Source organism: Rhodococcus mengyinensis, from assembly GCF_048381435.1.
Lineage (GTDB): Bacteria > Actinomycetota > Actinomycetes > Mycobacteriales > Mycobacteriaceae > Rhodococcus_F > Rhodococcus_F opacus_D.
Genome location: NZ_JBLWIT010000038.1, coordinates 307933 through 509011 on the forward strand (window position 1 = coordinate 307933; position 201079 = coordinate 509011).

At 67.5% G+C, this 201079-nt stretch carries 185 protein-coding genes, 1 tRNA gene and 1 riboswitch; of the genes, 87 read left to right on the top strand and 99 right to left on the bottom strand.

Translation table 11 applies throughout. The features are described 5' to 3' along the window. Window positions 1-30 precede the first annotated feature (30 nt). Window positions 31-1284 carry a phosphoribosylamine--glycine ligase gene (purD, locus tag ACNJ7E_RS06215; protein ID WP_418339391.1) on the bottom strand — a complete coding sequence of 418 codons (1254 nt, stop codon included), beginning with the start codon at window positions 1282-1284 and terminating at the stop codon, window positions 31-33. 138 nt (window positions 1285-1422) lie between these two features. Between purD and ACNJ7E_RS06220 the strand changes: the two genes are divergently transcribed. Together ACNJ7E_RS06220 and ACNJ7E_RS06225 are read left to right on the top strand one after the other, a co-directional pair. Next, window positions 1423-2508, top strand: a complete 1086-nt coding sequence (locus ACNJ7E_RS06220; RefSeq protein WP_418339392.1) for a serine hydrolase — start codon at window positions 1423-1425, stop codon at window positions 2506-2508. After that, the gene (locus ACNJ7E_RS06225) at window positions 2505-2978 is read left to right on the top strand and encodes an ArsR/SmtB family transcription factor (protein WP_280778792.1); all 474 of its coding nucleotides are present in this window, start codon (window positions 2505-2507) and stop codon (window positions 2976-2978) included. Before ACNJ7E_RS06220 ends, ACNJ7E_RS06225 begins: the two co-directional genes overlap by 4 nt. Before the next feature lie 7 nt (window positions 2979-2985). Here the strand turns inward: ACNJ7E_RS06225 and ACNJ7E_RS06230 are convergent, their stop codons facing one another. Next, a complete protein-coding gene (locus tag ACNJ7E_RS06230) occupies window positions 2986-4920 on the bottom strand; it encodes an oxidoreductase (RefSeq protein ID WP_418339393.1) in 1935 nt (644 codons plus the stop codon). A gap of 109 nt (window positions 4921-5029) precedes the next feature. Between ACNJ7E_RS06230 and ACNJ7E_RS06235 the strand changes: the two genes are divergently transcribed. From ACNJ7E_RS06235 to ACNJ7E_RS06260, 6 genes are all read left to right on the top strand, one after another. Continuing rightward, window positions 5030-5725 (top strand): alpha/beta fold hydrolase, encoded by a 696-nt coding sequence (locus ACNJ7E_RS06235; protein ID WP_283330586.1) that lies wholly within the window; start codon window positions 5030-5032, stop codon window positions 5723-5725. 79 nt (window positions 5726-5804) lie between these two features. Next, window positions 5805-6842, top strand: a complete 1038-nt coding sequence (locus ACNJ7E_RS06240) for an ABC transporter substrate-binding protein (protein ID WP_280778796.1) — start codon at window positions 5805-5807, stop codon at window positions 6840-6842. Continuing rightward, entirely contained in the window at window positions 6839-7618 is a 780-nt protein-coding gene (locus ACNJ7E_RS06245) for an SDR family NAD(P)-dependent oxidoreductase (RefSeq protein ID WP_418339394.1), read from the top strand. The genes ACNJ7E_RS06240 and ACNJ7E_RS06245 overlap by 4 nt, the downstream gene beginning before the upstream one ends. Before the next feature lie 62 nt (window positions 7619-7680). Next, on the top strand, window positions 7681-8844 hold the full coding sequence (locus tag ACNJ7E_RS06250) for an ABC transporter ATP-binding protein (protein WP_418339395.1): 1164 nt from the start codon (window positions 7681-7683) through the stop codon (window positions 8842-8844). After that, on the top strand, window positions 8844-10544 hold the full coding sequence (locus tag ACNJ7E_RS06255; protein ID WP_418339396.1) for an ABC transporter permease: 1701 nt from the start codon (window positions 8844-8846) through the stop codon (window positions 10542-10544). Before ACNJ7E_RS06250 ends, ACNJ7E_RS06255 begins: the two co-directional genes overlap by 1 nt. Before the next feature lie 45 nt (window positions 10545-10589). Continuing rightward, window positions 10590-11354: an SDR family NAD(P)-dependent oxidoreductase gene (locus tag ACNJ7E_RS06260; protein ID WP_280778801.1), complete on the top strand. Its 765-nt coding sequence runs from the start codon at window positions 10590-10592 to the stop codon at window positions 11352-11354. 67 nt (window positions 11355-11421) lie between these two features. Here ACNJ7E_RS06260 and ACNJ7E_RS06265 read toward each other — a convergent pair whose 3' ends face one another. The 15 genes from ACNJ7E_RS06265 to ACNJ7E_RS06335 all read right to left on the bottom strand — a co-directional run bounded on the left by ACNJ7E_RS06265 (window position 11422) and on the right by ACNJ7E_RS06335 (window position 25845). Next, the gene (locus ACNJ7E_RS06265) at window positions 11422-12453 is read right to left on the bottom strand and encodes an NADP-dependent oxidoreductase (protein ID WP_418339397.1); all 1032 of its coding nucleotides are present in this window, start codon (window positions 12451-12453) and stop codon (window positions 11422-11424) included. Window positions 12454-12469: 16 nt separating this feature from the next. Further along, the gene (locus ACNJ7E_RS06270) at window positions 12470-13471 is read right to left on the bottom strand and encodes an MBL fold metallo-hydrolase (RefSeq protein WP_283353373.1); all 1002 of its coding nucleotides are present in this window, start codon (window positions 13469-13471) and stop codon (window positions 12470-12472) included. Between the two features lie 11 nt (window positions 13472-13482). Continuing rightward, complete coding sequence (locus tag ACNJ7E_RS06275; RefSeq protein ID WP_280778804.1) at window positions 13483-13818, bottom strand: EthD family reductase; 336 nt, start codon at window positions 13816-13818, stop codon at window positions 13483-13485. A gap of 75 nt (window positions 13819-13893) precedes the next feature. Continuing rightward, a complete protein-coding gene (locus tag ACNJ7E_RS06280; RefSeq protein ID WP_280779172.1) occupies window positions 13894-14502 on the bottom strand; it encodes a TetR/AcrR family transcriptional regulator in 609 nt (202 codons plus the stop codon). A gap of 83 nt (window positions 14503-14585) precedes the next feature. Next, window positions 14586-16094 (bottom strand): class I adenylate-forming enzyme family protein, encoded by a 1509-nt coding sequence (locus ACNJ7E_RS06285; RefSeq protein WP_280778805.1) that lies wholly within the window; start codon window positions 16092-16094, stop codon window positions 14586-14588. Window positions 16095-16168: 74 nt separating this feature from the next. After that, a complete protein-coding gene (locus ACNJ7E_RS06290; protein ID WP_418339398.1) occupies window positions 16169-17236 on the bottom strand; it encodes an NAD(P)-dependent alcohol dehydrogenase in 1068 nt (355 codons plus the stop codon). Between the two features lie 15 nt (window positions 17237-17251). Next, a complete protein-coding gene (locus tag ACNJ7E_RS06295; RefSeq protein ID WP_418339399.1) occupies window positions 17252-18013 on the bottom strand; it encodes an SDR family NAD(P)-dependent oxidoreductase in 762 nt (253 codons plus the stop codon). A 37-nt stretch (window positions 18014-18050) separates the two neighbouring features. Next, window positions 18051-18812 carry an SDR family NAD(P)-dependent oxidoreductase gene (locus ACNJ7E_RS06300; protein WP_280778808.1) on the bottom strand — a complete coding sequence of 254 codons (762 nt, stop codon included), beginning with the start codon at window positions 18810-18812 and terminating at the stop codon, window positions 18051-18053. Then, on the bottom strand, window positions 18809-20011 hold the full coding sequence (locus ACNJ7E_RS06305; protein ID WP_280778810.1) for an acyl-CoA dehydrogenase family protein: 1203 nt from the start codon (window positions 20009-20011) through the stop codon (window positions 18809-18811). Before ACNJ7E_RS06305 ends, ACNJ7E_RS06300 begins: the two co-directional genes overlap by 4 nt. 50 nt (window positions 20012-20061) lie before the next feature. After that, window positions 20062-21024 carry a phosphotransferase family protein gene (locus tag ACNJ7E_RS06310; RefSeq protein ID WP_418339400.1) on the bottom strand — a complete coding sequence of 321 codons (963 nt, stop codon included), beginning with the start codon at window positions 21022-21024 and terminating at the stop codon, window positions 20062-20064. Further along, a complete protein-coding gene (locus ACNJ7E_RS06315) occupies window positions 21021-22226 on the bottom strand; it encodes an acyl-CoA dehydrogenase family protein (protein ID WP_283330579.1) in 1206 nt (401 codons plus the stop codon). The genes ACNJ7E_RS06310 and ACNJ7E_RS06315 overlap by 4 nt, the downstream gene beginning before the upstream one ends. Window positions 22227-22235: 9 nt before the next feature. Then, complete coding sequence (locus ACNJ7E_RS06320; protein WP_418339401.1) at window positions 22236-23384, bottom strand: thiolase family protein; 1149 nt, start codon at window positions 23382-23384, stop codon at window positions 22236-22238. Next, the gene (locus ACNJ7E_RS06325) at window positions 23384-23761 is read right to left on the bottom strand and encodes a Zn-ribbon domain-containing OB-fold protein (RefSeq protein ID WP_280778814.1); all 378 of its coding nucleotides are present in this window, start codon (window positions 23759-23761) and stop codon (window positions 23384-23386) included. The genes ACNJ7E_RS06320 and ACNJ7E_RS06325 overlap by 1 nt, the downstream gene beginning before the upstream one ends. A gap of 37 nt (window positions 23762-23798) precedes the next feature. Further along, window positions 23799-24587 carry an enoyl-CoA hydratase/isomerase family protein gene (locus ACNJ7E_RS06330; RefSeq protein ID WP_105412871.1) on the bottom strand — a complete coding sequence of 263 codons (789 nt, stop codon included), beginning with the start codon at window positions 24585-24587 and terminating at the stop codon, window positions 23799-23801. Window positions 24588-24705: 118 nt separating this feature from the next. After that, the gene (locus ACNJ7E_RS06335) at window positions 24706-25845 is read right to left on the bottom strand and encodes an acyl-CoA dehydrogenase family protein (RefSeq protein ID WP_418339402.1); all 1140 of its coding nucleotides are present in this window, start codon (window positions 25843-25845) and stop codon (window positions 24706-24708) included. A 100-nt stretch (window positions 25846-25945) separates the two neighbouring features. On the opposite strand from ACNJ7E_RS06335, the gene ACNJ7E_RS06340 reads away from it, so the two are divergent. After that, on the top strand, window positions 25946-26332 hold the full coding sequence (locus ACNJ7E_RS06340) for a hypothetical protein (protein ID WP_280778816.1): 387 nt from the start codon (window positions 25946-25948) through the stop codon (window positions 26330-26332). Beyond that, window positions 26316-26714: a hypothetical protein gene (locus ACNJ7E_RS06345; protein WP_280778817.1), complete on the top strand. Its 399-nt coding sequence runs from the start codon at window positions 26316-26318 to the stop codon at window positions 26712-26714. Before ACNJ7E_RS06340 ends, ACNJ7E_RS06345 begins: the two co-directional genes overlap by 17 nt. Before the next feature lie 59 nt (window positions 26715-26773). On the opposite strand, the gene ACNJ7E_RS06350 is transcribed toward ACNJ7E_RS06345, so the two are convergent. After that, the gene (locus tag ACNJ7E_RS06350) at window positions 26774-28864 is read right to left on the bottom strand and encodes an ArnT family glycosyltransferase (protein ID WP_418339403.1); all 2091 of its coding nucleotides are present in this window, start codon (window positions 28862-28864) and stop codon (window positions 26774-26776) included. Further along, a complete protein-coding gene (locus tag ACNJ7E_RS06355; protein WP_280778819.1) occupies window positions 28861-30114 on the bottom strand; it encodes a bifunctional glycosyltransferase family 2/GtrA family protein in 1254 nt (417 codons plus the stop codon). Before ACNJ7E_RS06355 ends, ACNJ7E_RS06350 begins: the two co-directional genes overlap by 4 nt. A 140-nt stretch (window positions 30115-30254) precedes the next feature. Here ACNJ7E_RS06355 and ACNJ7E_RS06360 point away from each other — a divergent pair, with 140 nt between their 5' ends. Then, complete coding sequence (locus ACNJ7E_RS06360; protein WP_280778820.1) at window positions 30255-30680, top strand: HIT family protein; 426 nt, start codon at window positions 30255-30257, stop codon at window positions 30678-30680. Between the two features lie 3 nt (window positions 30681-30683). Here the strand turns inward: ACNJ7E_RS06360 and ACNJ7E_RS06365 are convergent, their stop codons facing one another. Together ACNJ7E_RS06365 and ACNJ7E_RS06370 are read right to left on the bottom strand one after the other, a co-directional pair. Next, window positions 30684-32066: a sensor histidine kinase gene (locus ACNJ7E_RS06365; RefSeq protein ID WP_280779173.1), complete on the bottom strand. Its 1383-nt coding sequence runs from the start codon at window positions 32064-32066 to the stop codon at window positions 30684-30686. An 80-nt stretch (window positions 32067-32146) separates the two neighbouring features. Beyond that, the gene (locus ACNJ7E_RS06370) at window positions 32147-32863 is read right to left on the bottom strand and encodes a response regulator transcription factor (protein WP_005561510.1); all 717 of its coding nucleotides are present in this window, start codon (window positions 32861-32863) and stop codon (window positions 32147-32149) included. Between the two features lie 771 nt (window positions 32864-33634). Then, window positions 33635-33696: riboswitch (guanidine-III (ykkC-III) riboswitch) on the top strand. 10 nt (window positions 33697-33706) lie between these two features. Here ACNJ7E_RS06370 and ACNJ7E_RS06375 point away from each other — a divergent pair. From ACNJ7E_RS06375 to ACNJ7E_RS06395, 5 genes are read left to right on the top strand one after another with little or no spacing between them, the layout of a single operon-like run. Continuing rightward, on the top strand, window positions 33707-34021 hold the full coding sequence (locus tag ACNJ7E_RS06375) for a DMT family transporter (RefSeq protein WP_280778821.1): 315 nt from the start codon (window positions 33707-33709) through the stop codon (window positions 34019-34021). Between the two features lie 48 nt (window positions 34022-34069). Then, the gene (locus ACNJ7E_RS06380; RefSeq protein WP_280778822.1) at window positions 34070-34873 is read left to right on the top strand and encodes an ABC transporter; all 804 of its coding nucleotides are present in this window, start codon (window positions 34070-34072) and stop codon (window positions 34871-34873) included. A gap of 40 nt (window positions 34874-34913) precedes the next feature. Then, entirely contained in the window at window positions 34914-35744 is an 831-nt protein-coding gene (locus ACNJ7E_RS06385; protein ID WP_418339404.1) for an LLM class F420-dependent oxidoreductase, read from the top strand. Window positions 35745-35792: 48 nt separating this feature from the next. Continuing rightward, complete coding sequence (locus ACNJ7E_RS06390) at window positions 35793-36143, top strand: hypothetical protein (RefSeq protein WP_283330573.1); 351 nt, start codon at window positions 35793-35795, stop codon at window positions 36141-36143. 56 nt (window positions 36144-36199) lie between these two features. Beyond that, entirely contained in the window at window positions 36200-37363 is a 1164-nt protein-coding gene (locus ACNJ7E_RS06395; protein WP_418339405.1) for an epoxide hydrolase family protein, read from the top strand. 61 nt (window positions 37364-37424) lie between these two features. Here the strand turns inward: ACNJ7E_RS06395 and ACNJ7E_RS06400 are convergent, their stop codons facing one another. From ACNJ7E_RS06400 to ACNJ7E_RS06410, 3 genes are all read right to left on the bottom strand, one after another. Next, a complete protein-coding gene (locus tag ACNJ7E_RS06400; RefSeq protein ID WP_280778826.1) occupies window positions 37425-38381 on the bottom strand; it encodes a DUF8129 domain-containing protein in 957 nt (318 codons plus the stop codon). A gap of 80 nt (window positions 38382-38461) precedes the next feature. Next, on the bottom strand, window positions 38462-38689 hold the full coding sequence (locus ACNJ7E_RS06405) for a hypothetical protein (RefSeq protein WP_418339406.1): 228 nt from the start codon (window positions 38687-38689) through the stop codon (window positions 38462-38464). Window positions 38690-39133: 444 nt separating this feature from the next. Beyond that, window positions 39134-39442, bottom strand: a complete 309-nt coding sequence (locus ACNJ7E_RS06410) for a MerR family transcriptional regulator (RefSeq protein WP_105412857.1) — start codon at window positions 39440-39442, stop codon at window positions 39134-39136. Window positions 39443-39682: 240 nt separating this feature from the next. On the opposite strand from ACNJ7E_RS06410, the gene ACNJ7E_RS06415 reads away from it, so the two are divergent. Further along, window positions 39683-40066: a hypothetical protein gene (locus ACNJ7E_RS06415; RefSeq protein ID WP_280778829.1), complete on the top strand. Its 384-nt coding sequence runs from the start codon at window positions 39683-39685 to the stop codon at window positions 40064-40066. Window positions 40067-40081: 15 nt separating this feature from the next. Here the strand turns inward: ACNJ7E_RS06415 and ACNJ7E_RS06420 are convergent, their stop codons facing one another. After that, window positions 40082-40408, bottom strand: a complete 327-nt coding sequence (locus ACNJ7E_RS06420) for a MerR family transcriptional regulator (RefSeq protein ID WP_009477797.1) — start codon at window positions 40406-40408, stop codon at window positions 40082-40084. Between the two features lie 312 nt (window positions 40409-40720). Between ACNJ7E_RS06420 and ACNJ7E_RS06425 the strand changes: the two genes are divergently transcribed. From ACNJ7E_RS06425 to ACNJ7E_RS06435, 3 genes are read left to right on the top strand one after another with little or no spacing between them, the layout of a single operon-like run. After that, window positions 40721-40864, top strand: coding sequence for a hypothetical protein (locus tag ACNJ7E_RS06425; RefSeq protein ID WP_280778831.1), 144 nt, complete (start codon window positions 40721-40723; stop codon window positions 40862-40864). 60 nt (window positions 40865-40924) lie between these two features. Continuing rightward, window positions 40925-41071: a hypothetical protein gene (locus ACNJ7E_RS06430; protein ID WP_167344068.1), complete on the top strand. Its 147-nt coding sequence runs from the start codon at window positions 40925-40927 to the stop codon at window positions 41069-41071. Window positions 41072-41114: 43 nt separating this feature from the next. Then, a complete protein-coding gene (locus ACNJ7E_RS06435) occupies window positions 41115-42029 on the top strand; it encodes a SigB/SigF/SigG family RNA polymerase sigma factor (protein ID WP_280778833.1) in 915 nt (304 codons plus the stop codon). Here the strand turns inward: ACNJ7E_RS06435 and ACNJ7E_RS06440 are convergent. After that, complete coding sequence (locus ACNJ7E_RS06440; RefSeq protein WP_418339407.1) at window positions 42014-42778, bottom strand: SDR family oxidoreductase; 765 nt, start codon at window positions 42776-42778, stop codon at window positions 42014-42016. The genes ACNJ7E_RS06435 and ACNJ7E_RS06440 overlap by 16 nt on opposite strands. 105 nt (window positions 42779-42883) lie before the next feature. On the opposite strand from ACNJ7E_RS06440, the gene ACNJ7E_RS06445 reads away from it, so the two are divergent. The 4 genes from ACNJ7E_RS06445 (at window position 42884) to ACNJ7E_RS06460 (ending at window position 47947) form a co-directional block, all read left to right on the top strand. After that, window positions 42884-43771 carry a sigma-70 family RNA polymerase sigma factor gene (locus ACNJ7E_RS06445; RefSeq protein WP_418339408.1) on the top strand — a complete coding sequence of 296 codons (888 nt, stop codon included), beginning with the start codon at window positions 42884-42886 and terminating at the stop codon, window positions 43769-43771. Between the two features lie 92 nt (window positions 43772-43863). Further along, window positions 43864-45756, top strand: a complete 1893-nt coding sequence (locus ACNJ7E_RS06450; RefSeq protein WP_418339409.1) for a glycoside hydrolase family 15 protein — start codon at window positions 43864-43866, stop codon at window positions 45754-45756. Between the two features lie 42 nt (window positions 45757-45798). After that, window positions 45799-46434 carry a TetR/AcrR family transcriptional regulator gene (locus ACNJ7E_RS06455; RefSeq protein WP_105412851.1) on the top strand — a complete coding sequence of 212 codons (636 nt, stop codon included), beginning with the start codon at window positions 45799-45801 and terminating at the stop codon, window positions 46432-46434. 100 nt (window positions 46435-46534) lie between these two features. Then, entirely contained in the window at window positions 46535-47947 is a 1413-nt protein-coding gene (locus tag ACNJ7E_RS06460) for a lipase family protein (protein WP_418339410.1), read from the top strand. A gap of 114 nt (window positions 47948-48061) precedes the next feature. Here the strand turns inward: ACNJ7E_RS06460 and ACNJ7E_RS06465 are convergent. Further along, window positions 48062-48136 (bottom strand) — tRNA-Thr (locus tag ACNJ7E_RS06465). Window positions 48137-48208: 72 nt separating this feature from the next. Between ACNJ7E_RS06465 and ACNJ7E_RS06470 the strand changes: the two genes are divergently transcribed. Both ACNJ7E_RS06470 and ACNJ7E_RS06475 read left to right on the top strand, forming a co-directional pair. Further along, on the top strand, window positions 48209-48586 hold the full coding sequence (locus ACNJ7E_RS06470; protein ID WP_009477786.1) for a nuclear transport factor 2 family protein: 378 nt from the start codon (window positions 48209-48211) through the stop codon (window positions 48584-48586). Window position 48587: 1 nt separating this feature from the next. Further along, window positions 48588-50027, top strand: a complete 1440-nt coding sequence (locus ACNJ7E_RS06475) for a threonine/serine exporter family protein (protein WP_280778839.1) — start codon at window positions 48588-48590, stop codon at window positions 50025-50027. Between the two features lie 106 nt (window positions 50028-50133). On the opposite strand, the gene ACNJ7E_RS06480 is transcribed toward ACNJ7E_RS06475, so the two are convergent. The 5 genes from ACNJ7E_RS06480 to ACNJ7E_RS06500 form a co-directional block, all read right to left on the bottom strand. After that, on the bottom strand, window positions 50134-50385 hold the full coding sequence (locus tag ACNJ7E_RS06480; RefSeq protein WP_005244517.1) for an MbtH family protein: 252 nt from the start codon (window positions 50383-50385) through the stop codon (window positions 50134-50136). Next, window positions 50382-51728, bottom strand: coding sequence for a lysine N(6)-hydroxylase/L-ornithine N(5)-oxygenase family protein (locus ACNJ7E_RS06485; RefSeq protein ID WP_280778843.1), 1347 nt, complete (start codon window positions 51726-51728; stop codon window positions 50382-50384). Before ACNJ7E_RS06485 ends, ACNJ7E_RS06480 begins: the two co-directional genes overlap by 4 nt. A 162-nt stretch (window positions 51729-51890) precedes the next feature. Next, entirely contained in the window at window positions 51891-68660 is a 16770-nt protein-coding gene (locus ACNJ7E_RS06490; protein WP_418339472.1) for an amino acid adenylation domain-containing protein, read from the bottom strand. Between the two features lie 289 nt (window positions 68661-68949). Continuing rightward, on the bottom strand, window positions 68950-70149 hold the full coding sequence (locus ACNJ7E_RS06495; protein WP_280778845.1) for a sensor domain-containing diguanylate cyclase: 1200 nt from the start codon (window positions 70147-70149) through the stop codon (window positions 68950-68952). Window positions 70150-70193: 44 nt separating this feature from the next. Further along, complete coding sequence (locus ACNJ7E_RS06500; RefSeq protein WP_105412845.1) at window positions 70194-70997, bottom strand: alpha/beta fold hydrolase; 804 nt, start codon at window positions 70995-70997, stop codon at window positions 70194-70196. Window positions 70998-71107: 110 nt separating this feature from the next. Here ACNJ7E_RS06500 and ACNJ7E_RS06505 point away from each other — a divergent pair, with 110 nt between their 5' ends. After that, entirely contained in the window at window positions 71108-72043 is a 936-nt protein-coding gene (locus ACNJ7E_RS06505) for a methionyl-tRNA formyltransferase (protein ID WP_105412844.1), read from the top strand. A 58-nt stretch (window positions 72044-72101) separates the two neighbouring features. Here ACNJ7E_RS06505 and ACNJ7E_RS06510 read toward each other — a convergent pair whose 3' ends face one another. Next, the gene (locus tag ACNJ7E_RS06510) at window positions 72102-73850 is read right to left on the bottom strand and encodes an ABC transporter ATP-binding protein (protein WP_418339411.1); all 1749 of its coding nucleotides are present in this window, start codon (window positions 73848-73850) and stop codon (window positions 72102-72104) included. Further along, window positions 73847-75550 carry an ABC transporter ATP-binding protein gene (locus ACNJ7E_RS06515; RefSeq protein ID WP_283353323.1) on the bottom strand — a complete coding sequence of 568 codons (1704 nt, stop codon included), beginning with the start codon at window positions 75548-75550 and terminating at the stop codon, window positions 73847-73849. Before ACNJ7E_RS06515 ends, ACNJ7E_RS06510 begins: the two co-directional genes overlap by 4 nt. Window positions 75551-75717: 167 nt before the next feature. Between ACNJ7E_RS06515 and ACNJ7E_RS06520 the strand changes: the two genes are divergently transcribed. Together ACNJ7E_RS06520 and ACNJ7E_RS06525 are read left to right on the top strand one after the other, a co-directional pair. Continuing rightward, complete coding sequence (locus tag ACNJ7E_RS06520) at window positions 75718-75891, top strand: hypothetical protein (protein WP_005262874.1); 174 nt, start codon at window positions 75718-75720, stop codon at window positions 75889-75891. 33 nt (window positions 75892-75924) lie between these two features. Further along, window positions 75925-77472 (top strand): alpha,alpha-trehalose-phosphate synthase (UDP-forming), encoded by a 1548-nt coding sequence (locus ACNJ7E_RS06525; protein ID WP_105412841.1) that lies wholly within the window; start codon window positions 75925-75927, stop codon window positions 77470-77472. On the opposite strand, the gene ACNJ7E_RS06530 is transcribed toward ACNJ7E_RS06525, so the two are convergent. From ACNJ7E_RS06530 to ACNJ7E_RS06595, 14 genes are all read right to left on the bottom strand, one after another. Then, complete coding sequence (locus ACNJ7E_RS06530; protein WP_283330558.1) at window positions 77442-78452, bottom strand: NAD-dependent epimerase/dehydratase family protein; 1011 nt, start codon at window positions 78450-78452, stop codon at window positions 77442-77444. The two genes, ACNJ7E_RS06525 and ACNJ7E_RS06530, sit on opposite strands and share 31 nt — an antisense overlap. An 88-nt stretch (window positions 78453-78540) precedes the next feature. Continuing rightward, window positions 78541-79365 (bottom strand): nuclear transport factor 2 family protein, encoded by an 825-nt coding sequence (locus ACNJ7E_RS06535; RefSeq protein WP_418339412.1) that lies wholly within the window; start codon window positions 79363-79365, stop codon window positions 78541-78543. A 2-nt stretch (window positions 79366-79367) separates the two neighbouring features. Next, window positions 79368-79886 (bottom strand): h domain protein, encoded by a 519-nt coding sequence (locus ACNJ7E_RS06540; protein ID WP_280778851.1) that lies wholly within the window; start codon window positions 79884-79886, stop codon window positions 79368-79370. Then, window positions 79883-80626: a hypothetical protein gene (locus ACNJ7E_RS06545; RefSeq protein WP_418339413.1), complete on the bottom strand. Its 744-nt coding sequence runs from the start codon at window positions 80624-80626 to the stop codon at window positions 79883-79885. The genes ACNJ7E_RS06540 and ACNJ7E_RS06545 overlap by 4 nt, the downstream gene beginning before the upstream one ends. Beyond that, window positions 80623-82038 carry an MCE family protein gene (locus tag ACNJ7E_RS06550; protein WP_418339414.1) on the bottom strand — a complete coding sequence of 472 codons (1416 nt, stop codon included), beginning with the start codon at window positions 82036-82038 and terminating at the stop codon, window positions 80623-80625. Before ACNJ7E_RS06550 ends, ACNJ7E_RS06545 begins: the two co-directional genes overlap by 4 nt. Continuing rightward, the gene (locus ACNJ7E_RS06555) at window positions 82035-83264 is read right to left on the bottom strand and encodes an MCE family protein (RefSeq protein ID WP_418339415.1); all 1230 of its coding nucleotides are present in this window, start codon (window positions 83262-83264) and stop codon (window positions 82035-82037) included. The genes ACNJ7E_RS06550 and ACNJ7E_RS06555 overlap by 4 nt, the downstream gene beginning before the upstream one ends. Further along, entirely contained in the window at window positions 83261-84553 is a 1293-nt protein-coding gene (locus ACNJ7E_RS06560; protein ID WP_418339416.1) for an MCE family protein, read from the bottom strand. The genes ACNJ7E_RS06555 and ACNJ7E_RS06560 overlap by 4 nt, the downstream gene beginning before the upstream one ends. Continuing rightward, entirely contained in the window at window positions 84550-85605 is a 1056-nt protein-coding gene (locus ACNJ7E_RS06565; RefSeq protein WP_280778856.1) for an MCE family protein, read from the bottom strand. The genes ACNJ7E_RS06560 and ACNJ7E_RS06565 overlap by 4 nt, the downstream gene beginning before the upstream one ends. Window positions 85606-85607: 2 nt before the next feature. After that, window positions 85608-86630 (bottom strand): MCE family protein, encoded by a 1023-nt coding sequence (locus ACNJ7E_RS06570; RefSeq protein ID WP_280778857.1) that lies wholly within the window; start codon window positions 86628-86630, stop codon window positions 85608-85610. Continuing rightward, window positions 86627-87802 (bottom strand): MCE family protein, encoded by a 1176-nt coding sequence (locus tag ACNJ7E_RS06575; RefSeq protein ID WP_009477765.1) that lies wholly within the window; start codon window positions 87800-87802, stop codon window positions 86627-86629. Before ACNJ7E_RS06575 ends, ACNJ7E_RS06570 begins: the two co-directional genes overlap by 4 nt. 12 nt (window positions 87803-87814) lie before the next feature. Then, window positions 87815-88666, bottom strand: a complete 852-nt coding sequence (locus tag ACNJ7E_RS06580) for an MlaE family ABC transporter permease (RefSeq protein WP_005244538.1) — start codon at window positions 88664-88666, stop codon at window positions 87815-87817. Between the two features lie 20 nt (window positions 88667-88686). Next, a complete protein-coding gene (locus tag ACNJ7E_RS06585) occupies window positions 88687-89451 on the bottom strand; it encodes an MlaE family ABC transporter permease (RefSeq protein WP_016884001.1) in 765 nt (254 codons plus the stop codon). A gap of 578 nt (window positions 89452-90029) precedes the next feature. Beyond that, a complete protein-coding gene (locus tag ACNJ7E_RS06590; protein ID WP_280778860.1) occupies window positions 90030-90947 on the bottom strand; it encodes a 3-oxoacyl-ACP reductase in 918 nt (305 codons plus the stop codon). A gap of 104 nt (window positions 90948-91051) precedes the next feature. Next, window positions 91052-91243, bottom strand: coding sequence for a ferredoxin (locus tag ACNJ7E_RS06595; RefSeq protein ID WP_005262894.1), 192 nt, complete (start codon window positions 91241-91243; stop codon window positions 91052-91054). Window positions 91244-91490: 247 nt separating this feature from the next. Between ACNJ7E_RS06595 and ACNJ7E_RS06600 the strand changes: the two genes are divergently transcribed. From ACNJ7E_RS06600 to ACNJ7E_RS06610, 3 genes are read left to right on the top strand one after another with little or no spacing between them, the layout of a single operon-like run. Next, entirely contained in the window at window positions 91491-92672 is a 1182-nt protein-coding gene (locus ACNJ7E_RS06600; protein WP_418339417.1) for an acyl-CoA dehydrogenase family protein, read from the top strand. Between the two features lie 10 nt (window positions 92673-92682). Then, complete coding sequence (locus ACNJ7E_RS06605) at window positions 92683-93804, top strand: acyl-CoA dehydrogenase family protein (RefSeq protein ID WP_283330550.1); 1122 nt, start codon at window positions 92683-92685, stop codon at window positions 93802-93804. Continuing rightward, window positions 93801-95372, top strand: a complete 1572-nt coding sequence (locus ACNJ7E_RS06610; RefSeq protein ID WP_280778863.1) for a long-chain-fatty-acid--CoA ligase — start codon at window positions 93801-93803, stop codon at window positions 95370-95372. Before ACNJ7E_RS06605 ends, ACNJ7E_RS06610 begins: the two co-directional genes overlap by 4 nt. Window positions 95373-95413: 41 nt before the next feature. Here ACNJ7E_RS06610 and ACNJ7E_RS06615 read toward each other — a convergent pair whose 3' ends face one another. Beyond that, window positions 95414-96529, bottom strand: coding sequence for an NAD(P)H-dependent flavin oxidoreductase (locus ACNJ7E_RS06615; protein ID WP_005262901.1), 1116 nt, complete (start codon window positions 96527-96529; stop codon window positions 95414-95416). Beyond that, on the bottom strand, window positions 96530-98182 hold the full coding sequence (locus ACNJ7E_RS06620) for an acyl-CoA synthetase (RefSeq protein ID WP_418339418.1): 1653 nt from the start codon (window positions 98180-98182) through the stop codon (window positions 96530-96532). It abuts the gene before it with no gap. A 79-nt stretch (window positions 98183-98261) separates the two neighbouring features. On the opposite strand from ACNJ7E_RS06620, the gene ACNJ7E_RS06625 reads away from it, so the two are divergent. Then, on the top strand, window positions 98262-99086 hold the full coding sequence (locus ACNJ7E_RS06625) for a crotonase/enoyl-CoA hydratase family protein (protein ID WP_009477755.1): 825 nt from the start codon (window positions 98262-98264) through the stop codon (window positions 99084-99086). An 84-nt stretch (window positions 99087-99170) separates the two neighbouring features. Here the strand turns inward: ACNJ7E_RS06625 and ACNJ7E_RS06630 are convergent, their stop codons facing one another. Continuing rightward, window positions 99171-100118: a hypothetical protein gene (locus tag ACNJ7E_RS06630; RefSeq protein WP_280778866.1), complete on the bottom strand. Its 948-nt coding sequence runs from the start codon at window positions 100116-100118 to the stop codon at window positions 99171-99173. A 181-nt stretch (window positions 100119-100299) separates the two neighbouring features. Beyond that, window positions 100300-101337, bottom strand: coding sequence for an LLM class F420-dependent oxidoreductase (locus tag ACNJ7E_RS06635; protein ID WP_280778867.1), 1038 nt, complete (start codon window positions 101335-101337; stop codon window positions 100300-100302). A 79-nt stretch (window positions 101338-101416) separates the two neighbouring features. On the opposite strand from ACNJ7E_RS06635, the gene ACNJ7E_RS06640 reads away from it, so the two are divergent. Genes ACNJ7E_RS06640 through ACNJ7E_RS06660 form a run of 5 tightly spaced genes read left to right on the top strand, consistent with a single transcriptional unit; the run spans window position 101417 to window position 105951 of the window. Continuing rightward, window positions 101417-102397, top strand: a complete 981-nt coding sequence (locus ACNJ7E_RS06640) for a Zn-ribbon domain-containing OB-fold protein (protein WP_418339473.1) — start codon at window positions 101417-101419, stop codon at window positions 102395-102397. Between the two features lie 12 nt (window positions 102398-102409). Next, window positions 102410-103474, top strand: coding sequence for a thiolase domain-containing protein (locus ACNJ7E_RS06645; RefSeq protein ID WP_280778869.1), 1065 nt, complete (start codon window positions 102410-102412; stop codon window positions 103472-103474). After that, window positions 103474-104649, top strand: coding sequence for a thiolase domain-containing protein (locus ACNJ7E_RS06650; RefSeq protein ID WP_120659722.1), 1176 nt, complete (start codon window positions 103474-103476; stop codon window positions 104647-104649). The genes ACNJ7E_RS06645 and ACNJ7E_RS06650 overlap by 1 nt, the downstream gene beginning before the upstream one ends. Before the next feature lie 14 nt (window positions 104650-104663). Then, window positions 104664-105527, top strand: a complete 864-nt coding sequence (locus ACNJ7E_RS06655; RefSeq protein WP_280778871.1) for a TIGR03619 family F420-dependent LLM class oxidoreductase — start codon at window positions 104664-104666, stop codon at window positions 105525-105527. A gap of 10 nt (window positions 105528-105537) precedes the next feature. Continuing rightward, window positions 105538-105951 (top strand): nuclear transport factor 2 family protein, encoded by a 414-nt coding sequence (locus ACNJ7E_RS06660; protein ID WP_418339419.1) that lies wholly within the window; start codon window positions 105538-105540, stop codon window positions 105949-105951. 9 nt (window positions 105952-105960) lie between these two features. Here ACNJ7E_RS06660 and ACNJ7E_RS06665 read toward each other — a convergent pair whose 3' ends face one another. After that, window positions 105961-107217, bottom strand: a complete 1257-nt coding sequence (locus ACNJ7E_RS06665) for an erythromycin esterase family protein (RefSeq protein WP_418339420.1) — start codon at window positions 107215-107217, stop codon at window positions 105961-105963. Between the two features lie 96 nt (window positions 107218-107313). Then, the gene (locus ACNJ7E_RS06670) at window positions 107314-108570 is read right to left on the bottom strand and encodes a cytochrome P450 (RefSeq protein ID WP_105412819.1); all 1257 of its coding nucleotides are present in this window, start codon (window positions 108568-108570) and stop codon (window positions 107314-107316) included. A 160-nt stretch (window positions 108571-108730) separates the two neighbouring features. Here ACNJ7E_RS06670 and ACNJ7E_RS06675 point away from each other — a divergent pair, with 160 nt between their 5' ends. From ACNJ7E_RS06675 to ACNJ7E_RS06685, 3 genes are all read left to right on the top strand, one after another. Next, on the top strand, window positions 108731-109894 hold the full coding sequence (locus ACNJ7E_RS06675) for a steroid 3-ketoacyl-CoA thiolase (RefSeq protein WP_280778875.1): 1164 nt from the start codon (window positions 108731-108733) through the stop codon (window positions 109892-109894). Between the two features lie 9 nt (window positions 109895-109903). Next, complete coding sequence (locus ACNJ7E_RS06680) at window positions 109904-110389, top strand: nitroreductase family deazaflavin-dependent oxidoreductase (protein WP_280778876.1); 486 nt, start codon at window positions 109904-109906, stop codon at window positions 110387-110389. 102 nt (window positions 110390-110491) lie between these two features. Further along, entirely contained in the window at window positions 110492-111157 is a 666-nt protein-coding gene (locus tag ACNJ7E_RS06685; RefSeq protein ID WP_317569827.1) for a GNAT family N-acetyltransferase, read from the top strand. 43 nt (window positions 111158-111200) lie between these two features. On the opposite strand, the gene ACNJ7E_RS06690 is transcribed toward ACNJ7E_RS06685, so the two are convergent. The 9 genes from ACNJ7E_RS06690 to ACNJ7E_RS06730 all read right to left on the bottom strand — a co-directional run bounded on the left by ACNJ7E_RS06690 (window position 111201) and on the right by ACNJ7E_RS06730 (window position 120069). Beyond that, on the bottom strand, window positions 111201-112811 hold the full coding sequence (locus tag ACNJ7E_RS06690) for an acyl-CoA synthetase (RefSeq protein ID WP_418339421.1): 1611 nt from the start codon (window positions 112809-112811) through the stop codon (window positions 111201-111203). Window positions 112812-112825: 14 nt separating this feature from the next. Next, window positions 112826-114082, bottom strand: a complete 1257-nt coding sequence (locus ACNJ7E_RS06695; RefSeq protein ID WP_418339422.1) for a hypothetical protein — start codon at window positions 114080-114082, stop codon at window positions 112826-112828. Then, entirely contained in the window at window positions 114076-114654 is a 579-nt protein-coding gene (locus tag ACNJ7E_RS06700) for a nuclear transport factor 2 family protein (RefSeq protein WP_418339423.1), read from the bottom strand. Before ACNJ7E_RS06700 ends, ACNJ7E_RS06695 begins: the two co-directional genes overlap by 7 nt. Next, window positions 114654-114869, bottom strand: coding sequence for a ferredoxin (locus tag ACNJ7E_RS06705; RefSeq protein WP_005244574.1), 216 nt, complete (start codon window positions 114867-114869; stop codon window positions 114654-114656). The genes ACNJ7E_RS06700 and ACNJ7E_RS06705 overlap by 1 nt, the downstream gene beginning before the upstream one ends. Beyond that, window positions 114869-116221, bottom strand: a complete 1353-nt coding sequence (locus ACNJ7E_RS06710; RefSeq protein WP_280778881.1) for a cytochrome P450 — start codon at window positions 116219-116221, stop codon at window positions 114869-114871. Before ACNJ7E_RS06710 ends, ACNJ7E_RS06705 begins: the two co-directional genes overlap by 1 nt. Continuing rightward, a complete protein-coding gene (locus ACNJ7E_RS06715) occupies window positions 116218-117003 on the bottom strand; it encodes an SDR family oxidoreductase (protein ID WP_418339424.1) in 786 nt (261 codons plus the stop codon). Before ACNJ7E_RS06715 ends, ACNJ7E_RS06710 begins: the two co-directional genes overlap by 4 nt. Then, window positions 116996-118222, bottom strand: a complete 1227-nt coding sequence (locus ACNJ7E_RS06720; protein ID WP_280778883.1) for a cytochrome P450 — start codon at window positions 118220-118222, stop codon at window positions 116996-116998. The genes ACNJ7E_RS06715 and ACNJ7E_RS06720 overlap by 8 nt, the downstream gene beginning before the upstream one ends. 5 nt (window positions 118223-118227) lie before the next feature. Further along, on the bottom strand, window positions 118228-118788 hold the full coding sequence (locus ACNJ7E_RS06725) for a TetR/AcrR family transcriptional regulator (protein WP_009477736.1): 561 nt from the start codon (window positions 118786-118788) through the stop codon (window positions 118228-118230). 63 nt (window positions 118789-118851) lie between these two features. Further along, on the bottom strand, window positions 118852-120069 hold the full coding sequence (locus tag ACNJ7E_RS06730; RefSeq protein WP_418339425.1) for a cytochrome P450: 1218 nt from the start codon (window positions 120067-120069) through the stop codon (window positions 118852-118854). A gap of 84 nt (window positions 120070-120153) precedes the next feature. Between ACNJ7E_RS06730 and ACNJ7E_RS06735 the strand changes: the two genes are divergently transcribed. Continuing rightward, window positions 120154-120756, top strand: coding sequence for a TetR/AcrR family transcriptional regulator (locus ACNJ7E_RS06735; protein WP_280778885.1), 603 nt, complete (start codon window positions 120154-120156; stop codon window positions 120754-120756). A 36-nt stretch (window positions 120757-120792) separates the two neighbouring features. On the opposite strand, the gene ACNJ7E_RS06740 is transcribed toward ACNJ7E_RS06735, so the two are convergent. Both ACNJ7E_RS06740 and ACNJ7E_RS06745 read right to left on the bottom strand, forming a co-directional pair. Beyond that, window positions 120793-122025 (bottom strand): hypothetical protein, encoded by a 1233-nt coding sequence (locus ACNJ7E_RS06740; protein ID WP_418339426.1) that lies wholly within the window; start codon window positions 122023-122025, stop codon window positions 120793-120795. A gap of 21 nt (window positions 122026-122046) precedes the next feature. Then, window positions 122047-122856 (bottom strand): DUF8017 domain-containing protein, encoded by an 810-nt coding sequence (locus ACNJ7E_RS06745; protein ID WP_418339427.1) that lies wholly within the window; start codon window positions 122854-122856, stop codon window positions 122047-122049. Window positions 122857-123030: 174 nt separating this feature from the next. Between ACNJ7E_RS06745 and ACNJ7E_RS06750 the strand changes: the two genes are divergently transcribed. After that, the gene (locus ACNJ7E_RS06750; protein ID WP_418339428.1) at window positions 123031-123450 is read left to right on the top strand and encodes a hypothetical protein; all 420 of its coding nucleotides are present in this window, start codon (window positions 123031-123033) and stop codon (window positions 123448-123450) included. Here the strand turns inward: ACNJ7E_RS06750 and ACNJ7E_RS06755 are convergent. After that, entirely contained in the window at window positions 123411-124343 is a 933-nt protein-coding gene (locus tag ACNJ7E_RS06755) for an SDR family NAD(P)-dependent oxidoreductase (RefSeq protein WP_418339429.1), read from the bottom strand. The genes ACNJ7E_RS06750 and ACNJ7E_RS06755 overlap by 40 nt on opposite strands. Before the next feature lie 114 nt (window positions 124344-124457). Here ACNJ7E_RS06755 and ACNJ7E_RS06760 point away from each other — a divergent pair, with 114 nt between their 5' ends. From ACNJ7E_RS06760 to ACNJ7E_RS06780, 5 genes are read left to right on the top strand one after another with little or no spacing between them, the layout of a single operon-like run. Next, complete coding sequence (locus ACNJ7E_RS06760) at window positions 124458-125927, top strand: aldehyde dehydrogenase (protein ID WP_418339430.1); 1470 nt, start codon at window positions 124458-124460, stop codon at window positions 125925-125927. Window positions 125928-125968: 41 nt separating this feature from the next. Continuing rightward, entirely contained in the window at window positions 125969-126721 is a 753-nt protein-coding gene (locus ACNJ7E_RS06765) for an SDR family oxidoreductase (RefSeq protein ID WP_280778891.1), read from the top strand. Continuing rightward, window positions 126718-127593 (top strand): NAD(P)-dependent oxidoreductase, encoded by an 876-nt coding sequence (locus tag ACNJ7E_RS06770; RefSeq protein ID WP_418339431.1) that lies wholly within the window; start codon window positions 126718-126720, stop codon window positions 127591-127593. The genes ACNJ7E_RS06765 and ACNJ7E_RS06770 overlap by 4 nt, the downstream gene beginning before the upstream one ends. Next, complete coding sequence (locus ACNJ7E_RS06775; protein WP_005244588.1) at window positions 127590-127982, top strand: carboxymuconolactone decarboxylase family protein; 393 nt, start codon at window positions 127590-127592, stop codon at window positions 127980-127982. Before ACNJ7E_RS06770 ends, ACNJ7E_RS06775 begins: the two co-directional genes overlap by 4 nt. Further along, on the top strand, window positions 127979-128641 hold the full coding sequence (locus tag ACNJ7E_RS06780) for a class I SAM-dependent methyltransferase (protein ID WP_280778893.1): 663 nt from the start codon (window positions 127979-127981) through the stop codon (window positions 128639-128641). Before ACNJ7E_RS06775 ends, ACNJ7E_RS06780 begins: the two co-directional genes overlap by 4 nt. On the opposite strand, the gene ACNJ7E_RS06785 is transcribed toward ACNJ7E_RS06780, so the two are convergent. The 6 genes from ACNJ7E_RS06785 to ACNJ7E_RS06810 form a co-directional block, all read right to left on the bottom strand. Continuing rightward, entirely contained in the window at window positions 128617-129705 is a 1089-nt protein-coding gene (locus tag ACNJ7E_RS06785) for a prenyltransferase/squalene oxidase repeat-containing protein (RefSeq protein WP_418339432.1), read from the bottom strand. The genes ACNJ7E_RS06780 and ACNJ7E_RS06785 overlap by 25 nt on opposite strands. Then, window positions 129702-130442, bottom strand: a complete 741-nt coding sequence (locus ACNJ7E_RS06790) for a class I SAM-dependent methyltransferase (RefSeq protein ID WP_418339433.1) — start codon at window positions 130440-130442, stop codon at window positions 129702-129704. Before ACNJ7E_RS06790 ends, ACNJ7E_RS06785 begins: the two co-directional genes overlap by 4 nt. Then, the gene (locus ACNJ7E_RS06795; protein ID WP_418339434.1) at window positions 130436-131683 is read right to left on the bottom strand and encodes a glycosyltransferase family 4 protein; all 1248 of its coding nucleotides are present in this window, start codon (window positions 131681-131683) and stop codon (window positions 130436-130438) included. The genes ACNJ7E_RS06790 and ACNJ7E_RS06795 overlap by 7 nt, the downstream gene beginning before the upstream one ends. A gap of 89 nt (window positions 131684-131772) precedes the next feature. Next, window positions 131773-132636: an LLM class F420-dependent oxidoreductase gene (locus tag ACNJ7E_RS06800; RefSeq protein ID WP_280778897.1), complete on the bottom strand. Its 864-nt coding sequence runs from the start codon at window positions 132634-132636 to the stop codon at window positions 131773-131775. Between the two features lie 201 nt (window positions 132637-132837). Then, entirely contained in the window at window positions 132838-133752 is a 915-nt protein-coding gene (locus ACNJ7E_RS06805; protein WP_418339435.1) for an SDR family oxidoreductase, read from the bottom strand. Further along, window positions 133749-134531 (bottom strand): SDR family oxidoreductase, encoded by a 783-nt coding sequence (locus ACNJ7E_RS06810; RefSeq protein ID WP_418339436.1) that lies wholly within the window; start codon window positions 134529-134531, stop codon window positions 133749-133751. Before ACNJ7E_RS06810 ends, ACNJ7E_RS06805 begins: the two co-directional genes overlap by 4 nt. A 114-nt stretch (window positions 134532-134645) precedes the next feature. Here ACNJ7E_RS06810 and echA20 point away from each other — a divergent pair, with 114 nt between their 5' ends. Genes echA20 through ipdC form a run of 4 tightly spaced genes read left to right on the top strand, consistent with a single transcriptional unit; the run spans window position 134646 to window position 138134 of the window. After that, a complete protein-coding gene (gene echA20 / locus ACNJ7E_RS06815; RefSeq protein ID WP_418339437.1) occupies window positions 134646-135422 on the top strand; it encodes a (7aS)-7a-methyl-1,5-dioxo-2,3,5,6,7,7a-hexahydro-1H-indene-carboxyl-CoA hydrolase in 777 nt (258 codons plus the stop codon). 5 nt (window positions 135423-135427) lie between these two features. Further along, window positions 135428-136318 carry a cholesterol ring-cleaving hydrolase subunit IpdA gene (ipdA, locus tag ACNJ7E_RS06820; RefSeq protein ID WP_418339438.1) on the top strand — a complete coding sequence of 297 codons (891 nt, stop codon included), beginning with the start codon at window positions 135428-135430 and terminating at the stop codon, window positions 136316-136318. Then, window positions 136315-137076: a cholesterol ring-cleaving hydrolase subunit IpdB gene (ipdB, locus tag ACNJ7E_RS06825; protein ID WP_418339439.1), complete on the top strand. Its 762-nt coding sequence runs from the start codon at window positions 136315-136317 to the stop codon at window positions 137074-137076. The genes ipdA and ipdB overlap by 4 nt, the downstream gene beginning before the upstream one ends. After that, window positions 137073-138134, top strand: a complete 1062-nt coding sequence (ipdC, locus tag ACNJ7E_RS06830; protein WP_418339440.1) for a (3aS,4S,5R,7aS)-5-hydroxy-7a-methyl-1-oxo-octahydro-1H-indene-4-carboxyl-CoA dehydrogenase — start codon at window positions 137073-137075, stop codon at window positions 138132-138134. The genes ipdB and ipdC overlap by 4 nt, the downstream gene beginning before the upstream one ends. A 135-nt stretch (window positions 138135-138269) precedes the next feature. Here the strand turns inward: ipdC and ACNJ7E_RS06835 are convergent, their stop codons facing one another. Continuing rightward, window positions 138270-138551 (bottom strand): DUF2277 domain-containing protein, encoded by a 282-nt coding sequence (locus tag ACNJ7E_RS06835; RefSeq protein ID WP_072938852.1) that lies wholly within the window; start codon window positions 138549-138551, stop codon window positions 138270-138272. 115 nt (window positions 138552-138666) lie between these two features. Then, on the bottom strand, window positions 138667-139893 hold the full coding sequence (locus ACNJ7E_RS06840; protein WP_418339441.1) for a glycosyltransferase family 87 protein: 1227 nt from the start codon (window positions 139891-139893) through the stop codon (window positions 138667-138669). Between the two features lie 137 nt (window positions 139894-140030). On the opposite strand from ACNJ7E_RS06840, the gene ACNJ7E_RS06845 reads away from it, so the two are divergent. Further along, a complete protein-coding gene (locus ACNJ7E_RS06845) occupies window positions 140031-140624 on the top strand; it encodes a PadR family transcriptional regulator (protein ID WP_418339442.1) in 594 nt (197 codons plus the stop codon). A gap of 25 nt (window positions 140625-140649) precedes the next feature. On the opposite strand, the gene hutC is transcribed toward ACNJ7E_RS06845, so the two are convergent. Continuing rightward, window positions 140650-141417 (bottom strand): histidine utilization transcriptional repressor HutC, encoded by a 768-nt coding sequence (hutC, locus tag ACNJ7E_RS06850; protein ID WP_280778906.1) that lies wholly within the window; start codon window positions 141415-141417, stop codon window positions 140650-140652. A gap of 99 nt (window positions 141418-141516) precedes the next feature. Then, window positions 141517-146211 carry an NAD-glutamate dehydrogenase gene (locus tag ACNJ7E_RS06855; RefSeq protein ID WP_418339443.1) on the bottom strand — a complete coding sequence of 1565 codons (4695 nt, stop codon included), beginning with the start codon at window positions 146209-146211 and terminating at the stop codon, window positions 141517-141519. A 224-nt stretch (window positions 146212-146435) separates the two neighbouring features. Between ACNJ7E_RS06855 and ACNJ7E_RS06860 the strand changes: the two genes are divergently transcribed. The 4 genes from ACNJ7E_RS06860 to hutG are packed head-to-tail and all read left to right on the top strand — an operon-like array spanning window position 146436 to window position 151838. Beyond that, entirely contained in the window at window positions 146436-147872 is a 1437-nt protein-coding gene (locus ACNJ7E_RS06860; RefSeq protein WP_418339444.1) for a purine-cytosine permease family protein, read from the top strand. A 59-nt stretch (window positions 147873-147931) separates the two neighbouring features. Continuing rightward, entirely contained in the window at window positions 147932-149608 is a 1677-nt protein-coding gene (gene hutU, locus ACNJ7E_RS06865; RefSeq protein WP_105416700.1) for a urocanate hydratase, read from the top strand. 47 nt (window positions 149609-149655) lie between these two features. Then, window positions 149656-150879 carry an imidazolonepropionase gene (gene hutI / locus ACNJ7E_RS06870; protein WP_418339445.1) on the top strand — a complete coding sequence of 408 codons (1224 nt, stop codon included), beginning with the start codon at window positions 149656-149658 and terminating at the stop codon, window positions 150877-150879. Then, complete coding sequence (gene hutG, locus ACNJ7E_RS06875; RefSeq protein ID WP_009477711.1) at window positions 150876-151838, top strand: formimidoylglutamase; 963 nt, start codon at window positions 150876-150878, stop codon at window positions 151836-151838. The genes hutI and hutG overlap by 4 nt, the downstream gene beginning before the upstream one ends. Before the next feature lie 20 nt (window positions 151839-151858). Here hutG and ACNJ7E_RS06880 read toward each other — a convergent pair whose 3' ends face one another. Beyond that, window positions 151859-152692, bottom strand: a complete 834-nt coding sequence (locus tag ACNJ7E_RS06880) for an alpha/beta fold hydrolase (RefSeq protein ID WP_418339446.1) — start codon at window positions 152690-152692, stop codon at window positions 151859-151861. Window positions 152693-152924: 232 nt separating this feature from the next. Between ACNJ7E_RS06880 and cspE the strand changes: the two genes are divergently transcribed. Beyond that, window positions 152925-153128 (top strand): transcription antiterminator/RNA stability regulator CspE, encoded by a 204-nt coding sequence (cspE, locus tag ACNJ7E_RS06885; RefSeq protein WP_005244612.1) that lies wholly within the window; start codon window positions 152925-152927, stop codon window positions 153126-153128. Window positions 153129-153277: 149 nt separating this feature from the next. Here cspE and ACNJ7E_RS06890 read toward each other — a convergent pair whose 3' ends face one another. Then, window positions 153278-153652 carry a hypothetical protein gene (locus ACNJ7E_RS06890; protein ID WP_283330509.1) on the bottom strand — a complete coding sequence of 125 codons (375 nt, stop codon included), beginning with the start codon at window positions 153650-153652 and terminating at the stop codon, window positions 153278-153280. A 184-nt stretch (window positions 153653-153836) separates the two neighbouring features. Between ACNJ7E_RS06890 and ACNJ7E_RS06895 the strand changes: the two genes are divergently transcribed. From ACNJ7E_RS06895 to ACNJ7E_RS06905, 3 genes are read left to right on the top strand one after another with little or no spacing between them, the layout of a single operon-like run. Next, window positions 153837-154988: an acyl-CoA dehydrogenase family protein gene (locus ACNJ7E_RS06895; protein ID WP_283330508.1), complete on the top strand. Its 1152-nt coding sequence runs from the start codon at window positions 153837-153839 to the stop codon at window positions 154986-154988. An 11-nt stretch (window positions 154989-154999) separates the two neighbouring features. After that, a complete protein-coding gene (locus tag ACNJ7E_RS06900; RefSeq protein WP_280778917.1) occupies window positions 155000-156148 on the top strand; it encodes a CaiB/BaiF CoA transferase family protein in 1149 nt (382 codons plus the stop codon). A 37-nt stretch (window positions 156149-156185) separates the two neighbouring features. Then, entirely contained in the window at window positions 156186-156848 is a 663-nt protein-coding gene (locus ACNJ7E_RS06905; protein ID WP_007300889.1) for an IclR family transcriptional regulator, read from the top strand. A 7-nt stretch (window positions 156849-156855) separates the two neighbouring features. Here the strand turns inward: ACNJ7E_RS06905 and ACNJ7E_RS06910 are convergent, their stop codons facing one another. Further along, the gene (locus tag ACNJ7E_RS06910) at window positions 156856-157746 is read right to left on the bottom strand and encodes a LysR family transcriptional regulator (RefSeq protein WP_005244617.1); all 891 of its coding nucleotides are present in this window, start codon (window positions 157744-157746) and stop codon (window positions 156856-156858) included. Between the two features lie 205 nt (window positions 157747-157951). On the opposite strand from ACNJ7E_RS06910, the gene ACNJ7E_RS06915 reads away from it, so the two are divergent. Genes ACNJ7E_RS06915 through ACNJ7E_RS06925 form a run of 3 tightly spaced genes read left to right on the top strand, consistent with a single transcriptional unit; the run spans window position 157952 to window position 161061 of the window. Further along, window positions 157952-159427: a sodium:solute symporter family protein gene (locus ACNJ7E_RS06915; protein ID WP_418339447.1), complete on the top strand. Its 1476-nt coding sequence runs from the start codon at window positions 157952-157954 to the stop codon at window positions 159425-159427. Window positions 159428-159469: 42 nt separating this feature from the next. Continuing rightward, window positions 159470-160105, top strand: coding sequence for a TetR/AcrR family transcriptional regulator (locus tag ACNJ7E_RS06920; protein WP_280778920.1), 636 nt, complete (start codon window positions 159470-159472; stop codon window positions 160103-160105). Continuing rightward, window positions 160102-161061 carry a C-terminal binding protein gene (locus ACNJ7E_RS06925; protein WP_280778921.1) on the top strand — a complete coding sequence of 320 codons (960 nt, stop codon included), beginning with the start codon at window positions 160102-160104 and terminating at the stop codon, window positions 161059-161061. The genes ACNJ7E_RS06920 and ACNJ7E_RS06925 overlap by 4 nt, the downstream gene beginning before the upstream one ends. Window positions 161062-161089: 28 nt before the next feature. Here the strand turns inward: ACNJ7E_RS06925 and ACNJ7E_RS06930 are convergent, their stop codons facing one another. Next, window positions 161090-161872: a class II aldolase/adducin family protein gene (locus ACNJ7E_RS06930; protein WP_280778922.1), complete on the bottom strand. Its 783-nt coding sequence runs from the start codon at window positions 161870-161872 to the stop codon at window positions 161090-161092. 75 nt (window positions 161873-161947) lie between these two features. After that, window positions 161948-162532: a TetR/AcrR family transcriptional regulator gene (locus ACNJ7E_RS06935; protein ID WP_280778923.1), complete on the bottom strand. Its 585-nt coding sequence runs from the start codon at window positions 162530-162532 to the stop codon at window positions 161948-161950. Between the two features lie 97 nt (window positions 162533-162629). Between ACNJ7E_RS06935 and ACNJ7E_RS06940 the strand changes: the two genes are divergently transcribed. Beyond that, window positions 162630-164027 (top strand): cytochrome P450, encoded by a 1398-nt coding sequence (locus tag ACNJ7E_RS06940; protein WP_283330502.1) that lies wholly within the window; start codon window positions 162630-162632, stop codon window positions 164025-164027. Here the strand turns inward: ACNJ7E_RS06940 and lhgO are convergent. Then, window positions 164024-165226 carry an L-2-hydroxyglutarate oxidase gene (lhgO, locus tag ACNJ7E_RS06945; RefSeq protein ID WP_418339448.1) on the bottom strand — a complete coding sequence of 401 codons (1203 nt, stop codon included), beginning with the start codon at window positions 165224-165226 and terminating at the stop codon, window positions 164024-164026. The genes ACNJ7E_RS06940 and lhgO overlap by 4 nt on opposite strands. Window positions 165227-165270: 44 nt before the next feature. On the opposite strand from lhgO, the gene ACNJ7E_RS06950 reads away from it, so the two are divergent. The 12 genes from ACNJ7E_RS06950 (at window position 165271) to ACNJ7E_RS07005 (ending at window position 175681) form a co-directional block, all read left to right on the top strand. Beyond that, window positions 165271-165543, top strand: a complete 273-nt coding sequence (locus tag ACNJ7E_RS06950) for a helix-turn-helix domain-containing protein (protein WP_061042299.1) — start codon at window positions 165271-165273, stop codon at window positions 165541-165543. Window positions 165544-165623: 80 nt separating this feature from the next. Then, window positions 165624-166199 (top strand): ATP-dependent Clp protease proteolytic subunit, encoded by a 576-nt coding sequence (locus ACNJ7E_RS06955; RefSeq protein WP_280779176.1) that lies wholly within the window; start codon window positions 165624-165626, stop codon window positions 166197-166199. 146 nt (window positions 166200-166345) lie between these two features. Continuing rightward, window positions 166346-168652, top strand: coding sequence for a carbamoyltransferase HypF (gene hypF / locus ACNJ7E_RS06960; protein ID WP_418339449.1), 2307 nt, complete (start codon window positions 166346-166348; stop codon window positions 168650-168652). Between the two features lie 44 nt (window positions 168653-168696). After that, the gene (locus ACNJ7E_RS06965; RefSeq protein WP_016884043.1) at window positions 168697-169446 is read left to right on the top strand and encodes a HypC/HybG/HupF family hydrogenase formation chaperone; all 750 of its coding nucleotides are present in this window, start codon (window positions 168697-168699) and stop codon (window positions 169444-169446) included. Next, on the top strand, window positions 169443-170135 hold the full coding sequence (locus ACNJ7E_RS06970) for a D-sedoheptulose-7-phosphate isomerase (RefSeq protein WP_005258645.1): 693 nt from the start codon (window positions 169443-169445) through the stop codon (window positions 170133-170135). Before ACNJ7E_RS06965 ends, ACNJ7E_RS06970 begins: the two co-directional genes overlap by 4 nt. Further along, window positions 170132-171232 carry a hydrogenase expression/formation protein HypE gene (hypE, locus tag ACNJ7E_RS06975; protein ID WP_105416728.1) on the top strand — a complete coding sequence of 367 codons (1101 nt, stop codon included), beginning with the start codon at window positions 170132-170134 and terminating at the stop codon, window positions 171230-171232. Before ACNJ7E_RS06970 ends, hypE begins: the two co-directional genes overlap by 4 nt. Before the next feature lie 26 nt (window positions 171233-171258). Beyond that, entirely contained in the window at window positions 171259-171531 is a 273-nt protein-coding gene (locus ACNJ7E_RS06980; protein WP_005244643.1) for a HypC/HybG/HupF family hydrogenase formation chaperone, read from the top strand. Between the two features lie 25 nt (window positions 171532-171556). Next, entirely contained in the window at window positions 171557-172684 is a 1128-nt protein-coding gene (hypD, locus tag ACNJ7E_RS06985; RefSeq protein WP_005258643.1) for a hydrogenase formation protein HypD, read from the top strand. Window positions 172685-172708: 24 nt separating this feature from the next. Continuing rightward, window positions 172709-173500 (top strand): DUF6390 family protein, encoded by a 792-nt coding sequence (locus tag ACNJ7E_RS06990; protein ID WP_418339474.1) that lies wholly within the window; start codon window positions 172709-172711, stop codon window positions 173498-173500. 36 nt (window positions 173501-173536) lie between these two features. Further along, window positions 173537-174037 (top strand): hypothetical protein, encoded by a 501-nt coding sequence (locus ACNJ7E_RS06995; protein WP_418339450.1) that lies wholly within the window; start codon window positions 173537-173539, stop codon window positions 174035-174037. A 27-nt stretch (window positions 174038-174064) separates the two neighbouring features. Next, window positions 174065-174637, top strand: a complete 573-nt coding sequence (locus ACNJ7E_RS07000; protein WP_280778929.1) for a hemerythrin domain-containing protein — start codon at window positions 174065-174067, stop codon at window positions 174635-174637. Between the two features lie 96 nt (window positions 174638-174733). Then, window positions 174734-175681 carry a ScbA/BarX family gamma-butyrolactone biosynthesis protein gene (locus ACNJ7E_RS07005; RefSeq protein ID WP_418339451.1) on the top strand — a complete coding sequence of 316 codons (948 nt, stop codon included), beginning with the start codon at window positions 174734-174736 and terminating at the stop codon, window positions 175679-175681. On the opposite strand, the gene ACNJ7E_RS07010 is transcribed toward ACNJ7E_RS07005, so the two are convergent. Then, a complete protein-coding gene (locus ACNJ7E_RS07010) occupies window positions 175678-176325 on the bottom strand; it encodes a ScbR family autoregulator-binding transcription factor (RefSeq protein ID WP_005244660.1) in 648 nt (215 codons plus the stop codon). The two genes, ACNJ7E_RS07005 and ACNJ7E_RS07010, sit on opposite strands and share 4 nt — an antisense overlap. Window positions 176326-176360: 35 nt before the next feature. Between ACNJ7E_RS07010 and ACNJ7E_RS07015 the strand changes: the two genes are divergently transcribed. After that, on the top strand, window positions 176361-177338 hold the full coding sequence (locus ACNJ7E_RS07015) for an NAD-dependent epimerase/dehydratase family protein (protein ID WP_418339452.1): 978 nt from the start codon (window positions 176361-176363) through the stop codon (window positions 177336-177338). 107 nt (window positions 177339-177445) lie between these two features. Further along, on the top strand, window positions 177446-178237 hold the full coding sequence (locus ACNJ7E_RS07020; RefSeq protein WP_283330483.1) for a hypothetical protein: 792 nt from the start codon (window positions 177446-177448) through the stop codon (window positions 178235-178237). 9 nt (window positions 178238-178246) lie between these two features. Here the strand turns inward: ACNJ7E_RS07020 and ACNJ7E_RS07025 are convergent, their stop codons facing one another. The 11 genes from ACNJ7E_RS07025 to hypA all read right to left on the bottom strand — a co-directional run bounded on the left by ACNJ7E_RS07025 (window position 178247) and on the right by hypA (window position 187031). Beyond that, window positions 178247-178501: a HypC/HybG/HupF family hydrogenase formation chaperone gene (locus ACNJ7E_RS07025; RefSeq protein WP_280778934.1), complete on the bottom strand. Its 255-nt coding sequence runs from the start codon at window positions 178499-178501 to the stop codon at window positions 178247-178249. A 3-nt stretch (window positions 178502-178504) separates the two neighbouring features. Next, entirely contained in the window at window positions 178505-179017 is a 513-nt protein-coding gene (locus ACNJ7E_RS07030; RefSeq protein WP_280778935.1) for a hydrogenase maturation protease, read from the bottom strand. Window positions 179018-179024: 7 nt separating this feature from the next. Beyond that, complete coding sequence (locus ACNJ7E_RS07035; RefSeq protein WP_397517833.1) at window positions 179025-179144, bottom strand: DUF6893 family small protein; 120 nt, start codon at window positions 179142-179144, stop codon at window positions 179025-179027. Further along, a complete protein-coding gene (locus tag ACNJ7E_RS07040; protein WP_418339453.1) occupies window positions 179141-180568 on the bottom strand; it encodes a hypothetical protein in 1428 nt (475 codons plus the stop codon). The genes ACNJ7E_RS07035 and ACNJ7E_RS07040 overlap by 4 nt, the downstream gene beginning before the upstream one ends. Next, entirely contained in the window at window positions 180565-181212 is a 648-nt protein-coding gene (locus tag ACNJ7E_RS07045; RefSeq protein ID WP_418339454.1) for a DUF6084 family protein, read from the bottom strand. The genes ACNJ7E_RS07040 and ACNJ7E_RS07045 overlap by 4 nt, the downstream gene beginning before the upstream one ends. Then, window positions 181209-181853 carry a DUF5947 family protein gene (locus tag ACNJ7E_RS07050; protein ID WP_280778938.1) on the bottom strand — a complete coding sequence of 215 codons (645 nt, stop codon included), beginning with the start codon at window positions 181851-181853 and terminating at the stop codon, window positions 181209-181211. Before ACNJ7E_RS07050 ends, ACNJ7E_RS07045 begins: the two co-directional genes overlap by 4 nt. After that, the gene (locus ACNJ7E_RS07055) at window positions 181853-182809 is read right to left on the bottom strand and encodes a NifU family protein (RefSeq protein ID WP_418339455.1); all 957 of its coding nucleotides are present in this window, start codon (window positions 182807-182809) and stop codon (window positions 181853-181855) included. Before ACNJ7E_RS07055 ends, ACNJ7E_RS07050 begins: the two co-directional genes overlap by 1 nt. Before the next feature lie 10 nt (window positions 182810-182819). Continuing rightward, window positions 182820-184613 (bottom strand): nickel-dependent hydrogenase large subunit, encoded by a 1794-nt coding sequence (locus tag ACNJ7E_RS07060; RefSeq protein WP_005258616.1) that lies wholly within the window; start codon window positions 184611-184613, stop codon window positions 182820-182822. A 57-nt stretch (window positions 184614-184670) separates the two neighbouring features. Beyond that, on the bottom strand, window positions 184671-185726 hold the full coding sequence (locus ACNJ7E_RS07065) for an NADH-quinone oxidoreductase subunit B family protein (protein ID WP_005244678.1): 1056 nt from the start codon (window positions 185724-185726) through the stop codon (window positions 184671-184673). A 160-nt stretch (window positions 185727-185886) separates the two neighbouring features. Then, the gene (gene hypB, locus ACNJ7E_RS07070; protein ID WP_280778940.1) at window positions 185887-186696 is read right to left on the bottom strand and encodes a hydrogenase nickel incorporation protein HypB; all 810 of its coding nucleotides are present in this window, start codon (window positions 186694-186696) and stop codon (window positions 185887-185889) included. A gap of 5 nt (window positions 186697-186701) precedes the next feature. After that, the gene (gene hypA / locus ACNJ7E_RS07075; protein WP_005244680.1) at window positions 186702-187031 is read right to left on the bottom strand and encodes a hydrogenase maturation nickel metallochaperone HypA; all 330 of its coding nucleotides are present in this window, start codon (window positions 187029-187031) and stop codon (window positions 186702-186704) included. Window positions 187032-187172: 141 nt separating this feature from the next. Between hypA and ACNJ7E_RS07080 the strand changes: the two genes are divergently transcribed. Next, the gene (locus ACNJ7E_RS07080; protein ID WP_280778941.1) at window positions 187173-188435 is read left to right on the top strand and encodes an ATP-binding protein; all 1263 of its coding nucleotides are present in this window, start codon (window positions 187173-187175) and stop codon (window positions 188433-188435) included. A gap of 39 nt (window positions 188436-188474) precedes the next feature. On the opposite strand, the gene ACNJ7E_RS07085 is transcribed toward ACNJ7E_RS07080, so the two are convergent. From ACNJ7E_RS07085 to ACNJ7E_RS07100, 4 genes are all read right to left on the bottom strand, one after another. Beyond that, window positions 188475-189623, bottom strand: coding sequence for an acetyl-CoA C-acetyltransferase (locus tag ACNJ7E_RS07085; RefSeq protein WP_280778942.1), 1149 nt, complete (start codon window positions 189621-189623; stop codon window positions 188475-188477). 13 nt (window positions 189624-189636) lie between these two features. Next, on the bottom strand, window positions 189637-190251 hold the full coding sequence (locus tag ACNJ7E_RS07090) for a TetR/AcrR family transcriptional regulator (RefSeq protein ID WP_283330476.1): 615 nt from the start codon (window positions 190249-190251) through the stop codon (window positions 189637-189639). A 91-nt stretch (window positions 190252-190342) separates the two neighbouring features. Then, window positions 190343-191143, bottom strand: a complete 801-nt coding sequence (locus ACNJ7E_RS07095) for an SDR family oxidoreductase (protein WP_418339456.1) — start codon at window positions 191141-191143, stop codon at window positions 190343-190345. After that, entirely contained in the window at window positions 191140-192360 is a 1221-nt protein-coding gene (locus ACNJ7E_RS07100; protein WP_418339457.1) for an acyl-CoA dehydrogenase family protein, read from the bottom strand. Before ACNJ7E_RS07100 ends, ACNJ7E_RS07095 begins: the two co-directional genes overlap by 4 nt. A 48-nt stretch (window positions 192361-192408) precedes the next feature. Between ACNJ7E_RS07100 and fadD3 the strand changes: the two genes are divergently transcribed. Genes fadD3 through ACNJ7E_RS07125 form a run of 5 tightly spaced genes read left to right on the top strand, consistent with a single transcriptional unit; the run spans window position 192409 to window position 197997 of the window. Beyond that, on the top strand, window positions 192409-193956 hold the full coding sequence (gene fadD3, locus ACNJ7E_RS07105; protein ID WP_418339458.1) for a 3-[(3aS,4S,7aS)-7a-methyl-1,5-dioxo-octahydro-1H-inden-4-yl]propanoyl:CoA ligase: 1548 nt from the start codon (window positions 192409-192411) through the stop codon (window positions 193954-193956). Then, window positions 193953-194825, top strand: coding sequence for an enoyl-CoA hydratase (locus tag ACNJ7E_RS07110; RefSeq protein WP_418339459.1), 873 nt, complete (start codon window positions 193953-193955; stop codon window positions 194823-194825). The genes fadD3 and ACNJ7E_RS07110 overlap by 4 nt, the downstream gene beginning before the upstream one ends. Beyond that, window positions 194826-195986 (top strand): acyl-CoA dehydrogenase family protein, encoded by a 1161-nt coding sequence (locus ACNJ7E_RS07115; protein ID WP_280778949.1) that lies wholly within the window; start codon window positions 194826-194828, stop codon window positions 195984-195986. It begins immediately after the preceding gene. Next, on the top strand, window positions 195983-196951 hold the full coding sequence (locus ACNJ7E_RS07120) for an acyl-CoA dehydrogenase family protein (RefSeq protein ID WP_418339460.1): 969 nt from the start codon (window positions 195983-195985) through the stop codon (window positions 196949-196951). Before ACNJ7E_RS07115 ends, ACNJ7E_RS07120 begins: the two co-directional genes overlap by 4 nt. Further along, complete coding sequence (locus ACNJ7E_RS07125; protein ID WP_418339461.1) at window positions 196948-197997, top strand: acyl-CoA dehydrogenase family protein; 1050 nt, start codon at window positions 196948-196950, stop codon at window positions 197995-197997. The genes ACNJ7E_RS07120 and ACNJ7E_RS07125 overlap by 4 nt, the downstream gene beginning before the upstream one ends. Window positions 197998-198048: 51 nt before the next feature. Here the strand turns inward: ACNJ7E_RS07125 and ACNJ7E_RS07130 are convergent, their stop codons facing one another. Next, the gene (locus tag ACNJ7E_RS07130; RefSeq protein WP_280778953.1) at window positions 198049-198861 is read right to left on the bottom strand and encodes an HAD family hydrolase; all 813 of its coding nucleotides are present in this window, start codon (window positions 198859-198861) and stop codon (window positions 198049-198051) included. Window positions 198862-198927: 66 nt separating this feature from the next. On the opposite strand from ACNJ7E_RS07130, the gene ACNJ7E_RS07135 reads away from it, so the two are divergent. Continuing rightward, window positions 198928-199809: an aldo/keto reductase gene (locus ACNJ7E_RS07135; protein WP_418339462.1), complete on the top strand. Its 882-nt coding sequence runs from the start codon at window positions 198928-198930 to the stop codon at window positions 199807-199809. A gap of 93 nt (window positions 199810-199902) precedes the next feature. Beyond that, window positions 199903-201072 (top strand): IS30 family transposase, encoded by a 1170-nt coding sequence (locus ACNJ7E_RS07140; protein ID WP_418339463.1) that lies wholly within the window; start codon window positions 199903-199905, stop codon window positions 201070-201072. The last annotated feature ends 7 nt before the right edge of the window (window positions 201073-201079 follow it).

The window sequence follows — 201079 nt, forward strand, 5'->3', positions numbered from 1 at the left end:
CACGCCTCTCAGCCGTGGGAGGCCTCGACCTCAGGGAATGGCGATGCGTCCCTCGACAGCGGCCAGTCCGATGTCCTTGCGGAAGTGGCTTCCCGGCAGCTTGATCGCGGAGATCTTGGAGTACGCATCCGCGCGCGCCGCGTCGAGGTCCGCTCCGACTCCGACCACGCTGAGCACGCGTCCGCCGGCGGAGACCACCTGATCGTCGACGAGCTTCGTGCCTGCGTGCAGGACGCCGTCACCGTCGGCGCCGGTGATCACGTCGCCGGTGCGCGGGGTGGCCGGGTAGTGCTCGGCCGCGACCACGACGGTCACCGCCGAGCCGTCCTGCCAGTCGAGCGGCGCGACCTGATCGAGCGTTCCGGTGGCCGCCGCGTTCAGCAGTTCGCCGAGCGGGCTCTTCAGCAGCGCGAGGACAGCCTGCGTCTCGGGGTCGCCGAAGCGGCAGTTGAACTCGACCACGGCGGGGCCGTCCTTGCCGATCGCCAGCCCGGCATACAGCAGCCCGCTGAAGGCGCTGCCCCGGGCGACGAGCTCGGCCGCGACGGGCTTGACGACGTCGTCGACGATCTGCGTCACGGTCTGTTCGGGCAGCCACGGCAGCGGCGTGTAGGCGCCCATGCCGCCGGTGTTGGGTCCGGTGTCGCCGTCTCCGACGCGCTTGTGATCCTGGGCAGGCAGCAGCGGCACGACGGTCTCGCCGTCGACGACGCAGAACAGCGACACCTCGGGACCGTCGAGGAAGGATTCGAGGAGAACGGGGTGACCGTTCTCGAGCAATTCGGCCGCGTGATCGCGGGCGGCGTCCCGATCGGTGGTGACCACGACACCCTTGCCTGCGGCGAGGCCGTCGTCCTTGACCACCCAGTTGGGACCGAAGCGGTCGAGGGCCTCGTCCAGCTTGGCGGGCGAGTCGACGATCTCGCTGTGCGCGGTCTTCACACCGGCGGCGGCCATGACGTCCTTGGCGAACGCCTTGGACCCCTCGATGCGCGCGGCGTCGGCCGACGGGCCGAAGCAGGCGATGCCCGCCGCGCGGACGGCGTCCGCGACACCCAGCACCAGCGGGACCTCGGGACCCACCACGACGAGGTCGGCGTCGAGCTTCTTCGCGAGGGCGGCCACCGCCTCTCCGGACGCGATGTCGACGGGGTGCTGCTCGGCGATCTTGCCGATCCCGGCGTTGCCGGGCGCACACATCAGGGCACTGACACCCGGATCGCGAGCGAGGGCGAGAAGGAGGGCATGTTCACGGGCTCCGGAGCCGATAACGAGTACGCGCACGGGTGTCAGCCTACGGGCCGCGCCGAGCGGGACGTTCGGAGCGTGCGGACTCGACAGTCCTACCGGATCGCGTTACCGTCCTTCTAGAATTCCGTAATTCCGAATTATCGAATTTCCACAGGTGAAGGGATCTTCTCGATGACCAGGAAGCACGGCACGCTCACAGCAGCAGTCGCGGTCGCGGTGAGCCTGGGCGCGTGCAGCACCCACGGCACCGCCGCCTCCGACGAGCAGGGCGCGCCGCCGGCCGTATGCGCACCGCTGCCACCCGCCGACATCACGACCGCCTCCGGGTGGGTCGGGTACGTCGGCTCCCACCCCGACGACGTCGCCTTCGTCGTCGACGACGGTCGCGGCCGAACGGTCGAGCACCGCGTCGGCGACACCGTTCCGCTGGCGTCCGCGATCAAGGTGGTGCACCTGGCCGCCTACGCCCGGGCCGTCGCGTCGGGCGAACTCGACCCGGCCGAGCCGGTACCGCTGTCCGAGTGGGAACGCTGGTACCTCCCGAACACCGACGGCGGCGCCCACCCGAAGGCTCTGCAGCGGCTCGGTGTCACCGAACCCGACGACACGGTCACGCTCGAGCAGATGGTGACCGCGATGATCCAGGAGAGCGACAACGCCGTCCCCGACTATCTGCGCGACCGACTCGGCGACGCCGCCCTCGCCGACGCCGCCGCGCAGGGCGGCTGGGACGACCTCGAGGTCCCGACCCTGTTGGGCTCGACCATCGCCCTCCTCGATCCGGCGATGTCGCGGGATGCCCGGTGGGACGCCGCCCGGCGCTACGCCCACGACGGCACCTACCGCGAACAGGTGATGCGGATGTCGCCCGGCGACGACTTCCCGGCGGTCACGGCCCGGGTGCAGGAGTCCGGGGTGGCGGGTACGGCCGCGGGCCTCGCCGCGCTGCACCGTGCGATCGCGAGCGGCGACTTCGGTCCCGGCTCCGACGTCGCACGCCGAACACTCGAATGGCAGCCCGCCCCGCCAGGGCTGGACGGGCTGGGTTTCAAGGGCGGCAACCTTCCCGGGGTGGTCACCGAGGCGATGACGATCCGACATCCCGACGGCACCGTCGCCACCGCCGTGCTGCTGACGTCGAACCTGTCGAGCGCGGACTACCTCGACGTCATCGGCGGGAACTTCGCGCACCAGCACCTGCTTCTCGAGGCGATGACCGATCCCGACACAATGTCGCAGCTAAGTTGTGCCGTGTGAACGACGAGTACGACGCCCGGCTCGCCGACCTCGAGGCGCGCGTCCACGCCCTCGAATCGGCCCGGCCCGCCGAATCCCCGACACCCGACGTCGGCGAGAGCATCGGGCAGATCGGGTATCAGGGCACCGTCGACCTGGGCGGCGAGATCCAGTGGACGATCCGCTACGACGCCGGCGCCACCCTCGACCTGTCCCCCACCGCCGTGTCGAACGTGCTCGCCGCGCTGGGACATCCGACCCGCCTCGAGATCGTCCGCACCCTGCTGCGCGGCCCCGCCGGCGCGGCCGAGCTGCAGACCGCGGTCGGGCTGTCCTCGCCCGGTCAGCTCTACCACCACCTGCGCACCCTCGGCGGGGCACGCATCGTCGAGCAGGAGTCGAGGAACCACTACCGCATCGCGGCGGCGAAGGTGGTGCCGTTGCTGGTCATCACCCTCGCCGCCGCGGATGTCGGGGAACACCCCCTGTGAGTACTTGTTAACCGCGGGCGGTTAATAAGTACTCACGGGCGGCAGCACGGCCTTCGGAGATGGCGTGCGCGACTTTGCGCGGTACGAGCGCGTCGCCGATGATGTGTACGCGTGCGCTTTCCGGTGCGAGTTGCGACCAGTCGCGCGGGCGCCGCTCACCGGCCACGACCACCCGGTCGACGTCGAGGCGCGTCCTCTCCCCCGACAGCGTGTTCTCGAACTCGACCGAGCCGTCGGAGACCGCGACGAGCGACGACAGCACGCGCACGTCGACCGGTTCCCCCGACAGCCGACGCAGGTACTGCACCCGGCCCTCCGCGGGAAGACCCGACGCGAAGGCCGCGGCGGGCGTCAGGACCGTGACGTGGTCGGCACCCGCGGCGAGCGCCGCTTCGACTGTGCTCGCTGCGGGCCAGAGCCCGAATCCGTCGTCGACCACCACGACGTGGCCGGCGCCGCGAAGAGCTCCTCCCCCATCGAGCAACGCCTGAGAGGTGAGCATGGACGACGTTCCCGCCAATTCCTGGGGAAGTTCTTCCACGGCACCGACGGCCAGGACTACGTCATCGAAGTCCGCCAGGTCGTCGGCATTGACGTTGTGCGCCAGACGGATTGCCACCTTCGGCATGTTGTCGGAGTAGTAGTCGAGGAGGCGACGCCAGCCGCTGCGATGCGGCGCGTCTGCCGCTGTCGCAAGCTGGCCTCCGATTCGCTCTCGTTGTTCGAAGAGTGTGACGTCGTGGTCGGGTCCGAGCCGCATCGCGCACTCGAGCCCGGCGGGGCCTGCACCGACGACGGCGATCCGTCTCCGCACTCTCGACCCGCGCGTGGGCCCCAGCGTCAGCGGGTACGCGGGACGTGCGGAATGACCCGGCGGCGCGAGGTCGGGATTGACCGAGCACAGTAGGACGGGGTCGAACGCTCGGCAGTCCTCGTTGCAGGACACGCACGGGCGGATCGACGCCTCGCGGCCGGTCAGTATCTTCCGCGGGAAGTTCGGGTCGGCGATCAGCGGTCGTGCCACACCGACGAGGTCGGCTCCCGATTGCAATGCAGTGTCGATGGACGCACCGGTCCGGAACGACTGCGACACGAGCAGCGGGGTCACTGCGGCGGCGCGTAATTGTCCGACCGAATCGAGCAGCGGAGGGTCGGTTACGGCCATGTCCCGGACGTAGGTGGTGCGTACGCCGACCGTGACGTTGACGTAGTCGAAATCGGAGAGGTGCGGTAGTACGTCGCAGAGACCGTCCATGGTCAGGCCTGCCTCGTCGCCGCCGTCGGAAGAGACGCGGACTCCGAGTACGACACCGGGGCAGGCGTCGCGGACCGCGGAGGCGATGCGGTCGAGGATCCGCACACGCTGAGCACCCGTCGCAGCGTCTCGCCCGAGGTTCGTGTTCGGCGAGAGGAATTGCGCAAGTAGATATCCGTGGGCTGCATGCAATTCGACGACCGGGAAGCCGGCCGACCACGCGTGGACCGCGGATGTGCGGAATGCGTCGACGACCGCGTCGACGTCGGCGCCCGAGAGGGCGCGCGGTCGCGTCGGTTCGCGGGGCGAGCGGACAGCGGACGGCGCGACGGGGTGACTCCACATCTCGGCGCCCAGAGTTTCGCGTCCGAGGTGCACCAGCTGGCAGGCCGCGATGGCTCCTTCCTCGGTGATCGCCCGCGCCCGGGCCTCCAGGCCCGCGAGGACTTCGGGACGCCAGGCCTCGGTGATGTTGCCGTTGCGGTTGGTCGAACCGGGCGACACCACCGTGCCGCCGACGATGAGCATTGCGGCACCGCCGGCCGCGCAGCGCCGCCAGTAGTCGTCGTCGCCGCGTGAAGGGAGGCCGCCGGCGACGGCACCCGACGCGTGCGGCGTACCGACGAGCCGGTTTGCCAACCGAAGCGAACCGAGCTGCAGCGGCCGCGCTGCACGTGGAGTCGTCACACGGACCTCCTAAGTGAACTGGATTCACTTCACATTATCAGGTGATTGACATCACAAGGCGACTTCCTTAGATTCAAACTGATATCAGTTCAATTTAGCGAGGAGCAACATGTCGTTCGTTCTCGTCCACGGCGCAGGAATGGGCGCCTCGTGCTGGGCGCCTCTCCTCCCCTTGCTCGAAGGTGACACTCTCGCAGTCGATCTCCCGGGACGGGGACGGCGGCACTCCGTCGACCCGCGGTCCGTCACCCTCGACGACTGCGCCGCCGCAGTCATCGGCGACGTGGAGGCGGCGAACCTCGAGGACGTCGTCCTCGTCGCACACTCTTTCGCGGGAGTGACGGCCCCTCGGGTCATGCAGGCACTCGCACACCGACTACGGCACGTGGTCTTCCTGTCCGCCGTCGTCCCGCCCGACGGGACGCGAGTGATCGACCAGATCGACCCGGACGTCCGCGCCGCGGTGGAAGCCTCGATAGAAGATGGTGTGTATCGCCAGGATCCGATGGGCGCCGCCGCGATGCTCTGCAACGACATGGACGCGGAACAGACCGACTGGATGATCGCCCAGTTGGTCGACGATTGCGGCGCGCTACTCACGGAGTCCGTCGACCTGTCCGGTCTCCGCGCCGATATACCCCGTACATACGTACGTTTGACCAAGGACACCTGCTATCCACCCGAACTCCAGGAAAGATCTGCTGCCCTCGTCGGCGGCGACACCGCATTCCTCGAATCCGGCCACATGGCCATGGTCACGATTCCCGATCGCGTTGCCGCGCTGCTCAACGGTCTCGCGCCGTAGGCCTCATCCGACTCCTCCATCCGTCACCGAATACACGGGTTCGCATTCGGCGAACCGATACCGGAAGGGCTTTCATGCCATGAGAAGTATGCCGATAAAGCTGATGGCCGTCGCAGTGGTCGCCGCTTTCGCCTCCGCCGCTTGTGGATCCGGCGGTTCCGGTTCCACCGGTCCCGTGTCCGGCACGTGGGACGACGTCGTCGCCGCAGCCAAGGGCGAAGGCAGTGTCCTGCTGTACTCGAGCCAGAACCCCGCCAATCTCGAAGCTCTCAAAGTGGCGTTCGAGCAGGAGTATCCCGAGATCTCCCTCGAATACGTCCGGGGCACCGACGCCGACATCAACCCGAAGGTCGAGGTCGAGAATCAGACGAAACGGGGAACGGCTGATGTGCACATGATGACCGACGCCGCCTGGATCGAGACTGCCGCCGAGTCGGGCACCTACTCGACCGATCTCGTCGGCCCGGCATTCGATGCGCCGGAGTACGAACCGCAGAAGAGCATCATTTCCGACAAGTTCTTCCTGACCAGCGCGGCGGTGTTCGCTCTCGGCTGGAACACGACAGCACTTCCGGGAGGTCTGCAGAAGCCGGCAGACCTCCTCGACCCGGCGTTGAAGGGCAAGATCGGAATCGTCAACCCGTCCGGTATCGCCTCGTACGTCGACTTCTACCGATTCTTCGAGAAGAACTTCGGCGCCGACTATCTCCAGAAGCTCGCGGAGCTGAAGCCGCGGATCTACCCGAGTTCACTGGGGGTCGCGCAGGCCTTGACCTCGGGCGAGATCGTCGCAACCCCTGTGGTGCAACCACTTGTGCGAGAGAAGGAATCGGGAGCACCGGTGGACTGGGCACTGCCCTCGCCCCCGTGGGGAACCCCGTGGTTCACGCACGCACTGTCCGCGGCGCCGCACCCGAATGCCGCACAGGTGCTGGCGAACTTCATGGTCACCCCCGCCGGCCAGAAGGCGTTGTCACTCGGTTACGCGAGCGCACTCCCCGGCATCGAAGGAAGCGTCGCACAGGCCCAGGACATCGCGCTGCCCAACCCGTCCGACCTGACACCCGAATCGCTCACCGAGTACCAGTCCGATTGGGAAAAGAGATTCATCCAGTGACGACCGACGACGCGCGACTGCGCGACACCTGCGCTGTCGTCACCGGCGCTGCACGAGGGATAGGTGCCGCGACCGCAGAACTCTTCCACGCCCACGGGGCCACGGTCTACCTCGCCGACGTCGACGACGAGGTGGGTGAACGTGTCGCGGCGAAAATCGGTGCGCGAGCGCACTACCGGCACCTCGACGTCACCGACGAATCTCAGTGGACGCGCGTCACCACCGAGATGGCGGATCGCGGGCATCCGATGCGTGTTCTCGTCAACTCCGCGGGCGCCGCATCCAAAGCGTCCATCATGCAGACGTCGCTCGCCGACCTACGACGCATGATCGACCTCAACCTCGTGGGGACTTTCCTCGGCCTGCAGGCCGCAGGCGCCGCCATGACCACGGGCGGATCCGTCGTCAACCTGTCCTCGCTGCGTGGCGTCCTCGCGACGGCCGAGCTCGGTGCATACGGCGCGTCGAAGTTCGGCGTTCGCGCCCTGACCCGAGTCGCGGCGTTGGAATTCGCGGAATCGAATATCCGGGTCAACGCTGTGTGCCCGGGCAGCATCGAGACGGCAATCACCGCCGGCGCCGACTTCGCCGACGACGACATGGACGCGTATGTGAAAAGCATTCCGCTGCAACGCCGAGGTCTACCGCTCGAGGTGGCGAAGGCCATCCTGTTCCTCGCGTGCGAGGACAGCAGTTACATCACGGGCTCCGATCTCATGATCGACGGTGGAACCTCCGCGGGCGCCAGGACTCCGAAGCGCCCGACGCAATCATGAGATGAACTGACTTCACTTTATTTTTTCCTCGACAAACCACTCGCAACCAAGCAGGTGCCAAGGTGACATCGCAATTCAGGGTTTCCAACCTGACCAAGACCTTCGGGTCCAACACCATCGTCGATCAACTCGACCTCGACATTCAGGACGGTGAATTTCTCGTCCTACTCGGCCCCAGCGGTTGCGGGAAGACGACGACCCTACGATGCATCGCCGGTCTCGAGACACCCGAGGGCGGGTCGATCACGTTCAAGGACCACACCGTCTTCGATGCGTCGACCCGCATCAACGTTCCGGCATACAAGCGCAACATCGGCATGGTCTTCCAGTCCTACGCGCTGTGGCCCAACATGACAGTGCGAGAAAACATCCGGTACCCCTTGAAGGTTCGACGGATGAAGAGCGCCATCGCCGCCGGACAGGTCGAGAACGCCGCAGACATGGTCGATTGCGGAGCCCTGCTCGACCGGTATCCGTCCCAGCTCAGCGGTGGACAGCAACAGCGAGTCGCCGTGGCCCGCGGCCTGGTCGCCCAGCCCGACCTGGTGCTGTTCGACGAGCCCCTGAGCAATCTCGACGCACGGCTGCGCGATCAGGTGCGGTCCCAGATTCATCAACTACACCAACGACTGGGCTTCACTGCCGTATTCGTCACCCACGATCAGGCCGAGGCATTTGCGCTCGGTGACCGACTCGCCATCATGAAGGCGGGCAAGATCGAACAGTACGACACCCCGGAGCGGGTCTACCAGACCCCTTCCTCCGACTATGTCGCCGCGTTCATCGGGATGGCGAACCGGCTCGAACTCGTCCGCCGGCACGAGGGATGGACCACGCGAGCGGGGGCTCCCGTCGATCTCGACACGGCGGGCGTCCAGGGCGACTACCTCAGCGGCGATACGGCTGTGGGACGACTCCGGCCCGAAGACCTCGCACTTCATCATTCACTCGACGAGGTCCGTGCGGGTGACGTCGGCTTCGTCGGCGAACTCGTCACCTCCGAGTACGGAGGCCGCTATTTCGACGTGACGGTCGATGCCGGAGGCGAGCAGTTGTTCGTCCGCGCAGACGCGGAACGACACGGACGCTGGTTGCGTGCTGCAACCATCGGATCTCCTCTGGTGGTGAGCTTCTCGCCCACCAAGTTGCGAGTGTTTCCGCACCCGGACGGTCACGTGGATCTCCAGGTTCCCGTGCTCGCCCAGGCCGCCCGATCGGAGGCGTGATGGCTACCGTTGCGGTGAGTCGCGGCGCACGTCCGCTCGTCGTCAGTACGGTGTGGCGTACCCGACTCGGGTACGGCGCACTGCTGGCGGTGCTGGCGTATCTCGTCGTGCTCCCGCTCTTCCGATTGCAGTCGCTGGCGTTCGAGGACGGCGGTCGCGGATATCAAGCCCAGTACGGCCGATACGACATCGGCCAGACCATCCGGACCACCATCGCCCTCGCTGTCTCGTCGCTCGCCATCGCCATGATTCTCGGAACGATCCTTGCGTTCGCGGCGACCAGGCTGCCACGCCGGCTGAGTTTTCTCAGGATCGTCCCCATCCTGCCCATCGTGATGCCCGCGGTGGCCAACGTGGTCGGGTGGGCGTTCCTCCTCTCCCCCGGCCCCGGGTACCTGAACGCACTCCTGCGGAAACTCCCCTGGTGGAACCACGTCGACTCCGGACCGATCGATGTCTACAGCACACCGTGGATCATCATTCTCACGGGCTTCGGACTCACGTCCTTCGTCTACCTCTTCGTCAGCGCGGGAATGCAGAACATCAGTTCCGAGCACCTCGAGGCAGCACAGATCAGCGGTTCGTCGACGCTCGGCGTGTTCTTTCGTGTAGTGCTCCCGCTGCTTCGCCCCTCCCTGGTGTACGGCGGTGGCATCGCGCTGCTTCTCGGATTGGGCCAGTTCACCGGACCACTCCTGTTGGGACAGAACACCGGCGTGAAGGTTCTCACCACCGAAATGTATCGGCGGGTGTCCGAGTCACCGGCGGACTTCGCCGCTGCAGCCGCGGCGGGCTCGCCGCTCGTCATCTTCGGCGTCGTCGTCGTGCTGGCGCAGAAGATGCTTCTCGGCAATCAGTCACGCTTCGTCACGCACGGCGGAAAGGCATTCGCACCGAACACCGGACGCTCGGCGTGGGCCGCCGTGTGCATCTCCGCGTATGCGATGCTCGCGCTCGTCGTTCCGCTGATCGGACTCGCCATCGTGGCCGTGTCTCCCTATTGGTCGGAGACACTGTCCTGGAATCTCTTCACACTCGACAACTTCCGGGCGCTGTTCCGGACGGCGAGCATCGTCGACTCGGTGTACACGAGTCTCCTCACCTCCGTGGTGGCGGTCGCCGTCTGCGTGCCGATCGGTTACCTCACCGCCACGCTGCTCGTGCGAGGCCGCAAACACAGAGTCCTGGGAACCATCGGTGACATCATCACCGCTCTCCCCCTGGGTATTCCAGCGGTGATCTTCGGCGTCGGGTTCCTGCTCACGTACACCCAGCCTCCGCTGATCCTCTACGGGACCAAAGCGGTCATCATCCTCGTCTACATCGTGCTGATGGTGCCCTTCTCCACCCGGATGCAAATGACGGCGATGCTGTCGCTCGGAGAGACCTACGCCGAGGCGTCGGCAACGAGCGGCGCGAGCCCGTTCGTCACCAATGTGCGGGTGATTCTGCCGCTGATGAGACCGACCGTGCTCAGTTCCGTCGCCTTGATGTTCATCCTGCTGACCCACGAGTTCGCCGCCTCACTGCTCGTCCGTGCCGCCACGACACAGGTGATGGGGACGCTGCTGTTCGACCTGTGGGAGAACGGCTCCTACCCGCTGGTGGCCGCGATGGCTCTTCTCATGACCGCGGTAACCAGCATCGGTGTCGTGGTCGCGATGCTCGTCGGTGGCCGAAACGTGTTGAGCAACCTCTGATATCGACCTTCCCTGCCCGAGCCGAACAAGTGACAAGGAGTCCAGATGACTGTCGGCCCTGACCGACTTCGCGACAAGGTCGTCCTACTGACGGGTGCGACCGGTGGTATCGGCGCGGAGATCGTCCGAAGGCTCGCCGAAGAGGGCGCTCACGTCGTCCTGACCGATCTCGGGAAATCGGTCTGCCAGGACTTGCTCGATACCCTCACCCAGCCCGAGCGACATGCGGCGCTCGCCCTCGACGTCTCCTCCGAGGAACAGTGGGAAGACGTCGTGGCAGCAACCGAGAGCACGTTCGGCGCGCTGCACGCCTTGGTCAACAACGCTGCCATCGGCAGCGTCGCCACAGTAGACGAGGAAACCCGATCACAATGGGACCGGGTGATCGGGGTCGGCCAGACCGGCACGTGGCTGGGTATGAAACACGCCGGGCCGCTGATCGAGCGGAGCGGCGGCGGTTCCATCGTGAACATGTGCTCGATACTGGGAACGGTGGGCGGCCTGGGCAACAGCGTTGCCTACGCAGCCGCCAAAGGCGCGGTCCGCACGATGACCAAGAACGCTGCCCTGCACTGGGCGAAAGCGGGGGTGCGCGTCAACTCTCTGCACCCGGGATTCATCGGTACGCCCCCACTACTCGAGCGCTGGGAGGGCAGCGAGCGTCACCGCGAGATGCTGGCCGGCACCCCGATGGGTCGTCTCGGGCGGGGTGAGGAGATTGCGGCCGTCGTCGCCTTCCTGGCCGGTGACGACTCCACCTTCGTCACCGGCTCGGAGATCTACGCCGACGGTGGGTGGACGGCGGCCTGAGCTGCACAGAAGAACATGGCCTCCGCGTGATGCGGAGGCCATGTTCGTCGGTGTAGCCGCCGGAGCATCAGCGTAGGCGGCACAGCGTCTTTCCCACGGTGCGGCCGTGCAGCATCGCGACGATGGCGTCCGGCGCCGACCCGAGGCCGTCGAACACGGTCTCCTCGACTACGAGGCGACCGTCGCGGAGGTAGCTCCCGACCTCGGCCCGCATGTCGCCGAGCAGATGGTCGTACGCTCCAGCCCGGAAACCCTGCACCGTCAGGTTCTTTGCGACGATCTGAAAGAGATTGCCCGGACTCGGTGCGGCCGTGTCCGCGTCATAGGAGGCGACGGCGCCCGCCATGGCCACCCGGCCGCCTGGCCGGAGGTGATACAGGGCGGCCTCGAGGTGCGCTCCTCCCACGTTGTCGAAATACAGGTCGATGCCGTCGGGTGCCGCGCTTGCGAGCGCTCCGGCCAGGTCCGGGCTGTGGTAGTCGAATGCGGCATCGAGTTTCAGTTCGTCCAGCAGGAACCTGACCTTCTCGCCGGAACCGGTACTGCCGACCACGTAGTGACCTCTGAGTTTTGCAATCTGCGCGGCGAGGCTGCCGACCGCACCCGCGGCCGACGAAATCCACACGGCGTCTCCGCTCGTGAGTCCACCGATGCACTGCAATCCCACGTACGCCGTGAGCCCGGAACTGCCCAGCGCTCCGAGATAGGATTGCGGCGGGTGCACGCTCGTGTCGAGGCGTGTCACGCCGCCTGCCCCGGCCAAGGTTTCGCTGCCCTGCCGGACCACCGCGAACTCGCGAAAACCCTTGATGTGCAGAACCGTGTCGCCCTTCTCGAAGCCGGGGTCACGGGACTCGAGTACCTCGCCGACAGCCAACCCGGTCAGTGTCTCCCCGATGCGGAACGGTGGGAGGTAGCCCGCGGGGCCGGTGGGGCCGAGACGCATCCTGACAGACGGGTCGATCGACGACCACGAGTTGCGCACGAGAATGTCACCGGGCGCCAGTTCTTCCGGAACCGTCACCACGTCGAGGTGGAAATCCGACGGCCGGACCTTCCCCCGGGGATGGTGCGCCAGTTTCAGCTCATGACTCTCCATGGGAATCCTTCCGCACTCAGACGACGGAGAAGACGTCGCGGTCGTCTCGTCTTCGGACTGTGAGCCGGCCGCGATCGACCAACGTGTCGAGGTGGGCGAGGGTCTCACAGGTCGCGATCATTTGATTGAACGGGTCGAGGGTGGAGAACGGCCTCTCGCGACGGGTCCACGTGACCGCGTCTGCGACGGCAATCGCGGTCGCGGGCCCGAGCGAGACCAGCGCATCGCGCATGGCTATGAAGCGCCGGTCGTGATGCGCGAGAAGTTCCTCGACGCGCAGGTGCACGCTCGGTGTCGGATCTCCGTGCGCCGGGAGCAGTCGCGAGTCGGGGCGTTCGAGCAGACAGGTCAGCGACTCGAGGTAGCGCCCCAACGGCAGATCCCAGTCGCCGAGTTCGAAGCCGATCGACGGTGTGATCGTGGGCAGGACGTGGTCGCCACTGAAGAGCACCCCTTGCTCTTCGTCGTGAAAGACCATGTGCCCCTTTGTGTGGCCGGGCGTGTGCACCACGTCGAGTGTGCGCCGTCCGATCCGGACCGGACCTGCGGTGAGCCAGTGGTCGGGCTGTTCCCAGTCCGAGGGGTGGAACGGCTCCGCGGCGGTCAGAACCTCGACCGTGTCCGCAAGGAGGGTGGCACCGGCGCGGCGGAGTTCGTGCAGCGAATCCGTCGGCACGTTACTGCCGAGTGCACTGACGGCTGCCAATCCGTCAGCCTCGGCGATCCCGAGGTGGACGCGGGAGCCGTGACGGCGGCGGAGTTCGATCGCGAACGTGTAGTGATCGCGGTGCACGTGGGTGACATAGATGTCGTGAATCTGCTCGGTGCTGTGCCCGATCCGAAGCAGTGCGCGCTCCATCTCGTCGAAGGTCGTGTCGACTCGCCAGCCACCGTCGATGAGGGCCAGTCCCTCCTCGGTCTCGAGGGCGTAGACGTTCACTGCTCCGAGGCCGTCGCCAGGCATCTGGAGGGGCACTCGGTGCACACCGGGCGCCACCTCGAAGCAGCCCGGTTCCATCCAGTGCGCCCTCATGATTCACCGCTGCCCACTTCGACCATCGTTTTCTCCTCCCCCATGACGAGGATGCGCTTTCCACGCATCTGGCCGACGTTGTCCACTGCGGCTTGCCATTCCGGGCTGGCGAGTGCGGCATCGAGGTCCTCGCGAGAGTCGAAGCTCAGAATCGAGACGCCGTCCCATTCCCGGGACCGGTCGTCCATGGCGTCGAGCACCTCGGTGTGCTGCCAGCGCCGCAGGCCCGGCAGCGGGTAGGTCACGTCGGCATGTTCACCGCGCCACCACTCGATGAACTGCTCATGGCTCCAGTCGTGCGGACGAGCGGCCAAGACGATCAAGTTGTACATCATCACTCCATAACTGACCTGAATTTAGTTCAAATATCGAGAGTAAGAAAAACCACCCCTCCGCACACGCCCGCGTCACGCGCGGACGATGCGCAGGGTGGCGTCGCGAACGTGCTGGTTGAGCTGGTCGAGGGTCATGTCCCCGCCCGGTCGATACCACCGCCACACACTGACGACGAGACCGAGAATCAGCCGGGCCATCAATCGTGGATCACTGTCGGCGAATACGCCCGCACCCATCCCCCGCGCAATGAGAAGAGACCACTCTTCTTCGATCGAGTTCACCAGCGCGCGCGAGGTCTGACGCTCGGCCTCTTCCTTCTCCGATTGGCGGGGAGTGGCGAGCAGATCCATGTGGCTTTGGAGGATGCGCCGCTGAAGGGCGTCCCGCGGGGTCGCTTCCAGAGCGCTGGTGACGGCGGCACTCAACGCCTCGACCGGGTCGTCGATGCCCTCGATCGCGGCGGTGAATCGCTCGAGCGACTGCGCCAGTTCGAGACGCATGATGGTCAGCAGGCAGTGACCCTTCGACTCGAAATAGTGATAGAGCGCCGTCTGGCCGATGCCCACCTCGTCGGCAATCGACGCCCACTTCGTGTGCTCGAAGCCGACCTCCCCGAAGCGTTCGATCGCGGCCGTCAGGATGAGCCCGCGCTTCGAACGCGGACCATCGCGGAGCGTCATGGCTTCTACGGACACGGGTCCCCCATCCATCTGTTTGTTCGGGTCGGTACCTCAGAGACTACCTGAACTGAGGTGAAGTCGGGTCAATATGAGTGGCTGTCGGTACCCGCGAGCAGGCGTGTTGCAAGATCTACCGCATCCGGTCGAGACAGCTTCCCCACCCGATTCTGCGGCAGATCGTCGATCGTGAAGACGAACTCCGGCCACTTGAACTTCGGGAACTCGATGTCTCCGAGATATGCGACGACCTCGTCGAGGGTGATCGGATCGCCGGTACTCACGACCAGGGCCGCGGCACGTTCACCGAGTAGCTCGTCCGGAACGGGGACCACACACACCTGGGACACGGTCGGGATGCGTGCGATCGCGGCCTCGACCTCGTTGATGTCGATGTTGCGGCCCCCGCGAATGATGATCTGCTTCTGGCGCCCCATGACCCGGATGCTGCCGTCTTCGGCGACTTCGACGAGGTCGCCGGTGGGCAGGAATCCGTCCGCGGTGAGTTCCGGGGGTGCGGGAACCCCTGCCCGTGCATAGCCGACGAAGAGGGAAGGCCCCTTGACCTGGGCATCGCCCACGCGGCCCGGTGGCAGAGTAGCGCCGTGTGCGTCGACCGCCCGGACGACGGTCCCGGGGAAGGGACGACCGTCCCGCCCCAGGCGAACGTCCGGTTCGTCCGCGGGCAGCGGGGTCGTGTGCCCGAGACACTCGGACATACCGAACACACGCAGGAATGTGGTGCCGAGGGTCTGCTCGGCGCGGCCGAGCGCGCCGGCATCCATGGGACCGCCGCCGACGGTCATTGCGCGCAGCGACGTCAGCGCTCCCGCAGCGTCCGGCGCGACGGCCAGCTGAAGCGCCATGGTCGGGACGAGCATCGTCCACGCGACCCGGTGTTCCCGGACGATCTGGAGGGCGGTCGCAGGCTTCCAGCCGTCCATGCAGACCATCGGCGCGGCCAGCACGGCGGGGAGATAGAGCCCGAAGCAGAATGCCGCTACCGACGACAGTGGCACGAACGCCGCGACAGGATCTCCGGGTTCGAGGCCGACCGCCTCGATCGTGCACCGGCAGGCGTACCGGATTGCAGATTCGGACTGCACCACGCACTTGGGATGTCCGGTCGACCCGGACGTCATCGCGATCGCGATCCCGCCGTTCCACCGCTCGATGTCGCTGACCGGTGATCGCGACCAGCGCATCACCCAGCCTGCCGTCGCGACCGCCTCCTCGCAGAACCGGTCCTCCGGTACACCCCAGTGCGAGAGCGACTGCCGGTCGGCGATCACCACGTCGGGTGCGATGTCGTTCAGGGCCACGGCGAACTCCGACGGAGTGGCATGTCGGCTGAACACCGCGATCAGGCCGCCGCGCAGTCCGACGGCGATGGCCGCGGCGAGTGTGCGCCACGTGTTGTCAGCCTGCACCAGCACCGTCGGTGAGCCACCCGTCGCGGCGTCCAGCTGGGCGGCGAGCCCGGTTGCCGCCGCGACAACCTCCGCCACCGTGTGCTCCCCCGTTGCATCGACGACTGCGATGTCATCCGGAGAATTCGCTGCGCGAGCAACGAATTCGCGTGCCAGCTCCCACATTCCGCCGACCTTTCATTGAAGTGAACTAGTTTCATTATTGACTACAACGCGCACCGCACCCAGCTTTTCGTCCGTTACGGGATCACGACGGCCCTCCCGGTGATCTCGCCGCGTCGCAACTTCGAATACACGTCGAGAACGTCGTCCAACGGGTACGCGGTCGCTTCGACGGCCAGCAGGCCTCGGTTCGCGAGGTCGACCACGGCCTCGAGGTCTGCTCGCGTTCCCCAGAACGGCGCAGTCACCTGCCACCCCGTCGCGAGTCCCACGTCTTTGCCCACCGTGAGCCGACCGCCGGCGCTGCCGACGGTGACCAGTCGGCCGCCGGGGGCGAGCAACTGCGCCGCCGATCCCATCGTGTCCGGCGCTCCCACGAAATCGAAGACCACATCAGCGCAGTGACGCCGGGCGACACCGGACCGAGAGGCCGCAACCTCCGCGATGTCCGACACCGCCACGTCCGCCCCCAGTCGACGCGCGAGGTCGCGCGAACTCTCACGCGGATCGACCGCGATGATCGTTCCCGCGCCCAGTGCGCGAAGAACCTGGATCGCGATGTGGCCCAGTCCCCCGACACCGACCACCACGGAAACGGAGTCGGCGTCGACGAGATCACGGTTGGTACGGATTGCGTGATAGGCCGTCAGGGCGGCATCGGCGAGTGGGGCGGCGCTCTCGGGGGCGAGCCCGTGGGTACGGACCAGGCACCGCTCCGATGGAACGATCATGGTGTCGGCCAGACCGCCGTCATGGCCGATGCCGTTGCCGATCGCGGTAAGACGGCCGTCCTCGCGTGCGCTCAGTTCGAAGCAATAGTTCTCACGGTTTCGGCGGCAGTTGCGGCATTGCCCGCACGACCAGACACCATGGACGACGACGGACTCGCCGATCCAGGACGTGTCCGCCGACGGGCCCGCACCGACGACGGTTCCCGCTACCTCGTGCCCGAGCGTGAACGGAAGGGGATAGTCGAATACTCCCGCGGGTGCGTCCATCACGTGCAGATCGGATCTGCACAGCCCGGCGGCCTCGACTCGGAGGAGCAGCTGATGCCCCTGTGGTTCGGGAACCGGGATGCGCACAACCCGTGCACCGTCGCCCCAGCCGGTCAGGCGTACTGCGCGCATTGTCGGAACTGCCATGAGTGTCACCTTTGCCTACCGGGCGGTCCAGCCGCCATCGACCACCAGAGTCTGGCCTGTGACGTAGGACGACGCGGCCGACGCCAGAAAGAGCACGGCGCCGTCCACTTCGCCGGGACGTCCACCGCGGGCGAGCATCGTGTTGCGGCGCACCCAGTCCGCCGAACGCTGGTTGCTGAACAATCCATCGGTCATTTCCGTGTCGAACCAGCCCGGCACGATGGCGTTCACGCGGATCCCACGTCTGCCCCACTGCCCGGCCAGCTCACGGGTCAGCCCGAGCACGCCGGCTTTCGATGCCGCGTAGCTCGCCCCGCCGATAGGTGCCGTCGACACGAGCCCGACGACCGAGGAGATATTGATGATCGACGCGGCCTCGCCTGCCGGTGTGGTCGAGGCTACGGACGTGGCGAGATGAAATCCCGCGGCCAGATTGACGTCGAGAATCGAGGAGAATTCCTCCGGGCTCTCGTCCTCGGCGTTCGGCCTGCCGGGTCTGCCCGCGTTGTTGACGAGGACGTCGATCCGCCCGGCCTGCGCTAGTGCCCGATCCACGAGCGAGCGCCGGTCCGCGTCCACGGTGATGTCGCACTCGACGGGGACGACGCCGTCGACCTCGCCTGCCAGCGCCGCGAGCCGCTCGACACGGCGGGCGGCCGCGAAGACCGTCGCGCCCGCCGACGCCAGTGTCCGCGCGAATCCCATTCCCAGTCCGGACGACGCACCCGTGACGACGGCGACGCGACCGCTCAACTGGAACAGCTCGGGTACCTGCATGTGGTTGGCTCCTACTCGTGTTCGTGGCACGCGCGCGTCAGTAGACGGCGGTGCGTCCGCCGTCGACCGGGATGACGGCACCCGTGGTGTAACCGGCACGGTCCCCCGCCAGATGCACGACGAGACCGGCGATTTCGTCCGGATTCCCCAGGCGCCCGGCAGGGAGTCGGTCGATGATCTTGCCGACGAACTCGTCGTCCCAGTCCGCCGCCATGTCTGTCGCGAATCCGCCCGGCATGATGCAGTTCACCCGAACCCGGGGCGCGTATTCCTGAGCGAAGGCCATCGTCAGCGCGTTGAGGCCGTTCTTCGATGCCGCGTACATCGCCTCCGGCGGGCTGGGCCGCAGTGCGCCGATGCTCGAGATGTTGATGATCGAACCGCCTCCGGCCGCGCTCATCCTGGCGCCGGCCACCGCCATGAGCCGGAACGGGCCCTTGAGGTTGACCTCGATCGTCTTGTCGAAGAGCGACTCGGAGACCGACTCGAGGCTCGGCGACAGCGGCGCGATGCCGGCGTTGTTGACTACGATGTCGAGGCTCCCGAACTGCGCGAGAATGTGGTCGACGGCGAGTTCGATCGCGTCCCACTTCCCGACGTGCAGTGCGAGCGGTTCGGCGATGCCACCGGTGTCCCTCGTGATCGCGAGGGCCGCGGAGATGCATGCGTCCTCCTTGCGACTCGACACGATCACGGTGGCTCCCGCGGCGGCCAGCCCGCTGGCGATGGCGTATCCGAGCCCTCGGGTGGCCCCCGTGACGAGTGCGACCTTGCCTGTCAGTTCTCGCGGTGCGTTCATGCGTACTTCTTCAGTTCGAGGCGCGCGATGGTGCGCAGATGGACTTCGTTCGGACCGTCGGCGATCTGCAGTGCCCGGGTGATCGCATACAGCCGGGCCAGGATCGTGTCGTCACTCACCCCTGCCGCGCCGTAGGTCTGGACGGCATGGTCGACCACCCGATGAGCGACCTCCATGGCCGCGACCTTGATCGCGGCGACTTCCGAGCGGGCCGCGGCGTTGCCCCGGGTGTCCATCAGCCACGACGACTGGAGAACCAGCAGCCGGATCTGGTCGATCTCCATCCGGCTGCGCGCGATCCACTCCCGTACCACACCGCGGTCGGCGAGCGGCGCACCGAAGGCATTGCGCTGCAGAGCTCGTCGGCACATCAGCTCGAGGGCGCGCTCGGCCATGCCGATCGCGCGCATCGCGTAGTGCATGCGCCCCGGCCCCAGCCTGCCCTGCGCTATCGCGAAACCGTCGCCCTCGGCGCCGAGCATGTGATCGGCAGGCACCCGGACGTCCGTGAACTGGACCTCGCCGTGACCGAGCCGGTCGCGGTACCCGAACATGGGCAGATCGCGTAGGACCTCGATACCGGGAGAATCCGCGGGCACCAGGATCATGCTCTGCTGCCGGTAGGTCGGAGCGTCGGGATCGGACTTTCCCATGAAGATGATGAGCTTGCAGTCGGGGTCGAGAATGCCTGAGGTGTACCACTTCCGGCCGTTCAGGACGTATTCGTCGCCGTCCCGGCGGATGGTCGACGTGATATTGGTGGCGTCCGAGCTCGCCACATCCGGTTCCGTCATGGCGAACGCCGACCGGATCGTGCAGTCGAGGAGCGGCGCGAGCCACCGGGACTGCTGTTGCTCGGTGCCGTACATGGCGAGGATCTCCATGTTGCCGGTGTCGGGTGCCGAACAGTTGATGGCTTCGTTGCCGATCACCGAGCGTCCGACCAGCTCGGCGAGCGGGGCGTACTCGAGGTTGGTGAGACCGGCGCCCCACTCGCCGTGCGTCATGAAGAGATTCCACAGTCCGAGCTCGCGCGCCTTCGCCTGCAGGTCCAGCATGACCTTGGGCTGCTCGTGTGGGTTGTCGTTCGACTTGATCTGCTCGTCGTACACGGCCTCGGCCGGATAGACGTGCTCTTCCATGAAGTTCCGCAGCTGCTCGAGCAGTCGCTCGGTGCGCGCGGAGTATTCGAAGTCCACGTGAGGTCCTCTCTGTTCCGTCATCGCGTCACGCGGTGATCGGAGGTTGATCAGGCAAGTAGCGCGGTTCCGCTGCGGATGAGCTGCGAGATGGTGTCGGGCAGCCGTTCCTGGTCGGGGTCGTGGTGGCGGCCCTCACGGTGCCGGCGCAGGTTGTGGCCCATGATCGCCGCCATCTTCAGACGGCCGAGCGCGTTGAACCAGTTCATGTCCGGCAGCGCCGGGTGGTCCCCGATGTAGAGGTCGATCAGTTCGTCCGCGGACGGCAGGTCCGGCACGGCGCGTCCCACCCCGGGAAAGTTCGCACCGTCGGCGAATACGAGGAACCAGCCCAATTCGACCCGCGGATCGCCCAGGCTCCAGATCTCCCAGTCGATCAACGCCGCCGGCTCGGTGTCACGCGCGATGATGTTGCCGAGCCGGTAGTCCCCGTGCACCAACGTCGGTGGCAGCGCGTCGGGGAGATCGGCGGCGAGGAGGCGCAGGAGTTCGTCACCGCCGCTGACGAGGTCGGGGGGAACGGCGTCCAGGGTTCGTTTCCACCGCGCCAGCTCCGCAGCGGGTGACAACGGCTCCCCGGCAGCCGGGATCGTGTCGACCGGCACCGCGTGCAGCCGCGGCAGCACCGCGGCCGCACGGCGCATCCGCGCCGCCGCGACGGCCGGTTCGACCGGAGGGGAATCGAGCACCGGCTCGAGTGATTCCCCGGCCACGCACTCCATCGCGAACCACGCCGGCCCGTCCTCGTCGACGGCGACGATCCGAGGAACGGGAACCTCTGTCGCACCGAGTGTTTCCATGATCCGCGCCTGACGCACCATGTCGTGCCGCCCGATGGGGCGTTGCCCCTCGGGAACCGCCTTGACCACGAGGTCGCCGTCGCTGGTCGGCACTTTGTACGTCAGCCCGGAATGCCCACCGAGGAGCGGCTCGAGTGCGCCGACATCGAGGCCGGGGCTCTGCTCGCGCAGGCGCTGGGCCACCCGGACGCCGAGCGCGCTGTTCGTGGTCATCGGCGCGGCTCCCTCGGCAGACCGAGAACACGCTCGGCGAGGATGTTGCGCTGGATCTCGTCGGTGCCGCCCGCGATCCGGTACCCGGGTGCGCCGAGCACATGCTCCGTCCACGCGAACGTTCCCCACTCGCCCGAGTCGGCAATCAGATCGCGTCCCAGCAACAGCCGGACCACCTCCGACGTGCGCGCCATGGTGTCCGTGGCAAGCAACTTGCCCACCGAAGCCTCGGGGCCGGGGTCCTTGTCGGCGACCACTGCCGCGGCCACCCGCATTCCGGTCACGCGCTGGACATAGCTGCGGGTCACCAGGTCCGCGACCTTGTCACGCTCGATCTCGGTGAGCGGCCGGTCGAGGTGACGGGCGAGTTCGACGGCGTGATCGGCGTTGGCCAGACCCAGGTTCCCGGCGTCGAGTCGTTCAGCCGCCAGCACCGTCAAGGCGACCGGCCACCCCTGCCCCACGGGCCCCAACCGGTGGTCGTCCGACAGTTCGACACCGTCCAGATAGACCTCATTGAAGGAACTGCCCCCGGTCATCTGGCGGATCGGGCGGACGGTGACCCCGGGAGCATCCATCGGGACCAGGAACACCGTGAGGCCTGCGTGTTTGGGCGCGTCGGGGTCGGTGCGGCACACCGCCACCCCCACGTCGGCGACGCGGGCGCCGGACGTCCAGACCTTGTGCCCGGTGATCGTCCAGCGGCCATTCCGTTCGACTGCCCTCGTCCGGACGGCGGCAAGGTCGGATCCGGCTTCGGTCTCCGAAAAAAGCTGACAGGCAATGATATCGGTCCGGAGCATCGCGCGCACATACCGCTCGCACTGTTCCGGTGTTCCCCACTGGGCGATCGCCGGGGCTACCAGCTGCTGAGTCACCGAGAACATTTCGGTCCGGCGCGGCACGTCGAATGCGTTCTCCTCCCGCCGGAACGCGAGGACGTAGGACATCGGCAGGCCGCGGCCACCGTACTCGGCCGGCCAGTTCATCGAGCCCCAGCCGGCGTCGAACTTCGTCTGCTCGTACGCGCGGATATGGTCGGTCTCGTCGCGCTCCTGCTCCGCTGTCCAATTCTCGAAGACGGCGACCGAGTCGGATCCCACTCCCCATTTGATCTGGGTGCGCGGTTCGGCGACAGTTCTCAACCATGCCCGCGCTTCATCCACGAACTGGTCCAGGTCGGGCATCGTTGCTTGATTCATGGCTCTTCCTCAGACGGACAGGACGGTGCAGGCGCTGATTCCGGGCGCACCGTAGACATGGGTGAATCCGATGCGCGGGTGTCCGGGAACCTGTCGGGCACCGGCCTCCCCGCGTAACTGCGTGACGATCTCGTGTATCTGCCGGAGGCCGGAGGCGCCGATCGGTTCCCCGTTGGCGATGCATCCGCCGTCGGTGTTGATCGGGATCCGGCCGCCGATCTCCGTCTCGCCGGTCGCGATCAGTTTCTCCTGTTCGCCGTGCTCACAGAATCCGCACTCGGCCATGTGCATGATCTCGGCACCGCTCTCCGTGTCCTGGAGTTGCGCGACGTCCACATCCGAGGGACCGAGTCCGGCCTGCTCGAATGCGGCGGCGGCGGTGGACGTGCTCACGCTGGGTGGGGTTCCCCGGCCCTGTATCGACGGACCGAACACCTCGAAGGAACCGAACCGGCGGGTGCCCGCCGAGATTCCGCGCAAGTGCACCGGCCTTCCGCCGAGGCGCCGGGCGGCGGCTTCACTCGCCACGACGACGGCGGCACCGCCCTCACCGGGAGAGCAGAACATGTATCGCGTCAGCGGGTCGTTGACCATGTCCGCTGCGGCGATTGCCTCGGCGGACATCGGTTCGCGGCGCCAGGCATTCGGGTTCAGCGAGCCGTTGCGGTACGCCTTCTCCGCCACGGCGGCCAGAGTCGGTGCACTGATTGCGTGCTCGCGCATGTACCGCGCGATCTTGATGCCGAAGAACTGGGTGGTGACCATCAGGCCCGCCTCGCCGTAGCCGACGGGCAGACCCCAATCCTCCGGTGCCGGGTCGAAGGCGCCGCGCGGATGTTTGTCGAATCCGACCGCGAGTGCGATGTCGGCGGCACCCGCACGAATCGCGTTGACGGCCGACACCAGCGCGCTACCGCCGGTCGCGCAACCGTTCTTGACGTTGGTGAAGGGTATTCCCGTGAGCCCGAGTTCGGCGACGAGGGTGTCGGCGAGCCCGGAACCGTCACTGCCACCGAATGCGACCTGAACATCGGTCCACCCGATGCCGGCGTCCGTCAACGCGGACGCGATCGCATCCAGCGCCAGCCGGCGACCACTCCTGCCCGGCTGACGTCCGAACTTCGACAGTCCGGCCCCGATGATCGACACGGTGGACATCAGCGGATCTCCTTCAGATAGGCATCGGTGGCGAACCGGGGCACCGGCGCCGTGGCGATCAAGGTCACCGGCGCCCCGTCGTCCAACTCGTCGAAGTCGTGGCATTCGAGCACGGCTTCGATCTTGATTCCCTCGGGGAGTTCGACGTATCCGACGGCGAACGGCGCGAAACCGTTCGGCGGCGGCACGTACGGCGGGGATTTCGGGGCGAACCGCTGGACCGTGTACGCCCAGACCGTTCCGCGTGCGCTCAGGGTGAACGGCGACATCGCCGGTCGTGAGCACTGCGAGCACAGGCCGGTGGCCGGGAACGCGACAGTCGAGCAGTGGGAGCACCGGCTCGCGCCGAGCGCAGGCGCGGTATGTGTCTCGCCCATCCTCATTCTCTCCTCGGGATTCGTCGTCGGCGTCGGATCAGCGACCGACCCAGACCGGCTCACGCTTTTCGAGGAAGGCGTTCACGCCTTCTCGTGCGTCCTCGGACTGCAGCGCGTTGCCGACGGCGAGGTGCTCCATCACCATCAGCGACTGGATGTCCGCGTCGAGACCGCGGTCGATGCACATCTTGGTGAGCTTCATCATGAACGGGCTCTTGTCGACGATCGGGGCGATGAACTCGGCGAGAAGCTTGTCGAGGTCTTCGGCCGGCGCCGACGCGTTGATCAGGTCGAAGGCCTCCGCCTCCTTGCCGGTCAGGAGTTTGCCGGTCAGCATGAGCTCCTTGGTCTTTCGAATTCCGATCATCCGCGGGAGCCGGTAGATCGGGCCTGCCCCACCGAACAGCGCGCGACGGATGTGGAAGTCGCCGATCCGGGCGTCCTCGGCGGCGATGGCGAAGTCGCAGGAGATCATGAGCTCGAAACCGCCTGCGGTGACGAAGCCTTCGAGAACCGCGACGGACGGTGTGTTCATCGAGTACAGGCGGTCGCAGACCTTGGCGGACAGCACGGCGACGTCCATCGCGGTGGTGGAGCCGACGTACTTCTCCCGCAGTTCGTCGAGATCGAAGCCCGAGCAGAAGGTGCCGTCACGTCCACGCAGGACGAGCACCTTGAGGCTGGGGTCGTTGTCGACCTCCACGATGATCTCGTCGAGGCGATGCAGCAGCTCGACGGTGACCGCGTTCTTCTTGTGCGGGCGGTTGAGCCACACACGGGCGACGTCGCCGTCCTTCTCGAGCACGATGTGGTCGGTGTCCACCATGTCGGTGTCCTTTCGAGGGAGAAACTGAACTGGATTCACTTCAGTTCTACTGGGTGGGAGATGGTCCGTCAATAGGCCGGGGCAAGAGGTTTCGATTCAGCGGCGCAGGCGCCAGGATTCAGAGCCCGACGAGATCCGCGACGCGACTGCGGTGTGCCCGTGAATCACCGAGAAGCGGTTCGTCGCCGAGCGCGCGGCGAACGTAGGAATGCGCCGCATGTTCCCAGGTGAAACCGACACCGCCATGCAATTGCACGGCCTCGAGGGCGGTGCCGATCACCGCCTCGGTGCAGATCGCCCCCGCGACCGCGGCCGGGAGCGCCGCGGATTCCGGGTCTTCCGAGAACACGGCGGCGGCATACCGCGCCGCCGATCGAGCCTTCTCCAACTCGACCAAAGTGTTCGCCAATCGATGCTTGACGGCCTGGAAGGAGCCGATCGCTCGCCCGAACTGGTGGCGCTGCATCGTGTATTCCGTTGTGCTTTCGAGTAAACGATCGACGATTCCCACATGTTCGCAGGCCAGCCCGATCACTCCCAGGCTGTGCAGTGATGCGGCCGTCCGCAGTGCGTCGCCGGGTCCGACGAGACGCACCGCGGCCGCGTCGTCGAAGAGCAGATTCGCCTGCCGCCGACTGGGATCTATGACCGGAAGCTCCGTGCGCCGCACCGGGGCGGTACGCAGATCGACCGCATAGAGGCCGGGCCCCTCGTCACCGCGTCCGAGTAGCACGACGATATCGGCCGCGCCGCCCTGCACGACATTGGTCGAGCGGCCGGACACCGACCAGAGGTCTCCGGTTCGGGTGGCGTCGACGAAATCGGTCTCCGCGCTCAGAGCTGTCACGGTTGCGACGAGTTCGCCCTGGACGACTCGCCCCAGCAGTTCGTCGGCCTGCGGGCACCTGTCGGCGGCGAGCAGGGCGTGCACTCCCAGCATCGCCGACGTGAGTACGGGTTCGCTGACCAGCGCGCGCCCGCATTCTTCGAGAACGATCCCGAGTTCGACCACGCCGTAACCCAGGCCGCCACGATCCTCCGGCACCGTCAGGGCGGCGACGTTCATCTCCTTGACGAGAAGCGACCACAACTCGGGGGAATATCCGATTTCCGACTCGGCGGCGAGTCGGCCGGCCTCGAGCGTCGAGTGCCGATCCAGCAATTGGCGGACCACCGCCCGGATGTCGTCGTGCTCGGCGACGGGCGTCATCGCCGGGGGTTCGGTCTCGGGCCAGGGACGGGAATGGGGGGTCGGCATGGAACTCTCCTCAAATTGACGTGAGTTCAGTTTAGTTTCGCCGAAGCCGTCGCGGCAAGCACTCTCGACAAGCGGCATTGGGTTGAACTAAGTTCATTTCATGACCGATGCACTCGTGATCGAGCGGTACTACGCGATCCTCGACAGCGGCCGGATCGACGATGCAGTTGCCCTGCTCGACGAATCGATCGAGTTCGCCATAGTCCTCCCGGGTACCGTCCGCAGGGGGTACAGCCGCTCCGACATGCTCGACTACCTGAGGGGACGGCCCTCGGTCGATCGACGACACGTGCTTCTCCGAACGAGCAGCGCCGGCGACGTCCAGTTCGCCTACGGCTCCGTCGTCGAGAACGACGTGAAGACAACCGGCTACTTCCTCGCCGCGATGCACCTCGACAGCGATGGCGCCATCGACGCGTACGAGGTGTCCTTCGACACGGAATTCAGCATTCTCACAAAGGAGTTGGCCCATGGGAAGCGTGACTGACCTGACCGAGACGGCCTCTCCGACTCCCGTGCTGATCGCGTGGTTCGCGATCATGGATTCGGACGATCCCGATCGCGTCCTGAACATGATCACCGACGATTTCCGGATGTCGGTTCAATTCTCCACCGGCGGTGGGAATGCCGCCGAATTCGTCGGGGATCGCGCCGGACTCGTCGAGTACCTGCAGCAACGCGAGAAGAGTGTGCTCGTACACGAAATCCTCGCGGGATCTCGTGTGGGAGAGGTCGAGCTGGCGCTGGGACGCACCACACGGAACGGCGATTTCGAGGCCTCGTTCAACACGTCGGCACAGCTCGACGGTTCGGGCCGCGTACGGAGGTTGCTGATCTGCCGCACACCCGAGATCTCGTTCCCCCTCTGAAACAGCTGTGAGTACTTGTTAACCGCGGGCGGTTAACAAGTACTCACAGCCGGTGTCGGTCAGGACGTGAGGTCGTACAGGGTCACGCCGTCGACGGTGGCGGCGGTGAAGTTCTCCTGCACCCAGGTGGAGATCTCCGATGCCGTTCCGTCTCCACCCATTCCGCCTCGACCGCCGGCGATGAAGTAGTGGATCTTGCCGTCCGCCACGTACTGCTGGAACTGCTCCAGCGTGGGTGACGGATCGCTGCCGTTGAATCCGCCGATCGGCATGACCGGGTCCTCGGTGGCCAGCTGGTAGCCGGATGCACTGTTGGATCCGATGGCCGCCGCGACCCAGGTGTAGTTGCCGGAATCCTGTTCGAGCAATGCCACCAGTTCCGCGCCCGGATCGCTACCGGAGAGCAGTCCCCCGGCGGCGCCGCCGCCCATGGCACCCATACCGCCCATGCCGTCGGTGGCTCCTGCCGCCGCGCCGTCCGTTGCGCCGGCAACGGCACCGCCCGGCAAGGTGGGCGCCGCGGCACCGTCGGTGCGGCCGCCCATGCGTCCCGCACCGTCCACGCCGGCGGGGCCACCCATTGCGCCGGGGCCTCCGCGGGCGCCTTCGACGTTGGGTCCGGCCGAGACGATCGAACCGGTGTGCGGCGTCGCGATGGTATCGACGGCGTAGGCCGTCGGACCGGCGAGCCCGGTGAACAGCGCGGCCAGCGTGACCACGGCAGCGATCCGGCCGCGGGTCAGCGCCGGGATCAGCACGGCAACCGCGGCGACGACGCCGAAAACGACCACGGCCCACTTCAGCCACGGCACGAACGACGCGCTGCGTCCGAGCAGAACCCAGGACATGGCAGCGGTGGCCAGCAGTGTCACCGCGAGAACCGCCCGCACCCACAGCGTGTCCCGTCGACGCCACAGCGTCACCGAGCCGATCGCCACCAGCGCGGCCACGGCCGGTGCGAGTGCCACGGTGTAGTACGCGTGGAAGATGCCCGCCATGAAGCTGAACGTCAGTCCGGTCACGAGCAGCCACAGACCCCACACGAGGAACGACGCACGCTGGGTGTCGACGCGAGGTGCGCTGCCGCGCAGTGCGAGACCGGCGGCCAGCAGGATCAGTGCGGCCGGGATGAGCCAGGCGATCTGACCGCCCTGTGCCGCCTCGAACATCCGCGTGATGCCGGTGCTACCCCACATACCGCCACCGCCGGGGGCGCCTCCTCCGGGGAAGCCGCCGCCCGCCATGGCCTCGCCGGCACCGCCCATGGCCGCTGCGGCGTCCCCACGACCACCGCCGCCGGGCGTGACACTGCCGGTCTCCTCACCGTTCAACCGGCCGAGACCGTTGTAGCCCAGCGTGAGTTCGAGGATCGAGTTGTTCTGCGAACCGCCGATCCAGGGCCGCGACGACGCCGGCCACAGTTCGACGATCAGCAACCACCAGCCCGCGGAGACGATCATCGCGCCGAGCGCCGCGAAGCACTGGGCGAGGCGTTTGCCGAACTTCGGCGGTCCCGCGACGAGATAGGTCAGAGCAAGCGGCGGGACGACGAGCATCACCTGAAGCTGCTTGGTCAGGAACCCCAGACCGACGAACACGCCGGTCAGCACCATCCACCGGGTGCGTCCGTCCTCCACGGCCCGCAGCATCGCCCACACGGAGGCGATCATCAGCAGCACCAGCAGGGCGTCGGGGTTGTTGAACCGGAACATCAGCACCGCGATCGGCGTCAGCGACAGCACGAGACCCGCGAGCAGACCCGCCGGGGCGCCGAACCACCGCTTCACCGTGGCGTACAGCAGCGCGACGGAACCGACCCCGAGCAGAGCCTGCGGTACCAGCATCGCCCACGAGCTGAGCCCGAAGACCCGGACCGACAACGCCATCAGCCACAGCGACATCGGAGGCTTGTCGACGGTGATGGAGTTGGCGGCATCGGAGGATCCGAAGAAGAACGCCTTCCACGACTCCGACCCCGCCTGGACCGCGGCTGCGTAGAACGAGTTGGCCCAGCCGGAGGCGCCGAGCCCCCAGATGTACGCGACCGCGGTCCCGACCAGGAGTGCGGCGAGCGCCCACGGCTCCCACCGCCTGCGGGCGTGAGGTGGTTCGGCCGCGTCGACCTTCGGTTGTTCGAGGGTCGTCGTCATGCGTGAGCTCCTTCGGGGCGTGCGTTCCTGAACACCCAGCGAAGGGCTATGAAACGACTGATGGTGGCAACGAGATTGGCGAGGACGAGGACGGCGAGTTCGACGTGCTTGGACACGTCCGGGGCCGCCGAGTGGAGGACGTACAGCGAACCGCTGGTGAGCAGGAGCCCGAAGGCGAACACGAGCAGGCCCTGCATCTGATGCCGGGCGGCACCCTCGGATCCGCGGACACCGAAGGTGAACGCGCGGTTCGCGGCCGTGTTGAGCACGGCGGTGACGAGCAGTGAGACGGCGTTGGCCCACTGCGCACCCATGATCGGATGCAGGATCAGGTAGAGCAGCGCGTACGCGACGGTCGACGCGACGCCGATCACGGCGAACCGGGCCAGCTGCCCGACCATGCCGCGGGGCACTCCGGGCACCAGCGGCTCGCGCCCGAAACTGTCACGCAGGCTGCCGATGGGCAGCGATCCGGTGGACAGGGCCCGGCCCACCCGCCACACGCCCTTGAGGTCGGCGACGGCGGTCGCGACGATGTCGACGCGACTGTCCGGGTCGTCGACCCAGTCGACGGGGACCTCGTGGATGCGGAGGCCTGCGCGTTCCGCGAGCACCAGCAACTCGGTGTCGAAGAACCACCCGGTGTCCTCGACCAGCGGCAGCAGGCGCTGCGCGACGTCCGCCCGCATCGCCTTGAACCCGCACTGCGCGTCGGAGAACCGCGCGTGCAGTGCGCTGCGGAGGATGAGGTTGTAGCTGCGGGAGATGAACTCGCGCTTCGGTCCCCGGACCACCCGCGACGAGCGGGCGAGGCGGGAGCCGATCGCGAGGTCCGAGTGTCCCGACAGCAAGGGCGCGATGAGCGGCATCAGGGCGTTGAGGTCCGTCGACAGGTCGACGTCCATGTACGCCACCACCTCGGCGTCGGAGGCACTCCACACCGCACGCAGAGCGCGACCTCGCCCCTTCTCGTCGAGGTGCGCGACGTGGACGCCGTCGATCTCGGCGGCCAGCCGGTGCGCCACGGCGAGGGTGGCGTCGGCGCTGGCATTGTCGGCGATGGTGATCCGGGCGGAGTAGGGAACGTTCTCGTCGAGGTGCCGCCGCAGCCGGCGCACGCAACGTTCGAGTCCGGCTTCCTCGTTGTAGACCGGCACGACAACGTCGAGCACGGGCGCGGTCTCGGCGGTTTCGGGGGTCTCGAGTCGTCCCATGGCGCCCGGTGCGCGGGAGAGGGAATTCGTCGTCATGCGTCTTAGATTCGGCCCGTACGCTCCGATGACTCTGGACGGAGGCTGGGAGTTTCCTGTGCGCTTCGCGCCCGTGAGTACTTATTAACCGCGGGAGGTTAATAAGTACTCACGGGGGGCGAAGCCGCATAATGGCGGCCATGGGATCTGTATTCAGCGCCATCATCAACGGAGATCTGCCCGGACGTTTCGTGTGGGAGGACGAGGACGTCGTCGCGTTCCTCACCATCGCCCCCGTCACGCAGGGCCATGCGCTCGTCGTACCCCGCAAGGAGGTGGACCAGTGGCAGGACGTCGACGGTGAGATCTGGGCGAAGGTCATGGACGTCGCCCGCACGATCGGGCAGGCCGTCCGCCCCGCTTTCGACGCACCGCGGGCAGGACTGCTGATCGCGGGCCTCGAGGTGCCGCACCTGCACGTGCACGTCTTCCCGGCCTACGACCTCGGCGATTTCAACATCAGCAACGCCGAGCAGAACCCGTCCCAGGAATCGCTCGACGAGGCGCAGGCGAAGCTCAAGGCTGCGCTGCGCGAACTCGGTCACGGGGAGAACGTCCCCGACTGACGGTCAGTTCGACCGCGGCAGTTCCACCCGGAACGTGGCGCCCTCGCCGGGCCGGCTGTCGACGGTCACCGACCCGCGGTGGGCGGCGACCAAGGCCGCCACGATCGACAGGCCGAGGCCGCTGCCACCGCTCTCCCGGGTGCGGGACGCGTCGGTGCGGTAGAACCTCTCGAACACCCGGGCCGCGTCCTCCTCGCTGAGTCCCGGTCCGGTATCGGCCACCTCGAGCACGACGCTGTGTTCGGTGGTGCTCAGCCGCACCGTCACGTCCGAGGTGGCGGGGGTGTGTTTGACGGCGTTGGCGAGCAGGTTGCCGAGGACCTGTCGCAGCCGGGCCTCGTCACCGATCACCTCGGGCGTCCCGGGTCCGGGGCGGACGTCGAGTGCGATGGACCGATCGGGGGCGACGGCGCGTGCCCCGTGCACGGCGTCCGACGCCACCGACAGCAGGTCGACGGGCCGGGTCTCGAGGGGACGCTGGGCATCGAGCCGGGCGAGCATGAGGAGATCCTCGACGAGGAGCCCCATCCGCGACGCCTCGCCTTCGATGCGACTCATGAGGGTTTCCGTGTCGGTCATCGCGCCTTGTCGATACAGCTCGGCGAAGCCGCGGATCGTGGTGAGCGGGGTGCGCAACTCGTGGCTCGCGTCCGCGACGAATCGCCGCATCTTCTCCTCGGAGCGGCGCGCCGATTCCTCCGACGCCTCGGTGGCGGCGAACGCGTGCTGGATCTGGGCGAGCATTCCGTTGAGCGCCACGGACAGTCGACCGATCTCGGTACGGTCGTCCCGTTCCGGGACACGCCGGTGCAAGTCACCCGAGGCGATCGCCGCGGCGGTCTCCTCCACTTCGACGAGGGGACGCAGACTGCGCCGGACCACGAAGTACGCGACCACTCCGAGCGCTATCAGCACGACCACACCGATGATGAGTTGCAGCACGATCAGCCGGTTCACCGTTTCGTCGTTCTCGGTGAGTGTCATCGCGACGGTGGTCTCGGTTCCGTCCGGCGCGGTCGTCGTCAGCACCCGCCACCGCACGTCGGAGTTGTCGGTCGAGCCGACCGTCTCGGGCCCCGACGCGGGGTCCTCGGGCAGTGCGGGGGAGGCGGATTCGTCGTTGATCTCACGCAGGACCGTTCCGTTCGGCAGCGTCGTGCGGACGTAGAACGGGCTCGGTGGGCGGCCTAGGTTCGGTTCGACCGGCGGCGGCAGCGGGCGCAATTTGCCGGGCTTCGCCCACCCCTGAGCCGCGTCGTGCAGCTGGTGATCGACACGGTTGGTCAGCGAATTCTCCAGCGCCGACGTCACCGCGACACCGGACGCGAGGAGTCCGAGCGCAGAGAGCAGAAGCACGGCGCCGACGAGGGTGATGCGCAGCGGCATCGCGCGAATCCACCGTCGCGCAGGCCCGTTCGGGACAGCGGCGACCGCCTCGGCCGGCTCCCGCGGAGCCGCAGGCGCGGTCATCGCCGCGGTTCTCGCATCACGTAGCCGACTCCGCGGAGGGTGTGGATCAGCGGCGTCTCGCCCGTGTCGACCTTCCGGCGGAGGTAGGACACGTACGACTCGACCACCCCGACCTCACCGCCGAAGTCGTAGTTCCAGACGTGGTCGAGGATCCGCGGCTTGCTCAGCACGGTGCCGGCGTTGACCATGAAGTACCGCAGCAGGGTGAACTCCGTCGGCGACAGCGACACCAGGTCGCCCGCCTTCCAGACCTCCCGCGTGTCGTCGTCGAGTTCGATGTCGGCGAACTTGATGCGGGCGGACTGCTCCTCCACCGACACCTTGCCTGCCCGCCGCAGGATGACGCGCAGCCGGGTCACCACTTCTTCGAGGCTGAACGGCTTGGTGACGTAGTCGTCCGCACCGAGGGTGAGGCCGCTGATCTTGTCCTCCACCGCATCCTTCGCGGTGAGGAACAGCACCGGAGCGTCCACACCGTCGGCGCGCAGCCGCTTGAGCAGGCCGAACCCGTCCATTCCCGGCATCATGACGTCGAGGATCACGGCGTCGGGGCGGAACGTGCGCGCCGTGTCGAGTCCCTCGGCCCCGGTCGACGCCGTCGCCACCTCGAATCCCTGAAAACGCAGGCTCACGGAGAGCAACTCGAGGATGTTCGGTTCGTCGTCGACGACGAGGACGCGGGCTTCGACAGGCTTCTCATTCACGCAACCCATCATCACTCGTGACGCTGGATCGTCGCTGCACGTTTCCTGGGAGATTGCTGTGAGCCGTACCGCCTGCTTGTGCGGGTGGGATTCCGGTCGTCAGTTCACCACGATGTTGAGGTTGAGTACTACTCCGCCGAACGTCAGGATCGTGTTGGCCAATCCGAGGGTGACACCGCTGTTGAGTGCCCCGAGCAGTCCGAGCATCATGACCTCCATCGTCGCCCCTGGGAAGGGGTGGTTGCGCGCTGTCCGTGCGCGTTGCGGATGACACTAGGTCAACTCGGAAGAATTCGCGGCGACACACGCAAGCAAATTCGCTGAATAAAATCACCCATTCTTCTTTACCGAAAAAGGGGGAAATTCTCGGTACATGAGCAAGGATGGGAAAGTTGCGCTCCGCGTGCCGGCGCCTCCGGCCGTCGCATACGAGACAACCCCGCCGTCGATCCGACAGCGGGGTTGCGGGAGCGGAGTTGTCTTGACAGGCAGGAAGTTCAGGCTACGACGTTCAGGTTGAACACCACTCCACCGAACGTCCCGATCGTGTTGGCGAGTCCGAGGGTGAAAGCGCTGTTGATTGCGGCGAGCAGTCCGAGCATCATGATGTGCCTCGTTATCTTCCGTGGTATATGCACAGAATTCACTGTTTCGCTCGACAATAAATGAGGCGACCTCGATCTGCGAGATAATCGGCGCATTCGCGACCCGTGCGCGTTCGAGGAGTGTGTGTACTCGCTCACCACTCACAGGCGCGGAGCGCCCCGTTGGGTACCGTGGAAATCGTCGACACGACATCCGGACGAGCGCACCGTACCCGGCCAGCGACAAGACGGTGCCCGGAGGTTTGTCATGGCGTGGATCGTGCTTGTGCTGTCGGGAATCCTGGAGGCCGTCTGGGCCACCGCCCTCGGCCGATCGGAAGGGTTCACCAAACTCGGACCCAGTGTCGTATTCGGCGTCGCGTTGATTCTCAGCATGGCGGGTCTGGCGTTCGCGATGCGCAGTCTCCCCATCGGAACGTCGTACGCGGTCTGGGTCGGCATCGGCGCAGCCCTCACGGTCGGGTTCGCGATGGTGACCGGCTCCGAGAGTTCCTCACTGGTGAAGATCCTGCTGATCCTGGGCATCGTGGGATGCGTCGTCGGGCTGAAGGTCCTGCACTGACCGGATCGTGACACTCGATGCTTGTGTGTCGCGGGTTACAGTAATTCCATGAACCTGGTGTCGTTGATGACCCTCCCGGTGCGCGTCGGTCTTGCGGCGGCCGATGTCGGTCTCGGAATCGCCGAAGCCAGCCTGATGACCGTCCGGACGGCGGTCGCCGGGACGGGTGTCGTCACGGGGATGGGTACCCAGGGCAGCCCGTTGCAGGTGATCAGCCAGCTGTCGTCGCTCGCGGCCAACGACCGCCCGCTCGGGCAGGCCCTCCAGCCGGGTGGTCCGCTCGACCGCCTCCTCGCTCCGGGCGGTCCCGTCGACCGTCTCACGTCGGAGGGCGGCACCCTCGAACGCCTGCTCGAGCCGGGCGGCCCGCTCGAGCGGGTGCTCGCCAAGGACGGCCCGCTCGACCGGGTGCTCGCCGAGGACGGCACCCTGGAACGGCTTCTCGCGAAGGACGGTCTGCTCGACCGTCTCACCGCGGAGCAGGGGCCGCTCGAACGACTGACCGCGCGGGACGGTGCGGTCGAGCGGCTCACGGCGCCGGGCGGAATCGTGGACCGGGCGCTCGCCGAGAACGGCATCCTCGAGACCCTGCTGTCGGAGGGCGGCGCGTTCGAACGGCTCATCGCCGAGGGTGGCCCGCTCGACCAGATCGTGGCGCTGTCCGAGACGTTGACGGCCCTGGCGCCCAACCTCGAGCGGATGAGCGCCAGCATCGACCTGTTGCAGGAAACCGTGGGCATTCTCAGCGCCGCGGTCGGGCCGCTCGGCGACCTCGCCGGCAAGTTGCCGGGACGCTGGCTCAAGGGCAAGGGCGACCGCCCGGGCGTCGACTACACACTCGGGCCCGCCTGACACTTGACCTGAACGCAACTCGAGGTTTTACGGTCGGGTCATGACTCGCATCGAAGGCCTCGGACCTGTCGGCATCACCCTGAACATCTCACCGGACGAGACGTACCTCGACGACGCGGCCCGGCTGGAATCCCTCGGCTATTCGGCGATCTGGCTGCGGGGCGGTCAGATCGACAGCCTGGACCGGATCTCGGCCGTCGTCCGGGCGACCGACTCGATCCCCGTCGCGACCGGCATCATCCCGGTCGGCGTGTACGACTCGGACGCCGTCGCTCAGCTCTTTGCGGATCTGCAGACCACGGCGCCGGACCGGTTCGTCGTCGGGCTGGGCGGCCCGCAGCAGGTCCCCCGGCCGCTCCGGGCGTTGAACGAGTATCTCGACAGGCTCGACCGGTCCGATCCGCCGGTGCCTGCGGAGCGACGGATTCTGGCGGCGCTGGGCCCACGCAAGCTGGAACTCGCGCGGGACAGGGCCGCGGGGGCCGTCGTGCTCCTCGTCACCCCCGACTACACCGCCGAGGCGCGGCGCATCCTCGGCCCGGACGCCACGCTGGTCGTCTCACTGATGACGGTGCTCGGCACCGACGCCGCGCGGGCCCGCGACACCGCCCGCGTTCCGCTCCGATTCCTGTCCGGGGTGGGCGGCTATGCCACGAATTTCGAGCGGATGGGTTTCGGCGCCGACGACATCTCGGGGCTGAGCGACCGGCTCGTCGACGACCTGGTCGCCTGGGGTGACGCGGACGCGATCGTCGCGCGGGTACACAGCCACCTCGCGGCCGGCGCCGATCATGTCGTCGTGAGCGAACTGGGTGAGCGGCCGGGCGAGGTGGCCCGGCAGCTCGCGACACGGTTGCCACTTCGCGCATAGGACGACCGGCCGACAGCCCCCGACCCGTGCCTCTGGTATGTATTTCGCATGACACGAACCATCGTTGCGCTGTTGATCCCTGCCGCCCTGCTGCTCGGGGCGTGCAGTTCCGAATCGACCACCACCGAGGCCGAGTCCCCGGCGAGCGCAACGACCGAGGCCACCGAGGCATCCTCCGCAGACCTGCCCGCTGTCGCGGACCTGTGCAAGGGCCTGCTCCAGTACACGAACGGAGCGGAGGCTCGCGCGCAGCAGAGCGGCGAGACGTTCGACCGTACGAAGGCCCTCGACGACCTCTTCACCCAGTCGGCCGAGACGCCGGAGTGGAAGGATGCTCCGCAGGAGCGCAAGGATCAGATGATCCAGGCCTACGACGCCGCCAAGACCGGGGCCTGCTGACCCGGATTCGCAATCGAGGACCGAAACTGTCCTCAATTCTTCGTAGCGTGCCCGGTATGACCGACACGACGAAGTCCATCCGTCCGTTTCGCATCGACATCGCGCAGGAGCAACTCGACGATCTTGCCGATCGTCTCGCACGCACCCGGTTCGGCACACCCCTTCCGGGTGACGACTGGGCGAGCGGTGTGCCCACGTCCTACCTGGTCGAACTCGTCACGTACTGGCGCGACGAGTTCGACTGGCGGGCGCAGGAGAAATCGCTCAACACCATCCCGCAGTTCGTCACCGAGATCGACGGGCAGAACATCCACTTCCTCCACGTGCGCTCCCCCGAACCGAACGCACTGCCCCTCGTCCTCACCCATGGCTGGCCGGGTTCGTTCGTCGAGTTCCTCGACGTGATCGGCCCGCTCACCGACCCCGCAGCGCACGGGGGCGACCCCGCCGACGCGTTCGATGTGGTCGTGCCGTCGCTGCCCGGATTCGGATTCTCCGGACCGGTCCGCGAATCGGGCTGGGACACTACCCGTATCGCCGCGGCGTGGGCAGAGCTGATGACCCGGCTCGGCTACCACCGCTACGGGGTCCAGGGCGGGGACATCGGTGCGGACGTCTCACCCGAGGTCGCCCGCATTGCCCCGGACGCGGTGGTCGGGGTGCATCTCAACGGCAACGTCGGGGTTCCGTTCCACGAGCTGGACGAGGCGGAGCAGGCGAGCCTGTCACCGCTGGAACAGGACCGACGCGACCGGGTGTCACGGTTCATGTCCGAGGAGTTCGGCTACATCGCCATCCAGTCCACCAGGCCCGCGACTCTCGGAGCCGCCCTTGCCGATTCGCCGGTGGGCCAGCTCGCGTGGATCGTCGACAAGTTCCGCGAGTGGACACATCCCCGCGAGGCGCTCCCCCACGACGTCGTCGGCATCGACCGACTTCTCACCAACGTCATGCTGTACTGGCTCACCGGGACCGCGTCTTCGTCCGCGTATGTCGGCTACACGCAGGAATCATCCTGGGGCGCCGCCAAATCCGCGTCCGGAGTTCCGACCGCGGTCATCGTCTTCGCCCATGACGTCGGCATCCGCCGCTACGCCGAACAGGAACACGCGATCACGCGGTGGACCGACATCGAAGACAGTGGCGGTCACTTCGCCGCACTCGAAGAGCCCGAGACCCTGACCGCGGACATCCGGGAGTTCTTCGCCGGACTCCGCTGAGCGCGATACGACGAACCACCGGCCCGGGCGGGGGGTCCGGCGGTTCGTCGACGGTGTTGCGTCAGTTGCCGATACCGGCAACCTCCTGGGCGATACCGGCCAGTCGCGTCTGGGCCGCGGAGACCACGCCCTGGCGATCCTTGTGGGCTTCCTCGTAGGCGACGACGGTGCGCACGTCGGAGGGATCGGTCAGTTCCTTGACCGCGGCGACCGCCTGGGACACGTTGAGGTCGTCGTAGTCGGCGATCGGGAGTTCGTCCGCCTCCAGGACGCCACCGGCGGCGCGTGCGGAATGGATCGCGTCGGCGATTCCGTCGGCGCCTTCGTTGCGAGTGACCTGCTCCGCCGTTTCGAGGGCGGCATCACGCGAGGCGGCAAGCGTCTTCACGGCGACATCGCCCGCGTGGGCGCCTCGACCGAGCAACGCGCTCAGCATCGGCGGGGTGGTGCGGGCCGTGTCGAGAGCACGGTCGATGCCACGCGCGGACCACGAGACCGGGACGTTGATCAGCCGGATCGTGGCACCGGTCGCCACCTGGAACGGGGTGCGTCGCAGGGCCGCCGGCCCACCGAGCGCCTCCTCCGCGAGCACCGTGGTCAACCAGTCGACGGTCGCGGCGTGCGCGGTGACCAGTCGATCGGCCAACCGGACGACGTCCTGCTTCCCGGCCGCGGTCGCGAGGGCCTTCACGTACCGCGCCCGGTCGAGCAACTGGTGTTCGAGGGCGAGGTCGCCGAGCAGGGCCTCGTCGAACGGCTGCGCCTGCTCCGCCATCGCCTTCAGCGCCGCTGCCAGCCTGCCGAACAGCGGGCCGACGATCTCGGGCACTCCCCCGAGATCGCGGATGGCGCGTTCGACCGCCTCTGCGCGGAGGCGTCCGTTCTCGGCGTTCTCGGTGAGCTCTCGGCGCACGGCCTCGGTGCGCGCTTGCGCGACGCGGGTTTCGGCGACCTGGATCTCGGTGTTGGTCAGATCGAGTACGGCGTGCAGCTGGGTGATCAGTGTGGGGACGGTCATGTTGTGTCCTTTCCCGTTCTTGGGTGCGGTCAGATCAGGCGTGCGGTCAGATCAGGCGTGCGGTCAGATCAGGCGTGCGGTCAGATCAGGCTGGAGATGAGATACGCCGCGAGTAGGACACCGGCGAGAACGGCCGCGGCGGTGACGGCCGCGAGGACCGCCGATCCGGTCACGGACATCGCGGGCACGGCGGCGACGAGCGCAGCGACGAGAGCGGTCCCGAGCGAGAAACGACGGTCGGGCTCGTCCTGCTGGTTCTTCGCGTGCCGGGGTGTGCTTGTGCGGAGTGCATGGTGGGCAAGGGTCATGGTTCGATTTCCCGTCTGGAGTCGAATACGGACCAGAGTCGGGACCACACGAGAGGGCGTTCGCCGGACGACGCTGTCGGCGCCTTCGTGCAGATCCCGGGTTTCGCGATTTACAGCGTCAGTTCGCTGACGACATCGACTGCACGGGCAGTGTCGGGTTCGGCCATTGCGTGTTCTCTCCCTACCGCAACGTCACATGCTCGAATGCGTGCGGCTCGTTCGGATCGTCAACTTATCTGCTCTGGCTGATACAGATTTCATCTTATCTACTTGGCAGTAAAGTTCAACCCATCCGAGCAAGAGAATCGGCCGATGCCGGGATGACGGCACCAAAAACCGCCGGGACCAGCACAGATGACACACACACAGAATCTTCAGTGCGCGAGAAGACCGGGGGCGGACACCGCCCTCAACCCGACGATCGGTCGAATCCTGGCAACCCGATCACCCTCCGGCTGCGCCACTTTCCGACCCTTCCAACCGTGACGCCAGATCCGCGTTCTCGGATTCGAGCGCGAGGATCCTCTGAATGCCCGGGACGTTCACTCCGTCGTCCATGAGCTGCGCTATGCGCGCCAACCTGACCAGATCGTCGTCGCTGTATCTACGGGTGCCGCCGCTGGTCCGTGCAGGGGTCAGCAATCCGCGACGCTCGTACAACCGCAGGGTCTGCGGGCCGATGCCCGTCAACTCCGACGTCACCGCAATTCCGTAGACCCCGCGACAGGAGCGGGGTAAGGCGTCGATGGTCACAACAGGCTCCCTTCTGCTTAAGGAACACCCGATGTTAACAAACCGATGAAATCAATCTGCAACACCGGATATAGATTTTGCATATTCCACTCAGCATGCACCCTCGGCTGCGGCGAGAGCCAGGGCAGGGTGACGTAATCTCGGAGCCGAACCGAACGCGAACCGAGGCCGCCCGGGCAGGGTTCGCGGAGGTGTCGTGGCCGCGAGTGCCACGGCCGCTGCGCCAGAGACGAGAAGACGGTGCCCCGCACTCAGGAACACGCAGATCGTTACCGCGACGCCCTCACTGCGCTCGCGGCGGCTACCCAGCGACCGGCAAATGTGGTCAACACCGGGGCGGGCTATGCGATCCGGGTCGATTTCGAGTACAACCGCTACCTTCTCGCGTCCAACGCTGCCGACGGACTGACCGACGCCGCCGAGGACACGTCCGAATGGCGGGTGAGCCTCTATCAGGGAGTCACCGACGGAACTCCGGACGAACTGCTGGCCGCCGCCGAGCACGCATGGCTCGTCGACGCGTTCGACCTCGCGTTCGCCGATATCCGGGCCGAGGGCAAATGGCAGTCGGCCGACGCCTCGTTCGACGCGTTCAACTCCACTAACGGCCAGTCCACCAGCTGAGCCGGTAGGCGCGCCTCAGGCCCGACCCGGGACCTCGGACTTCACGAGCTGCTCCAGCTCGGCGTTGCGGGCCGCCAGGATCGCGTTCTCGGCTTCGAGCTGAAGAATCTGACCGATTCCGATCAGATTGACACCGGCCGCGACGAGTTCGGTGATCTTCTGGAGGCGCGCGACATCGTCCTCGCTGTACCGGCGTGTTCCACCGCCCGTGCGAGTCGGTGTGATCAACCCTCGCCGCTCGTACAAGCGCAGCGTCTGCGGGCCGATACCCGTCAGCTCCGACGTTACCGAGATCCCGTACACACCCCGCTGCGATCGAAGCGGCACATGAGAGGACGTCACCGGATCTCCCTTCTTCTTAGGGCGCATCAATCCTAACAAGGTCCGGAAGACACAATGTGCCGCAGGGGGTGCAGGTTCGCTCTGGCCTTCGCGGACCGCGCTTCCGCGCTCCTGCATCGCAGTTCCCGGTAGCCCTGCGGTCCACCCTGCCTCATCTGATTCCTTCCCGGTTCGGTTCTCCGTCCGCGCTTGCCCTCTCGAGCAGCAATCTTGCTCATTCCGCTTGAACTTCCTGCCCCATGACTGTAGAACAAATCTATATTCTTGAACGCAGATAAGTTCTCACCACGAGGTGGGCACCAAGGAGAACCGATGACCACACACAACCCGCAGAACGCTCCCCACGACGGAGATGTCCTCGTTCTCGGCGCAGGCAGCGGCGGAGCGATCGCCGGCGGCCTGATCGCCACGCTGGCCCTCAGCGCGCTCACTCTCCTCTCCTCCCTGCCGACCTGACGGCCTGCCCGCCCCACCCTTTCCACACCGCCCCTTCACACCCGACAGGACACAGCGCTCATGCCCGCCAGCTCCACATCCCACGCTTCCGCCACCACTACTGCCTCGCGAGGCGGAGCAACGATGAGCACCGAGGAAATCAAGGCCCGGATCGAGGCGATGTTCGCCGACGAGGCCACCGACACCTCCCCCGCACTCGTCGAATAGTGACGCCATCGCCGATGCCGGCAGGTCAGAGAAGGGCAGAGCCATGAACGTGTCCACCCAGCTCGTCGCACCATCCTGCGAAATCCGTCGCATCCCCTCCAGGACGACGCCGACGCATCGCACGAAGCCTGCGGCAGAGGTCGCAACAGACGACCGACGGCGGGAACGCCCGGAGCCCGCGCGACGCGAGCGCGACCAGTACCGCGACGTGCCCGCGCAGTGCGAGGCCATCGGCCGGCTCGCCGCCTCCGACCCCCGCCGCGAAGTGTTGCGCCAACGGCTGATCGAACGTTGCCTGCCGCTCGCCGAACACATCGCCCGGCGTTTCCACGGTCGCGGAGAACCACTCGACGACCTGATCCAGGTCGCCCGCCTCGGACTGGTCAAGGCCGTCGACCGCTTCGACGCCCGCTGCGGAGCGAACTTCGTGTCCTACGCCGTCCCGACCATCACCGGCGAAGTCCGCAGGCACTTCCGTGACACGGGGTGGGCCATGCGCGTCCCGCGCAGCATGCAGGAACTGCACCTCTCCCTCACCAACGCGACGACCGAACTGACCATCACACTCGGACGCGCCCCGACGGCGAGCGAACTGGCCGAGGCCGTCGGGATCGACAAGGACGAAGTAGTGCAGGGCCTCCGGGTCGCCGACGCATACAGCACCCTCTCCACCGATTTCCCGCTCGGCGAGAACGAACGCCCGCTGTCGGAGACGATCGGCGACGTCGACCCGGCCCTCGCCCACGTCGAGGACCACGTGGTCCTCGCACCACTGCTGGAATCACTTCCCGACCTCGAACGCACCGTGCTGGTCCTGCGCTTCTTCGGCAACATGACCCAGTCGCAGATCGCCGCGCGGGTGGGTGTCTCGCAGATGCAGGTGTCCCGGCTCCTGACCAAGACGCTGGCGGACCTGCGCGGGAAACTCGCCGACGTGGGCGGTCAGATGCTCTCGTAGGCGGCGAGGAAGTCCTCCCACGTCCGCTTGCCCGTCGCTGCGACGTCGAGTGACAGGTTCGCGCCCTCCCGGTACGCGCGGCCGGCCTTTCCCGGCATCCGCACCGGCATCATCAGCCGATGCCTTCCGGTCGCCTTCAGGTATCCGCGCATCAGCTCGGCCATCCCGTACACGGTCGGTCCGGGCAGGTCGGGCACCAGGCCGGCCGGCGCCCCGAGGGTCAGTTCCACCAGACGCGCCGCGACCTCCGCCGAGTCGACCGGCTGGAACCGCAGTCCGCCCGGAACCGGAATCACGGGCAGTTTCACCATCTTCTGCAGCATGGTCAGCACCAGGTCGTGGAACTGGGCCGCGCGCAGCGTCGTCCACGGCACACCCGAGTCGGCCACCGCTCGTTCCGCGGCCAGCTTGGATCCGAACCAGCCGAGCGGAACTCCGTCGGCGCCGATCACCGAGATGTACACCAGGTGCTGCACCCCGGCGCGCGAGGCGGCCTCCACCAGGTTCCGCGTCGCGACCTCGTCACCCTTGGGTCCGCCCGCCAGGTGCAGAACGGTCTCGACCCCCTCCAGCGCGGGCTCTATTCCCTTGCCCTCGAACAGGTCACCGGCCAGATACTCGACGCCGTCGACCGGCTCGCGGCCGTGCCGGCTGAGAACGCGCACGTCCCGTCCCGCCGCCCGCAGCAGTGGGACGACCTGACGTCCGAGCGTGCCCGTGCCGCCGGTGATCAGAATGGGTGATGTCATGATCTCTCCAGATTCGTTGGGTGCGGGACTCGGTTTCCCGGTCTCGACAGCTGGTTTTCGGTGGATCTACTGCTAAGACACGCGGCGAGGAAGGAATGTGACACGGTGGACGACCGCGATCGGCTGACGGAGCGTTTCGAGGAACACCGGCCCCGGCTGCGGGCTGTCGCGTACCGGATGCTGGGCTCGGTGAGCGAGGCCGACGACGCCGTCCAGGAGGCGTGGCTGCGCATGAGCCGCGCCGACACCGACGACGTGGACAATCTCGAGGCGTGGCTGATCACGGTGGTGTCGCGGGTGTGCCTGAACGTGCTGCGCTCACGCGAGCAGCGGCGCGAGGAACCTCTCGACGTCCAGGCACACGACCCGGTCGTCGCTCACGAGGACGGTGGAGACCCCGAACACGAAGCGATGCTGGCGGACTCGGTCGGCCTGGCACTGCTCGTGGTGCTCGACACGCTGACCCCGGCCGAGCGGCTCGCGTTCGTCCTGCACGACATGTTCGACGTGCCCTTCGACGACGTCGCCCCCATCGTGGGCCGCTCCTCCCCAGCGGTGCGGCAACTCGCCAGCCGCGCCCGCCGACGGGTGAAAGGAGCCTCCCCGGCGCCGGACACTGCGGATCTGGACCGCCAGCGCCGTGTCGTCGACGCCTATCTGGCCGCGACCCGCGGCGGCGACTTCGACGCTCTGGTCGCCCTGCTCGATCCGGACGTGGTGCTCCGGGCGGATCCGGCGGTCGGACCCACCCCGGCACCTCTCCTGATCCGGGGTGCCCGGGTCGTGGCCAGGGGCGCGCTCGCCTCCTCGGAACGGGCCCGGTCCACGCAGGTCGCCCTGGTGAACGGGGCAGCCGGGCTCGTGATGGCTCTCCACGGTCGGCTGCACCTGGTGTTGGCGTTCACGATCGCGGACGGCAGGATCACCGAGATCGACGTCATCGCAGAATCCGATCGGGTCCGCCGACTCGATCTCGCGGTTCTCGATGACTGACGGGACGCCGGTCACCCGTACAGGGTGATGACCCTGCGCGCCCCGACCCCCAGCATGGAGGTGGTCGACACTGCCGGGAGAGGGGCGCGAACGTGACTACTGCCTCGGACGACGACGCCCCGCCCCAGAGCGCGGCCGCGCCGTCGCCGTTCCCGCCGATCGCCGACTACGCCTTCCTCTCGAACTGCCACACGGGGGCGCTGATCGCGCCGGACGGTTCCGTCGACTGGCTGTGTGTGCCCCGGTTCGACTCACCCAGCGTGTTCGGGTCACTCCTCGACCGCGAGGCGGGGATGTTCCGGATCGGCCCGTTCGGGCTCAACGTTCCGGCGTCCCGGCAGTACGAGCCGGGAAGCAACACCATCTCGGCGGTGTGGAACACGCCGACCGGCTGGGTGACCGTGCGCAGCGCGCTGACGATGGGTCCGAGCCGCGGCGAGGACACCGTCACGCCCCACACACGGCCGCCGGCAGACGAGGACGCCGATCACATGCTGGTCCGCACGGTCACCTGCCTCGACGGCAGTGTGGAGGTGGAGTTGGTGTGCGAGCCCGTGTTCGACTACGGGCGTACACCGGCGGAGTGGGTTCTGGTGGACGGCGATCGGCACACCGCCGACGCGAGCGGCGCGGGTCGGACCCTCCGACTGCGGACGGACATGGCGCTCGGCATCGAGGGTGGGCGGGTTCGCGCCCGCCACGTGCTGGAGAAGGGTGAAACCCTCTACTGCGCACTGTCCTGGGCGGCGGAGCTCGCCGCACCGGAAACGGCGGAAGAGGCCGTCGCGCAACTCGATGCAACCTCGACGTTCTGGCGGCGCTGGTTCAGCCACGCACGGTTTCCCGACCACCGGTGGCGGGAGGCGATCCAGCGGTCCGCCCTGACCATCAAGGGACTCACGTACATGCCGACCGGCGCCACCGTCGCAGCCCTCACCACATCGCTGCCGGAAACTCCCGGCGGCGAACGTAATTGGGACTACCGGTACACCTGGATGCGGGACTCCACGTTCACCCTGCAGGCTCTGCACTATCTGAACCTGGACTGGGAGGCCGACGAGTTCATGCAGTTCATCGCCGATCTCGAGTCGAACGGCGATGGCGCACTGCAGATCATGTACGGAATCGACGGCACCCGCGACCTGACGGAGTCGACCCGCGACGACCTGTCCGGCTACGCGGGCGCGCGACCGGTGCGCATCGGCAACGGCGCGTTCGACCAGCGGCAGAACGACGTGTTCGGCGCCGTCCTCGACTCGATCCTGTTGCACACCGTGCGCAGCAAGCGCCTCCCCCGCCGGCTGTGGCCGCTCGTGCAGCAGCAGGCGACGTGCGCGTCCGCGGTGTGGCGCAACCCCGATCAGGGGATCTGGGAGGCCCGCGGCGCACCGCAGCACTACGTGTCGTCGAAGCTGATGTGCTGGGTGGCACTCGACCGGGCGTCGAAGATCGCGGGCATCCGCGGCGATCGCTCGGCCGAGGAAACCTGGCGTGCCACAGCCGAAGAGATCCGCGCCGACATCCTCGAGCACGGGGTGAAGAACGGGGTGCTGCGCCAGCACTACGACACCGAGGCGCTGGACGCGTCGACCCTGCTCGCCGCGGTCTTCGGATTCCTTCCCCGCGGGGACCAGCTCCTGCGTGCCACGGTCGACGCCATCGCAACCGATCTCACCGAAGACGGATTCGTCCTGCGCTACCGCACCGGCGAAACCGACGACGGACTGTCGGGGAAGGAGGGCAGTTTCCTGATCTGCTCCTTCTGGCTGGTGTCGGCACTGACCGTGGTCGAAGAGGTACAGGAGGCAACCGATTTGATGGAGCGGTTGCTCAGCGTGTCCTCGCCCCTGGGGCTGTACGCCGAGGAGTTCGACACGAGCACCGGCCGTCATCTCGGCAATTTCCCGCAGGCGTTCTCCCACCTCGCACTGATCGAGGCCGCGGGGCGCATCATCCTGCACGAGCGGATGCGGGAACTGATGTGAGCCCCGGCGGGCCCCGACCTCCCGTCACCGTAGGCTGAGATCGTGTCCCGAGCAGAGTCGAATCGGACGTACAGCGGCCAACCGGTTGCGGAACGTCGCGTAGCCCGCCGGGCGCGGTTCCTCGACTCCGCCCTGTCGGTCTTCGCGGAGAAGACGTACGCCCACAGTTCGATCAGCGACATCTGTGCCCACGCCGGACTGTCACGTCGCCAGTTCTACGAGGAGTTCGGCAGCCGCGAGGACATCCTCCTCGCGCTCTACGACACGATTCAGGACGAGGCCCGGGACGCGGTGCTCGCCGCGAACGACCGGGCGCCCTCGCGGGATCCCCGGACCGTCGCCGGCACCGTCATGACGGCGTACATCGAATCGGTCGGCACGGACGAGCGGCGGGCCAGGATCATCTTCGTGGAGGTGGTCGGGGCGGGCCCCCGGGTCGAGCAGTATCGCCTCGAGCGCCGCACGCAGTGGGCGCAACTCTTCGAAACCGTCACCCGCACGATCGACGGCGGCATCGTCGACCCGCCCGAGCGGTTCGCGATGGTGTCGATCGCCTTCATCGGGGCGGTCAACGATCTCGCCCACCACTGGAGCACCGCCTCCCCCAGGCCGTCCGCGTCGGTGCTGGTGGACGTCCTGAGCACGATGCTCATCGCGCTGGTCACCGATCAGACCTGAACCGAACTTACTCGCGAGTATTGCGATACCCGTCACACCTGATCTAAGGTCTGCTCACAAAGTGAGACATAGACGTCTCACTTCGGCCGGGGAGGACCACATGATCGGACCGAGAGCACGACGACGTCGAATGCTGCTGGTGGGAGCGATGGTGGTGGGCACACAGCTCGCCGTCGCCGCGCCGTCCGTCGGGGCTCCCGCCGACGACGGAACGCCGGTGGACGTGCAGCCGGCCCCTACCGTCCCCGCCTGGCCCGAGGCCGACCGGGGCTTCTACGAACCACCGGCCTCCGTGGTCGCGGCGGCCGAGCCGGGCGAGATCATCGCCGCCCGCGAAGTACACCTGGCGAACCTGTCGGTGCTTCCGGTGAACGTCGACGCGTGGCAGCTGTCGTATCGCTCCACCAACTCGCGGGACGAGCCGATCCCGGCGGTCGCGACGGTCGTCAAGCCCCGGGGCACGATCGACGGCGTCCGCAATCTGCTCTCGCTCCAGCCGGCGGAAGACTCCCTCGGCAAGTACTGCGCCGCCTCGTACGCACTGCAGCAGTGGTCCGTGCCCGCGCCGCTGACCGGTCAGGTCGTCGCGCCGCTGCAGTTCCTCGAGGCGCAGGCCGCCCTCGCCCAGGGATGGGCCGTCGTGATGCAGGATCACCAGGGCCCGAACGCCGCGTATGCGGCCGGGCCCCTCGCGGGCCGCATCACCCTGGACGGAATCCGGGCGGCGGAGAACTTCGACCCCCTGGGCCTGACAGGCAGGCAGACCCCGGTCGGGTTGATGGGCTATTCCGGAGGCGCGATCGCGACGGGTCACGCCGCCGAACTCCATGCGAGCTACGCACCGGACCTGAACATCGTCGGTGCGGCCGAAGGCGGCATCCCGGCCGATCTCGGCGCCCTCGTCGATCTGGCCGACAACAACCTGGGCGCGGGAATCGTGCTGGGCGGCGTGTTCGGCGTGAGCCGTGACTATCCCGAACTCGCGGAGTATCTCGACACGCACCTGAATCCACTCGGCAAACAGCTCCTGGCCGCCAAGAGCAACCTCTGCGTCAGCTACCAGTCGGCGCTGCTGCCGTTCGCGAACCTGAGGGGCCTGTTCGACAGCCCGAGCGGCGACCCACTCCGCGATCCGGTGGTCGAGTCGGTACTCGACCGGACGAAGATGGGTCACCGGGTCCCGGACGTCCCGATGTTCATGTACCAGGCGAACCCGGACTGGCTGGTGCCGGTCGGGCCCGTCGACGCACTGGTGGACACCTACTGTCAGGACCCGAACGCCCGGGTGACGTACACCCGCGACCACGCCAGCGAACACCTGTCCCTCGAACCGGTCGCGGCGGCGAGCGCCCTGATGTGGCTGCGGGACCGGTTCGCCGGGGTCCCGGCCGAGACCGGATGCAGCACCCACGACGTGGGATCGATGGCCCTCGACCAGGCGACGTGGCCGGTGTGGTCGTCGATCGTCGGCGACACGATCGCGAGCCTGCTCGGTCAGCCGATCGGCACGTGAGGGCGCGGTCCGATCAGAGGCCGCCGACCTGCACGAATTCACGTGCATGAAAGACCGAGGGCCACCTTCCCGGGGGGGGAAGGTGGCCCTCTGTGTGCGGAGGTAATTCCGCGGTGGAGCCTCCTGTCAGGATTGAACTGACGACCGCTCGCTTACAAGGCGAGTGCTCTACCACTGAGCTAAGGAGGCGGACACGCGCGCCCATCATATCCATTGCAGGAACGTCGGCCACTTCCGCCCACATTGGATAGCGTTGGAGCCATGAGTACCTCGGAGATCGCCACTGTCCTCGCTTGGCACGACGCCCTCAACTCCGGCGACATCGACACTCTGCTGTCGCTGTCGAGCGACGACATCGAGATGGGTGGGCCGAAAGGCGCCACCCAGGGCCTGGCGGCGCTGCGGGAATGGGCGTCTACCGCGGGCATCACGCTGATTCCGCAGCGAATGTATTACTACGACGGGGTGCTGGTGGTCGAACAGCAGGCCACGTGGGCGGACCCCGAGGAGACGCGTATCCTGGCCTCTGCATTCCGTGTCGTCCACGATCAGGTCATCTCCACGTTCCGCCACGAGACACTCGAGTCTGCACTCTCCGCTACCGATTTGACCGAGAAAGACCTTGTCTCCGACACGTAGTATGGCCAAGCTCACAGAAACCCTCCAACGTCTCACAGGCGACCGTCGCGCAACGGTCGATGCGGTCACCGCTGCACCCACACCGCTGCAGCCGATCGACCTCACCGACGATGCGGTGGTCGCCGAAGTACTCGACCTCGCCGTGCGTGTCGGTGAAGTGCTCCTCGCGTCGGGCACCGGTGCGATGGACACCGCCGAGCAGGTGCAGTTCATCGCCGCCACGTACGGCCTCGCCCAGTGCGATGTGGATGTCACGTACAACTCCATCGTGCTGTCCGCGTACCGCGGGCCGACCCTCCCGCCGGCGAGCACGATGCGGATAGTGCACTACCGCTCGATGGACTTCACCCGTCTCGCGGCGGTCGACCGGCTCACGCGGCGAATCCGCCGTGAGGCCGTCACCCCCAGCGAGGCGCACGAGGCCCTGACCGCGGTCACCACGGCGCCGCACCCGTACAACCGCTGGATCGCGACGCTCGCCTGGGCGTCCATGGCCGCGTCGGTCTCCGTGTTGATGGGCGGTGGGGTGCTGGTCGCATCGGTCGCCTTCCTGACGACGATGGTGATCTACCGGGTCAACCGCGTCCTCAACCGCATCGGCCTGCCGTTCTTCTTCCAGCAGGTGGCCGGTGGTCTGGTGGCCGCGACCCCGGCGGCGACGCTCTACACGTTCCAGGATCAGCTGGGTGTCGAGATCAGACCCTCGCAGATCATTTCGGCCGGTGTGGTGGTGCTGTTGTCCGGACTGTCGCTGGTCGGTTCGGTGCAGGACGCCATCACGGGGGCACCGATCACGGCGGCGGCGCGATTCTTCGAAGTGGTCATGATGACCGGCGGCATCATCGCCGGTGTGGCCATCTCGTTGCGGCTGACCGGCGTGCTGGGTTCGACGCTGCCACCCGTCAACGTCGAGATCACCGAACTCGTGCAACTACCCGTGCTGGTGATGTCGGGCGCGTTCGCGTCGATGTTCTATGCGCTGGCCTGTTACGCCGAGCAGCGCGCGCTCACGGCCGCGTGGTTCGGTGGTGCGGCCGGCGCCCTGGTCTACATGGTGGCGCACCAGTTCGGCATCGGCCCCATCATCGGTTCGGCACTCGCGGCCACCGTGGTCGGGTTCGCCGGTGGTCTGATGGCCCGCCGCGCGCTCACGCCGCCGCTGGTCGTCGTGGTGGCGGGTATCACGCCACTGCTGCCGGGTCTGTCTCTGTACCGGGGTCTGTACGCCCTGCTCAACAACGAAGTGGTGATCGGACTGAGCTCGCTGCTGGCGGCGTTCGGTATCGGTTGCGCGCTCGCGGCGGGCGTCACGCTCGGCGAATGGATCGCCCGGACCATGCGGAGGCCGCGCATCCTGCGTCGCACAGACGACATCCGCCGCCCCGTCTTCAAGACGAGGCGGCGGAAGCCGGTCGAAACACACACACAGAAGGCGGCCTGAGGCAGTTTCAGGTGACGGCCTCTCGGCCGTCTGCCGGGTACGACCGCCGGTGTCTCACCGGACGGTCGTCCCGGCACATCGTCGCCGAAACGCGGCGCCGGGGAGGTCAGCTCTTGTCGACGCTGTGCCGTCCGCCCGACTTCTCGTCGGCCTCCATGGCCTCACGCAGGCTCTTCGGCCGCATATCGGTCCAGTTCTTCTCCACGTACTCGAGGCACGCGGCCCGGCTTTCCTCGCCGAAAACTACGCGCCAGCCTGCCGGCACCTCAGAGAACGTGGGCCACAGTGAGTGCTGGTCCTCATCGTTCACCAGCACGTAGAAGCGGCCTTCTTCGTCATCGAATGGATTGGTGCTCATCTCGCCTCGCTTGTCGCATACGTGTCCTGTGCGTTCACACTAGCAAGCGTGCCGTTGCGGCCACGCCTTGTTACGACAGATGTAACGATCTCTCCCGCCCGCACGGCAACATTCGACAGGAGCGACGACGTGATTCCGTGCGTTTTCTCCGTGCCGCCCTGCAGATAGATTCCCGCTGTGACGTCCGGTGAAACCGCCAATCTGTAATCTCGGCCCACTTCGCGCGGCGGGTGGGTTTTCGGCGCGAGATCGCCGAGCAGAGGCTCGAGGGGTGCGGGGGTGAAACCGGTGGCCAGAATCAGTGCGTCGCAAGCGAGAGTGTCGGTGAGGCCGTCCACCCCGCTGCGGACAGCCACCTCGATTCCGTCCGAAGTCTCGTCGACGGCAATGATCTCCGACGCGCGGCGCATGAACAGGCGGCGACGCCCACGCACGCGTTCCTGGTATTCGGTCGCGTAGAGCTCGTTGATGAGCTCGATGTCGACCACCGAATAGTTAGTACTCCTATGGACATCCAGCAATCGCAGACGCTCCGCCTCCGGGGCACCGTGCAGATCGTCCACGGCCTCCGGATCGAAGATGCGGTTGGCGTACGGACTGTCGTCGGCCGGGCTGTACCCGTACCGCGAGAAGACGCTGTGGACTTCGGCTTCGGGGTAGTTTCCGTGCAGGTACTGCACGATCTCGGCGGCGCTCTGGCCTGCCCCGAGGACGACGAACCGATGGTGGACCGGGGCCGGCATCTCGCCGAGCCGGAACAGGAACTGGTGGTTGTGGAAGCACCGCGCAGAGGGGTTGGCCCACTCCGGGATTCGCTCCCGCAGACCGGCGCCCATCACGACGTTGCGCGCGATGACCGTGCTGCCGTCGGCGGTGCGGACCTCGAAACGGTCGATCACCCCGTCGTCGCCACGGATTCCGCGTACGGTCTCCACTGCGGTGCCGTATCGCACGTCGGCGTCCACTCGGCGTGCCGCCCACTGCAGGTAGTCGTGAAACTCGTGACGAGTCGGAAAGAAGGTCTGGTGATTGACGAAGTCGACGAGGCGACCCTGATCGAAGAGGTAATTGAAGAAGGTGAATGCGCTACGCGGATTCCGGAACGTCACCAGGTCCTTCGGAAACGCGATCTGCATCGTCGCGCCGTCGAGAAGCATCCCGGGATGCCACCCGAATCGATCCTGCTTCTCGAAGAACTGCGCGCTGATCCGCTCACGCGGGGGGCACTCCGCATTGTGTTCCTCGATGGCAATGGCCAGGGCGAGGTTAGCGGGACCGAATCCGACACCCACGACATCTCGCACTGGGAGATCTGTACCGACCGTTTCCGGCGATTCACTCATAGCTCGTTGTCCGTCCTCGACGCCGCGCCGCACCCGACCCAGCCGCCGTCTGCCTTCCGAAAAGATAGTGAAGCCTATCCTTATTTCCAGCACAGTACCAAGTACTTCCGGCCCCCGCGGAGGCGAACTCCGCCCCGGAACTGCGATCTAGATCACTCTTGATCACCGGGCTCCTTCCGCCCATGCGGTGACCAGCGACGACAACTCCGACGCCCAGCCACGGACCTCCTCGGCGTCCAGCACATCCGAGGAGAACGAGAAATACGCGTGGACAGGTCCGCCACCGATCGGCTCGTAGAAGCTCAGCGTCAGGTCCGAATCCGGAACCCCCACCGGCACCGGCATCAACCCACCCAGCGCGTCGAGATGACCGAGCCTGGCCTGCTCGTGATGAACGAGCATGACCTGCGGACGGAGCACCGGCGTCTCGCCGACCGCCTCCACGACGTCGGCGAACGCCACGTCCTGGTTGTCCAGCGCGTCGAGATTCGCGGTGCGGATACGCCGCAGCAACTCCACGGGATCGGGATCACCGCTCGTATCCGTTCGCAACAGAACGATATTGAAGAAGCAGCCGACCAGCGCGTCCAGCGCCTCCTCCGTGCGTCCCGCGACGAGCGACCCCAGCGGAATGTCCGTGCCGGCGCCGTGCCGTGTCAACACGGTGGCGAGTGCGGCCTGCAACACCATGAACAGGCTGGTGCCCGTCTCGCTCGCGAACTTCCGGGCCGCGCTGTGGAGTTCCGCGTCGATCTCGACCGGCACGATCTCCGCCGTCCGCGGTCCGCGCACGGCCGGGGCGGGCAGTTCGAGCCGGGACGGCATGCCGTCCAGCGTCTCCCGCCAGTAGTCGAGCTGACGCGACCGACGGCTGTCCGGGTCCTCGGGATCGCCGACGAGCACCTGCGACCACACGACGTAGTCGGCGTATCCGACGGGCAGCGGTTCCCATGCGGGTTCCTCGCCGTGCGAGCGCGCGGCGTATGCCCCCATCAGATCACCGAGCAACGGCACCACGGACCACTCGTCGACGGCGATGTAGTGCATCGCGAGAAGCAGTGCCTGGGTGCCGTCGCCGCCGGTCACGAGATGCACCCGGAGCGGTGCGTGCTCGGTGAGATCGAGGGGCTCCTGCGCCAATTCGAAGACCGTGCGGTGGACGTCTCCGTCCCCGACGTCGACGAGTTCGAGGGCGGGCCGCACCGCTTCCTGCGCGACGACGCTGTCCCCGGCCTCCACGTACACGGTCCGCAGCGGTTCGTGCCGGGACGTGACGTCGTCGAGGGCCTGCGCCAGGATCTCGGGGTCGACGGTGTCGCGAAGCTGCAGCGACAGTGCGTGACTGGCCCGCGCCTCGGCGCCTGCCGCCCGGAACTGCTTCCAGAACCGGCGTTGCGGCCCGGACAGCGGCAGCACACCCGGTCTCGGGTCCGCCGCCGTCAGCACCGGCCTGCCGATGGACGAGGCCCCCGCGACCATCGCGGCGAGTTCGGCCACCGTGGAACTGTCGAACACGTCCCGGATACCGATGTCGACGGCGAACCGCCCGCGGATCCGCCCCACCAACCGCATCGATGCCATGGAGTTGCCGCCGAGGTCGAAGAAGTTGTCGTGGATGCCCACCGACGGCAGATGCAGGATGTCGGCGAACGCTGCGGCGATCTCCTTCTGCTCCGGTGTCTGCGGCGTGCCGTCCCCGGTCAGGGCCGACCAATCCGGCAGCGGCAGCGCCTTGCGGTCGAGTTTGCCGTTGGGTGTCAACGGGAGATCCCCGTCCAGCACGACCACGCGAGTCGGCACCATGTAGTCGGGCAGCCGCGCGGCGGCGTGTTCCCGCACGGCCTGCGGATCGATCCGCCCGGCTGCGTGACCGTCGGCCGGTGTCACATAGCCCACGAGCCGGACGATGTCACCGGACCGGTCCGCGACGACCGCCGACTGCTTCACCGCAGGATGACTTCCGAGGGCCGCGATGATCTCGCCGAGTTCGATGCGGAATCCACGGATCTTCACCTGGTCGTCGACGCGTCCGAGGAAGTCGATGTTGCCGTCGGTCCGCCAGCGCGCCCGGTCACCGGTCCGGTACATCCGGGAGCCCGCGTCGCCGAAGGGGCTGGGCACGAACCGGGCCGACGTGAGGTCGGGCCGGCCGAGGTATCCGCGGGCCAGTCCGCGTCCGGCGATGTACAACTCGCCCGCCACCCCCGGCGGCACCGGCTGCAGGCGGTCGTCGAGGACGTACGCCTGCTCGTTGGGATCGGGGATGCCGATCGGCACAGCCGAGTTCCATCCGGGCCGTGCCTGCCACAGCGTGTTGTTGACGGTGGCCTCGGTGAGACCGTACGCGGCCAGCAGGTTGAGCCGTTCCGCCCAGCGTCCGATCAGTTCCGGCGGCACGGTCTCGGTGCCCACCAGCACGGTGCAGCCCTCGGGGACGTCGCAACCCGACGGCAGCGCCGCCAGCAGGGACGGCGGAATGATCGCGTGCGTCACGGCGTGTGCGGCCATGAAATCGGTGAGTTCCGGTCCGGCGACGCGGGACTCGTCGGGCACGATGACCAGGCGGGACCCCGTGCACAGTGCCATCGACAACTCGAAGACCGCGACGTCGAATCCGATCGACGCGAACTGCATCACCACCGAACCCGGGACGAGCTTCATCCGCTGTTCGGCGGTCGCGACGAGACTGGGAATCCCGTCGTGAGTGAGGATCGCGCCCTTGGGTTTACCGGTGGAGCCCGACGTGTAGATGACGTACGCGGCGTGGTCCAGGCCCTGCGGGGGCCGCGGCACCTGCAGGGCGGGCCCGGTCTCGAGTTCCGTGACGACGGACTCGTCGTCGAGGAGAACGCGAGTGAGGCCGTCGACGTCCGCGATGCGCGGGCTCTCCCCCACCGTGGTCACCAGCACCCGCGCGGCGGAGTCGGCGAGCATGTAGGAGATGCGGTCGGACGGGTGGTTCAGGTCGAGCGGAAGGTATGCCGCCCCGAGCCTCAACACCCCGAGCACGACCGCGACCATCTGCGCCGATCTCGGTACCGCCAGTCCCACAACGTCTTCGACGGAGACGCCGCGACGATGCAGCAGTGCGGCGACTCGGTCGGCGCGCACACTCAGGTCCGCGTACGTCACCTCACCGCCGGCGTCGACGACGGCCACGGCGTCGGGGGTCGCCGCCACGTGGCGCGCGAACGCCTCGTAGAACGTCTCCTCCGCCACCGGCTGTGACGTGTCGTTGAACCCGTGTACCACGAGTTCGCGTTCGTCGCCGAGGAACACGTCGAGGTCGCCGACCGCGCGACCCGAGTCGGATGCGAGGGCGTCCAGCACCACGACCTGCCTGCGCGCGATCTTCTCCGCGGTGGCCCGGTCGAACAGGTCGGAGCCGTACTCGAGGCGCAGGTCGACCCGGTCGTTGTCGAGGTACTCCGTGAAGTTGAACACCAGGTCGAACTTGGCGGTGCGTTCCTCGAACGCCACCGGGGTGAGGGCCGAGCCGAGTGCGAGCGCCGAATCGGACGTCCGGCTGTGATAGCCGACCATCACCTGGAACAGCGGGTTCCGGGCCAGGGTTCGCGCCGGATTCACCTTCTCCACAACGGTTTCGAACGGAACGTCCGCATGCGAGAAGGCCGCCAGGTCGGTGTCACGGACCCGTGCCAGCAGTTGGTCGAACGTGGGGTTGCCCGACACGTCCGTCCGCAGCACCACGGTGTTGACGAAGAACCCGATCAGGTCGTCGAGACCCTGTTCGCTGCGGCCGGCGACCGGCGCGCCGATCGGCAGGTCGTCGCCCGCACCGAGACGGTGCAGCAACGCCGCCGACGCCGCGTGCAGCACCATGAACATGCTGGTTCCCGACGTCCGGGCGAGCGTACGCAGGGCCCGCGTCGACGCGGCGTCGAGCGTCGTCTCGATCGCACCGCCGGCGAAGCTGGGCCGCGCGGGACGGGTGCGGTCGGTAGGGAGCACCAGCTCCTCCGGCGCCCCGTCGAGAGTCTTCGCCCAGTAGTCGAGTTGACGGCTGACGAGGCTGGACGGGTCCTGTGGATCACCGAGGACGTCGCGCTGCCACAGCGTGTAGTCGGCGTACTGCACGTCGAGCGGTTCCCACGCCGGCGCCGAGCCCTGGACGCGAGCGGCGTACGCCGTCATCAGGTCCCGCAGGAACGGGCGGTCCGACCATTCGTCGGTGGCGATGTGGTGCAGCACGATGGCCAGCACCTGCTGGTCCGCGACCCGGATGAGGCTCGCGCGCACCGGGATCTCCGTCGCCAGGTCGAACGGGCGGCCGACGGTCTCGGTGACGAGCCGCACCAGATCGGCCTCGGTGCCGTCCACCACCGCGACGTCGGGCCGGGCGTCTTCGAGGATCACCTGCACCGGTTCGCCGTCGTGCTCCCCGAACACCGTTCGCAGCGATTCGTGCCGCGACACGACGTCGGTCAGCGCCTGCTCGAACACCCCGGGGTCCAGTGCACCCTGCAGTCGGAGGACGATCGGGAAGTTGTAGGCGACGGCGGGGCCCGCCCCATCCCGAACCGAGGTGCCTTCCATCTGCTGCAGGAGCCACAGACGTTGCTGCGCAGCGGAGAGCGGCAGATGCTCGGGCCGCGGCCGGGCAACCAGCACCGGACGGGTCGAACCGGTGTCGTCGCCGATCCGGGCGGCGAGTTCGGCGACCGTCGGTGCTTCGAACAGGTCGCGCAGGGTGAGGTCGGTGTCGAGCGCGGCCCGCGCCCGGCTGATCAGCCTGGTGGCCAGCAGCGAGTGACCGCCGAGGTCGAAGAAGTCGTCGTCGACCCCGGGGGCGGGGACGCCGAGGATCTCCCCGAACAGGGCGGACAGCACCCGTTCGGTGTCGGTGCGGGGTTCCGTGCGCGCGCCGCCGCTGCGGCCGAGCACGTCGTCCGCCGAAGGCAGCGCCTTGACGTCGAGTTTGCCGTTGACCGTCATCGGCAGGCTGTCGACCTCGATGACCGCGGCGGGCACCATGTAGTCCGGCAACGTTGCGCGCAGCGCCTGTGAGTACTTGTTAACGTCCCGCGGTTGATAAGTACTCACGGGTACGGCGTAGCCGACGAGCCGCTTGAACCCACCCGGGCCCGAATCGACGACGACGGCGGCCTGACGGACGTCGTCCAGAGCTTCGAGCGCGGACGCGATTTCGCCGAGTTCCACCCGGTGACCGCGGATCTTCACCTGATCGTCGGTCCGGCCGAGGAAGTCGAGATTCCCGTCCTCACGTCTCCGGACGAGATCGCCCGTCCGATACATACGTACGGATTCCCGGAACGGGTCGGCGACGAACCGCTCCGCCGTCAGTGCGAACCGGTCGAGGTAGCCGCGCGCCAACCCGACCCCGGAGATGTACAGCTCGCCGGGAACGCCGTCCGGGACCGGACGCAACCACGGGTCCAGCACGTAGGCGGACGTGTTCCAGATCGGGGTGCCGACGGTGGGTGTCACGCTGTCGGCGGTACCGGCGCCGAGGGTGTTGATCGTGTACTCGGTGGGACCGTACAGGTTGTACCCGACCGTTCCGTCCGTGTCGCGCAACCGGTTCCATACCGAATCCGACACTGCCTCGCCGCCGAGGAGTACGAGTGGCGGCCGGTGCCGCCCCGGGCCGTCGTCGAGCAGACCCTCTTCGACGAGGTGCTGCGCGTACGTCGGCGTCACGTTGACGACGTCGATCGCATGGGTGTCGCAGTAGGCCACGAGCGCCTCGGCGTCACGCCGCAGGTTCTCGTCGCAGATGTGGACCTCGTGGCCTTCGACGAGCCACAGCAGTTCTTCCCACGACATGTCGAACGCGAAGGACACGGTGTGCGCGATGCGCAGCCGCCGACCGCCCGCGGCAGTCACGACGGGTTCGAAGATAGCCTCACGATGGTTGAACTGCATGTTGGTCAGACCGCGGTACGGGGTGACGACGCCCTTCGGCTTGCCCGTGGACCCGGATGTGTAGATGACGTACGCCGGATGGTCCAGGCGCCCGGGGGTTCCGGGCGCGAATCCGCCGAGTTCGGCCTCCGACAGCGGTCCGGACGCGACCGCGCCGAAGTCCACGGTGTCGACGGCCAGCGTGTCGACCGTCGCAGCGGCGAGCGTTCCGGCGACCTCCGACGTGGTGACCAGGACCGTCGGACGCGCGTCGTCGAGCATCGCGACGAGTCGCTCGGCGGGGTGGTCCAGTTCGAGCGGCAGGTACGCGGATCCGGTGCGCAGCACGGCGAACAGCGCGACCACCATCTCCACCGTCCGCGGCAGTGCGAGCGCGACGATCCGCTCCGGGCCCGCGCCGTGGCCGAGCAGGACCCGGGCCATCCGGTTCACGTCGGCGTCGAGTTCGGCGTAGCTCACGGTGCGGTCGCCGAACACCAGGGCCGTGTCTTCAGGCCGGCCGCGGGCCGCGTCGGCGAACAGATCGGCGATGGTTCTGTCGGGCAGGGCCTTCCGCTCGACCGGCACGGGCATTGCGGCACCGGCGATTCCCCCGACCACACCGGACAGGTCGGTGGACCACTCCTCGAGCACGGTCAGGTACCGCGACAGCATGCGTTCGACCCGCGACTCCGAGATCTTCTCGGGGTGGAACTCGAACTTCACCTTCACGCTCGCACCCGGGGTCACGACGACCGTGACCGGGTAGTGCGTGTGATCGATGCTGTCGCCGCCGCTGATGTCGTGCGCCGCATTGAGCGCCGACACCTGCTTCTCGTCGACAAAGTTCTGCAGCACGTACAGCACGTCGAACAGCTGCCGGTGCTCGGACACCCGCTGGATGGAGGCGAGCCCGAGGTAGTCGTACGGGGTCAGCGCCAGCCGCTCCGACTGGATTCGCCGGAGCAGGTCGGTGACGGTCTCGTCGGCCCGCAGCGTCGTCCGGACGGGGACGGTGTTGAGGAACATTCCGGCCACCGCGTCGATGCCCGGGACTTCCGGTGGGCGTCCGGCCACGGTGGTGCCGAACACGAGGTCCCGGCGCCCGGTCTCGATTCCGAGTACGACGGCCAGCGCGGCGCTCAGCACCGCGTTGAACGTGACACCGGCGCCGCGGGCACCGGCACGGAGCCGTTCGCTCAGTTCCTCGGACAGCACCGCGTCCCGGCGCTGCGGCGGCTGCGGCTCCCCCGCGACCGTCGCGGCCAGCAGCGTCGGTTCGTCGAGCCCGCCGAGCGCGTCGGTCCACGCCGACTGCGCGGCATCCGCGTCCCGCGTGGCAAGCCACCGGAGGTAGTCCTCGAAAGATCCTTCCGGGGCGGCGAATCCGGAGTCGTCGCCACCCGTTTCGTAGAGGGCGAGCAGCTGGCTGACGACGAGGCCGTTGGACCATCCGTCCCACAGCAGGAACTGCCGGTTGATCACCAGTCGGTCGTGGGAGTGGCCGAGCCGCAACACCATTGCCCGCCACAGCGGCGGGGAGGTGAGGTCGAACGGTGTCAGCCGGTCCTGCGCGGTCAGCTGTTCGGCGTAGGCCGCGCGTTCGGGCTCGTCGAGTTCCCTGAGGTCGAACTCGGCGATGGGCACGTCCAGGCCGGCGCCGAAAAACTGCACCGGCGCGGGCAGGCCTGCACTGACGAATCCCGCTCGCAGCGTGGGATTGCGTCGCTGCAGCGTGCGGAGCGCGGCGGCGAGCCTGTCGGTGTCGAGGCGGTGCGCGAAGTCGAGTGAGAACTGTGCCGTGTAGATGTCGGCGCCGGAGTCGAACCCGGCCTGGAAGTAGAGACCCTCCTGCAGCGGCGACAGCGGCAGCACTGTGTCGACCCCGCTCGGGCTCGCCTCGACGATCCGGTCGATCTCCTCCTGCGTCAACGCCACGAGGGGAAGGTCGGACGGGGTGATCATCGCCGGTCCGTCGTGCTCTCCTGCGGCGTCAGCCAGTTCACGAAGAGCGGCCACCCAGCCGTCGCTCAACGCGATGACGTCGGCCTCGCCCAGGTCGGCGTCCGACCAGGCAAAGACGGCCTGCAGTTCGGTGCCCCGCTCGGACTCCTCGCACAGGGCGTTGATCACCAGCCGGTAGGGCCCACCGAGATCGGCATCGGGATCTGTTGCCAGCGAGTCGGATTCGACCGCGGGAGTCCACGGTCCGGGCACCGCGTGCGGCATGCGCCCCAGGTAGTTGAACAGCACCTGCGATTCCGCCCGTGCCGCAAGAAGGCCCGAGGTGCGCGCATTGACGTACCGCAGCATGCCGTAGCCGATGCCGCCGTCGGGGGCGCCGCGCAGCTGCTCCTTGACGTCCTTGAGCGTCTGGAGTGCGCCCGTCCGGCTGCGCAACCGGACGGGGGTGACGTTGGTGATCCAGCCGACGGTCCGGGACAGATCCACACCCTCGGCGAGTTCTTCGCGGCCGTGCCGCTCGAGGTCCACCAGCAGGTCGTTCTCGCGTCCACGGGCCGCGAGCCACCGGTCGGCCGAGAGCCGCAGCGCCGCCAGCAGCACATCGGTGACGTCGGCGCCGACCACGGCGGGAACGGCGGTCAGCAGCGCCGTCGTGAGTTGCGGGTCCAGCAGCACCGTCCGCCGGGCGCCGCTGCTCACGACCGCGTGCCCGTCGGTGCCGGGCACCAGATCGGCACCGGGTTCGGTGACGCGCAACCAGTGGTCGAGTTCGGCGAGCCGGGCAGGGGCCTGCGCCTGCTCGGTGACGATGCGGGCGAATCCGCGCAGCGACGTGGGCACCGGGTCGAGCGCCGCGTCCTGGCCACTGTCGGCCGCCACCCACGCCATGGCCAGATCTTCGATCAGCGTCCGCCACGACACCCCGTCGATCACCAGATGATGCGCGACGAGGAGGAGCCTGCCCAGCTCCTGCGGGCCGGCGTCGAACCACACCGCCGACAGCATGGTGCCGTCGTCGGGGTCGAGCCGGTCGGTCGCGGCGTCGGATTCTGCTGCCACGATTTCGCGCAGCGCGGCGGCGTCGAGTCCGGTGACGTCGACGCGACGCAGTTCCAGGTCTGCGGATTCGGTGATCTCGAGCGACCACACACCCGGCGCGTGCCGGGTGAGCTTCTGCCGCAGGCCGTCGTGGTGACCGCTCACCGAGTGCAGGGCGGCCGTCAGGACGGTGGCGCTGGTGCCCGCCGGTGTGTGGAGCAGAACGGCCTGGTTGAAGCGATTCTTTCCGCCACTCCATTCGGACAGCCGATGGACCACCGGCAGGGGCGGCAGGACACCGGTGCCCGACTCCTCCACGCGCGGGGCCGGCGCGACGACGGTGGCCGCGACCAGCCGTGCGAGCGCGGCCGGCGTCCGCTGTTCGAAGATCTGCCGCGGGGTGACGGTGATCCCCTCCCGGCGAGCGAGATTCACCAGTCGGATGGCGAGGATGCTGTCGCCACCGAGCGCGAAGAAGTCGTCGTCCACCCCGACGGTCCCGACACCGAGAACCTCGGCGTAGTGGGCGGCCAGCACCGCTGCCGGTCCGCTCTCGAGCGCTGACGTCGCCTGCCCCGAACTCGTGTGCGCGGAGAAGTCCGGCGCGGGAAGCGCTGTGCGGTCCAGCTTCCCGCTGGGGCCGACCGGGAACTCGGGCACGATCACGAACGCGACGGGCACCATGAACTCCGGCAGGGCCGCAGTCAGGCGCGCACGGACATCGTCGACGTCGGCGTCCCCGACGACGTACCCGACCAGTTGTTGCCGACCGGGCCGGTCCGTGCGCACGACGGCGGCGGCCTGCCGCACTCCGGGGCACGCCGCCATCTGCGCTTCGATCTCGCCCAGTTCGATGCGGAAGCCGCGCAACTTCACCTGATCGTCGACCCTGCCGAGGTATTCGACCGCACCGTCGGTGTTGACCCGGGCAACGTCACCGGTGCGGTACATGCGGGATCCGTTGTGGGAGAACGGGTCGGCGACGAAGCGCTCGGCACTCAACCCGGGCCTGCCCAGGTAGCCGCGGGCCAGCTGTGGCCCCGACAGGTACAGCTCACCGGCGGCGCCCGCGGGCACCGGCTGCAGGTACCGATCGAGCACGTAGAGGCCGGTGTTGGACGTCGGCAGGCCGATCGGCACGGAGGGCGCGGACACGTCGATTCCCTGAACGGACGCGGCGTAGCTGACGTCGACCGACGCCTCGGTCGGACCGTAGAGGTTGTCGAGTTCCACTCCCGGCAGGAGTTCGGCGACGCGCCGGGCGGAGGCCACGGGAAGCGCCTCACCGCTGCAGGAGATGATCCGGAGCCCGGTGCACCGGGCGGCGGCGGGCTCGGCGAGGAACACCTCGAGCATCGAGGGCACGAAATGCACACGCGTGATCGACCGCCGGACGATGACGTCGGCGAGGTACGCCGGGTCCTTGTGTCCGTCCGGCCGCGCCAGCACGAGGGTCGCCCCGGCGAGGAGCGGTCCGAAGAACTCCAGCACCGACACGTCGAAGCTGGACGGCGTCTTCTGGAACACGTTGTCTGTCGGGGTGATCGGCCGGAACCGCTGAACCCACAGCAGACGGTTGACGATGCCGGCGTGCGGCACGACGACCCCCTTGGGCCGTCCCGTCGAGCCCGACGTGTAGATCACGTAGGCGGGGTGCTGCGGCGCGAGCGCGACACCGGTCAGCGGCTCGGGCGAGTACCGCTCGGCGTCCGATACCCGGACCTGCGGAACGCCGGACCCGGCGAACGGCACGGTGCCGTCGGTGAGAACGCATACCGGTTCCGCGTCCTCCAGCATGAACGCCAGCCGGTCGGCGGGGTAACCGGTGTCGAGCGGAACGTAGGCGCCGCCCGCCTTCCCGACCGCGAGGAGCGCCACCATCAGGTCCAGCGAACGGGGCAGCGCCACCGCCACCTTCGACTCGGGTGCCACCCCGCGGTCGACGAGCAGTCGGGCGAGGCGGTTCGCGCGCGCATGCAATTCGGCGTAGGTGAGGTGTTCGTCCTCGAACACGACGGCCACCGCGTCGGGTGTCCGCTCCGCCTGCTCCTCGAGCAGCGCCGTCACCGTCGTGTCGGGGAACTCCACCTCGACGTCGCGCAGTGCCGCGTCGATCGGCTCGCGCGACGCCAGCGCGACGGAAGACACGTTCTGGTCGACGTCCCGGGTCAGCTCCGCGAGATACGCCACCATCGACTCCGCGAACCGGGTCGCGGTCGCCGCATCGATGCGGGCGTCGTCGTATTTCAGCTCGAGTGTCAGCGCGTCGCCGGGCATGACGATCAGCGTCATCGGGTACGGCGGGTGCTCGTCGAATCGGATGCCGGTCAACTGCACCGCACCGGTGGGATCCGCCACCGCGCCGTCGCCGAGCGGATAGTTCTCGAACACGACGAGCGTCTCGAACAGGTTCTGCAGTCCCGCTTCCCGGCGCAACTCGGGCAGGCCCAGGTACTGGTGGTCGAGCAGCGTCGACTGCTCGTGCTGCCACCGCGCGAGGGTCTCGGCCACCGTGTCGGTGGGCCGGTACCGCAGCCGGGTGGGCACGGTGTTGATGAACAGGCCCACCATGGTCTCGATTCCGGGCAAGTCCCCGCCGCGGCCCGACACCGTCGAACCGAACACCACGTCCTCCCGGCCGGTGAGGCGGCCGAGGACCAGACCCCACGTGCCGTGCACGAGCGTGCTGAGTGTCAACCCCCGGGCCCGGCCCACCGCGGACAGCGCGGCGGTGTCGGCCGACGGCAGTGTCACCCGGACACTGTGTGTCCCGGACTCCCCCTTCGACGACGGCGTCGGCAGGTCCACCGGCTCGGGGGCGTCGGCGAGCGCCTCCCGCCACACGGCGAGCGACGCCTGACGGTCCCGGCCCCCCAGCCATTCGAGGTAGCTCCGGTACGGCGTGGGCGTCGGCAGCGCCAGCGGCGTCCCCTCGACGCTGTACAGATTCATCAATTCCCGCAACATCACCGGCACCGACCACCCGTCGGCGACGATGTGGTGAATCGACTGCAGCAGAAGAAACCTTTGATGTTTCACCTGCGCGAGCGTGTAGCGCAGCAGGGGGCCGCGCTCGAAGTCGAAACCCCGGGCCCGGTCCGCCGCCAGCACCTGTTCCACGCGCTGCTCCGGATCCGCGACGCCGGTGAGATCGAGCACTTCCATCGGCACCTGCACGTTTTCGTTGACCACCTGCACGACCCGGCCGTCCGATACCGCCCGCACGCCGACGCGGAGGGCCGCGTGCCGGTCGACGACCGCCTGCAGCCCGCGGTGCAACGCCGCAGCGTCGACGGGACCGGTCAGTTCGATCACCTGCTGCACCACGTACGGGTCGGTGCCGGTGTCCTCGAACGCCGACTGGAAGTAGATGCCCTCCTGCAGCGGTGTCAGCGGAAGCACGTCGGCCGCCCCCGCCAGCGCGTCCACGTCCGGCTGCGTCAGCGACACCAGCGGGAAGTCCGACGGCGTGTGACCGCCGAGACGGTCGATTCCGGCCAGCACCCGCAGCACCGCGGTCCACTCGTCGGCGAGCGCCACGACGGCATCACGATCGAGCACACCGCGCGCCCACGTCAACGTCGTGCGCAGGACGGGGCCGTCGGCTCCGTCCTCGGCGATCACGTCGAACGCCAGCGCGTGCCCGAGCGGCATCCGCGGGTCGTCCGCGCCACCCATGGCGCGGGGCAGCCAGTCGACGCCCTCCGCGGACGTCACCCGTCCGAGGTAGTTGAACAGCACCTGCGGGGTCGGCGCGTGCGCGAGTTCCGGCTTCGGGACACCGAGGTAGCGCAACGCGCCGTAGCCGAACCCGGAACCCGGGATGCGGCGCAACTGGTCCTTCAACGCCTTCAGCGCGTCGGCGATTCCCGTCTCGTCCGCCGCCGCACCGGGGTCGAGCACCACCGGGTAGACGGTGGTGAACCAGCCGACGGTCCGGGCGAGGTCGAGGGCGGGTCCGTCGCTGCGGCGCACGAGGTCTTCCTCGCGTCCGTGCCCCTCGAGGTCGAGGAGCACCGGGCCCGGCCCTCCGTCTCGCCACCTCTGCAACGCCACCGCGACACCGGTGAGGAGCGCGTCGTTGACGTGGCCGTGGAACGCCGCGGGCACGGTGGAGAGCAGCGGCCGGGTGAACTCCGGAGGCAATGTCACCGTGAGGGTTTCGGCGTCGCCGGCGAGGTCGAGGGCGGGATCGAGCGCACGCGAACCGAGGAGCGGGTCTTCTGTGGTCGCCGCGTCCACCCAGAAGGACAGTTCGTGGTCGAAGGCACCCGACCGCGTCTGCTCGTCGAGCAGCTCGGACCAGCGGCGCAGCGACGTCCCGACCGGAGCGAGTTCGGGGACGCCCCCGGCCGCCACGGCTGTGCCCGCGCGGGCGAGGTCTTCGAGGATGATGCGCCAGGACACCCCGTCGACCACCAAGTGGTGTCCGATCAGCAGCAACCGGCCGGGACCCTCGGCCGCGGAGAAGAGGACGGCCTGCACCATGGTGCCCGCATCCGGGTCGAGCCTTCCGACGGCCGCCCGTGCCTCGATGTCGAGTTGCTCGGCGCTGCCGTCGAATTCGACGACCCGCAGGATTCCGTCGAGCGTCGCCGGGGACGGTTCCGGCACGGACAGCGTCCAGCGGTCGCCCCCGCGGCGGAGGCCGCTTCCGTTACCACGGACGAGCGTCGCGCGCAGGGCGTCGTGCCGCTCGAGCACCGCGGCGAGTGCCGCCTTCGCGGCATGCTCGTCGAGGGCGGCCGGAGTCTGCACGAGCACCGACTGGTGGAACGCGGCGATCTCACCACCCCGCTCCGCGATGCGGGCGACGATCGGGGTGCTGCGGACCTCACCGACGGCGACGTCGTCGGGGTCCACGGCGGCCGCGGTCCGGCCGTCCTGGACCCGGGCGAGCGCCTCGGCGGTGCGGAGCTGGAAGATCTCCCGCGGGCTGATCGAAAGACCTTCCCGCCGAGCATGGTTGACCAGCTGGATCGCGACGATACTGTCGCCACCCAACGCGAAGAAGTCGTCGGTGACGCCCACCGACTCCACCCCGAGGACACCCGCCATCAGCGCACACAGGGTTTCCTCGGCAGCGGTGCGGGGCGCGACGTTCTCGCCGGCCGCGCCGAGGTCCGGCTCGGGCAGCGCACGCCTATCCAACTTTCCGTTGGGGGTGAGCGGGAACCGATCGAGGACGACGAACGACGACGGCACCATGTACTCCGGCAGCTTCGACGACGCCCAGACCCGCAGTTCGGCGACGTCCGGAACCGAATCCTGCTTCGCCACGACGTAGGCCGCGAGATACTTTGCTCCCGAGGGCGTCTCCCGAACGACGACGGCACTGTGCCGAACGTCGGGATGCGACACGATGCCCGCCTCGACGTCCTCGAGTTCGAGTCGCATGCCCCGGATCTTCACCTGATTGTCGGCGCGGCCGAGGAAGTCGAGGGACCCGTCCGGCGCCCACCGCGCGAGGTCACCGGTTCGATACAACCGGGAGCCGTCGTTCGCGAACGGGTTGGCGACGAAACGGGACGCCGTCAGCCCCGGAGCGTCCACGTAACCGCGGCCGAGGAGGAATCCGCCGGCGTACAGCTCACCGCCGGTGCCGAGCGGCACCGGGTTCAGGTGTTCGTCCAGCACGTACAGCTGGGTGTTGGGGTTCGGGCGACCGATCGACGTCGCGATCCGCGCCGCATCCTCCCGATAGATCACGTGCGACACCCCGATCGTCGCCTCCGCCGGGCCGTAGCCGTGGTACAGCGTGATGGCGAGCTGCGACCGGAACCTCTCGAACAGGCGCGGCGTGAGAACCTCGCCACCACACCACACGTGCTTCAGCGCCGCCAGCCGATCCGTGCCCCGCGACAGGTCGAGCAGCACGTCCAGCATCGACGACACGAGGTAGACGAACGTCACCGACTCGCCGGCGATCAGGTCCAGCAGATACTGCGGGTCCCGCTCCCCGCCGGGCTCGGCCACCACCAGCCGGCCACCCGCCACCAGAGGCAGCAGAATCTCGTTCACGGAGATGTCGAACGACAGCGGCGCCTTGAACAGCGACGCGTCCGCGGGCCCGAAGCCCAGGATCTCGTCGCGCTGCCACAGCAGTCGCGCGCAGACGGCCTCGTGACGGATCATGGCGCCCTTGGGCCTGCCCGTGGAACCCGACGTGAAGATGACATACGCCAGCCGCGAACCCTGCACGGTCACCGCGGGCGGCTCGGTGGGCTCCTCGGCGTACGCCCACGCCGCGAGGTCGACCGGCACGGCCCGCTCCCCCGCGTCGGCAACTCCACCGGGCCCGGTGAGCACGAGCGCGGCCCCGGCGTCGGCGAGGACCGACGTCCGGCGGTCCTCCGGCCACGACGGGTCGAGGGGCACGAACGCCCCACCCGCACACATGACGGCGAGCAGTCCGATGACCATGTCCGCCGATCGCGGAAGACCGACCGCCACAACTGTTTCCGCCTCGACACCGCGGGCGCGCAGGTGATGGGACAGCTGCGCAACGCGTTCCCCGAGTTCGCGGTAGGTGAGCCGGGTGTCGCCGGCGATCAGGGCCTCGGCATCCGGCGTCCGCGAGACCTGAGCGTGGAAGAGGTCGGGAACCGTCACCGATTCCTGCGGGGACGCCGTGTCGTTGAACTCCACCAGCAACTGCCTGCGCTCGGCCTCGGTCATCGGATCGAGCGAGGCGATGGGCTGTGACGGGTCGGCGACGAACTGCCCGACGAAGTGCTCGAGCCTGCGACGATGCTCCTCGAGCTCGGCGCCGAGACCGGCCGGGGCCCGGAGATCGATCTGGATGGGCTCCGAATCCTGCCCACCGCGGATGGAGAAATCGAGGTCGCGGACCGGTCCGGTGGCCGAACCCCGCACCCACGCCGGGAACCCGCCGAACGTCAGCGAATGCTCGAACATCATGGAATTGATTCCGGGACCGAAGATCTGACGGTCCGGATCGATCGACCGCAGGTCGCGGGCGAGGTCCTCGCCGCGGTAACGCCCGTGCCGCAGCACCGAGATCAGCGTCGTGTCGATGCGGGTGGCGAGCTCACCCACCGTCATCTCGGGATCCACCTGCACCCGGAGCGGCAGGATCGTCGAGCACATTCCGGGGATGCGGCGCAGTTCGCGTCCGACCCGCGCCGTCATCGGCAGCGACAACGTGAGGTCGCGGCGGCCGGTGAACCGGTGGATGTACGCCACGATCGCGGCGAGCGGCAGCCGGGTGCGCCTGATCCCGGCGTCGGAGGCGAAGGTGTAGATCGCGTCGGCGTCGTCCCCGTCGATCTCGACGACGGCGGAGATCGGCGCCCCGGTGTGGTCGACGACCTGCGGGAGCAGCCGAGGCGGCTCCGGCGCATCGATCACCTGCTCGATCCAGAAGTCGCGGTCGGACGCGAAGCGCGTCGACGCACGGTAGTCGCGGTCGGACGCCACGAGCGTGTCGAGGGGCCACGGTGCCGTGGACGTCTCGAGTTCCGGGTGTTCGTATCGATCGACGACGTCGGCCACGAGCAGAGTGATGCCGTATCCGTCGATGAGGCTGTGGTGGTAGCGCTGGTACCAGATCACCGACTCGTCCCCGATGCGCAGCAGGGCGTGCCGGAACAGCGGTTCGTCGCCCTCGACGTCGACCACGGTCTCCATGTCGCGGTCCATCCACACGCGCGCACGTGCTTCGGGATCCTCGTCGCCGCGCAGGTCCACGACCGCAAGGGTCCACCCGTCGGGGGCTGTCGGCACCTGCAGCAGTTCGTTGCCGTCGCCTCGCTCGAAACGCACGTGCAGGGCTTCGGCCCGTTCGACGGTCTTCCGGATCGTCTCGGCGGCACGGTCCAGGTCGATCCGGCCGGCGACCTCGACGACGAGCGAGAGGTTGTAGACCGGGCTGCCCGGGTTCAACTGCTGCCCGACCCACACCTCGGACTGCGCGGCCGTCACCGGCAACGCGACAGGCGCCGAACCGACGCGAGCCGAGGAAGAAGTGCGCTCAGCCGAAGTGCGCTGGGGGCGAGCAGCCGCCGAGTGGTCCGGAGACATGGTGATCCGATCGTCCGTCGAGAGCGCCCGTCCAACGACGGGCACCCGAGGGAGTTTAGGTTAGGCTACCCACCAGCAACAAGCCGGTTGCCGGCAAGTTCACAGGTGCCAGTTATCACAGCGGCAATTCGAGTTCAATCACCACGAACGCGTGTCCCCCGCACCGCCGCCGGCATTCACCCCGCCGAAGCGGTCCCGACGTCGCCTTCGACAGCGTAAACATACCGCGCGTTCGCGGGTTCGGCACGCTGGTGGTGGCGGCGACCGCCGGGGGCAGCCGCCCAGCAACCTAGTGGTGCCAGACCGCCGTGTTCCCACCGCGACGCTTGGCGGCGTAGAGGGCGATGTCCGCATGATGGAGCAGTTCGTCGACCGTGCGCGCCGACGTGCTGCGCGCCATCCCCACGCTGAGGGTCACGACGAGGAGTTCGTCGCCGACGTCGATCGGTGTCGTGATCGACGCGAGCATCCGGGTGACCACGTCGTCGACGTCGTATTCGTCGACGTCGGGAAGGATGGCGACGAACTCGTCGCCGCCGAGCCTGCCGACCGCGGCCGGCGCGCGCATCGCGAGGCGCAAATGCTCGGACACCCCCTGCAGGATGCGATCTCCGACGCGATGCCCACGGGTGTCGTTGACGTCCTTGAAACCGTCGACGTCGAGGAACAACGCGACAGCAGGTCCCGCGCCACGCTCGAACAGACGCTGCAGATGCTCCGTGATAGCGGCGCGATTGAGCAGTCCGGTGAGACTGTCGTGCGTGGCAGCGTGCAGAAGAAGCGCGTGCGCCTCCTCCGCCTGCTGCTGAGCGGTGACCTCCGCGGTGACGTCCCGGAAATGCACGACCAGCGCGCCGGAATCGGCTGCGGCGGTCACCTCGATCGTCATCCCCGGCGAGTACAGCGAGTCCACCCGGGTCTGCTGCTCGCGGCCCGTGGCGAGAACCTTGCGGCACAGTGCGTCGAAGTAGCTGCCCTGCGTTTCGGGAAGAACCTCGGTGACGACACGGCCGAGCAGTTCGTCCCGCGACCGCCGCACGTGCCGCAGGCAGCCGGAATTGACGTAGATGATCCGCAGGTCCTCGTCGAGCGCCATGAACCCCAGGCCCACCCGGTCGAGCAACGACGCGAGCTGCACGTCCCGGCCGGCCACGTGTCCGAGTTCGATGACCACTCCCGTCAGCTCGACGGGAGCACCGGACGCGTCGGTGGTGACGTCGATGCTGCGGGTGAGGATGTACCGGGTCGACCGATCCGCCAGCACGATGCGGAACACGCATTCCGCGCCGACGGACCCGGCGGTGTCACCGAACATGCGACGCACCGCGCCGATGTCTTCGGAATGGACCCGCTCCCGCCACAATTCGAGCGGTGGCCGGGAACCGTCGTCCTCGAAGATGGCGGCGGCCTTTTCATCCCACCACAAGGCCCCGTTCACGACGTCGTACCGGACGATGCCCACCCCGAGGCGCGGAATACCCAACGCCATCAGAACCTCGCCGTCACCGTGATCGCCCCAGCCGCTCGGAATTGTCAGTTGGCGAGGAACTCGAGCAGCACCTTGTTCACCACTTCGGGCTGTTCGAGGTAGCCGTAGTGCCCCACGTCGGGGATCTCGTAGTACCGGGCCGACGGGATCGCCTCGGCCACCTCACGCGAGAGATACGGCGGGATCATCCTGTCGTCGGCGAACCCGATGGACAGGCACGGTGTCGTGATGGCCCGGTAGGCCTGCCTGCGATCGAAGCTGCGGTCCATCTCCATCTGCGCGCGTACGCCGTCCGACGTCCGGCCGCCGCTGAACTCGAACAGGTCGAGCCAGTCGCGGGCCGTGTGCGGGTCGACGAGCGACGCGGGCGACAGATTCATCACGGCAGTCACCGCGGCCCGGTACTTGGCCGGGAGTTCGACACCACTGTCGTGGAGGGCGCGCTCGCCCTCGGTGAGGGTTTGCTGGAAGTAGTCCATGCGGGCGTGACCGGCGAGGAACGCCGCCTTGTGCACGAGGTCGGGCCGGGTCAGGGCCAGTTCCTGCGCGACGCGCGCACCCATCGAGGTGCCGACGACACGGGCCGGTCCGCCGCCGAGGTGCTCGATCAGTCCCGCGGTGTCGGCGACGAGGTCGTCCATGGTGATCCCGTCGACGCTCTCACCGGACGGCGCGATGCCTCGGTTGTCGAACGTGCAGACGCGGTAGCCGGCGTCGATGAGCGCAGGGGTCTGATGCAGATCCCACACCCGTCCCGGGCTGCCGGTTCCCATGATGAGCACCACTAAATCGCCGGATCCCTTGACCTGGTAATTCAGGGGGATCCCGTTGATCGTGGCGATCGTCATGTTGCCTTCCTTCCATGGGCGGTCTCACCGTTTTAGATTGGATAGCCTAAGCTGGCTTGGCTGCCGCTTGCATGCGGCGCTGACCGACAAGCTCGTCCAGGAGGACCGCGTTGAGAGTCGCCACACTCGGATATCAAACCTGGGGTCACCGTACCCTGCAGGCCCTGCTCCAGTCCGACCATGAGGTCGTCCTCGCGATCACCCACCCCAAGAGCGACCACGTCTACGAACAGATGTGGGCGGACTCCGTCGCCGACCTGGCCACCGAGCACGGGGTGCCCGTGCACATCGCCACCAAGCCGGACGAAAACTTCAAGTCCGCGCTGAAGCAGGCCGACCCCGACATCGTCGTCGCCAACAACTGGCGCACCTGGCTGCCACGGGACGTCTTCGACTCTCCCCGCTACGGCACCCTCAATATTCACGACTCGCTCCTGCCCAAGTACACAGGATTCTCCCCGCTCATCTGGGCGCTCATCAACGGTGAAGAGGAAGTAGGCCTCACCGCGCACCTGATGGACGAGGAACTCGACGCCGGCGACATCGTTTTGCAGAGGTCGACGCCCGTCGGGCCGACGGACACCGTCACCGATCTGTTCCACCGCACCGTCGACATGATCGGCCCGATCACCCTCGACGCACTCGAGCTGATCGCGTCCGGTCGCACGGACTGGACGCCGCAGGACCGCTCGCAGGCCACGTTCTTCCACAAGCGTGCCCCCGAGGACAGCCTCATCGACTGGACGTGGCCCGCCGACGCGATCGAACGACTCGTCCGCGCGCAGTCCGACCCGTACCCGAACGCCTTCACCCATTACAAGGGACAGCGTGTCCGGGTTCTGAAGGCCGCCGTGTCCGAAGGAAATTACGGTGGAACGCCCGGGCGTGTCTTCATCCACGAAGGCGACGGAATGGTCATCGTCGCCGGGCCCGACGCTCGCACGGGTCAGAACAAGGGCCTCAAGATCCAGCGCGTCCGGCTCGACGACGGCACCGAACTCGCTGGCACCGAATTCTTCCCCCACGGCGGCGGCTACCTCAGCTGACGCCCGTGCGCCTTTCTGGTAGCGGGAGCTACCAGAAAGGCGCACGGGGCGGAACGCCCTACCGCCCCTCCCACGCCGACCAGAGTTCGGCGTAGCGCCCACCCGCGGCGACGAGATCGGCATGTGGACCCTGCTCGACGATCCGGCCGTGTTCGAGGACGACGACCCGATCGGCGGCGGCCGCCTGCGTCAACCGGTGGGCCACCACCAGCGTCGTGCGACCACGGGTCGCGGCCTCGGCCGACGCCTCGAGTTCCCGCGCACCCGCGCTGCCTGCTTCGGCGGTCGCCTCGTCCAGGATCGCGACCGGCGGGTTCGCGAGGACGAGTCGCGCCAGAGCCAATTGCTGTGCCTGGGCGGCGGTCAGCTCGTGGCCGCCCTCCCCGACCACGGTCTGGACGCCGTCCTCCAGTGCGTTCACCCAGCCGTCGGCGCCGACGGCCTTCAGTGCCATCGCCGCGTCCTCCTCGGAGGCGTCGGGTGCGGCGAGCCGAAGGTCGTCGATCAGCGGTCCGGCGAACACGTGGACTTCCTGGCTGACGATGGCGACCAGACGGCGGAGACCCCCCGGCTCCAGATCGGGCAGCGCGGTGCCGCCGATGCGCACCGACCCGGACGTCGGGACGATCGAACCGGCCGCGATCGCCGCGACCGTCGTCTTGCCCGCTCCGGTCGAGCCGACGAGGGCGACACGTTCACCGGACTTCACGTGCAGGCTGATGCCGTGCACCACTTCGTGGCTGCCGTCGTAGGTGTGCCGGACGTCGGCGAGTTCGAGCGTCGAATCGGCGGCCTCCCGGACGGCGGCGGTCCCGGTGCCCGACTCGTCGTCGAGGTCGACGACGCCGACGAGCCGGGCCAGGCTCGCACCCGCCGACTGCACCTCGTCGAACGTGTACATCAGCATGCCGATCGGATTGAACAACCGGTGGAAGAGCAGTGCCGCGGTTGTGGTTTGGCCGACGGTGACGATGTCCGCGTTCACCAGGGCGAATCCGGCGGCGAGGATGGTGGCGAGCCCCACGAACTCGGCCCGGTTGCCGCGCCCAGCGAACCGGGTGAACAGTGCGAAGACGCCGACGGACAGGTCGCGGGCCTTTTCCGACGCACCGTTGATCTGCGCCAGATGGCTGTCTTCCAGACCGTAGGCGCGCACCGTCCGGGCACCCTGCATGCTGCTGATCAGGGCCTGCGAACGCTCTCCCATCGCCACGCGTTCGGCGGCGTACACCGGTGCGGACCGCGGCAGGTACCAGCGCATCGCTAGCGCGTACATCGGCAGCGCGACCATGCCTGCGAGCCCGAGCCGCCAGTCGATGCCGAGCATCGTGACCATGCTCAGCACCACCAGCAGGACCGCCGTGACGAGGTTGGGGACCACGTCGGTGACGGCCTTGCCGATCACCGCGACGTCGTCGCCGACCCGCGACAGCAGGTCGCCCTTGCCGACGCGTTCGACCGTCTGGATCGGCAGCCGGAGCGCCCGGTCGACGGTGCGTTCGCGCAGATCCGCCAGGATTCCCTCGCCGAGGCTGCGGATCAGGAACGACGCGAACCCGGCGCACACACCGCCGATCACGGCGGCGGACGCGATCACCGCGACCACCCACCCGATGGTGGACGGCGGCGCACCGTCCTGCACCCGGTCGACGAGGACGCCGAAGACGTAGACGGGGACCAGCGCCATACCGGCCGCGACGGCGGCGACCAGCAGGGTGGCGGCGCTCCGGCCGCGGCGGCGTCCCAGTTCAAACTTCAGCCACGCCCACGTGTCGCGTGCGTTCGCGATGGGCAGAAGTTCACTCATCGCAGGACCGCCTGACGGTAGTTCGCGTTCTCGGTCGCCAATTGCGAGTGCGTGCCCTCGCCGACCACCGTTCCGTCGTCGAGTACGACGACGCGGTCGGTCACGGACAGCAGCGCGGGGCTGCTCGTGATGAGGATCGTCGTCTGCCGGTCCTCGGAGTCGCGATGCCGCAGGTCCGCGATGCCGCCCGCGATCGTGTGTTCGGTGACCGCGTCCACCGCGGTCGTCGGATCGTGCAGCACCATCACCGGCGACTGCGCCACCAGTGCACGCGCGAGGGCGACCCGCTGCCGCTGACCACCGGACAGCGAGGACCCACGGTCGGCGACCTCGTGGTCGAGGCCCTCGGGGTGTGCTTCGACGACGTCCACCGCCGCGGACGCGGAGAGCGCCGCCTGCACCTCGGACGCCGTGGCGCCGGGCCTGCCCGCGGTCACGTTCGACGCGACGGTTCCGGAGAACAGGTCGCCGTTGTGCGGCTCGACGAGCAGCGCCCGGCGGGCCTGCGCGAGATCCGCGTCCGACAACCGCACTCCGCCCACCGTCAGTTCGCCGTCGTACCGATCGGGCGGAACCTGCCCGGACAGCAGCGCGGCCAGCGCCTCCGCGTCCTGCGGGCGGTACGCGACGACACCGAGCAGTTCGCCGGGGGTGACCCGGAGATCCAGCGCGCTCAGGGACCGGTAGGACACGCCGCTCAGGCTGAGTTCGCTGCCGTCGAGTGTCCGGCCGGACCCGGCGGGCAGCAGGGGTTCCGCGTCCAGGACCAGGGCGAGACGGTCCGCCGACGCGCGGGCGAGGGCGAGGAACCCGGGCAGGCCGGCCAGGACGCCGAGCGGTTCGATGAAGAACTGGGACAGTCCGACGACGGTGATCAGTTCACCGATGGTGATGCGTCCCTCGAGGGCGAACCAGCCGGCGACACCCGCGACACCGACGGCGAGGAGGGCGCTGACGGTCATCGACACCCCGGCGAACACGGCGGAACTCTTCGCCGTGTGCAGGGTGGCGCCGAGCGCGTCGCGGCTGGCCGTCCGGTATCGCCGCGACGCCGACACCTCTGCGCCGATCCCGCGCAGGGGCCGGAGCCCGCTCACGAGGTCGGTGGCCATGGCGGACGCCCGCGCGACGGCGGCCTGCTGATCGGTGGCCCGGCGGGTGATCAGCGGCGCCGCGAGTTGGAGGAGACCGAGGATGACGGGGGTGCCGATCAGAACGGCGAGTCCGAGGGGAACGTCGATCAGCAGCAGGGCGACGGCGGATCCGATCGCCGCGGTGAGGGCCGCCGCGGCCCTCGGTGTGATGTCCGCGATCCAGGCCGCGCGGTCGGCGTCCGACGTCGACACGGACAGCAGCTCACCGGCCCGCAGGTCGGTGCGCACTCCCCGCGGGTCGAGGATGCGGTGCGCGACCTCCATCCGCAGCTGGTGGGCCTCGTTCTGCATCGCCACGACGATGAACCGCGCACCGAACCGCCACGCCGCGGTGAGCACCAGGAACAGCAGCGCCAGGGCGCACAGCCACACCGCGAGAGCGAACACGTCTCCGGTCGCGACGGCCCGGTCGACGATCACACCGATCGAGATCGGGACCAGTGTCTCGGCCACCTGATGCAGGCAGACGAGCACGGTGCCGATCCCCAGCCGAACACGATTCCGCACCAGCGTGCGACGCAGAATTGCGGTGCCACCAGTCTTCACGCGCGTAACTCCCAACGCCGACGCTTCCCCACCCACCAACGAAGTAAGCAGACCCTAACTAGATGAACCCTAATCGATGGGCAACTAGCGTTGACATGCCCGGTTCTCATAGAGTCGCCGATACGAACTACTGCGCGTGACGCAGCAGCAAGCCCGAGAGGACAAAGATGGCCGCGAAGACGACCGCCGAAAACGACATCGCGGACGAGGATCTCGAACCCCTAGCCGACGAGACCGCCCGCCAGGCGCAGCGCGTTGTCGCTGCATACGCCGAAGATGCCGACGAGTGCAGGATGCTGCTCTCCATGCTCGGAATCGGACCCACCAGCAAGCTCGACTGAGAATTTCATCCACTTCGACTGCGAAGGAAGCCCGTGGCTGCCAGTTCGGAATCGTCAGCATCGTCATCACGCTCGACTTCTGATCCTGTTTCCGGGCAAGCCGACTTCGTCGTCGTCGCGAACCGACTCCCCGTCGACCTCGAACGCCTTCCGGACGGCACCACGCGCTGGAAGCGCAGCCCCGGTGGCCTCGTCACCGCGCTCGAGCCGATCCTGCGCCGCAACAAGGGCGCATGGGTCGGCTGGGCGGGGGTCGCGGACGCCGAGCTCGATCCCGTCGTCGAGGACGACCTGGAGCTCTACCCGGTTCCGCTGAGCGCCGCGGAGATCGCCGACTACTACGAGGGCTTCTCCAACGCCACCCTCTGGCCGCTGTACCACGACGTCATCGTCAAGCCCGAGTACAACCGCGACTGGTGGAACGCCTACGTCGAGGTCAACCGGCGCTTCGCGGAGGCCACGTCGAAGGCGGCCGCGCACGGCGCCACGGTATGGATCCAGGACTATCAGCTGCAGCTCGTTCCGAAGATGCTGCGCATGCTTCGCCCCGACCTCACCATCGGATTCTTCCTGCACATTCCGTTCCCGCCGGTGGAACTGTTCATGCAGATGCCGTGGCGCACCGAGATCATCGAGGGCCTGCTCGGCGCCGACCTGATCGGGTTCCACCTCCCGGGCGGTGCCCAGAACTTCCTCTACCTGGCCCGCAAACTCGCCGGTCAGCAGACGTCCCGCGGCAACGTGGGCGTGCGCTCCAAGCTCGGCGTCGTGCAGGTGGGATTCCGCACGGTGCGCGTCGGCGCGTTTCCGATCTCCATCGATTCGGGGCAGCTGGACGAACAGTCCCGATCCAAGTCGATCCGGGACCGCGCCAAGAAGATCCGCAAGGAACTGGGCAATCCCAAACACATCATGCTCGGCGTCGACCGCCTCGATTACACGAAGGGCATCGACGTCCGCCTCGCCGCGCTGCACGAGTTGCTCGACGAGCAGCGCATCGACCCGGCCGACACGGTGATGGTGCAGTTGGCCACGCCGAGCCGCGAGCGGGTCGACAGCTACGTGCAGATGCGCGACGACATCGAACGCAAGGTGTCGCGGATCAACGGCGAGTACAGCGAGGTCGGCAGGCCGGTGGTGCACTACCTGCACCGGCCGATCCCCCGCGAGGAGCTGATCGCGTTCTTCGTCGCCGCCGACGTGATGCTGGTGACTCCGCTGCGTGACGGCATGAACCTCGTCGCCAAGGAGTACGTGGCGTGCCGCAGTGATCTCGGCGGCGCACTGCTGCTCAGCGAGTTCACCGGCGCGGCCGCCGAACTCCGTCAGGCGTTCCTGTGCAATCCGCACGATCTCGACAGTGTCAAGGACGCGATGGAGCAGGCCCTGGGCCAGCCGAAGGAGGACGGCCGACGACACATGCGGGCCCTGCGCAGGCAGGTCCTCGCACACGACGTCGACCGGTGGGCCAGGTCCTTCCTCGACGCCCTCGCTCACGGCGGCGCCGCCGGCCCCGCGCTGATCGCGCCCGCCGAGGCTTCCGAGTCCGACTACAACGAGGACGCGACCGGGGAGAACTGACCTCCCCGGCTCAGCTGACCGGACGTCACCAGGAAGCCGACGAAGTCGCGGATCGTCTCGTCGGCGGGACGCGGAACGTAGCCGAGTTCGGACCGCGCCTTGGAGCCGTCGATGACGGGCGCCGCGAGCAGCGCCGACATCGCCGACCGTGACAGAACGTCGGATCCGAACCGGGCCCCGATCGGTTCGGCGATCGGCAGCACGCGTTCGATGACGCTGAGTGGGAACGAGTACAGCGGCCCCCGACGACCCGCCGCACGCGCAGCCCTCCTCACGGCATCGTGCATGCCGAGCATGTGCCCCGAGATCAGGTAGTTCTCACCGGTCCGGCCCTTTTCCCCGGCGGCGATCAGTCCGGCGGCGACGTCGCGGACGTCGACGAAGTCGAAACCGCCCTGCACCGCCGCGGGAACCCGGCCGCGAGCGGCGTTGCGCAGCAATGCGTTCACCCGCGACAGTCCGTAGTCGACGGGCCCGTACACCCCGGTGGGATTGCAGATCACCGCATCGAGCCCGGCCTCGACCACTTCGCTGAGTTCGATCTCGCCCGCCCATTTGGACCTGTCGTACACCGGGATCGACGCGTCGACGGACCGGGGTGAGTTCTCGTCGAGCGTTCCGCCGCAATTGCTCTGATCGAAGGAGTGCACGGAACTGCAATGCACCATCCTCCGAACACCCACTGCGAGAGCGGCTTCGGCGACGGTACGCACGCCCTTGGTGTTGACGGTCCAGGCGAGGTCGTCCTTCTGAGCGAGGGTGATCATCGCGACCAGGTGGTAGACCACCTCGGCGCCGTCCAGCGCCCGCTTCATGGATTCGACGTCGAGTACGTCGGCATTCACCCACGTGACCCCGTATTCGGGTGCGTACCGGGAACGCACGCGGTCGATTGCGGTCACCTCGTGCCCAGCCTCGACCAGCAGATTCAGCAGATTGTTGCCCACGAATCCCGCGGCGCCGGTTACTGCAACCTTCATCGACGACTCCCCGTTCGGTTGTGGCCAGGCGACGCAGCGTCGTGCGTCGGCAATCGGCCAGGAGACCCCGACAGTACTAGAACTTGTTTCATTTTGTGAAGGGGGTGACTGCCTCGACGAACATCCGCACTCGTGCGATCTCGTGGGATCGGTGTGCGAACTCCAGCAGGGCCACACCCTCCCACCCGGCAGCGCGCACGGATGCCGTCACGGTACGCCCCGCCACGATCATCTTGCTCCACTGCAGGTCACGGAGACTGTCCGCGAAGTGAGTGGGCGAGAGCCGGGCACCCGTCGACAACTCGAGAACCGCACCGGGAGCAAGCCTCTCCGACATTGCGGCCGCGTCCTGACGGCGGACGGCGACCAGAAAACCGGTGGCGGCGTTCCTGCCCGGACGTCCGACGGTCCTCAGCCCTCGCATGAAACCTGTTACACCGAGCACGCCCTGATTCGCGAGAAGTTGCGGCGCCAGCTTCACCGACGCCGCCGCGCCCCGCCACCCGGCCCCGGCCAGCTGGGCGATCATCACGGGCAGTTCCCAGTGCGCATACAACCCGTCGACGGCCACGACACCCGACTCCGCCACGAGGTCGTAGCGCAGGTGCATCGGCACCGTCAGCACCACTCCCGTCGACATCCGGGTCTCGAGGTCGAGGTCGCGGACCACGGTCATTCCGCACACCACGTCCCGCTTCACATGGAACGTGATCGAATTGGGGGCGATGAACGTGTCGTAGAACCGTTCGATCGCCTTCGTGCCGACGTGTGGCCGCGAGCCCACCGGGTCGTTGACCCGAGCGCCGTCCGAGAACAGCCCGACCCACGCGGCGCGGTCGTGCACCGCGACCGCGGACGGTGAACGCCCCACGGCAGCAAGAAGTTCCGCCACGGTCGGCGTGGGGTCCGGCACCGCTACACCGGGGTCAGCTGATCGACGAGCCAGCGGTCGTCGACCTTCTGCAGCGACACCCGCACGCGGCTGCCCGACGTCCGGGCGTCGGGAGCGTCGGCGCTCGTCGTCGTCTGGTTGAGGTACAGCAGAACCACCGCCTCGTCGGGTGTGGTCGACACGGGCGCCGCGGCCTGCACCGACACCTGCACGGTGAGTTGCTTCTCCTTGGCGCCCGGCGCGATCGTTTCCTGCACGAGCGTGGTGTAGTCGTCGCGGAACGAACCGGTGAGTCCGTCTGCGGCAGCCGCCAACTGGTTGTCGACGTCGGCGAAGTCGTACGCCAGCATCGCGACGGCCTGCTTGCCCGCGGCGTCGACGGCCTCGGTGCGCGCCTGCTCCGCGAGTTGGTCCTGCCGGTGGTCGTACCAGAGGAAACCCACCACCACCGCGAGCGCGACCACCACGACGGCGGCCGCGATCTTCAGCGCTGTCTGCTTGGTGACGGAGAACTTTCGCTTGTCTTCGTTGTTGTCGGTCATGGGACGAACTCCACCTTCGATGCGGTCAACTTTCCGTCGACGTCGCTGACGGTCACTCGCATTCGGAAGTCGCGCGGTGAGGGTTCGGGCTGTTCCTTGCTGCTGACCATCGTCCGCGCGGCCACCAGAACGTTCGCCGAGATCGAGGTCTCGCTCCCGTTCTCGACACCGGCCTCGACAACCTGGCCCTCGGTAGTCACATTCGCATCCCGCACGACGCCGACGAACGGATCCTCACGGCCCTGGAACTCTTCGAGGAACTGACCCGACGCGCCGGCGATGATCCGGTCGACGTCTTCCTTCGCGGTCTCGGGATGGATGGTTGTCAGGTTGAGCACCGTCTGCCGGGCCGTGTCGACGAAGGCCTGACGGCGGTCGTCCCGTTCCCGTGCGGACTGTTGGTCGAGCAGCAGGACCACCGCCGCGACGACCAGTGCGACGACGACCACCGCGGTAACACCCCACGCGAGCAACGACTTCAGGGGACGACGCTGCTTCGGCGCGTCGGGCGCCGGAGCGTCCGGGGACGCGACCTTCGCCGTCGACACCTTTTCCGCCTCGGGCGCGGCGTTCGCGTCTGCCGGCTTGGCCAGGACCACCGGCTTCGGGGCCTCGGTCTCCCCCACCGGCGGGCCGGCGTGCCGGACCGCCCTGCGCCTGCTCCGGTCCTTCGCCGCGGAGCTCTGCTCGGTCGCCTGCTCCGCGGAGTCGGTTGCGCGCTCGTCTGTGCTGGAACTCAAATCTGCTGACCTGTCATCATCGTCTGCCACGTCGAGTCCTTTCCCTGCACCGCCAGATCCGGTTGGGTGTACGTCTTTCCATCCGAACCAATGAAGCTACCGGTGGCCGGGTCGTAGGGCACGGCCGCGACCGGTGCACCCGCGGCGCCTTCGTAGGAACTCGGAACGGCTGTGTACGAGGGTACATCCGGCGGCATGATCGGCCCGTACGGCGGGTTGTTGCCCGACGCCTCCCAGCCCTCGCGGCACGCCTCGACCGTCGGCGCGCGACGTCCCGGGAACTCCATGCACGGCAGGTTCCGCGCGCCGCGCACCACGGCCGGATCGTCCGGAGCGGCCTTGCAGTACAGGTCGTTCGGTGTCGCGATCGGGTCGGTCTGATCTCCCGACCGGCGTTGCTCCGGGGGCAGGAATCCCGTCGTGCAGGCCGGCGGGTCGTGCAGTTGCAGGGCGAAGTCGACAATCGCGCCGTCCTCCACCGGCCCGCCGGTCGCGGCCGTCACGAGCGCCGCGGTCAGGGGTGGGTAGATGACCAGCACCTGTTCGATGCTCTTGTTGTAGATCACCCCGACCTGGCCGACGCTCACCAGATTCCGCAGCAGAATCGGCAGTGTCGGCTGCAGGTCCTGGAACAGCCGGGTGGCTTCCTGCGCCGTTCCCGGGCCCTTCTCCAGCACCGACCGCAGGCTCGGGTCGCTCGCCCGCAACTGGTCGGTGAACGTCACCAGGTCCTGGGTCCACGACCGGATGGCGTCGCTGCTGACCACCTGAGTGTCGAGCAATGGGCCGACCTGGTCGATCAGGGCCTTCGTCGCGTCGCTGTTCGCATCGGCCTCCTCGACGAACAACCGGGCCGAGTCGATGAGCCGCTGCAGGTCGGGGCCCGATCCGTTGAACGCCGTGAACGCCTCGTCGATCACCGTCTGCAGCCTGGTGTCCGAAATGCTGGCGAGCAGTTCGTCGGCCTGGTCGAGCATTTCGCCGACGTCCTGCGGAATGGTGGCCCGGTCCAACGGGATCACGTCGCCGTTCGCGAGGTACGGGCCGTCGGCCTCGGCGGCGCCGTCCCGGGGAATCAGATCGACGTACTGCTCGCCGACCGCCGACACGCTCTTGACTGCCGCGTCGACGTCGGCCGGAATCTTGTAGTCGCTGTCGAGTGACATCTTCGCTTCCACACCGTCGCCGGTGAGCGTCACGTTCTCGACGACACCGATGTTGGTGCCGCGGTAAGCGACATTGGCGTGCGAGTAGAGCCCACCGGTGGACGGCAGTCGGACGCTGACCTCGTAGCGCCCGACGCCGAACAGCACCGGCACCTTCACGTACTGGATCGACATCACCACGAGCCCGATGACGGTGAGAATCGAGAAGATGATCAGCTGAATGCGAACGAATCTCGTCATTCTCATGGTGTCGGCGCCCCTCCCAATTGCGGCGGAAGGCCCGGGATCTGCGGCAGTCCGGGTATCTGTGGAAGACCCGGAATCATCGGCGGTGCGGGTGCCGGCTTCGGAGCCGGCTGCAGGGGTGCCTGCAGGGGATCGCCCGACTGCCCCGCCACCCCGGCGAGCGATCCCACGGCGCCCTCGACGCCGCCGAGCGATCCGCCGAGACCGGTTCCGGTCAGGAAGTTGCTGTCGACGCGTTCGTTGGTCATGTCGATCGTCATCATGAGGTTCGCGTAATCACCCTGAATCGCCTTGTCCATCGTCTTCATCGGGAACGGGTACGTGAGCATCAGGGTCAGCACCTCGGTCAGCGCGCTACCCGAGTTGGCGAGTTCACGCAGCACCGGTGTCAGGTTTGCCAGGTTCGCTTTCAGTTCCTCGCCGCTGTTCTCCACGAGACGGGAAGCGGTGTCGCTGAGCTTGCCCACCTCGACCAGCGCGGTGGTGAGGTTCTGCCGTTGGGTGACGAGCACTTCCAGCGCGGGCGGGATGCCGTCCAGCGCCGCGTCCAGGGTGGCCTTCTGCTCGTTGACGGTGCCCGCCAACCGGTCGAGTCCCTCCATCGCGCCGATGATGTCGCCGCGCTGCTGATCCAGGCTCGTGACGAGCTGGTCGAGCTGCGGGAGAAGATCCCGGATCGAGTCCTCCCGGCCACCCAGTGCGGCGTTGAGTTCCTGGGTGATGTCGTGGATCTGGGCGATGCCGCCACCGTTGAGCACCACCGACAGTGACGACAACGTCTGCTCGGTGGTCGGGTAGGCGCCCGCCCGCTCGATGGGGATCACGTCGCCGTTCTCGAGCCGGCCTTCGGGCTCGGCGTCGGTCGGCGGAGCCAGTTCGAGGTGCTGCGAGCCGAGGAGGCTGGTCTGGCCGATCTTGGCCGTCGCATTGGCAGGCAGTTGGACGTCGCCGTTGATCGAGACGGTGACCAGTGCATGCCAGTCCTGCACGTCGATGCCCGTCACCGAACCCACCGTCACGTCGTTCACGCGGACCGGCGAGTTCTGCGACAGCGTCGTGACATTGGGCATCTGGATCTCGACCGTGTACGCGTCGTCGCCCTGTCCCTCGGTGCCCGGCAGGGGAAGCGAGTTCAGCCCTTCCCACTCGCACCCGGTCAGGGTGAGGGACAACGTGATCGCCACAACCGCGATGGCGCCGCGACGCAACCGTGTGCGCTTCGTCATCGCCCACCTCCCGGCTGCAGCAGATCGTTGAGGTCCTTGGGCACGGCGACGGTCGGCATCCCGGCGAGGGCCCCGGTCATCGGCGGCGCGGACCGCGGGGGTACGGAGGCCCCGAGGCTCGGCGGCGTGAATTCGATCTGGTCGGGGAATGCGTTCACCCCCGTCGTCGGGTTGGTGAGGATGGGCAGGTAGTTCGCCGTCAGCGAGTTCAGGACCGGCGACAGGTACTGCGTGCACAGGTCCGCGCTGCGGTTCGCCTCATTGGCCTGCAGGCTCTGGATGGCACCGCACATGAAGTTCACGGGGTTCCCGAAGTTCGCCATCGCGACCGCACCGACCAGTGATCCCTGCGCCGGCTTGTAGATGTTGCTGAAGTTGGCCAGCGCCGTGGGCGCGACGTGGAGCACCTGCTCGATCTGCGGCCTCTTGTCGGCGAGCACCTGGGTGGCGTCGGCCAGGCGGCCGACCTGCTCGCTGAGGCTTGCCCGGTTCTCCACGACGAACCGGTTGACGTCGCCGAGCGCGAGGTCGAGATCGTTCAGCGCGGTTCCGAGTTCGTCGGAGTTGGTGGCGAGCATGTTCGACACCGACGCAAGCCTGCCCTCGAACTGGACGATCTGCTCGTTGCTCGACGACAGTGCGGCCACGAACGTCTGCAGGTTGCGGATGGTGGAGAACAGGTCGGTCCGGCCGTCGGACAGGGTCCGCATGGTCTCCGACAGTTCCCGCAGCGTGTTCCGCAACGACTCTCCGTTGCCGTCGAGATTGTCGGCGGCGGTGTCGATGAACGTGCCGAGCGAGCCCTGCGGGTCGGCGCCCTGCGGTCCGAGCGCCTCCGACAGCTTGTTCAGCTCGGTCTTGATCTCGTCCCACTCCACCGGGACGGCGGTGCGCTCCACGGGGATGCTCGCGCCGTCGCCCATCGTCGGCCCACCCGCGTAGACGGGTGTCAGCTGCACGAACCGTCCCGACACCAGGCTGGGTGCGACGATGACGGCCTTCGCGTCCGCCGGGAGGTCGACGCTCTTCTGCACGTTCATCGTGACCCGTGCGAAATCGGCACCGGGCTCGATCGAGTCGATCGTCCCCACCTTCACGCCGAGGACGCGGACGTCGTCGCCCGAATACAGCCCGGTGGTCGTCGGGAAGTACGCGGTGATGGTGTTCTGGAAGAGCTTGGGCACGAACATCACTGCGGCGCCCACGATCAGCACCACGACGACCGCGGCGACGCCGCCGCGGATCAGCCACTTCTTCCGCGTGTTGGTGATTTCCGGGTTCGTCGTCATCGCGGCGGTTCCCTCAGCTCGATGGACGGACCTGTCTGCAGGTAGGCCTGGAGGTCGTTGGGGAGGTGCTCCGGCCACGTCACCGCGTCGCTGAGCCCCTGGAACAGGTTGCCGATGCCGATGTTGTAGACGTACGCCATGAAGAACGGCCCGCTACCGACCGATTCCCCGAGCTGAGTGGCGTACGGCGCGAGGCCGTCGAGAGCCTGCGAGATGTTGTCCTTGTTCCGCTGCAGGACGTCGACCACCGAGTTCAGCTTGTCGAGCGTCGGTTTCATCTGCTCCTCGTTGTCCTGGACCAATCCCGTGAGCTGCCGGGACACCGCGGAGATGTTCACGATCAGCTGGCTGATCGCCGTGCGGCGACGGTCGAGCTCGCCGAACAGCTGGTTCCCGTCGACGATCAGCGAGTTGATCTGCCCGCTGCGCTCGGCGAGGATTCCGGTCACGTTCTCGGCGCGCGAGAGCAGCTGTCGCAGCGTCTCGTCCCGCGAATTGATGCTCTCCGACAACCGGGTCAGGCCGTCCAGTGCGGTGCGCAGCTCGGGCGGTGTGTTCTCGAGAGCGCCGGACATCGCGTTCAACGCGTTGTTGACCTCGTCGGTGTCGAGCTCGGACACGGTGTTCGACAGGTCGCCGAGCGCGTCGTTGAGGGAGTACGGAGAGTTGGTGCGTTCCAACGGAATCGTCGACCCCACCGGCATCGTCTCGTACCCGAGCGGGGTGACGGCCAGCGACTTGCGCCCGAGAACGGTGTTGGTCTTGATGTTCGCCTCGGTGGCGTCGCCCAGGACGATGCCGTCCTCGATCGTGAACCTGACGAGCACGTGCTGCTCATCGAGTTCGACCTCGGCGACCTTCCCGACGTCGACGCCGGCGAGCGTCACCGCGTCGCCGGTCATCAGCCCACCCGCGTCCTCGAAGTAGGCGGAGTACTGCGTTCCACCCGAAAGGAATTGCAGCTGATCGTATTGCAGGGTCGCGATCACGATCATGCTCGCGATGGCGACACCGATGATTCCCACCTGTACGGGATTACGTTCGCTCTTCATGGCTACGGTGCACACCTCCCTGCCGTCTGACCGCCCGGCATGTTGAGGAGCAGATCCGATCCGTCCGGGCCGGAGAACTTGAACTTGACCGTGCAGACGTACATCTGGAAGAAGCTGCCGTACGTGCCGATACGGATGAGCCTCCGGTAGGCGTCGGGCAGATTCTGGAGCACCCAGTCGAGGTCGTCCTCCCCCGCCTGGAGCTGAGTTGCGGTTCGATTGGCCTCGGCGATCGTGCTCTGCAACGGTGGCCGCGCACCTTCGAGCAGATTCGCGAGATCCCCCGTCGCCCCGGCGATGCGGGGAATGGCGTCACCGATCTGGTCGCGGTCCTGGGAGAGCCCGCTGACCAGCTGCTGCAACTGGTCGAGCGTCGACCGGAACTGGTCGCCGCGGTCGTTGATGGTGCCGAGCACCTGGTTGAGGTTCGTGATCACCTCACCGATCAACTGGTCCCGGTCGGCGAGGGTGTTCGTGAACGAACTCGTGCTGCCGAGGAGCGAGACGAGCGTTCCGCCCTGCCCCTGGAACACCTGGACCAGCGCCTGGGACAGGTCGTTGACCTGCTGCGGGTCCAGTGCCCGCAGCAACGGTTTGAACCCACCCAGCAGAAGGTCGAGATCGAGTGCGGGAGAAGTGTTCTCAACGGGGATGGATCCACCGTCCGGCAGGGGTTCCACCGATCCGGCGCCTTCGAGAAGTTCCATGTACCGGTCGCCGACGAGATTCTCGTACCGCACCGTGGCCTTGGTCCCGTCGAACAGCGAGTACTTGGTGTCGACGGTGAAATCGACGTCGGCGAGATTGTCGTCGTCGATGCTCACCTTCTCGACGGCTCCGACCGGAACGCCGGCGATGCGCACCTTGTCGCCGGGCTTGAGGCCGGACACGTCCGTGAACGTGGCGTGGTAGCCGTCGGAGCTGCTGAACCGATACTGGCTGAACACCAGGGCGAGTCCGGCGAAGATCACCGACATCACCGTCGCGAAGATCAACAGCTTGACCGTGGTCGCTCGCACTGTCACTGCCCACCCTGCCCGGGGTACACACCCGCGAACAGCAGCTGGAACACCTTGGGCAGGTGCACCTGGACTTCCGTCGACGGCACGAACGGCACCGTTCCGGTGTCGGCCACGACGAAGTTCGCATGCTTGCTGAGATCAGGATTGGGAAGGCCGTGGCAGTTCGGCCCACCTGTCGCATTCACTTTCGGCAGGTCCTTCGGATAGGTGTACGGCTCCTGCCCGTACATGAAGCTGGCGCTCAGCGCGATGCCCGGCTGATTGCCACCGATGAGCTGTTCGGCGAGGGGGATCACATTGTTCAGGCCGACGATGAAGCAGGAGATCTCGGGCGAGTACTCGGCCAGCAGATCCGTCGTCGGGAGCAACAGGTCGAGGGAGGAGTTCAGGTTCTGCTCGTTCTCGGTCAGTACGGTGTTGGCCGTGTCGGCCAGCCCGGTGACGTTGAGCAGCACGGCATCCAGGTTGTCCTGTTCGTCGACGACCGTGCCGCTGGTGGCCGTCGCGTTGTCGAGCACTCGCAGCAGATCCGGTGCGGTGTCGGCGTACACGTCGGTGACCTGCGCGGCCTTTGCGAAATCTTCTTGCAGCTGAGGCAGACTCGGATTCATCTTCGCCAGGTAGCTGTCGCTCTGCTCGAGCAGGGCGCCGAGTTCCTCGCCGCGTCCGCGCAGCGCCGACGAGATGGCCCCGAGGGTGGCGTTGAGCTTCTCCGGCTGTACCTGGGCCAGCACGTCGGACAGGTGCTGGAAGACCGTGTTGAACTCGACGGTGACGTTGTCGGACGCGATCACGTCCCCTGCCTGCAGAGGGGTGGACGACGGGTTGTCCGGCATCACGAAGTTGACGTACTTGGCGCCGAACACGGTGGTGGACTTGATCTCCACGGTGGCGTTGGAGGGAATCAGCGACATCATGTCGGGATACATCGCCAGTTTCAGCTCGGCGCCGTCCGTCACGTGTTCGATGGAGCCGACGCGGCCGACCTCGACACCGAGGAGCTTGACCTTGGCGTCGGGTTCCATCACCAGCCCGGAGCGATCCGACGTGACGGTGACGGGCGTGGTCTCGCTGAAGGTTCCGTTGAACATGGCCAGTGACACACCGATGATCGCGAGAAGACTCACCACGAGGACGAGTGCCGCGAGCTTCTTCTTCCCACCCGAATCAGTCATCTACCGGCACTCCTATCCCGAAAGGTTGAAGTTGCCGGACCCGCCGTAGATGGCGAGCGAGATGAGCAGGGTGACGGTGACGACGGCGATCAGCGAGGAGCGCACCGCGTTGCCGACGGCCACACCGACGCCGACCGGACCGCCCGAGGCGTTGAAACCGTAGTAGGTGTGGATGAGCATGATCGCGATCGCCATGACGATGGCCTGCGCGAACGACCACAGGATGTCCGTGGGTATCAAGAACGTCGAGAAGTAGTGGTCGTACACGCCGGACGACTGGTCGTACAGCACCACCGTCGCGAACCGGCTGGCCATGAACGACGCGATCACCGCCAGGGCGTACAGCGGGATGATGGCGATCATCCCCGCCATCACACGTGTGCTGACCAGGTACGGGATCGACGGGATCGCCATCGTCTCCAGCGCGTCGATCTCCTCCGAGACGCGCATGGCGCCGAGCTGGGCGGTGGAGCCGGCGCCGATGGTGGCCGCCAGCCCGATGCCCGCGATGACCGGCGCCGCGATACGCACGTTGATGAAGGCCGCGAAGAAGCCGGTGAGGGCCTCGACGCCGATGTTGCCGAGCGAGCTGTAGCCCTGTACCGCGATGGTGCCGCCGGTGAACAGGGTCAGGAAGCCGACGATGACGACCGTCCCGCCGATTACCGCGAGCGCACCCGTGCCCATGCTGATCTCGGCGATGAGCCGCAGCGTCTCCTTCGGGTAGTGCATCAGGGCGCGGGGAGCCCATCCGATGGCACGCGCGAAGAACAGCGCCTGCTCACCGAGCCGGTCGATCGAGCGGGACGCCGACGCGAACCGTTTGCGAGTTCGGGGAAAGCGCCCGGCCGCCGCTAGTGCCATCTACTCCACCACCATGTCGATCACCCTGCCGTCAGCTTGATGCCGACGGCGGTGACGAGAACGTTGACCACGAACAGGGCCATGAACGAGAACACGACGGTCTGGTTGACGGCGTCACCGACGCTCTTCGCGCCACCCCTGACGTTCAGGCCGAGGTAGGCGGCGACGAGACCGGCGATCATGCCGAACAGACCGGCTTTGACTTCCGAGATCACGAGCTCCCCGAATCCGGTGAGCAGGGTGATGCCGTTGACGAACGCACCCGGGTTGACGTCCTGGATGTAGACCGAGAAGACGAAGCCGCCGAGGATGCCGATGGTGCAGACCAGCCCGTTGAGCAGGAGCGCCACGGCGGTCGACGCCAGCACTCGTGGCACGACCAGGCGGTGGATCGGATTGATGCCCAGCACCCGCATCGCGTCGATCTCTTCGCGGATGGTGCGGGCGGAGAGGTCTGCGCAGATGGCGGTGGCGCCTGCACCCGCCACGATGAGCACGGTGACGATGGGGCCGACCTGGGTGACGGTGCCGAGAGCGGCGCCGGCGCCACTGAGGTCGGCGGCGCCGATCTCGCGGAGGAGGATGTTGATCGTGAAGCTCACCAGGACGGTGAACGGGATGGCCACCAGCACGGTGGGCACCATCGAGACCCGGGCGACGAACCACGCCTGGTCCACGAACTCGCGACGCTGGAAGGGCCTCGAAAAGACTGCCCTCAACGTTTCGCCCGACATCGTGAAGAACCCGCCGACCGCACGCAACGGCACCTCGAGGAGGTCTACCATCCGTCCTCCTCGTCCATGATCTCGCCCAGCACCGACTGTCAGTTCGAGCCCAGCCCCCCAGCGGTCTGTGACTCAGGTCATATTAACTAGAACGTGTTCACCTGTCAAAGGTGGTCGCTCATCAGCATGAATCGTCCCACATTCAGCACGTCCCGAGGGCCGAATTCGACCGAAACGCCGGGCGTGTCTCCGCCCGATCGGATCCGACGATTCGCGCCGAGCGAGAAGGCCGAGGCGTGGACTTAAGAGGTTATAGCACAAGAACTTTGAGCGAATTTCGTCACGTACCGACGACCGTCGAAATCGTCGCCGGCCTCGGTTCCGGGCGACCGCGTGAGGGGGCCGGCCCAGGGAGTCGCCGGACCAGCTGGGCACGCTCGATCGAACTGCTCGACGACAGCAGAACTAGAACACGATCTAGTCATATCCGGCACACCACTCGAACACCCTCCACGGTCACCCGGCCCCCCGTTCCGCCGCTCTTCAGTTGCCTTCAGTATCGCCCATCGCGGAGGCATTACCTGCGGAAACGATACGGAAACAACCTTCGTGTCGGTTCTTCGGCCCCAGGACGCAGATCAGCCCAGTTCGCGTAGCGCCGCGGAGGCCGAGAACATCGCGGCAGGATCCCGATCCCCGAAGTAGTTCCCGAGCTCCGCCGCGAGCGCGCCGGGTGTCCACCGACCGTCCGCGGCGTCGAAACGCCGCTCCACGACCGGTGCCGCCATCAACGCAACCATCGGACCGTAGACGACGAAGACCTGGCCGTTCACGGAGTCGGCGGCGGGCGATGCGAGGTACGCGACGAGCGCGGCCACATGCTCGGGCGACAACGGGTCGACCCCCTCGGCCGGCGCCTCTCCGAAGACGTTCTCCGTCATCGACGTGCGGGCGCGGGGGCAGATCGCGTTGGCTCGGACGCCGTACCGGGACAGCCCACGGGCCGCCGACAGCGTGAGCGCCGTGATGCCTGCTTTGGCGGCGCCGTAGTTCGCCTGCCCCTCGGGGCCGAGCAGTCCCGCCTCGGACGAGGTGTTGACGATGCGCCCGTATACCGGCGCACCGGCCTCCTTGGACTTGCCCCGCCAGTACGACGCGGCTGCGCGGCACAGCAGGAAGTGGCCGCGCAGATGAACCTTCAGCACCAGGTCCCAGTCCTCGTCGGACATGTTGAACAGCATGCGATCCCGCGTGATGCCCGCATTGTTCACCAGGATGTCGAGGCTGCCGAGCCGGCTCTGCGCCGCCTCCATGATCGCATCGGCGGTGGACCGTTCCCCGATGTCGCCGGCCACGAACTCGACCTTCGCGCCCAGGCCCCGGATCTCCTCGAGCGTGGCCTCCACGGCGTCGTTCGCAACCAGGTCGTTGACGACGACGGACGCACCCGCGCGGGCCAGTGCGATCGCCTCGTACTTCCCGAGGCCGGATCCGGCGCCGGTCACGACGGCGACCTTGCCGTCCACGTTCACATCGCGGTCAGCCACAGCATTCATGAACACGCTCTCCTGGTTCTGTGCACTCGCCGCAGGTCGCGAACCACGACACGGCGGTAGGTCGACGTCACTGTAGAACGTGTTCTCATTCCGGGCAACAATCCTCAGGGGTGCTCGGTGAGCGCGGCCCTCGGACACTGGGCGATCGCCGTACGCACGTCTTCCTCCCGGTCAGCGGGAGGAACGGCACTCGAAATGTGCAGCTGATCGTCGTCGTCGAGCTCGAAGATGTCGGGTGCGATCCCCACGCACACACCATTGGCCTCGCAACGGTCGAAATCGACTCTGACCTCCATGGCAACCCTCACTTCTCCTCGTCTCGTCACTCGCGGATCCGGGTGCCGCCGGGCTGCGGCGCACTCCGTTCCTGCGATAACACTAGAACCTGTTCCAGTCGTGTGCAATGATTCGTTCCACGACTGCGAGCACGCCTACCGGGCACGCTCCGGGGCCGGCCGGGGCCGACTCCGCGAATGCACCGCAGAGACTGGAACCTGTGCCAGATTTCAGCTGCTTCCGCTCTCGGACTGGAGAGGTATTTCGATGCACATCACCTACACACCGCAGCAGCAGCAGCTGCGCCAAGAGCTGCGCGCGTACTTCGCGAAGCTGATGACGCCGGAGCGTCGAGAGGCACTGGCCGCCACCACCGGCGAATACGGCGAGGGCAACGTCTACCGCGACGTCGTCGCTCAGATGGGCAAGGACGGCTGGCTGACGCTCGGGTGGCCCAAGGAGTACGGCGGCCAGGAACGGTCGGCCATGGAGCAGCTGATCTTCACGGACGAGGCCGCCATCGCCGGCGCCCCGGTCCCCTTCCTCACCATCAACTCGGTGGCGCCGACGATCATGCACTTCGGCACCCCCGAGCAGAAGGCGTTCTTCCTGCCCAAGATCTCGGCCGGCGAACTGCACTTCTCCATCGGCTACTCCGAGCCCGAAGCGGGCACCGACCTCGCCAGCCTCCGGACCACCGCCGTCAAGGACGGCGACGACTACGTCATCAACGGCCAGAAGATGTGGACGAGCCTGATCGCCTACGCCGATTACGTGTGGCTGGCGTGCCGCACCGATCCCGAAGCCAAGAAGCACAAGGGCATCAGCATGCTGATCGTCCCGACCACCGCCGACGGCTTCTCGTACACCCCGGTCCACACGATGGCGGGTCCGGACACGAGCGCCACCTACTACCAGGACGTTCGGGTTCCGTCGTCCGCGCTGGTCGGCCCCGAACACGGCGGCTGGGCACTGATCACCAATCAGCTCAACCACGAGCGCGTCGCCCTGACCTCCGCCGGGCCGGTCCTCACCGCCCAGCGTGAAGTGCGCGAATGGGCGCAGAACACCAAGTTGCCGGACGGGCGCCGCGTCATCGACCAGGAATGGGTGCAGATCAATCTGGCCCGGGTCCACGCCAAGGCCGAGTACCTCAAGTTGATGAACTGGGAGATCGCCTCGTCCACCGACCACGCGCCGGGCCCGGAGGCGGCGTCGGCCAACAAGGTCTACGGCACGGAGTTCGCCACGGAGGCGTACCGGCTGCTGATGGAGATCCTCGGGCCTTCGGCCACGCTGCGGCAGAACTCCCCCGGGGTCCTGCTCCGCGGGCGACTCGAACGGATGCACCGGTCGTCGCTGATCCTCACGTTCGGCGGCGGAACAAACGAGGTGCAGCGCGACATCATCGCCATGACCGCCCTCGGCCTGCCCCCCGCGAAGCGTTAGGACTACGACAATGGACTTCACCCCCACCGAGGCCCAGCAGGACCTGGCCGGCCTCACCCGAGGAATCGTCTCGGACCTCGTCACCAACGACCGGCTGCGCGAACTCGACAACGCGGAGGACCGCCTCGATCGCCGCCTGTGGTCCGCGCTCGCGTCGTCCGGTGTCCTGAGCGCCGCGCTGCCGGAGTCGGTGGGCGGCGACGGTTTCGGCGTCCTCGAGCAGTGCAGCATCCTCGTCGAACTGGGCCGCGCCGTCGCGCCGGTGCCCTATCTGTCGTCGATCGTGATGGCGGCAGGGGCGATCGCGAAGTTCGGAACCGAACGGCAGCGTTCCGACTGGGGTACTCCGGCAGCGCGTGGAGAGAAGATCCTCACCGTCGCCCTCGACGAGGAACTCAACGACACTCCGGGTGCGCCCGTCACGCGTGCCGAACGCGGCGCGGACGGCTGGACCCTCGACGGCACCAAGATCGTCGTCGACGCGGCGCCGTCCGCCGACCTCTTCCTGGTCCCGGCAACTACCCCGGACGGTGTAGCCGTCTTCCTCGTCCGCCCCGACGACGCCGGAGTGACCGTCACCCGCCAGCAGACCGTCGACCTGGCCAGCACCGGTGAGGTGACCCTCCACGGAGTGTCGCTGGCCGAGGACCGCGTGCTCGGCGCCGCCGACCAGGGCGGCGAGATCGTGGACTGGCTCGTCGAGCGCGGCTCGCTCGGCGCCTGCGCGTACCAGTACGGCGTCCTCGACGAAGCCCTCAAACTCACTGCGGCCTACGCCCGCGAGCGGGTGCAGTTCGGTCGGCCCATCGGCAGTTTCCAGGCCGTGGCCCAGCGACTCGCCGACGGCTACATCGACGTGAAGGGCGTCCGGCTCACGCTGTGGCAGGCGGCGTGGCGGCTCAGCGAGGGCCTGCCCAGCGAAGGCGACATCCAGACCGCCAACTTCTGGGCGTCCGACGCCGGACACCGGGTGGCCCATACCCTCGTCCACGTCCACGGTGGCGTCGGACTCGACGAGGACCACCCCGTGCATCGGTACTTCCTCGCGGCCAAGGCACTCGAATTCCGGCTCGGTTCGGCCACGCAGCAGTTGCGGATCCTCGGCGCCGAACTGGCCACCGTCCCGGCATGACCGCCACGCTTGCGCGCACGGTATCGGACCTGCTCCTGGGCGTCTCGAAGTCCGACGCCCAGGGCCTGTACTTCGAGGACCGGTTCCTGTCGTGGTCCGAACACGTACGCGCGAGCCTGCGGCGCGCGGCTGTCCTCGACGACCTGCTCGATGCACAGCGGCCCCGGCACTTCGGTGTGCTGATGGACAACGTCCCCGAGTTCTCGCTCCTCGCCGGAGCGGCGGCGCTGTCCGGCGCCGTCCTCGTGGGGCTCAACACCACTCGACGCGGGGCGGCACTGGCCCGCGACATCGCGCTGGCCGACTGCCAGGTGGTCTTCACCGAATCCGGGCGGTCCGCGCTGCTGGACGGTCTCGACCCCTGCGTTCCCGTCGTCAACGTGGATTCACCGGACTGGTATGCCCTGCTCGCCGGCGAGCGCCCCGAATTCACGCCGAGGGCCGCCGCGGCCGAAGACCTGTTCATGCTCATCTTCACGTCGGGCACGAGCGGCGATCCGAAGGCGGTGCGCTGCACCCACGCGAAGATCACCGGCCCCGGCATCATGCTCGCCGAACGCTTCGGCCTGACCCCGGACGACGTCGTCTACATGTCGATGCCCATGTTCCATTCCAACGCCATGATGGCGGCGTGGTCCGTGGCGCTCGCGGGACACAGCTCGATTGCATTGCGGCGCAAGTTCTCCGCGTCGAACTTCCTGTCCGACGTGCGGAAATTCGGCGTCACGTACGCCAACTACGTCGGAAAGCCGCTGTCGTATGTGCTGGCTACCCCGGAAATGTCCGACGACGCCGACAACACCCTTCGGGTGATGTACGGCAACGAGGGGTCCGCGCCCGCGGTCGCGGCGTTCTCGCGCCGCTTCGGCACCGCGGTGGTCGACGGATTCGGCTCCACCGAGGGCGGTGTCGCCATCTCCGGCAGCCCCGAGGCGCCGGCAGGTTCTCTGGGCAAGCTCCCCGAGGGCATCGCGATCCTCGACCCCGAGACCGGCAGCCCCTGTCCCCCGGCCGAATTCGATTCCGCCGGCCGGGTGCTCAATGCCGAGGCCGCGACCGGCGAACTCGTCAACGTCGCGGGATCGGGGGCGTTCGCGGGCTACTACAACAATCCCGAGGCCGACGCCGAGCGGATCCGCGACGGCAAGTACTGGAGCGGCGACCTCGCGTACCGGGACGCCGACGGGTTCGGGTACTTCGCGGGACGTAGTTCCGGATGGTTGCGCGTCGACGGCGAGAACATCGGTTCGGCGCCCATCGAACGCATCCTGATGCGGTACGACGGCTTCGCCCAGGTGTCGGTGTACGCGGTGCCCGATCCCGACGTCGGGGACCGGGTGATGGCGGCTGTCGTCCCGACGCGTGACTTCGATCCCGTGGCCTTCACACGCTTCCTCGACGCGCAGTCCGATCTGGGTCCGAAGCAGCGCCCGAGTCTGATCCGGGTGTGTGCCGAGTTCCCGCGGACCGCCACATTCAAGGTCCTCACCCGCGTATTGAGCGCCGAGGCCGCCGAGTGCACCGATCCGGTGTGGGTCCGCGACGGAACCGGCTACTCCCCCAGGTGAGTGGCAAAGTGTGCTGACGCATACTTTGCCACTCACATCGGCTACCGGAAGCTGTCGAGGCGGGACACCGCCGAGTCGAAGCCCTTGACGAGTTCGTCCATCACCTCGGCCACCGGACGGATCTCGTTCATCCGGCCGACGATCTGTCCCACCGGCATCGCGACGACATCCGGGTTCTCCGACGCGGCGATCCGCTGATGTGCCTCGCTGACCAGCAGATTCTGCAGCGGCATCGGCAGCGGCGCCGGTGCATCCGGCTTCGACCAGGCGTCGGTCCACTTGGTCTTGAGCAGGCGCGCGGGCTTGCCCGAGTAGATCCGGGACCGCACCGTGTCGGCGGACGTCGCACCGAGCAGGGCGCGCTGGATCGCCGACGGCCCCTCGGACGACGCGCTGCCGAGTTTGTACTCGGAGGTGGTGAGCCAGTACGACCCCATCCACACCCCCGCCGCCCCCAGCGACAGCGCAGCGGCGACCTGACGTCCGCTGCCGATACCACCGGCCGCGAGGACCGCGGCGGAATCACCGATGGCATCGACGATCTCGGGAACCAGCACCATCGACGCGATCTCACCGGTGTGCCCACCGGCCTCGTACCCCTGCGCGATGACGATGTCGACACCGTTCGCGACGTGCCTGCGCGCGTGCTCCACGGCGCCGGCCAGCGCGGCCACCGGAACGCCCTTCTCGTGGGCCTGGTCGATGACATCCTTCGGCGGCGAACCGAGAGCGTTGGCGATCAACGCAATTCGATGGTTCAGCGCGACGTCCACATGCGAGCGCGCCACCGAGTGCAGCCACCCGAGCACACCGGTCGCGTGTTCGGCGCCCGAATCCAGTGGCGGCACCCCCAGCTCGGCCAGGGTCCGGTCGACGAACGCGCGGTGTTCCGCGGGGATCAGCGACTCGAGGTCCACCGATGTGCCCTCGGTGGGAACCTTCGCAGGCATCACGATGTCGACACCGTACGGCTTGCCGTCGGTGTTCTCGTCCATCCACGAGAGGACGGCCTCGAGTTCCTCGGGGTCGTTGAACCGGACGCAACCGAGCACACCCAGACCGCCGGCCCGGGAGATCGCCGCGGCCACGTGCTCGGAGGGAGTGAACCCGAAGACCGGGTACTCGATGCCGAACTTCTCGCTCAAACTGGTGTGCATTTACGCGCCTTTGCTTTCGGGCGAGCCGTTGCCGTTGTGGTCGTCGGCCGGTCGGGTCTCGGTCTGTTCCTTGGCCCAGCGGTAGTCGGGCTTACCCGCCGGCGAGCGCTTGATCTCGTCGACGAACCAGAGGCTGCGCGGAACCTTGTATCCGGCAATCTCCTTGCGTGCCGCGTCGGCGATCTCGTGCAGGCTCGGGCGCGCCCCGCCTCGGGCCTGGATGACGGCGGCGACCCGCTGGCCGAACCGTTCGTCGGGGATGCCGACCACGATGGCGTCGAAGACGTCGGGATGCGACTTGAGCGCGCCCTCGACCTCCTCGGGGAAGATCTTCTCGCCGCCGCTGTTGATGGACACCGACCCGCGACCGAGCATCGTCACCGTGCCGTCCGCCTCCACCTGCGCGAAGTCACCGGGGATGGAGTAGCGGATGCCGTTGATCTCCTTGAACGTGGCTTTGGTCTTCTCGTCGTCCTTGTAGTAGCCGATGGGGATGTGCCCCTTGCGCGCCAGGATGCCGATCACGCCGGAGCCGGGTTCGACCGGGTTGCCGTCCTCGCCGAGGACGGAGGTGGACGCGTCGATCTTCACCGTCGGGCCGCCGCCGTGCGAGTCACCCTTCGCGACCACGCTGAGGCCGCCGAAACCGGTCTCGGACGAACCGATCGAATCGGTGATCATCCGGTTGGGCAGCAGTTCGAGGTACTTCTCCTTGATGCTGGGCGAGAACAGCGCCGCCGAACTCGCCATCAGGAACAGCGACGACAGGTCGTAGGGTTCGCCGCTCGCCTTGTCGCCCTCCACCAGCGCGTCGAGCATCGGTCGCGCCATCGCGTCACCGGTGATGAAGATGAGGTTGACCTTGTGCTGATCGACGATCCGCCACACGTCGTGGCCGTCGAATTCGGGGTGCATCACGCACTTTCCGCCGCCGAACAGACTCTGGAACACCGCCCACTGGCTGCCGCCGTGGATCATCGGCGGGATCGGGAAGCGGGTCATGCCGGGGCTCTCGGCGCCCAGCTTCGCGAGATCCCACTCGTCCTCGACGTATTCACCGGTCATGAAGTTGATGCCGCCGCCGAGCACCCGCCAGACGTCCTCGTGACGCCACATGACGCCCTTGGGTTTGCCGGTGGTGCCACCGGTGTAGAGCATGTACAGGTCGTCGCCAGTGCGCTCGCCGAAGTCGCGGTCGGGGGAACCCTGCGCCAGTGCGGCCTCGTATTCGATGCCCTCGTAGTCGAGATCGGTGCCGTCCTCGACCACGACGGTGGTCTTCAGGAGCGGCGTCTCGGGGAGCACGTTCGCCACCTTGTCGGAGTAGCGGCGCTCGTGAACGAGCGCGACCATGTCCGAATTGTCGAAGATGTATTGCAACTCGTTCTCGATGTACCGGTAGTTGACGTTCACCATCACGGCACGGATCTTGAAGACCGCCACCATGGCCTCGATCGCCTCGATCGTGTTCCGGCAGTAGATGCCCACTTTGTCGCCGGGCTGGACACCCTGTTCGCGCAGGTAGTGGCCGAGGCGATTGGCCCTCTCCTCCATCTGCGCGTACGTCACTTCCCGGTCGTCGGACACCAACGCGACGCGGTCCGGAACGAGGTCGATTGCGTGCTCTACGAGGTCTGCGATATTAAGGGCCACGTCAACAAAGTAGAACGTGTTACCGTTTCTGGCAAGACCCAATTTGAGAGCCAGCTCACACACCCTTCGGGAGACTTCAGTGTCCTCTACAACGACCGAGAAATCCGACATTTCGGCACAGTCGCCGCACTGCCTCGTGGAGAAGCGCGGGCACGTCCTGATCGTCACGATGAACCGCCCCGAGGCGAAGAACGCGCTGTCCGGCGAAATGATGGCGATCATGCGGGACGCGTGGGATCAGGTCGACTCCGACCCGGACATCCGGGTCGCCATCCTCACCGGCGCAGGCGGCGCGTTCTGCGCGGGCGCCGACCTCAAGGCCATGACGTCACAGCACCCCGGCGACTCGTTCTCGGGCGGCGGCTGGGACCTGTCGAAGATCGAGGCGCTCCTCAAGGGACGGCGCCTCACCAAGCCCCTCATCGCCGCAGTCGAGGGTCCCGCCATCGCCGGCGGCACCGAAATCCTGCAGGGCACCGACATCCGGGTCGCCGGGGAGAGCGCCAAATTCGGTGTCTCCGAAGCCAAATGGGGACTCTTCCCCCTCGGCGGCTCCGCCGTGCGCCTCGTCCGGCAGATCCCGTACACCGTCGCCGCGGACATCCTGCTGACCGGACGTCACATCAAGGCCCCCGAGGCCAAGGAGATCGGCCTCATCGGACACGTCGTCCCCGACGGTCAGGCCCTCGACAAGGCCCTCGAACTCGCCGACCTCATCTCCGCCAACGGACCCCTCGCCGTCCAGGCGATCCTGAAGACCATCCGCGACACCGAAGGCATGCACGAGGAGGAGGCATTTCAAGTCGACGCCGCCCTCGGCACCGAGGTCTTCAAGAGCGCCGACGCGAAGGAAGGCCCCCGCGCCTTCTCCGAAAAGCGCGCGCCGAAATTCGAGGGCCGCTGACCCCGGGTGGTCCCCTCCCCTTTCCGGACGAACGGGACGCTCGTTGCGTCAGATCGAACGAGCGTCCCGTTCGTCCAGGCACGGCTAGGGCAGCATCCGAACATTCGGCCTCGGACGCGACGCGGCGAGCTCGAAGTGGGCCCGGAGGTCGGCGATCACCCGCTCCGGCTGATCACGAACAGCGCTCGGCAGTGTCGGCAGCACGATGATGCCGGCGTTCTGCATCCGCGTCCGACGCTCCACCGTGTGCTTGTACTGCTGAGGCGCAAGGTGCCAATCGAGCGAGTCGATGTCCCAGGCGAACGCGACCTCGTCGATCCAACCGTCCGGCATCGCGATGAACCGTCCGCCGACATCGGCGATCTTCCTGTTGAACATCATCTCGGGAAGCCCACTGCGCAGCCACAACCGACGCGCATGCGCCTCGGAGACGGAGTGGACGTTGGCCGTCATTTCCCGCAGCACGATCCGGGGGATCGCGGATCCGCGACCACTGCCCGCCTCGAGTTCGACGACGAGTTCTTCCGCGGTGACCGCTCCGCGCTGGACGACTTCCGCGATCGTTGCCCGCGCCGCGTCGACGGTCGTGCACCTGCGCGCCGCGTCGAGCAGTGCCCTCGGCAACGGTGCGCACGCGACATCTCCGCGCACGTCGGCGTCGGGCATGCGCGACGTGCGCTCGACCTTGACGAAGCCCGTCGACTGCACGCGGCGATCGACTGCGACGAGCACGTCCACGTCACCGGAGTAGCTCCCGAAGCCGTGGCACCGCAGTGCCGAGCGTCCTGTGACGAGCGAGTCGCGACCGCAGAACAGACGAGCTGCGAGCACTCGGTGCTGGAACGACGGCTGCCCGTTCTGGAGTAGAACGATTCCCGGCAGAAGCCGCTGCCACGGCCCACCGGACCGGCATCGCGCAGAGATCGTCGATCGAGCCAGACCGAGACGTTCCAGGTCCGACGCCCGGACGACGCCGGCCACTCCCACCTGATCGAGCAACTCCGGCCGCTGTCCCCAAATCCCCCGTCGCATCAGCTCATGCTGCCAGCGGTCCGCCCGTCACGACAGGCCGAATCTGCGCGCCTGTGGATAACTCACCTTCCCTCCTCGAACGAACGGGACGCTCGTTCGATCTGACGCAACGAGCGTCCCGTTCGTCCGGAAGGGAGCGGCGGGAGGAGGAAAGGGAGCGGCGGGAGGAGGAAGGGGGAGGTCAGCCGAGGACCGCCGCGGACAGTTCGCGGACGTGGTCGGCGTCGCGGCAGGAGACGAGGAGCATGGTGACGCCGGCGTCGGCCCAGCGTTTGACGTCGGCGCGGACTTCGTCGACGTTGCCGATGATCATGGTCTCGGTGACCATCTCGTCGGGGACGACGGCGGCCGCTTCGTCTTTGCGGCCGGCGCGGAAGAGGCGCCCGATTTCCTCGACCTGCTCGCCGTAGCCCATGCGGGTGTAGACCTGGGCGTGGAAGTTGAGTTCGGGGGCACCCATGCCGCCGACGTACAGGGCGGTGATCGGTTTGAGGCCGGCGATGGCGGCGGCGCGGTCGTCGGTGACGATCACCTGACAGGTGGCCGCGACTTCGAAGTCTTCGCGGCTGCGACGGGCGCCGGGGCGGGCGAAACCCTCGTCGAGCCATTCGTTGTACATGGGTGCGAGGCGCGGCGAGTAGTAGATGGCGAGCCAGCCGTCGGCGATCTCGGCGGTGAGCGCGACGTTCTTCGGACCTTCGGCGCCGAGCCAGATGGGGATGTCGGAACGCAACGGGTGGGTGATCGGCTTGAGCGGTTTCCCGAGGCCGGTACTGCCGGGCCCGGTGTAGGGCAGCGGGAAGTGCGGGCCGTCGCTGGTGACGTGTTCCTCCCGCGACAGGACTTTCCGGATGATGGAGACGTATTCGCGGGTGCGGGCGAGCGGCTTCGTGAACGGCTGCCCGTACCACCCTTCGACGACCTGCGGCCCGGACACGCCGAGCCCGAGGATCGCCCGGCCGCCGCTGAGGTGGTCGAGGGTGAGTGCGTGCATGGCGGTGCTGGTGGGTGTGCGCGCGGAGATCTGCACGACGGACGTGCCCAGACGGACGCGTTCGGTGCTCGAACCCCACCAGGCGAGGGGGGTGAAGGCGTCGGATCCCCACGATTCGGCAGCGAAGACGGCGTCGAATCCCTCGGCTTCGGCCGCGGCGATCAACTCCGGGACATTCGCCGGCGGCTGTGCGCCCCAGTATCCCAGTTGCAACCCGAGCTTCATCGTGTGCCTCCACATCGACCGTCGTCAGAAGTGACCCTTGCCACAAACACTAGAACCTGTTCTACTCGAAGTTGTGAGCATGGGAAAGAGCGCGGTGGCCGAAAAATTCTCGAACGAACCGTTGAGCGCCCCGCTGAAACTTCAATTCGACTACACCCGATCGGTGGGTCCGACCATCGGAGCCTTCGTGACCGCGCTGCGCGACCGCAAGGTCATCGGCGCCCGCGGCTCGGACGGACGCGTCTACGTGCCACCGCCCGAATTCGACCCGAACACCGCCGAACCTCTCACCGACTTCGTCGGGGTCTCCGACGCCGGGACCGTGGTGAGCTGGACGTGGATGCCGGAACCGATTGCCGGACAGCCACTCAGCACCCCCTTCGCGTGGGCGCTGATCACGCTGGACGGCGCCGACACGTCCCTGGTGCACGCCGTGGACGTCGGCTCCCCCGCCGCAATGAGCACGGGTATGCGGGTCCGGGCACGGTGGGCGCAGGAGCGGGTCGGGCGCATCCAGGACATCGTGTGCTTCGAGCCCGGGGAGTCGACGGGCGAGCCCGGCCCGTCCGCGGAGTCGGAACCGGTCACGATGGTCACGACGCCGATCGATCTCGACTACATGCACTCCGCCTCCGCCGAGGAGAGCTACTACCTCCGAGGGTTGAAGGCGGGCAAGCTGATCGGTGGTCGCACCGGACCGGACGGCAAGGTGTACATCCCGCCGCGCAGCGCCAACCCCACCGACGGCATCCCGACGAAGGAGCAGGTGGAACTGCCGGACAGGGGCATCGTCACCACGTTCTGCATCGTGAACGTCCCGTTCCTCGGACAGCGGATCAAACCGCCGTACGTCGCCGCCTACGTGCTGCTCGACGGCGCGGACATCGCGTTCCTGCACCTGATCCTCGACTGCGACGCCGCCGACGTGCGGATGGGCATGCGCGTGGAGGCCAAGTGGAAGCCGCGCGAGGAGTGGGGTTACACCCTCGAGAACATCGAGTACTTCAGGCCGACGGGCGAGCCCGACGCCGAGTACGACACCTACAAACACCACCTGTAAGGGCGCGGCACAATGACAGATATCGCAGTCGTCGGGTTCGCGCACGCACCACACGTGCGCGAGACCACCGGCACCACCAACGGCGTCGAGATGCTGGTTCCCTGCTTCCAGCAGCTGTACGAGGACCTCGGAATCACCAAGTCCGACATCGGCTTCTGGTGTTCCGGGTCTTCGGACTACCTGGCCGGCCGTTCGTTCTCCTTCATCTCCGCCGTCGACTCGATCGGTGCGGTGCCGCCGATCAACGAGTCGCACGTCGAGATGGATGCGGCGTGGGCGTTCTACGAGGCCTGGATCAAGATCATGACCGGCGAGGTCGACACCGCCCTCGTCTACGGCTTCGGGAAGTCGTCGGCGGGCAACCTCCGCAAGATCCTGTCGATGCAACTCGACCCCTACCTGGTCACCCCGCTCGCGCTCGACTCCGTGTCGCTGGCCGGACTGCAGGCCCGCCTCGGACTCGATGCCGGAAAGTGGACGGCCGAGGAGATGGCGGCCGTGGCCGCGCGCAGCCGGGCGGCGGCGGAGAGCAATCCGAACACCCAGCTGTCGGGGCACGTCGACATCAACGCGCTGCTCGCCAGCCCGTTCGTCGCGGACCCGTTGCGTGCCCACGACTGCGCACCGATCACGGACGGCGCCGCCGCTGTCGTGCTCGCCGCGGGCGATCGTGCCCGTGAGCTGTGCGAGCGGCCTGCGTGGATCACCGGGATCGAGCATCGGATCGATTCCCCGAACTTCGGCGCCCGCGACCTGACGGTCTCGCCGTCGACGACGGCGTCCGCCCGCGCCGCCACCGGAGGGGACGTCGGCGGAATCGACGTGGCCGAACTGCACGGACCGTTCACCCATCAGGAACTGATCCTCCGCGAGGCCATCGGACTGTCCGATGCGACGGCGATCAACCCGTCGGGCGGCCCGCTGAGCGGGAACCCGATGTTCTCCGCGGGTCTGGAACGCATAGGTTACGCAGCCAAGGCCATCATGGACGGCAACGCCGGACGCACGCTGGCGCACGCTACGAGTGGTGCTGTGCTGCAACAGAATCTGGTCGCAGTCTTGGAGGGACGCAACTGATGGCGAATCAATTGGCCGCGGTGCTCGGCACCGGTCAGACGCATTACGTCGCGAAACGGCACGACGTGTCCATGGCGGGGCTGGTTCGCGAGGCGATCGACCGCGCGATGGAAGACGCCCGGGTGGGCTGGGACGACATCGACGCGGTCGTGATCGGGAAGGCCCCCGACCTCTTCGAGGGGTCGATGATGCCGGAGCTCGCGATGTCGGACGCGCTGGGCGCCAACGGCAAACCACTCCTGCGTGTGCACACCGCAGGCTCGGTCGGCGGTTCGACCGCGGTGGTGGCGTCGAGCCTCGTGAAGTCCGGCGTGCACAAGCGGGTACTGACGGTGGCGTGGGAGAAGCAGTCCGAGTCGAACGCCATGTGGGCGCTGTCCACCCCCATTCCGTTCCACATGCCGGTCGGCGCTGGCGCGGGCGGCTACTTCGCCCCGCACGTCCGCTCGTACATCCGGCGGTCGGGCGCACCCGATCACATCGGCGCGATGGTGGCGGTGAAGGACCGGCTGAACGGCAGCCTCAACCCGTACGCCCACCTCAAGCAACCCGACATCACGCTCGAATCCGTACAGGCCTCGCAGATGCTGTGGGATCCCATCCGCTACGACGAGACGTGTCCGTCCTCGGACGGCGCCTGCGCGATGGTGATCGGCAACGAGGAGGCGGCCGAGCAGGTCATTGCGGACGGTCGTGAGGTGGCCTGGATCCACGCCACCGCGATGCGCACCGAGCCCACCACGTTCGCGGGACGCGACCAGGTGAATCCGCAGGCCGGCCGGGACGCCGCGGCCGCACTGTGGAAGGCCGCGGGTATCAAGGACCCGCTCGACGAGATCGACGTGGCCGAAATCTACGTCCCCTTCTCCTGGTTCGAACCGATGTGGCTCGAGAATCTGGGCTTCGTCTCCGAGGGTGAGGGCTGGAAACTCACCGAGGCGGGCGAGACCGCGATCGGCGGCCGGCTTCCGCTCAACGCGTCCGGCGGCGTCCTGTCGTCCAACCCCATCGGCGCTTCGGGCATGATCCGGTTCGCCGAGTCGGCGATGCAGGTCATGCACCGCGCCGGCGACCATCAGGTGAAGGACGCACGCAAGGCACTCGGCCACGCCTACGGCGGCGGTTCGCAGTACTTCTCGATGTGGGTGGTCGGTTCCGACCGGCCGAACAATTAGGAGCGGGCATCACCATGAAGTTCACTGTCGGCATCGCCATGAATCCCCTCGACCAACTGCCTGCTCTGGCGAAGACAGCCGAGGAGTGCGGGTTCTCGTCCATCGCCCTCCCTGACTCACTGTTCTTCATGGAGAAGCAGAGCGCCGACTACCCGTACACACCGGACGGCTCGCGGATGTGGAACGAGGAAACCCCGTGGGTGGATCCGCTGATCGCGGCGGCCGCCATGGGCGCGGTGACGTCGAAGATCGAGTTCTACACCCAGGTCCTCAAACTGGGCTCCCGCAACCCGGTACTCCTCGCCCGCCAGGTGGGTTCGGTCGCCAACCTCATCGGCAACCGTTTCGGGTTCGGCGTCGGGATCGGCTGGGCACCCGAGGAATTCGAATGGTGCGGAGTGCCGTACAAGAAGCGCGGTGCGCGCGTCGACGAGATGATCGACGTCATCAAGCTGATCCTCGGCGGCGGCATGGTCGAGTATCACGGCGAATTCTTCGACTTCGACCGCCTGCAGATGAGCCCGGCGCCGACGAAACCGGTGCCGTTCTACGTCGGCGGACACACCGACGTGGCGCTGCGACGCGCCGCCCGGGTGGGCGACGGCTGGACGTCCGCGATGATCAAGTTCGACGATCTCGTCCAGGTCATCGCGCGATTGCGGGAACTCCGGGAGGAGTACGGGCGAGCCGATCTGCCCTACGAGATCCAGACCGTGTGCATCGACCGATTCGGCAAGGACGGCTACGCCGAATTGGCGGATGCCGGAGTGACCGACACGATCGTCGTCCCGTGGGTTTTCGACGGCATCGGCTTCGACGGACCGCTCGAGGCCAAGCAGGAATCGTTGCGCAAGTTCGCCGACCAGTACATCGGATAGGGGTGTGGACATGACGACGACGGACCATCCCGCCCGCCTCGCCGGGCAGGCTTCCCGCGAGGCGGCCAGCGGCAGGCGCAAGGACGAGTGGCTGGCCCTGTTCGCCGAGGACGCATGCGTCGAAGACCCGGTCGGCCCTTCGGGTTTCGACCCCGAAGGCAAGGGTCACCGCGGCCTCGACGCGATATCCCGGTTCTACGACATGACGATCGCGACCACCGAATCGATCGAGTTCCTCATCTCCGATTCACTGGTGTGCGGGAACGAGAACGCGACCATAGGAACCATCCGGTCAACGGTGGCGGGAGCGCAGATCGACGCCGAGTGCGTAATCATCTATCGCGTGAACGAGGACGGCAAGATCACGTCCCTGCGGGCCTTCTGGGAGGTCGAGCGGGCGATGAAGACACTGCGCAAGGTCTGAGCGCCCGGCTCACGTGCCGGCGGCGTCGATGTGCCGGACGAAGAGGATCGCGTCGAGTTCGCCGAGGCCGGCGGGGTCCAGCGGGAAGTACGTGGAGTTGCCCGACGGATCGGCGCGCTTCTCCACATCTCCGATCCTGCGGGCCACCGGCGCGGCGGGCACGAGACAGCTCTCCCCGACGGCGATGAGCCGGCCCTCGACCGTGTCGGGTGGCGGCGTCCCGATGCCGTGGCCGGGCGCCTCCCCGACGGCCCCACCGATGACCGTGTAGGCATCGCCGAGCCGCAGGCCCAGGTGGGCACCGGCGCACCACCAGTGCAGATGCAGTCCGGCGAGATCCCAGTGGGTTTGCCCTTTCGACAGATGGCCGTTGTGAGCGAAGACGAATGTCGGGCCTCGGTCGGCCTCCCGCTGCACCAGCGCGGACAGGTTGTCCGCCATGAGGGTGTCGCGGATTCCCAGGAGCCTCGTGATGCGGCGTGGAGAGTTCTCCGCCATTCCTGCGTGATAGCTGAGCAGGCAGGTGGCGACGCGACCGTGTAGCTCGGCCTCCCACAATTCGTCCCGCGTGCCTTCGGCGACGAGGTGAGGCGCCTGCGACGCGAGCAGCGTCATCAGGTCGTCGGCGATGAGACGCAACTCGGCGGCCTCGGGGGTGGCACCGACGGCCTGGGTCGGGTCCATGGCGACGGCCGGGTTGCTCCAGCGGTCGTCGTCGCCGATCAGTGCGGAGATCCGGTCCGGAGCGCAGGGCAGATCCTGCTCGTCGAGGTGGGTCCGCAGGTAGGTGTCGAGGAAGGTCAGGGCCTGCCTCGGGCTGTCCGCGGACGTCATCTCGATGGGGGCGTCGAATCCGAAGAAGCGGACTTGCGCGTCCGGTTCGTGCCGACGGTTGTATTCGGCCATCCATCCGACCAGGTCGCGGTTCGCCCTGGACTCACCGAAGCCGTGGCTGAAACCGTGCTCCATGACGTCGTCGAGCGGCAGGTGGTCCGCACCCCGCACGAACGAGTCGACGAGTATCCCTTTCAGGCAACTGCTTTCGATCGCGATGGAGCGATAGCCCTCGTGTTCGACGAGGAACCTGAACATCTGATTGCGGAGCTGCAGAAAACTCTCCTCCCCGTGCATGGGCTCGCCGAACCCGAGGAGGCGGGGTGCGGAGTCCAGGCGACGGAGGAATGCGCCGAGGGCAGCGGTGACGGTCGGGTCTCCCGGCTCCGAGAAGACGGCGCCCGCCTCTTCCACGACGGACCGCACAGTCATGGTGGCTCCCACTTTCCCTCGGACACCACGCCGGCGAAAGAGAACAGCGGCGTCGGAGAGGATGAGGGTGCCCTCCGACGCCGCTGAATCAGGGGGTCAGTGTCTGACCGGGCAACCGCCTGACGCAGTCTTGTAATCGACCTGAAACTCCTTGATACCGTTGAGCCAGCCCGAGCGCAACCGCCGCGGATCTCCCAGCTTACTGATATCGGGCAGGTGATCCGCAATCGCATTGAAGATCAGGTCGATCTCGAGGCGCGCCAGGTTGGCGCCGAGGCAGAAGTGGGCGCCCGTTCCACCGAATCCGACGTGCGGGTTGTTCTCCCGCATGATGTCGAACTTCTCCGGGTTCTCGAACGCGTCCTCGTCGAAGTTCGCGGAGCCGTACAGCATTACGACTCGCTGGCCCTTCTTGATCTGCACTCCGCCGAGTTCGGTGTCTTCCAGTGCGGTGCGCTGGAACGAGTTGACCGGGGTCGCCCACCGGACGATCTCGTCCGCCGTCGTCTTGGGGCGCTCCTTCTTGTAGAGCTCCCACTGATCGGGATGGTCCAGGAACGCCATCATGCCGTGTGTGATGGCATTGCGGGTGGTCTCGTTGCCGGCGACCGCCAGCAGGATCACGAAGAAACCGAATTCCTCGGGAGACAGCTCATTTCCATCGATGTCCGCTTCGATCAGCGTCGTGACGATGTCGTCGGCGGGGCACTTCTTGCGCTCGTCCGCCATCTGGTACGCGTAGCCGAGGATCTCCATCGACGCGGCCTGCGGGTCGATGTCCAGTTCGGGGTCGTCGTAGCCCGTCATCTGGTTGGACCAGTCGAAGACCTTCAGGCGATCCTCCTGCGGCACACCGAGCAGTTCGGCGATCGCCTGCAGCGGAAGTTCACACGCCACCTGGGTGACGAAGTCGCCGGCCCCCGATTCGGCGGCCTCCTTCACGATCTTCTCGGCGCGTTCGGTGAGTTCTTCGCGCAGGCTGTTGATCGCACGGGGCGTGAAGCCGCGGGAGACGAGTTTGCGGAGCTTGGTGTGCTCGGGAGCGTCCTTGTTGATGAGGATGAAGCGCTGCATCTCGATGTTCTCGCGCGGAATGTCGTCGGCGAAGCGCACGATCGCGGTGTTCTCGTGTGTGGAGAAGACGTCGCTGCGCCGCGACACCTCCTTGACGTCCTCGAGCTTGCTGACGACCCAGTAGCCGTCGTCGTGGAAGCCACCGATCTCCGGCGGCTGCGGGTTCCACCAGATCGGGGCAGTCTTCCGCAGTTCGGCGAATTCCTGGTAGGGGATGCGCTCTGCGTAGATGTCCGGGTCGGTGAAGTCGAAACCCTCTGGAAGATTGGGCTGCGCCACTGCTGTCTCCTGCCCTAAGCCATACACCACTCCGTGATGTGGAACACGTTCTACTAGCATTGAAGCACAAGCCGGGCGACTAGCAAAGGAAAGCTCATTCAGACCTTGCCCGGATAGCAGAACCTGTTCTATTTTCTGAGGACAAGGAAAGGAGCCCACCGTGGGCACACCAGTAATCGTCGAGGCAGTACGCACCCCGATCGGAAAGCGCGGTGGCTGGCTGTCCGGATTGCACGCCGCCGAGATCCTCGGCGCCGCTCAGCGGGGCATCCTCGACCGCTCCGGCATCGACCCCGAACTGGTGGAGCAGGTGATCGGTGGTTGCGTCACCCAGGCCGGTGCGCAGTCGAACAACATCACCCGGACCGCGTGGCTGCACGCCGGACTGCCCTGGCAGGTCGGCGCCACCACGATCGACTGCCAGTGCGGCTCCGCCCAGCAGGCCAACCACCTCATCGCCGGTCTGATCGCCACGGACGCGATCGATGTCGGAATCGCCTGCGGTATCGAAGCGATGAGCCAGGTGCCGCTCGGCGCGAACGTCGGCGAGAACGCCGGACCACGCAGGCCCGCCGACTGGGACATCGACATGCCCAACCAGTTCGAGGCCGCCGAGCGCATCGCCCGTCGCCGCGGAATCACCCGCGCCGACGTCGAGGCGCTCGGAGTCCGCTCGCAGGCACGCGCCAAGCAGGCCTGGGACGAAGGGCGTTTCGACCGGGAAGTGCTGCAGGTGACCGCACCCGTCGTCGACAAGGACGGTAACCTCACCGGTGAGACCCGGGTCGTGACGCGCGATCAGGGTCTGCGCGACACCACCGCGGAGTCGCTCGCCAAGCTGAAGCCCGTACTCGAGGGCGGCATCCACACGGCGGGCACGTCCTCGCAGATCTCCGACGGCGCCGCCGCCGTCATGCTGATGGACGAATCCAGGGCGCGCGCCCTCGGTCTGAAGCCCCGGGCCCGCATCATCTCCCAGGCGCTCGTCGGCTCCGAACCCGAATTCCACCTCGACGGACCCGTCCAGGCCACGGCGCGCGTCCTCGAGCGCAGCGGCATGAAGATCGGCGACCTCGACCTGTTCGAGGTGAACGAGGCGTTCGCGTCGGTCCTGCTGTCGTGGGCGTCGGTGCACGAGCCCGACATGGACAGGGTCAACGTCAACGGCGGCGCGCTCGCACTCGGACATCCCGTGGGCAGCACCGGCTCTCGACTCATCACCACCGCGCTGCACGAACTCGAGCGCACCGACGGGTCGACGGCACTGATCACGATGTGTGCCGGCGGCGCGCTCGCCACCGGCACCATCATCGAGCGGATCTAGGATCTGCCGATGAATGCACCCGCCCCCGCCCGACCGCCCGGCCTCGACTCGAAGTGGACGGTCACCTTCATCAAGTGGATGTCGAAGATCAACGTCGTGCTGTACCGGCGGACGGGCGGACGACTGGGCAGCAAGTGGCGGGTGGGTAGCGCCTTCCCCCGCGGGTTGCCCGTGTGCCTGCTCACCACCACTGGACGGAAGAGCGGCGAGCCGAGAATCAGCCCGCTGCTGTTCCTCGAGGACGGCGACCGCATCATCCTCGTCGCCTCGCAGGGCGGCCTCCCGAAGCACCCGATGTGGTACCTCAACCTGCGCGCGAACCCCGACGTGACCGTCCAGGTGAAGTCGCGGGTCCGCCCGATGTCCGCCCACGTGGCGGACCCCGAGGAACGCGCGCGCCTGTGGCCGCGGCTCGTCGACATGTATCCGGATTTCGACAACTACCAGGCCTGGACCGACCGCACGATCCCCGTCGTGGTCTGCACTCCCCGATAGAGCTTGTATGTACCGCCGAGTAACGGGTGCCATGTCGGGGGACTTCTTGCAGTATTGACGCGTACGGACTTGTACGACGGCCGAGGGCGAGGAATTGCAGACATGAGTACACAGGTTCAAGATCGGATACACGACCGTCGAGAGCTCACCGCGGTCCTGCTGCGTGCGCTCGAACAGCGCCACGAGGTGCTCGACGCCATCGTCGACAGCGAGGATCACGCCGAGGCCCTCACCACCGTCGCCGGGCTCCTCGACACCTCCGAGGCGTACGCGGAAGCCGTCCTCAACCTGACGTTCCGCCGCCTCACCAAGGTCGAACGGCTTCGCATCCAGACGGAACTGAAAGACCTCGACGCTACCCTCGAATGGACGTCGACGGACCGGCCGGCGAGCACCGGGCGGAACTTCCGCCTCCGTCCGTTCACCGAAACCGAGGAAGACGCCGAACTGTTCCGGCGCCGCTGCGGCGAGCAGGTCGACGACGCGGGCACACAGTGGTCCGCGGAGCGGGTCGAGAAGGAACGCACGGAAGGCCTGAGCCGTGTCGACGACGAGTCCGCCGCATGGTTCGTGTGTGAGGACACCGCGGAGAACACGGCCGTCGGCATGGTGTTCGGTGAACTGTCGGGACGCGAGGTCGACGTGGCCATCTGGATCGCCCCCGACGCCCGGAAGAAGGGCTACGGCACCGCGGCCGTGAAGCACAGCCGTCAGGAACTTGCCGCGGAGTTCCCGGGAACGGTCCTGGTCGTCCGCGCTCCTGCCTGACCCGCACGTGAGTGGCGAAGCGTGCGGGAGCACACTTCGCCACTCACGTGCGGTGGTCGGGGTCGCGCTGTTTGGTGACGCCCTGAGCCCAGCGGTAGTCGGGCTTGCCGCTCGGTGTGCGCTGGACGGTGTCTTCCACCCACACCAGACGCGGGATCTTGTAGCCGGCCAGGCTTCGCCGCACGTGTTCCTCGAGTCCGGCGAAGTCGACGCCCCGACCGTCGCGCGCCTGCACGACCGCGGAGACCCGGTGCCCCCACCGTTCGTCGGGGACGCCGACCACGATGGCGTCGTAGACGTCGCGGTACGCCTTCACCGCGCTCTCGACTTCTTCGGCGAACACCTTCTCGCCGCCGGTGTTGATCACCATGTTGCCGCGGCCGAGCAGGGTGATCGATCCGTCGGCCTCGATCCGCGCGCGGTCGCCGGTGACGACGACGGGTCGCCCGTCGACCTCCCGGAAGATCTCCCGGGTCTTCTCCGGGTCGTTGTAGTAACCCAGCGGGACGTATCCGCCCTTCGCGAACCAGCCGTCCTTCCCGGACCCCGGCTCGACGGGAACGTCGTCCTCGTCGATCACCAGGGCGTACCGTCCGGCAGGCACCCGGGGTCCACCCACCTGCTTCTCCCCCTTGGTCGCGAAACCGATTCCGCCAAACCCTGTTTCCGACGCGCCGATCGAATCGGACACCAGCAGTCCCGGGAACGCGTCGAGGAAGGCGTCCTTGATCACCGGTGAGAACAGCGCGGCCCCGGATGCCACGACACCCAGGCTCGACGTGTCGGTGCGCGACGGCTGATGCGCCTCGATCAGCGGCCGTCCCATCGCGTCGCCGGTGATGATGAGGATCTGCACCTTGTGCCGCTCGACGAGTTCCCACGTCCGGTCGGCGTCGAACTTCGATTCCAGCAGCACGGTGTTTCCGCTGAACAGCGCGGTGAACGTCGGCATCATCGCAGCCGCGTGGATCAGTGGCGGCAACGCGAACCACAGGGTCGGCTCACCCTGCGATCCCACCCGCGACTGCTGGTACTCGTCCTCGATCGCGTCACCGGTGTAGAAGTCGAGACCGCCCGCGAGGACGCGCCAGATCGCCTCGTGCGTCCACACGACACCCTTGGGACGTCCGGTGGTGCCGCCGGTGTACATGATGAACAGGTCTTCGGAGCTGCGTTCACCGAAGTCCCGGTCGCCACTGCCGGACAGCGCCTCCTCGTACGGCACCGAGTCGCTGGGCACACCGGCGCCGCCGAGATCGTCCTCGACGACAACGGTGTGCCGGATCCTCGGCAGCGAGGGCAGGACCTCCGCGATGCGCGGCGAGTAGATCCGATGATGGACCACGGCGTCGAGTTCCGCGTTGCCGTAGACGTAGGCGAGTTCGTCGCTGGTGTAGCGGTAGTTGATGTTGACCGGGACCGCACGAATCTTGTACGCCGCCAGCAACGTCTCCATGGTCTCGATGGAGTTGTGCAGGTGCACGCCGATGTGCGAGCCGGCGGTCAGCCCGACCTCCAGGAAGTGGTGGGCCAGCCTGTTGGCGCGGTCCTCCAGTTCGCGGTAGGTGACGCGACGGGCGCCGCAGATCAGCGCCACCCGTTCCGGCATCGCGTCGACGGAATGCTCGAAGAGGTCTGCAAGGTTGTAGGCCACGGGGGCGTCCTCTCTCAGACGACTGTGAGTGGTAGGGGTATTCCTCGATCGGTGAACGCGAAGTCGGCTCCCGTGCTGAACCGGGTGAGCGCCACCTCGGGTGCCTCCTTGGCGGGCGGCTCACCGATCACGATCTCCACGGTCAGCGCCGCATCCGTCTCCTCGACCACCTGCACCGCGAACCGCGGCGACACCCCGCGCACGAGCGCAGTCAACGGCCTGAGGTGCTCACCGTCGATCATGGACGGCCACGCCCCGTCCTCCCCGGCTCCGCAGTCCCGGCCGAGGGTCAGCAGCATGCGGTCGCCGAGGGTGATCGTGACGTCCACGTACTGACGGGGATTGAACGCCGGATGCACGGCGAGGACGACGGCGAGACCCTCGAGATCGGCAGGCAGCCCGAGCGCGTTCCGGATCCGTTCCGACGTGAGGCCGGCGATGCCGGTGAGTTGCTTGCGCGCGATGTCGAGTGCGGCTTCGGCATCGGTGCGGGCCCGCACCGCGAGCAGGAAGCCGAGGGTCAGCAGGTGCTGCTGCAGGCACACCTCCTCCGCGATCCGGGTCAGAGCCGAATGGGAGAAGTCCGGGAACCGCAGATCGTCGAGGAGCGCGCCCGCGTAGTCGTGCTGTCCCGGCCCGCCGGTGTCGATCGGCGACAACTCGACCGTCGCCGCACGCGACTTCCCCACCGTCACCAGCCCTTCCGGAATCGGAGGTGGCACGTTTGTGTCGTCGATGGTGACCGTCCAGAGGCAGTGCGGTGTCCGGTCCGCCGGCCGGCGGGGCGGACGGTGCACCGGACGCACCTGCGCGTGCGGGTTGGTGGCCAATGCGGTGGCGTCGAACGTCGGGTCCTCGATGTCGTGGCACATCGCCGTGACGTACTCGTCGCCCATCGGTTCGACGTCCATCAACGCCCCGCAGTGATCCAGCCAGAATTCGCCGTGATCGTGATCGGTGACGCGGTACCGGAAGTCCATGAACTGGGGCGGCGCACCGATGTCGAGTTGCAGACCCTTGAAGATCGTCACGACCCCGTCGCCCTCGAATCCCAGCGCGCGTTGCATCCGCCGCGTGTAGAGGGGGCTCGACGCCATCCACTCCTCGATCGCGACCTGCGTCATGCCCTCGCGACCGAACGCCCCGATCAGGTGCGGCATACCGGAGCGGTCGATGAGATGACCGCACAGGAGCAGTTCCGGAACGAGCATCGCGAGATCCTCGCGGGACAGATCGGCGAACGACGACGGAACCTTCACCGTACTCACCACAGCGGGACCGGGGCCGTGCCGACCGGATACCACCCCGGCAGCCGACCGGACGTCGCGCGCTGGATCCGCGCGTTCATGCCGTCGGACATCGCGTTGTTCGTGATCATTTCGAGGAACAGGCTCGAGACGTTGCCGAAGTCGAAGAAGTCACGCTGCCAGGACCATTGGAAGTTGCCGCCGTACCGGAACCAGCTGCCGCCGATTCCGGTGACCTGATAGTGCGTGCCGTCGTCGCGGGTGCGTTCGGACACCTGCTTCCAGAATCCGATGACGTCGCCGCTGCGGTCGTCGATGACGAACTGCTGGTACGGGTACTCCCAGCCTTCGAGCCCGTCCATTTCCTGGCCGAGCGCCAGGTCGCGGATCTCGTCCCGGCCGACGGCCATGAAGTCGTCCTTCGGCCCGTAGTTCCATCCGTACGTGGCGTCCTCGGTGTACATCTCGGCCAGCGGCTTCCAGTCGCCGAGCGATTCGCACCGCTTGTTCTCGTCCACCCAGCGCTGCACCATCTCGTCGAGCTCCGCACGATCGAACTGCACCGCCGGGCCGATCCTTCGATCGAACTGCACCATCAGCTATCTCCTTCAGAGTCGTCGTCCGCGAGGATCCGCAGGGCCTGGGTCGGGCAGAAACGCACGGCGCTCTCGACTTCGGCGCGCAGGTTCTCGGGTGGGTCGGTGTCGAGGATCTCGACCTTGCCGTGCTTCGGGACGACGAAGACATCGGGTGCCTCCATCTCGCACACGGCATGACCCTGACACAGGTCGAGATCGGCTTCGACTTTCATCACATGCTTCGCTTCCGGTACCTCACGGTGCACGGCTGCTGCAGCTGCACCACCATCTTGCTGTGATCGTTGCGGTACGTCTCGGAGGGTTGCGCCATCTCGAACTCCCAGTCCTGCAGGAGAATCGAGAAGATCGCCTTCAACTGCATCAGCGCGAACGCGGCCCCGACGCAGCGGTGCCTGCCGGCGCCGAACGGAATCCACGTCCAGCGGTTGACGATGTCTTCCTGGTTGGGGTCGATATAGCGTTCGGGATCGAACGTGTCCGGGTTCGGGAAGTCCTCTGCGATGCGGTTGGAGATCGCCGGTGTGGCCGCCACGAGGTCGTTCTCGGCGATCCGGTAGCCCCCGACTTCGAACTCGCCCCGCGCGACGCGCAACAGGATGATCAGCGGCGGGTGCATCCGGAGCGTCTCCTTCAGCACCGCCTCGAGTTTCGGGATCTGCCTGAGCGCCCCGAAACTGATGTCGGAGCCGTCCGAATAGAGGTCGTCGAGTTCGGCGACTACCTGCTTCGCGTAGTCCGGGTGCCGCAGCAGCTCGATCAGGGTCCAGGCCGCGGTGCCGGACGTGGTGTGGTGCCCGGCGAACATCATCGAGATGAACATGCCGGTGATCTCGTCCGCCGTGAAGCGCTCGTTGCCGTCCTCGTCCTTGATCGAGACGAGCACGTCGAGCATGTCCCGATCCTCCTTGCCCTGAGGAGGGTTCTCGATGCGCCCGTTCATGATCTCCTGGACGAGGGCCACCAACTGCACCCTCGCCTCGTCCCGCCGGCGGAAGCTCTCGATCGGGGCGTAGGCGTCGACGTACGCAATGGGGTCGGTGCCCTGCTCGAGCTCGTGGTACAGGTGCGCGAACCGGCCGTCGAGCTGCTCCCGGAACTTCTTACCGATCAGGCAGGCCGAGGACGTGTAGATGGTCAGCTCCGCGAAGAATTCGAGGAGGTCGATCTCCCCCTCGTCGCCCCACTGTGCCACCATGCGGTCGACCTCGTGGGCGATCGTCGCGGCGTGCCCCTTCATCTGCTCGCCGCGCAACGCCTGGTTGTGCAGCATCTCCTTGCGGCGCTCGGGGCTCGCGTCGAACACGACTCCCTCGCCGAAGATCGGCTTCATGAACGGGTAGGCGGCCTGCTGGTCGAGATCCTCGTCGGTGGAGCGGAAGAAGAATTCGTTGGCCTCGGCGCCGGACAGCAGCACCACCTTCTTGTCGGCGAGCTGGAACACACCGACGTTGCCGCACTCCTCCCGGACACGGCGCATCAGCGCGATCGGGTCGGTGCGCAATTCTTCGAGATGTCCGTGCTCGTGCTCACCGCCGGACACACGTTGCGGGGTAGCCGGGTTCATTCTCCATCCTTTCGCAGGGGCGCCTCGGGCTGCACCTCGATCAGCACCATGTGTGCGCCGCGGGGCGCACTGACGGCGGCGACGACGGCGTCCGCGATCGCGGAGGCGCGCAGGAAGTACGAGTGCCGGGCGAATCCCCATTTCGCCCAGTCTTCGAGGACGGGTCCGATGACCTCCTCGGTGGTGTTCATCCCCATGGACGTCTGCGTGGGTCCCGGACGCACGACCGACGCCCGGACGCCGGTGCCTTCCAGTTCCATTCGCATCTGCCGGCCCATCATCTCGACGCCGGCCTTCGCGGCGTTGTAGGCGCCCATCCGGGGCCGGGGGGTGTCGGCGCAATCGGATCCGATCAGGACGAAGTCTCCGCGCCTGCGTTCGATCATGCCGGGAAGGAGGCGGTGCGCGAGACGCTGCGCACCGACCAGGTGGACGTCGACCTGTCCCAGGAACTGGTCGGGGTCCATCTCGTGGGCGACGGAGAACTCCAGGTCGCCGGCCCCCGACAACGCGATCTCGGTGGGGCCGAGCGCCTTCTCCGCCGCCGTGACGAATTCGTCGACGGATGCGGTGTCGGTGACGTCGAGGTAGTACGCGAACGCTTCTCCGCCGTTGCTGCGGATCTTCTCCGCGATCTCCTCGCATTCGGCCACCCGGCGGGCACCGAGCGCGACGGGGTGACCGGCCTCGGCCAGCGCATAGGCCGTCGCCGTGCCGATTCCCGACGACGCCCCGGCGACGATCGACGGGCGACGCTGCGGGTTGGGCTCGAACCTAGGCATCGCGGACCTGCACTTTCATAGGGAGGGTAGCGAAACCGCGCACGTTGGTCGAGTGGACGCGCACACTGTTCGCCTCGTCGATGTCGTAGTCGTCGATGCGGGAGACGAGTTCGGTGAGCGCGATCCGCGCTTCGAGCCTGGCCATGTGGGCGCCCAGGCAGAAGTGGGTGCCGCCGCCGAAGCTCGCGAGCTTGTTGGACGTGTCCCGGCCGATCCGGTATTCGTCGGCGTTCTCGAACACCGCCGAGTCCCGGTTCGCGGAGCCGATGAGGATCAGCACCTTGTCGCCTGCGGGAATCGTCCGGTCGTGGAAGTCCAGGTCGACGGACGCCGTTCGCGCGACCATCTGACTGGACGTGTCGAAGCGCAGGGTCTCCTCCACCCACTCCGGCACCCGGCTCGCATCCTCGAACACGTGCCTGGCCTCGCCCGGATAGCGAAAACCCCAGTACAGTGCATTGCCGAGAAGTTTGGTGGTGGTCTCGTTGCCCGCCACCACCATCAGGAACATGAACGCGATGATCTCGTCGTCGGTGAGCCGGTCGCCGTCGATCTCCGCTTCGAGCAGGGCAGACGTGAGGTCCTCGGTCGGCTTCCTGCGGCGCTCGGCCAGCATGTCGGCGTAGTAGCCGACGAGGTAGAGCGACGCCTCCATCGCGGCGTGGGGCACGTCGAGGACGCCCTCCTCGCGGTGCACCACCAGGTCGGCGAGCCGCCGGAGTTCGACGCGGTCGGCCTCCGGAACCCCCATCAGCTCCGAGATCACGTCCATCGGAAGCTTGCCGGCGAACTCGCCGATCCAGTCGAACTCACCCGCCGCGAGCGCCGGGTCGAGGTATTGCCGGGTCAGATCCAGGATCCGCCCCTCGAGTTCGTTCACCCGCCTCGGGGTGAAGCCGCGGGACACCAGCTGCCGCATCCGCATGTGCCGCGGATCGTCCAGCGCGAGAAAGGACATCGTCTTGTGGGCGTGCGGACCGTACGCCGCAGGGTCCAGCGACACCCCGTTCGCGCTCGACAGGCGCTGGTTGTCGCGGAACGCCGCGACGACGTCCTCGTGCCGGGACAACGCCCAGAAGTCGAGTTCCTCGTTGTAGTAGAGGGGTGCTTCTTCCCGCAGTCTTCGATACGTGACGTACGGATCTTCGTGGAAGCCATAGTCGTACGGGTTGAACGTCACCGGATTGTGTGACACCCCGGGCATCGAGGCTGCGGTCATGGCATCTACTCCAGAATCAGCTTGGCGGAAGTTTCGAGTCGATCGGCGAATTGGGCGTAGGACCCGTATCCCATTCCGGCGCGGACCAGGCCACCGGCGTACAGCAGCTCCAGCGCCTCGAGGACGTCGGGATCGTGGCCCTCGCCCAGTGCGGTGGCGAGGCGGTCGCGGATCTCCAGCCCGATGCGGGCGCGGAGGTGTTCCACGTCGGGGTCGCGGCCGAGCAGCGCGTTGGTGACGGCTCCGGCGAGTTCGGGTTCGTCCGCCACCAGGAGAGCAATGTGGCGGAGCACGGCGACCACGCGTCCGGTGCGATCGAGTCCCTCGTCCACCGGCTGCGGTGAGGCGGCGAGGCGCCGCCAGAAGACCTCGGCGACGAGGTGCTCCTTGGACGAGAAGTACGTGTAGGCCGTCGCGGGCGCGACCCCGGCGATGCCGGCCACCGAGCGGACCGTGAGTCCCGCGAATCCCTCTTCGCGCAGTACTTCGACTGCCGCTTTGGTGAGGCGGTCGACGGTGTCGGCCTGCTTCTCGGTCAGACGGCGGCGGGTGGACTCGAAATTCATACTACTGGACACGTGTCTGGACGCTACTACAGTTACCGTCGGCTGGCAACGAAAATCGGACTCTCACACGGGACTGCGCGGGTGAATTCGCACGGGCATCGTCTTGATGCCGCTGATGAAATTCGACCGCAGCCGGACGACCGGCCCGGTGGGTTCCACGCGGTCGATCCGCGCGGCGAGGGTCTCGAACAGGATCTTCAATTCGAGCCGCGCCAGGTGGGCGCCGAGGCAGAAGTGCACCCCGCTACCGCCGAACGCGATCTGCGGGTTGGGGCTCCGGCCGATGTCGAACCGATACGGCTCGTCGAAGACGTCCTCGTCCCGGTTGGCGCTCGGGTAGTAGATCACCACCTTGTCGCCGGCCCTGACCAACTGATCGCCGATGTAGGCGTCCCGGGTGGCGGTGCGGCGGAAGTCCATCACCGGGGTCACCCACCGCAGGATCTCCTCCACCGCGCTCGCAGCCAGTTCCGGTTCGGACTGCAGTCGTCGCCACTGGTCGGGATGGTCGATGAAGGCCTGCATCCCACCGGCGGTCGCGTTGCGCGTCGTTTCGTTCCCCGCCACCACGAGCAGGACGAAGAACATGTTGAATTCCATCTCGGTGAGCGTGTCGCCGTTCTCGTCCGGCTGCACGAGCTTGGTGACGATGTCGTCACGAGGCTCGATGCGGCGTTGCGCCGCAAGCGCGTTGGCGTACAGGAAGATCTCGGCCGCGGCCATCTCGCCGTCCGCCTGGGTGGTGCCGTACTCGGGATCGTCGAAGCCGATCATCCGGTTGGACCAGTCGTAGAGCTTGTCCACGTCCCCGGCGGGCGCACCCAGCAGCGCCGCGATGACCTCGAGCGGCAACGGCGCCGCCGCCTCAGGAACGAAGTCGACGTCGCGTGCCTCGAGCAGCCGATCGACGATCCGGGCACAGATGTCACGGATGTGACCCTCGAGCACTTTGACTGTGCGCGGGGTGAATCCGCGGCTGACGAGCTGCCGCAGCCGGGTGTGATCGGGCGGGTCGAGGTTGACGAGCATGGCGGCCTGCTTCGCGCGGGTCTGCTCGTCGAAATCGTCGATCTGAGTGGTGCCCACCGCCGACGAGAACGTCGCGCTGTCGCGGGACACGGCGACGACGTCGGCATGCTTCGTCACCGCCCAGAACCCGGTACCGTTCTCCTCGGGCTGCCAATAGACGGGTTCGCTCGCCCGCAGGTGGTCGAAGAACGCGTAGGGGACCCCTTCCGCGTAGACGTCGGGGGATTTGAGATCAATCCGAGACGCGGTCATACACTGCTCCTCGATCGATAAACGAATGGGATGCGTCTTAAACTACACACTTTCATTTGTAATGGAAGCCCTTATGCTGGGCCCATGGTGAAAGGGCAGAACGGACCGATCCGACGTCGCACACTCACGCGAGACAAGGTCGTGGATGCCGCAATCGAGATCATCGACGAACTCGGCTGGGAGTCACTGTCGATGACGAGTCTCTCCGCCCGGCTGAACGTCGTCACCGCGTCGCTCTACAACCACGTCCGCAACCTCGACGACATCCGCGGTGCGGTTCAGGTGCGCACCATGGCGGAACTCGGTGCGCACCTGCGCGAGATCGCGATGGGCCGAAGCGGTCCCGACGGCCTCCGCGCGCTCGTGGACGCGCACCGCGTCTGGGCGACCGAGCATCCGCATCGGTATCAGACGCTGACCACCAGCCCGGTGGACCGGGACGCTTTCATCTCCGCCGCACTGGACGCCAACACGGCGCTGCGCACGATGCTGGCATCGTGCGGACTGCCGCCCGAGGACACCCTCGACGCGGCCGTGAGCATCTTCGCCGCCATGCACGGTTTCGTCATGCTCGTGAACACCGACTTCCTCGGCGACGAGCTGGACCTGGACTCGATCTACGAATCCGTGCTGCTGGGAGCACTGTCCAGCGTCGGGTGGCCGGAGCGAACGCGCACACCGTCCTGACGTGATCGGACGACGACGGCCCGACGTCCGGCTCCGTCAGGCGTCCTCCCACGGCTGGGTTCCCTGCCCGACCTCGTAACCGTGCTTCGGCCGGTTCAAGGTCTTGTCGGCCTGACCGACCTCGACCATGTCTTTCGCGATGGCCGTTCTCCTGGTGGCGTCGTCGACCCGACTGGTGATCGGGGAAAGTTTCTCGTCCAACTTCTCCTTCGCCTTCAATGCGGGATCGGACAAGAACTCCAGGTATTCCTTCAGCCGGTTGGTCAGCTCCTCGATCTCACGCACGAGAGTCATCACCAAATCGGCCACCTTGTAGATGGTGTGTGCGATCGATGCGACCTGCGCGGAAGTGCCGATGACCGGCACCTTCTTCACCAAGAATTTGAGTTTGTCCAAGACACCGTCCAAGCTCACCTCGGCCTCGAGTAGCTCGGCCAGCTTCTCGACCGCGGTTCTCACCGCATCCCTGATCTTGTCGGCCACCATCTCCAGGGCGAGGGCGAGGATGCGGCCGACGGGGCCCTCCCACTTCATCGCCGTACTCTGCAGGCGCGCATAGTCGTCGAATGCCACAGCCGCCTTACCGTCCCAGTACTCGCCGACACGATTGAGGCCGTCATCCATGTTCCTGGCGGATGCTTCGAAAGCGTTCCCGGCGATCTTGTACGTCTCGCCGATTCGTTTCAGTTCGCTCCAGTTACCGCTGATCGGGGCCAGAACGTACTCGAGCGGATTCCATTCCTTTCCGGCGATCCGGGTGACGTTCTTGATGGATTCGTTCACGTCCCCCAGCCAGCCCGCGGCCTCGGTGACGATCGCGCCGACATCCTCCTTGTTGGCCACCGGATCGTCCAGCTTGACTTCCTCAGGCTTGGGGTAACTGACCGGCGAACCGTAAGCCTCGGTGATACCGGGCATTTCGGCATACGATCCGAACTCTACCGTTCCGTCACCGACGTAACGGGTATGCGCGTTCAGCGCGTCATAGTTCTTCGTTTCCTGGTCGTGGTACATCCAGGCGGCCTTGTTCAGTTCGACACCCGTGTCGACATTCTGCTTCGCGATATCGGCCATGCGCGTTGTGGTGGCATCGGAAAGTACGACGAACGGAGTCAGCAAGGAACTGATGATCGCACCCGAGAAGTCCGCACTCGGCGGTCCGTTCTTGCCGACGAAATCGGCGATCCGTCGACTGTCCGCGCCGATCTCGTCGAAGGACTTGGCGAGACCCGCGATCTGGTCGGGTCTTGCTTTGAGCTGCTCACCCATGACTTTTCCATCCCCCGTCCGTCATTCGGTTTTGTTCATTGACCTGATGATTGTGTCGACATCGTTCTCGGAGAGGGAATTCGGCAGTCCGACGTGGTGCTTAACCATGAAGACCATCACCTCTGCGGTGGAATAGGCCGGAGTGGCGACGACGTCGAACCCAGCTCGGGTGGGGTCGCAGGAGTGGTCGCGAGGGATGTCGGTGACGGTGGCGGTGTAACGAACGGCAGGTCTGCCGGAGACCGCGAAGTTGAAAGGACCCCGAATTTCAACCTTCGGCTTGTTGTCGGCTTCGTCCGAGAAGATCCGATCCGCCTTGCCGACTGCATCAAGGGCAGCCGAATCGAGACCGACACCGTTTCGCCCGGTAGCACCCACGTCGGCCAAGGTCGAACCCTTGTTCTCCGGGCAGTAGTTGTATCCGTAGTCGCTGACAGCTCCATAGCCGGCGATAGTTCCATCGTCGTCGCTCCAGCTCATTACGCCGCTGTTGCTGGGACGCCAGTCGTCGCTGCCGGGGACGGTGTAGGTGAGTCCGAACTTGGTGGGAACCGGCTGGGGCTGACCGTCGGACGCCTCGATCATCGGCGGCGGGAATTCCATCGACGGAAAGCCGGGCGGTAGCGGCGCGACCGTCGTGCTCGGGCCGGACGGAGGTGAAGGCGCCCATGACGAAGCCGCCTCTTCCGTCGCCTTCGCGTCGTCGGCATACGGGTTGCCCACCCACATCACGATGGTCATGACCGCAACGAGCGCGGCGGCGGCCAGAACGATGTTCCTGAGCGGTTTCAGCACACCGTACTTCTCGAGAAGCTTGAAGAATCCCACCACCGGTGGAGGGTACCCTGTACGGGTTTGCCCGACGTTCCCAGCCTCAACCGGGATGACTGCAGGCGAAACGCTCGTTGGTACGAGTCATATACCGCAGCAAGGGAAGTAACGATAAGCTTCGGCGCCGCGGTAACGCTGCGACATCATTCACGCGATCCAGCCAGGGGGAAGAGTATGAGGGAACGGGATCTGGACCCCGCGGTGGAAGCGGCATTCCGCACGCTGTCCGACGCGGCCGATCGCCTGGAAACTGTTCGCATCCGTACCGAGCGCACAGAGGTCGCGGACCTCGTCGACGAACCAACCCCGGTCACCGACGGCGTGATGTTCGAGTTGGCCGCGATGCCGCATTCCTCACCCGAGCTGAAAACGTACGCCGCACGCGTCTACAACGGTGAATGCACTTGGTCCGAGATCGAGCGTGCTTGGCCGCTGCCGCCCGAAGTCACCGAACTGAAGAACTCGCGATACTTCACCTGGCTCTGGACGCCGTCGGCTCCGCCACCCGAGCCGAAAGGTGCCGCCACCGTCGGCCCCACCGATTGGCCCGACGACTACGACGAGTACCCGACGCCGAAGTCGTGGCTCGTGTGATTACCTGGTTGCGACGAACCCACCAACTCCGCCAGCTCGTCGAGCGACCACGGCGGCGCGGTCTCGTGGTCGCGGTAGGCCAGGACCGTCGGAGCCGGCCGGTCGAATCTGCCGACGAAGCACCCTGATCCGGCGAAGATTCCGCCGGTGATGCCGGCGGCGAGGTCGCTGGCCAGGAACGCGTACAGCTGGGCGACGTAGTCGGCGGGTGCCGGATGCAGCGAGCCGTAGCGCGTTGCGTCGTCGAGCATCCCCCGCCCGTGCAGTTCCTCGATGTGCTGCTCGTACTCCGCCCCCACGGACAGGCGGGTCCTGGCACCGGGGCACACGACGTTGGCGCGGACGCCGGACTCGGCCAGTTCGGCCGCGATCGCGAGGGTCAGGCTGTTGACCGCCCCCTTGCCGGCGGGATATCCGGTTCCGCCGTAGTCGCCGAGGAACGCGAACGAACTCGTGTTCACGATCGCTCCGCGCCCCCGTTCGGCCATCAGGGGCGCCGCGGCCCGGCACGTGCGGAACGTCGCCGTCAGGTGCGCATCGACGAGTTCGCGCCACTGCTCGTCGGTGACGGTGAGGATGGACGACCCGGCAGGCTCCGCGACGCCGGCGCAGTTGATCAGCACGTCCACCTGGCCGAATGCACATTCCGCGGCGTCGACCAGCGCCTCCGCGACGCCGTCGGCGGCGGCCGAACCAGCCACCGCGATCGCCCGGTCACCGCCGAGCACGATCTCGCCGGCCACCTTCTCCGCCGCATCGGGATCACGGCCGTTGACCACCACGCCGGCCCCCTCTGCCGCGAGCGCGTGCGCGACGGCCCGGCCGATCCCCCGGCTCGAGCCGGTAACGACGGCGCCTCGCCCGTCCAGCCGTCTCTCCTCGCGTGAATTCATCGCACCTCCGTCGAACTCGTCATTGCGGCATCCAGTTGTTCAAACTATAGTCCAGACACATGTCCAGTTTTCGGAGATCGCTGTGACACTCACCCGATTCGGAAGCGAAAATCCATGACTCTGCGCCCCACCGACAGCTCTGCTCTCCTGATCGACGGCAAACTGATTCCCGGTTCCGGCGGCACGTTCGAGGTGATCAACCCGGCCACCGAGGAGGTACTCGGGAGGGCCGCCGACGCCACCGCGTCCGACATGGACGCCGCGATCGCCGAGGCTCGGCGAGCCTTCGACGACACCACGTGGTCCCGCGACCACGCCTTCCGCGCCCGCTGCCTGCGGCAGCTGCGGGACGTACTGCAGTCCCACATCGAGGAACTGCGCGACATCACCATCGCCGAGGTCGGCGCCCCCGCCTTCCTCACCAGCGGACCGCAACTCGAAGGCCCGGTCGCCGACCTCGGGTATTTTGCAGACCTCGCCGAAAGCTATTCCTGGGAACAGGATCTGGGCATCGCCGAGCCGATGGGCATCAAGACCCGCCGACGCGTCCTCAAGGAGGCCATCGGCGTGGTCGGGGCCATCACGCCGTGGAACTTCCCGCACCAGATCAACTTCGCCAAGATCGGCCCCGCACTCGCGGCCGGCAACACGGTGGTCCTCAAACCCGCGCCCGACACTCCCTGGTGCGCCGCCCTCGTCGGGCACCTGATCGCCGAGGAGACCGACCTCCCGGCCGGCGTGGTCAACATCGTCACGTCGAGCGACCATTCCCTCGGCGCTCAGCTCTCCACCGACCCCCGCGTCGACCTCGTGTCGTTCACCGGTTCGACTGCCACGGGCAAGGCCGTCATGGCGGCGGCGTCCGAGTCGCTGAAGAAGGTCTTCCTCGAACTCGGCGGCAAATCGGCGTTCATCGTGCTCGACGACGCCGACCTCGCGGGTGCGTGCGGGGTCGCCGCGTTCACAGTGTCCACCCACGCGGGGCAGGGCTGCGCCATCACCACCCGGTTGCTCGTCCCCCGCGACAAGTACGACGAGGCGGTCGAGGCCACGGCCCGGACCCTCGGCGGATTGCAGGCGGGCGATCCCAGGAAGCCCGGCACCATCTGCGGTCCCCTCATCTCCGCGCGGCAACGCGCCCGCGTCGAGGACTACCTGCGGCTCGCGCGGGAGGAAGGCGGCACGATCGTGGTCGGTGGCGGCCGACCGGCCGATCAGGACCGTGGATTCTTCGTCGAACCCACCCTGATCACCGGCCTCGACAACACCGCCCGGGTGGCTCGGGAAGAGATCTTCGGACCCGTGCTGGTGATCATTCCCCACGACGGCGACGAGGACGCGATCAGCATCGCCAACGACTCGCCGTACGGGCTGTCCGGGTCGGTGTGGGGAACGGACCCCGCACGCGTGAAGCGGGTGGTCGACGGCGTGCGCACCGGAACGCTCAGCGTCAACGGCGGCGTCTGGTATTCCGCCGACGCCCCGTTCGGCGGTTACAAGCAGTCCGGAATCGGCCGCGAGATGGGTGTGGCCGGCTTCGAGGAATACCTGGAAACCAAGCTGGTCGCGGAACCGGCCCAATAGTACGCCGGCGAGCCGGCCCGACAACACAGGAGTCAATCGATATGGGACGTTTCGACGGGAAGACCGCCATCGTCACTGGCGCCGCGCAGGGCATCGGCGAGGGCTACGCGCGCGCCCTCGCCCGCGAGGGCGCGAACGTGGTGGTGGCCGATCTCAATGCGGAGCTCGGCCAGACGGTGGCCAAGCAGATCAGCGCGGACGGCGGGACTGCGGTGTTCAAGGATGTCGACGTCGCCGACGAGGACTCGGCGAAGCAACTCGCCGAGTTCACGGTCGAGAAGTTCGGCGGCATCGACCATCTCGTGAACAATGCCGCGATCTACGGCGGCATGAAGCTCGATCTCCTCATCACCGTGCCGTGGGACTACTACAAGAAGTTCATGGCCGTGAACTTCGACGGCGCCCTCAACGTGACCCGCGCGGTGTGGCCGCACATGAACAGCGGCGGTGGCGGGTCGATCGTCAACCAGTCGTCCACGGCCGCCTGGCTGTACTCGGGTTTCTACGGACTCGCGAAGGTCGGGATCAACGGCCTCACCCAGCAACTCGCCCACGAGGTGGGTGGCATGAACATCCGGGTCAACGCCATCGCGCCCGGACCGATCGACACCGAAGCCACTCGCACCGTCACGCCGGGAAATATGGTGGCAGACATGGTCAAGACGTTGCCGCTGAAGCGGATGGGCACCCCCGACGACCTCGTCGGCGCCTGCCTGTTCCTGCTCTCCGACGAGGCGAGCTGGATCACCGGGCAGATCTTCAACGTCGACGGCGGACAGATTTTTCGATCATGACCACGACCGAGCAGGTATCCGTCGGCTACATCGGCCTCGGCGACATGGGTGCGCCCATGGCCAAGCGGCTGCTGGACCGCCCCGGCGGGCTCATCGTGTGCGACACCCGGCCGGAGGCGCTGGAACCGTTCGGCAAGGCGGGCGCGAAGGTGACGTCGAGTCCGCGGGAGGTGGCGGAGAACGCGGACGTCATCTCCGTGACCGTGCTGAACGACGAGCAGGTGCGCGCGGTCGTCACACAGCTCCTCGACACCGCGCGGCCGGGCACCGTCGTGGCAGTGCATTCCACCATCAGCGACGTCACCGCCGTCGAACTCGCCGACCGTTGCCGTGCGCACGGCGTCGACCTGATCGACGCGCCCGTGAGTGGCGGCGCACCCGGCGCCCACAAGGGGAAGCTCGCAGTGATGGTCGGGGCGGGCGACGACGCGTTCGAGAAGGTGCGGGAGCCGTTCGGGCACTGGGCCGAACTCGTCGTCCATGCCGGAGACGTGGGCGCGGGTACCCGAATGAAGCTGGCCCGCAACCTTCTGCATTTCATCTCGTTCACGGCCGCCGCCGAGGCGCAACGGCTCGCCGAGGCCGCCGGTCTCGACATCACCGAACTCGGCAAGGTCGTCCGGCACACCGACGCGATCACCGGTGGTGCCGGAGCGATCATGCTCCGCGACACCACCGACGCTCTCGACGAGAACGACAACTGGTACCCGATCATGACCCACGTCCGCGACCTCGGGGAGAAGGATTTGTCGCTGGCGATCGCGCTCGGCGAACGACTCGACGTCGCGCTGCCGCTCGCACGACTCGCGCTCACGGGCCTGGGACCGGGACTCGGCGTCGACAGCACCGTGGACAAGAAGGAGCAACCATGACCGACGACACCCGCACCCGTGGACTGGCCATGATGGAGAAGGTCTACGGATTCGAGATGCAGGACGGACCCGGCGCGCATTTCGCCGTCACCGCCGACCACCTGTTCGCCGACATCTGGTCGCGGCCCGGGCTGAGCATCCGCGACCGCCGGCTTCTCCTCCTCGGTGCCCTCACCGCGCAGGGGCTCGTCGACGTCGCCGAGATCCAGGTGGGGGCGGCCCTGCACAACGAGGAACTGGACGAGGACCAACTCCGGGAGATCGCGCTGTTCCTGTGCCACTACGTGGGCTGGCCGTTGGGGACGAAACTCGACTCGATGATCGGCGGGGTGCTACACAAGCGGAAGAAAGCGGCCAGAGCGGCCGCCCCGGACGCAGAGGCCACATGAGCACCGAACACCTGACACCAGAGCTTCTCCGACTCGCCGACTCCACGCCCGGATTCATGCCGGAGGACGAGGGGACGGCCCTGCACGAGGCCGCGATGCAGTACCTGTCTCCCGGCGGGGTGGGCGTCGAGATCGGCACGTACTGCGGTCGTTCGACGATCTATCTCGGGGCGGCGGCAAAGGCGCGGGCCGCCCGCATCGTCACGATCGATCACCATCACGGTTCCGAGGAGCATCAGCCCGGCTGGGAATATCACGAACCGGCGTTCGTCGACCCGCATACCGGCCTGCTCGACACGGTCGGCCGGTTCCGGCACACGATGGCCGATTCCGGGCTCGAGGACTACGTCGTGGGTGTGCTGGGCCGGTCGTCGACGGTGGCGACGTTCTGGCGCACTCCCGTGAACTTCGTGTTCATCGACGGCGGCCACACGTCGGAGGCGGCGTCGGCGGATCTCGGGGGGTGGGCGCCGTGGGTGAACGTCGGCGGCGCCCTGGTGATCCACGACGTGTTCCCGGACCCGGCGGACGGCGGACGCCCGCCGTTCGAGATCTACGAACGGGCCTTGGGGACAGGGCAATTCAAGGAGACGTCCGTCACCGGGTCGCTGCGCGTTCTCGAGCGGGTGGGCGGTCAGACGGGCGAACCGCTGGCGTGACAGTAGTCGCCGCAGCGGTCGAGGCCGATCGGTAGTCCCACGGGCAGCGCCGCGTCCCGGAAGATTCCGTGTCCGGGCGTGGTGCGGGACAGCGCGTCCGCGGCGAGGATCATCGCCCCGCCCGTCCACGTGGTCTGTTCGACCGGCCACCGCTTGCCGTCGCTGTAGACGAGCCCCGTCCAGTACGAGCCGTCCGGATCCCGCAGGTGCTGCATGGCAGCGAACTGTGCGAGCGCGCGGCTGTGTTCTCCCATCGCGTCGAGCGCCAGCACCAGTTCACACGTTTCGGCGCCGGTCACCCACGGCCGGTGGTCCACGCAGCGGATGCCGAGCCCCTCGACCACGAAGTCGTCCCACCGCGACGCGATGCGATCCGACGCGACCTCACCGCGGACTGCGCCCCCGAGGATCGGGTAGTACCAGTCCATCGAGTATTCGTCCTTGATCGCGAACGACTCCGGGTGCTGCCTGATCGCGTGACCCAGGGTGTATTTCGCGAACTCCCATTCCGGCTGCGGGTCGTCGACCAGCCGCGCGAGGAGCAGCCCGCAGTGCAGGCTGTGGTGAATGCTGGAGTTCCCGGTCAGCAGCGCCTCGGGGCAGTCCTGTCCGTTCTCGCCGCGGGCCCACCAGATTTCGCCGCTCGACGACTGCATGTCGACGACGAAATCGAGACCGCCCTGCACGGACGGCCACAGGGCGTCGACGAAATTCCGGTCACCGGTGACGAGGTAGTGGTGCCACACCCCCACCGCGAGGTAGGCGCAGAAGTTGCTGTCGGAATCGTGATTCTCCACGGCCCCGTCGCGGAACGTCATCGGCCACGAACCGTCCGGTCGTTGCGTGCGCCGCGACCACTCGTACGCGCCCTCCGCCTCGTCGATCAGGCCGGCGGCGGTGAGTGCCATGGCGGATTCGACGTGATCCCACGGGTCGGTGTGCCCACCGGGAAACCACGGCAGCGCCCCCGACGACTCCTGCGCTGCCGCGATCGACCGTGCTGTCTGCCTGACCTGGCTCTCCGACAACACGTTCGGTACCGACGGGACGCCGGCGGCTCTCACCGCGGCGCCTTCACCACGCTCGGTTCCCTCGGCTTCTCGAGGTAGAACACGACGCTCTTGCCGACCACAGGGTTGAGGACCTTCTCGGCGGTGCGCGTGAGCCAGGGGGCTTTCATCATGTCCCACACCAGAACCTGGTGATACGCCTTCGCGAGGGGGTTGTCGTTGTTCTCCACCCCGACCGCGCACTTGAGCCACCAGTACGGCGAATGCAGGGCGTGGGCGTGATCCCGGCCCCGGACCTGCAGGCCGGCGGCCGTCAGCTTCTCCGCCAGCTCGTCGGCGCGGTAGATGCGGACGTGGCCACCCTCCACCTCGTGGTACGCGTCGGACAGCGCCCAGCAGATCTTCTCCGGCAGCCACCGCGGAACCGTCACCGCCGCAACACCACCCGGCTTGAGGATGCGGCTCAGCTCGGCGATGGCCCGGCCGTCGCGCGGTACGTGTTCGAGGACCTCGGAGATGAGGACCACGTCGAACGTCGCATCCTCGTACGGCAGGTTCAGCGCGTCGCCGACCTCCACCCGAGCCGACGCTCCCGCGGGGACCTCACCGACCTCGGCCATCGCCACGAACATCTTCTCGACGTCCGCGAGTTCGTCGGCGTTCTGGTCGAAGGCGATGACGTCGGCGCCGCGTCGATACAGCTCGAACGAGTGCCGACCGGCGCCCGCCCCGATGTCGATCACCTTGTCGCCGGGCTTCACACCCAGCCGGTCGAAGTCCACGGTCAGCACGGTCGGCCTCCTTGACGGGTCTGCGCTATCGCATCGGCATAGGTCTGCGCGGTTTTCGCGGCCACGGCGGCCCAGCTGTAGCGCTCGAGCACGCGTCGACGGCCACCGTCACCGAGCCGGGCCCGGCGCTGCGGATCATCGAGTAACGCGCCCAGCACGTCCGCGAGTTCCTGGGGGTCGCCGGGCGTCACGAGCACACACGCCTCCTCGTCCGTTCCCACCACCTCGGGAATGGCGCCGGCGCGGCTCGCCACCAGCGGGGTGCCGCACGCCATCGCCTCGACGGCAGGCAGCGAGAAGCCCTCGTACAGCGACGGAACGCACGCGACGTCGGCCGATGCCAGCAGCGACGCCAGTTCGGCGTCGTCGATACCCGACACCGTCCGGACGACGTCGCCGATGGCCAGCTCCTCGATGAGCTTCTCCGTCACTCCCCCGGGTGCGAGCTTGGTGACCAGCACCAGTTCGACGGCGCGCTCGGTGTGCACCTTCGCGACCGCCTCGAGGAGCGTCGACACCCCCTTGAGGGGCATGTCGGCGCTGGCGACGCACACGACGCGGCCCGGAACCCGTGCGGCGGCCGGGGGTCGGAAGACCTCGGTGTCCACACCCAGCGGGATGGTCTGCAGGTTGCCGGCGGGTACGTCGAAGGCCGCGCTGATGTCGTCGGCGGAGGACTGCGACACCGTCAGCAGCGTGGGGATGGCACCCGCCACCCGCTTCTGCATCCGCAGAAATCCGTACCAGCGCCGGACCGTCACCTTGCGCCACCACTTCGCCGACGCCAGGTCCAGCTCGCGGTCGCGGGTGATCGGGTGGTGGATGGTGGCGACGACGGGGAGTCCGGCCTTCTGGAGTTGCAGCAGCCCGTAGCCGAGGCACTGGTTGTCGTGCACCACGTCGAACTCGTCGGCGCGCTCCTTCAGCAGTCGCGCGGCACGGAGGCTGAACGTGAGCGGCTCCGGGAACCCGGCCGTCCACATGGTCGCGACCTCGAGCACGTCGACGGCGTCGCGGAACTCGCGCGGGTGCGGCGTTCTGAACGGATCCGGCTCGCGATACAGGTCGAGGCTGGGGACCTTCGTCAGCGTCACCCGCGGGTCGACGTCCGGGTACGGCTGCCCCGAGAACACCTCGACCTGATGGCCGAGTTCGACCAGCTCACGGCTGAGATGGCGTACGTACACACCCTGCCCACCACAGTGGGGCTTGCTTCGATACGACAAGAGTGCGATGCGCACGGACTTCGGCCTCTCCTCGAGCAGTTGGCAAGCAATACTAGAACACGTTCCTACTCGGGTGTGCCCTCATCCCATCCAACCGCACTTACTCATCCCACCGCGGTCGACTCGCGCAATCCCTCGAGTTTTCCGGACAGGCGCCCCAGGTACGCCAGGACGTCCTCCTCGCTCCGGTCGGGCAGTCCGTACACGACCTCGGTGACGCCGAGGTCCTTCCACCGCCGCAGTTTGTCCACGTCCGGCTTGCCGTCGAGCACGACGATCCGCGGTTCGCCGTCCCGGCCGGCCTCCCTCCACATCCGTCGTAGCGAGGCGACGCGGTCGTCGATGTCCTGCTCGATCGGAGTGGTCATCCACCCGTCGGCCGATTTCACGATCCATCGGAAGTTCTTGTCGTTGCCGGCGGCGCCGACGATCACCGGAGGCACCCGGGACGGCTTGGGCCACGCCCAGCTCGGACCGAAGCTCACGAACTCGCCGTCGTAGGACGCCTCGTCCTGCGTCCACAGCGCACGCATCGCCTCGAGGTACTCGCGCAGCATCGTCCGGCGTCGTCCGGGCGGAACGTTGTGATCGGTGAGCTCGTCGAGGTTCCACCCGTACCCCACGCCGAGGATGACCCGTCCGCCGCTGAGGTGGTCGAGGGAGGCGATCGTCTTGGCCAGCGTGATCGGGTCGTGCTCGACCGGTAGCGCCACCGACGTCCCCAGTTCGATCCGCTCCGTGACCGCCGACGCCGACGCCAGCGCCACCCACGGGTCGAGGGTGCGCATGTAGCGGTCGTCGGGCAGCGACGCGTCGCCCGTCTGAGGATGCGCCGCATCGCGTTTCACCGGAATGTGCGTGTGCTCGGGCACGTAGAACGAGTCGAATCCGTTTGCCTCTGCACCCCTCGCAGCCGAGGCCGGCCCGATCCCGCGGTCACTCGTAAACAACGTAATGCCGAATTTCACGAATTCTCCTTGGCCGTGAGCCTTTTCCTTCTTGCACACTAACTTCTGGACACCTGTTTATCAATGTGTCCAAACAACTCTCCAGTTCTCCGCGCAGCCGGATGAACGGGACGCTCGTTCGATCTGAGGCAACGAGCGTCCCGTTCGTCCGGTGCAGGTGAGTGGCAATGCGTGCCCCCGCACACGTCGCCACTCACCTGCTCAGGCGCCGTAGACCGGGAGCGGGGTTTCGGCCTTGGCGAGGAGGTCGGCGACGACGGGCCCGATCTCCTTCGGTTCCCAGCGCGCACCCTTGTCCTGGGTGGGGCCGTGCCGCCAGCCCTCGGCGACGGTGATCTTGCCTCCCTCCACCTCGAACACGCGTCCGGTGACGTCCTTCGACTCCGTGCTGCCCAGCCACACGACGAGCGGGGAGATGTTCTCCGGCGCCATCGCGTCGAACCCCTCCTCGGGCGCGGCCATCGCCTCCGCCATCGCGCCGCCCGCGCCGACCGTCATCCGGGTGCGTGCGGCCGGGGCGATCGCGTTGACGGTGACGCCGTAGTTCTTCAACTCCGCGGCCGCCTGAATGGTCATCTCCGCGATCCCCGCCTTCGCGGCGGCGTAATTGCCCTGTCCGATCGAACCCTGCAGTCCGGCACCGGAACTGGTGTTGACGATCCGGGCGTCGACCGGGTTGCCCGCCTTCGCCTCGGCCCGCCAGTACGCGGCGGCGTGGCGCAGCGTCGCGAAATGCCCCTTCAGATGGACGCGCACGACGGCGTCCCACTCCTGCTCGCTCATCCCGACGAGCATGCGGTCGCGCAGGAACCCGGCATTGTTCACCAGCACGTCCAGGCGCCCGTACGTGCCGATGGCGGTGTTGATCAGGTTCTCGGCGCCGGCCCAGTCCGCGACGTCGTCACCGTTGACGACGGCCTCGCCGCCCGCGGCGACGATCTCCGCGACCACCCGCTCGGCCGGACTCTCCCCGGTGGCGGAACCGTCGACACCGGCTCCGATGTCGTTGACCACCACCTTGGCGCCCTCGGCGGCGAACGCCAGCGCATGGGCGCGTCCGATTCCGCGTCCGGCGCCCGTCACGATGACGACGCGACCGTCGACCACTCCACTCATGCCTTCTCCTCTGTAGATGCTGTCGCTGCCGCCAGGAAGGCGGGACGTTCTCCGCCGCCGTGGACGGTCAGTGTCGAACCGCTGACGTACGCCGCCAGCGGTGAAGCCAGGAACACCGCGCAGTTGCCGATGTCCTCGGGGCAGGCCATCCGGCCCAGCGGGACCGTGTCCCCGACCGCCGCGATCCCCGCCTCGTCGCCATAGTGCAGATGCGCGAGTTCGGTGCGGACCAGGCCGACGACCACCGAGTTGACCCGCACCTTGGGCGCCCACTCGACCGCGAGACTGCCGGTGAGACTGTCGACCCCCGCCTTCGCCGCACCGTACGCCGCGGTGCCGGGCGACGGTCGCGAGCCGCTGACGCTGGAGATGTTCACGATCGCACCGCCCGAATCCTGCTTCTGCATCACCGCATTCGCGACCTGCGACACCAGCAGCGGGGCGAGCAGATTCAGCTCGACGATCTTGGAGTGGAACTTCGGACTCGCATCCGCGGCGAGCGCGAACGGTGCGCCGCCGGCATTGTTGACCAGGACATCGAGCCGGCCGTGCCGCTCGACGATCCGGTCGACGAGACCCTGCACCTGCTCCGGATCACGGATGTCGCACGGCAGGAATTCGACCGCCCGGCCGTCCACCTCCACCGGCGCCTCCCCCGGCCGGCGGGCGCAGGCCACCACCGTCGCGCCCGCCCGCAGGAAGGTGCGGCTGATGCCGGCGCCCACCCCGCGAACACCGCCGGTCACGAGCACGATCGCCCCGTTCAGACCTGAATCCACGAATACCTCCGCTGTTGCATGTTCTCGCAGGCCCAGCTCAGAGCTCTCCGTCCCGCACATGTGCTAACTTACCAAGCAATCGCTTGGTTCGGTACAAGACGTTAGGAACATGCCATGGGCATCACCTCCACCACCGACGGAGACGGCATCACCACGGTCACCGTCGACTACCCGCCCGTGAACGCCATCCCGTCCCGGGGCTGGTTCGAGTTGGCCGACGCCGTACTCGACGCGGGCCGGAATCCGGACACCCACGTGGTGATCCTGCGAGCGGAGGGACGCGGGTTCAACGCCGGCGTCGACATCAAGGAAATGCAGGCCACCGACGGTTACGGCGCGCTGGTCGACGCCAACCGGGGCTGCGCGGCCGCGTTCGCCGCCGTCTACGACTGCGCCGTGCCCGTCGTGGTCGCGGTCAACGGATTCTGCGTCGGCGGCGGCGTCGGCCTGGTCGGGAACGCCGACGTGATCGTCGCGTCCGACGACGCCGTCTTCGGACTGCCCGAGGTCGACCGCGGCGCACTCGGCGCCGCCACCCACCTCGCCCGACTCGTCCCCCAGCACATGATGCGCACGCTGTACTACACGGCGCAGAACGTCACCGCCCAGCAACTCCAGCACTTCGGATCGGTGTACGAGGTGGTGCCGCGCGAGAAACTCGACGACACCGCCCGCGACATCGCCGCCACGATCGCGGCCAAGGACACCCGGGTCATCCGCTGCGCCAAAGAAGCCATCAACGGCATCGACCCCGTCGACGTGAAGACCAGTTACCGCCTCGAACAGGGCTACACCTTCGAACTCAACCTGGCCGGTGTCGCGGACGAGCACCGCGACGAGTTCGTCGAAACCGGCAAGCCCCGCTCGAACTCGAACACCAGGAAAGGCTGACATCGATGGCGAGCAAACGCGACAAGAGGATGTCGCTCGACGACGCGGTCGGGGAACTGCGCAGCGGAATGACCATCGGCATCGGCGGCTGGGGTTCGCGCCGCAAACCGATGGCGCTGATCCGGGCGCTGCTGCGCTCGGACGTCACCGACCTCACCGTCGTCACCTACGGCGGCCCCGACCTGGGGTTGCTGTGCTCGGCGGGCAAAGTCAGGAAGGCGTACTACGGCTTCGTGTCCCTCGATTCGGCCCCGTTCTACGACCCGTGGTTCGCGAAGGCGCGGACCGCGGGTGAGATCGAGGTCCGCGAAATGGACGAGGGCATGGTCAAGTGCGGCCTCGAGGCCGCCGCCGCCCGGTTGCCGTTCCTGCCGATCCGCGCCGGGCTCGGCTCCGACGTCCGAGGTTTCTGGGGCGACGAACTGCGCACCGTCACCTCCCCCTACCCGGACGCGTCCGGCAAGTCGGAGACGCTGATCGCGATGCCGGCCCTGAATCTCGATGCGGCACTGGTTCATCTGAACCTCGGCGACAAGCACGGCAACGCCGCCTACACCGGAGTCGACCCCTACTTCGACGACCTGTACTGCGCGGCCGCCGAGAAGCGGTTCGTCTCCGTCGAACGCGTGGTGGAGACCGAGGAACTGGTGAAAACCGTTCCACTGCAGAACCTCATCCTCAACCGCATGATGGTCGACGGCGTGGTCGAGGCACCGAACGGCGCCCACTTCACCCTCGCCGGAGACAGCTACGGCCGCGACGAGAAGTTCCAGCGCCACTACGCCGAATCGGCGAAGACCCCCGAGGCGTGGCAGCAGTTCGTCGCCACCTACCTGTCCGGCAGCGAGGACGACTACCAGGCCGCCGTGAAGAAATTTGCAGAGGAGCAGGCATGAGCGAGACGATCACCGAAGTCACCCGCGCGGAGTACTGCGCGATCGCGTGCGCCGAAATCTTCTCCGGGGCAGGCGAGATCATGGCCAGCCCGATGGCGACCCTGCCCCTGATCGGCGCCCGCCTCGCGCGACTGACCACCGAACCCGACCTGCTGATCACCGACGGCGAGGCCCTGATCTTCGCGGACACCCCCGCCGTCGGCGCGAAGGCCCCGATCGAGGGTTGGATGCCGTTCCGGAAGGTATTCGACGTCGTCGCCTCCGGCCGGCGGCACGTGGTGATGGGCGCCAACCAGATCGACCGGCACGGCAACCAGAACCTGTCGGCGTTCGGTCCGCTGCAGCAGCCGACACGGCAGATGTTCGGCGTCCGCGGCGCCCCCGGCAACACGATCAACCACCCCACCAGCTACTGGGTGGGCAAGCACACCTCGCGGGTGTTCTGCGACAAGGTCGACATCGTCTCGGGCGTCGGCTACGACCAGATCGACCCGGAAAACCCCGCCTACCGGTTCCACCACCTGCACCGGGTGGTGAGCAACCTCGGGGTGTTCGACTTCGGCGGACCCGACCACACGTTCCGGGCGCTGTCGCTGCACCCCGGCGTCACCGCCGACCAGGTCGCCGAGAACACCTCGTTCGAGGTGGCACGGCTCGCCGACGCCGGCGCCACCCGCGCACCCACCAACGAAGAACTACAGCTGATCCGCGAGGTCCTCGACCCCCGCAGCCTGCGCGACCGGGAGGTGTCGGCATGAGCACCCTCCGCACCGCACTGACCGAGCTGGTCGGCGTGCAGCACCCGGTGGTCCAGACCGGGATGGGCTGGGTGGCCGGACCGCGACTCGTCGCCGGCACCGCCAACGCCGGCGGCCTCGGCATCCTGGCATCGGCGACGATGACCTACACCGAACTCGAATCGGCGATCGCGAAGACCAAGACCCTCACCGACCAACCGTTCGGGGTCAACATCCGCGCCGACGCCACCGACGCCCCGCAACGCATCGACCTGCTCATCCGGGAGAACGTGCGCGTCGCGTCGTTCGCGCTGGCACCGAAACAGGAACTGATCGCGAAGCTCAAAGCCGCCGGCGTGGTCGTCATCCCGTCGATCGGCGCCGCCAAACACGCCAAGAAAGTCGCCTCGTGGGGCGCCGACGCCGTGATCGTGCAGGGCGGCGAGGGCGGCGGGCACACCGGCCCCGTGGCCACCACCCTGCTGCTGCCCTCGGTGCTCGACGCCGTCGACATCCCCGTCGTCGCCGCCGGCGGCTTCTACGACGGACGCGGACTCGCCGCCGCCCTCGCCTACGGCGCCGCCGGCGTCGCGATGGGCACCCGCTTCCTGCTCACCCAGGAATCGACGGTCCCCGACTCCGTCAAACAGCAATACCTCGCCCGGGGACTGCAGGACACCACCGTCTCCCGCAAGGTCGACGGCATGCCCCACCGGGTCCTCAACACCGACCTCGTCAACAGCCTCGAACACTCCGGCAACATCCGCGGCCTGGCCGCCGCCGCCCGCAACGCATCCAAGTTCAAGACCATGACCGGCATGAAATGGTCGACGCTCGTCAAAGACGGCCTCGCCATGAAAAAGTCCAGCGACCGCACCTGGCAGCAGATCATCATGGCCGCCAACACCCCGATGCTGCTCAAAGCCGGGCTCGTCGACGGCAACACCCACGCCGGCGTCCTCGCCTCCGGACAGGTCGTCGGACTACTCGACGACCTACCCACCTGCAAGGACCTCATCGACGGCATCGTCGCCGACGCCATCAAACGCATCGACGCACTCGGCGCCCTCCGCACCTGAACCAACGGGACGCTCGTTCGATCTGACTCAACGAGCGTCCCGTTCGTCCGGCTAAGAGGCGGCGGCCTTCGCCGCGCTCAGCTGGATGACGCGGCCTTCGCCGCGCTCAGCTGGATGACGCGGCCTTCGCCGCGCTCAGCTGGATGACGCGGCCTTCGCCGCGATGCGCGCCCGGACCTCCGGCCGTCGCAGCGGAGGTACCGTCTGCGGCGGCTGCTTCCGCGCCGGCAGTGCCGCGAGCAGCTTCGTGGTGGCCTCGGTGACGACGGCTACCGCCTCCTCGAAGGGCTCACGGTTGGCGTCCGACAGCTTCTGTATCCCGCTGACCTTCCGGACGTACTGACGCGCCGCCGCCTCGATCTCCTCCGCGGTGGCCGCCGGTTCGAGTCCGCGCAGCTCGGTGATGTTTCGGCACATGTTTCGACGATAGCGCCGCCCGGCCGTCTCCGCGGCTCCTCGGCGCTGGGCGAATGTACCTTTCGGCGCACCTGAGGCGCCGGAAGGTACATTCGCCCGCCGGGGTGGCGCTGCCTCAGCTGCGGGCGGGCTCCAGCGCGTCTTCGTCCGCGGGCACGACGTCCGTCTCGACGTCCGGGAGCGGGGTGCGGGACCGTGCGGCCACGACGGCCGCGCCGAGCAGGACCAGCGCGATGAGGCACTGCGAGCTTCCGATCACCTCACGCACGGCCGCCTCCACCCAGCCGGACGACGAGGACTGCAGGACGAAGTTCGGGCCGATCAGGAAGATCAGGGTCGCGGCGCCGATCAGGGGTCGCCAGCTGCGGTACTGCGGTGCGATCAGGATCGGGATCAGCAGGATGCTGTACGCCCAGTGGTGGGTGACGGCGAACGGCGCGGCGAGCAGCGATGCCAGGGCGACGATCGACAGCGCGATCAGGTGCTCACCGGAACGGGTAAAGCGGTACGCCGACCACGCCGCGGCGGACACGATGACGGCCGCGCTGAGCACCCAGAGAATGCTGGCCAGCCGGCCTTCCGCCCCGAGCCGCGCGATGACGCCGGTGACGGCCTGGTTGCGGAAGAAGTCGGGCGCGCCCGCACGGCCGGTGGCGAAGAATTCGGTGGTCCAGAACCACACCGACGACTGCGGTAGCAGCCAGAAGCCGAGGCCGACGGTGACCAGGATCGTGGCGAGGGATCGCCCGATCGAGCGGAAGTCGCGGCGGACGAGCAGGACCAGGAGAAAGGCCGCCGGGGTGATCTTGACGGCCGCGGCGAGACCGATCGCGACTCCGCGGAACCTCTTCGGGATCGCACCGGTGCAGTCGGCGACCACCAGTGCCATCAGGATGATGTTGATCTGACCGAAGTCGAAGTTCGAGCGCATCGGTTCGAGGAGAAGCACCGGGCCCATCGACAGCAGAGCGAGAAGTTCGGGGCGTGCGACGTCGAGCTTCGACAGCGCCGCCTTGACCATCCACCACACGAGCCCGAGGTTGAGGGCGCACCACAGCGCCTGCAGGACCGCGGGGTCGATCTCCGCCATCGGCGCGAAGAGGATCGCCGCGAAGGGTGCGTAGATGAACCTGAACCCGGAGCTGCTCGGGAAGTCCGCGGAGTAGAGCGGCAGGCCGCTGACGAAGGCGTAGCCGGCGTCGCGGAACACGGAGAGGTCCATCAGGTAGCCCGTTGCCGCGTCGAACTCTCGGTAGGCCACCGCACCCAAGGAGAGGACGCCCACGAGGAGCGTGACGGCGTGGAGACGATAAGCCCTGAACTTCGATTCACTCTGTAACAAGAATTTGTTCTTTCATGATCGGCGTCGTGGTCAACGATCCACCGTAGCGGGCCGTGACCCAATCGTGACAAAGGCGAGGTCGCGATGCCCGAACCGCGCGCCTTGTCATGGTTTATTTAGACTGATATATTTCAACCATGCCTGCGCGCGTCCTCGACAATCCCCTCGTCCTGCCGGTGCTCGGCCTGCTCCTCGAATCGCCGATGCACCCGTATCAGTTGGAGGTCACGCTGCGCGAGCGCAGCGAGGAGGGCCAGTGGCCGCTCAATCGCGGCTCGCTGAACAATGTGGTCGCGGCCCTCGCCTCGGCGGGCTGGATCGAGGAACACGAACGTGCGCAACGGGAAGGTCGGCCCGCCCGCACCGTCTACGCCCTCACCGAGGCCGGGCACGCGGAACTCGTGAGTCGGCTCGACTTCCAGATCCGCAGTGCCGCACGAGAGTTCTCCCCGTTCTTCGCGGCGATCAGCTACCTCGGCGCGCTGGGACGTGAGGGCGCCGTCGACGCGCTCACCGAACGCGCCGAACGACTCACCGCGAGAATCGAATCCGACGAGGCAGGGCTCACCCGAGCGCTCGATGGCGGAGTGCCCGCGCTGTTCGTCGTCGAAGCGGACTACGCACTCCACGCTTCGCGGGGCGAACTCGCCTGGATCGCGTCGACGATCTCCGACATCCAGGCGGGCCGCCTCACGTGGCCCGCACCGCAGACGAAGGACACGCGGCCGTGAGCCTCCGATTCAGCATCTACCCCGGTCAGCCGGTCCCGAACGTCCCTTCGAGACGATTCCGCGATCCGGGATGGACGAGACGCGCGGCGCTGACGAGCCCCCGCGAGGACCACGTGCGGCGCCGGATCATCAGGCACGGTTCGGTGCGCTCGATGTGGAGGAGCCGGCATTCCTCGGGCGACGCGAGGATCGCTTCGACGACGTGCTCGCCCCTCGTCAGGGGAGCTTCCACGCTCAGATAATGATTGGGCGTCTGCTGGGTGAAGTCCTGTTCGAGGTACCCGGGCGCCTCGGCGGGATTGACGAACCGGTCTTCGAGCTGGATCGGTGTGTCGTCCTCGTAGTGGATCATCAGCGAGTGGAACACCTTGCCGCGGATCGAATCCCGGATGAAGGCGTTGGCCGGATCGGCGTCTTCCTCACGCACGTACACCACTTCGGTTCGATGGCGGTGTCCGCGTTGCTGGATCTCGTCCGCGATGTTCTTGACCTCGAACAGCGGCGACGCCGTCTTCGTGGCCGCCACGAACGTCCCCACACCCATCAGGCGCACCACGAGCCCCTCGGCGCTGAGTTCGCGCAGCGCGCGGTTGATGGTCATGCGGGAGAGGCCGAGAGCGCCGACGAGCTGATTCTCCGAGGGCAGCTGATCGCCCTCCTGCCAGCGGCCGGCATTGATCTGCGACACGATCAACTGCTTGACGCGTTCGTACGCCGGGGCCGACTCCGTCCCCGGTCCGTTGTACAACGCAGCAAGCTCCGCGTCGACTACTGCGATCTCCACCACTGACACCCATCCCTCTGCAACACCGATGAACTTCCCGTGCAGTCGGCCGTTGCAGTCTATCGGCCGACTGCACGGGTAAACCCTCATCGCGCGGTGCGCCTCGTGTCACCTCACCATGCTGCGCAGTTGCCGGGTTGCGACGGAGAGGGCCGCCAGGTCGTGCTCCCCCGATTCCGTGACGGCATCGAGCGTGTGGCGAGCACGCGCCAGCCGGGCCGCGTTGCGGTCCTCCCACTCCCCGATCTTCTGTTCCGCCGTGTCCACCACTTCACTGCCCGAGATCACGTCGAGGCACAGTGCCCGGACCGTGTCGTACAACTCGTCACGCAACGACAACCGGGCCAGCGCGTTCCACCGGGTTCCCCGTCCCAGCTGCGAGACCCCCACCAGGAGGTGCACCAACCCGAGGCACTCCCCGAGCCGGTAGTACACCTCGGCCACTTCGCGGGGATCGCGTTGGGTGATGTCGGCGATCTCGACGATGTCCAGCAGCGCGAACCGGTCCAGGAGCAGTTGCACCCGCCCGGCCAGGTCCGCGGGGACACCACGGGCCACCAGCGCGGCCGTGCGACTCCGGAGGTTCTCCGCGTCCTCTCCGCAGAGCCAGCCCGCGACGTGCGGTGTCAGGTCCGCGACGCGGTCACGGAACCGGGCGATCTCCGCCCCGACCGCGAGCGGCTGGGGTCTGCGGGTCAGCATCCAGCGCGACGCCCGGTCGAGCAGCCGCCGGGTGAACAGCGTGAGGTCGTCCGAGAGCGCGGCGTCGAGGTCGGCGTCCCGGATGTCGCGCCGGAGCGACGGCAGGTCGAACACGGCCGACACCACGGCGAACGCCCGCACGGCGTCGGCGCTGCTCGCCCCGGCCTCCTCGCCCAGCCGGAAGGCGTAGGTGATGCCGCCGTTGTCGACGACGTCGTTGGTGAGGACCGTCGCGACGATCTCCCGGCGCAGCGGATGGTCGCCGATGGCGTCACCGAAGGACTCCCGGAGCCTGCGCGGGAAGTACCCGGCGAGTGCGTCCGAGAATGCCGGGCTGTCGGGCAGGTCGCCGGCCAGCAGGTCCGACTTCAGCGCCAGCTTCACGTGCGCCATGAGGGTCGCGAGTTCGGGCGAGGTGAGTCCCGCCTCCGCCCGCTCCCGGGCGGCGATCTCCTTCCTGGACGGCAGCACCTCGATGGCGCGGTCCAGACCGTAGCGGCCTTCCAGATGGCCGATGAGCCGTCCGTGCACCGTGAGGGACGCGGCGGCGTCGGCGCGGCACGTGCCCAGCACGTCGTTCTGGGCGACGTTGTCGGAGAGCACGAGACGCGACACCTCCCCGGACATCTCGGCGAGCAGACCCGCACGGTCGTCGGCAGCGAGACGGCCGCCGCTGACCAGGGCGTCGAGCAGAACCTTGATGTTGACCTCGTGGTCGGAGCAGTCGACGCCCGCCGAGTTGTCGAGAGCGTCCGTGTTGATCCGCCCTCCGGAGCGGGAGAATTCGATACGTCCCAGCTGGGTGAAGCCGAGGTTGCCGCCCTCACCGACCACCCGGGCCCGGACGTCGGAACCGTCGACGCGGACGCCGTCGTTACCCTTGTCCCCCACGTCGAGATGGGTTTCGGTGCCCGACTTCACGTATGTTCCGATGCCGCCGTTCCACAGCAGGTCCACCGGTGCCCGCAGGATCGCGCGGACGAGGTCGGGTGGGGACAGTTCGGTGGTCCCGGGGCTCAGTCCGAGTGCGCGCCGCGCCTCCTCGCTGATCGGAACACTCTTCCTCGTTCGTTCCCACACACCGCCGCCGGCGCTGATCAGACCGGGCGCATAGTCCGCCCACGACGACCGCGGCAGCGCGAAGAGCCGTTCCCGTTCCGCGAAGGATGTGGCCGCGTCGGGGTTCGGGTCGAGGAACACGTGCCGGTGGTCGAATGCGGCGACGAGCCGGATGTGCGGGCTCGCGAGCATTCCGTTGCCGAACACGTCGCCGCTCATGTCGCCGATCCCGACGGCCGTGAACTCCTGCGACTGGGTGTCGACACCCATTTCGCGGAAGTGCCGCTTCACGCTCTCCCACGCACCCCGGGCGGTGATGCCGAGCGCCTTGTGGTCGTAGCCGACGGATCCGCCCGATGCGAATGCGTCACCCAGCCAGAACCCGTACTGTGCTGCAACGTCGTTGGCGATGTCGGAGAACGTCGCGGTGCCCTTGTCCGCGGCGACGACGAGGTACGTGTCGTCGCCGTCGTGCCGCACCACCCGCGGCGCCGGGATCACGGCACCGGTCGCGAGGTCCACGTTGTCGGTGACGTCCAGCAGTCCGCTGATGAAGCTGCGGTAGCAGCGAACCCCCTCCGCGCGCTGGGCGTCGCGATCGCGCAGCGGGTCGCCGGTGGGAGCAGGCGGGCGCGCGACGACGAACCCGCCCTTCGCGCCGACGGGCACGATCACCGAGTTCTTGACCGCCTGCGCCTTCACCAGGCCGAGCACCTCGGTGCGGAAGTCCTCCTTGCGGTCGGACCATCGCAGGCCTCCCCGTGCCACGGCGCCGAACCGCATGTGCACGCCCTCGACCCACGGCGAGTAGACGTAGATCTCGAAGCGGGGCCGCGGCTGCGGCAGTTCCGGGATGCGCTGCGGATCGAACTTGAACGACAGGACCTGACGTTCCCGGCCGGAGGGGGCGTAGCGGTTGGTGCGCAGCGTCGCCAGGACCACGTTCAGGTAGGCGCGCAGGATGCGGTCGGCGTCCAGGCCGAGGACGTCGCCGATCGCCGTTTCCAGCGACGCGATCAGTTCACCGCATTCCTCGGCGCCGTCCGGATCAGTGCCGTCCGGATCGAACCTCGCGGCGAACAGCCGGATCAGTGCCTGGGAGATCTCCGGATGATCACCGAGAACCGTCGCGATGTGGTTCTGGCTGTACGGGAATCCACCCTGACGCAGGTACCGCGCGTACGCCCGCAGCACCTCCACCTCACGCCAGTCCAGGCCCGCGCGGAGTACGAGTTCGTTGAAGCTGTCCGTCTCGGCGCGAGATGCCCAGGCCGCGGCGAACGTCTCCGTGAAGCGGCGCGGCAGCGCGTCGTCCACCGGCCCCGGTGACGCGTAGCGGATCCCGAACTCGTACATCCAGCACACCGTTCCGCGACTGTTCGCGACCGTGTACGGGCGCTCGTCGAGGACCGCGACCCCCATGCTCTGCAGGATCGGGAGAACATCGCTGAGGGAGGCGGATGCACCGCCGACGAAGAAGGTGAAGCGCCAGTCCGCCGCGTTCGCGTCGAGCCGCGTGTCGATCGCGCCGTCCGTCAGTCTCTCGAACACCACCAGATCGGCGTGGGCGCGCCGGGCGTCGAAATCGTGCTTGTACACCTCCGGGAAATGCTCCGAATAATGGGCGAGGAGATCACGTTCGGCTGTGTCGAGTTCGTCGCGGAACCGGTCGTCCCAGGTCCGGCAGGCCCGGGAGATTCGACGCTGAATCTCCAGTCGCCGGGTGTCCGTCACCTCGGTGTCCGCCGGGACCCGCATCGTGAAGTGCACCATCGCCAGCGGGTACTCGGACACGTTCGTGGTGTATTCGACTGCCGTGCCGTCCAGTTCGTCCAGCAGGACGCGCTGGGCCGCCAGACGCGTCCGCGTGTTGTATCGATCGCGGGGAATGAACACCAGCGCCGACATGCTCTCGCCCGGGACGTCCGTGCGCAGGAAGAGGTGAATGTGCTCGCGCGCGGTGATGCCGGCGACCTCGGTGAGGGCCGAATGCAGCGAGTCCGGGCTCGCCGCGAACAACTCGGTCAGCGGCAGCGCCTGCACGACCTGCAGGACGGCCTGCCCGGAGAAGGAGTCGATGTCGAAGCCGGCACGGTCGAGCAGGGCCCGCACCCGGCGTCCCGCACCCGGGATGTCCAGGACGTTTTCGTGCCTGCCCGCGGGGGTGAACGCGCCGACGAAGCGGTGCTCCATTCCTCCGGCCCGAACCCCGACCACCGACGGGTACGACGACCGGTGCACGGACACCGGAAGCGCGGCCTGCCCGATCGCCAGGACGGGACCGGGTTCCGTGGCCGGCGCCCGATCGTCCTCCCGGTCGTGGAGCACGCCGAGACTCTCCTCGGGTGCGCCGTCGGCGCCGTACCGCGCGTATCCAAGGACGGTGAAGTTGCCCGCCTCGCACCACCGCAGGAAGTCGGCGGCCTCGCGGAGTTCTTCGGACAGTGAGTCCTGCCCAGTCTGCGAGTCGAGTTGGTCGGAGACCTGGATCTGCAGTTCGCGCATGCGCGCCAGATCCCGGTCGACCCGGCGCACGTCGGCGAGGACGGTGTGCAGCGCCTCGACCAGTTCCGCGACGACGGCGTCCGGCGTGTCCGAGCGCAGACCCACGTGAATCCACGACTCCGCCGTCCCGGAGTCGGAGATCGGCAGAAGGTCGGTGAGGGTGCCCGACTCCGAGCGGCGGGCGACGAGGACCGGATGCAGCACCTCCTCGATCGGGGCGCCGACCCTGGCCGCGGTCAGCAGTACCGATTCGACGAGCAGGGCCATGTCGTCGGTGACGATCTGCACCGCGGGCCCGATCTCGCTGGGGTCTGCGGCGTCGATTCCGCGCACCACCGCGGTCCCGGGGTTCCGGTTCCACCCGGTCTCGAGATGCGTGTTCGCGATGCGATCACGCGCCTGCGGATCTGCGCCGTCGGCGGTGGGATGACCGGCGGTGCGGAGGTAGAGGTCGCGGAAACGCTCGGGCACTTCCGGAGCGGAAAACTGCTGTTCATCGCGCTCGAGCGAATGTGAGGACGTCGAAATTACTCTCATGTCAGTACCTTCCGTCGGAAGCATCGACACTCCCGACTGGTGCAGTGGTGGGCCGGCACGCCTCTCGGCTGGGTCCTTGGAGAACGCTTGACAGGGGGTTGTCTATACAGGACTATACATCTAAGGCGATAAAAAACGTGAGTCAGAGCACACTGGATTCAGGACATGGGACAGAGCACCCGGGACCGACCAGCTGCCGGACTCGTCACAGAGAGACAAGGCCTATGACACACGAGGGACCTCCCGAGATCAGCCTCGCGCCGGAGCGTCGCACCATCGACGTCGTCCCGGACGACGAGCGTCACGGATCTCCGCGCAGCCAGTTCACGCTCTGGTTCGGCGCCAACATGCAGATCACCGCGATCGTCGACGGCGCCCTCGCGGTCGTCTTCGGCGCCGACGCGCTGTGGGCCATCGTGGGCCTGCTGATCGGCAATCTCTTCGGCGGCGCCGTGATGGCGCTGCACTCCGCTCAGGGACCGCGCCTCGGACTGCCGCAGATGATTTCGAGCCGAGCACAATTCGGTGTTCTGGGTGCCGTGCTCCCATTGGTTCTCGTCGTCCTGATGTACCTCGGTTTCGCCGCGACCGGCAGCGTCCTCGCAGGTCAGGCCGTGAACGAGATCCTCCACATCGACAACCCCACCATCGGAATCCTGATCTTCGGCGCGATGACCGCATTCGTCGCGGTGACGGGGTACAAGCTGATCCACGTCGTCGGCAAGATCGCGACCGTTGTCGGCATCCTCGGCTTCACCTACCTCGCGATCCGGTTGTTCGCCGAGTACGACGTGGCCTCGTTCGTCGGGATCAAGGGCTTCGACATCGTCACGTTCCTCCTCGCGATCTCGCTCGGCGCCGGCTGGCAGCTCACGTTCGGCCCGTACGTCGCGGACTACTCCCGCTACCTGCCGCGCTCGACGAGCGAGCGGACGACCTTCTGGTCGACGTTCGCGGGCAGCGTGATCGGCTCGCAGTGGTCGATGACGTTCGGTGCACTCGTCGCCGCCGTCGCCGGCGACGCGTTCCTCAGCGACCAGGTCGGGTGGATCGGAGGCCTCGCCGGACCGGCTGTGATCGCCCTGATGATCTACCTGGTGATCCTGGTCTGGAAGCTCACGATCAACTGCCTCAACGCCTACGGCGGATTCATGTCGATCCTCACCACGGTGACGGCGTTCAACGGGCAGTCCCGCATCTCGTCGCGGGCCCGCACCCTGTACATCATCGGGTTCGTCGCCGTGTCGATGCTGATTGCGATCGGTGCCAGCGCCGACTTCCTCAACAACTTCAAGAACTTCGTCCTCGTCCTGCTGATGGTGTTCACCCCGTGGAGTGCCATCAACCTGATCGACTACTACCTCATCTCCAAAGAGCGCGTGGACATCCCGGCGCTGTACGACCCGGAGGCCCGCTACGGCCGCTGGAACAAGACGGCGATGATCTGTTACACCGTCGGCGTTCTCGCGCAGATCCCGTTCCTCGCCCAGAAGCTCTACACGGGACCGGTCACGGACATGCTGGGCGGCGCGGACATCTCGTGGATCGTCGGCATCGTCTTCACCGGCGCCATCTACTACCCGCTCGCGCGGCGCAACAGCAACCCACCCGCGGCCATGATCTACCCCGCACACACCGCCATGGCGGATTCGCGACTGTGAATCACGCTGACACCCAGACTTTTCCCTCTTCCTCGTTCGACCATCAAGGAGTACACGACATGACCACCACGACGCCTCCGGTTTCCGGACCCCGCCACGTGTCGGCGCCCCGCGGCACCGAACTGACGACACTCGGCTGGCAGCAAGAAGGCGCCCTGCGCATGCTGATGAACAACCTCGACCCCGAGGTCGCCGAGCATCCCGACTCGCTCGTCGTCTACGGCGGCACCGGCAAGGCCGCGCGCAGCTGGGAGGCGTTCGACGCGATGGTCCGGACGTTGAAGACCCTGAAGTCCGACGAGACGATGCTGGTGCAGTCCGGCAAGCCGGTCGGCGTGTTCCGCACCAGCGAGTGGGCGCCCCGCGTCCTCCTCGCGAACTCGAACCTGGTGGGTGACTGGGCCAACTGGGAGGAGTTCCGCAAGCTCGACGCCCTCGGCCTGATCATGTACGGGCAGATGACGGCCGGGTCGTGGATCTACATCGGCACGCAGGGCATCCTGCAGGGCACGTACGAGACATTCGGCGCGGTGGGCCGGAAGCGCTTCGGCGGCTCGCTCGCCGGCACCATCACGCTGACGGCCGGACTCGGCGGCATGGGCGGCGCCCAGCCCCTCGCCGTGACGATGAACGACGGCGTCGCGATCTGCGTCGACTGCGACGTCACCCGCATCGATCGCCGGATCGCGCACAAGTACCTCGACACCAAGGCCACCGACATCCACGACGCCCTGCGCCTCGCGATCGAGGCCCGCGACGCGAAGCGCCCGCTGTCGATCGGCCTCGAAGGCAACGCCGCGGAGATCTTCCCCGAACTGCTCGCCATGAACGCCCCCATCGACATCGTCACCGACCAGACGTCGGCACACGACCCGCTGTCGTACCTGCCGCTCGGGATCGATTTCGCCGACATGAAGGCGATGGCCGACAAGGACCCGGTGAAGTTCACCGAGGACTCCCGCGCGTCGATGGCACGGCACGTCGCCGCGATGGTCGGCTTCCTCGACAAGGGCGCCGAGGTGTTCGACTACGGCAACTCCATCCGTGACGAGGCCCGCAAGGCCGGCTACTACCGCGCGTTCGACTTTCCCGGATTCGTGCCCGCCTACATCCGTCCGCTGTTCGAGGAGGGCCTCGGCCCGTTCCGCTGGGCCGCGCTGTCGGGTGACCCGAAGGACATCGCCGCCACCGACAAGGCGATCCTCGAACTGTTCCCCGAGAACGAGCACCTGAAGCGCTGGATCACGATGGCGGGCGAGAAGGTGGCGTTCGAGGGTCTGCCCGCCCGGATCTGCTGGCTCGGCTACGGCGAACGGCACAAGGCCGGCCTGAAGTTCAACGAGATGGTGGCGTCCGGCGAACTGTCCGCGCCCGTCGCCATCGGCCGCGACCACCTCGATTCCGGATCCGTCGCCTCCCCGTACCGCGAGACCGAGTCGATGCTCGACGGCTCCGACGCGATCGCCGACTGGCCGCTGCTCAACGCACTCGTCAACACCGCGTCGGGGGCGTCGTGGGTGTCCATCCACCAGGGCGGCGGCGTCGGCATGGGACGGTCCATCCACGCCGGTCAGGTGTGCATCGCGGACGGCACCGACCTGGCCGCCGAGAAGCTGGAGCGGGTCCTGACCAACGATCCCGGCATGGGCGTCATCCGGCACGTCGACGCCGGATACGACCACGCGATCGACGTCGCCAAGGAGCGCGGCGTCCGCGTGCCGATGTCCGAAGGATGACCGCAGGCCCGAGCGACCGTATTTTCGAACCACTGGAAGGAACAGCAGTGACAGCGAACACCTCCCGCTCCACAGTGCTGACCGGCATCGGCACCCTGGTGACCAACGACCCGACAGTGGGGGAAGGTCCGCTCGGGCTGATCCGCGACGCCGCCGTCGTCTTCGACGGCGGCGTGGTGGCCTGGGTCGGCAGCGCCGACTCGGCGCCGGCCGGGGACGTCGGGCACGATCTCGACGGCCGGGCGGTGCTGCCGGGCTTCGTGGAGAGCCACTCGCACCTGGTGTTCGGCGGGGAACGGGCGGAGGAATTCGCGGCGCGCATGGCGGGACAGCCGTACGCGGCGGGTGGCATCCGCAACACGATCGAGGCGACACGGAACGCGACCGACGAACAACTGCAGGCGAACACGCGGCGACTGCTGGACGAGTCCCTGCGGTCGGGCAGCACCACCGTGGAGTGCAAGACCGGGTACGGGCAGACGGTCGCGCACGAACTGCGCAGCACGAGGATCGCGGCGTCCCTCACCGACGAGGTGACGCTGCTCGCCGCTCACGTTCCGCCGCCGGAATACGCGGGGCGCGCCGACGACTACGTCGCCATGGTGTGCTCCGAGATGATCGACGCCTGTGCACCGCAAGCGAAGTGGATCGACGTGTTCTGTGAGACCGGCGCGTTCGACCGCGATCAGGCACATGCCGTTCTCACCGCCGGGATGGCGAAGGGGCTGATCCCCCGCGTCCACGGCAACCAACTCCGCGAGGGACCCGGAGTCCAGCTCGCCGTCGAACTGGGGGCCGCGTCCGTCGACCACGTCTGCTACACCACGCAGGCCGACATCGATGCGCTGGCGCAGAGTTCGACGGTGGCCACGCTCCTGCCCGGCGCGGACTTCTCGACCCGGAACAAGTACCCGGACGCCCGGGCCCTGCTCGACGCAGGTGTCACGGTGGCGCTCGGTGCGGATTGCAACCCCGGCACCAGCTACACCACCAGCCTGCCGTTCTGCATCGCGATCGCGGTGCGGGACATGCACATGACCCCGGACGAAGCCATCTGGGCGGCCACGGCGGGCGGTGCCCGCGCGCTGCAACGTGCCGATGTCGGGGTCCTGCGTCCCGGCGCGCGGGCCGATGCCCTCGCGCTGGACGCGCCGTCGTACCTACACTTGGCCTACCGGCCCGGCGTCCCCCTGGTCAGCGATGTGTGGCGGGGCGGCGAACTCGCCTGGTCCGCGCACACCGGTCACGAGAAAGCGAGGGCCCTGCGATGATGGAGAACCTGTTGATTCCCCCGCCCCCCTGGGTCGGCAGGGTGGACGGCACGTCGAGTCACCACCTCCGCTGGCACCAGGCCGTGACGCCTCTGCACGACGGCGCCGAGCCCGGCGCCTGCGTGCTGATCGGCTTCTCGAGCGACGAGGGCGTGGAGCGGAACAAGGGACGCCGCGGGGCGGCGCGCGGCCCGGACGCCCTGCGGGGCGCGCTGTCGTCGATGGCGCTCGCCGAGCCGCTCCGCGTCTACGACGCCGGCACCGTCGCGGTCACCGACAATCGTCTCGAGGCCGGGCAGATGGCGCTCGGCTCCGTGGTCGCCGCGACGCTCGACGCCGGCCAGTTCCCGGTGGTCCTCGGAGGCGGCCACGAGGTGGCCTACGGGACGTACCTCGGTCTGGCACAGGCAGCCGTCCGCACACCCAAGCGTCGGATCGGGATCCTGAACCTGGACGCCCACTTCGACCTGCGGTCCGATCCGGTCCCGAGTTCGGGCACACCGTTCCGGCAGATCCTCGAACAGGAGCATGCGTCAGGCACCGCCTTGCAGTACTCCGTGCTCGGCATCAGCCAGCCGAGCAACACCACCGCACTGTTCGACACCGCACGCGGATACGACGTCCGCTACCTCCTGGACGACGACTGCTCGGTCTCCGACCGGCACCGGGTGGCCGTCTTCGTCAGCGAGTTCCTGTCGGACGTCGATCTCGTGTACCTCACCATCGACCTCGACGTCCTTCCCGCCGCAGTCGCGCCGGGAGTGAGCGCTCCCGCCGCGTACGGCGTTCCGGCGGAGACGATCCAATTCGTGTGCGACGCCGTCGCCGCCAGCGGAAAACTCGCGGTGTGCGATGTGGCCGAGCTCAATCCGTCGTTCGACATCGACAACCGCACGGCCCGCACCGCCGCCCGGTTGATCCATCGGATCGTCACGAAACGCATCCCGATCGCGGTGTGAGGTCAGTCGGGAGCGTCCGCTCAGACCTCCCGCAGCACTGCGCGCAGCCGGGTGACGAACGCGGCGGGGTCGTGGGCGAAGCCGATGTGGTCGCCGGGGAACATAGTGGGCTCGACGCCCAGTTCGGCGGCGAGCGCCCGCGACGTACGGTCGCAGAGTTGCCCACCCGACTCCTCGCCGATCCCGACCACGACGCGGCTGGGCGCCGAGCGCAGGGCGGTGACGTCCGGGCACCAGCGGGTGGTCGGGCGCAGCATGTGCGCATGCTGGAAGTAGTCGTCCGCCTCGGTCTGCGCATCCCGTTCGCCCGCGAACATCTGCTGGAACGCTTCCTCGGGCAGGTGGATGTTCGCCAGGGCCAGGAACTTCCTCCACGCCCCCACGACATCCCCGGTCAGGTGGGTGTCGATGATCTCGTCGGTCTTCACGCGCAGTTGCTCGCGGTCGTCGAGTAACTCGTCCAGCGGCGGCTCGTGAGCGATCACGGTGTGGACCAGCTCGGGGTGCGCCTGCACCAGCGCGAGCGCACTGACGGCGCCGCCGCTGGAGCCGAACACCACGGCAGGGCCCGCGTCGAGGTGCATCAGGAGCCGGGCGAGGTCGTCGGCGCGCATCTCCGGGGTCGAATCGCGATCCCGGTCGTCGACCGGACTGCGGTGGATGCCCCGCGGGTCCGTCGTGAGCACGGTGTAGTCGGACGAGAGCAGATCCGCCGCCGGCGCGAAGGAGTCGGCGTCCATGGGGGCGCCGACGAGCACCACGACGGGACCCGCGCCCCGCACCTCGTAGTACAGCCTGGCACCGGGGACGTCGAGGATCCGGGCGTCGGCGGTGGCGGTAGATATGGAATTCATCGGTTCTCCTCGTTCGAGGTGGTGATTCTCGGTCGCAGGTAGGACCGCCCCCGAGGGGCAGAATCATCGGTCGAGGGGGGAATTTTCTTCCGCAGACCTGGTACAGCGCCCAGGATTCGCAGGAATCGTAGGCGTACCACTGGAAGCACGCGCGCCTTGATGACAGGATGATATCCACGCGAACGGGATCTCGATGTGAGGTCCCGGGCGGCAACTGCAGGGAGTGAACGGTATGGCGCAGGGTGTTGTGAAGTGGTTCAACAGCGAGAAGGGCTTCGGATTCATAGCGCCGGACGACGGCAGCGCGGACGTGTTCGTTCACTACTCCGAGATCTCGGGCAGCGGCTACAAGTCGCTGGAGGAGAACCAGCGGGTGGAATTCGAGGTCGGACAGGGCCAGAAGGGCCCGCAGGCCCAGAATGTCCGGGCCGTCTGACCGACGCCCCGATGACACTGTGACGACGTCGCACGATGACACTGTGACGAAGTCGCAGATGACACTGTGACGAAGTCGCAGATGACACTGTGACGACGAGGTCGCACCCGAGCGGTGCGGCCTCGTCGTCGTAGTAGGCCCCGGGACAGCTATCTCGCGAGGCCGAAGCTTCCCACCTGGTTGCCGCCCACGTACACGGCCCCGGTGTAGGTCCCGTCTGCGTTGGGGGTCATCCTGTCGGTCAGGAACCCCAGACCCGATGGGCTGTAGTCGATGACGGTGTTTCCGTTCCCGTCCTGCGAGGTCGTGCCCGCGAGCCCGGTCAGACCGAACGCGAAGTTGTTGACGACTGTGCCGCCCTGGAACGTCTTGCCCTTCCAGATCAACTCACCCGCCGGCGCGGTGGTCGTTCCCTGATAGGTGCCGGACGGCACGGCGGGTTCCGCCACGCCCGTCCCCGCGCCGGCGAGAACCGCGCCGATCATCGTTCCCGCGGTGACGATCCCTCGTGTGATCGTGCGCATGAAGCCTCCCTCTGCAATGCCGCACGGAGTGTGCGCTGTGCGTCCGTGGTCGAGTACCCGCTCCCGTGTCCGTGGACACCGGCACCCCTGGACAAATTCGCCGGTCTCCTTCATAGTCGATATGCCACCAAGTGGCATTGTCATTTCACTAGGTGGCAATTTCGATCTTCCGACAGGAGTTTCCGTGACCGATCAGCTGCTCGACGCCGCCGAGTTCCGCGGCGCAGTGCGTGCATTCGCCAACCGTGAGATCCACCCCGGCGCGGCGTTCCGTGACGAGACGCGGGAGTTCCCGGCGGAGTTGGTGAAGCGACTGGGCGAACAGGACCTGATGGGCATCTCGGTGCCCGAGGAGTTCGGCGGACTGGGCCTGTCCACCAGGACACAGCTGATCGCGATCGAGGAGGTGGCCCGCACCGACGCCGCCCTCGCCTCGATCTATACCGCGCACTACCTGGGGCTCGAGCCGATCCTCGTCGGCGGAACCGAGGAGCAGAAGAGCCGGTGGCTGCCCCGGCTCGCGTCCGGTGAACTGCTCGCCGGGTTCGCCCTCACCGAACCGGACGCCGGCTCCGACATCGCCTCGATGCGCACGACGGCGCGGCGCGAGGACGACGGGTGGCACCTGTCCGGTTCGAAGACGTACATCTCCAATGCCAAGGAGGCCGACCTGGTCGTCGTCTTCGCCAAGACCGATCCGTCCGCAGGCTTCCGCGGCATCACCGCGTTCGTCCTCCCCCAGGGCACGCCCGGCGTGAGTTACTCGGAGCCCCAGGACAAGCTGGGCATCCGGTCCGCGCCCACCTACACCGTGTACCTCGACGACGTGGTGCTTCCCCACGACGCCGTGGTGGGAACGGAGGGCCGCGGCGGCAACATCGCGCTCACCGCCCTCAACCGCGCCCGCGTCGACGTGGCGGCGATGGCCAACGGAATCGCCCTGCGCGCGTGGGAACTGGGACGCTCCTACGCGGCCGAGCGCAAACAGTTCGGACACCCCATCGCCGAATTCCAGGCGATTCAGCTGCTGCTGGGCGCGTGCGACGCGCAGCTCGTAGCCTCCCGCGTCACCGCGGACTGGGCGGCGGACGTGAAGGATGCCGGGGCCGACCTGCGCCGCGCCGCGTCCGTGTCGAAGTACGTGGCCACGGAGGCCTGCTTCTCGATCGTCGACCAGACCGTGCAGATTCACGGCGGCGCCGGTTTCATGCGCGAATCCGAGATCGAACGCCTCTACCGCGACTGCCGGATCCTCCGGATCTTCGAGGGCACCTCGCAGATCCAGCTGCTCACCATCGCCTCCAACGCCCCGTCCCCGCACTCGACCGAATTCTGAGAGGGCCCGTCATGCCTACCCTGCCTCCCCTGGACGGCATCCGCGTCGTCGATCTCTCGCGTGTCCTGGCCGGACCGTATTGCACGGCGCTGCTCGCAGACGCCGGCGCCGACGTCGTCAAGATCGAGCCCGCTGCCGGCGAGGATTCGCGGCACCTGGGCCCGTTCCGCGACGGCGAGAGCATCTATTTCAACGTGCTGAACCGCGGAAAACGCTCGCTGGCACTGAACCTCAAGGACGACGCGGACCGGAAGGTGCTGTTCGACCTGCTCGACACGGCGGATGTTCTCGTCGAGAATTTCCGGCCCGGCGTGACCGCCCGCCTCGGCATCGACTACGACACCGTCCACGCCCGCAATCCCCGGCTCGTCTACGCGTCCATCTCCGGTTTCGGGCAGGACGGGCCGCTCGCGGGTTCGGCCGCCTACGACCTCGTCGTGCAGGCGCTGTCGGGGATCATGAGCATCACCGGTTCCCCCGAATCCGGGCCGACCCGGCTCGGCGAATCGTTCGGCGACCTCGTCGCGGGACTGTTCGCGGCGTGGGGCATCAGCTCCGCCCTGGTCGGCACCCGGGAATCGGGTGTGGGACAACATCTCGACGTCGCCATGTTCGACAGCATGCTGGCCATGCTCCCCACCGCGCACAGCCAGTTGCAGGCATCGGGGGTCGCGCCGGCGGGAGTGGGCAATCGCCATCCCGTCTCGACCCCGTTCGACACGTACCGGGCGTCGGACGGCCTATTCGTCCTGGCCGTCGCCAGCCAGTCCGGATTCGAGAAGCTCGCCCACACCATGGATCGCGCAGACCTTCTCGGCGACAACCGTTTCGCCGACGACACGTCCCGCACCGATCACGAACCGGCGCTGCGCGCGGAGATCGAGATCTGGGCGAAGGACAAGACGGTCGCCGAGGTGGTCGCGGTCCTCGGCGCGGCCGGACTGGCGAGCTCCGAGATCTGGAACGTGGAACAGGCGTTGTCGTCCGAGCAGAGCAGGCACCGGGGACTCGTGGAGTCGTTCGATCATCCGGTCGCGGGAACGATCGACTACGTCCGGCAGCCGGTCGTGTTCGGCGACAGCGCGCGCCCCGGGGTCCGCCGCAGCCCGCTGCTCGACGAACACCGGCAGCCCCTGCTGTCCGAGATCGCGTCGCGGTAGATTCACGCCGACACCCGCGACCGTCAGGAGAGAACCCATGGCCCCCGGAGATGTGACCCGCAGCGCGAGCCGCACCTTCGAACTGCTCGGCGCAATCACCGAGCAGGGCGGCTTGACGCTCGGCGACGCCGCGAAAGCCGCAGGCCTCGCCACGAGTACCGCGCTGCGCCTGATCCGCAGCATGGAGCAGAGCGAGTTCCTGGTCCGCGGCGACGACAACGTCTACCGGGCCGGGCCGCGACTTCTCCAGATCGGCGCCCGGGCGATCAGCGACAACCAGCTGCTGTCCCGGGCCCGGCCCGCGATGGTCGCGATCGCGGAGGGAACCCGCGAATCCACGTACCTGTCGACCCACGGCCCGAAGGGCACCGCCCTGTATCTCGCGCAGATCGAGGGCACCCACGCGATCCGGCACATGGGATGGGTGGGGCAGACGGTGCCGCTCGAGGGCACGGCCGTCGGCGCCGCGCTGCGGGGTGACCTGCAGAGTGAGGGATACGCGATCGCCCACGACACCATCGAGGACCAGTCGACGGGTGTGGCGGCCCCGATCTACGACGCGGTGGGGCGGATCGTGGGCGCGCTCAGCATCATCGGGCCGACGTTCCGCCTCGACGACGCACTCTGCGCCCAGCACGGTCTGGTTCTCGTCGAGCGTTGCCGTGCGCTGTCGGCCGAACTGGGCTCCCCGACCCGGTGAGCGGCGGTCAGCTGCCCATGCTGGTCCGGACGAACTCGCGGAACGTGAGGACCATCGGTTCGCGGGCCCGGCCCCGCCGGTAGATCAGCGAGAACGGAGCCTGATAGCCGAACGACGCCGGCAGGATCGGGCGGAGCCGGTTCCGGTCCACCCAGTACTCCGCGTAGTGCTCGGGCAGGTATCCGATGTACGCGCCGGACAGCACGAGGATGAGCTGCGCCTCCATGTTCTCCACCGTCGCCGAGGGTTGCGGGAACCCCTGGCGGGCGAGTTCCTGCTCGGACCAGTAGCCACGGGTCACCATCCGCTGTTGCGTGATGACCTCCGGCGGCACCCGCTTCCTGCCGAACAGCGGGTGCTTGTCGCTGCAGTACAGCCAGTGCTGCTCCCGGTGCAGCGCCTGGGAGACGAGGCCGTTCATCGGTGAGGCGAACGCGCCGACCGCGACGTCGATCCGGTCGTCGAGCACGCCGACCTGCAGTTCGTGCGGGGTCTGGATCTTCAGGTCGAGGTAGACGGCGGGGTGGTCCTTGCTGAACACGCCGATCACGTCGGCGAGCGGCAGCGTGGCGTCGGTGACGGTGGAATCGAGAACCCCGATGGTGAGGGTTCCCCGGAGCTCCCCCTGCAGCGCGGCGCCGTAGCGTTCGAACCCCTCGAGTTCGCCGAGGATGCGCAGGCATTCCTTGTGGTAGAGCTCGCCCTTGCTGGTGAGACCGAATCCGCCCCGCCCGCGGTGACACAGGACGATGCCGAGGTGCCGTTCGAGCTGGCTCATGTAGGTGCTGATCGCGGAGGCGGACAGTCCGAGTTCCTGCTGCGCGGGCGCGAACCCCTGGTGACGGACGACGGCCGCGAAGATCTGGAGGAGCTTCAGATCGGGCAGCGAGCTGCGCATCGCACTCCTCCGGCGGGGTCGAAAACAGGGTGTGAGCTGGCTCGCACCATTACTTCACGATTTTCTGAAGTGATTATTTGTATCAAGTGATTTATTTCACGTCAATGTTCTCCTACCGTCTAGGGCAACGGTCTGACGAGACCGGCACCGACGGGACCACCACGCCCGTCATCACCGATCCGCTAGGACACGTGAAGGACGCACCATGGACATCACCATCATCCTGATCTATCTGGGCGCGATGCTCGCGTTCGGCTGGTGGGGCAAACGCCGGGCGAGCAACTCCAGCGAATACCTCGTCGCCGGCCGCCGCCTCGGCGGATTTCTCTACACCAGCACGATGGCGGCGGTCGTCATCGGCGGCGCCTCCACCGTCGGCGGCGTCGGCCTCGGCTACAAGTACGGCATCTCCGGAATGTGGCTGGTCGTGTCGATCGCCGCCGGCGTTCTCCTGCTCAGCCTGCTCTTCGCCGCGCGGATCCAGCGCCTGAAGGTCTACACCGTCTCCGGCATGCTGAAACTCCGGTACGGCATCGACGCCACCGGGGCGTCCGGTCTCGTGATGATGGCCTACACCCTCATGCTCACCGTCACCTCCACGATCGCCTACGCCACCATCTTCAACGTGCTGTTCGGCTTCGACCGGACCCTGTCGGTGGTCCTCGGCGGCCTCATCGTCGTGGCCTACTCGGCGATGGGCGGCATGTGGTCGATCACGCTCACCGACGTCGTCCAGTTCGTCATCAAGACCATCGGCGTCTTCGTCCTGCTTCTCCCGTTCACGTGGAGCAAGGCGGGCGGGTACGCCGGCATCAAGGAGCGCGTCGGCGAACAGGCACTCGGGCTCGGCACCATCGGCACCGGCACCATCGTCACGTTCTTCGTCGTCTACACGCTCGGCATTCTCATCGGACAGGACATCTGGCAGCGGGTGTTCACCGCGAAGTCGCCGGAGGTCGCACGGTGGGGCGGCGTCACCGCCGGCATTTACTGCCTGCTGTACGGCGTCGCGGGCGCCCTGATCGGTCTGGCCGCGTCGGCCCTCATGCCCGACATCGGGTCGTCCGACGACGTGTACGCCGACGTCGCCGTCCACGTCCTGCCCGTCGGCCTCAGCGGCATCGTCCTCGCCGCCGCGGTGGCCGCGATGATGTCGACCGCGTCCGGCGCGCTGATCGCCACCGCCACCGTCGCCCGGCAGGACGTCCTTCCGCTGGTCGCCCAGATCTTCGGCCGCACACGCCCAGAGCTGGACACGTCCGATCCGGAAGCCGACGTGCGCGGCAACCGCCTCTACGTGATCGTGATCGGCCTCGTCAGCATCGTGATCGCCGCGCTCATCAACGACATCGTCTCCGCGCTCACGATCGCCTACGACATCCTGGTCGGCGGGCTCCTCGTCCCGATCCTCGGTGGACTGGTCTGGAAGCGCGCCACCGGAACCGCGGCCATGGCGGCCATGGCGGTGGGCACCGTGGCGACCATCGCGACGATGTTCGTCGTCGGCGACGTCATGGCGAACGAGCCGGTGTACGTCGGACTCGTCAGCGCTCTGGTCGTGTTCGTGGCCACCAGCCTGTTCACCGAACCCACCCCGGCGAACGTGATGTCCGTGTGGAACGCGCGAGTGTCGGGAAAGCCCGAGGAAGACCCGGTTCCGGTCCCGGCACCGATAGCCTGAGTGGCATCAGCGCACGAAAGTGAGTGCGCACGAGCGGGAGGAATGATCGTGCCGAAGATCGTCGACCACGACGAGCGGAGACTGGCGCTCGCCGACGCCGTTCTCGCGTTGATCGCCAGGGAGGGGATCTCCGCCGTCACCACGCGAGCGGTGGCGGAGGAGAGCGGGTGGTCGACCGGAGTGTTGAACCACTACTTCGGGTCCCGGCACGAACTGCTCCTCGCGGCGCTGCGCCGGGCCGGCGACATCCAGGGCGACCGGTACCGCACGATCCTCGACGAGGAGGGCGCAGGCCCGATCGAGAAGCTGCGGAACATCACCGCCAGCATCCTGCCGCTCGACGAACGGCGGCTGGCGATGACCCGTGTGTTCCTGTTCTTCTACGCGGAGGGCGCGGCCGAGGAAACGGCGCGCGGTGAGATCGCGGCCTTCCTCGCCCGCTGGCGGGGCGTCGTGCGCGAGTCGGTCGTCGCCGCACAGCGGGAGGGCACCGTCTCCACCGACCTCGACGCGGACGCCGTCACCGTCGCGCTGGTGGCACTGACCGACGGTCTTGCATTGCAGGCCATCCTGGATCCCGTTGTCATGGAGGCGATCAGCGCGGAGGACGCAGCCGCCCGCTGCGTGGACGCCGCCGTACGACGGACCACCGAAGAAGCGGGAGCAGTAGGCAGATGACCGACCGCGTCGTCGTCCTCGACGACTTCATTCCGGCCGAAGAACTGTCCGATTCGCTTGCCGCCGCAGGTATTTCCGCGGACGTCGTGCACCAGTCCGAGTTCCCGTCCGGCCCTGGCGTCATCGCCCTGCTCGTGGGTCCGGAGAACACCGGACTCGAGCCCCGTCACCTGTCGGATCTCCCGGACCTGCGACTGCTGTCGGCCACGTCCGCCGGGTACGACCACCTGCCGGTGTCGGCGGCCCACGAACGCGGCCTCTGGGTCACGCGCGCGGTGGACTACTGCACCGAGGAGGTCGCAGACCACGCGCTCGCGCTCACCCTCGGACTGCTCCGATCCACCCACGCCCTCGACCGCTCGGTGCATGCCGGCGGGTGGGACGTCACCGCCGCGCCGCCGCGGCGGATCGCGGGAACCGTGCTGGGCCTCTACGGTTTCGGCCGGATCGCCGCCGCTTTCGCACTGCGCGCCCGAGCCCTCGGGATGACCGTCCTCGTCAGCGGCCGCGGGCTGGGCGACCGCGCCGGGGAACTGACGGCCGCGGGCATCGAGGTGGTCGGGTTCGAGGAACTGCTGCGCCGCTCCGACGTGCTGAGCCTGCACGTCCCCCTGACTTCCGAGACGCGGGGTCTGATCGACGAGCGGGCGCTGGCCGCGATGAAGCGCGGTGGGTATCTGGTGAACGTCTCCCGCGGCGGACTCGTCGACCACGACGCCCTTGGCGCAGCACTACGCAGTCGACAGCTCGCGGGTGCGGCCGTCGATGTCCTCCCGAAAGAACCTCCCGCACAGGACGATCCGATCCTGCAGATCCCGAACCTCGTGATCACCCCGCACGCCGCGTGGTACTCACCGCAGGTCGCGCGCACCCTGGCGCAGCAGTCGGCCCGCAATGTCGCGGCGGTCCTGACGGGCACATCCCCGGTGGGCGTCGTCGCCGCACCGGGGATGTGATCGCCCTGCCAGTCTCGGCAGGCCGCTGTCAGTCCTTGTAATCGGGGGCGGTCCGGTCCAGCATCCGCAGCAGCGCCGCCCACGCCATCTCGTAGGCCTGATCGTCGGTGTAGTCGTCCGTGGCCTCGCCGGCGAACTGTCGCGCGGTGTGCTCGGCGATCTCGGGCGACGGAACGCGCAGTTCACCCGACACCTGGGCGGCGATCTGGATGTCACACGCCTTCTCCAGATAGAACATTCGCAGAAACGCCTCGGCGGCGGATTCGCCCACGGTGAGCAGTCCGTGATTGCGCAGGATCATCGCGGGATGGTCGCGGAGGTCCTCGACCAACCGCACGCGTTCGGCCGTGTTGAGGGCGATGCCCTCGTAGTCGTGGTAGCCGACCCGGTTGTAAAACTCCATCGAGATCTGGTTCAGCGGCAGCAGTCCGTGCTCCTGCGCGGCCACCGCGCACCCGGCCTTTGTGTGGGTGTGCAGCACGCACTGCGCGTCCGGCCGGGCCTCGTGAATCGCGCCGTGGATCACGAATCCCGCAGGGTTGACCTGATATTCGGACGGTTCGACGAGTTCGCCGTCGAGTCCGATCTTCACCAGGTTGGAGGCGGTGATCTCCTCGAAGAGCAGGCCGTACGGGTTGATGAGGAAATGATGTTCGGGCCCGGGAATCCGGACCGAGACGTGCGTGAAGATGAGGTCGGTCATCTTGAAATGCGCGAGCAGGCGGTACACCGCCGCGAGTTCACGACGCAGTTCCGCCTCGGTCTTCGCCGGGCCCGTTCGGCCCTGCGACGTAACGGTGGGTGCACTCATGCGGGATCTCCTTGATCACCGAAGGGATTTCAGCTTAAATATATCAACTGATTTATTTAAGTGCCAGCCCTCGGATCAGTCGAGCCGCCCACCCAGCATGCCCCGCAGGGAGCGCAGGCAGAGTTCACGTAGCTCGCCCTCGTCGATCGACGGGTGGTCGAGCCAGTCCATGCAGACGGCACGGACGAAGGCGATCCATCCGCGCACCGCGACGCCGACGAGTTCCCGCTCACTGTCGGGGGGATCGAGCGCGTCGACGATGCGGCGCTGCTGGGCATCGAGTTCCCGCTCGACGATGGCCCGGATGTCGGCGTCGGCCGACAGCGCGCCGTGGTTGATGGCCCGGACTCCGTGCCGGTGGCTCGCGACGTGCTCGAAGTACGCGTCGAGGCCGGCCGCGACCTGTTCCTCGACGGGGAGGGTGGAGTCGGGGGCCGTCACCTCGAGCAGTCGTTCGGATTCGCGTTCGACGATAGCGGCGAAGAAATCCCGTTTCGTCGGGAAGTAGTGGTACATCAATCCGCGCGACACCTCGGCGAGTTCGGCTACCTCCTCGATCCACACGTCCTCGTAGGGGCGGTCCGCGAACAGCCGCGCGCCGATGTCGAGCAACTGCGCCCGGCGCTGCTCCGGGGCGAGTCGTCGACGGGCGCTGGTCATGCCAGTCACCGTACTGCTTGACACCGGTTCAGTAAGGCGTACCTTGCGTACTAGACATCAATTCAGTAACGCAGGCCACATCGACACGGGGGTCGACATGAGCGTCGAATCACTGCACACCACGGCGGAGGCGACCATCCCGCATCCTCGATGGCGGCTTCCCGTCGTCGGCGACGTCTTCGGGATCAGCATCCGCACTCCGGTGCAGAATTCGATGGAGATCGGCAGAAAACTCGGGCCCATCTTCGAGCGCAACGTCCTCGGCAACCGGTTCGTGTTCGCCTCCGGCGCCGACATGGTCGCGGAACTTTCCGACGAATCCCGGTTCGCGAAACACCTGGCACCCGGCGTCGCGTCGCTGCGCGAGGTCGGCGGCGACGGGTTGTTCACCGCCTACAACCACGAGCCGAACTGGAGCAAAGCGCACAACCTCCTCGCCCCGGCGTTCACGAAATCCGCGATGCGGTCGTATCACCGCACGATGCTGGATGTCGCAGGCGAACTGACGGAGCACTGGGACGAGCGGGTGGACGGCTCCCCCGTCGACGTGTCCTCCGACATGACGAAGCTGACGCTCGAGACCATCGGCCGCACCGGTTTCAGCTATTCCTTCGACTCGTTCAGACGGGACCGGCCGCACCCGTTCGTGCAGGCGATGGTCGGTGCGCTGAGCCATTCGCAGCGCACCACGTTCGTGAAGTCCAGCGCGCTCGGACGCCTGCTGACGCGACGGTCGGATCGACGCAACGTCGCCAACCTGGAACACATGGCCGAGGTCGTCGACGAGGTGATTCGTGCCCGCCGCGACAGCACCGAGGACGGCCCCGAGGACCTGCTCGAACTCATGCTGCGGGCCGCCCGGGAGAACGACCCCCATCGGATCGACGAGTTGAACATCCGGCACCAGGTGGTGACGTTCCTGGTCGCGGGACACGAGACCACCTCCGGGGCACTGTCGTTCGCCCTGTACTACCTGTCGCGTCATCCCGACGTCCTCGCAAAGGCGCAGGCGGAGGTCGATGCGGTCTGGGGCGACGAAGAGCCCGCGTTCGAGCAGATCGCGAAGCTCCGCTACGTGCGCCGGGTGCTCGACGAATCGTTGCGGCTGTGGCCGACGGCCCCCGCGTACGGCAGGGAGGCGACCGTCGACACGACCCTCGTCGGCAAGTACCCGATGAAGGTCGGCGACTGGGTGCTCGTCCTCATCCCCGCCCTGCACCGCGACCCCGTGTGGGGTGACGATCCCGAGGCGTTCGACCCCGACCATTTCCTCCCCGAGCGCATCCGGTCCCGGCCCGCGCACGTGTACAAGCCGTTCGGGACCGGCGAGCGCGCCTGCATCGGACGACAGTTCGCCCTCCACGAGGCGGTCCTGGTACTCGGCACGATCCTGCGGCGCTACGACATCGTGGGCGACCCGGACTATCGACTGAAGGTCGCCGAGCGCCTCACCCTCATGCCCGAGGGCTTCACGCTCCAGCTCCGCAGGCGCTAGACCCGGCGGGCCAGAACTTCCGTCACGACGTGTTCGGCGATGGCGAGGGACGACGTCGCACCCGGTGAGGGCGCGTTCCGGACGTGAACGACGCGTTCCGACCCGGTGATGACGAAGTCGTCCTCGAGGCTGCCGTCGGCGTTCATCGCCTGAGCGCGGATGCCCCGGGGTCCGCGGGTGACGTCGGAGCGGCACACGTCGGGCACGTACTTCTGCGCCTCCTTCACGAACTGGCCCGTGCTGAGGACGGTGCGGGCCTCGCGGACCGCCGCCGCGGTGTTGTGCACGGCGAACCGCCAGAACCCGGGAAACCCGACCGCCGACACCACGTCCGCCGCCGACCACCCCCGACGGTCGTACGCCTCCCGTCCGAAGGAGAGAAAGGCGTTCGGTCCGAGCATGATTCGCCCGTCGATTCGCTTGGTGAGGTGGACCCCGAGGAACGGGTACCGCGGATCCGGAACCGGGTAGATCAGCCCCTTCACGAGCGAGGACCGCTCGGGCTCGAGCAGGAAGTAGTCGCCGAAGAAGGGCACCACGCGAGGCGATCGCGGTTCACCCGACATCAGTGCCAGCCGGTCGGACTGCAGTCCCGCGCACGTGACCACCAGGTCGAAGACCTCGCTGCCGTTCCGGGTGGTGACCACCGTTTCCGCGGTCCGGCTGTCCAGGCCCACGACCTCCCGGCCGAGGAGCACGCGTCCACCCGCGGCGGCGATGTCCGCGGCGAGAGCCTCCGCGACCGCCACGTAGTCGATGATCGCGGTGTGCGGCGAGTGTACGGCGGCGACTCCGCGTGCATGCGGTTCGATCTCGGGGATCTCCTCCCCCGCGACCTTGCGGATGCCGGGGACCCCGTTGGCGACCGCTCTGTCGAAGATGGCGTCCATCCGCGCCACTTCGGACGAGTCGTGGGCGACCACCACTTTGCCGCATTCCTCGTAGGCCACACCCTTGTCCTCCGCGTACTGCTGCAGGAGGGTGACACCACGGCGGCACAGGCGAGCTTTGAGGCTGCCCGGCGGGTAGTACAGGCCGGCGTGGACGACGCCGCTGTTGTGTCCGGTCTGGTGGGCCGCGACCCGGGTCTCCTTTTCGAACAGCGTCACCTCGACGACGTCCATCCGGTGCAGAAGTTCCCGGGCGACCGCCAGACCGATGATGCCGCCGCCGATGACGGCGGCACGAACCTTCGCCATGAGCACCCCTCCGTATATACCGTTTTCGAGATACCATCGATGGTATGTCGACCACCCCTCGACGCACGTCTTTTCCCGGACTGGAGCACCTGTCCGATCGGCGTCGAGCGCTGCTGGACGAGCTCGTCACCACTCGCCGCGAGCGCGGCCTGACGCAGACGGAGATCGCCGCCCACATGGGCACGTCACAATCGGCCGTGGCACGGCTCGAACGCGGCGACGTCGACCCCCGCCTGTCGACGCTCGAACGGTATGCGGAGGCCGTGGGCCGGACGGTCGACTGGACGATCTCAGCGCACCGGGAGTCATCACCATGATCTGGCCACCACCCACCCCACCACCGGTCCCGCCGTTTCACACCCCCTGGCAGCCGGACCCCCGGCAGCCGCCCGCCCCGATGCCCGTCACGTCCGTGCCCGCTCCCGCTCCCGGTCCCGACTGGCTGGCCGAGCGCCTGTTCGACAAACGGATCGTGTCGCTGACCGGCAGGCTCGACGCCGAGGCCACCAACCGCGCGGCGGCGTCGCTGGCACTGCTCGACGCCTCGGACGACGGGGAGGTCCAGCTGTGGCTGCACGGCGTCGACGCCGACATCGACGCGGCCGCGGTCCTCCTCGACACCCTCGATCTGATGGGCGTCCCGCTGCACGTCCACTGCCGCGGCGACGTCCGGGGAATGGCGATCGCCCTCCTCGCGCCCGCCGACCGCCGGACGTCGGCGTCGCACGCCACGTTCCATCTCCGGGAACCGCAGACGTCCTGCACCGGTCCGGCGTCGGACGTCGCCATCGCCGCCGAACACCACGAGCAGCAGCTCCGGAGGCTGCAGCAGCGGATCGCCGACTCCTGCGGGCGTCCCGTCGACACGGTGATCGGCGACATGCGGGACCACCGGATCCTCACCGCCGACGAGGCGCGCGACTACGGGCTGATCGACGCCGTCACCGGCGCACGCTCCGCCGACGGCGAGTAATCCGGCAGCCGCACTCCTTTTCGGCTCCCGCGCACGAATTCAGGCGCAATTTCGAGTGCGTGAACCGAGAAAGGGTGCGTCTGTGCCGCCGGACGTGCACGGGCAGACTCTTGCGCCCCGCACCTCGACGGGGGAATCATCCGAGGATGACGGTCGAACGATCGCGCATCACGGTCCACGGGGTCGTGCAGGGGGTCGGCTTCCGCCCGTTCGTCGCGCGACTGGCCGACGACCTGGGACTGCACGGCCACTGCGGCAACGACGACGTCAGCGTGTTCATCGAGATAGAGGGCAAGTCGGCGTCGGTGTCCGAGTTCGTGCGCCGGCTCCGCACGGACGCGCCGCCGATGGCCGTGATCGTCGACGCGACCACTCAGCCCGTTCCGGTGCGCGGCGACGAGTCGTTCCGGATCATCGACAGCCGGCACGTCCCCGGCGCGCGGACGCTGGTGTCGCCGGACGTGGCGACGTGCGCGGATTGTCTTCGCGAACTGGCCGATCCGCACGATCGGCGGTATCGCCACCCGTTCGTCAACTGCACCAACTGCGGGCCGCGGTTCACGGTGATCACCGACCTCCCCTACGACCGGCCCAACACCACGATGGCCGAGTTCCCGCTGTGCGCAAAGTGCCTCGCCGAGTACCGCGACCCCGCGGATCGACGGTTCCACGCCCAGCCGGTGTGCTGCCCCGACTGCGGTCCGCACCTGTTCGCCGAGGTCGACGGGCACCGGATCGACGGGGACGACGCCGTCCTCACCGCGGTGCAGGGGGCGTTGCGGGACGGCCGGATCGTGGCGGTCAAGGGCCTCGGCGGATTCCACCTCGTCTGCGATGCCGCCGACCCCACGGCCGTCGAGACTCTGCGGGCGCGCAAGCACCGCCCGGACAAGCCGTTCGCGGTAATGACCGCGGACCTGTCCGCCGCCGCCGAGCTGTGCGAGATCTCCGAGCCCGAGAGCGCCCTGCTGCGACACGCGGCCCGGCCGATCCTGTTGCTGCACAAGAAGAACACAGCGTCGGTTGCCGACGGCATCGCGCCCGGGATCGACGACCTCGGCGTGATGCTCCCCTACACCCCGCTGCACCATCTCCTGTTCACCCGGACCCCCGGCAGCGACGTCGACCCTCCGCGGGTGCTGGTCATGACGTCCGGCAATCTGAGCGGCGAGCCCCTCTGTTTCGACAACGACGACGCCCGCACTCGATTGGCGGACATCGCCGACGTGTTCCTGATGCACGACCGCCGCATCGCGGTGCCCTGCGAGGATTCCGTACTCGCGGTGGAGGCCGGGGCGGTGCTGCCGATCCGCCGCTCGCGCGGATTCGCACCGCTGCCCGTCGTGCTCCCCGCGCACGGCCCGGAGATCCTCGCGGTGGGCGCGGAGATCAAGAACACCTTCTGCCTGACCCGGCAGGACTACGCGTTCTGCTCGGCGCACCTCGGCGACATGGGCAGCCTGGAGAGTCAGCGCGCCTTCGAGACGTCGGTGCGGCAGTTGACGCATCTGCACGGCATCACCCCGGAGGCGGTGGTCGCCGACCGGCACCCCGGCTACTCGACGCACCACTGGGCCCGGCGCTACAGCGACAGGACCGGCGTCCCCCTGCTCACCGTGCAGCACCACCACGCGCACGTCGCGTCGCTGATGGCCGAACACGGACTGGTCGGGACGACGGTGCTCGGTGTCGCGTTCGACGGGACCGGGTACGGCTGCGACACCACCGTGTGGGGCGGCGAACTCCTCCTCGTCGGCCCGAACATCCTCGACACGAGGCGGGTGGGGCACATCCAGCCCTTCTCGTTGCCGGGCGGTGACGCCGCCGTACGGAATCCGGTGCGGGTGGCGCTGGCTCTGCTGCACGAGTGCGGGATCACCGACGTCGACGGGTTCCCGTGCGTGGAGGCGATCCCCACTTCGGAACGCGCGGCCGTGGAGTCGCAACTGCAGTCGGGTCTCGGTTGTGTCAGGACGACCAGCGCGGGCCGCCTGTTCGACGGCGTCGCGTCGCTGCTCGGGGTCCGGCACCGGGTCACCTACGAGGCGCAGGCGGCCATCGAACTCGAGGCCCTCGCCCGGACCGCCCTCCACCCGGCTCCCCTGGCCATGGACGTGGAGAACGACCAGCTCAGGCTGCCTCTTCTGGTGTCCGGACTGGTCGCCGGACTCCGCGACGGGACCCCGCCCGCTGCGCTCGCACTAGGCTTCCACCATGCCCTCGCCGCCGCCACCGCCGGCCTCGTCGACCGGGCCGTCACCGCGACCGGCGCGTCGACGATCGGACTCACCGGAGGAGTCTTTCAAAACCGTTTATTCCTCGCACTGGTGAGAGCACACTGGGAGAGCAGCGGTTATCGAGTCCTCACCCACCACCGGGTGCCTCCCAACGACGGAGGACTCTCCCTCGGCCAGGCGGTGATCGGTGCCGCGGCAACCATGCGCGGACCGTGACGTCGGCAGCCCCCGACCGGCCGGTCCGGGACGGGAGCTAGTGAATGACCACCACCGCAGAGGCGGGCGGGCACCTTGTCGACACGGATCTGTCTGCGGATCTCGCCGCCGCAGCATTGTCACTCGCCCGCAGATTCCATGACGGCGCGACGCTCTGGGTGATCTCACCCCAGTGGGAACCGCACGCCCATCACGTCGCCGTCGAATTCGTGCATCCCGTGATCATGGGCAAACGGGCGCTGCCGTCGGTGGCACTCGTCGAACCCGATCCGGTGGCGCAGGCCCGGGTGGCGAGCAGGCCCGGCGACATCCTGCTGGCCGTGGCGTCGGCGAACGAACCCGCCGTCGTCGACGCGATGCGCCGCGCACCGGCGTGGGGCGCGATGACGCTGTGGATCGGGGCAGGCCCCCGACCTCCGGCCGGTGCGGCGAACCACATCCTCTGGGTCGATTCGGAGGATCCGATGGTGCCGGCCACCGGGCGGTTCGTCCTCATGTACCACCTGCTGTGGGAACTCACCCACGTCTGCTTCGAGCACTCGGGACTGCTGAAGCCCGACGCCGAGGAGTGCGACGAGACGGTCTGCGTCACGTGCAGCGATGAGGGGCGTCTCGGTGAGGTGGTGATCGAGCCGGCCGAACCGCTCGGACCCGCCCTGGTCCGCACCGCCGCGGGCGAGGAGTGGGTGGACGTCAGCGTCCTCGGCGATGTCCAGCCCAACGACCTCGTCCTGGTGCACGCGGGTGCCGCGATCACGCGACTCGACGACGCCGGTCAGGAGGCGAACCGATGACGACACACGACTCGGAGAGCACCAGCTTCCTCTACCCGTTCATCGACTCGGAGGAAACCGACGCCCAGAGCCTCCTCGACGACCTCGCCGCCTCCGCGCGGGGGAAGGCCGCCGAGAGCGCTCGCCTGCAGAAGGAGTCCCTCGACGAGTACGGCGACGGCCTGATCGCTGCCGGCATCGACATGGCCGACAGGTTCCGTCGCGGCGGCCGGCTCTACACGTTCGGCAACGGTGGCAGCTCCACAGACGCCGCCACCCTGGCATCGCTGTTCAGCCGTCCCGCCCGCGGACGCCCGGTGGCGGCGTGGTCGCTCGCCGCCGATCAGGCGGTGGTGACGGCGCTCGGCAACGACGTCGGCTTCGATCTGATCTTCAAGCGGCAGATCATCGCGCACGCCCGGGACCGCGACGTCGCGATCGCACTGTCGACGTCGGGCAATTCCGACGACCTGATGACCGCGCTCACCGAGGCGAAACAGCGGGGGCTGCTGACCATCGGGTTCGCCGGGCACGAGGGCGGCCGGATGGCGGCGATGGCGTCCGCCGGCGAACTCGACTTCTGCTACACCGTCCACTCGCAGAGCATCCACCGGATCCAGGAGAGCCACGCGATGCTCGGGTACCGGCTGTGGTCGGTGGCCCAGGAACACATGACGCGGCCTGCTCCCAACTCCGTGGAGGCTTCATGAGCACCACCGAACCGGCCACCTCGGCGGAACGCGAAGACCGGGTCCTCGAGCGGATCGACAAGTTCCGGCAACGCCGGCCGCGGCTGCTGGACGAGGTGGTGACCCTCGCTCACGGTGCGGGCGGGAAGTCGTCGGCGGCCCTCGTCGACGCGGTGTTCGTCGAGGCGTTCCGCAACGAGGAACTCGAGCAACTCGGTGACGCGGCCGCGCTCACCATGCCCTCGGGTGAGCGGCTCGCGTTCTCCACCGACTCGTACGTGGTTCAGCCACTGCGTTTTCCCGGCGGTTCCATCGGGCATCTCGCGGTGCACGGGACCGTCAACGATCTCGCCGTGTCCGGTGCGCGCCCGCAGTGGTTGTCCGCGGCGTTCGTCATCGAGGAGGGTTTCCCGATCGCCGAACTACGGGAGATCGTCGCCGACATGAGCGAGGCGGCCGTCCTGTCCGGCGTGCAGATCGTCACCGGCGACACCAAGGTCGTCGGCAAGGGCGCCGCCGACGGCGTCTACATCTCCACCGCCGGTGTCGGTGTCATCCCGGAGGGCAGGCGGCTGTCGGCCGATCTCGTGCGCGCCGGCGACAAGGTTCTGTTGTCGGGAACCATCGGCGCCCACGGCATGGCGGTCATGCTCGCCCGCGGTGACCTCGCCATCGAGGCCGACATCGCCTCCGACACCGCCCCGGTGAACGCGCTGGTGGAGACGCTTCTGAAGGCGGCCCCGTCGACGCGGTGGATGCGGGACGCCACCCGCGGCGGCGTCGGCACCGTGTGCAACGAACTCGCTCACGCCTGCCAGCTCGCCGTGATCGTGGACGAGCAGTCCCTGCCCATCGAGCCGCAGGTGCTGGGCGCCTGCGACATGCTCGGCATCGACCCGCTGTACGTCGCGAACGAGGGGAAGTTCGTCGCCGTCGTCGCGGCGGACGAGGCGGATGCGGCCGTCGCGGCGATGCGAGCCCACCCGCGGGGAGCCGATGCCACCGTGGTCGGCGAGATCCTGGCCGAACCGCCCGGCATCGTCGCACTGCGAACCTCGTTCGGCGGCAGCCGGATCGTCGACATGCTCGTCGGTGACCCGCTCCCCCGAATCTGCTGAAGAACAGCCCGAGAAGGAGAACCACGATGTGTCTGGGGATACCCGGTCAGGTGGTCGACATCGTCGACGCCGAACAGCATCTGGCCAAAGTGGACGTGAACGGCGTCCAGAGAACGATCAGTGTGCGACTGCTCGCCGAAGAAGGTCTCGTCGTCGGTGACTGGGTGCTCGTGCACGTCGGTTTCGCGATGGCGAAGATCGACGAGATCGAGGCGCAGCTGACGCTGGATCAGGTGCAGAAGATGGGCGCCGACTACGTGAACGAGATCGACGCGTTCAACTCGTCCGAAATCGCGTGACTACAGCAAGAACGAGGTAACAGGGATGAAGTTCGTCGACGAATTCCGGGACCCGGCGGCAGCTCGCGCCCTGGTCAAATCCATCACCGAACTGGCCCGTGGCGACGAGTTCAAGTTCATGGAGGTGTGCGGCGGGCACACCCACACCATCTACCGTCACGGCATCGAGCATCTCCTGCCGGAATCGGTCGAACTGGTGCACGGACCGGGATGTCCGGTCTGCGTCATCCCCATGGGCCGTGTCGACGACGCCATGTGGCTGGCCGAACAGCCCGGCGTCATCTTCACCACGTTCGGCGACATGATGCGGGTGCCCGGATCCAAGGGCAATCTCATCGAGGCCAAGGCCCGCGGCGCGGACGTCCGCTTCGTATACTCGCCGCTGGACGCGCTGAAGGTGGCGCTCGACAATCCCGACCACCAGGTGGTGTTCTTCGCCGTCGGGTTCGAGACGACGGCGCCGTCCACCGCGGTGACGTTGGTGCGCGCGCGGGCGCTGGGCGTGAAGAACTTCAGTGTGTTCTGCAATCACGTCACGATCGTGCCGCCGATCAAGGCCATCCTCGAGTCCCCCGACCTGCGGTTGTCGGGCTTCCTCGGCCCGGGCCACGTGTCCACCGTGGTGGGACTGCGGCCGTACCGGTTCGTGTCCGAGGTGTACGGCAAACCGATGGTGGTCGCGGGCTTCGAGCCACTCGACATCCTCGCGTCGGTGCACATGCTGCTCCAGCAGATCCGGGAGGGCCGCTGCGAGATCGAGAACCAGTACAAGAGGGTGGTGCGCGCGGAGGGCAACGTGCAGGCACTGAAACTGATGGCCGAGACGTTCGAACTGCGGCCGCACTTCGAATGGCGTGGGCTCGGTTTCATTTCGCAGAGCGCGCTCAAGGTCCACCGCAACTACGCCGAGTTCGACGCCGAGGAGAAGTTCTCGATGCCGGGTGTGCGGGTGGCGGATCCGAAGGCGTGCCAGTGCGGTGAGGTCCTCAAGGGCGTCATCAAACCGTGGGAATGCAAGGTGTTCGGGACGGCGTGCACTCCGGAGACGCCGATCGGCACGTGCATGGTGTCCCCCGAGGGCGCGTGCGCCGCGTACTACAACTTCGGCCGGCTCCACCGCGAGACGGCGCAATTGCTGGGTCAGCGAGGCTGACCGGTGATGCCGCGCGAACACACGATGCCGTCCGGGCACCGTGTGTTCGCGCAATACGCGCACGCCCCGAATGCCCTGGGCTACTGCGGCCCTCCTGGCTCTGAGCGACTACAGGCGGTCGCGTGCGGTGGGGCGCCGGACACCGACGTGGTGGCGCTGGCGAAGCAGTTCAGCGGTGCCTGGCCGTACCAGGAGGTGATCGCCAAGCTCGCCGGAATCCCGGACCCCTTGGACGAGAGGGTTGTTCGAGCCTACTGGACCTCGGACGAACTCTCGGGCCGCATCGATCGCGCGGAGTTCGGCGCGGCACTGCTCGCCCGCCTCGCGTCGCAGGCCGGCCACTACTGGAAGCACCTCACCGAGGACCTGCTCGGGGAGGCGGCCCCCACCCACAACTTTCACGTGTTCGGCGTGTACCCGTGGTCGCGACTACTGGACACCGGGATGCCTCAGCCGCTACAGGTTCTCGACTCGTGCCGCATCCGCTGGGGTGAGGTGGTCGGTCTCGATCACGATCGTGCCGTCGTCCGGTCGCGCCGCCTGTCGTGGGACGGCACCCGGCTGTCGCTCGGGACCGAGCAGGACGACCCGGCCGACTACCGCGTGCCCGAGGGCGCTTTCGTGAACGACCTCACCGTGGGCGACCGGGTGGCGGTGCACTGGGATTTCGTGTGTGACCGTCTCGACCCGGATCGGGTGGACCGGTTACGCGAGCAGACGGAATGGCAACTTGCACAAACCAATCAGCGTCTGATTCGGCAAGCGACCCCGGCCCCACGGAAACGGACCGGCGAGAACGTTTCCCAGCTACCATGACTACAACTCACGGCCTGCGGCCGGATCGGAGCAGACATGAAGAAGATCCTGAACTCCCTGTCCGAAGACGAGTTCGTGCTGATCCGCGAGACCAAGAAGGCTCAGATGGCCGACTTGGACGAGGACAAGCTGATCACACTGCACACCCGCATTCGCCGTGCCCGCAACAAGCACGTCAAGCTCTATCGCCAGGAAGGCGCAGCGAAGGTCGCGGACAAGGGCGCGCGCGGAGCCGGTAAGGCGGCCAACAGGCGCAATGCCGACAAGGTGGAAGTCTTCGAGGCAGCACTGAGCAGGGTGAGCGGCCAATTGGCGACGGCTGCCCGCGCAAGCGCACGCGACCTGAAGGACGCGCGACTCGCCCGCGCGCGGAGCGACGCCCCGTCCTTCAGCGAACTCGGCGACAGCAACGGCAAGGTCGGCTCGTCCGGCAAGGCACGCGTCGACACCACCCGGAAATCCTCCGGCCGCAAGAAGTTCGAAGCATCCACCATCGCCGCAGGCGCACGGCGGCAAGCGAAGAAGGACAAGCGGTAAGTCCGATGTGCGACGATGGATCGCATCATGCCTGACATCATCGAGTTGATTTTCGACGACCACGAGTGGTTCCGACGACAGTTCGCCGCACTGGACGAACTGAAGGCTCGACGCCGGGTGGACATCACTGCCGTCGAGGCGGTGTGGACCCCGTTGGCGAAACGCTTGGATCTGCACGCTGCAGCCGAAGAGGAAATCTTCTATCCCCAGCTTCTCCGCATCGGCGAGGAGGACGCCGAGGAAGAAACCCTCGACGCGATCGGGGACCACAACGACATCCGTGACGGCGTCCGTGCGGCGGCGGGGTATCCGGTCCTCTCCGAGGAGTGGTGGGCGGCTGTCGGCCGAACGCGCCGGGCCAACGATGAGCACATGGCCGAGGAGGAACGCGAGGGGCTGGCAGATTTCCGGACCGCCCCGGCAGAACTTCGCGAGTCGCTCGGGCGACGCTTCGCCGAATACTTCCTCGTTCACCGTTCCACGAAAGATGTGGACACCTCGGACAAAGATCCGCAGGAGTACGTCCGGGAGGTCGAGGAGGAACTCGACGAGGACAGCAGCGCGGGGTCGCTTCGGATCGGAAGCTTGAAGGGCCGGTAACGACGCACTCCCCACATCACAGACCGCGCGGTCTGTGTTCTATAGTTCGGCGGGTCCGCGGCATCGGGCCGACCGGTTCTGTGGGGAGATGGGGTTGTGGCGCGAGTTTCCCGTCCGGTGCCCGATGCGCTTCCTCCGATGTCGTTCGAGCGGACCGTGCCGCGCAGGTACGTCCATCGCCAGTCCGTGGCCGAGGTCTTCCTCACCGACTGTGTGTCGCTACCGGGACCGGATCGGTTCGTGCTCGCCGCGCAGTGGCCCCGCCTGCACGGCTTCTACCGCGCCCGGGGTGGGCGCTACGACACGATGCTGCTGGCGGAAACGCTCCGGCAGACCGCGATCTACCTGGGACATACCCGCTTCTCCGTTCCGCTGCCGAACCGGTTCGTCATGCAGCACCTCCGGGTGCAGGCGGTGCCCGGCGCGCTCGAGGTGGGCGCCGCGGCCGCCGACGTGATCGTCGAGGTCGCTGTGTCCGAGCACGTGTACCGCGGTGGGGCGCTGTCCGCCTTCCGGGTGGACCTGCGGTTCCGGCTCGGCGGACAGGACGTGGGCACCGCGACGGGTCATGCAGCAGTGTTTCCGCCGGCCGCGTACTCGCGGGCCCGGTGGGGTGAGCACGGACCGCGGTCGATCGGGGCGCCGTGGTGTACCGCACCCGCCCCGGCGGGGCTGGTCGGTCACGTCGACGACGCGCACGTCGTCCTGGGTCCCCGGTGTTCCGAGAACGAGTGGGAGTTGCGGATCGACGACGCGCACCCCGTGCTGTTCGACCATCCGTGTGATCACATTCCCGGGATGCTGATGCTCGAGGTATTCCGGCAGGCCGCCTGCGCCCGGCTCGACGTGCCGGAAGCACACCTCGTTTCGCTGGGCGCCACGTTCCACCGTTTCGCCGAACTCGACGAGCGGGCCACGATCCGGCTGGACGTGGTGGACGACGGCGCGCTGTCGATCCGCGGATCGTTGGTACAGGGCGGAGTGGCGGTCGTGCGAGGCACCGCGGCGCTGGCGCCTACCGCGGTGAGCGCATGCGCGCGCTAGTCGGCGTCGTCGGGTGTCCAGCGGGCCCGGCGGATCCGGGCGATGTCCTGATGCCGGGTCGCGGGCATGATCCCGGGGAGCAGGAAACCCCACATGTCGTCGACACGTTGTTCGAGGTCCGTGCGCTGCGTCAACACCTGGGACACGGTCTGGACGCCGGTGAAGGCGCCGATGACGAACCGCGCCAGCCTCGGCGGGTCGATGTCCGGGAGGAGATCTCCCTGCTCGACGGCCCGCGTGGCGAGCATCTCGCAACTGTTGATCCAGTCGAGATAGGGGTCGGCGGGGCCCTGGTCGTCGGCACTGAGTTCGAGGGTGATCCGGATACCGGCCCGCACGATCGGGTCGTTCACGATCTGCCGGGCCATCTCGTGACAGAGCATCACGATCTGCTCGATCGCCGACACCTGCTCGCGGCCGATCGCCTCGACCGACGCGATGGAGATCCGGTGTTGCTCGCCGATGATGAATCGCGCCAGATCCTCTTTGGAGCGGAAATGGAAGTACAAGGCCCCCTTCGTGATTCCGGCGTTCTCGACGATGTTGCCGAGTCTGGCTCCTTCGAACCCCGACTTCTCGAACATCTCCGCCGCCCCGCGGACGATCTGCTGTCGGGTCGCCGCAGCACGCGCCTGCTGAACCACGTTCACACCTTTCCCTGCCGCACGAGAGAAGAACGATGACGATGAAAGCACGGACTACGCGCCCATTGCCCGGAGAGACGGTACCAGCGTCGACCGCGACCGACGACGGTCGAACACCCTCCACGCCGGTCCGTGTCGCGGTGGTGGGAGCCGCGGGCTTCGTCGGATCGGCCACCGTGACGGCACTGGCGTCGGCCGGAATCCAGTGCACCGCGGTGGCGCGCACACCTCCACACACCGATATTCCGGGCGTCGTGTCGGCCCGGGCGGATCTGACCGATCGGGCGAGCCTCGAAACAGCGCTCACCGGCGCCGATGTCGTGATCCATGCCGCCTCCTATACCGGGAACGACCCGGCGCACTGCGTCACCGTCAACGTCACGGGCACCGAGAATCTGCTTGCCGCCGCGGCCCGGAACGGCATCAGGCGGGTGATCTACGTCAGCACCATCGGCGTGTACGGGTCCGGGCCGCACAGCGGAATCGGCGAGTTCGAGGCCACGCCCGCACCCGTCTCGGCGCTGAGCGCGAGCAGGCTGACCGCCGAACACCGCGTCCTCGAACGGGGAGGTTGCGTCGTCCGGCCCGGCTTCGTCCACGGCCCCGGCGACCGCTGGTTCGTCCCCGGCTTCATCCAGATCGTCGAGGCGTTGGGGGCCTGGGTCGACGAGGGCCGATCCCGGATCTCGATCATCGCGGTGAACGACCTCGCCCGACTCCTCGCCGCCCTCGCCGCGCAGTACCCCGCACGCACCGGCGACGTGTTCCACGCCTGCCACCCCGACCCGGTGACCGTCCGCGAACTCGGGCAGGCACTCGCGGACTCGGGCCGCCTCAGGTTGCCTGCCACGAGTCTCACCTTCGACGACGCGGTGACCGCCGGCGGCCGGCACGGTCTCACCGAACGACATCTCGACCTCATCGGCCGCGACCACTGGTACGACCCCACCCGCCTGTGGACCGCCACGGGCGCGACCGTCGGCCACGGTCCCCTGGACCACTTCCCGGCGTGACGTCCGTCGACGAGTCCAGGGACGAACATCCAGTCTTCGTCCGCCGTCCGCGAGCGGGGTGTATACCCGGATAGAGGATGATTTCCCCGACCTGACGGAGTGTCGAGATGGCCCTTCTCGCCGAGATCGTCGTGGACACCGAAGGCGACAGCCGGGTAGTGGTCCTGTTTCCCATGATGTGGTTGTTCTTCGCGGTCCTGGTCACGTTCGTCGTCACCCGGACCATCACCCGCCGTATCCGGTCGCGGTCGGGAGCGGCGCCCACGGACGACGGCGCGGAGTCGGGGGGCGGGCTGATCAACGACATCACCGTCGGCGGCGTGCACCTGCACCACCAGGTTTTCGGGATCCTGTTCATGACGCTGGCCGGGCTGGCACTGATCGCCACCACCCCGGAGGGCACCGCACTCAACGTGTTCGCCGCCCTCTTCGGAGTCGGCCTCGCGCTCACCTTCGACGAGTTCGCGCTGTGGGTGCACCTCGACGACGTGTACTGGAGCACGTCCGGCCGGAAGTCGGTGGACGCAATCTTCTGCGCGCTCATGATCACCGGTCTGATGATCGGCGGCGCCGAACTCGTGACCGGCCGGATCGGCACCCCGGAGTGGTGGTCGTCGATCGGCTATCTGGCCATCTCCCTCGCCATCTCGGTGATCTGCATGCTCAAGGGCAAATTCGTCACCGGGATCGTGGGGATCGTGTTCCAGCCGGTGGCGATCATCGGCGCCATCCGCCTCGCCAAACCCGACTCCTGGTGGGCGATGCGCCGCTACCCGAACAAACCGCGCCGGATGGCCCGTGCCCGGTCACGATTCGGCGAGCGCTACCACGCCCGCTGGAACCGGGCACGCGACTTCGTCGCCGGACCACCGGACGTCCGTGAGGCCGGGATGCGGTGATCTGGGCCGTCAGTCGTCGTCGGCCGTCCGCGACCGCCCCATCATCTCCAGCCCGGCCATCGCCTTCTCGGCGCCCGCCTCGTCCACCTTCTCCATGGCGAAACCCATGTGGATGACGATCCAGTCGCCCGGTTCCAGGCTGACGTCCTCGGGCAGCATGCCGACGTTCACCTTGCGCTGTTCGCCGACGACGTCGACGAGCGCGAGTTGATTGCCGTAGCCGTCCAACATGCGCACCACCTGACCGGGAATACCGAGACACATGATTCAGCCCTCCGTCCCGTCCGGTTGCAGCGTTGCCGCGGAGTCGGACTCCAGCAGTTGATCCACGATCTCGAACACCATGCCGACGGCCGGTCCTACGGCGGCCTCGACCCGCGGTGAGAGCCCGATTCCCTCGCCGGTGTTCGCCACCTGGCAGCCGAGGACCACGGTCCGCGGCAGGGTGCCACCGAGCGCGCGCAGACTCCCGAACACCGCCCCCGGATCCATGCTGTGCGCGTCGAGCGGCGCAACCGGGACGGAATCGGGTCCCACCTCGAACGCCCTCAGCGCACCGGGCTCACCGCGGCCGGGCACCGCGTCCACCAGCAGCAGAGCGCCCCACCCGTCGAGCAACTCGTAGGCCAGATGCGTTCCACGAATGCCGAAGTCGACGGCGCGGACGCCCGGCGGCAGCGACCTCGTCGCGACCCCGCGCAGCACCTCGGGTCCGAAACCGTCGTCGCCGAAGAAGATGTTGCCCACACCGGCAACCAGAACCCGCCTGCCCACCGTCACGCGCGTCTCACATTTTCCGGATACGCAGATATCGCCTGATGTCGGGTATCGCGATGACGGCGATCGCGACACCCGCGACCGCAACCAACGCCAGAGCCGCGGTGGTCATCTCTCCGAGAATCTTCATGGCTGTCCATCCTTTCCGGTGTCTGCCGAGACCGGCTCCACCTCGTCCGGGGCGAAGTACAGATACCGTCCGTACCACTCGTGCAACTCCGACGCAGGGTCGTCCTCCAGCACGACGCCGACGTGGGTGCCACCGTCGACGTCGGCGTGCACGGTCACCACGCGAGCCAGCTGTCCCGCGAAGAACAGGTCCTGGGCGTCGGCGCGCCGCGACGGGTGGATCCGCACGACAGTGCCCTTCGCCACCCGGACGCCGTTCACGATCACGCCGTCGACGTCGGGGCGAACGGCTGTGTCGGCGTCCGGATCCCACCACGGCGTGTCGTCGGTCAGTTCCGGGACGAGACCCATGTCGGGGAGGTCCGGGTCCGGGAGATGCGGGTCCGGGAGATGCGGGTCCGGGAGGTGCGGATCTCGGAGGATGCCGTGCATCTGGGCGAGCGTCGCCGGCGACATCTGGTCGCACCGGTCGATGATCTGGGCGGCCAGCGGGTCGGTGGCGCGGGCCTGCCGCTTCTCCTCCTCGGTGAGGGTCATGACGCGCAGTGTGAGGATCTCGTCGATCTCGGTGGCGTCGAACAGTGCCCCGTCGCTCTGCTCGGCCACCTCGGGGTGGTCGTACAGGATGATCGGCGACACCAGGACGAGGTCCGTCTCCCCCGGCAGCCCGGCCAGCACCGGGTAGCACCGTTCGTGCGCGCACGTGCCCGCGAGTTGCTCCGCCTCCGCGGGAGGTTCGAGGAGTGAGACGAACTCGGTGTTCTCGGCCGCCAGGATCAGATGGGCGCCGATCAGCGACTGCCGGATCGCCCAGTCCTTGTCCCAGCCGGCGGCGTCTTGCGCGGTGGTCACGTTCTCGACCGACACCCGCACCCGGTTCAGCCCGTCGACGTCGTCGCTGCCCACCGTCACGACCGCGTGTGCGGGCCACCGGGTGCGCACCACGCGGCCGGCGAGGGATCCGTCCTCGCCCCGCAGCTCCTCCACGTCCGTGCCGCCGTCGATGTGGACGTCGAGGTTGCGTTCGCCCGGCCACTCCGCGGGGTGCAGGGTGCCGAGATCGAATTCGCGCTCCACCGCCTCGTCCCAGCTGAGCCAGCTCGCGCCCGCGACGGTCAGTTCGTCGACGGGAACGAACTCCGCCGAGTCCGCCACCGCGCGTTCGATGCTGCGCACCTGAAGCTGCAGGAATCGGAGGGTGACGTTCACCCCTGCTCCGGTGCCTGCCCGCATCAGGGTCTGACAGGACATGCGCGGTTCCTCGCCGACCCCCGACTTCGCCGCACCCGACGGTCCGAGGACGCCGAACTGCCACCGCGACTGATTCTTCGACGAACTCGCACGATACGGATACAGCAGGTAGCCCTCGTACAGGACCGCGTCGGCCACGGCACGTACTCGCTGCAGGGACGCCGGGGAGATCATGCGATCACCTCCCCGGCTCCCTGCAGCAGGTCCGAAATGGCGACGTCCAGTCCGATCAGACCTTGCGCCGCCTTGTAGCGCGCCAGCGCGGCGAGCGTGTCGTGGTCGAGGCGCACCCACCCCGTGTTCGGGTAGTGCGCCTGAACCAGTTCGCGCCACACGCCGACCGGCAGGTCGTAGGTCGACTCGCGGTCCCACGGGATCCGTTCCACCCCGAAACCGGCGACGCCGCGGGTGAAGACCGTCCCGCTGAACAGGAACACCAGCGGCACCGTCGACCCGGCCTCGTCCAGGGCGTGCAGATACTTCGATGCCGTGACCTCGAAGTCGTACGTGCACGGCAGCGGCAACTCCACCACACTCGACCCGGTGAACCCCTGGGCCACGGTGCTGGTCTGCATCCATTGGAAGGGTTTGAGCGTGGCCGTCCACCGCTCACGGGGCCCGAACAGATCGAGGAGGCCCTCCGCCTCACCGTCCGTGTAGCGGCGGCGTTGCGGGTCGATGCGGACCTGGCACCGGACGGCCATCGCGTGCACGGCGGCACCGCTGGACTCCGTCACCTCTACTCGCGCAGTGAGATTCGGCGCAACCGCGAACGGTTCCGGGAACACGTCCTCCACGTGGAACGACAATTCGGTCACGTCGGCTCCTTCGCGACGCGACTGCGTGCACGCACCGTCTCGAAGAACGTGTCGATGACCCGGCGGGCGTCCTGGCCGCCGTCGAATCCCCGCCACACCTGCCGCAATTCGCCCACCAGCTGGTAGCAGGCGTCGATGGGGACGAGGTAGCACTCGGGGTCGCCGCCACCGTGCTCGGGGACCCGCAGCAGCAACGCTTCCGTGTCGGCGGACAGCCGGCCGAGGGCCGGGTTGGCGGCGAGGACGCCGTCCCAGGCGTCGAGGGGCAACTCCGATTCGGTGGCGCCTGCCGGACCGGGATAGAAGGCGACGGTCTTGGCCAGCAGCGAGTTCCGGAACACGAAGGCGAGCCCGACGGGGATCTCCAGTTCGTCCCAGCGGCCCGGTGCGAGTTCGAAGTCGGGAAACGACAGGTAGCGTTCCGGGACGGCCCGGAAGCGCAGTTCGGCGCTCTCGTCGGTGAACAGCAGGTAGCACCCACGGCACACGCACATCAGTTGCCGATCCTGAACGTTCACGACGTGCTGATGCGCGTCCGCGATCGGCACGGCGCACATGTCGCACCGTTCCCCGACCACCGGTGCGGGCCGCTCGGACGCGATGCGCTGCAGGATGCGCAGCCCGTTCCCCGACGGGCTCATCACGCCACCTCCGCGGCGGGCACCGCGACGGACACGACCCCGTCACGCACGAGGACCGGCAGCGGCGACAGCGTTTCGGCATCGGCGTCGCCGTCCAGGCGGAGGCCCGCCCGGCGCGGGTCGAAGTGTGCCCGGCACGACGGACAGCGCAGCACCGCGTCACCCACCTGCCCACCCGCCTTCCGTTGCATCGTGGCCCCGGCCAGCGAGTTGGTGCAGGCGGCGCAGCGGTCGCGGTAGGCGAACAACTGCTCCCCGATCCGGCACACCAGAATCGGGAGCCCGGCCACGGAGAATCCGGCCACCTCACCGGGCGCGAGGTCCTCGAGTTCGGGCACCGACACCCACGTCCCGGTGCCACTCGATCCGTCGGACCCGTCCGGATGAACATGGGAGAACAGTGATTCCGCGGCAATCAGCCCGGACCCGGCCGCGGGGGTGGCACCCACCACCTCGATGTCCACGGTCTCCGGTGCGGCGGCCAGCACGGCGTCCTTGACGGCGAGTTCCAACGTCACCGCCGAGGACGGACAGCTCTGACAACTGCCGGTCAGCCGAAGCCGCACCACACCCTCCACCACGCCGAGCAGTTCGACGTCGCCGCCGTGGGAGCCCAGATAGGGGCGCACACTGTCGAGTGCTGTCGCGACCCTCGTCTCGACGTCGTGCGGATGGAGTCCGTTCACCAGCAGCAGACTGGCCACGAGTTCGTCGGCGGCGAGTCGTTCGACAAGGTCGTCGTCGCGTTCACCGATGATCTCGAGGACACGCTGCAGCCCGGCGCCGTAGAGTTCGACCACCTCGCGGACCAGTTGCTCGGCGCGCTCACGTGCCACCGAGCCACCTGTCGAACTCGCGTCCAACAGGCTGTCGATCCTCTCGCCGGCTGTCCGCCACCGATCGGGGTCGTCTCCTACTTCGTCACTCCCCCACGTCTCCGATCCGCCACTCTCCATGCGTACCTCGTCACTCGCCGGTCACGGACTGGGTGGGCGAATGCAGCTTCTCCAGCGTCTTTCCCTCGCCGAGATACATGTGCACACCACAGGGCAGGCAGGGATCGAAACTGCGGACGGTCCGCATGATGTCGATGCCCTTGAAGTGCTCCCGATCGTTCTCCTCGAAGATCGGCTGACCCTGCACCGCGTCCTCGTACGGCCCCGGCGTCCCGAAGCTGTCGCGGGGATTGGCGTTCCACGGGGTCGGCGGATACGGGTGGTAGTTCGCGATCTTGCCGTCGCGAATGACCATGTGGTGCGACAGGACTCCGCGCACCGCCTCCGTGAAGCCGCAGCCGATGCCCTCGTCGGGGACCTCGAACTTCTCCCACGTCTTCGTGTGCCCGGCCCGGATCTCGGCGAGCGCCTTCTCCGCGAAGTGCAGCGCACACGCCGCCGCGTACGCCTGGAAATAGGTCCGCGCCCGGTCACGCTCGATCGTGTTGCTGCCGTACTGCGGGATCTTCCATTCGAACTCGACCGGGCCCTTCAGCGCGGTCTTCGGCAGGTTGATCTTCACGCTGTGACCGGTCGACTGCACGTACCCGATGTCGACGAGGCCCGCGAGGGCGGTACTCCAGAGTCGGGCCAGCGGCCCGCCGCCGGTGTCCAACGCGAGGTGATCGGTGCCGTCGAACCACCGCGGCGACATCACCCAGCTGTACTTGTCTTCCATGTCGCGTTTCTGCGGGTGCGGGTTGGTGTGCTGGTTCCACGGATGCCTGCGGTCGACCGGGTTCCCGAGCGGATCGTTCTTCACGAACATCTCCTGGTCGGTCCAGTCGTCGTAATACGAACTGCCCAGCAGGATTCGGATACCCAGATTGATGTCGACGAGGGACGTCGTGATCAGTTTGCCGTCCACCACGATGCCGGGCGTGACGAACATGGCCCGTCCCCACTTCTCCATGTCCTTGTAGGAGAAGTTGCACACCGCGGGATCCTGGAAGGACCCCCAGCAGCCGAGGAGCGTCCGGCGCAGGCCGACCTTCTCGTAGCCGGGCATCGCCTCGTAGAAGAAGTCGAACAGGTCGTCGTGCATGGGGACGACCTTCTTCATGAACTCCACGTAGCGCATCAGACGCGTCGTGTAATCGGTCATCAACTGGATCGTCGCGACCGTGCCCACGCCACCCGGATACAGGGTGGACGGATGGACGTGCCGACCTTCCATGAGGCAGAACATCTCTCGCGTCCACCGGCTGACCTGCAACGCCTCCCGATAGAACTCGCCGGTGAACGGGTTGAGCGAACGCATGATGTCGGCGATGGTCTTGTAGCCGTGCTCGCCGGCGTGCGGCGCCTCCGTCTTCTCGGCCTGCGCGAGCACCCCCGGATTGGTCTCGGAGACCATCTTCTCGCAGAAGTCCACACCGACGAGGTTCTCCTGGAAGATGTTGTGGTCGAACATGTATTCCGCGGCCTCGCCGAGGTTGACGATCCACTCGCCGATGTGCGGGGGCTGCACGCCGTAGGCCATGTTCTGGGTGTAGCACGAACACGTCGCATGGTTGTCACCACAGATGCCGCAGATGCGGCTGGTGATGAAGTGGGCGTCGCGGGGATCCTTACCCTTCATGAAGATCGAATAGCCGCGGAAGATCGACGAGGTGCTGTGGCACTCCACGACTTCCTTCTGCTTGAAATCGATCTTCGTGTAGATGCCCAGGCTGCCCACGATGCGCGTGATCGGATCCCACGCCATCTCGACCAGGCCGTCGGATTCCGACTTGTGCGAAGGTTCCGGAATGATCGTTGTCATCGACGTACCTCTCAGTGTTCGAGGCCGTCGGACTACCGCCCGAGACCCCGAGCGGGACTACCAGGTGCGTGTGGCGCCCGTGGTCAGTTTCGTACCGCGACTGCGCCAGTGCGGCTCTTTGTCCAAGGTGGTCTTGGTGATCTTGCGGAGACTCCGAATGGCGGATCCGTACAGTCCGGACGCCGCAGTGGAGATCTTGCCGCCCGGCGGTTCGTCCATGAACGGCATGAACTTGTCCGGGAATCCCGGCATCGTGCACCCGATGCAGATACCGCCCACATTCGGGCACCCACCGACACCGTTGATCCAGCCCCGCTTCGGGACGTTGCACTTGACGACCGGACCCCAGCACCCCAGCTTCACGATGCACTTGGGTGAGCCGTACTCGGTGGCGAAATCACCCTGCTCGTAGTAGCCGGCGCGGTCGCAGCCCTCGTGCACCGTGGCCCCGAACAGCCACTGCGGACGCAGAGCGTCGTCGAGCGGAATCATGGGCGCCTGCTCGGTGGCCATGTAGAGGAGATACGTCAGCGTCTCCGACAGGTTGTCCGGTTGGATCGGGCAGCCGGGAACGCAGACGATCGGGATGCCCGCCTTCGACTTCCAATCCCAGCCGAGATAGTCGGGAACGCCCATCGCACCGGTCGGATTCCCCGCCATCGCGTGGATACCGCCGTATGTGGCGCACGTCCCGGCCGCGACGATCGCCGTCGCCTTCGGAGCGAGACGATCGAGCCATTCACTCGTCGTCACCGGCTGACCGGTCTCGGGATTGTTGCCGAAACCGCACCAGTAGCCCTCGTCGTGAAGTTGCTCGTTCGGGATGGAACCCTCCACCACCAGGACGAACGGTTCGAGTTCGCCGCGATCCGCCTTCCAGAACCACTCCAGGAAGTCGTCGGCGCCGCCCTCGGGGCCGTTCTCGAAGTCGATCAGCGGCCAGTGAACGGCCACTTTGGGCAGGCCCGGCAGGGCTCCCAGAGCAATCTCCTCGACACTGGGCTGCGTCGCAGCCGTCAAGGCCACCGAATCGCCGTCGCAACTGAGTCCCGCATTGATCCACAGCACGTGAATCAGGGTGTCCTCGGCGTTGATTGCTTCCTGTGTCGGCATATCAGGTCGCTTTCCGGAGTGAACACAACTCCTGTCGCCACCGGAGTCGACCGTCGGCCCACCTGTGTGGCGCTGATATTTATTTAGCTCCGCCGTCGAGCGGATGTCAACGGTCCTCGGCGCGTCGCACCGGGCAGTTCGACCCCGTCGTGTAGGGGCGTCATTGCTTCGCAATCCAGTCGTACCACTGCGCAATGCCCTGACCCGTCGTCGCCGACAACGTGATCACCTGCAGGTCGGGGTTCACCGACCGGGCGTATTTCGTGCAGAGATCGACGTCGAAGTCCACGTACGGCAACAGGTCCGCCTTGTTCACGATCACCAGGTTCGCTGCCGCGAACATGTGCGGATACTTGAGCGGCTTGTCCGTCCCCTCGGTCACCGAGATCACCACCACCCGGCTCTTCTCACCGAGATCGAACAGTGCCGGACAGACCAGGTTCCCCACGTTCTCGATGAACAGCAGCGAGTTCGGCTCGGGGTCGAGGGCGGTCAGCGCGTCCCGCATCATCTCGGCGTCGAGGTGGCACCCGGCTCCCGTGTTCACCTGCACCACAGCACATCCCGTCGCCTTGATGCGGTTGGCATCGAGCATCGTCTCCTGGTCGCCCTCCACCACCGAGACGCGTCGCTGCCCACCGATGTCGGCGATGGTGCGTTCGAGCAGCGTCGTCTTCCCCGATCCCGGCGAGCTCATCACGTTCAGCGCGAGCACCCCGCGTCCGGCCAGCCAGCCCCGGTTGCGCTCCGCAGTGAGGTCGTTCTTCGCCAGCACCTTCTGCTCGAGGGTCACCGTCTCGGTCGCCTGCTCGTGGGGGTGTTCGTGAGTATGCGGGTGCTCGTGGTCATGCGGGTGGTCGTGGTCGTGCGGGTGGGCGTGCGGGTGGTCGTGCTCGTGGTCGTGCGGGTGCTCGTGGGGCACCGTGATCCTGGTTCCGGTCTCGTCTCCGCATCCACAGGTGGCACACATTTGCGTCAGCTCACTTCCATAGAGAGGATTCGTAGTTCCCGACCCGACGTGACCTCCACGTCCGCACTTCCGCACGGGCACAGCAACACCAGGTCCGTGAGCGCGAAATCCTCGCCGCACTCACGGCAGTGCGCACCGCCCGGGGTGTGGTCGATGTCGAGACGGGCACCGTGCGCGACGGTCCCTTCGGTGACCAGTTCGAAACAGAACTGCATCGAATCGGCGACCACGGCCGTCAACGCCCCCACCTGTACGCGCACACTGTGGACCGTCCGTCCCGCGGCGGTCTCGCAGACGGCGTCGACGACGCTCTGGGTGATTGCCAACTCGTGCATCACGGCCCCGTTCAGGACTCGTCACCTGTGGATTCGAGCGTAGCGCTTCGCGGCCCGTGAGTACTTATTAACCGCGGGCGGTTAATAAGTACTCACGGCAGACGTAGTCTGAGGATCCGCCATCCACTTCAGGGAGGGCGCATGGACGCCTGGACCATCCGAGACTTCGAACCGGAGGATCTCGAGGCTGTCGTGCGCATGGACAGCAGTTCCACCACCACGGACCAACTGCCCCTGTTCGCGCTCTCGGACGTGGTGGGGAGTCTGTTGAACCGTCACCCCGCGGTCGTCGCGACGAGGGACGGGCACATCATCGGGACGGCGGTCGCTCGCGTCGACGAGGACCGCGCCTGGGTCATGCGGATCTCCCTCGATCCCGAATGGCGTGGGCAAGGGCTCGGCAGCGCCCTGTTGTCGCAGCTCGAGCACCGGCTCCTCGCCAGAGGAGTGCGACGGGTGGCCGCCCTCCTCCCCGAAGGGGAGACCGGTGCCACCGCGCTGAGCAATTCCGGATTCACCGCCCGCAGCGGAGTCACGTACTACGAGAAACTCGGGACGGTGTCGCCCCGCACGGCCGGGGTCCTGGCGACGCTCGGCGGCGCGGTACCGCCCGCCGGACTGTGGAAACAGGTCGCCGGCATGACGCGGGAGAAATCGCTGATCGAACGCAGGATCGTGCTCCCACTGTCGCGGCCGGCGCTGGCCGCCGACCACGGCGTGGCACCGCCGCGCGCCGTGGTCCTGTTCGGACCACCGGGAACCGGGAAGACGACGTTCGCGCGTGCCATCGCCAGCCGGCTCGGCTGGCCGTTCGTCGAGCTGTTCCCGTCGCGGCTCGCGGCCGGCGAGAATGGTCTCGCCGCCGGTCTCGGGGAGGCGTTCACGTCGATGGGCGAACTCGAGCACGTCGTCGTCTTCATCGACGAGGTGGAGGAGGTGGCGGCGCGGCGCCGGCCCGGATCGCAGTCCGTAGGGGTGGTGAACGAACTGCTGAAGTCGATCGTCCACTTCCGTGAACGCGGCGGACGGTTGCTGGTGTGCGCCACCAATTCCGTTCGCGCACTGGATGATGCGTTCCTACGTCACGGACGTTTCGACTACGTGCTGCCGATCGGCGCGCCCGACGCGGAGGCCCGGCACGCCCTGTGGGAGCGCTACCTCGGCAACGAGCAGGTCGACGTGTCCGCCCTCGTCGCCGCGACCGAGGGCTACACGCCCGCCGACGTCGCGCACGCGGCACGGACCGTTGCGCAGGCGACGTTCGAGTGCAGCGTCGACTCGGGTGGACGCTGCCATGCCGGCACCCAGGACTACCTGGACGTGATCGGCACGGTGCGTCCCACCCTCACCGCCGAGATGATGCAGGCGTTCACGGAGGACATCGCCGGTCACGCCCGCACCTGACCTGTGAGTTCTTGTTAACCGCCCGCGGTTAGCAAGTACTCACAGGCGTTCGATGATGGTGGCGTTGGCAGTGCCGCCGCCTTCGCAGATGGTCTGCAGACCGTAGCGGCCTCCGGTGCGCTCGAGTTCGTTGAGGAGGGTGGCCATCAGCTTCGTGCCGGTCGCGCCGAGTGGGTGGCCGAGGGCGATCGCGCCGCCGTTGACGTTGACCTTCGCCGGGTCGGCACCGATCTCCTTGATCCATGCGAGGACGACCGGCGCGAAGGCCTCGTTGATCTCGATCAGGTCGATGTCGTCGATGCTCAGGCCCGTCTTTTCCAGCGCGTAACGCGTGGCCGGGATCGGGGCGCTGAGCATGAAGATCGGGTCGGCGCCCCGGGCGCTGAGATGGTGGATGCGGGCACGGGGAGTCAGGCCGTACCTCTCGACCGCTTCCGGTGAGGCCAGCAGCACCGCACTCGCACCGTCGGAGATCTGGCTCGCGACTGCGGCCGTGAGACGTCCCCCGTCGGTGAGGGTCTTCAGCGCCGCCATCTTCTCGAGGCTGGTCTCGCGGGGACCCTCGTCCGTCGTCACGTCACCGAACGGGACGATCTCGCGGTCGAAGCGACCTTCGGCGATGGCCGTCCGCGCCCGCTCGTGGCTCTGCAACGCCCAGCGCTCGAGTTCCTCGCGGCTGATGTCCCACTTGTCCGCGATCAGTTCGGCGCCGTTGAACTGCGACACTTCCTGGTCGCCGTAGCGTTCCGTCCAGCCCGTCGATCCGCCGAACGGGGTGTCGAATCCGTACTGCTGACCGACCATCATCGCCGAGGCGATCGGGATCTGGCTCATGTTCTGCACACCGCCTGCGACGATCAGGTCGGCGGTGCCGCTCAGGATCGCCTGCGCACCGAAGTGCACGGCCTGCTGACTCGACCCGCACTGCCGGTCCACCGTGACGCCCGGGACCTCTTCCGGGTAGCCGGCAGCCAGCCACGCGGTGCGGGCGATGTTGCCCGCCTGCCCGCCGATCGCGTCGACGCAACCGAAGACGACGTCATCGACACCGGCCGGGTCGATGCCCGTGCGCTCGACGAGGGCCTTGATGACGTGCGCGCCCAGGTCGGCGGGATGCACGCCGGACAGGCCGCCGTTCTTCTTGCCGATCGGTGTGCGGACGGCGTCGACGATGTAGGCCTCGGTCATGTGAAACTCCTAGTCAGTGGTGGGGACTCGCAAGTCCGTCGAGGACGATCGAAAGGTATTGCTTGGCCACGGTGTCGACCGTGACGGAGCCACCGGGCCGGTACCAGCGGACGGCGACCCAGGCGGTGTCGCGGAGGAATCGAAAGGCGAGCTCGACGTCGATGTCGGACCGGAAGCTGCCGTCCTTCACACCCGCCTCGAGCACACCCATCCACAGCTCGCGGAATTCGGTGTTCAGTTCGGACAGGTACCCGAAACGCTCGTTGGCGACGAGGTGCTTCACCTCGTCCTGGTAGATCGCGACCGCGGAATGCGACGCGTCGATCGCCTCGTACGACGTGGTGACCAGTGCTTCGAGGGTCGCGCGACTGTCGAGTCCGGACGCGACGATCTCGCGGTACTTGCCGAACAGGTCGTCGAGGAAGCCCCGTAGAATCTCGTCGACCATCGACTCCTTCGAGTCGAAGTGGTGGTACAGGCTGCCCGACAGGATGCCCGCGGCGTCGGCGATGTCGCGCACGGTGGTGGCCCGCAGGCCGCGTTCGGCGAACAGGGTGGCCGCGATGTCGAGGAGTTCGGTCCGGCGTCCGGACTTGCCGGACGTGTCGTCGGCGGGGGGTGGCGTCATCGTCACATCCTATCAACCAAGCGCTTGTTAGGGCCTTCGGCCCCGTGCGCCTTTCTGGTTGCTGGAGCTACCAAAAAGGCGCACAGGGCGGCTACGCCCTCTGCGACGAGATCGACACGACCTCGCCAGTGAGGTAGGTGGTGTAGTCGCTGGCGAGCATGGCGATGGTGGCGGCGATTTCCCACACCTCGGCGGCACGACCGAACGCCTCGTCGGACGCCAGCTTGTCGAGGAGTTCCTCGCTGGTCACCTTCGCGAGAAACGCGTGCCTCGCGATGGACGGCGCGACGGCGTTGATCCGGACGCCGTACTCGGCGGCCTCGATCGCGCTGCACCGGGTCAGCGCCATGACTCCGGCCTTCGCCGCCGCGTAGTGCGCCTGCGAGTGCTGCGCCCGCCACCCGAGGACGGACGCGTTGTTGACCAGTACGCCGTTGTGCTCGACCTCCTTGAAGTAGCGCAGTGCGGCGCGGGTGGCCCGGAACGTTCCGTTCAGCGTGATGTCGAGGACGCGGTCCCACTCCTCGTCCGTCATGTCGACGAGCGGGGTCTCGCCGCCGAGCCCGGCGTTGTTGACGAGCACGTCGATCCTGCCCAGCGCGTCGGCGGCCCCGGAGATCAACGCGTCCACCTGTTCCGTACTGGACACGTCACACGTCAGCGCCTCGACCGCCTGCCCAGGGAACTCGGCGGCGAGTTTCTCCTTGGTCTCGAGGAGGCGACGCTCGTGCCAGTCGGACACCAGCACGTCGGCGCCCTCGAGCAGGGCGCGTCGCGCGGACGCGAATCCGATGCCGGTGCCCGCCGCGGCGGTGACGACGACCTTCTTGCCTTTCAGCAGGTCGTGGCCCGGAGTCTCGACGGGCGCGGTGGCGAGCGGAGTAGTAGTCATGAACGGGCCTCTCGGGGAAGTCCGAGCACGCGCTCGGAGATGATGTTGCGCTGGATCTCGTTGGATCCGCCGTAGATCGTGTCGGCGCGGGTGAAGAGGAAGAGCCTCTGCCAGTCGCCCAGTTCCAGATGTTCGGGGTCCGTGACGTCGGACGACGGATCGGCCGGGGCGAGCAGCGACGCCGCGCCCTGCACTTCCATGGCCAGCTGTCCGAGGTCGCGGTGCCAGTTGGCCCAGAGCAGCTTCGCGACGGACGCCTCCGCGCCGGAGGTCCCGGCGTCGACCGCTTCCAGGGTGCGCAGGGCGTGTGCCCGCATCACCCGCAGCCCGACCCACGCGCGGGCGATCTTCTCGCGGATGTTGGGGTCGGTCGCCGCACCGTTGGCTTTCGCGAGGTCGACGACGCCCTGCAGTTCGCGGGCGAAACCGATCTGCTGCCCGAGCGTGGACACGCCGCGCTCGAAGGTGAGCAGACCCATCGCGACCCGCCAGCCGTCGCCGGGCTCTCCGACCACCAGATCCGCGTCGGTGACGGCGTCGTCGAAGAACACCTCGTTGAACTCGGACGTGCCGGTCAACTGCTGGATGGGCCGGACCGTGACGCCGGGCTGGTCGAGCGGGACGAGCAGGAAGCTCAGGCCCTGGTGCCGCTTGGATCCCGGTTCGGTGCGGCAGAGGACGAACGCCCACTGGGCGACGTGCGCGAGGGACGTCCACACCTTCTGTCCGTTGATCACCCACTTGTCGCCGTCGAGGCGCGCGGTGGTGGACACGTTCGCGAGGTCGGAACCGGCGCCCGGCTCGGAATAGCCCTGCGCCCACAGTTCGGTCACGGTGTTGATGCCGGGAAGGAAGCGACGCTTCTGTTCCTCGGTGCCGAACGCGATGAGCGTCGGGCCGAGCAGTTCCTCGCCGACGTGGCTGACCCGCGCCGGCGCCCCCGACTTCGCGTACTCCTGATGGAACACCACCTGCTGCGCCAGGGTGGCTCCGCGCCCGCCGTGCTCCTTCGGCCAGCCGAGGCAGGTCCATCCCGCCGCAGCGAGATGACGGTCCCACGCGAGCCGTTCCTCGAAGAACTCGTGCTCGCTGCCGGGGCCACCCTTGCCTTTCAGCCGGGCGAAGTCGCCGGTGAGGTTGTCGTTCAGCCACGTCCTGACGGTCTGCGCAAAGTCGTCGTCGGTGATCAGCCCGTCCGGGCTCTCGCTCTGTTCCACGTCTGTAAGATAACCTACCAAGCACTTGCTAGGTAGGTAGGGAGCCCAGTGACCGAACAACCGACAACCACCCCGTCCGCCCTGAAACGGGCCGCACGCGAATTCGGCGAGCTCACAGCCGTGGCGGACGGCGACGTCCGTCTGACCTTCACACAACTGCACGACCGTGTCCGCGATTTCGCCGCCGCACTCAGCTCACAGGACGTACGACCCGGCGATCACGTCGCGGTGTGGTCGCCCAACACGTATCACTGGGTGGTCGCGGCGCTCGGCATCCACTACGCCGGTGCGACTCTCGTCCCGATCAACACCCGGTACACGGCCACCGAGGCCCTCGACATTCTCCAGCGCACCAAGACCACCGCACTGGTGGTCGCGGGCAAATTCCTCGGCACCGACCGGTACGCGGCGCTGCGCGACGAGTCGAGCACCCTCGACCTGCCGACGGTCGTCCGGGTTCCGGTCGACGGCGGCGACGCCGAGGTTCCCGGAGTCTTCGACTTCGACGACTTCCTCGCCCTCGCCGACGAGGACACGCGCGCCGAGGCCGACGCCCGCGCGGCCGCCGTCTCCCCCGACGACGTCTCCGACGTCATGTTCACGTCGGGCACGACGGGCCGCAGCAAGGGCGTGATGAGTGCGCACCGGCAGTCGGTGGGCATCGCGCAGGCGTGGGGCGAGTGCGCCGAGGTGACCTCCGACGACAACTACCTGATCATCAATCCGTTCTTCCACACCTTCGGGTACAAGGCGGGGTTCCTGGTGTGCCTGCTGAACGGGGCGACGGTAGTGCCGATGGCGGTGTTCGACGTTCCGAAGGTGATGGCGACCGTGCACGACGAGCAGATCACCGTGCTCCCCGGCGCCCCCACGATCTTCCAGTCGATCCTCGACCACCCCGACCGCCCGAAGTACGACCTGTCCAGCCTGCGGGTCGCGATCACGGGCGCGGCCGCGGTTCCGGTCGCACTGGTGGAACGGATGCAGTCGGAGCTGAGCTTCGACGCCGTCCTCACCGCCTACGGTCAGACGGAGGCGGTGGTGGTCACGATGTGCCGGACCGACGACGACCCGGTGACCGTGTCGACGACGTCGGGTCGCGCCATCCCCGGGATGGAGGTCCGGATAGGCGACCAGGGCGAGATCCTGGTGCGCGGCGAGAACGTGATGCTCGGCTACCTCGACGACCCCGAATCGACCGCCAAGACCATCGATGCGGACGGCTGGCTGCACACCGGCGACGTCGGGACCCTGGACGACCGCGGTTACGTCGATATCACCGACCGCCTCAAGGACATGTACATCTCCGGCGGTTTCAACGTGTATCCCGCTGAGGTGGAGAACGCTCTTGCCCGACTCGACGCCGTCGCGGAGTCTGCCGTCATCGGTGTTCCCGACCAGCGGATGGGCGAGGTCGGCCGGGCCTACGTGGTCGCCAAGCCGGGCGTCACGCTCGCCGAGGACGACGTGGTCGCGTTCTGCAAGGAGCGACTCGCCAACTTCAAGGTGCCCCGGTCGGTGCGCTTCGTCGACTCCCTCCCCCGGAACCCCTCCGGGAAGGTCATGAAAAACGTTCTGCGTGAGGAGAAGAAATGACGGTTCCGGACGAGGGTGACGTCGTCACCTACGAGGTGCGTGACGGTGTCGCAGTCGTGACGCTCAACCGCCCCGACTACCGCAACGCCCAGAACTCGGTGATGACGTACGCCCTCGACGCCGCGTTCGAGCGGGCCGTCGAGGACGACGACGTGAAGGTGATCGTCCTCGCAGGCAACGGAAAGCACTTCAGTGCTGGGCACGACATCGGCACCCCGGGCCGGGACCATCACGTGCATTACGACAACAAGGCCGTCATGTGGTGGGACCACGTCGACAAGCCGGGTGGCGACCAGCGGTTCGCCCGCGAGATGGAGGTCTATCTCGGGATGTGCCGTCGCTGGCGCGAGATCCCGAAGCCGACCATCGCGATGATCCAGGGCGCGTGCATCGCCGGCGGCCTGATGCTGGCGTGGGTGTGCGACCTCATCGTGGCGTCGGACGACGCGTTCTTCTCCGATCCGGTCGTACGTATGGGCATTCCGGGGGTCGAGTACTTCGCGCATCCGTGGATGCTCGGACCGCGGTTCGCGAAGGAAATCCTCTTCACCGGCGACCGGTTCACCGCGCAGCGCGCGTACGAGGTGGGCATGGTCAACCACGTCGTGCCGCGCGAGGACCTGGAGCAGGAGACCCTCGCCATCGCCGGACGCATCGCCGCCATGCCCCGGTTCGGGCTCGCGCTCACCAAGAAGGCCGTCAACCAGTGCGAGGACCAGATGGGCATGCGGAACGGCATGGACTCCGTCTTCGGTCTCCACCACTTCGCGCACGCGCACAACGCCGAGATCGACACCGATCCGCTCGGCGGCATGGATGCCAAGTCGATGGCGGCCAGTGCGCGCAACTCGAACGAAGGGGCGAAGTAAGTGGATCTCGAGTTCGACGACGCCACCGTCGCCTTCCGCGAGGAGGTGCGAACCTTCCTACGCGACAACGTTCCCGCCGAACCGCTGCCGTCGATGGACACCGCCGAGGGTTTCGAGGCGCACCGCGAGTGGGAACGCACTCTCGCCGACGCCCGGCTGTCGGTGGTGTCGTGGCCGGAGGAACTGGGCGGACGGGACGCGTCGCTGCTGGAATGGGTGGTGTTCGAGGAGGAGTACTACCGCTCGGGTGCGCCCGGACGCGTCAGCCAGAACGGCATCTTCCTGCTCGCCCCGACACTGTTCGAGCACGCGAACGCCGAGCAGTTGGCCCGCATCATGCCGCGGATGGCCCGCGCCGACGACATCTGGGCGCAGGCCTGGTCGGAGCCGGAGTCGGGTAGCGACCTCGCGTCGCTCCGTTCCACCGCCCGGCGCGTCGACGGCGGCTGGGTGCTGAACGGGCAGAAGACGTGGAGTTCGCGGGCGAGCTTCGCGGACTGGGGCTTCGGACTGTTCCGGTCCGACCCGGACGCCCAGCGACACAAGGGCATCACCTACTTCATGTTCGACCTGCGCTCGAAGGGTGTCACCGTGCGCCCGATCGATCAGCTGGACGGTGAACCCGGTTTCGCGGAAATCTTCCTCGAGGACGTCTTCGTCCCGGACGACCCCGCGAACCCCGGCGAGTCCGGAGTGATCGGCGGCGTGAACGAGGGCTGGCGCGTGGCGATGAGCACCGCGTCCAACGAACGCGGACTGTCGCTGCGCAGCCCGGGCCGTTTCCTCGCGACCGTCGACCGGCTGGTCGAACTGTTCCGGGACAGCGGCCACACCGACGACACGGCCCTGCGGAACAAGGTCGCCGACGCCTGGATCGGTGCCCGCGCCTACCAGCTGAACACGTTCGGCACCGTCACCCGGCTCGCCGATGGCGGGCAGCTGGGCGCCGAATCGTCGATCAACAAGGTGTTCTGGTCGGAATGGGACATCGCCACCCACGAGACCGCACTCGAACTGCAGGGCGCCTCGGCGGAGCTCGCGGACAATTGGATGGACGGCTACCTGTTCTCCCTGTCCGGTCCGATCTATGCCGGCACCAACGAGATTCAGAAGAACGTGATCGCCGAGCGGCTGCTCGGCCTACCGAAGGCGGATCGATGAGATTCACACTCGACTCCTCCCATCAGGACTTCGCGTCCAGCATCGACGCGCTGCTGTCGAAGGCGGACATGCCGGCGGTGATCCGGTCGTGGAACACCGGCGACACGGGTCCGGGCCTGAAGGTGTGGCAGCGCCTCGCCGAGACCGGCGTCAACGGACTGCTCATCGCGGATGAGCACGACGGCCTGGGCGCCGACGCCGTCGACCTCGTCGTGGCCGTCGAACAACTCGGACGTCATGCCGTTCCCGGTCCGGTGGCCGAAACCGTGGCCGTCGCGCCCGCCCTGCTCGTGCAGGTGACCCCGGACCGGTTGGCGGCGTTGGCTTCCGGTTCACTCGCCACGGTCGCGGCCGCGCCGCACGTCCCGTTCGCCGTCGATGCCGACTCGGCCGACCTCGTCCTGCTCGTCGACGGCGCCACGGTGCGCCTCGGAAAGGCCGGGGCGGTGCAGACCTCGGTGGATCAGTCGCGACGGCTGTTCCCACTGTCCGCCGGCGACGCCCTCGGCGACGCCGACTTCGCGCCCGCGTTCGATCTCGGCGCCCTGGCCACCGCCGCCCAACTGCAGGGACTCGGACAGACCCTGCTGGACGTGACCACCGACTACGCCAAGCAGCGCAAGCAGTTCGGCAAGGTGATCGGACAGTTCCAGGCCATCAAACATCACCTGGCCGAGGTCGCGGTCGGGCTGGAGATGTCGCGGCCGCTGCTGCACGGTGCAGCACTGTCCGTGCGGGACGGGTCCGTCGACAGTTCCCGGGACGTCTCGGCGGCGAAGGTCGCGTGCGGGGATGCCGCGTACCGGGCGGCGCGGGTGGCGCTGCAGGTGCACGGCGCCATCGGCTACACCCAGGAACACGACCTGTCGCTGTGGCTCACCAAGGTCCGGGCACTGGTCACCGCCTGGGGCACGCCGGCGTTCCACCGCGGCCGCGTCGTCGACTCGCTCGTGGAGGCGTCATGAGTTTCGACAACGAGGAGCGGGCGGCGCTCCGGTCGTCGGTCCGGGATCTGCTGGGTAAGCATTCCGACTCGGCCGCCGTCCGCCGGGCGATCACCACCGACCACGGCTACGACGACGCCCTGTGGTCGAAGCTGTGCGAGCAGATCGGCGTCGCCGCGTTGGCCGTTCCGGAGAAATACGACGGAGTGGGGGCCTCGCTGCTGGAAGTGCATGTGGTGCAAGAAGAGCTGGGCCGCACGCTGACGCCGTCGCCGATGCTGGGCAGCGCCGTGCTGGCCGCGCAGGCGCTGGTGCTGTCGGGGGACGACGACGCGTGCGCCCGACTGCTGCCCGGCATTGCGGCGGGTTCGGTGGCCGCGCTGTGCTGGGCGGGTGCGGGCGGCTGGTCCGGATTCGGGGTCACCGCGTCGCGCGAGACGCTGTCGGGGACGGCGTCGTACGTGCTCGGCGGTGACGTCGCGGACGTGCTGCTGGTTCTCACGTCCGAAGGCCTGTTCGAGGTGGACCCGGCGGCGGACGGCGTGACGCGTCGCCGCGTCCCGGCGATGGACCCGACGCGTCCGCTGTCGGAGGTGACCTTCGACGGGGTCGCGGCGCGCAGGCTCGTCTCCCCCACCGACCTCGTCGACCAGGTGCGCACGGTCGCACTGGTCGCGTTGTCGGCGGAACAGGTGGGTGCGGCGTCCGCGGCGCTGGAGCAGACGGTCGAGTACGCGAAGTCACGCAAGCAGTTCGGCCGGGCGATCGGATCGTTCCAGGCCCTCAAACACCGCATGGCCGACATGTACGCCCTCGTCGAGACGGCCCGCTCCATGTCGTACGCCGCGGCGCTGTCGGGGACGCACGAGGACGCCGTCATCGCGAAGGTGTACTGCTCGGAGGCACTGCAGCACGTCGCGGCGGAGGCCATCCAGTTGCACGGCGGCATCGCGATCACGTGGGAACACGACGCGCAGCTGTACTTCAAACGTGCACACGGGAGTGCACAGCTGTTCGGGCAGCCGCGGGAGTACCTGCCCGAGCTCGCCTCGGCGGCGGGACTGTAGGCGGCTTCGCCGCCCGTGCGCCTTTCTGGTAGCTGGAACAACCAAAAAGGCTCACGGGCGCAGCCCCTCCAGGTAGCTGGCGACCCCGTCTTCGTCGTTGCTGGGCAGGACGTGGTCGGCGAGGGCGAGGACTTCCGGCAGCGCGTTGGACGGGCAGAGAGCCGTGCCTGCCCATGTCAGCATCGGGACGTCGTTGATGGCGTCCCCGGCCACGGCGACCTCCTCCGTCGAGATCCCGTCGACCGCGCACAGCTCGGCGAGCGCGCTCGCCTTGGACACGCCGGACGCCGCCATCTCGACGTACGGCGCGCCGGAGTGCGTCAGTTCGACACCGTCGACGCCGGCCGCCACCGCCGCCCGGTACAGCTCCGCGCTGGGAACCTCGGGGTGCCGGGCGACGATCTTCACCATCGGCTCGTCGATGTCGGGCAGCAGTTCCGACAGCGCCATCTCGTGCGGGTGCCGGTGGTGGTCGGCGAACTCGCACAACGCCGCGTACGCCGGTTCGGCGACGAAGCGCGTCGGGCCGATGTTCGCGAACACGACACCGGGCATCAACGTCCGCACCCGGTCCATCGCCGCCGCGGCCGACGCCATCGCGATGGTCGTCGTCGCCGTGATCACCGGGGTTCCGTCGGCCAGGTCGAGGACCACCGCCCCGTTCGCGCAGATCGCCTTGCCCCGGAATCCGCACGACTGCGCCAGCTCGTGCACCGAGTGCCGGGCGCGGGCCGTTGCCCACACCACCTCGACCCCCGACAGTCGCGCATCTTCCATGGCCTGCGCGGTGCGAGGGGAGATCGTGCGGTCCGACCGCAGCAGGGTGCCGTCGAGGTCCGTCGCCAACAGCCGAATTTGCGTCACCTCCGCATGATGCCAGGCAGCGCATGTACCCCTCACGACCCCACCACAGTCGATAGCCTGGACAGCATGAGTCCTCGAGTACCCAGCATCGTGCTGAATTCCGGAACAATCCTCCCGCAGCTCGGCCTGGGAGTCTGGCAGGCGGACAACGACGAGACCGAACACGCCGTCGGGTTCGCCCTGGACGAGGCGGGCTACCGGCACATCGACACCGCCGCCGCATACGGCAATGAGGAAGGGGTGGGCCGTGGCATCGCGAACTCGGGAGTCGCCCGCGAAGACGTCTTTCTCACCACCAAGTTGTGGAACGCCGATCAGGGCTACGAGCCGGCGTTGAAGGCGTTTGACGCCAGCCTCGGACGTCTCGGCGTCGACTATGTCGACCTGTACCTGATCCATTGGCCGCTGCAGGACGACGACCGCATCCTCCGCACGTGGGATGCGCTGGAGAAGATCGCCGAGTCGGGTCGCGCGAAGGCGATCGGTGTGTGCAATTTCGAACCGCGTCACCTGCAGTTGCTGATCGACCGGGGCGGCGTCGTTCCGGCGGTCGATCAGGTGGAGTTGCATCCGCATCTGGCGCAGCAGGAGATCCGGGCGTTCGCCGTCGACCACGGCATCGCCGTCGAATCGTGGAGCCCGCTCGGCGGCACCAGCAATTCGGGGTGGGGCGACAACTCGAAGCCGAACACGCTGCTCACGGATCCGATCATCACCCGCATCGGCGACCGGCACAGCAAGAGCGCCGCGCAGGTGCTGATCCGCTGGCATCTGCAGAGCGGGCTGATCGTCATCCCCAAGTCGGTCCACGAGTCGCGGATCCGCGAGAACATCGACGTGTTCGATTTCGAGCTCAGCGAGCAGGACCTCAGCGAGATCGAGACGATGGACGACGGCACCCGTGTCGGAGCCCACCCGGACGAGTTGAACATCGGCGCACCGGAGTAGGCGGCTCCGCCACCCGTGCGCCTTTTTGGCTGTTCCAGCAACGGCGTATTCAGTCGGTCGACGCAACATCCCTGGTAAGGAAGGGTGTTGTGGATGGTGTTCAAGGGGCGGCCGCCGATCGAGCGGCGAGTGCGGGAGCAGTTCTGGGAGTGTTTGCGGGCGGGGCAGGACACGGTCAGCGCGGCGTGTGAGGTGCAGGTCTCGCTGACCCAGATGCGGCGGTGGCTGGTGCAGGTCGGTGGAGTGCGTCCCCGCCGACCTGTTCCCCCGTCGGGGCGGTATCTGTCGCTGTCCGAGCGGGAGCAGATCGACGAATTCCGCCGGGACGGGTGGACGATCCGGGCGATCGCCCACGCACTGGGCCGCAGCCCGTCCACGATCAGCCGGGAACTGCGGCGGGCGTTGTCCTCTCGCGGGAAGTATCTGGCCTCACGGGCCCAACGGGACGCCGAGGCCCGCGCCCGGCGCCCCAAGACCGCCAAGCTCGCCGCCCACGCCGAGTTGCGGGAGCAGGTGCAGGGGTGGCTGGGTGAGGACTTGTCACCGCAGCAGATCTCGCACAAGCTCAGGCGGGAGTATCCGAGCCGGCCGGAGATGTGGGTGTCACACGAATCGATCTATCAGGCGTTGTTCGTCCAGTCCCGGGGAGCGTTGACGCGGGAGCTGACCGCCCATCTGCGGACCGGCCGCTACCTGCGTAAACACCGAAGCACGGTCGGTGAGCGGCGGGGGAAGTTCCCGGACATGGTGATGATTTCCGAGCGTCCCGCCGAGGTCGAGGACCGGGCGGTGCCCGGGCACTGGGAGGGCGATCTGATCATCGGGGCGAACAACAAGTCGGCGATCGGGACGTTGGTGGAGCGGTCGACCCGGTTCGTGATGCTGTTGCACCTGCCGGATGGGCATTCCGCCGAGCAGGTGCGGTCGGCGATGACCCGCAAGATCACCGAGCTTCCCCAGCACCTTGCCAAGTCGATCACCTGGGATCAGGGTGCGGAGATGAGTCAGCACGCCCGGTTCACTGTCGAGACGGGGGTGCCGGTGTATTTCTGTGATCCGCGTTCGCCGTGGCAGCGCGGGACGAACGAGAACACAAACGGCTTGCTGCGCCAGTACTTCCCCAAGGGGATCGCGTTGGACGGGTTCGAAGAGGTCTACCTCGACGTGGTGGCCGATAAACTCAATCGTCGTCCCCGTATGACGCTCGACTGGGACAGTCCAGCCGAGCGTCTCGGGAAACTCGTTGTTGCGACGGCCGCTTGAAAACGCC

Coding starts and splice junctions, on each gene's coding strand:
- ACNJ7E_RS06755 (WP_418339429.1), bottom strand. CDS start 124,343: ATGAATTCACGCGAGGAGAGACGGCTGGACGGGCGAGGCGCCGTCGTT.
- ACNJ7E_RS06290 (WP_418339398.1), bottom strand. CDS start 17,236: ATGGCAGTTCCGACAATGCGCGCAGTACGCCTGACCGGCTGGGGCGAC.
- ACNJ7E_RS06595 (WP_005262894.1), bottom strand. CDS start 91,243: ATGGAGGTCAGAGTCGATTTCGACCGTTGCGAGGCCAATGGTGTGTGC.
- ACNJ7E_RS06365 (WP_280779173.1), bottom strand. CDS start 32,066: ATGCCGCTGCGCATCACCCTCGTCGGCGCCGTGCTTCTGCTCTCTGCG.
- ACNJ7E_RS06495 (WP_280778845.1), bottom strand. CDS start 70,149: ATGGCGTTGGGTATTCCGCGCCTCGGGGTGGGCATCGTCCGGTACGAC.
- ACNJ7E_RS06430 (WP_167344068.1), top strand. CDS start 40,925: ATGCCCGCCAGCTCCACATCCCACGCTTCCGCCACCACTACTGCCTCG.
- ACNJ7E_RS06685 (WP_317569827.1), top strand. CDS start 110,492: ATGAGTACACAGGTTCAAGATCGGATACACGACCGTCGAGAGCTCACC.
- ACNJ7E_RS06965 (WP_016884043.1), top strand. CDS start 168,697: ATGACCACCACCGCAGAGGCGGGCGGGCACCTTGTCGACACGGATCTG.
- ACNJ7E_RS06950 (WP_061042299.1), top strand. CDS start 165,271: ATGTCGACCACCCCTCGACGCACGTCTTTTCCCGGACTGGAGCACCTG.
- ACNJ7E_RS06320 (WP_418339401.1), bottom strand. CDS start 23,384: ATGTCCACCGTGTCGATCATCGGGGCCGGACTGTCGAAGTTCGGACGT.
- ACNJ7E_RS07000 (WP_280778929.1), top strand. CDS start 174,065: ATGCCTGACATCATCGAGTTGATTTTCGACGACCACGAGTGGTTCCGA.
- ACNJ7E_RS06860 (WP_418339444.1), top strand. CDS start 146,436: ATGACACACGAGGGACCTCCCGAGATCAGCCTCGCGCCGGAGCGTCGC.
- ACNJ7E_RS06880 (WP_418339446.1), bottom strand. CDS start 152,692: ATGAATTCCATATCTACCGCCACCGCCGACGCCCGGATCCTCGACGTC.
- ACNJ7E_RS07025 (WP_280778934.1), bottom strand. CDS start 178,501: ATGTGTCTCGGTATTCCCGGTCAGGTGGTGCGCATGTTGGACGGCTAC.
- ACNJ7E_RS06605 (WP_283330550.1), top strand. CDS start 92,683: ATGGACTTCACCCCCACCGAGGCCCAGCAGGACCTGGCCGGCCTCACC.
- ipdB (WP_418339439.1), top strand. CDS start 136,315: ATGAGCGAGACGATCACCGAAGTCACCCGCGCGGAGTACTGCGCGATC.
- hypD (WP_005258643.1), top strand. CDS start 171,557: ATGAAGTTCGTCGACGAATTCCGGGACCCGGCGGCAGCTCGCGCCCTG.
- ACNJ7E_RS06955 (WP_280779176.1), top strand. CDS start 165,624: ATGCCCGTCACGTCCGTGCCCGCTCCCGCTCCCGGTCCCGACTGGCTG.
- ACNJ7E_RS06435 (WP_280778833.1), top strand. CDS start 41,115: ATGAACGTGTCCACCCAGCTCGTCGCACCATCCTGCGAAATCCGTCGC.
- ACNJ7E_RS06335 (WP_418339402.1), bottom strand. CDS start 25,845: ATGCCGACCCCCCATTCCCGTCCCTGGCCCGAGACCGAACCCCCGGCG.
- ACNJ7E_RS06235 (WP_283330586.1), top strand. CDS start 5,030: ATGTCGTTCGTTCTCGTCCACGGCGCAGGAATGGGCGCCTCGTGCTGG.
- ACNJ7E_RS06920 (WP_280778920.1), top strand. CDS start 159,470: ATGATCGTGCCGAAGATCGTCGACCACGACGAGCGGAGACTGGCGCTC.
- ACNJ7E_RS06610 (WP_280778863.1), top strand. CDS start 93,801: ATGACCGCCACGCTTGCGCGCACGGTATCGGACCTGCTCCTGGGCGTC.
- ACNJ7E_RS06805 (WP_418339435.1), bottom strand. CDS start 133,752: ATGAGTGGAGTGGTCGACGGTCGCGTCGTCATCGTGACGGGCGCCGGA.
- ACNJ7E_RS06590 (WP_280778860.1), bottom strand. CDS start 90,947: ATGAATGCTGTGGCTGACCGCGATGTGAACGTGGACGGCAAGGTCGCC.
- ACNJ7E_RS06260 (WP_280778801.1), top strand. CDS start 10,590: ATGACTGTCGGCCCTGACCGACTTCGCGACAAGGTCGTCCTACTGACG.
- ACNJ7E_RS06640 (WP_418339473.1), top strand. CDS start 101,417: ATGGGAAAGAGCGCGGTGGCCGAAAAATTCTCGAACGAACCGTTGAGC.
- ACNJ7E_RS06750 (WP_418339428.1), top strand. CDS start 123,031: ATGAGGGAACGGGATCTGGACCCCGCGGTGGAAGCGGCATTCCGCACG.
- hypA (WP_005244680.1), bottom strand. CDS start 187,031: ATGCACGAGTTGGCAATCACCCAGAGCGTCGTCGACGCCGTCTGCGAG.
- ACNJ7E_RS06520 (WP_005262874.1), top strand. CDS start 75,718: ATGGCCGCGAAGACGACCGCCGAAAACGACATCGCGGACGAGGATCTC.
- hypF (WP_418339449.1), top strand. CDS start 166,346: ATGACGGTCGAACGATCGCGCATCACGGTCCACGGGGTCGTGCAGGGG.
- ACNJ7E_RS07140 (WP_418339463.1), top strand. CDS start 199,903: ATGGTGTTCAAGGGGCGGCCGCCGATCGAGCGGCGAGTGCGGGAGCAG.
- ACNJ7E_RS06725 (WP_009477736.1), bottom strand. CDS start 118,788: ATGAATTTCGAGTCCACCCGCCGCCGTCTGACCGAGAAGCAGGCCGAC.
- ACNJ7E_RS07085 (WP_280778942.1), bottom strand. CDS start 189,623: ATGACCGAGGCCTACATCGTCGACGCCGTCCGCACACCGATCGGCAAG.
- ACNJ7E_RS07020 (WP_283330483.1), top strand. CDS start 177,446: ATGGCCCTTCTCGCCGAGATCGTCGTGGACACCGAAGGCGACAGCCGG.
- ACNJ7E_RS06540 (WP_280778851.1), bottom strand. CDS start 79,886: ATGACCGACAACAACGAAGACAAGCGAAAGTTCTCCGTCACCAAGCAG.
- ACNJ7E_RS06220 (WP_418339392.1), top strand. CDS start 1,423: ATGACCAGGAAGCACGGCACGCTCACAGCAGCAGTCGCGGTCGCGGTG.
- ACNJ7E_RS07090 (WP_283330476.1), bottom strand. CDS start 190,251: ATGACGCCACCCCCCGCCGACGACACGTCCGGCAAGTCCGGACGCCGG.
- ACNJ7E_RS06510 (WP_418339411.1), bottom strand. CDS start 73,850: ATGAGTGAACTTCTGCCCATCGCGAACGCACGCGACACGTGGGCGTGG.
- ACNJ7E_RS07035 (WP_397517833.1), bottom strand. CDS start 179,144: ATGAAGATTCTCGGAGAGATGACCACCGCGGCTCTGGCGTTGGTTGCG.
- ACNJ7E_RS06325 (WP_280778814.1), bottom strand. CDS start 23,761: ATGGGCGAGACACATACCGCGCCTGCGCTCGGCGCGAGCCGGTGCTCC.
- hutU (WP_105416700.1), top strand. CDS start 147,932: ATGACCACCACGACGCCTCCGGTTTCCGGACCCCGCCACGTGTCGGCG.
- hypB (WP_280778940.1), bottom strand. CDS start 186,696: ATGTGTGCCACCTGTGGATGCGGAGACGAGACCGGAACCAGGATCACG.
- ACNJ7E_RS06635 (WP_280778867.1), bottom strand. CDS start 101,337: ATGAAGCTCGGGTTGCAACTGGGATACTGGGGCGCACAGCCGCCGGCG.
- ACNJ7E_RS06565 (WP_280778856.1), bottom strand. CDS start 85,605: ATGAAGAGCGAACGTAATCCCGTACAGGTGGGAATCATCGGTGTCGCC.
- ACNJ7E_RS06585 (WP_016884001.1), bottom strand. CDS start 89,451: ATGGTAGACCTCCTCGAGGTGCCGTTGCGTGCGGTCGGCGGGTTCTTC.
- ACNJ7E_RS06770 (WP_418339431.1), top strand. CDS start 126,718: ATGACCACGACCGAGCAGGTATCCGTCGGCTACATCGGCCTCGGCGAC.
- ACNJ7E_RS06315 (WP_283330579.1), bottom strand. CDS start 22,226: ATGAATCAAGCAACGATGCCCGACCTGGACCAGTTCGTGGATGAAGCG.
- ACNJ7E_RS06645 (WP_280778869.1), top strand. CDS start 102,410: ATGACAGATATCGCAGTCGTCGGGTTCGCGCACGCACCACACGTGCGC.
- ACNJ7E_RS06660 (WP_418339419.1), top strand. CDS start 105,538: ATGACGACGACGGACCATCCCGCCCGCCTCGCCGGGCAGGCTTCCCGC.
- ACNJ7E_RS06705 (WP_005244574.1), bottom strand. CDS start 114,869: ATGAAAGTCGAAGCCGATCTCGACCTGTGTCAGGGTCATGCCGTGTGC.
- ACNJ7E_RS06360 (WP_280778820.1), top strand. CDS start 30,255: ATGGGATCTGTATTCAGCGCCATCATCAACGGAGATCTGCCCGGACGT.
- ACNJ7E_RS06550 (WP_418339414.1), bottom strand. CDS start 82,038: ATGAGAATGACGAGATTCGTTCGCATTCAGCTGATCATCTTCTCGATT.
- ACNJ7E_RS07065 (WP_005244678.1), bottom strand. CDS start 185,726: ATGCCGACACAGGAAGCAATCAACGCCGAGGACACCCTGATTCACGTG.
- ACNJ7E_RS06730 (WP_418339425.1), bottom strand. CDS start 120,069: ATGACCGCGTCTCGGATTGATCTCAAATCCCCCGACGTCTACGCGGAA.
- ACNJ7E_RS06650 (WP_120659722.1), top strand. CDS start 103,474: ATGGCGAATCAATTGGCCGCGGTGCTCGGCACCGGTCAGACGCATTAC.
- lhgO (WP_418339448.1), bottom strand. CDS start 165,226: ATGGCGAAGGTTCGTGCCGCCGTCATCGGCGGCGGCATCATCGGTCTG.
- ACNJ7E_RS06400 (WP_280778826.1), bottom strand. CDS start 38,381: ATGACCGTCCCCACACTGATCACCCAGCTGCACGCCGTACTCGATCTG.
- ACNJ7E_RS07095 (WP_418339456.1), bottom strand. CDS start 191,143: ATGACTACTACTCCGCTCGCCACCGCGCCCGTCGAGACTCCGGGCCAC.
- ACNJ7E_RS06560 (WP_418339416.1), bottom strand. CDS start 84,553: ATGACGACGAACCCGGAAATCACCAACACGCGGAAGAAGTGGCTGATC.
- ACNJ7E_RS06300 (WP_280778808.1), bottom strand. CDS start 18,812: ATGAACGCACCGCGAGAACTGACAGGCAAGGTCGCACTCGTCACGGGG.
- ACNJ7E_RS07080 (WP_280778941.1), top strand. CDS start 187,173: ATGGACGCCTGGACCATCCGAGACTTCGAACCGGAGGATCTCGAGGCT.
- ACNJ7E_RS06835 (WP_072938852.1), bottom strand. CDS start 138,551: ATGTGCCGAAACATCACCGAGCTGCGCGGACTCGAACCGGCGGCCACC.
- ACNJ7E_RS07055 (WP_418339455.1), bottom strand. CDS start 182,809: ATGGAGAGTGGCGGATCGGAGACGTGGGGGAGTGACGAAGTAGGAGAC.
- ACNJ7E_RS06600 (WP_418339417.1), top strand. CDS start 91,491: ATGCACATCACCTACACACCGCAGCAGCAGCAGCTGCGCCAAGAGCTG.
- ACNJ7E_RS06760 (WP_418339430.1), top strand. CDS start 124,458: ATGACTCTGCGCCCCACCGACAGCTCTGCTCTCCTGATCGACGGCAAA.
- ACNJ7E_RS06935 (WP_280778923.1), bottom strand. CDS start 162,532: ATGACCAGCGCCCGTCGACGACTCGCCCCGGAGCAGCGCCGGGCGCAG.
- ACNJ7E_RS06665 (WP_418339420.1), bottom strand. CDS start 107,217: ATGACTGTGCGGTCCGTCGTGGAAGAGGCGGGCGCCGTCTTCTCGGAG.
- ACNJ7E_RS06240 (WP_280778796.1), top strand. CDS start 5,805: ATGAGAAGTATGCCGATAAAGCTGATGGCCGTCGCAGTGGTCGCCGCT.
- ACNJ7E_RS06460 (WP_418339410.1), top strand. CDS start 46,535: ATGATCGGACCGAGAGCACGACGACGTCGAATGCTGCTGGTGGGAGCG.
- ACNJ7E_RS06330 (WP_105412871.1), bottom strand. CDS start 24,587: ATGGTGGACACCGACCACATCGTGCTCGAGAAGGACGGCGACGTCGCC.
- ACNJ7E_RS06425 (WP_280778831.1), top strand. CDS start 40,721: ATGACCACACACAACCCGCAGAACGCTCCCCACGACGGAGATGTCCTC.
- ACNJ7E_RS06480 (WP_005244517.1), bottom strand. CDS start 50,385: ATGAGCACCAATCCATTCGATGACGAAGAAGGCCGCTTCTACGTGCTG.
- ACNJ7E_RS06500 (WP_105412845.1), bottom strand. CDS start 70,997: ATGACGATCGCCACGATCAACGGGATCCCCCTGAATTACCAGGTCAAG.
- ACNJ7E_RS07040 (WP_418339453.1), bottom strand. CDS start 180,568: ATGATCTCCCCGGCGTCCCTGCAGCGAGTACGTGCCGTGGCCGACGCG.
- ACNJ7E_RS06380 (WP_280778822.1), top strand. CDS start 34,070: ATGAACCTGGTGTCGTTGATGACCCTCCCGGTGCGCGTCGGTCTTGCG.
- ACNJ7E_RS06575 (WP_009477765.1), bottom strand. CDS start 87,802: ATGACTGATTCGGGTGGGAAGAAGAAGCTCGCGGCACTCGTCCTCGTG.
- hutG (WP_009477711.1), top strand. CDS start 150,876: ATGATGGAGAACCTGTTGATTCCCCCGCCCCCCTGGGTCGGCAGGGTG.
- ACNJ7E_RS06350 (WP_418339403.1), bottom strand. CDS start 28,864: ATGACGACGACCCTCGAACAACCGAAGGTCGACGCGGCCGAACCACCT.
- ACNJ7E_RS06475 (WP_280778839.1), top strand. CDS start 48,588: ATGGCCAAGCTCACAGAAACCCTCCAACGTCTCACAGGCGACCGTCGC.
- ACNJ7E_RS06990 (WP_418339474.1), top strand. CDS start 172,709: ATGCCGTCCGGGCACCGTGTGTTCGCGCAATACGCGCACGCCCCGAAT.
- ACNJ7E_RS06470 (WP_009477786.1), top strand. CDS start 48,209: ATGAGTACCTCGGAGATCGCCACTGTCCTCGCTTGGCACGACGCCCTC.
- echA20 (WP_418339437.1), top strand. CDS start 134,646: ATGGGCATCACCTCCACCACCGACGGAGACGGCATCACCACGGTCACC.
- ACNJ7E_RS06710 (WP_280778881.1), bottom strand. CDS start 116,221: ATGAACCCGGCTACCCCGCAACGTGTGTCCGGCGGTGAGCACGAGCAC.
- ACNJ7E_RS06930 (WP_280778922.1), bottom strand. CDS start 161,872: ATGAGTGCACCCACCGTTACGTCGCAGGGCCGAACGGGCCCGGCGAAG.
- ACNJ7E_RS06295 (WP_418339399.1), bottom strand. CDS start 18,013: ATGCAGGTACCCGAGCTGTTCCAGTTGAGCGGTCGCGTCGCCGTCGTC.
- ACNJ7E_RS06490 (WP_418339472.1), bottom strand. CDS start 68,660: ATGTCTCCGGACCACTCGGCGGCTGCTCGCCCCCAGCGCACTTCGGCT.
- ACNJ7E_RS06630 (WP_280778866.1), bottom strand. CDS start 100,118: ATGCGACGGGGGATTTGGGGACAGCGGCCGGAGTTGCTCGATCAGGTG.
- ipdA (WP_418339438.1), top strand. CDS start 135,428: ATGGCGAGCAAACGCGACAAGAGGATGTCGCTCGACGACGCGGTCGGG.
- ACNJ7E_RS06890 (WP_283330509.1), bottom strand. CDS start 153,652: ATGCGCACGATCACACGAGGGATCGTCACCGCGGGAACGATGATCGGC.
- ACNJ7E_RS06275 (WP_280778804.1), bottom strand. CDS start 13,818: ATGTACAACTTGATCGTCTTGGCCGCTCGTCCGCACGACTGGAGCCAT.
- ACNJ7E_RS06345 (WP_280778817.1), top strand. CDS start 26,316: ATGGGAAGCGTGACTGACCTGACCGAGACGGCCTCTCCGACTCCCGTG.
- ACNJ7E_RS06680 (WP_280778876.1), top strand. CDS start 109,904: ATGAATGCACCCGCCCCCGCCCGACCGCCCGGCCTCGACTCGAAGTGG.
- cspE (WP_005244612.1), top strand. CDS start 152,925: ATGGCGCAGGGTGTTGTGAAGTGGTTCAACAGCGAGAAGGGCTTCGGA.
- hypE (WP_105416728.1), top strand. CDS start 170,132: ATGAGCACCACCGAACCGGCCACCTCGGCGGAACGCGAAGACCGGGTC.
- ACNJ7E_RS07125 (WP_418339461.1), top strand. CDS start 196,948: ATGAGTTTCGACAACGAGGAGCGGGCGGCGCTCCGGTCGTCGGTCCGG.
- ACNJ7E_RS06740 (WP_418339426.1), bottom strand. CDS start 122,025: ATGGGTGAGCAGCTCAAAGCAAGACCCGACCAGATCGCGGGTCTCGCC.
- ACNJ7E_RS06655 (WP_280778871.1), top strand. CDS start 104,664: ATGAAGTTCACTGTCGGCATCGCCATGAATCCCCTCGACCAACTGCCT.
- ACNJ7E_RS06715 (WP_418339424.1), bottom strand. CDS start 117,003: ATGCCTAGGTTCGAGCCCAACCCGCAGCGTCGCCCGTCGATCGTCGCC.
- ACNJ7E_RS06555 (WP_418339415.1), bottom strand. CDS start 83,264: ATGACGAAGCGCACACGGTTGCGTCGCGGCGCCATCGCGGTTGTGGCG.
- ACNJ7E_RS06780 (WP_280778893.1), top strand. CDS start 127,979: ATGAGCACCGAACACCTGACACCAGAGCTTCTCCGACTCGCCGACTCC.
- ACNJ7E_RS06270 (WP_283353373.1), bottom strand. CDS start 13,471: ATGGAACCGGGCTGCTTCGAGGTGGCGCCCGGTGTGCACCGAGTGCCC.
- ACNJ7E_RS06735 (WP_280778885.1), top strand. CDS start 120,154: ATGGTGAAAGGGCAGAACGGACCGATCCGACGTCGCACACTCACGCGA.
- ACNJ7E_RS06940 (WP_283330502.1), top strand. CDS start 162,630: ATGAGCGTCGAATCACTGCACACCACGGCGGAGGCGACCATCCCGCAT.
- ipdC (WP_418339440.1), top strand. CDS start 137,073: ATGAGCACCCTCCGCACCGCACTGACCGAGCTGGTCGGCGTGCAGCAC.
- ACNJ7E_RS07050 (WP_280778938.1), bottom strand. CDS start 181,853: ATGAGCCCGTCGGGGAACGGGCTGCGCATCCTGCAGCGCATCGCGTCC.
- ACNJ7E_RS06905 (WP_007300889.1), top strand. CDS start 156,186: ATGGCCCCCGGAGATGTGACCCGCAGCGCGAGCCGCACCTTCGAACTG.
- ACNJ7E_RS06485 (WP_280778843.1), bottom strand. CDS start 51,728: ATGAGTGAATCGCCGGAAACGGTCGGTACAGATCTCCCAGTGCGAGAT.
- ACNJ7E_RS06395 (WP_418339405.1), top strand. CDS start 36,200: ATGACCGACACGACGAAGTCCATCCGTCCGTTTCGCATCGACATCGCG.
- ACNJ7E_RS06925 (WP_280778921.1), top strand. CDS start 160,102: ATGACCGACCGCGTCGTCGTCCTCGACGACTTCATTCCGGCCGAAGAA.
- ACNJ7E_RS06390 (WP_283330573.1), top strand. CDS start 35,793: ATGACACGAACCATCGTTGCGCTGTTGATCCCTGCCGCCCTGCTGCTC.
- ACNJ7E_RS07120 (WP_418339460.1), top strand. CDS start 195,983: ATGAGATTCACACTCGACTCCTCCCATCAGGACTTCGCGTCCAGCATC.
- ACNJ7E_RS06355 (WP_280778819.1), bottom strand. CDS start 30,114: ATGACGACGAATTCCCTCTCCCGCGCACCGGGCGCCATGGGACGACTC.
- ACNJ7E_RS06700 (WP_418339423.1), bottom strand. CDS start 114,654: ATGGTGCAGTTCGATCGAAGGATCGGCCCGGCGGTGCAGTTCGATCGT.
- ACNJ7E_RS06775 (WP_005244588.1), top strand. CDS start 127,590: ATGACCGACGACACCCGCACCCGTGGACTGGCCATGATGGAGAAGGTC.
- ACNJ7E_RS06615 (WP_005262901.1), bottom strand. CDS start 96,529: ATGCACACCAGTTTGAGCGAGAAGTTCGGCATCGAGTACCCGGTCTTC.
- ACNJ7E_RS06910 (WP_005244617.1), bottom strand. CDS start 157,746: ATGCGCAGCTCGCTGCCCGATCTGAAGCTCCTCCAGATCTTCGCGGCC.
- ACNJ7E_RS06995 (WP_418339450.1), top strand. CDS start 173,537: ATGAAGAAGATCCTGAACTCCCTGTCCGAAGACGAGTTCGTGCTGATC.
- ACNJ7E_RS06280 (WP_280779172.1), bottom strand. CDS start 14,502: ATGACGCTCCGCGATGGTCCGCGTTCGAAGCGCGGGCTCATCCTGACG.
- ACNJ7E_RS06385 (WP_418339404.1), top strand. CDS start 34,914: ATGACTCGCATCGAAGGCCTCGGACCTGTCGGCATCACCCTGAACATC.
- ACNJ7E_RS07015 (WP_418339452.1), top strand. CDS start 176,361: ATGACGATGAAAGCACGGACTACGCGCCCATTGCCCGGAGAGACGGTA.
- ACNJ7E_RS06285 (WP_280778805.1), bottom strand. CDS start 16,094: ATGTGGGAGCTGGCACGCGAATTCGTTGCTCGCGCAGCGAATTCTCCG.
- ACNJ7E_RS06980 (WP_005244643.1), top strand. CDS start 171,259: ATGTGTCTGGGGATACCCGGTCAGGTGGTCGACATCGTCGACGCCGAA.
- ACNJ7E_RS06530 (WP_283330558.1), bottom strand. CDS start 78,452: ATGAAGGTTGCAGTAACCGGCGCCGCGGGATTCGTGGGCAACAATCTG.
- ACNJ7E_RS06915 (WP_418339447.1), top strand. CDS start 157,952: ATGGACATCACCATCATCCTGATCTATCTGGGCGCGATGCTCGCGTTC.
- ACNJ7E_RS06855 (WP_418339443.1), bottom strand. CDS start 146,211: ATGAGAGTAATTTCGACGTCCTCACATTCGCTCGAGCGCGATGAACAG.
- ACNJ7E_RS06580 (WP_005244538.1), bottom strand. CDS start 88,666: ATGGCACTAGCGGCGGCCGGGCGCTTTCCCCGAACTCGCAAACGGTTC.
- ACNJ7E_RS06370 (WP_005561510.1), bottom strand. CDS start 32,863: ATGGGTTGCGTGAATGAGAAGCCTGTCGAAGCCCGCGTCCTCGTCGTC.
- ACNJ7E_RS06720 (WP_280778883.1), bottom strand. CDS start 118,222: ATGACCGCAGCCTCGATGCCCGGGGTGTCACACAATCCGGTGACGTTC.
- ACNJ7E_RS06900 (WP_280778917.1), top strand. CDS start 155,000: ATGCCTACCCTGCCTCCCCTGGACGGCATCCGCGTCGTCGATCTCTCG.
- ACNJ7E_RS06375 (WP_280778821.1), top strand. CDS start 33,707: ATGGCGTGGATCGTGCTTGTGCTGTCGGGAATCCTGGAGGCCGTCTGG.
- ACNJ7E_RS07060 (WP_005258616.1), bottom strand. CDS start 184,613: ATGACAACGATCATTCCGGAACCTTCGCACAAGTCGGAATCCGACGGC.
- ACNJ7E_RS06970 (WP_005258645.1), top strand. CDS start 169,443: ATGACGACACACGACTCGGAGAGCACCAGCTTCCTCTACCCGTTCATC.
- ACNJ7E_RS07110 (WP_418339459.1), top strand. CDS start 193,953: ATGACGGTTCCGGACGAGGGTGACGTCGTCACCTACGAGGTGCGTGAC.
- ACNJ7E_RS06845 (WP_418339442.1), top strand. CDS start 140,031: ATGCCTGCGCGCGTCCTCGACAATCCCCTCGTCCTGCCGGTGCTCGGC.
- ACNJ7E_RS06340 (WP_280778816.1), top strand. CDS start 25,946: ATGACCGATGCACTCGTGATCGAGCGGTACTACGCGATCCTCGACAGC.
- ACNJ7E_RS06765 (WP_280778891.1), top strand. CDS start 125,969: ATGGGACGTTTCGACGGGAAGACCGCCATCGTCACTGGCGCCGCGCAG.
- ACNJ7E_RS06265 (WP_418339397.1), bottom strand. CDS start 12,453: ATGGAGAGTCATGAGCTGAAACTGGCGCACCATCCCCGGGGGAAGGTC.
- ACNJ7E_RS06310 (WP_418339400.1), bottom strand. CDS start 21,024: ATGACCACGAACAGCGCGCTCGGCGTCCGGGTGGCCCAGCGCCTGCGC.
- ACNJ7E_RS07135 (WP_418339462.1), top strand. CDS start 198,928: ATGAGTCCTCGAGTACCCAGCATCGTGCTGAATTCCGGAACAATCCTC.
- ACNJ7E_RS06255 (WP_418339396.1), top strand. CDS start 8,844: ATGGCTACCGTTGCGGTGAGTCGCGGCGCACGTCCGCTCGTCGTCAGT.
- ACNJ7E_RS06405 (WP_418339406.1), bottom strand. CDS start 38,689: ATGACCCTTGCCCACCATGCACTCCGCACAAGCACACCCCGGCACGCG.
- ACNJ7E_RS06440 (WP_418339407.1), bottom strand. CDS start 42,778: ATGACATCACCCATTCTGATCACCGGCGGCACGGGCACGCTCGGACGT.